The organism is Streptomyces sp. NBC_00005 (assembly GCF_045160215.1).
In the GTDB taxonomy this organism is placed as follows: Bacteria; Actinomycetota; Actinomycetes; order Streptomycetales; family Streptomycetaceae; genus Streptomyces.
The window spans coordinates 10,159,940-10,390,625 of the sequence record NZ_CP108316.1; the positions used below are offsets into that span (position 1 = coordinate 10,159,940).

Here is a 230,686-nt window from a genome sequence, read left to right on the forward strand (position 1 = left end):
CAGGGCGTCCGCGAACCGCTCGTCGGCGGCCAGCACCCCCAGCACCTCGGTGAACGGCAGATAGGGCAGCCCGACATCACCGAGGTCGACGCAGTGACCGGTGAGGACCGTCATCCCGGCCCGGGCGGCCCGCCCGGCGACCTCGTCCAGCAGCCGGGTCTTGCCCACGCCGGCGTCCCCGGCGAGCAGCACGGCCCGGGCCTCGCCGCCCCGGGCACGCTCCAGCATCGCGGCGAGTCGGGCGATCTCGTCGTCCCGGCCGATCAGCGGGGTGGTGAACAGGGTCTGGGGCACGGATCCATCCTGGCACGCGGCACTGACAACATGGCCTGCGAACAGGAGAGGTCAGGGCCTCAGCGCAATGTCTCCGCCCAGTTCGCCGGCACTCGCCCCGCCGGTCCCGGTGCGGGCTGATCGGCGGGATGGCTCGCCGGGGGCGCGAGGTCGGGCCCGGCCTCGTACATCTCGTTGGTGTCGAAGTTCCAGAACCAGCGCTCGCCCGGCTCGAAACTGCGGATCACCGGATGGCCGGTGTCACGGTAGTGCGCGGTGGCGTGCTTGGCGGGCGAGTCGTCGCAGCAGCCGACGTGCCCGCACTGCGCGCAGCGCCGCAGATGGAACCACCAGCCGCCGACCGCGTCGCAGTCGACGCATCCGGCGCCGCTCGGCGGGACGCTGGTGTCGATTCCGTTGTCGCTGGTCATGCCGGCTCCTCGGAGGTCTCGTCGTCCGTGGCGGTGAGCGGGAGGAGGACCTGGAAACGGGTGTCCCCGGGCTCGGACTCGACCTGGAGCGTTCCGTGGTGCTTGTTGACGACGATCCGCCAGGAGATGTCCAGACCGAGCCCGGTGCCCTCGCCCACCGGCTTGGTGGTGAAGAACGGGTCGAAGATGCGGCCGCGGATGTCGTTCGGCACGCCGGGCCCGGTGTCGCGGAACTCCACCAGCAACCGGTCGTGCTCCAGCGCCGTCCGCACCGTCAACGTGCCTTCCCCGCCTGTGCTGTTGATGGCGGAGACCGCGTTGTCGATCAGGTTGGTCCACACCTGGTTGAGCTCCGCCGGGTAGGCCGGGATCTTCGGCAGGGTGCGGTCGTAGTCCTTGACGACCTCGATCCGTGAGCCGATCTTGCCGGAGAGCATCAGCAGGGTGCTGTCGAGGAGTTCGTGGACGTCGGCGTGCTGGTAGGGGGCGCGGTCCAGCTGCGAGTACTGCTTGGCCGCGTCGACGAGGTGGGAGATGCGGGTGGTCGAGTCGTTGATCTCGTCCATCAACAGCTCGGTCTCGACGGTGTAGTTGAGCCAGCCGATGGCGTTCGGCAGGATCTCCTCGTCCACGGCCGCCGCGATCTGGTCCAGCCAGTCCACGTCGAGGCCGGCCTGTACGAAGGTGGGCGCGATCCGCCAGCCCTCCGGGATGTCGTGGTCGTCGAGCCAGTCGGTGACGGTGTCCTCGCGGTCGGAGGCCTCGAGCGGGCTCAACGTGGGCGCCTTGGCGACGCGTTCGGCGGTGCGTTCCTGGATGTCGATGAGGTTCGCCATGACCTCGGGGGAGTAGGAGCCCTGGGCGATGATCGCGAGCTTGTGCCGCATCTTGCCCACGCGCTCCCGCAGCGTCGCGGTCGCCCGGACGGCCGCCGCGGCGGGGTTGTTGAGCTCATGGGTGAGGCCCGCCGACAACGAGCCGAGCGCCAGCAGCCGTTCCCGCTGCCCGATGGCCCGCTGGGTGTTCTTCGAACCGAAGAACAGTCCCTCCAGCAGATGCACCGCCATCGGGAACCACTCCTGCATGAACTCCGCGAAGGTGTCCGCGGGCAGCACGAAGAACCGCGACGTCTCCGTCACCCGCATCGAGTTGTTGTAGACCTGCCGCACCCGGTCGCCCAGATAGGCCTGCATGGACCCCGAGTACACCCCGCGCTGGGAGGTCCGGTTGACCTCCACGTCGTCGCCGCCGACCCGGCGGGACAGCACGACCGTGCCCTCGACCATCACGTAGAAGCAGGTGGCGGGCTCACCTTCGACATAGACCGGCCCGGGCTCGAACTGCTCCACCCGGCCCGCCGCGCACAACTGACCCAGCTGCTCGGGGGACAGCTTCTCGAACAGGAACAGCGATCCGACCTCCTGCGGGCTGCAGGGCACCACCTGCCCGTTCACGACTGCTCCAGATACCGGTGGACGAGCATCACGGCCATGGCTCCCTCTCCGACGGCGGACGCGACGCGCTTGGCGGACTCGGCGCGCGCGTCGCCCGCCACGAACACGCCGGGAATGTTGGTCTCCAAGTGGTACGGCGGCCGGTCCAGCTCCCAGTCCGCCGGCGGCCGCCCGTCGTCGGTCAGGTCGGGCCCGGCCAGGATGAACCCATGCTCGTCCCGCAGCACCGTGCCGTCGAGCCACTGGGTCAGCGGGGCCGCGCCGATGAACACGAACATCCACTGGGCGTCGACGAGTTCGGTCTGCCCGCTGTCCACGTCGCGCAGGGTGAGCTGCTCCAGGTGGTCGGAGCCGTGCGCGGACTCGACGACCGTGCGGGCGCGCACCGAGATGTTGGGCGCCTCGTTGATCTGCTGGATCAGGTAGTACGACATCGACGCGGACAGGTCCTGCCCGCGCACCAGCAACGTGACCGACTTGGCACCCCGGGCCAGGTACATCGCCGCCTGCCCGGCCGAGTTGGCGCCGCCGACGATGTACACGTCGTGCCCCTGGCAGGAGGCCGCCTCGGTCAGCGCCGAGCCGTAGTACACCCCGCAGCCGGTCAGGTCGTGGCAACCCGGAGCCTCCAGCTGCCGGTACGACACGCCGGTCGCGAGGATCACGCTGTGCGCGGCGACCGCCGAGCCGTCCGAGAACCGCACCGTCCGCGCGGCCCCGTTGGCCTCGAGCCCCGTCACCTGGCGCGCGGTGAGGATCTCGGCGCCGAACCGCGCCGCCTGCCGCCGCGCCCGGTCGGTGAGCTGCGCCCCCGACACGCCGTCCGGGAAGCCGAGGTAGTTCTCGATCCGCGAGCTCTGGCCCGCCTGCCCTCCGGTCGCCGACCGCTCCACGAGGACGGTCCGCAAGCCCTCCGACGCCCCGTACACCGCGGCACCGAGCCCGGCGGGCCCGCCGCCGATGACGACGAGGTCGTAGAAGTCCGCCGCCGGCGTCGTCGCCAAACCCACCTGCGCGGCCAGCTCGGGAGCCTCCGGCTCGACCAGGGGCGTCCCGTCCGGGGTGATCACGAGCGGCAGCCGCTGCCCGTCCTGCCCGGCCGCCGCCAGCAGCCGCTTGCCCTCCGGCTCGTCCGCCGAGTACCAGCGGTACGGCACCTGATTGCGCGCCAGGAACTCCCGTACGTCCGAGGAGCGCGCCGACCAGCGGTGCCCGACCACCTTGGTACTGGGCACTGGCCGGAAGTCGCTGCAGCGCCAGGCCTCCAGCAGGTCGTCCAGGACGGGGTAGAGCTTCTCCTCGGGCGGGTCCCAGGGCTTGAGCAGGTAGTGGTCCAGGTCGACGACGTTGATCGCGTCGATCGCCGCGCTGGTGTCCGCGTACGCGGTCAGCAGCACCCGCCGGGCGCCCGGGTACACGTCCAGGGCCTGTTCGAGGAACTCGATGCCGTTCATCTGCGGCATGCGGTAGTCGGCCAGGATCACGGCCACCAGGTCACCGCGCAGCTTCAGCTCCCGCAGCGCGTCCAGAGCGGACTCGCCGGACTCCGCGCGCACGATCCGGTACGACTCGCCGTAGCGTCGTCGCAGGTCACGGGCGACGGCTCGGGACACTCCCGGGTCGTCGTCCACGGTCAGGATGACGGTCCGCGCTGCGTCGGACGCCTGTGCCATACGTCTCCCACCCCGAGAGAGCTCGGAATCAGGGCACGGCGTCCCCGTCGTCACCGCGCCGGTCCCGCCCATCGTATGTTCGATGGTCCCGCTTCGCTCCGTTATACGAGGGGCCGCCACACGCAGCTGTACGAGGGGCCGCCGCACTCAGCCGCGCCGCGAACCGAGCACGCAGAACTCGTTGCCCTCCGGATCGGCCAGCGTCACCCACGTCTGCTCACCCTGGCCGACATCAGCGTGCCGCGCGCCGAGCGCGAGGAGCCGGGCGACCTCCGCGTCCCGGTCGTCCGGGCGGAAGTCCAGGTGGAGGCGGTTCTTGACGGTCTTGCCCTCCGGTACCGGGACGAAGATCAGGCCCGGCAGGCGGTCCTTCTCGGGCCGGATCTCGTACTCGTCGGCCGCGTCGGCGACCACGACCCAGCCGAGCGCCCGGGCCCACCACTGTCCCAGCACAAGGGGGTCGGCCGCATCGACGACTACTTGCTCCCATTCCAAGGCCATCAGGCGAGCGTAGTGAACACTGGGCCCGAAGGACGTGACCACGACGCTGGGAGGCAGTCGCATGACGCGCCCGATCACCGCAGGGGTCGACGGAACCGAGGAGAGCTTCGCCGCGCTGGACTGGGCAGCAAGGGAGGCGGTCCGCCGGGGGCTGCCGCTGCGCGTGGTGCAGGCGTGGCGCTTCCAGCCGTACGAGGCGATCGACGCGGCCGACCGGGACACGCAGGCCGGATGGGTGCGGGACGCGCTGGCCGAGGCCGCTCGGAGTGTCACCGGGCGCCATCCGCACCTCGACGTGGCCACCGATGTCGTGGGGGGCGAGACGGTCGACACGCTGGCCTCCGCGGCCGCGGAGGCCGAGATGCTGGTGCTGGGCTCGCGCGGGCACGGGCGGGTCGTCGGCTTCCTGCTCGGCTCCGTGGGCCAGCAGGTCATCGCCGAGACCACGCGGCCGGTGGTCCTCGTGCGCGCCGGCGACCAGCCGACGACCGAGGCCGCCGGCCGTGAGGTCGTCGTCGGTCAGCAGGGCGAACCGGACGACAGCGCCGACACGCTGCGCTTCGCGTTCGAGACGGCGGCCGCCCGCGGCGCGACCGTGCGCGCGGTGCGGGCCTGGACGCTGCCGCCGGTGTTCGCCTACAGCCCGGGTTCGATGCGCCTGCTGGACGAGGCCGGTGGCCTGGAGCCGTTCGAGAAGAAGGCTCTCGCCGCAGCACTGCAGCCGTGGCGGGAGCGCTTTCCCGACGTGCCCGTGGTCGAGCACGTGGAGATCGGCAGCGCGGGCCAGGTGCTGCTGTCGATGGCCGGGCGGGCCCAGCTGATGGTCGTCGGCCGGCGCGCGCACCGCACGGCCGTGGGCGCGCGCATCGGGTCGGTGGCACACGGGGTCCTGCACCACGCGGACTGCCCGGTGGCCGTGGTCCCGCACGCCTGAGTCACTCGGCGGAGGTGGGCTGCAGCGTCTCGCGTGCCGTCGGCAGGATGTTCTTGATGTAGTCGTCCACCGCCGTGTCCAGCCCGATGTCCTGCTGGGCCCGCTCGGACAGGTACCAGCGGTGCTCGAGCAGCTCGTGGTAGATCTCCGCAGGGTCCATCGTGCCGCGCAGTTCGAGGGGTACGGCACGCACGGTGGGCCGGAAGACGTCCCGTACCCAGCGGTGGGCCAGCACTTCGGGGCGGGCCGCGAGAGGGTCGCCGGGCGTGTAGTCGTCCTGGGTGGCCATCCAGCTCTCCAGGTCGTTGAGGAGCCGCCGGGCCTGGTTCTCCTCGGCGTCCAGGCCGGTCAGGCGCAGCAGTTGACGCTGGTGGTGGCCGGCGTCGACGACCTTGGGCACGAAGGTGACGGTGTCGCCGTTGGAGGAGTGCTGGATCTGCATCTCGGCCACGTCGAAGCCGAGTTCGTTGAGGCGGCGGATCCGGCGCTCGATGTAGTGGTACTTGCCCGCCGGGTAGACGGAGGTGCGGGTCAGCTCCTCCCACAGCCCCCGGTAGCGGGCGCAGATCTCCATGCCGAACTCGATCGGGTCCACGGACGGGTGCAGCGCCCCGGACGCCTCCAGGTCCAGGAGCTCGCCGCTGATGTTCACCCGGGCGAGATCGAGGTCGTACTCACGCTGCCCGCCGCTGAGTTGGGGATGCAGGTCGCCCGTCTCGGCGTCCACGAGGTAGGCGGCGTACGCGCCCGCATCGCGCCGGAAGAGGGTGTTGGACAGCGAGCAGTCGCCCCAGGCGAACCCGGCGAGGTGCAGACGCACCAGCAGCACCGCCAGCGCGTCCATGAGGCGGTGCATGGTGGCCGGGCGCATCGTCGTCTCGAACATCGAACGGTACGGCTGCGAGCCGCGCAGATGCCGGGTGATCAGCACCGGCTCCAGCGGTTCGCCCTCCTCGTTGGTACGTCCGGTGAGCACGGCCAGCGGGTCCACCGCGGGGATGCCGAGCCGGTCCAGATCGCGCAGCAGCTCGTACTCGCGCAGCGCGGGCCGTTCGGCGAGCTCCTTGACGGCGATCACCTCGTCACCGGCGCGGGAATAGCGCACGACGTGGCGGGATATGCCGCGGGGGAGCGGGACCAGGTACTCGTCGGGCCACTCCTCCAGGGGCAGCTGCCAGGGCAGGGCCAGCAGGAGCGCGGGGTGCTCCGGGTTCGTCGCGCTGATCTGCAGTGCCATGGCTCGCGTGTCCTTGCCTCGCGGGTGATCGTCACCTCACCTTAGAGGGCGCGCTCCCTGGCCTGAAGTGCCGCTTCACGTACTGGACCGCGGTGTGCGGGCCCGTGCCCGGGCAGCAGCAGATCGCCGTCGAGACCGGCCAGTACGTCCAGCGAGGTCACGGCGCGGGCGCGCTCGTGGTGGAACATGGCGGGCAGCAGCTGCGGCCCCTGGATCCGCGAGGTGGGATGGCCGCTGACCAGGGCGTCACCCGAGATCAGGACTCCGGCGTCCGGCAGGTGGAAGGCCGCGTGCCCGTCGGTGTGGCCGGGTGTGTGCACCGGAACGGGCCGGCCGGGCAGGTCCAGCGGGCCCGCCGTGGGGAACGGCTCCGGAGCGGCGACCGGCACATGGGCCGTGCCGCCGGAGCGCAGGGCGTGCACCGACCAGGGCAGGACGCCGGGCCGCCAGCCGTTCTTCAGGACCTGCCCGATGGTGACCTGGTGCAGGAACTCCCGGCGCGCGTGCGGCACTTCGGCCTCGTGGAGATACACGGGCGTGCCATAGGTGCTGCGCAGGTACTCGGCGGAACCCAGGTGGTCGTTGTGGGCGTGCGTGATCAGCACCGCCGCGACCGCCTCCGGTGAACCGCCCACCGCCGCCAGGGACGCGAGCACCTGCTCCCGGTCCGCGGGGTAGCCGGTGTCGATCAGGGTGATCTCCTCGCCCTCCGTGAGGATCACCCAGTTGGTGTTGCTGCCGTGCACGAGGTGAATACCCTCGGCGACTTGCTGCACATCTGCCTGCATGATTGCCCCGAGTCCAGAGGTCCTGACCGAAAGCACCAGCAAACCAGACCCGACCCGCACCGGAAGCGGCGGGTCCGCGCCAATCTGCGAGTTCAGCAGGTTTCTTGCGAGGAGCCCCGGGCGTTTGCGCCTGGGAGTCCTCGCGTCCTGAGTCTGGTGGCGCGGAGCGCTGCGGCATCGTCCGGCGCGGAGCGCTGTGAGTGCCGGGTGGGAGTCGGTGGATTGTGCGGTGTTCGAATGCGGTGGGTGAGTGTGGCCGGGTAGCGTCGCGGGTGTGAAGCTGGTGGTGGGGGTGAAGCTGCTGCCGACGCCCGTGCAGGCGGCGGCACTTGAGGCGACCCTGCGCGCCTGCAACGAGGCTGCCACCTGGGCCAGCGCCATCGCTTTCGAAAAGGATGTGAAGAGGAACTTCGCGCTGCGTGAGCACGCCTACGGCGAGGTGAAGGCGCGGTGGGGGCTGGGGGCGCAGGCCGCTCAGCATGTGATCAAGAAGACGTGCGATGCCTACGCCGTGCTGAAGGCGAACCTGCGGGCGGGCCGTCTGGGCAGGCCGGGTTCGAAGCGCTACCGCCAGGCCACCGGGAAGCCGATCGTCTTCCGGCCCGAGGGGGCGCAGCCCTACGACGACCGGATGCTGTCCTGGCAGATCACCGAGCGGCGGGTGTCGGTGTGGACGGTAGCCGGGCGGGTGAAGGACGTGGCGTTCACGGCCTCCCCGGAGCAGCTCGCCACCCTCGCCCTCTACCGCAAGGGCGAGTCCGACCTGGTGTGCCGGGACGGCATGTGGTTCCTGATGGCCACCTGCGAGGTTCCCGAAGAGCCGTTGAACACGCATCCGGTGGACTTCCTCGGCATCGACCTGGGCATCGTGAACATCGCCACCACGTCCGACGGCGAGATCATGGCCGGGCGCGAGCTCAACCGTGTCCGGGTCCGCGAACGCACGCTCCGTACCAAGCTGCAGAAGAAGAACACCCCGTCCGCCAAGCGCCGTCTGAGGAAGCGCAGGCGCAAGGAGGCGCGGCGGGCCAACGACATCAACCACAAGATCGCGAAGCATGTGGTGGCCGAGGCAGAACGCACCGGTCGCGGGATCGCCCTGGAAGACCTGACGGGCATCCGCGAGCGGGTACGGCTTCGCAAGCCCCAACGGGCCACCCTGCACAGCTGGGCCTTCGCCCAGCTCGGAAGCTTCATCGCCTACAAGGCTCGCCGCGCAGGAGTGCCGGTGGTGCACGTAGATCCCGCGTACACCTCCCGCACCTGCGCCGAATGCGGGCACATCGACAGAGCGAACCGCGTCTCGCAGGCCTGGTTCGCGTGCCGGAACTGCGGATTCGTTGATCACGCAGACCGGAACAGCTCCCGCAACATCCGCGCCCGCGCGTGGGAGTTGTGGCGACGCGGGGCCGAGTCAACGGCCCCAGCCCCACCCCGACAACAGCAGGGTGGGGCTGGACGCAAACGCAGCATCACCGCCAGTGATGCCCGTTGTGCAAGCCCGGCGCCGTTAGCGCCGGGTAGTTGACGGGCGCATTCCGAACAGGAAGCGCGTCACCCGCGTCCGGCGTACCCCGTACTCGTACACCAGGAAGATCACCACGAGCGAACCCACCACGATCGCCGCGTACTTGACCGCGATCGGCGCGCTCCAGCCCACCACCCCGTAGGCGAAGGCGACGACGACCGGCTGGTGCAGGACGTAGAGCGGCAGTGCGGCGATGGCGAGGTAGCCGAGGACGGGTCCGGGAGTCCGTCGGGTGTGCGGTCGCCGGTCCAGCAGTCCGAGGATGGCTGTCACCCAGCACCAGCCGGCCGCGGAGAAGAGGGCGCGGGTGCTCAGGGCCAGGGGTGTCCAGTCGGTGAACGGGTCGTCGGCCGCGCTGAATCCGGGCGCCGTCGCCGCGAACAGGGCCAGCCCGGCCACACCGACCGGGACGGCGAGGTGGCGCAGGGCGGCCCGGATGCGCTCGTCGTCGGCGAGGGCGTAGCCGAAGAGGAAGAACAGCAGGTAGGCCCAGCGGTTCCAGCCCGCGTAGCTCTCCTCCATGCCCAGCAGCGCGTTGATGGCGGCGAGCGGCAGCGCGGGCAGCAGAAGCAGGGCGGGTCGGCGCTCCACTGCCTGTGCGGCGCGCTCCGCGCCCGCTGCGAAGGGTGCGGCGACCGGTGCGAGGAGCAGGCAGAAGGCGATGAGCAGTACGACGAACCAGAGGTGGCCGGTCTCGAAGTACTTGCCGGAAAGGATGAACGGGAAGTCGCCGAGGTCGAGGTGGACGGTGAGGAAGCGGGGCCAGAAGTGCCAGTACGACTCGTGGTAGCCGGGGTCGGCGGCGCGCAGTCTCAGCCATTGCGGGACGGGGACGATCAGGAGCGTGGCGAGGACGAGGGGGACGCCGAGGCGTAGCAGGCGTTCGCGGGCGAAGCCGCGCGGTCCGCGACGGCGGATCGAGTGCCGGGAGCCGAGACCGGCGACCAGGAACAGCATCGGCATCGCCCACACCACGCCCAGCCCTGCGAAGTAGGTGACGACAGGAGTCGTATCGGCGTTCTTGACGTAGAAGTCGTCGTCCGGATCGAAGACCAGGGCGGCGTGGAAGAAGACCAGGCCGAGCACGACGAGGGCGCGCAGGGCGTCGAGTTCGATGCGGCGGCGAGGCGTGGTCGCCCGTTCGGTTTCCGCGCTCACCCGGCCCAGTGTGCGGGCGGGTCAGGCCCGTGCCCAGAGGAAGGGCTGCCTCCGGCACCGTCCGCCGGAGGCAGCCCCCTGCGTGCAGCCGAAGCGGCCGCCTCTCCGCCTCACCGCACGCCGTGCGGGCGGAACTGGACGCTGATGCGCGGTCCCGCGGCGCGTGTGGTCTTCGGGATGGAGTGCTCCCAGGTCCGCTGGCAGGAGCCGCCCATCACGATGAGGTCGCCGTGTCCCAGCGGGCGCCGGACGCTGTCGCCGCCCCGCATCGGACGCAGCAGCAGATCGCGGGGCGCGCCCAGGGAGAGGATGGCGACCATGGTGTCCTCGCGGGCGCCTCGCCCGATGCGGTCGCCGTGCCAGGCGACACTGTCGCGCCCGTCGCGGTAGTGGCAGAGCCCGGCCGTGGTGAACGGTTCGCCCAACTCGTCGGCGTAGTGCGCTGAGAGCGTGCGGCGGGCCTCGTCCAGCACGGGGTGCGGGAGGGCGTCGTCCGGCCCGTAGAACGCGAGCAGCCGGGGTACGTCGACGACCTGGTCGTACATCGTGCGGCGCTCCGCACGCCACGGCACCTCGGCGGCCAGCTGTTCGAACAGGATGTCCGAGCCGCCGAGCCAGCCGGGCAGCACGTCGATCCAGGCACCGAGGCCGAGCCGCGTCCGGCGGATCCCGTCGAGGGGGCCGAGACGCAGCTGGTCGGTCTGGTCGAAGAGCGAGCCCTGGAGGTGCGTGGTCATGGATCCAGCGTACTCCTTATTCGAAAATGTGTTCCCATCGATTCCGTGCCTGATTTCGTGCCCGGTCTCGTGGAGCTTTCGATACATCGGTGTATCGGATACATTCCTGTATCGAATGGAGGGCTTCCCCATGGTGGCTGAGGAGACGGCGGTTCGGCGCGTGACCCGGCGCCGGGTCCGCACGCGCGCCAACCTGCTCGACGCCGCCTTCGCCGTGTTCGCCGCCAAGGGCTTCGGGCGGGTCTCGATCGAGGAGGTCTGCGAGGCCGCCGGCTACAGCAGGGGCGCCTTCTACTCCAACTTCGCCAGCCTGGACGAGCTGTTCTTCGCCCTCTACCGGCAGCGTGCCGACCTGATCGCGGACCAGGTGTCCGGGGCCCTCGCCCTGGACGGACCGGACCTCGACGTGCCCGCCGCCGTCGACCGCGTCACCGAGGTGCTGCTCCTGGACCTCGACTGGCTCCTGGTGAAGACGGACTTCCTGGTGCACGCCGCCCGCGATCCGCAGGTCGCCGAGACCCTGCTTGAGCACCGGACGCGGCTGCGTGCGGCGATCGCCGACCGGCTCGCCCGCGCGGAGGGTTTCGCCCAATTGCCCGCCGTGCTCGGCGACATCGACGGCGCGGCCCACGCCGTGGTCGCCGCGTACGACGGTGTCACCACCCAACTGCTGCTGGACAAGGACGTCGACAGCGCCCGCGTCTGGCTCAAACAACTGCTCACCGCGCTGCTGACCGACGGCAGCGGCAACCCCCAACGAGCCCACTGAGAAAGGGAACGGTCGCCATGGATGCGGACGTCATCGTCGTCGGAGCGGGTCTCGCGGGCCTGGTCGCCGCGCACGAGCTCACCAGCCGGGGCCGCAGGGTCGCGCTCGTCGATCAGGAGAACGCGGCCAACCTCGGCGGACAGGCGTTCTGGTCCTTCGGCGGGCTGTTCCTCGTCGACTCCCCGGAGCAGCGCCGCCTGGGCATCAAGGACTCCTTCGACCTGGCCTGGAACGACTGGCAGGGCAGCGCGCAGTTCGACCGCGTCGACGACGAGGACTCCTGGGCGGTGCGCTGGGCGCGCGCCTACGTCGAGTTCGCGGCGGGGGAGAAGCGGTCCTGGCTGGAGGGCCACGGCATCAAGTTCCTGCCCACCGTCGGCTGGGCCGAGCGCGGCGACCTGCGGGCGGACGGACACGGCAACTCCGTACCCCGCTTCCACGTCACCTGGGGGACCGGTACGGGGGTCGTGGAGCCGTTCGTCGACCACGCCAAGCAGGCAGCGCGCGACGGGCTGCTCACCTTCTACCACCGCCACCAGGTCGACGAGTTGGTGATCGAGGAGGGCGCGGCGCGCGGGGTGCGCGGCACGGTGCTTGCCGAGGACAACTCGCCCCGCGGCGTCTCCTCCAACCGCGACCGCATCGGCGACTTCGAACTCACCGCCCAGGCCGTCGTCGTCACCACCGGCGGCATCGGCGCCAACCACGACATCGTCCGCCGCCACTGGCCCGAGCGCCTCGGCACCCCGCCCGCCGAGATGATCACCGGAGTCCCCGCGTACGTCGACGGCCGCATGCTCGACATCAGCGCCGAGGCGGGCGTACGCCTGGTGAACCGCGACCGCATGTGGCACTACACCGAGGGCCTGCAGAACTGGGACCCGATCTGGCCCGGCCACGGCATCCGCATCCTGCCCGGACCGTCCTCCCTGTGGTTCGACGCCCTCGGCCGCCGCCTGCCCGACCCCTGCCTGCCGGGCTACGACACCCTCAGCACTCTCAAGTACCTGCGCACGAACGAGGACATCGCCGGCCACGACCACTCCTGGTTCATCCTCACCCAGAAGATCATCGAGAAGGAGTTCGCGTTGTCGGGCTCCGAGCAGAACCCCGACATCACCGCCAAGGACAAGGGAGCGGTCCTGCGCGACCGTCTGCTCGGCAAGGGCGCCCCGGGCCCGGTCGACGCGTTCCTGCGCAAGGGCGCCGACTTCGTGACCGCGCCCACCCTGGAGCAACTCGTCACGAAGATGAACGAGTTGACGGACAAGCCGCTGCTCGACGCGGCCGAGCTGCGCCGCCAGATCGAGGCCCGCGACCTGCAGATGGCCAATGCGTACAGCAAGGACTCCCAGATCCAGGGCATCCGCAACGCCCGCCGCTACATCGGCGACCGCCTCGGCCGCGTCGCGACCCCGCACCGCATCCTCGACCCGGCGGCGGGCCCGCTCATCGGCGTCAAGCTGCACGTCCTCACCCGCAAGACCCTCGGAGGCATCCAGACCGACCTCGACTCCCGCGCCCTGGGTGCCGACGGCAGCGCGATCGACGGGCTCTACGCGGCGGGCGAGGTCGCCGGCTTCGGCGGCGGAGGCGTCCACGGCTACAACGCCCTGGAGGGCACGTTCCTCGGCGGCTGCCTCTTCTCCGGGCGGGCGGCCGGACGGGCGGCGGCGAAGCAGACGGCCTGACCGGCACACTTGCCCCGCAGGGGCGGTCGGGGAACGACACCGACCGCCCCTGCAGCGCGCTTGCGTGAACAAGCGGCTGCCGCAAGGGGATTGACCCTCGGACGCGTCCACTGGTTCAGTGGCTCAGCCACTCATCCACTCCTTTCATGCGAGGAGACACCCGTGGAGGCACTGCCCCGCGAGACGATCGTGGACGTCCTCGAGGCCCGGTTGCGCGAGGACATCCTGGACGGCCGCCATCCGGCGGGCAGTTACCTGCCCGCGGAACGCCAACTGGCCGACGGTTACGGCGTCACCCGCACCACCCTCAAGCACGCCTTCGGCCGTCTGGTCCAGGCCGGCCTCCTGGAGACCCGGCACGGCGTCGGCACCAAGGTGCGCGACTACGCCCGGCTGGGCGGCGCGGACCTCCTGCCGATGCTCGTGCGCCACGACGCGAAATGGGTCCGCGAGATCTTCGAAGTGCGCCGGTCCATAGGCGCGTTGATCGCCGAGCGGGCCGCGGCCCGTGCCACCCGGTCACAACACGCCGCACTGCGCCGCCTGTTGGGGGCCGTACGCGAAGCGGACGGCGCGGACGCCGTGCAACTGGCCGACGTCGAGGTGCACCGCGCGCTGGCCCGGGCCACCGGCAACCGCGTCTACGTCCTGCTCACCAACACGCTCTTCAACGCCTACCTGCCCGTCCGCGCCGCCCTGCGCGGGCCCTTCACCGACCCCGAGGCCGCACACCGGCGACTCGCCCCGGTGGTCGAGGCCGTGACGTCCGGCGACGGCCCCCGGGCCCACACCGCCGCCGACGCCTATCTGCGCGACACCGAACGCATCATGCTGAAGGGACTGGCATGAGGGGCACGTCGTTCACGGAGACCATGCTCGGCACGGTCCGCCTCGACAACGAGGACCCGGTCCGCCGCATCCGCCTCGACCTGCGGGCCGAGGCCGACGAGGTCCTGCGTCCGCACCGCACCACCCGGGCCCGGCTCAGCGGCCGCATCCGCGTCACCGGACTGACCGACGACCCGGACGCCACCGGCGAGTTGGAGATCTCGCCCCTCGCGCGTCGCCGTATCCGCTACCGGTTGACGTTCACGGCCGACGGCCGCCGACTCACCCTGGACGGCTGGAAGTCGGTGACCCCGCGTCACCCGGTGAAGTCGATGACCGTCCTGCCGTTCACGCTGTACGAGGACGGCGCGAGGGCCGGACAGGGCACCCTCCGCTTCCCCCTCACGACCGACCTGGCGCCCTTCCTCCTGAGCTTCCGCTTTCCCCGGCGGGAGGACCCTGCCCAGTACTCCGCACCGCGCTGGGACGGCAGCCCCGACCGCACCGAGGTCTGGTACACCACCCTGACCGACCCCACCACCGGCACCGGCATCTGGCTGCACCACGAACTGGTCGCGCCCGCCGACGGATCGGCGCCGCAGGCCCACGGCTGGGCGGCCGCCTTCCCGCCGGAGGGAAAGGTCCGCCACGCCCGCTTCGGGCCCACCCCCTGGAGCCGTCCCCCGCACGGATTCTCGGCCGACGGCATCGACGCAACCCCCGGGCGTCTGACCGGACATGCCGGCGACTTCCACTGGGACCTCACCGAACAGCCCCTGGCAGAGCCCCTGTTCACCTTTCCCCGCTGGTCCTGGCGGCGCCCCCTGCTCCCCGCCACCCACATGCTTCCCGCGGCCCGCGCCACCTACGACGGCACCTTCAGCGACGGGGAACGGACGCTCACCCTGCGCGGCGCCCCCGGAGCCTCCGCCCGCATCAACGGCCACGGCAACGCCCGCCGCTGGGCCTGGCTGCACGCCGAACTGGGCGACGGCGGCGTCCTCGAAGTGGTCGCCGCGGTGTCGACGCGGCCCGTACTGCGGCGACTGCCACCGCTCGTCTTCCTGCGCCTGCGGCACCGCGACCGCACCTGGCCGCGCCGGGCCGAGCGCAGTGCGGTGGGCCTGCTCGGCATCGGACGGTTCCGTGCCCGCATCGGACTGCCCGACTGGACGGTGACCGGCCGCACGCTGCTGCGCCGCATCCGCGTCGAGGTCACCCAGCCCGCCGACCGCACACTCGCGCTGGACTACCGCGACCCTGACGGCGCCCAGGCGGTGTGCCGCAACAGCGAGAGCGCCGACGCGAGGATCCTGCTGGAGCGCTGGTGGGGCCACTGGCGCACCGAGGCCTCGTGGACGCTGCAGGGCACCGCACACGCCGAAGTGGGGGACCGATGACCGCGCCGGGCCTGGTCGCCGCCCTGCTCGCCGACACCGGGGACGAGGAGTGGCTCGCCCGCGTACCCCGCAGGCTCGACACGTTCCTGTCGGCCCTGCCCGCCCCCGTGCGCGCCGGAGTGGCCGCCGCCGCGACCGCCGTGGACGCGTATGCCGTCCTGCACAGCGGGCGCCGCCTGGCCGCCCTCACCCCGGAAGAGCGCGAGACGGTGCTCGACTCGCTCGCGGCGCGCCCCGGACTCGTACCGGCGCTCGACCTCCTCAAGGTCCCCGTGCTGCTCGCCGCGGCCACCGAGCGGACGCCGGTTCCACCGGCACCGGCCGTCCCCGACGACCCGCCGCTGGACTGCACCCCGGCCGAGGAGTGGCCCGCCCGTGCCAGCGCCGACGCCGTCGTGGTGGGATCCGGCGCCGGGGGAGCCGTGGCCGCCCGCACCCTCGCCCGCGCCGGACTCTCCGTCGTCGTACTGGAGGAGGGCGAGCACCACACCACGGCGTCCTTCGGCCGTCGCGCACCGCTGGACCGCTTCACCGACCTGTACCGGGACGGCGGGGCGACGGCGGCCCTGGGCAACCCGCCCCTCCTGCTGCCGGTCGGACGGGCCGTCGGCGGCACCACCGTCGTCAACTCCGGTACCTGCTACCGCACTCCGGACCACGTCCTCGACCGCTGGAGCAGCCGCCACGGCTTCCACCTCGCCGACGGACTCGCCGCCCGGCTGGACGAGATCGAACGCACCCTGCGCGTCGCCACCCAACCGCTCGACGTCCTCGGCACCAACGGCCTGCTCGCCCTGGCCGGCGCCGAGCAACTCGGCTGGCGGGCGGGCCCGTTGCGCCGCAACGCGCCGGGCTGCAAGGGCTCCTGCCAGTGCGTGGTGGGCTGCCCCACCGGCGCCAAGCAGAGCGTGCAGCTGTCCGTACTGCCCGACGCGTGCGCCCACGGAGCGCGCATCGTCACCGGCGCACGGGTGCTGCGGATCCTGCTCGACCACGACCGCCCGGGCCTGCCACGGGCGGCGGGCATCCGGGCGCGCCGGACCGACGGCAGCGAGCTGGAGATCCTCAGCCCCCTCGTCGTCACGGCTGCCGGGGCCCTGCAGACCCCGCCGCTGCTCCGCCGTTCCGGCCTGGGCGGACATCCCCGCCTGGGCCGCAACCTCAGCGTGCACCCGGCCACCAGCGTCGCGGGCCGCTTCACCGAACCGGTCACCTCCTGGGAAGGCGTCCTCCAGAGCACCGGCGTCGAGGAACTCCACGACCGCGGGATCCTGATCGAGGCGACCGCGAGCCCACCCGGCATGAGCAGCTTCGTCCTCCCCGGCCTCGGGCGCTGTCTGCGCCGCGAACTGGAGGGCGCCGACCGGCTCGCGATCCTCGGCGCCATGATCGCCGACCGGCCCGCGGGCCGCGTCCTGGGCCGCGACCGCACCCTCGTCCGCTACAGCCTGGACCCCCGCGACGGCGGCCGCCTGATGACCGCCGTACGAGCCATGGGCCGAATCCTCTTCGCCGCCGGGGCCCACGAGGTCCTCACCGGCATCCCGAAGGCACCGCGCGCCCGCACCCTTGCCCAACTCGACGCGCTGCTCACCGGGATCACCCCGCGCGATCTGCACCTGTCGGCCTTCCACCCGACCGGAACGGTCGCCGCGGGCAGCGACCCGCAGCGGGCGTCGGCCGACGCCGAGGGATGGCTGCGAGGCGTCGACGGCGTCCTCGTCGCCGACGCCTCCGTCCTGCCGTCCTGCCCGGAGGTGAACCCCCAACTGAGCATCATGGCGGCCGCTCTGGCCGTCACCGAGAACTACCTCGCAGGTGATGCGAGCAGCCGGACCAGCACAGCGGCGTGACTCTGCTCGGGGGCCTTGGCGGCCGTCAGCAGCGTCACGGGCTCCTTGGCGGCCAACTCCCGGACATGACTGAGGAGTTCGGACGCCTCCGGAGCGTCCAGCTCCGCCTCGTACCGCTCGGCGAACTCCTCGTAGGAACCCTCGCCCGCGTGGTACCAGCGGCGCAGCTCGGTCGACGGAGTGAGGGCCTTCGGCCACTCGTCCACCCGCGCCGCGTCCTTGGACAGGCCGCGCGGCCACATCCGGTCGACCAGGATCCGTACGCCGTCGTCGGGCTCGGGCGGTTCGTAGACGCGACGCACGCGAACGCTCACGGTCGGGCCTTTCTGCGGGGCGGTGGTGGCGGGTGACGTCGAGCGTAGTGCGGGGCTATCGGGTGACGCTGCGTGACTTGACCCGAATGAGAGGGAATCCCGGTGGGGCGGCCCTCTAGCCTGGGGCCGATTGATCACCAGCCACCTCCCCGAGGAGCGCATGTGAGGCAATCCCGCCGCAAGGCCCCCAGACCCACCACCGTCCTGCGCCGCGAAGTCCTGACCATCACCGTCCCCGTCGCCCTCGCGGCGCTGCTCGCCGCCGCAGGCCCCGCCTCCGCGGGCACCGGTGGCGCACCCGGTGCCGGGGACCCGTACTTCCCGCTCGCCGGCAACGGTGGCTACCACGTCGAGCACTACGGACTGACCCTCCGTTACGACCCGACAAGCCGTCACCTCGACGGCACCGCCGTTCTCACCGCCCGCGCCACCCAGCACCTGACCCGCTTCGACCTCGACCTCAACGGACTGAAGGTCACCGGCCTGACCGTCGACCACGTCAAGGCCGACCACCGTCGCGACGGCCAGGAACTCGTCGTCACCCCGCGCCGGGCCCTGCACAAGGGAGAGGAGTTCCGCGTCACCGTCACCTACAGCGGCACCCCCAAGCCGGTCACCGACCCCGACGGCTCGCTCGACGGCTGGATCCCCACCGACGACGGCGCGTTCGTCGCCGGGGAGCCGCAGGGCGCCATGACCTGGTTCCCGGCGAACAACCACCCCAAGGACAAGTCGTCGTACGACATCACGGTCACCGTCCCCGTGGGCCACAGCGCCGTCTCCAACGGCGTCCTCGTCGGGCAGCGGACCGCGCAGGGGCGTACCACGTTCCACTGGCGCCAGCGCGAACCCATGGCCGCCTACCTCGCCACCGCGACGGTCGGGAAGTTCAAGGTCGAGCAGTACACCACCCGCGACGGCATCCGCGTCTACAACGCCGTCGACCCGCGCGAGGCGTCCGAGGCGGCGCCCGTACTGAAGAAGCTGCCGTCCGTCCTGGAATGGGAGAGCAAGCTCTTCGGGCCCTACCCGTTCCGCGCCGCCGGGTCGATCGTGGACCACGCGCCCGACGTCGGGTACGCGCTGGAGACGCAGTCGCGTCCGTTGTACGACTCGGCGCCGGACCTGAGCACCCTCGTCCACGAGAACGCCCACCAGTGGTTCGGCGACTCGGTGTCGCTGACCTCCTGGAAGGACATCTGGCTCAACGAGGGCTTCGCGACCTACGCCGAGTGGCTCTACAGCGAGCAACACGGCGGCGACAGCGCCCAGAAGACCTTCGACGCGCTGTACGCCCGCCCGGCGAGCGACGACCTGTGGGCGTTCCCGCCGGGTGACCCCGGCAGCGGCGAGAACATCTTCGGCACCCCCGTCTACGCCCGCGGCGCCATGGCCCTGCACGAACTGCGCACGGCCGTCGGCGACCGGACGTTCTTCGACATCCTGCGGGCCTGGGCGGGCGAACACCGCTACGGACACGGGACGACCGCGCAGTTCGTGCGCCTGGCGGAGCGGCAGTCGGGAAAGAACCTCGACCGCCTGTTCACCACCTGGCTGTACGCTCCGGGGAAGCCGAACAACCCCTAAAACCTGACGAGTTCCTCACATGTGTCGGTCAGAGTCGACTCGTGATCATGAATAGACCCCGTGTCGCCCTGCTCGCCGCGTCCCTGTTGCTCACGGGATGCGGCGGCGGGGCCGTGGCCTCGCCGGGCCACCCGACCGGCGCCGCCACGGCCCGGTCGAGCACACCCACCATCAGCCCCCTGGCCTCGCCCTCGCCCCAGATGTCCGTCGAGGCCGCCGCGCTGCAGCTGCCGGGCCTGGGGCTCAGAACCCTGGCGGAGATACCCGCCGACGCCCGCCAGGCAGTGGTCGTCACCGGGCGAGGCGAGAACTCCCCGCGGTCCACCGTGGTCCTCTACGAGCGCACCACGGTGGGCTGGCAGGCGGGCGCGAGCTGGCCCGCGCACAACGCGCTCAAGGGCTGGTCCGCCCACCACACGGCCGGTGACCTGCGCTCGCCCGTCGGCGTGTACGGCCTCACCGATGCCGGTGGACTGCTGGGCGATCCCGGCACCCGGCTGCCGTACACCCACTCCGGCGGATTCACCTCACCCGGCACGGGTTTCGGGGGCGAATCCCTCGCCGGCTCCTTCGACTATGTCGTCGCGATCAACTACAACCGCAAGCCCGGCACTTCGCCCCTCGACTGGACCCGCCCCATGGGGGCCAGCCGCGGCGGCGGCATATGGTTCCACGTCGACCACGGCGGCCCCACCCACGGCTGCGTCAGCATCGCCGAGAAGCACATGAAGGAACTGCTCCGCGCGCTCGACCCCGACCTTCATCCCGTCGTCGTCATGGGCGACGCCACGTCCCTCGCCCGCTGAAACGCTTAGGATCCGCCGGGTGTGCGCACATGTGCTGGTCGCCGAGGACGACGAGATGCAGGCCGAACTCATACGCCGCTCCCTGCTGGCGGAGGGTCATACGGCCACGGTGGTCCACGACGGCGCGGCCGCGCTGGACGCGGCCCGGCGGTTGAGACCCGACCTCGTGGTCCTGGACCTCATGCTCCCCGTCGTCGACGGCTTCGGCGTGTGCCGGGTCCTGCGCGGCGGCGAGGAGGACATCCCCGTGCTGATGCTGACCGCGCGCTCGGAGGAGGACGACGTCCTGCTCGGCCTGGAGTTGGGCGCCGACGACTACATGACCAAGCCGTACAGTCCGCGCGAACTGATGGCCCGCATCCGTACGGTGCTGCGGCGCAGTGGGCGGACGGTCGGCGTGCGGGAGGATCCCGTCGTACGGGCGGCCGGGCTTTCCGTCGATCCGGAGCGCCATGAGGTGCGCTGCGACGGCGACCTCGTGGAGTGCACGCCGGCCGAGTTCCAGATCCTGCTGACCATGGCGGCGGAGCCCGAACGGGTCTTCTCCCGGCGGCAGTTGCTGCAGTGCACCCGAGGCTTCGACAGGGCCTCCACCGAGCGGGCCGTCGACGTCCACATCATGAACCTGCGCCGCAAGATCGAGGCCGATCCGCGGCGCCCGGTGCGGCTGCTGACCGTGTTCGGGGTCGGCTACAAGCTCAGCGGCGGCCGTCCGTGAAGCGTCGGATACCGTTGCGCAAGCGGCTGCTGGTCCGGCTGCTGATCGCGTCGGTCCTCATTGCCGTGTGCTCCGTGGCCGCGACGGCCTGGCTGGCGGTGGAGACCACCACCCGGGCCCTGCGCGAGGAACAGGGCCAGGACCTCGCCGACGACATGCGGATACTGGCCGAGCTCAGTGGCTACGCGGCAACCCACCCGGACTGGAAGGGCGTCGAGGGCACCGTCCGTACCCTGGCCGCGAGCACGGGCCGGCGTATCGCCCTGACCGCCGCCGACCGCACGCTCATCGCCGACTCGGCGCGGAAGGGAACCTCCCTGCCCCTCGGTGCCGCCGCCACCGTCGACCCCCTGCACACCGACACCTACACGGAGTCCGGCGCACAGCTCAGCGGGATCGATCCCCGAGCGGTGGGCCCCTACCGGCTGACGGCGAAGGAGCGCACCCGGTTGGACGCGGTCGCCGCGAAAGAGCAGACCTGCTACCAGCGGTTCGGCAGCGACACCAAGATCGAGCGAACTCCCAGCGGCCGACCCGTGATCCTCAACTCGGACGGGACCCCGGCCTCCGACTATCTCGCCCAGGACTGCGGCTACGCACAGCTCATCAACCCCACCGCCACCGAGCAGAAGGCCCTCGACGGACTGGCGTCGGGAGCCGACACCTGCCTGCAACAGCACGGACTGCACCTCGAAGTACCGCTCTACCTCATGCTCAACCCCAGCGGGAGGTCACCCCTGAGCCGGTACGTCATCGCCAAGTTCGCCAAGGAGGGCGACGCGAAGGCGCTGAAGACGGCGCAGAGCTGTGCGGACGACGCACTGCGCGCCCAACTTGAGCCGTATGTCGCCCCTGTGGCCGAGCTGTACCTCGGTGGCGACGACACCACCCCGCCCCGCTTCAACATGTCCCCGGCCAACAAGACCAAGATCGTCGGTGCCGCCGGTCTGGTGCTCGCGGTCACCGTCGCCGTCACGGCCGTCGTCGCCACCCGGCTCGTACGGCCCCTGCGGGCGCTGACCGAGGCCGCTCAGCAGCCGCCGGACATGCATGTGCGGGTGCCGGTGACCACGCGGGACGAGACCGGCATCCTGGCCGAGGCGTTCAACGACCTGACCGAGCGCCGCGCACGCCTGGAGGCCCAGCGCAAGGCCATGGTCAGCGACATCGCGCACGAACTGCGCAGCCCCCTCACCAACATCCGCGGCTGGCTGGAGGTCACCCGGGACGGCGTCGTCGACCCGGATCCCGCGCTCCTGGCCGCCCTGCACGACGAGGCGTTGGTGCTCCAGCGCGTGATCGACGACCTCCAGGACCTCGCGGCCGCCGACGCGGGCACCTTGCGACTGCACCGCGAGCCCGTCCGCGCGGACGAGCTGCTGGACCAGGTCGCCGCCGCCCACCGGGTCGCCGCCGACGCGGCCGGCGTCGCCGTGCGCACCGAGGAAGACGGCACGCCGTGGCTCGACGCCGACCCGGTGCGCATGCGGCAGGCGCTAGGGAACCTGGTCTCCAACGCGCTGCGGCACACGCCCGTCGACGGCACCGTCACCCTGGCGGCCCGCCGCGACGGCGACGAGGTCGTCTTCACCGTGACCGACACCGGAACTGGCATCGCCGCGGAGGACCTGCCGCACGTCTTCGACCGGTTCTGGCGTGCCGAGAAGTCCCGCAGCCGCCGCACCGGCGGCAGCGGGCTCGGCCTGCCGATCGTCCGTCACCTGGTCGCAGCGCATGGCGGAACGGTCGTCGCCGCGTGCGAACCCGGCGCCGGTGCCGTGTTCACCCTGCGTCTGCCGGGCGCCCCGGCGCCGAAGGGCTGAGCCGTCCTGCGGCTACCCGTTGCGCGCGCCGGCGCGCCGGCGTCGCCGTTGCAGGGTGCGCCGCTCGTTCTCGTTCGTGCCGCCCCAGATCCCGAGGCACTCCCCGTGCTCCAGCGCCCAGACCAGGCACTGTTCCCGCACAAGGCAACGTCCGCACACCGCCTTCGCCTGCTCCGTCTGCATCAGGGCCGGACCGGAGGTGCCGATCGGGAAGAAGAGGTCGGGGTCCTCGGTGCGGCACGCGGCCTGGTCTCGCCAGTCGTCCATCAAAGTCACCTGCGATCTGAGTCGAACGTGCCCTCGCGGATGGCTTACTCGTTTCCGGGTCACCTGTCGATGCGTGAGTGAAACCGAGGGAGACGGGGAGATCCGGTGTTCATTGCTCGCGCATGCCCCACGGGGAGCCGTACGAGGTCAGCAGATCCAGGAACGGGCGGGCCGGGAAGGCCTCCGGACCGAGCACCCCCGAGCCGGACCAGGCGCCGGCGGCGAGGAGTTCGAGGGCGACGACCGGATTGACGGCGGTCTGCCAGACCACCGCCTGGCTGCCGTACTCCGCCATGGACCACTGGTTGTCGACCACGTGGTACAGGTACACCTCGCGCGGCGCACCGTCCTTGACGCCCCGCACCCAGGTGCCGGCACAGGTCTTGCCGTGCATCCGCTCGCCCAGCGTCGCCGGATCGGGCAGGCACGCGGCGACCACGTCCCGGGGCGAGACCGCCACCGGCCCCGCGGCGCTCGGCACGGTCACCGGGTCGGTGCGGTCCAGGCCCAGCAGGTGCAGCGTCCGAAGCGTCTCGATGAACTCCCGTCCCAGGCCGTACTTGAACGTGACGCGGTGCGCGTCCACCCAGCGCGGGACGAGCAGCACCTCCTCGTGCTCCACGTTCACGCACTCGACGGGTCCGATGCCCTCCGGGAAGTCGAACACCTCCGGCTCGCTGAATGGCTCGGTGGTGAACCAGCCGCGGCCCTGCTCGTAGACCACCGGCGGGTTGAGGCACTCCTCGATGGTGGTCCAGATGCTGAAGGAGGGGGCGAAGTCGTAGCCGTCGACGGTGAGGTTCGCGCCGTCACGGATGCCGATCTCCTCGATCTCGTCGAAGAGTTCGTCGGCGGCGTACCGGGCGAAGACGTCCGACAGACCCGGCTCCACGCCCATGCCGACGAGGGCCAGCGCGCCCGCCTTCTCCCACTCCTCGGCCTGTGCGAACTGGTCGTCGCCGAGCTTGACGCCGCACTCCGTGTGCGGCCGCTCGGCGTGCGGGTGCGACAGCGACATCGCCATGTCGAGATAAGTGGCACCGGCACCGCGCGCCGCCCGGAACAGCGGCATCACGAAGCGCGGGTCGGTGGCGTTGAGGAGCACGTCGCAGCCGTGCCGGCGCAGCAGCTCCGCCACCGCCGCCTCGTCGCTCGCGTCCACCCGCTCGGCACGGAACCGGGCCCCGTCGCCGCCGAGAGCGGCGACCGCCGCCTCGGCCCGCGCCGGGTCGAAGTCGGCCACCACCATCGCGTCGAAGAAGGAACGCCGGGCGGCGATGCGGGTGATGGCGGTGCCGACACCGCCGGCGCCCACGAGCAGTACACGCATGACAGATCTCCCTGTTCTGAAGGGTCGATGACGAGGGGCCCTGCCTCTGATACAACGCCGCTCGCTCACGTAAGGTCAATGGCGTTGGCATAAGGAGGGAGGCCTGCTCCATGCCCAAACCGGTGGTGCCGGAGGACAGGCGCCGCAGACGCCGGCCCACGAAGAGCGGCACGGTGCTGTCCGAGCGGCTGATCGTCGAAACGGCGCTGCGGATGCTGCGCGAACACGGCAGCGCGGGCCTCACCGCCCGCCGCCTCGGCCTGGCCCTGGACGCCGACCCGAGCACGCTGTACCGCTACTTCCGCGGCATGGACGACCTCACCCTCGCCATCGGCGACGCCCTCATAGGGCAGGCCCTCGACGGCTGGTGCCCGACGGGGGAGTGGCGGGCGGACCTGCGCTCCGTCGGGCTGCGCATCCACGCCGCCTACGTCGCCCGCCCGCAGGCGGCCCTGCTGACCACCAGCCGGGTCACCGGCCGGGCCAACGAACTGGCCGCCGACGAGGCCGTCCTGGACGTCCTGCGCACGGCCGGCTTCCCGCTCCCGGCCACGGTCCGCATCTACCACGCCTTCATCGACCAGACCCTGGCCTTCGCCGCCCTCGACGCCGCTTCTCTGGCGCTGCCGAGCGATGCCCTGCGGGCCGACGAGACCATGTGGCGCTCGACCTACGCCCACCTGCCCCGCACCACCCACCCGCGCATCGCCGAGGCAGCACCCCTGCTGGCGACCCGCATGGTCGACAGTGCGTATCCAACGGCGCTGGAGATGCTGCTGGACAGCGCCGCGGCGCAGCTGGCGGACCTGAACTCCTGACAGTCCGCTCAGTCGATTGCTTGATGCAAGTCACCTCTCTATAGTCGATTGCATCAAGCAATCCACTGCCTGGTGCCGGAGTCGGAACATCGAGCGTCGCCGGAAGGTCCTCGTCGTCACGTCGGCCGTGGTCGTCATGGCCCTGCTGGACGTGACCGTCGTGAACATCGCGTTCACGGACCTCGGACGGTCGTTTCCGCACGACTCGCTCGCCGACCTGTCCTGGGTGCTCGCTCCGGGCCGTGTCCCGGCATCCCGGACGGAGCCCGCCGGGGCCGTCGGACCGCGGCCTTCTTCCACGATGAAGGAGACATCATGAAGAAGACCGAGGCGCTGCGCCGAGCCGTGCGGTGGCCCGGCGTCCCCGACCGCCTGCTGGTCGTACTGGCCCAGCAACTGCTCGCGACGCACCAACTCCGCGAAGGCTACGACCACTTCGCCGCCCTCAGCGCCGAGCGACCCGAATCGGCCCTGGTCGAAAGCCTGGCCGGGGCGTTCGAAGCCCGGCTCGACGGGCCCGACGAAAAGGCGTTCGTCCGGCTCGACGCCGCCGCGTCACGCGATCTCGGACTGCCCCAGTACTTCCGGGGAACCGTCCTCGCGGGCTTCCCGGACTGCGCGGGCCGGGCCGACACGGTGATCTCGGACCTGGAGTTCATCCTCGCGGTACGCGACCGGCTCCCGGCGGGTTTCCTGCACTCCGTGCATGCCGCCCTGGCGCGCGCCTACGCATGTCAGGGCCGCGCGGAGGACGCCCGCGCGGCACGCGCCCGCATCGGGCACGGTCCCGAACTGTCCCTGGTCACCGAGAACTTGGTGAGTCCCGAGGACGGGCTGCGCATGGCCCCGCCGAGGCTGGTCGAAATGGCCCCCGGCGTACACGTCGCCCAGGGCTACGACTTCGCCGACTTCGCGTTCGTCGTCACCGGCGAGGGCGTCGTGGCGATCGACGCCGCGAGCCATCCCCGGCACGCCGCGGCGGCACTGCGCGACCTGCGTGCCATCACCGACGCGCCGATCACCCATGTGATCCTCACCCACGCGCACTTCGACCACATCGGCGGCCTGGAGGCGCTGACCGGTGCTACGAGCCAGGTCATCGCCCAGGCCGGTTTCCCCGACGAGCTGCGGCTGCAGGCCGCGGGCCCGCCGCCCTTCCGGTCCCTGCTGCCGGCGGACCAGGACGGCATCCCGCACGTCGTGCCGGACCGACTCGTCGACCGGCCCGAGACACTGACCGTCGGCGAGACGCGGTTCACCCTCGTCCCCATCGGCGGAGGCGAGACCAGTGACGGTCTCCTCATCCATCTCCCGGACGAGGGCGTGGTGTTCACCGGGGACATGTGCATGCCGTATCTGGGCGCCCCGTTCTTCCCCGAGGGATCGCCCGCGGGACTGCTCGACGCGCTGGGGAAGGTCCAGGACCTGCGCCCGAGGCTGCTGGTCCACGGACACACCGCCCTGACCGAGAACTTCACCATCGAGTCGTTCCCCGGGCTGCTGGCGTCCCTGCGCGACCTGCACGCCGTCGTCGCGGACGACATCGCCGCGGGCCGCACGCTCACCGACGTGCTCGACCGTGACCACCTGCCCGAGGTGCTGCGCGACCATCCCGTCGCGGTGCTGCCGTACTTGGCCATCCGTGACGGTTTCGTCCAGCGTGTGTACGACCAGGGGACCGGCTACTGGAAGGCGGACGGGGAGGGCGTCGAACCCCTCGCTCCCGAGCAGTGGGCCGCCGCACTGGATCTGCTGGGCGGCGGCAAGGCGGAGGCCTTCGTCGCGGCGGGCGAGGAACTGCTGACGCGCGACGATCCCGCCGCGGCGCTCAGGATCGTCGATTGCGGCCTGCTGAGCCACCCGGACGACGCGGCACTGGGCGAGCTGCGGCGACGGCTCCTGCTGGTGCTGGTCGAGCGGAACCAGTTCTTCGATCCGTTCAAGTTCGCCTACTACGCGGGGCTGGCGGGCCTGACCGTGTCACCCGCCGGCTGAGCGCCGGGCCCGGGCTCCATGTCGCAGTCCAGCGGTCCCAGCGGCTTTCCGCAGGCGTCGCAGGTGAGCCCAGGCCGGAGCCGGCCGCCGCAGCCGCGGTGCAGGACCATCAACGGCGGCCCGTCCGGGGCCCGGTGCCGGTCCCCCCACAGCAGCAAGGACATGATCACCGGCCACAGGTCCACGCCCGCCGTGGTCACCACGTACTCGTACCGCTCCGGACGGGTCTGGTAGAGCACCCGCTCCAGGATCCCGGCCTCGCAGAGCTTGCCCAGCCGGTCGGACAGCACGTTGTGCGCGATGCCGAGGTCGGTGCGGAAGTCCTCGAACCTCCGCGTGCCGCGCAGGGCGTTGCGCACGATCAGCAGCGACCAGCGCTCGCCCACCACCTCGAGCGACCGGGCGATCGAGCAGACCTGACCTTCGTACATACGGGGAAGCACGCCCCCATCGTACGTCGATTGCATCACGCAAGTCAGGGGTGGCGGGGTCGCGAGCGGGCGGGCGGCCGCGTCGGCTCATCCGCCGCGCAGCGCCTCCCCGGCCGCCTGCGCGACCACCTCGGCCACGGCCGCCAGTGCGGGGGAGTCCAGCTTCCACTGCTGCCAGTACAGGGGTACGTCGACCGCCTCCGGCGCGAGGCGGACCAGGCGGCCGGTGCCCAGCAGGGGCTCGGCCTGCACCTCGGGCACCACGCCCCAGCCCAGACCGGCGGCCACGGCCTCCACGAACCCCTCCGAGGTGGGCACGAAATGCCGAACCGCACTCGCACCACCCCTCCCGCGCCGCAGCCGGCGTACGAAGGCGTCCTGCAGGTCGTCGCTGCGGTCGAAGGCCACCGAGGGGGCCACGGCGAGCGCGTCCCGCAGCGGTCCGCCGAGATGCTCGCGGACGAAGTCCGGGTGGGCCACCGGGAGATAGCGCATCCGTCCCAGCGCGCGCACGGAACAGCCCGTGACCGGCTCCGGCGACGACGTCACCGCGGCCATCACCAGACCTTCCCGCAGCAACGACGCGGTACGGGTCTCGTCCTCGCGGCGCAGCTCGAAACAGAGCCGGGGTTCGGGCCGTACGCGCGTCAGTGCCGGGAGGAACCAGGTGGCCAGGGAGTCGGCGTTCACCGCGATCGACACCCGGGTCGGCTCCCCGGCCCCGCTCATGCCGAGTTCGGCGCGCGCATCGCGTTCCAGTCGGGCCAGCTGCCGGGCGAACCGCACGACGACCTCGCCCGACTCGGTCGGCCGCACCGGCTTCGTACGCATGAGGAGCACCCGGCCCGTGCGCTGCTCCAGTGCCTTCACCCGCTGACTGACCGCCGACGGCGTCACGTGCAGCGCCGCGGCCGCCGCGTCGAACGTGCCCTCGTCCACCACCGCGAGCAGCGTCCGCACCTGGTCGAGGGGAAGCTCCGTCAGCTCTGACTTCATGCCTGCTAATGATACGTAAGAATCTTTAGCTGTACGTGCAGTGATCGAATCTCTAGCGTCAGTGCCATGTCACCCGCTCTGACCGCCGCGGCCGCCGGCTTCGGTACCGGCCTCTCGCTCATCGTCGCCATCGGCGCCCAGAACGCCTTCGTCCTGCGCCAGGGGATCCGCCGCCACGCGGTCCTCGCCGTCGTCGGCATCTGCGCCCTGTCCGACGCCCTCCTCATCGCGCTCGGCGTCGGCGGGGTCGGCGCTGTGGTGGTGGCCTGGCCGGGGGCGCTGACCGCGGTCGGCTGGATCGGCGGCGCCTTCCTGCTCTGCTACGGCGCCCTCGCCGCCCGCCGGGTGCTGCGGCCGGGCGGCGCGCTGCTCACCGAGGGGGAGACGGCGGGCTCGCGCAGGCGGGCGGTGCTGACCTGTCTGGCGCTGACCTGGCTCAACCCGCACGTCTACCTCGACACCGTGTTCCTGCTCGGCTCGATCGCCGCCGACCGCGGCCGGCTGCGCTGGACGTTCGGCCTCGGCGCCGCCCTCGCCAGCCTGTGCTGGTTCGCGGCACTCGGCTTCGGTGGCCGTGCACTCGGCCGCTTCCTGGCCAAGCCGGCGGCCTGGCGGGTCCTGGACGGACTGGTCGCCGCGACGATGATCGCGCTCGGCACCCTGCTCGTCGTCAGGGCCTGAGTCCACAACCTGAGACCGCGCGTCCCGAACTCTCTTGCGGTGCTGGGATAGTGAACCCCGGACCCGAAAGATGTATCGAGCAACCAGGACGCCCGTGGACACCAGCGAGAGCAGCACCGAACCGCAGACACCGGACCCGGTCGCGGTCGATCCACCCCGGCGAGGGTGGCGCCGCTGGGCCATGGACACCCGCCCCCTGCGCATCCCGGCCTACCGCCGGCTGTGGTCCTCGACGATCGTCACGGCAGTCGGCAGCCAGCTCACCGCCGTCGCCGTGCCCAAGCAGATCTACGACATCACCGGCTCCTCGGCGTGGGTCGGCGCCGCGAGCCTCGCCGGTCTGCTGCCGCTGATCGTGTTCGCGCTGTGGGGCGGCGCGGTCGCCGACAGCATGGACCGCCGCAAGCTGCTCCTGATCACCAACATCGGCATCGCCGTCACCTCGCTGCTGTTCTGGCTCCAGGCCTTCGCCGGGCTGGAGTCCGTGGCCGCGCTGATGATCCTGCTCGCGATGCAGCAGGCGTTCTGGGGCCTGAACGCCCCCGCCCGCAACGCGTCCATCGCCCGCCTGGTGCCGGAAAGCCAGCTGCCCGCGGCCAACGCCCTCGGCTCGACCGTCATGCAGACCGGGCAGGTGGTCGGACCGCTGCTGGCAGGCGCCCTGATACCGGTCATCGGCCTGCCCGAGCTGTATCTGATCGACGCGCTCGCGCTGTGCGTCACCGTGTGGGCGGTCTACAAGCTGCCCTCGCTGCCGCCCCTGGCGTCCGCGACGGCGCGACGCGCGGGCGTGCGGGAGATCGCGGAGGGCTTCCGCTACATCTCCATGCACAAGGTGCTGCTGCTGTCCTTCCTCGCCGACATCATCGCGATGGTCTTCGGCATGCCCCGCGCCCTGTTCCCCCAGCTCGCCGCCCAGACCTACAGCCCCTACGGCGAAGGTCTCGCGCTCGGCCTGCTGTTCGCGGCGATCCCCATCGGTGCGGTGCTCGGCGGCCTGTTCTCGGGCACGTTCTCCCGGGCCCGCCGGCACGGCTGGATGGTGATCGGCGCGGTCGTCGCCTGGGGCGCCGCGATCACCGGCTTCGGCCTGAGCGGAAACCTGTGGCTCGCGGTGGTGTTCCTCGCCCTGGCCGGGGTCGCCGACATGGTCTCGATGGTCTTCCGCGGGGCGATCCTGCTGTCCGCCGCCACCGACGAGATGCGCGGCCGTATGCAGGGCGTCTTCACGGTCGTCGTGGCGGGCGGTCCGCGCCTCGCCGACGTCCTGCACGGCACCGCGGGCTCGGCCTTCGGCCCCCGCACGGCGGTCGCCGGCGGCGGCCTCCTCGTCGTCGTCGTGATGCTGACCCTGGCCGCCGCGGTCCCGGCACTGCGCCGCTACCGCATCTGATTCCTGGGGCCGGTACGGCGGATCAGCCGGGCGTCGCGCGCCCGGCACGCGCTAGAGGGCGCTGCGCCGGTGGCTCGAGTGCTGCTCCATGAGCTTGCCGCGCGTCGTCTCCAGGCGGTGCGCGAGGATCTCGGCGACGCTGCGCACCAGTATGAGCCCGAGCTGTGTGTCGTCCTCGCACAGCCGCAGCACCGCCGCCGCGTCGAACTCGTAGGCGCGCACGGGGCTGAAGGCCTCCGCGCCGAAGTCCCACTCGTGCGGCGGGAACAACCAGGACCAGCCGAGCAGATCGCCCGCGCCGAGGGTCGCCACGGTCACCCGCTGCAGCGAGTTGACGCGCTGGTCGAGACAGACCGCGCCCGAGCGGATGACCCAGAAGCGGTCGGCCCTGCCGCCCGCCTCGAAGATCCGGGTGTCCTCCGCGAAGGAGACCTCGTGCGCGAGCGTCATCAAACTCTGGCGCCGGGGCGGGGGAAGGGCGGTCAGCAGTTTTATCGCTTTGGTCATGACGCGGGGCTCCTCGCCGAGAATCGGTTCCGGTGCTTTCCCTACGCCCATTTCAGCCGCTGCGGACGCCTCGAGCACCTCGGAGGACGGCAGTTCCCGCCAGGAACCCCGAGGGCATAAAAAAGCCCTGGCTGGACGGGGGAGACCAGCCAGGGCCGTAAGCGGTGGCGTCGGAGGACGGTACGGTCGACTCCGTCACCACGTATGAATGAACCGTAAACCATCGACGGGGTTTTCGCGTACTCACAACCGGGTCACGTGACCGGTTTCACTTCGAGGCGTGGCTGCCCGGGGTCAGGATCTCGTCCAGCACTCTGAGGACGGCCTCGTAGGCCAGGGTCCGTACGGCGGCGTCGCGCGCCGCCTCCGGATCGGTCGCCCGCAGGTCGTCGCTCCGTGCCCGCCACGCCCGCACCTCCTGCTGCGCGCAGGTCCGGGCGCGCCGGATGCGCCGCAGCAGCTCGTCTGAGTCCACGACATCGGTCATGGCATCCGCGTACCCACGATGTGCGCTCCGCAGGCCCGGGCAGCTACATCGGGTCGAGAGGTTTGACGGAGCCTGTGCAGGTGAGCCGAACAGGAGACCTGCGGTGCTCGCGCAGCGGGAGGCTGAGCCGCTGTGACCGGGCGGGGGAAGTGCCGTGTCCGTGAAGGCAGTGGCCCGGACGCGGCGGCCGTGGGTGTGGCAGGGTCCGGTTTCCTTCCCCCGTACAAGGAAGCCGGTTCTTCACCGATCAGGGAGCCAGGCGATGTGCGAGGAGCACGGGACCCCACCCGCCCTCCAGCGGCCGGGCGCGCAGCGGACGCATGCGCCGGGGTCGTGCCAACCCGCGGAGGCGCGAAGGGCGGTCGAGCGAGCGGTCACCGAACGCTGCTGGGCCACCCACACACACTGTGATCCGGAGGCTCTGGGGGACGCTCTGCTCGTCGTCTCCGAGCTGACGACCAACGCGATCCTGCACGGCGGTGGCGTCACGGACTTCCGCGTCGACGTCCTCGGAACGGGCGTGCGCGTCTCGGTGAGCGACCGCAGCGACCGACTGCCCGTGACCAGGGAGCCTGCGGACCCGCTGCGACGCCGGCGCGTCGGCGGCCACGGCTGGCCCATCGTCTGCCGGCTGGCCCGCGAGGTCCGCGTGTCCGAACTGCCCGCCGGCGGCAAGTGCATCACCGCCGTGGTCGCCTTTCGCTGAACGTCTTCCATCGGGGTGGCGTTTGTTCCCGCGGGGGCCGGGCATACGGACGTTCGTGCTTCGGACCGGAGGCGCGCCAGCGGGAGCGGTACGGCTGCCCTGGGCCCCATCAGTCGGTCCGGGCGTCGGCTTTTCCCGCGGTAAGTCCCTGAAACCCTCATTCAGGAGCGATTCCGCATGCTCATCGACATGTCGACAAGCACATCCGGCGCGCAGGCCCGCCCGACCGCTCGCAGCGGACGGCGGCACGACGACGCCCCCGACACGGCGGACCTCTTCGCCCGCCTGGCCACCCTGGAGTGCGGCCCCGAGCGGGACGCGATACGCGACGAACTCGTCACTGTCTGGCTGCCCATGGCGCACCGGATCGCCGGCCGCTTCCGCGACCGCGGGGAGGCCGTGGAGGACCTCCGCCAGGTCGCGGCACTCGGCCTGGTCAAGGCGATCGACCGGTTCGACCCGGAGCGGGGCGCCTTCGAGAGCTACGCCGTGCCCACCATCACCGGCGAGGTCAAACGCCACTTCCGGGACCGGATGTGGGCGCTCAGGGTGCCCCGCCGGGTCCAGGAACTGCGCAACAAGGTACGGCTGGCCCGCCGCGCACTCACCCAGACCCCGGGCAGCCCCGAACCCTCCGTCGCCGACATCGCCGTCCACACCGGACTCACCGAGGACGAGGTGAGCGCCGGCCTCGAAGCCCTCGAAAGCTTCAGCACCCTGTCACTGGACGCCGAACTCTCGGGCGACGAGGAGGGCTACCGCCTCGCGGACACCCTCGGCGTGGCGGACTCCTCGTACGACGTCGTGATCGATCGCGAATCCGCCAAGGAAGGACTGCGCCGGCTGCCCGAACGCGAGCGCGCCATCCTCTACATGCGCTACTTCGAGGACATGACGCAGAGCCGGATCGCCGACCGGCTCGGCATCTCGCAGATGCACGTCTCCCGCCTCATCAGCCGCAGCTGCGCCCGGGTACGCGCCGAGGCGCTGGGGCAGCGGGGTACCGACGGACGGGCGGTCGCGGCTTGAGCCCACCGGACCGCACGAGGAGTGCACCGATGCTGATCCCCCGTCCCGCCGTCCTGCGAAGGCTCGTCGAGGAGTACGAGACCGTGCCGGCCGAGGAGGCTGCGACGGCGGGCGGGGCCAGGCCGAGCAAGCGCGCGCAGGATCTGGCCTACACCCTCTGTGTGTCGACCGGCACGCAAGAGCTGGGACGGGCCCTGGAAGCCGCGCACCGGCTGCTCGAGACGATCATCCCGGCATGACCGGAGGCGACGGAGATCGGAGTCCGATGACGGCGACAGGACACGGCTCGGTCGGGCCGGAGGGCCGTGCAGCGCGAAAGCGGCTGCTCGCGGTGGTCCGCTGTGTCTTCTACGGCTTCGTCGCCTACTCCGTGCTGTCCTTCGCAACCGGCCCCCGCCCCGGCGGCAGCGGGTCGAGCGACGCGCAGTCCCGCGACGTCACGGCCAGGGCCCTGGGCCTGCCCGCCAGGCAGTGGCTCGTGGGCGCGGCCGGGGCCGGCGTCGTCGTGGCGGGCGTGTGGATCGCCGCCCGGGCCGTGCGGCGCGACTACCGCGACGAGCTCAAGCTCGGCGAGATGTCCCCATGGGCCCGACGGCTGGTGGACGTCACCGGAGTGGCGGGCGGCGCGGCGCGCGGCCTGGTGTTCGCCGCCGCGGGCGCCTTCGCCGTGCGCGCCGCCGTCGACTACGAACCGGACCGCGCAAAGGGGCTGGACGACACCCTGCGCTCGTTCGCTCACACCCCGCTCGGTCCGTCGCTGCTCGTCTGCGTCGCGGCCGGTCTCGTACTGTTCGGGCTGTTCTCGTTCGGTCTGGTTCGTTGGCGCAGGGTCTGAGGCGCGGATCACGGGGAACACGGACCGGATGAACGAATCCGAGTTTCCACCGGAGCACCGGCCCGTCGACCTCTACCTCGGTCTCCTGCGCACCCGGATGGACACGGAGGACTACCGGCAGCTGCTCGGCGTCGTCGAGCCGGTCCTGCGGGCCATCGATGAGGAACGCGTGCCCGAGCTGGACTTCGCGCTGGACGGGGACCACGGGGACGGCCTCTCCCAGGAGGTCCGCGACGAGGCCGCCCTGGTCATCGCCGCCGCGGTCACCGGCCGACTGGACAACGAGGTCGTCGAGATCGACCTCGAGGAGACCGGCACGGTCAGAGTGATCACCGACGCGGACACCGCCTCCGACCCGGCACGGCTGGGCGAGATCGCCGAGTACATCCGGGAACGGCACCGGCAGAACGAGGAGCTGCGCGGCATCGCCGAAGCGAGCGGTCTGCCCACCGACTTCTGAGCACGCTCACCGCTTCGGCGCGGCCACCGGCACCTTCAGCGGCCGGGCCAGGCCCACCACCGCCTCGTCCAGGCGCTGCAGATGCCTGAGCACCCGGTCGGTGATGCGGCCGTACCGCGAGCCGCCGGGCACCTCGGACTCCAGCAGGGCCGCGATGCTCGCCCCCGTCTCGACCTCGGCGGCGGCCCGCTCGTCCGCGACCCGAGCGGAGATCGTCCCGATGTTGGCGAGGATGCGCCGCCCGGCCCGTCGCAGCCGCGGATCCGCCGCGATCGAGGGATGCGTGGGCAGCAGCTCGGCCATCGCGGCCAGCGAACGTGCGTGGTACGCGCAGGTCTCCAGAAGCGCGACGACATAGCGGGCGGTGTTGCGCCGGGCCCTGAGCGGGGTGACCGGGTGGGTGAGCGGCTGGGTCGCGGCGCGCAGGTCGGCCAGCGCCTGGTCCAGGTCGCGCGCCTTGTCGAGCAGTTCGGCGGGGTCCCCGCCGCTGAGCTGGTCGACGGCGGCCTCGGTGACGTCGGCGAGCCGATCCAGCACGGTGACGAGGAGGTCGTTCGTACGGCGGTTGGTGTGCACCGGCAGCACGAACGCCGCCGCGATGATCCCGCAGGCCGCGCCGAGCGCCGTCTCCTCCACCCGCAGGACCAGCACCGACAGGCTGTAGGTGTGCAGCAGGGTGTACAGCACGCCCAGCGCGGCGGTGACGAAGAAGGACATCAGCGTGTACGACAGCGGGGCCGTGTAGAACATCGCGAACACGCACAGCAGCACCAGCGCGAACGCCGTCCAGGTGTGGTGCCCGACGAGGCCCGCGAGCAGCAGACCGGCCACGACACCGAGCACGGTGCCCAGCAGCCGCCGGTAGCCCTTGACCAGGATCTCGCCGGTCGAGGCCGTGTTGATGAACACGATCCAGCAGGTCAGCACCGCCCAGTACCAGCGCTGGCTGGAGAGGAACTCGCCGCCGATGATGGCCAGCGCCGACCCCACCGCCACCTGCACGGCAGCACGCGTGGTGGGCCTGTCCAGCCCCGCAGGCGCCTCCTCGGCTGCCTCCTCGCCCGCGTCGATCGCCGCGTCCTCGGCGTCCAGCTCCTCGCGGGAACGGGCCGTCGACGGGGTGTCGTCCGCGTCGTCCTGCGCCCCGCCGAGCGCGATCCGCAGCCCGAGCACCGCACGGGCGGCCTCGCCGATCCCCCGGAACACGTCCTGGACGGCGGGGGAGGCCTTCGGCAGGTTCTCCTCGTCCCGGTAGCCGAGGAGCCGGTTGCGCAGCTGGGCCAGACCGGTTCCCGTGCCCTCGGAGACGGGCCGCAGCACCAGCAGGCGCAACGCCTCCAGATCGCGGCGCAGGACGGCGGTCGCCTCGTCCCCCACAGGCACATGGCCGCCCGGCGTGACGGGCGCGCCCGGCAGATGCAGGGTCAGCGTGTCCGCCCGCTCGGTACTGAGGGAGGTCAGCAGCAGGAGCCCGAGGCGTTCGGCGGCGATCTCGGCGTCCGCGACGCGGCGCTGCACGAGCCGGGCCGCGGCCTCGTCGGCGGTTCCCTCGTCGAGCCGGCCCTGGATCATCATGGCCGTCTCGTGCAGCCGGGAGGTGCCGCCGCGTACGTCCTCCAGCGCCTTGTCGATCTCGTCCGGCCCGGCGTCGAGCAGGCCGAGCTGTGCGGTCACGAGCTGCGCCAGCCGGGCGCGGAAGGCTTCGCGCAGCCGCTCCAGGACCCCCGTGGGCGTCTCCGGCACGAGCGCGAAGCGCACCACGGCGCTGGACGCGACGGCGACGGCGACGACACCCCACAACTTCGGCAGCTCCGACACGGTGGCGCCGACGAACAGGGACATGAAGTAGACCTGGAAGCCGATCAGCCCGAGCGCGGTGCCCCGGTCGCCGAACCGGCGGGAGTAGACGGCGCAGAAGATGAGGGCGACGAAGAAGACGTCACCGCCCACCACCCGGGAGTGCAGAAGCGCGCCCAGGGACACGGAGGCCAGCGCCACCACAAGGCCCAGCGCGAGCGTGACGGCCTGCTGGGCGCGCTGTTTCTCCCGGATGGCGAAGGTGGAGACCATGGCCGCGATGGCACCGGCCACGAGCAGGCGCACGTCGACCTGCAGCAGGGAGAGCACGGCCAGCGTGAGCGCGATGGCGCCCACCGTCCGCAGGCCCGCGGCCAGCCGCAGCAACCCCGGATCGGAGGCCGCCACGAGATCGCGCAGCCGTGCCCGGACCGACCCTCCCGCTGCCCTCACGCCGCCGTACTCACTCCCGTTTCACGTCATGAACCGGATCGTCATGATCCGGATCTCAGCATGACACGACGGGTCCGGACCGCCGGCACCCGCCTCATGTCTCCTTCCGGTCCGTCTCCTCGACGTGGGCCCGCACCTGTTCCGGCGTCATATAGGCGTCGGTGAACTCGAAGTCCTTCAGCCTGGCGGCCTTGCGGGACTGGAAGCCGGTGCGCACGAAGTCGTCGCCGGCGATCGCGTTGAGCACCCAGTTCGTCATCACGCGCGTCTTGGCGACGTTGGTGCGCAGCGCCGACCAGTGGTAGCCGCGGGCGACGGCCTGGGCGGGCACGCCGCGCAGTTCGATGCCGAGCGGCTTGGAGACGGCATCCTTGCCGCCCAGGTCGACGACCAGGCCGAGGTCCTTGTGGACGTACGGCGTCAGCGGCTGGTCGCGCAGGGACGCGACCACGTTGTCGGCCACGATCTTGCCCTGGCGCATCGCGTGCTGGGCCGTGGGCGGGCAGACGGCGTTGTCGTCGTCCTTGGCCTTGTCGGGCACGGCCGCCGCGTCGCCGAGCGCGAAGACACCGTCCTGGCCGGGCAGGTTCATCTCGGCGTTCACCGCGAGCCGGCCCCGCACCGTCTCCGCGCCCAGCGTGGCGATCAGCGGGCTGGCGACGACGCCCGCGGTCCAGATCAGAGTGCGGGTGGGCACCACGCGGCCGTCGGTGAAGGTGACCTCCTCGGGCGCCGCCTTCGCGATGGAGACGCCCAGCGAGACGTCGATGCCGCGCCGGGCCAGGATCTCCTGCGCGCTGCGGCCCAGCTTGTCGCCCAGTTCGGGCATCAGCTTCGGGGCGATGTCGATCAGATGCCACTTGATCAGCCCCGGGTCGATACGGGGATAGCGCTTGACCGCGGCGTGCGTCAGCTTCTGCAGACAGGCGGCCGTCTCGGTGCCGGCGTACCCACCGCCGACCACGACGAACTGCAGCCGCGAGGCACGCTCCGCCGGGTCGTCGCTGCTGTCGGCCAGGTCGAGCTGGGAGATGACGTGGTCGCGGACGTAGGCGGCCTCGGCAAGGGTCTTCATGCCGAACGCGTGCTCGGTGAGACCCGGGATGTCGAAGGTGCGGGTGATGCTGCCGGGGGCCAGCACGATGTAGTCGTACGGCTCGTTCACGATCTGGTCGGTGATGGTGCGGATGACGCAGACCTTGGACTTGAGGTCGACGCCGATGGCTCCGCCCGGAATGATCCGGGTGCGGTACTTCTTGCTGCGCCTGAGCGAGACGGCGATCGACTGCGGCGTCAGCACGCCGGAGGCGACCTGGGGGAGCAGCGGCAGATAGAGCTGGTAGGCGAACGGCGTCACCAGCGTGACGTCCGCTTCGTCCGGCGCGAGTTTCCGCTCCAGCCGGCGTACGCATCCCACGCCGGCGAAGCCTGCGCCAACCACCAGGATCCTGGGTCGTGTCACGGTGTTCATCCCTCTCTGCGGCTCCAGGCGGTCTGCATCCGACGCCCTTCGCATGCCCTGGATCGCTGCTTGCACCACATCGATCCCACCGTGCCTTCAGCCGTTCCGCCAGCTGGGTGCGGCAGGCAGACGAAAGAGTCGAGGACCACCATGCCCGCCCGGATGCGGAAACGCACCGGTCAGGAGTGAACCTTTTGGATCACATGGTTCACAGGACGTGACGACCGTGTGGTCAGCGGAAGACGTTGTCCGACTCGTCCCAGCTCGACAGCTCGTCCGGCACGGTCTGCCGCGGAGCGCGCGAGCGTGCCTGGTACATCGCGTCGATCTCGAACGCGTAGTGCCGCACAATCGCGTCCCGGCGCAGCTTCATCGACGGCGTCAACATCCCGTTGGACAGGTCGAACTGGACCGGGAGCACACGGAAGACCCGGATCGACTCCGAGCGCGAGACCGCGCTGTTGGCCGCGGCCACGGCGCGTCCGATCTCCTCCCGCAGCGCGTTCTCCTCGCGGGCCTCCCGGCTCGGCGCGTCGCTGTGCAGCGACAGGGAGCCGCGCCAGTAGGCCAGGAACTGCGGGTCCAGGGTGATCAGGGCCCCGACGCAGGGGCGGTTGTCGCCGACGACGACCGCCTGGTGGATCAACGGATGCATCCTCAGCCGCTGTTCCAGGGCGGCCGGGGCGACGTTCTTGCCGCTGCTGGTGACGATGATGTCCTTCTTGCGGCCGGTGATCGTCAGATAGCCCTCGGAGTCCAGCCGTCCGAGGTCCCCGGTGGCCAGCCAGCCGCCGCGCAGCGCTCCCCGCGTCGCCGCGTCGTTGTTGATGTAGCCCTGGAACACCGACGGCCCGCGGACCAGGATCTCGCCGTCGTCGGCCACGATGATGTCGTTGCCCGGCAGTGCCTGTCCGACGGTGCCCGACATCTCCCGGCCGAGCGGTTGCGCGGTGATACCGCCGGCGGCTTCCGTGAGGCCGTACCCGTCGTTCACGTAGATGCCGATCCCCTCGTAGAAGAGGGAGAGTTCGCGGCTGAGGGACGAGCCGCCCGACGTCGCCCGGACCACCCTGCCGCCGAGCGCGGCGCGCAGCTTGCGGTACACCGTCCGCTCGAACAGGGCGTGTTGGAGCCGCAGATCGAAACCGGGACCCGAACCGCCGCCCAGCCGCTGCCGTTCCAGCGCCGCGGCGAAGTCCCGCGCCGTGTCCGAGGCCCGCTCGAACAGGGCCCCGCGGCCGGCTTCCTGGGCGGCGCGCAGGAAGTTCTTGTAGATCTTCTCGAGCAGCGAGGGGACGGCGCAGAAGTAGGTGGGGCGGAAGGAACGCAGGCCCGACGACAGGGATTCCTCGCTCAGGTCGGGTTCGTGCGCCATCAGCATCCCGCCGCGGATGCACAGGCTCTGGACCAGGAGCCCGTACACGTGGGAGAAGGGCAGGAAGGCGAGGACCGATGGCTGCCCTCCGTCCGCCGGCCGCACGGTGTGACCCCAGCCCCTGAGCAGTGTGTCGCAGGAATGGGCCAGGTTGCGGTGGCTCAGCGCGCACCCCATGGGGTGACCCGTCGTACCGGAGGTGTAGGCGACGACGGCGGTGGAGTCCGGCAGCACGATACGGCGCAGTGAATCGACCGTGGCGATCGGGATGAACCTGCCCCGCCCCACCAGATCGTCCAGCGCCCCGGCGTCCAACTGCCAGACGTGGCGCAGCAGTGGCAGCTCCCCGCACACGGAGCCGACCGTCATCACCGCCTGCTCGTCCTCCACCACCACGGCCACGCAGCCGGAGTCCCGCAGGATGCTCTCCACCTGGTCGCGCGAGGACGTCGGATAGATCGGGACGACCTCGGCGCCCACCGCCCACAGCGCGTGGGCGAGCACCGTCCACTCGTAACGGGTGCGCGCCATGATCGCCACGCGGTGGCCGGGCGAAATGCCGGACGCGATCAACCCCTTCGCGAGATCCACGAGTTCGTCCCGCACCTCTATGGCGGTCACCTCCTCCCAGGTGGTGGAGGAGGGGGTGGGGCGGCGCGCGAGCATGGGGAGGGTGGGGTTGAGGGCGGCCGTGTCGAAGATGCTGTCGGCCAGCCCGCCGGTCAGGGACGAGACGGTGGGGGGAGCGAGGGCGAAGTCGCGCATGCGCTGCTCCAGAGCTGTACGGAGGGTGACCACGCCGACGAGTTCCGTTGTCGACGGTGCTCGAATCTAGCCCAGGTGAGTGCGAATGGTGACAGGAACCTGTGAAGTTGCGCTTCCGTGATGATCATTCCTGTGTCTGATGTACGCAGGTGGTGACGACCTCCCGCAAACTGCCGGTCCGCGCCAGCAGTTCACGCTGTTTCTGCGCGCCGGTGCCGCCGTCGAGAAGCCGGGCACAGGTCGTCTCGGCACGCTCCAGGTCGCCGCTGTCGGCGAGCGCGTCGCCGACGTGTTCCAGCAGCGCCCGCACCACGCTCCCGGCGGGCAGCCGGCGCATGGTCGTGGGGTGCAGCAGCTCCTTGGCGAGACCGGAGCGTGCGGCCTGCCAGGCGGCCATCCTGAGCAGGCTCACGCTGTGGTCGACGGGCGCGTGGCCGGCGCGCCACTCCCGCGCGGCGGTCTCCACGAGCCCCCTGGTCAGCGTGGCGACGAGGGTGGCCGTGGCGGCGTGCAGGCATACGTCGGCGACGCGGACCTCCACCGTCGGGTACTGCCGGGACAGACGGGCGTCGAAGTAGACCATCCCCTCGTCGAGGATCACCCCGCTCGCGACCATGTCCGTCACGCGTCGGTGGTAGCGCTCGGCCGATCCGAACAACTCGGTCGGCCCGGCCGACGGCCAGCGCTGCCACACCCGGCTGCGGTAGCTGTCGTAGCTGCTGTCCATGCCTTGCCAGAAGGGGGAGTTGACGCTGAGCGCGGCGATCACCGACAGCCAGGGCCGGATGCGGTCGAGGACCGCGACGCCCTCCTCGTCGGAGTCGACGGACACGTGGACGTGACAGCCGCACACGAGCTGCTCCTGGGCGGCGATGCCGTACTGGTCCGCCATCCACCGGTAGCGGCTGCCCATCCCGACGGACGGGTTGACCGGCAGCGGTGAGCTGGCGAGAGCGGCCACCGTGCACCCGATCCCCTCGGCGTGCCGTGCGGCCTCCCGGCGGCAGCGGACGATCTCCGCGCCCAGGTCCGCCATGTCGGCCTGGGGATGCGTGGCGAACTCCAGCATCTCGCCGTACAACTCCTTCTCGAACACCCCCTGGTCGGTGCTGTCCCGGGCCGCACGGGCGAGCACCGCGGCGGACATCGCCTTCGGCTCGCCGGTCTCCGGGTCCACGAGGAGGAGTTCCTCCTCCACTCCGACGGTGCGCACGTGAGGCCGCCTTTCCGAGGCGTGGCTGCGGCTACGACGAGCACCGGGTACCCCGTCGACCGGTCAGCGCAACGGGGTCAGCCAGACCGTGGCGAGCGGCGGCAGGGTGAGCGTGATCCTTCCCTCCTCCACCTTGAGGTCGTCCGGGTTGGTGACGTCGCCACCGCCGTAGCGCGCGGCGTCGGTGTTGAGGGCCTCCCGCCAGGCGGGCACGGAGTCGGGCGACCAGAGGCGGTAGTCGTTGCGGACCACGGGGGAGAAGTTGGAGACCGCGAGCAGCGGCGCGCCGTCCTTGGCGAACCGCAGGAACGCGAAGACGTTGTCCTCGGCGGCGTCCCCCATCACCCACTGGAATCCTCGGGGTCGGGTGTCCTGCTGCCACAGCGCGGGGGTGTGGCGGTAGACGGTGTTGAGGTCGCGGACCAGGTCCCTGACCCCGCGGTGGTCGGCCTCGGCGCTGTAGGCCGGGTCGAGGAGCCACCAGTCCGGGCCGTGGGCCTGGGACCATTCCGCGCCCTGGGCGAACTCCTGGCCCATGAAGAGGAGTTGCTTGCCGGGGTGGGCCCACATGAAGCCCAGGTACGCCCGGTGGTCGGCGCGCTGCTGCCACCAGTCGCCCGGCATCTTCGACACCAACGCCTGCTTGCCGTGTACCACTTCGTCGTGCGAGATGGGCAGGATGTAGTTCTCGCTGTAGGCGTACACCATCGAGAAGGTCATCTCGTTGTGGTGGTACTTGCGGTGCACCGGCTCGTGCTCCATGTAGCCGAGCGAGTCGTGCATCCAGCCCATGTTCCACTTCAGCCCGAAGCCCAGGCCGCCGCTGTCGGTGGGGCGCGTCACCCCGTCCCACGCGGTCGACTCCTCGGCGATGGTCACCACACCGGGTGCCCGCCGGTACACGGTCGCGTTCATCTCCTGCAGGAACGCCACCGCGTCCAGGTCCTCGCGCCCTCCGTGCACGTTGGGCGACCACTGACCCGAGTCACGCGAGTAGTCCAGGTAGAGCATGGAGGCCACGGCGTCGACCCGCAGGCCGTCGATGTGGAACTCCTCGCACCAGTAAACGGCGTTCGCCACAAGGAAGTTGCGGACCTCGATACGGCCGAAGTCGAATTCGTAGGTTCCCCAGTCCGGATGCTCGGCGCGCCGCTCGTCTCCCGGTTCGTACAGCGGGTCCCCGTCGAAACGCGCCAACGCCCAGTCGTCCTTGGGGAAGTGGGCGGGCACCCAGTCCATGATCACGCCGATGCCGGCCTGGTGCAGGGCGTCGATCAGGTACCGGAGATCGTCGGGCGGGCCGAGCCGTGAGGTCGGCGCGTAGTAGGAGGTGACCTGGTACCCCCAGGAAGGACCGAAGGGGTGCTCGGCGACCGGCATCAACTCGACGTGCGTGAAGCCGAGGTCCTTCACGTACGCCGGCAGCTGGTCGGCGAGTTGACGGTACGTCAGCCCAGGGTGCCAGGACAGGAGATGGACCTCGTACACAGAGAGCGGTGCCTCGTGCACCGGGGTGTCGCCACGGTGTGCCATCCACTCCGCGTCGCCCCACTCGTAGTGCGAGGCCGTCACCACGGAGGCCGTCGCGGGCGGCACCTCCGTGCGGCGGGCCATGGGGTCGGCCTTGAGGAAACGGCCGCCGTAGCGGGACGTGACCTCGAACTTGTAGCGTGCGCCCTCGCCGATGCCGGGCACGAACAGCTCCCACACCCCGGACGACCCCAGGGACCGCATGGGCAGCGCCGTCCCGTCCCAGCAGGTGAACTCCCCGGCGACCCGGACCCCTTGGGCGTTCGGCGCCCACACGGTGAACCGGGTACCGGTCACACCGTGGTGGGTCATCGGCTCGGCGCCGAGCGCCTTCCACAGCTGCTCGTGCCGGCCCTCGCCGATGAGATGGAGGTCGAGTTCACCGAGAGCGGGCAGAAAGCGGTACGGGTCCGCCGTCTCGTGCTCACCGTCGGCGTACCTGACCCGCAGCGTGTACTCGGGGATCGCGTCGAGGGGCAGCGTGCCGGTGAACAGGCCGTCGCCTTCCGACGTCAGCAAGCGCGGTTTACCGTCGACGACGACGCTCACGGCGCGGGCGTACGGCCGCAGGGTGCGGAAGGCGATGCCGCCCGGCACCGGGTGGGCGCCCAGCAGCGCGTGCGGATCGTGATGTCGGCCGGAGAGCAGACGTTCGCGTTCGCCGGGGTCCAGGGCAGGGGCGGTCCCGCAGCCGGCCACGAGCGGACCGGACGGCTCGGGGAGCGAGGTGTCACGCAGGGCCACGGCTTCAGCCTCCTCTTACGGCGAGACGTTCGATCGCCGCCATCGGTACGGGGAGCCAGTCCGGACGGTGCCGGGCTTCGTACAGGACCTCGTACACGGCTCGATCGGTTTCATAGGCACGCAGCAGACCGTGCTTCTTGCGCGGGTCCCAGCCGGCCCGGTCCGCATAACCCGCGCAGTAGGCCTCGCGGCAGCGGCGCGCCCACTCCGGGCGCCAGGGACGGCGCTGCCGGGCGGCGTAGTCGAAGGAGCGCAGCATGCCCGCGATGTCCCGCACCGGGGACTGGGCGCTGCGGCGTTCGGCGAGCGGGCGGGACGGCTCGCCCTCGAAGTCGATGACGAACCAGTCCCGGCCCGCCCGCAGCACCTGACCCAGGTGCAGGTCGCCGTGGATGCGCTGGGCGGGCGGCCCGGCATCGCAGGCGACCAGCGCGCCGAAGGCGGTCCGCAGCCCGGGCACGTAGGGGCGCAGCGCCGGTACGCAGTGCGCCGCGGCGTCCAGGCGCTCGGTCATCGCCGCCGCAGTCCGCCCGTTCTCGTCGTGGGCCCCGGCGGGGAAGGCGGCGCCCAGCGCGAGATGCACCTCCGCGGTGGCCCGGCCCAACGCGTGGGCCTGCACGGTGAAGTCCTCCCCGGAGGCGAGCGCCTGCAGGGCAAGCGTCCAGCCGTCGGCGGCGTCGGGCAGGAACGGCTGCAGCACGCCGAGCGTCGCTTCCTGCGGATGTGTCGTACGGAACCACGCCACGGGTGCGGGCACCCGGCCGCAGCCCAGCCGGGCCAGCGCACTCGGCACCTCGAGGTCCGGGTTGACGCCGGGCTGGATGCGCCGGAAGACCTTCAGGATGAACTCGTCGCCGTACACCAGCGAGGAGTTGGACTGCTCGGCCTCCAGTACGCGCGGCACCAGACCGGCGGGCACCGGCACGGACGGGTCGGCCTCGAAGCGCAGGGGACCCGCCGCACCGGGGCGCCGCAGCCGCTCCAGGAGCATCTGCGCCGAACGGGGGTCCTGCAGTGCGTCGTACACCGTCAGACCGGCCAGCGGACCGACTTCCGCCCTGCCGATCAGGGCCCGTCCGAGCCTCGGCGACAGGTGTTTGCGGACGCCGAGCAGCAGTTGGTAGCAGTCACCGGCCGGCGTGGCGCCGCTGGGCGCGGGGACCCCGGAGTGACCCGCATGCACCAGCAGATGCAGACAGCCCGGGAACAGCTCGGTCATGGACAGCAGGTTGAGGTCCGTGACGGGCCGGTCCTTGCCGGCGAACCAGCGCTGCCGCGGCAGCCACTCGCGCAGCAGCCCGGAGAGCGAGGCCATGGGCCCCGTGGCGACGCTGCGTCTGGGGCGGAGCGATGCGGTCTTCGGCATGGTGACCCTCCTTTCCTCGGCTCGCGCTCAGGATCGTCGGCCGATGCGGGATGCGACGCGGGTGAGCCGGAACCAGTAGAAGCCGTGGCCGGCGAGGGTCAGCAGGTACGGCAGCTCACCGATGGCCGGGAAGCGCACCCCGCCGATGAGCTCGACGGGGTGGCGCCCGTCGTAGGCCCGCAGGTCGAGCTCGGTGGGCTGAGCGAAGCGGGAGAAGTTGTTCACGCACAGCACCAGGTCGTCGCCGTACTCGCGCAGGAAGGCCAGGACCGCCGGGTTGGAGGACTGGAGTTCCGTGAAGGAACCGAGGCCGAAGGCCGGGTTCTGCTTGCGGATCTCGATCATCCGGCGGGTCCAGTGCAGCAGCGAGGACGGGTCGGACATGGAGGCCTCGACGTTCGTCACCTGGTAGCCGTAGACCGGGTCCATGATCGGCGGCAGGGAGAGGCGCCCCGGATCGCAGGACGAGAAGCCCGCATTCCGGTCGGGAGTCCACTGCATCGGCGTGCGTACGGCGTCGCGGTCGCCGAGCCAGATGTTGTCGCCCATGCCGATCTCGTCGCCGTAGTAGAGGATCGGCGAGCCGGGCAGAGAGAGCAGCAGGGCGGTGAACAACTCGATCTGGTTCTCGTCGTTGTCGAGGAGGGGTGCGAGCCGGCGGCGGATGCCGATGTTGGCGCGCATACGCGGGTCCTTCGCGTATTCGGCCCACATGTAGTCGCGTTCCTCGTCGGTGACCATTTCGAGGGTCAGCTCGTCGTGGTTGCGCAGGAAGATGCCCCACTGGCAGCTGGAGGGAATGGCCGGGGTCTTGGCGAGGATTTCCGAGACGGGGTAGCGGGATTCCCGTCGTACGGCCATGAAGATCCGTGGCATGACCGGGAAGTGGAATGCCATGTGGCATTCGTCGCCGCCGCTCTGGTAGTCGCCGAAGTAGTCGACGACGTCCTCCGGCCACTGGTTTGCCTCCGCCAACAGCACCGTGTCCGGATACATCGCGTCGATCTCGAGGCGGACGCGTCTGAGGAACGCGTGGGTGGCGGGCAGGTTCTCGCAGTTGGTGCCCTCGGCCGCGTACAGGTAGGGCACGGCGTCGAGGCGGAAGCCGTCGATGCCCAGGTCCAGCCAGAAGCGGAGGGCGGCCAGGATCTCCTCCTGCACCGCCGGGTTCTCGTAGTTGAGGTCGGGCTGGTGGGAGAAGAAGCGGTGGAAGTAGTACTGCCCCCGGACGGGGTCGAAGGTCCAGTTGGAGGCCTCGGTGTCGACGAAGATGATCCGGGCGTCGGCATATTGTTTGTCGTCGTCGGCCCACATGTAGTAGTCGCCGTAGGGCCCGTCGGGGTCTTTTCTCGACTCCTGGAACCACGGGTGCTGGTCGCTGGTGTGGTTCATGACGAAGTCGATGATGACGCGCATGCCGCGCTGGTGGGCGGCGTCGACGAACTCCACGAAGTCGGCGAGGTCACCGAACTCCGGGAGTACGGCCGTGTAGTCCGAGACGTCGTAACCGCCGTCCCTCAGCGGTGACTTGAAGAAGGGCGGCAGCCAGAGGCAGTCGACGCCCAGCCACTGCAGATAGTCGAGCTTGGCGGTGATGCCCTTGAGGTCGCCCACGCCGTCGCCGTTGCTGTCCTGGAAGGAACGGACCAGGACCTCGTAGAAGACCGCACGCTTGAACCACTCCGGGTCCCGGTCCTTGACGGGAGTGTCCTCGAAGGTGTCCGGGACGGGCTGGTTGACAGTCATGACGCTCTGACTCTCCGATCGGTGGCTACGCGGACGACTGCTGGATGTGGAGCACATGTGCCGGGGCCCGCGCGGGATCCAGGCGCACATAGTTGGTCCTGCCCCAGTGATAGGTCTCACCCGTCAGTTCGTCGTGCGCGGACATGAATGCGTGCCACTCCAGGCCGAGTTGCGGCATGTCCAACGAGACCGTGGCCTCCTGGGTGTGGTGAGGGTCGAGGTTCACGACGACGAGGACCGTGTCCTGGCCCGTGGTCTTGCTGTACGCGATGACCATGTCGTTGTCGGTGGGGTGGAACCGGAGGTTCCTGAGCCGCTGGAGGGCCGGATGGCGCCGCCGGACGGTGTTGAGTTTGGTGATGAGGGGGGTGATGGTGTGGCCTTGGCGTTCGGCCGACTCCCAGTCGCGGGGCTTGAGTTGGTATTTCTCGGAGTCGAGGTATTCCTCGCTGCCGTCCCTGATGGGGGTGTTCTCGCACAGTTCGTAGCCGGAGTAGATGCCCCAGGCGGGGGAGAGGGTGGCGGCCAGGACGGCGCGCAGTTCGAAGGCGGGGCGGCCGCCGCGCTGGAGGAACTCGTGCAGGATGTCGGGGGTGTTGACGAAGAAGTTGGGCCGCATGTAGGCGGCCGCCTCGCCCGAGAGCTCCTGCAGGTATGCGGTCAGTTCCTGCTTGGCGGTGCGCCAGGTGTAGTAGGTGTAGGACTGCTGGAAGCCGATCTGGCCGAGGGTGTGCATCATCGCGGGGCGGGTGAAGGCCTCGGCCAGGAAGATGACGTCGGGGTCGGTGGCGTTGATGTCGGCGATCACCCGCTGCCAGAACAGGACCGGTTTGGTGTGCGGGTTGTCGACGCGGAAGATGCGCACGCCGTGGCTCATCCACAGCCGCAGGACCCGCAGGGTTTCGGTGATCAGGCCGTCGAGGTCGGCGTCGAAGGCGATCGGGTAGATGTCCTGGTACTTCTTCGGCGGGTTCTCGGCGTAGGCGATGGTGCCGTCGGGGCGGTGGTGGAACCACTCGGGGTGTTTCTGCACCCAGGGGTGGTCGGGGGAGCACTGCAGGGCGAAGTCCAGTGCCACCTCCAGGCCGAGGGCGCCGGCCTGTTGGACGAACCAGGTGAAGTCCTCGATCGTGCCGAGCTGGGGGTGGACGCTGTCGTGGCCGCCTTCGGGGGAGCCGATGGCCCAGGGCACGCCGACGTCGTCGGGGCCGGCGGAGAGGGTGTTGTTGCGGCCCTTGCGGAAGGTGGTGCCGATGGGGTGGATGGGCGGCAGGTAGAGCACGTCGAAGCCCATGGCGGCGATGGCGGGCAGTCGGCGGGCGGCGGTGCGGAACGTGCCGTGCGGCTGGGTGGGGGTGCCTTCGGAGCGGGGGAAGAACTCGTACCAGGCGCCGTACAGGGCGCGTTCGCGTTCCACCAGCAGCGGCAGGGTCTGCGAGGCGGTGACGAACTCACGCAGGGGGTGCCGGGCCAGGACCGTGTCCACCTCCGGCGTCAACGCCGCCGCCAACCGGGTGGCAACGGGCAGTGAGTCGTCGCGCAACGTGACCGCGGCCGCCAGGACCGCCGCACGTCCTGGGCCCTCGGGAACGCCGGCGGCCAGCCGCTCATGGAGGTCGCCGCCCTCCTCCAGGACCAGGCCGGTGTCGATGCCGGCCGGGATCTTGATGCGGGCGTGCCGCCGCCATGTGCCCACCGGGTCGCTCCAGGCCTCCACCCGGTACGTCCAGTTGCCCATGGAGGTGGGCGTGACCTCGGCGCCCCAGCGGTCGGAGCCGGGGGAGAGTTCCCGCATCGGTGTCCACGGGCCGTGCTGCCCCTCGGGATCGGTCAGGACGACGTTGGCGGCGACCGCGTCGTGGCCCTCGCGGAACACGGTCGCGGTGACCTCGAAGGTTTCGCCCGCGACCGCCTTGGCCGGGCGCCTTCCGCAGTCCACCGCCGGGTGGACGTCCCGCACCGGGATGCGGCCGATGGCCGGAATCGAACTCATGGGTCTCACCTCCACCGTGCTGGAGACCGGGCCGTTCGGCCCGGTCGGGGATACAAGCTGCGCCCCGGAGGGGTTACCGCTCCGCGGCCACATGCCGGTGCGGCTCCGGCGGACCGCGCCGGTCGCCGGCACCCGTTCGGGGGCGCTCGTCCTGCTCCCGGAGGTAGGAGCCCAGGGTCGACCGCAGATAGCGCTCGGCGGCGTCCGCGGCCTCGCGGGCACAGCGCTTGCCCATCAACACGCACAACGTGTAGCCCGAGTCCTCGAACGTGGCCCGCACAGCGCGGTCGGCGGGAGACGCGAGCATGACGCGTTCCCACGCCCGGTACCGCCGCAGTTGGCGGGCCACCTCGGCTTTGGCCGGTAGCAGCATGAGGCTCTTCACTTTCCGGGGCTCGATCGCACGTCTCCCGACCGTCGGGCGGCGGCCGCGCGTGGGCACGCACGGATCCGTTACGGGCATTCGAGGTCTTCACACATGGTGCACGTGTGACGACCCAGCGTCTTGTTGGATCTTCAACTACCCCCGGCGGGCTGTCGTCACCCCGGGTGTGCGCTCGTGTTGCACGAATGGCGTAGCGCTCCCACTCTTGAGGTGACTCAGGAGCGATCAACGCTCACGCTTTGCATACGGGGCTCGTCCCACAGGGGCGAGGAGGAGCGGGAGCTTCGCCGGTGAGGAGCCAACGACGATGAAGACCGCAGTGCCCTGCTACTACCACCTCGACGTCGAGGTCAGTCCGGAACGGATCGGCCAGGTTCAGCGCATTCTGGGCGCACACCTCCGGCTCTGGGACCTCGAGACCCTGGTCGAGCCCGTCTGTCACGGTGCCGAGCTGCTGCTGAAGGCCATCGACGAGCACGCGACGGACAAGAACACGTCGATCGAGATGTGGTGGAACGGACAGCATCTGATCACCGCCGTGGGGGAGAACGACTGCGACCTGCGCCCGGACCTGGACCTGCGCGCCTGCCTGGAGCGGATCGCCGCGATGAGCGACGGCTGGGGGTGCTGCGCCACGGACACGGGCAGCAAGGTCATCTGGTTCTCGCAACGGGCCCGGGCCGGCGAGCGCATGCCCCTGGTGCCCGTGGCGCCCGAGCCGGATCTGCGCGAGGTGCTCCAAGTGCCACGCGAGACGCGGGCCGCGGTGCTGGCCGCTCAACTGCGCGATCCGGACGGCCTCCTGGAGGACGCCCGGTGACCGCGAAGCGTCGCCGCAAGGCAACGGCAGGGGTGCCCGTCTGGAGCGGGCACCCCTACCCGTTGGGTGCCGCCTTCGACGGCAAGGGCACCAACTTCGCCCTTTTCAGCGAGGTCGCCGAACGCGTCGAACTCGTCCTCGTCGACGACAAGGGCACCGAGCACGGCATCCCGGTGACCGAGGTCGACGGCTTCGTCTGGCACTGCTATCTGCCGGACGTCGGACCGGGGCAGCGCTACGGCTACCGGGTGCACGGGCCCTGGCACCCGGAACTGGGCCACCGCTGCAATCCGGCGAAGCTGCTCCTCGACCCGTACACCAGGGCGGTGGACGGGCAGGTGGACAACCACGCCTCCCTCTTCGAGCGTTCACCGAGCGGCCGGTCCCGGTCCGACAGCTCCGGACACACCATGCTCGGCGTGGTCACCGATCCCGCCTTCGACTGGGGCGACGACCGGCCGCCGCGGCAGTCGTACGCCGACAGCGTCATCTACGAGGCCCATGTACGGGGCCTGACGCGCAGCCACCCCGACGTCCCGCCCGAACTCCGCGGTACGTATGCCGGACTCGCGCACCCCGCGGTCGTCGAGCACCTGACCGAGCTGGGCGTGACGGCGGTGGAGCTGATGCCGGTGCACCAGTACGTGCAGGACGGTGTGCTGCTCGACCGCGGCCTGTCCAACTACTGGGGCTACAACACGATCGGCTTCTTCGCCCCGCACAACGCCTACGCCGCCCACGGCACCCTCGGCCAGCAGGTCACCGAGTTCAAGTCGATGGTGAAGGCGCTGCACGCGGCCGGGCTCGAAGTGATCCTGGACGTCGTCTACAACCACACCGCCGAGGGCAACGAGAAGGGCCCCACCCTCTCCTTCCGCGGCATCGACAACGCCTCGTACTACCGTCTGGTGGACGGCGACTGGCGCCACTACTACGACACCACCGGCACCGGCAACAGCCTGCTGATGCGGCACCCCTACGTGCTGCAACTGATCATGGACTCGCTGCGGTACTGGGTCACCGAGATGCACGTCGACGGCTTCCGCTTCGACCTCGCGGCCACGCTGGCGCGGCAGTTCCACGAGGTGGACCGGCTGTCGGCGTTCTTCGACCTGATCCAGCAGGACCCGGTGATCAGCAGGGTCAAGCTGATCGCGGAGCCGTGGGACGTGGGGGAGGGCGGCTACCAGGTGGGCAACTTCCCGCCGCTGTGGTCGGAGTGGAACGGCAAGTACCGCGATGCAGTGAGGGACTTCTGGCGGGCCGGCGAGCACACGCTCGGCGAGTTCGCCTCCCGGCTGACCGGCTCCTCCGACCTCTACCAGCACAGCCGGCGCCGCCCCCGCGCCAGCGTCAACTTCGTCACCGCGCACGACGGCTTCACCCTGCGCGACCTGGTCTCGTACAACGACAAGCACAACGAGGCCAACGGCGAGGGCAACCGGGACGGCGAGAGCGTCAACCGCTCGTGGAACTGCGGCGCCGAGGGCGAGACCGACGAGCCGCGGGTGCTGGAGCTGCGCGCCCGCCAGCAGCGCAACTTCCTGGCCACCCTGCTGCTCTCGCAGGGCATCCCGATGCTGAGCCACGGCGACGAACTGGGGCGCACCCAGGGTGGCAACAACAACGCCTACTGCCAGGACAACGAAGTCTCCTGGATCGACTGGCGGTTGACCGAGGAACAGCGTGACCTCGCGGACTTCGCGCGGTACGTCATCGGTCTGCGCGCCGCCCATCCCGTCCTGCGCCGCCGCCGGTTCTTCCGTGGCGAGACCGCGACGCACCCGCGCCAGCCATTGCCCGACCTGGTGTGGCTGGCGCCGGACGCGCGGGAGATGACGGAGGAGGACTGGCAGCGCTCCGACGCGCACTCCGTCGGCGTCTTCCTGAACGGCGACGCCATAGCGGAACCCGACGCGTGCGGCCGCCCCGTGGTGGACGACTCGTTCCTGCTCCTGCTCAACAGCTACTGGGAGCCGGTGGAGTTCCGACTGCCGGACGTCACCCATGGCGAACGCTGGACGACGCTGATCGACACCGCCGTCCCGCAGGGCGCACCCGACGAGACGGAGCACAAGGCCGGCAGCGCTATGACGGTCGAGGCACGCAGCCTGGTCCTGCTCACTCGCCCCGCCCGCACGGCCGCCTGAGTTCCGGGCTGTCAGAGCCTCGGCCGTCTCTCCGGGCGGGCGGCCGAGGCGTGGCACCCGCGCCCACGTTCGGCTTCACTCGCGCGGCCTCGCGACCGCACGCTCGGCTTCGCCCCTGCATGCAGGGCCCCGGAGGCCGCGCGCTGATCCGACCGCAGAGGTGCCACGGGCTCTGAGCGCGCTCGGCGCTCTCAGCGCTCGCGGCGCGAGGTGACCGTGAACTGTGCGCCGTCGGCGTCGCGCAGCACGGCCTCGTCGCTGCCCTTCGACAGGACGCTGCCGCCGTGCAGTTCCGCGGCCCGTACACAGGCCGCCACGTCCGCGACCGCGAAGTGGACCTGCCAGTGCGGCCGGATGGTGGGGTCGGGGGCCGCCCCCAGGGCGCCGGACTCGATGCGCGCCACGATGTCGCCCTGGCTGCGCAGCACCACCTCGCCGCCTTCGTAGTGGACCTCGCAGGCGCCGGGCCGTTCGGACGCCCACTCCAGCACCTCGCCGTAGAAGATCGCGGCGTCGAAGGCGTCACGCGTGTGCAGCCTGATGAAGGTGGGGGCGGAGTGGCGCCACTTCTCCCAGTCGACGACGAGCGATCCCTCCCAGATGCCGAAGGTCGCCCCGTCCCGGTCGCCCAGCAGCGCCGCCCGCCCGGGCGGGAAGGAGATCGGGCCGACCGCGGCCGTCCCGCCCCGCTCCTGGGCCCGCGCCACGGCCTCGTCGGCGCTGCTGACGGCGAAGTACGGCGTCCACGCCACCGCCATCTGCCACATGTCGGCGACGGCGGCGATGCCGGCCACGGGTGTCCCGTTCGCCAGCGCCATCCGGAAGCGGTCGCCCAGCTTTGCGGACCGCCACTCCCAGCCCAGCACGGCCCGGTAGAAGTTCTCGGTGGCGTCGACGTCGCGGCTGGTCAGGCTCACCCAGCACGGGGCCCCGAACACGGAGTGCGAGGAGACGACGTGCGTCGTGCCGTGCGGGCGTGAGGTGTCGTGATTCATGGCAGTGTCACGTCCTGGTCTCTTCCACCGGCAGCCACCGGATTTCGTACCAGTGTCCAACCGGAACCGCTCCATGCGCTTGTCGAGTACCCCCAGCGTGGGGCCGAAACGGGTGCCGTGCCCCTTCGCCACCCGGTGGCAGCGGGCAGAGTGAGTGCCACTATGGATGAGTGGCACCGGTACCTCACGAACCTGCCGACGAGACGGATCGCATCTTCGCGCTGCAGGAAGAAGTCGATCAGCTGAAGGAAGCCGTCGTCTCGCACGCCGTCGTGGACCAGGCGATCGGGATGATGGTCGCGTTGGGCCGGGTGACGCCGGACGAGGGATGGGCGGTGCTGAAGGACGTCTCCCAGCACACGAACGTGAAGCTCCGCAATGTCGCGGAGCTCGTCCTCATCTGGGGGCGCAACGGGGCGATGCCCCCGGAGATCGGTGCCGAACTGGAAGACGCCCTGGACCGCTACGGCCCCACGCAGATTCCCGAGGCCCCACCGGAGCGGTGAGGCGACGGGGCCGGACGCCGCCGTGGCTCAGCCGGTCTCCGCGAGCAGTTCCTCGCGCAGCTGGGCGAAGCAGCCGCTGAGCAGGCGGGAGACGTGCATCTGCGAGATACCGAGCTGCTGCGCGATACGGCTCTGCGTCATCCCCCCGAAGAAGCGGAGATACAGGATGGTGCGCTCCCGCTCCGGGAGTGCCTGGAGGCAGGGCCCGACCGCCACCCGGTCGACGACCACGTCGTAGGCCGGATCGGGGCCGCCGATCGCGTCGGCCAGGGCGAACCCGTCGGCGCCGGGCATCTCGGCGTCCAGCGACAGTGCGGAGAAGCACTCCAGGGCTTCCATCCCGGCGCGCACCTCCGCCTCGCTCAGGTGCGCGTGCCGGGCGATCTCGGTGACGGTCGGTACCCGGCCCGAGGTCGTCTGGGACAGCTCCTTCGCCGACTGCCGCACCCTGTTGCGCAGGTCCTGGACCCGGCGCGGTACGTGCAGCGTCCACATGTGGTCGCGGAAGTGCCGCTTGATCTCTCCGGTGACGGTCGGCACCGCGTACGCCTCGAAGGCGTGGCCGCGCGTCGGGTCGTAGTGGTCGACGGCCTTGACCAGTCCGAGTGCCGCGACCTGGTAGAGGTCCTCGAGGGACTCCCCGCGCCCCTTGTAGCGGACGGCAATCCGTTCGGCCATGGGCAACCAGGCCTGGACCACTTCGTCGCGGAGCTGCCTGCGCCCTGGCCCGTCGGGCAGCCGCGCCAGCCGCTCGAAGGCCTCGGCGGTGTCGGGGGCGTCGTCGTGCGGGTGGGGTTTCGTCCTGCCGCTGGTGACACGCATCGCGCGCACCTCCGTGAGCCGGTGCTGAGGGGACAGACACCGTGGGAGACGCGGGCGAGGACCTGCAGAGGACATCCGGGGCCCGACCGGCTCCCACGGACGTGCCTCCTGTCCGAAGCACGTAGTGCAGATGCCCGGGGTCGGCACGTCCAAAACAAACCGGTACATAACGGTACCGCCTGTGTGCTTGACCGTCCCTTGGGTTAGTTACCTCTGCTACAGAGGTAATCTCCTCACGTGGAACCGGAACCCTTCCCGGACGAGCTGATCGACGCCCTCATCGGCGTCCAGCGGCTCCTCCGGCGCCGCCTGCGCCCTCAGATCGCCCCGCAGCTGCGCGGCGCCGAGGTCGAACTGCTGCGCCTGGTCGTGACCCGGCCCGGCATCGGCATCTCCGACGCCGCCAAGGACCTGCATCTGGCCGGGAATTCGGTGTCGACGCTGGTCAACCAGTTGTCCCGGCAGGGCTATCTGGTCCGCGAGACCGACCCGGCCGACCGGCGTGCCGCCCGGCTGATGCCGACCCCCGCGGCCGAGGCCCGGCTCAGTGAATGGCGCAAACGGCGCGCCGAACTCGTACGAGGCGGGCTGTCCCGCCTCGACGAAACGGACCGGGAGGCCCTGCGCACCGCGATCCCGGCCCTGCGCAAGCTGGCCGACAACCTGCACGAGGAGGCCGAGGAGTCATGACACGGGACGCTGACACCGGGCAGGACGAGACCGGGCAGCAGGACACCGGGCGGGAGGCCGTCACCTGCACCGGACTCGCCTACGCCTTCGGTGAGACCAACGCGGTCGACGGACTCGAACTGTCGGTGGGGGAGGGCGAGGTCTTCGGACTGCTCGGCCCCAACGGAGCCGGGAAGACGACCGCGATCCGCTGCATCACCACGCTGCTGCCCGTCCCCGCCGGGATGGTCCGTGTCTTCGGCCACGACGCGGCCAAGGACAGGATGGCCGTACGCCGCCTGCTGGGCTACGTGCCGCAGCAGCTGTCCGCCGACTCGGGCCTCACCGGCCGCGAGAACGTCGCCCTGTTCGCCCGCGTCTTCGACGTCCCCCGCGGCGAACGCGCCGAACGCGTCGGCCAGGCCCTGAGAGCCGTCGACCTCACCGATGCCGCCGACCGGCTGGCCTCCACCTACTCCGGCGGCATGGTCCGCCGGCTCGAACTCGCGCAGGCGCTGGTCAGCGCGCCCCGGCTGCTGATCCTCGACGAGCCGACCATCGGCCTCGACCCGATCGCCCGCACCGACGTGTGGGAACACATCAACGCCGTACGCGACGCCACCGGCATGACCGTGCTGGTGACCACCCACTACATGGACGAGGCCGACCAGTACTGCGACCGGATCGCCCTGATGCACCGCGGCCGTATCCGGGCCCTCGGCACCCCGGACGAGCTCAGGGAGGGGCTCGGCGAGCGCCGGCGCGCCGCGGGCGCGGCCGCCACGGCCCCGCTGCCCACACTGGAGGACGTCTTCCGTGACGTCGCGGGCAGCGGTCTCGACGACCAGGCAGGAGATTTCCGCGATGTCCGAAGCACCCGCCGCACCGCGCACCGTGTCGGCTGACCCCACCCGCGCAGACGGCATCGACCTGCTTCTACGGCCGCCCCAGCCCCGCGCGGGCTGGCGGCTGCTGCCCGCCCGGGTGGTGGCGATGTGCGCCGTCGAACTGCAGAAGCTGCGCCACGACCGCACCGAGCTCTACACCCGGGCCGTCCAACCGGCCCTGTGGCTGCTGATCTTCGGTCAGACCTTCACCCGGATCAAGGCGATACCCACCGGCGGCATCCCCTACGTCGACTACCTGGCGCCCGGCATCATCGCCCAGTCCGCGATGTTCATCGCCATCTTCTACGGCATCCAGATCATCTGGGAGCGGGACGCCGGCATCCTCAACAAGCTGCTGGTCACGCCGACTCCGCGCTCGGCACTGATCACCGGCAAGGCGTTCGCGGCCGGGGTGAAGTCCCTGATCCAAGCCGTGGTCGTCATCGTCATCGCCACCCTCCTCGGGGTGGCGCTCACCTGGAACCCGCTGAAACTGCTCGGTGTCGCAGCGGTCGTGATCCTCGGATCCGCCTTCTTCTCCTGCCTGTCGATGACCATCGCCGGCATCGTCCTCAGCCGCGACCGCCTCATGGGAATCGGGCAGGCCATCACGATGCCGCTGTTCTTCGGCTCCAACGCCCTCTACCCGGTTTCCATCATGCCGGGCTGGCTCCAGGCCATCAGCAAGATCAACCCCCTGAGCCACCAAGTCGACGCGCTGCGCGGCCTCCTCCTCGGCACCCCCGCACACCTGGGCCAGGACTTCGGAGTGCTGTTCGTGGCCGCCGCGCTCGGCATCACCGCGGCCTCCTCGCTCCTCGGCCGCCTGGCTCGCTGATCATGCTCGGGAACGTGATGTGCGGCACGCGCGCGTGCACGCCTGTCACGCCCGTCCGCCCAGTTCTTCCTGCGCACGGCTTGATCACTGATCAAAGGGGGTGAATTCGCTGGCCACAGCGCATTCTGCTCATTTGACAGTGCACTGAGCGCACAGATAGGAAGCAGCTCTCTGAGGTCGAGAGGTGGACTGTGTACGAGCCGAACGTGGTCGGGGACTGGCAGGAGTACGACGAGCATGCCGGCCTGCGTCTGCGCGTCCACCGCCTGGAAGCCGCCGAGCCGCCGCGCGGACGGGACGACGCGGCCGAGGGGCTTACGTACTTCAGCGTTCGCGTGACCGTCGAGAACCGCGGCAGCCGACACTCCACCATCCACCTCGAGGACGGCCAGATCGACGTCCGGCTCGGTCCCGACGGCGAGGCCGCGTTCATCGACTGGCGCAACTCGCAGTTCATCGAGGGCTTCGACGTCTACCCCCTGCGCCGGGCCACTGCCGTGCTGTACGCGGCCGGGCCGGAGGCCTGCCTGAGCCAGGTCGACGTGCAGATCCAGCTGCGGGTCGACGAGGAGTGGGCCGACCGCCGGCTGTGGGCCGGCGGCATCGGGCTGGTCGAGGAGCCCGTCGGCGCCCACACGAGCGGGGTGCGGGAAGGCCTGGCCCACCAGGTGAGCAACTTCCTGCGCGACCAGGCGGAAGAGGGCACCGCCTGACCGGCGCCCGCCTTCTCCACCGGCCGACCTGATCCCGAAGTCGGCCGACCTGATCCGAACGACGGTCTCTAGTGCGGGATGCCGTCGATGATCTCGCGGGCGCCCTGACGCAGCAGGGCCACGGCGACCGAGGTGCCCAGGGTGGCCGGGTCGAGCCGGCCGGCCCACTCGTGGGCGTTGAGGCGCGTCTTGCCGTCCGGCGTGAACACACAGGCCCGCAGGGACAGTTCGCCGCCGTGGTCCACGCGCGCGTACCCGGCGATCGGGCTGTTGCAGTGACCCTGCAGGACGTGCAGGAACATGCGCTCGGCGGTGGCCTCCCGATGCGTGTCCGGATCGCCCAGCCCGCTGACCGCGTCGATGAGCTCGGCGTCGCCCTCCCGGCACTGCAGGGCGAGGATGCCCGCGCCGATCGGCGGCATCATCGTCTCCGGAGAGAGGACCTCGCTGATCACGTCCTCGCGGCCGATACGCTCGAGCCCCGACATCGCGAGCAGCAGCGCGTCCGCCTCGCCCGCCGCCAGCTTCGCCAGCCGCCGGTTGGCGTTCCCGCGGAACGGCACGCACTCCAGGTGCGGGTGGGTGGCGGCGAGTTGGGCGACCCGGCGCACCGAGGAGGTGCCGATCCGGGTCCCGTCCGGGAGCTCGTCCAGGGTGAGACCGCCCGGATGGATCAGAGCGTCACGGATGTCGTCCCGCTTCAGGAACGCGGCGAACGTCGTCCCCGCGGGCAGCGGCCGGTCGGCGGGCACATCCTTGACGCAGTGCACCGCGAGATCGGCCGCGCCCGCCAGCAGCGCGGCGTCCACCTCCTTGGTGAACGCCCCCTTGCCCTCGACCTTGGCGAGATCGCCCATCCACTTGTCGCCGGTCGTCTTCACCGGTACGACCTCGGTGCGCACACCGGGATGCAGAGCTGTCAACTCGGCGCGGACACGCTCCACTTGGGCGAGGGCCATGGGCGAGTCGCGGGAGACGATACGGATCAGTTCGGGGACGGACATGCGGACACGATAGACCTCCGGAAGGGGGCCTCTGTGCGCTACTGCCCCATTAGGGACCCGAATCACGCTCCGGTCGTGCGCAGGTGCCCGTCGAAGGGATACAGCTCCTCCTGCCAGCGGGGTGTCTCGGCCAGCTCGGCGGCGTTCACCGGCGTACGCAGCAGGCAGCGGTGACGCAGGAGTTCACGCCGCTCCTGAGAGGTCAGCGAGGCGTCGGTGAAGCCCTCGGTGTCGTCGATGGCGCCACGCGCGCAGGCGTTGAGCTCGTAGCCGGACCCGGTGCGCAGATCCACCCGGAAGTCCGTGCGCCACTGCGAGTTGTGACCCCAGCCCATGGACAGGTCGACGGTCGGACGGTGCCGGCGCCGGTAGGTCCAGTACAGCGGGGAACGGTCGGCCACACCGCGCTCGGCGTGCCGTACGCCCGCGCGGACCCGCACTCCGGCACGGCTGAACAGCAGGTCCCCCAGCCACAGTCCGGGCCAGACGACACCGGTGACCCGGATGGGCTCGTCCGGGTCCTGTGCCTGCTCGACCTCCACGATCTCATGCAGAAAGGGATCGAAGACGCCCGTCTCCTCGAACGACGTCATGCCCAGGCGGCCGAACAGCTCCAGGTACTGATCCATCGTCACGGCCGACGACCATGGCTCGTCCTTGTCGGCGGGCGGTTGAAAGGCCAGCAGGAGTACGTCGCTGACGCGGCTCATCGCGTACAGCTCCCACAGCAGGTCCCCGCACCGCTCGTCGGGTCCGTCCACGGCCGTGCGGGCCAGCAGCCCGACGCCCTCGGCGAGAATGCTGCGGTACTCGATCTCGGCCCGGCGGAGCCAGGGCTCCACCGCCGCCGTGTAGGGGTCCGGCCCGGTGTGGTCGCGCAGCGCCTGGTAGAGCAGTCGCGCGTTCACCCACGTCTCTTCCGCGTCCATGCGCGCACATTAGCGATGCCCGGTAGCGATGATCCACGCGTTTATCGCGACTGCACGGCCGTGACCGGCACCTTGGCCTCCGGCCAGGTCAGCACCGCGAGCGCCCCCACCGTGAGCAGCCCCCCGACCAGGAAGGTGCCGCGCACCCCGACCAGGGTCAGCAGACCGCCACCGAGCAAAGACCCGAGGGCCACGCCCACGTTGAAGGCGGCCGAGTTGGCCGCGAGCGCCGTCTCGGTGCGGCCCGGGGCCACTCGGAGCACCTGGCTCTGCGTCGCCATGAAGACGGGTGCGACGGAGGCGCCGAGCAGCATGAGCAGCGCGACCGTCGCCACCCGACTGCTCGCGCCCGCGTACAGGCCGAGCAGGGCAATCGCCTGGGTGAGCACCGGCACGGTGAGCGTGGCGCGTGGGAAGCGGTCGAGGAGCGGCCCGGTCAGCGCGACACCGGCGAGTGCGGCCACGCCGAACGCGAACAGCACACCGCTCACCGCGTCCGCGTCGAACCCGCTGACGTCCTCGAGCAACGGGGCGACGTATGTGAATCCCGCGAACACCCCGGTCACCGACAGGGCGGTGGTGGCGATGACGACGAGGAACCGGCGCCGGTCCGGGGCGGCACCGTACGCCGCGTGACTCTCCTGGGGACGGGAGGTCGGGAGCAGGCCGGCGATGACGACGAGGGAGACGAGCGCGAGCGCGCCGAGCACCACGAACGGCGCCCGCCAGCCGCCGTGACCACCCAGCCAGGTCCCGGCCGGCACCCCGAGCACCGTTGCCAGAGAACCGCCGACCGACAGCAACCCCATGACCCGGCCGCGCCGTTCGGGCGGGAACAGCCCGACCGCGACCGGCCCCATCAGTACCCAGAACGACGCCTGCGCGAGCGCGGTGACCACCCGCGCCGCCAGCAGCAGTTCGTACGAGACGGTCCGCAGCGCCGACGCCCAACTGGCCACGGCCAACAGCCCCAGAAGCCCGGCGAGCAGATACCGGCGCGGCACGGAGCGGGTCACATGGGCGGCCGGCAGCGACACCACGGCCACCGTCAGGCCGTACCCGGTGACCAGCGCACCCACGGCACCGAGCGACACCCGCAGATCGGCCGCCATGAGCGACAGCAGGCCCAGGGGGAGGTTCTCGGCGGTGTTGAAGGTGAACGCCGCCAGCATCAGTGCCGCGACGACGGCGCCCCTGCGCCATGCGGCCGGATGTGCGCTGCTCATCCAGGTGCCCTCCGGGGTGTCGGGAAACGGCCGGGGTGGCCGGAGGCAAGCGTGCTGGGCCGGGGGACGGGCCTCTAGTGTTTCGATGCAGACCGAATCAGTCCCGATCGGAACCGTTCACGGAGGCCGCCTTGCCGCTGACCCTGCGCCTGGGCGCCGACGATCTGACGCGCTGCCGGTTCGCGATCTCGCCGCTGTGCCAGACCCACGAGGCCCTGCGCATGCTGCGCCGTCCGGCCCGGCACGGCTACCACCGCGCCTGGTTGCGTCGGATGGGACGCACCCTGGACGGCTTGGATCTCTCGCCCCTGTGGCTGTTCGTGCCGCGTCCTGGCGGCTACACCCCGGACTTCCTCGCTCCGCCGCCCGACGAGCCGTACCCCTCCATCGACGGCGAACTGGCCCGGATGCGCGCCACCGAACCCGCCCTGGCCCGCGCGGAGATGGCCCGTTCACTCGCGTGCACCCCCGGTCTCACCGAGTCGGCCCAGGGTCGCGCGGCCCTCGACGACCCCGCCGGAGCCGTGCGTCGCCTGGCCGATGTCACCGAACTGGCCTGGCACGCCCTGCTCGCCCCGGACTGGCCCCGCCACCGCGCCGTGCTGGAGGCCGACATCGCCCAGCGCTCCCGGCGGGCTGCCGACGGAGGCCTCGACGACCTGCTCACCGGCCTGCACCCGGCTGTCGACTGGGCCGGTCACACCCTCACTCTGCGTGCGTACGCGGATGTCCCGGACGCCCAACTCCCCGACGGGCGCGGCGTCCTGCTCATGCCCAGCGTCTTCGTGTGGCCGGATGTCGTCAGCGGCTTCGCCCGCCCCTGGCAGCCGACCGTCATCTACCCCGCCCACGGTATGGGCCGCCTCCACACCACCCCCGCACCGCGCCCGCCCGAGGCGCTCGCCCGCCTCCTCGGCCACCAGCGCGCCGCCGTCCTCACCGGACTCACCGCCCCCGCCTCGACCACGGAACTGGCCCGCCGGCACGGCCTGGCGCCGTCCACCGTGTCGGCCCACCTGACGGCCTTGCGCGAGGCGGGGCTGCTCGATTCTCGGCGGCAGGGCTACTACGTGCTGTATGCGCGGACGGCCCTGGGCGACGCGTTGGCCGACGGCAACTAGCTCAGGGGCACGGTGAGTTCGATTGCCCGCTGTGCGGCAGCGAGGGCCTGCTCGTCGCCGATGTCCAGAGCTGTGTCGGTGAGCTTGATGACGTGCTCGTTGCCGTGGTCGAGGGCCCGCTCTACGACCTCCTCCGCCGTCAGGCGTGCCGTCGGCGCGTAGTCGACCGCCTCCGCTGGGGCGTACATCGCGGTGACCGCGGCGGACGCCGTCCACGCCGCGTGCAGGCTCGGCACCCACAGCTCCCGAGGCAGCGAACCGAGGGTGCGCAGCACGGCGTTGGGGGCCGTCGCGGCATGCACCAACATGATCTCGTCGCCGTGCCCGTGGGTCGCGTAGCGGTGCGTCGCGGCCCGCACCAGCTCGGTGAGCCGCTCGCGTGCCGTGTCAGGGTTGGTCACGTCGCCCGACCAGTCCGGGAGTTGGCGTACGGCGGTCAGCCGGGCCGGGAACGGGTTCTCGGCCGTCCGCACGGCAGGCACCGCGTCCAGGGAGGCTGCGGCGGTCGCGGCACCGGGCAGCAGGGTGACGCCGGACACGGTGTGGTGCACGGCCGCCCAGTAGCCCAGGGCGTGGGCGAGTTCGGTGCGACGGGGCGCGTTCTCGCCGGATTCCAGGGTGCGCACGGCGTGGCCGACCCGGATGACCGGGTGAGTGGCGCCGCCGTACATTCCGGGCAGCAGGCGCGGCCACCACACGGCGAGGACGCTCCGCCACGGGTGATCGGCGAGTGTGCGGGTGAAGTAGTCGATCCAGTCGGCCGCACGGTGCGGATCGCCCAGCGCCGAGGGCCAGTTGGCGTCCGTCACCGGGGCGACGCGGTCGGGGAAGTCCTCCAGCTTCGTCCGGTAACGGTCCAGCCAGCGGTGGACGGCGCCCGCCTGTCCGCGCGTGGCGAGTGCTTCGACGACCATGGGGGCGTGGTTGGAGAGCCGGCCGAGGCGCTCCGGTCCCGTTGCGTGGACTCGTTCCCATGCTTCTTCGAGCTGTCCGCTCGTATCGCTCGTGTCCATGTGCACGACGCTAGGCAGCGGCGCGCGGCGCCGGATCGGGCGCGGGACGGAAGCCGGACGCGGCGCGGGTCCTAGACCTCAAGGACGACGTCCACCGTGTGGTGTCCGGTTTCGTCGGCCGGTACGACGGGGGCGCCGCGCCGCCCGTCGACCGTGCACGCCTGGATCCGGTGGCCGCCCCCGCGGAGCGTGATGTCGAGCGTCATGCCCCGGTAGCGCAGCCCGTGCAGGCTCACCGCACCCCATTGGGGCGGCAGGCACGGCCGCAGCCGTAGCGCGTCCTCGGTGAAGGTGAGACCGAACAGCCCGTCGTGGATCAGGCGTAGATACGCGGTTGCCGACCAGGCCTGGTCCGGCTGGGAGACGAAGTGCTCGGCCCGCCCGCTGCCGCCCTCCTGCCAGCCGCCGTCGACGTCGCCGCTCACGGAGTCGTACAGCTCGTAGAAGTCCTTGCCGCTGCCGCTGCCGGTGACGAGTGCGGCGAGTCGGTCGACGCTGCGGGCGAAGAGGTCGGTGCGGCCCGCGTCGGCGGCGGCGTTGCCGTACAGGCCGTGGACCATCGGCCACACCATGACGTTGTGCCGCCCGGGTCTGCGGTCGTCGAAGCGGGGGAAGTGCGGCCAGACGTTGACGATGCCGTGGGGCTGCCAGTGGGTGGTGTCGAGGATGCGGCTCGCCCGGCGGCGGTCGGCGACTTTGCACAGGAGGGCGAGGGCGAGACCGGCGCCCTCCTGAGAGGTGTCGACGCGTCCGTCGCCCTCGATGAAGTAGGCGTAGGTCCCGGCCTCCTCGCGCCACAGATGCCGGTCGACCGCCTCCCGCAGGCGCGCTGCGTCCGCCCGCAGGGACGCGGCCCGCTGCTGGTCTCCGAGAGCCTCGGCCATGCCTGCGAGGGCCGAATGGGCGCCGTGGTAGAGGCAGTTCGTCGACAGGCACATGAGGGCTTCGGTGCCGGGATGGTCGAGGACGAACGAGGAGTGCACGCTCTGTGAGGCGGGCGGGCTTGGATAGCCGGAGATGCCGTCATTCATGAAGCTCGGCCCTCGGAACAGCCCGTGGCCGGCGTCGAAGTCGCGGGCCCGGCGGGTGGTGAGGGTGTTGACGGAGGTCTCGAAGGCGCGGCTCAGGAAGTCCCGGTCGCCCGTGATCAGGTAGTGGTGCCAGGCGGCCGGGATCCACACGACCTGGTCCCACCACTGGTCGTCCTGCTGTACGACGAGACCGTCCGGGCCCTGTTCGACGACCGACCAGAGCGTGTTGCGGCCGACGGCCGGCGCCAGCAGACTCGCCGCGTTCCACGCGTTGACGGCCGCGTCCCGCGTCCACCGCTGCGGCGAGGGATAGCCGCCACCGGCCCGGACGATGGTGCCGGGCGGGTAGGTGAGCAGGCCCGACCTGTCGTACACCGCCCGGTCCGCGTGGATGGTGTGGGTGTCGGCGAGCGCGGTCAGTGCGGTCGCGTGCAGGCCGCCGAGCCTGCGCTGGGTGGCGGCGTCGGCGAAGAGGACGGTGGGCATGGTGTACCCGTTCCCACGGGTCGCGGCCCCCGCACCTGCCATACCGAGGAGGCCCACCGCGGCCAGAAAGCCCCGCCGCGACAGCCGCCCACGGCTGGTCCGTCTCTCGTCCGGCATGATCCGCCCTTCCCGGCTCCCGGAACCAGGATGACTCCGAGAGCTGTGGAACGAGCGGGTCGGTGACCGGTGGCGGAATCAGGCGTTCGGGTCGAACGTGATTCCCGACGGCTTCGCCGACGACAGGTGCGCGGCGAAATTGCTGTCCTTCAGGCCGAAGTTGGCGCTCCCGAAGTCGTACGCGCTGAGCTTGTCGCGCAGCCCCGCGGGGTAGCCGTTCCAGCCGACCAGCGGCGGATACTGCCAGGTGTGCTTGTCGTTCTCCGGCGGCTCGTCGTTCGAGTTCGCCAGCCGGAAGCAGTGCGTGCTGATGCCGTCCTTGTGGTAGACGATCTTCGCGTGCGAGCCGTCGAAACGGACCTCGGACGCCGCGTGCACCGTGAACGAGCCGTGGTTGGACGTCGAGACGTACTTGATCTGGTTGTCCTGCACCCAGACCACGACGTGCTCCCAGTCGTGACGGTGCCCGCCGATGCTGCTGCCGGCCACGGCCTGGTCCTTCTCGAAGTACAGGCCGTACATGTACGCGCACCAGCCGTTGTTGCACTTGTAGCGCGAGTAGCTGTTCGTGTTGTCGAGGTCCGAGGCGTCGTGGCACTGCCCGTTGAGAGCACCGGTCGGGTTGAGGCCGCCGTTGATGGTGCCGTCGGGGCCGATGGCGGGGGTGGAGTAGCAGCCGTCCGTGTCGTAGTCGAAGGCCGGCTGGTACGTGGACTCGGCGGCCTCCGCGTTGGCGGGCAACGCCTGGGGCGGAGCGGCGAAGGCGGCGGTGGGGAAGGCGACGACGAGCGCGGCGGCTCCGGCCAGACCGGTCAGCCATCTCCTGCGACGCGCCTTGAACTTCTGTGACGACACTGCGTCCTCCTCTTGGTCCGGGCGCAGCCCAACGGCTGTGGGGGGCAAGGGGGTTCAGCATCCCGGGTTTTCACTTCCGGGCCAAGAGGTCGCAGGCGTACCAGTGGTGAAGCGCAGTCCAACGTTGCGTTGTGTTGTGACGGTGTGTCAGGAAAGTGGGTCTGGCCGGGCATCGGGGATGTCGGCCGACGCGTCCTCGGGTGCCAGGTCGGGCCTCAGCCGCAGCCAGGACGGCTGGCGCAGCAGTCCGGCCCGGGTACGGGTGCTGTAGCGGACCTCGCCCACCAGCCGGGGCACGACCCAGTGCGCCCCCGCGACCCGCGGTACGGGATCGAAGGGGCACACGTCGGTCGCGGCGGCCCCGAGCAGCGCGGCGATCTGCGACCGCTCGGCCTCGCTCCAGCCGGTGCCCACATTCCCGACGTACCGCAGGCGCCCCGCGGCCCGCTGCCCGACCAGGACGGCGCCGGGCAGTCCCGACAGCCGTCCCCTGCCGGGCAGCCAGCCGCCCACGACGACGTCCTCGCTGCGCATGTTGCGGATCTTGATCCAGGCCCGGGAGCGCACGCCGGGCTCGTACACCGAGTCCAGCCGCTTGCAGACCAGGCCCTCCAGACCGTGCTCACGGGTGGCCTGCAGGGCCTGTTCGCCGTGCCCGACGAGTGCGGTCGGAGTGGACCAGAACGGGCCGTCGAGACCCAGCCGTTCCAGTTGCACACGCCGTCGGGTGTAGGGGAGCGAGGTGAGGTTCTTGTTGCCCAGGTGCAGCACGTCGAACAGGACGAGATGGACGGGTACCTTCGCGGCCTGACGCTCCGCCTTGCCGGGGGCGTGCGCCAACCCCATGCGGGACTGCAGCAACTGGAAGTCGGCGCGGCCCTCGGCGTCCAGCGCCAGCACCTCCCCGTCCAGCACGGCCGGCGTCCCACCGAGTGCCGAGCCCAGCGGCCGCAGCTCGGGATACGCGCCGGTGATGTCCTCCCCGGACCGTGCGCGCAGCAGGACGCTGCCGTCCCCTTCGAGGTAGGCCACCACGCGCTGGCCGTCCTGCTTGGTCTCGTAGGCCCAGCGGGCGTCCTGCACGGCGGCCGGCAGGGCGCCGGGTGTGGCCAGCATGGGTGGGATCAGGGGGAGCGTCACGGGGTGACTTGTCGACGCTGCGGCTCGCCGTCACGCGCGCCGACCGCCGGTTTCCCCTGAACGGCGCTGCCTACAGGCTGCTCGTCGGCGTCAGCAGGTCCTTGAGCCCCACCCGGCGGAAGAACTCGGCGCGGACGCGGTCGGCCACGGCGGAGACGACCTCGCTGCCGTCACGGCTCGGGTCCACGTGGATCCGGAACGGCCGCCTGCCGGGCGGCAGTTCGACTGTCCTTACGACGGCACGAGCCACCTCCGCGACGTCGGCGTCCGGCGGTATCAGCCCGGCCAGCCGCTCGTTCACGCCGTCCATCAGCGCCTTGTAGCGGGCGTCGTAGGCGTCGGCCCGGTCGGTGTCGGCCGGTGCTCCGGCGTGGGCGAAGTGGTTCGTGCCCGAGGTGAAGGCACCCGGCACGACGATGGAGGTGTCGATCCCGAACCGTATGAGCTCGGCGGCATAGCTGACCGCGAGGGCGTCCATGGCGGCCTTCGCCGCGAAGTACGGGGCGAGGAAGGGCGGACAGCCCCCGCGCGTACTGGAGGAGCCGATCCACACGAGGTGTCCGTGCCCCTGGCGGCGCAGCTGGGGCAGGGCCGCCCGGTTGACGCGCTGGGTGCCGAGGACGTTCGTGTCGTAGACGTCGGCCAGCTGCTCGGGGGTGAAGGCCTCGGCTGGGCCCAGCACCATGTGACCGGCGTTGTGGACCAGGACGTCGAGGCGCCCCTGTTCGTCGACGACACGGTCGACGGCCGCGTCCGCGCTGTCCTGCCGGGTCACGTCGAGCTCCACGGCCCGCAGGTCGACTCCGTGCTCGGCCGCGTGGGCGGCGAGGTCGGCCGCGGCCCGGGCGTTGCGCGTGCCGAGGGCACGCATGCCCGCGTAGACGGTGTGCCCGCGCTCGGCGAGTGCGCGGACGGTGAGGGCGCCGAAACCACTGGAGGCGCCGGTGACGAGGATGACCTTGCTGTCACCCGTGACGGTGTTTTCGCCCAGGGCGGTGTTCTCGCTCATGACTGTTTCCTCTCTACCTCTCGAAACTCGGTCTCTCCAAGGGCGTCGCGCGCCGTCAGATGATGCCGCCGTTGGCCCGCAGCACCTGTCCGTTGATCCAGTGGCCCTCGGGGCCGGCCAGGAAGGACACGACGTTGGCGATGTCCTCCGGCGTGCCCAGGCGCTCCAGTGGCGGCTGCGCGGCCAGGCGGGCGACGGTCTCCTCGTCCTTGCCGTTGAGGAAGAGCTCGGTGGCGGTGGGGCCGGGCGCGACGGCGTTCACGGTCACGTCACGGCCGCGCATCTCCCGGGCGAGGACCAGCGTCAGCGCCTCGACTGCCCCCTTGCTGGCGGCGTAGGCGCCGTAGCCGGGGAAGGCGAGACCCACGATCGAGGTGGAGAAGTTGACGAGTGCTCCTCCCGGGCGCAGCCGGCGGGCGGCCTGCTGGTCGACGACGAACGTGCCGCGGATGTTGGTGCGGTACAGGGCGTCCAGCTCGCCGAGGTCCAGCTCGGCGACGGGGGAGAGGGGCATCCGTCCGGCCGCGTGCACGACCGCGTCGACACCGCCGTACGTGGCCTCCGCCAGGTCGAAGAGGGCAGCGACCTCCGTCTCGTCGCCGACGTCCGCGCGGGCGGCGTATGCCGTGCCGCCGGCGCCCTCGATGGTGCGTACGACGTCGTCGGCCGCGTCCTTGTTTCCTGCGTATCCGACGACCACGGCGAATCCGTCGGCGGCGAGGCGCTGGGCGACTTGCCGTCCGATGCCGCGTGATCCGCCCGTGACGATCGCGACGCGCTGGTCCGTGCGTGGCTGAGTGGTCATGACTGCACCCTTCGCGTTGTTAGCGTTGCTACGACTTGTCCGTATCGACGATAACACAATTTCGTAGCGACGCTGTATCCCGTTTCGTATCAGCGCTACGAATGGCGTACCGTGGACCCATGGATGCGAGGGAAAAGATCCTGGAAGCGGCCACCGAACTGCTGGCCAAGGCGCCGGTCGCCGATGTCTCGACGCGCGCGGTGTGCGAGGCGGCCGGGGTGGGGGCGCCGATGCTCTACCGGCTGTTCGGCGACAAGGCCGGACTGCTGGCCGCCGTCGTGGACCGGGGTTTCGAGGAGTACCTCGCCTCCAAGCGGGCGGCCCGGCCCAGCGACGACCCGGTCGCCGACCTCAAGAGCGGCTGGGACAACCACATGCGCTTTGCGCTGGAACACCCCAACCACTACCGCCTGATGTACTCGCCCGAGCTGACGGCCCCGCCCGCGGCGGCCCAGGAGGCGCACACACTGCTGCACGGCATCCTCGAACGCTGCGCCGCCGCCGGCCGGCTCACCGTCCCGCCCGCCCTCGCCACCCAGATGATCATGTCCGCCAACGTCGGGGCGGCCCTGTCGATACTGACCAGACCGGAGCAGTACCCGGACCCGCAGTTCTCCGAGCGGCTGCGTGACGCCGTCCTCGATGCGCTGACCCGTCCGGCCGACACCGGTGAACCACGCGAGCGGGACAGCGCGGTGCCGGTCGCCGCCGCCACGCTCGCGGCCCGCCTGCGTGCCGAACAGTCCCCGGTGTTCACACCGGCCGAGTCGGCCCTGCTGGAACAGTGGCTGGACAAACTGTCCGCACGCTGAGCACTCAGCGCCCCGCGGGCGGCGACGCCTGCACGAAGCCCGACTGGTAGGCGATGACGACGAGTTGGGCGCGGTCGCGGGCACCCAGCTTCGTCATGGCGCGATGGACATGGGTCCGCACCGTGAGCGGGCTGACGAAGAGCTTCTCGGCGATCTCCTCGTTCGAGTGGCCCTCGGCGACCCAGGCCATCACCTCGCGCTCCCGGGCGGTGAGCGCGGAGAAGTTCTCGGCACCCGCCATCCGCAGACCCTGCGCGGGGGCGGCCAGAAAGCGCGAGATCAGCACGCGCGTGGCGAGCGGGGAGAGCAGCGAATCGCCCACGGCCACGGTCCGGATGCCGTCGAGCAGCGCGTCGGCGGTCACGTCCTTGCCCAGAAACCCGCTCGCGCCGGCCCGCAGCGCCTGCGCGACGTACGCGTCGATCTCGAACGTGGTGAGGATCAGCACGCGCGTGCCCGACAGTTCGGGGTCGGCGCAGATCGCGGCCGTGGCGGCCAGGCCGTCCGTGCCGGGCATACGGATGTCCATCAGGACGAGGTCGGGGCGGTGGACGCGCGCGAGGGCCACGGCCTCGCCGCCGTCGGTGGCCTCTGCGACCACGTCCATGTCGTCGCAGGAGTCGATCAGGATCCGGAACGTTGCCCGCAGGAGGGCCTGGTCGTCGGCGAGCAGCACGCGGATGGTCATGGTGTCCGTTCTTTCCGTCTCATTGATCTGGCTCTTTGCGCCTGGAAGTTCTTCGCGTCAGGGAGCGATGGGATACAGGGGCAGGCGGGTGGTGACCTCGTAGCGCCCTCCAGGCGGTGTCCGGCCTGGAGGGCGCCGCCGACGGAGCGGGCGCGCTCGCGCGTGCCCATCAGCCCGAAGCCGTGCCCCGGGGCAGGGGCCGCGGCGACGGTGAGGTGCCGTCGTCGGTGACGGTGACCGTCAGCTGGTCGTCGCCGTGATGGAGGTGTACGTGTGCTGCCCGGGCCGCGGCGTGTTTGGTGACGTTGGTCAGCGCCTCCTGCACGATGCGGGACACCGTCAGGTCCACCCCGGGCGTCAGCGGCTGGCACATGCCCTCCGTATTCACCTGGACGGTCAGGCCCGTGGACGTGAACGCGTCCGTCAGCTCGGTGAGTTGTCCGAGCCCCGGAGCGGGCGCCAGGGGCGTGCCGGGGTCGTCCTTCTGGCGCCGCACTCCCACGGTGGCCGACAGTCGGCCGGTAGAGCGCGAGCATGACCGGCGCCGGCAGCAGAGGCGTGAGCAGATGGCCCAACGCACCGGCGTCGGCCGCCCGGAGCGCGGTCGCCGTGACGGCGGTGCGGGGGTGGGTGCGCCGCCACAACAGGGCCCCGCAGGACAGGGCCGCCAGAGCGATGGTGGGGCCCGCGGCGTCCGGCTGGTGGGTGTCGGGCAGGCGGATCTCGCTGCCGAGGAGCAAGGCGGCGAACAGGAACGCGGCCGTCATGGTGTCGAGGGCGCCGACGTGTTCGTCCGCGTATCGCTGCCAAGGGATGCTCATCGCGTCTCTCCGGTCGGGTCCTGGAAGCCATGGTGGGTGATATCCGCCGGTAACGACGGGCGAGGGCCGCCCGTGTCCTGCCACACGGGCGACCCCTCGAGGAAAGGCGGGGAGGTCAGACGCGGGCGGACTCCTGGGCGGTGCGCTCGGCCACGGCCGGACCGCTCGGGTCCTTGCGGGTGAGCGTCCCGCCCTCCACGTCGACCACGGGCAGCAGCCGGTCCAGCCGGCGCGGCAGCCATGGCATCCCCGCGCGCGGGGAGGCGCACCGGAGGTGGCGCCCGACGGCCGGCAGGTGGTTCACGGCCGAGCGGGTGGCCGCGCTGCGGCCGGGAAACAAGACGATGACCGAGAAGCTCGTCGACCACGTGGCCGCGCACGTCTACGCCAGGCGGGCGACCTCCAGTGCCGACCTCCTCTGTTCGAACGGGAGTTGGTGTTCACGGGACGGGCCCAGCCGGTCGCCGGACAGGAAACCACCACGAACGTGACCGGCAGGACGGTCGCCCTGTTGCTCGCCGACCGCCGTCGCCGGGGACGGCCGCTCGCCGACCGCTCGCTGGTCCGCCCCGCCGTCGAGGAGGCGTTGCGCTTCGACGCCGACCCGGGCGTCGGTATGCCGCGACACCTCGTCGAGGAAGCCGAGAGCGCGGGTCGCGCACTGCCGCCGGGCACGACCGCGCTGTGCGGCACGGCGGCCGCCAACCGGGACGAGACCGTCTTCGACACGCCGCAGGAGACGGTGCTCGACCGTAGCCCGGGCCCCCATCTGTCCTTCGGCACCGGAGCCCACTCCTGCTTGGGCCAGGAGCCGGCCCGCACGGAGCTGCGGACCGTCCTCGACGTGCTGTTGCGTAGGCTTCCGTCGCTGGAACTCGCCGCGCCCGCGGCGGACCTGCGACGGTTCGAGGGACTGGCCGTCGGAGGGCTGAGCGAAGTCCCGGTGCGATGGTGAGCATGGCCGACAGGACGGCACGGGCGGAGCAGGTCGGCGCGACCCGGGAGCTGATCCTGACCGCGGCGGAACGGCTGTTCGCCGAGCGCGGCGTGTACGCGGTGTCCAACCGTCAGGTCAGCGAGGCCGCCGGGCAGGGCAACAACGCCGCCGTCGGCTACCACTTCGGGACCAAGGCCGACCTGGTCCGCGCGATCGTCCGCAAGCACGAGGCGCGCACCGAGGAGATCCGCGCCCGGCTGCTGACCGGGATCGGCGACTCCACCGACGTACGGGGCTGGGTGGACTGTCTGGTGCGCCCGATGCCCGAACATCTCGCGGACCTGGGCGGCCCCACCTGGTACGCGCGGTTCTGCGCGCAGCTGATGACCGACCCCGCGCTCCACGACATCCTGGTGGAGGAGTCCCTCGCCTCCCCGTCGCTGCGGCAGATCATCGAGGGACTGAACCGGTGTCTGCCCGAGCTGCCCGCCGAGGTCCGTGCCGAACGAGGCGAGATGGCCCGCCACCTGATCGTCCACATGCCCGCCGAACGGGAGCGTGCGCTCGCCGAGAACAGGGCCACCCCCCGCTCCAACTGGCACGACGCCGCCATCGGCCTCGCCGACGCGATCGTCGGCCTGTGGCTGGCCCCGGTGGCACCGGGCCGCTGACCCGTCCTGAGCCTCTTCGGCGCGGCTCAGTCCGCGGCGCCGAGGCTCTTCAGGACGGCGTCGGCCATGCCCCGCTCGCCGCGTTCGTTGGGATGGACGGAGGCGGCGGGAGCGAGGGGGACGAGCGGCTCGACCCAGCGCGTTTCCCGGGCCGAGCAGGCGTCGCGGCCCTCGGAGGGCGAGTAGGTGTCGACGTATACGACCCCTGCTGCCCGGGCACGGGCCCGCAGCACCGTGTTGAGCTCCTGCTCCTTCTCGTGCAGGTAGGCGACGTCGCCGGGCGCGAGGCCCATCTCGCGCCCGCAGCCGGAGTTCTTGGCCGGCAGGATCGCGGGGTAGCCGACGATGTAGACGCGGGCCTCGGGCGCCCGGCGCCTCACCTCGTTCAGTGCCCGGGTGAGCCGTTCGTCCAGCGCGTTGATCTTCTTCTTCACCTCGTCGGTGCCTCCGGCCGCGTAGCGCGCGCGGCACGGGGCGCCCGCACCGGCCTGCTTGCCGCCGCCGATCGCGTAGTAGATCACCCCCTGCTCCACGCACCTCTTGATCATCGAGCTGAAGCCGATGTCGTTCCCGCCGATGCCCAGGGTGACCAGCCGCGTCCTGGCGGACAGGGCCGAGAGCTGGGCCGAGTTGGTGCCGTCGTCGGTGACCTGGGCGCCGGAGAGGTCGTCGATGGTGGCGCCGCTGCAGCTCACATCCCGGAAGTCGCCCGCCCCGAGGCCGAGTCGGCGCGCCACCAGCGCGGGGTAGTTGCGGTCGGAACGGTCGCAGCCGGCGGGCGTGCCGTGCTGGTCCGGGATCTTCGGGCCTGCGGTGTAGGAGTCGCCCAGCGCGACATACGGACCCTTGGGCGGGGCAGGGTCGCCACCGTCGTCCTGGCGAGCGACGCCGACCGCGGCGGCCAGTACCCCGACGGCGAGCGCCCCGGCCAGCCCGGCTCGTACAGAGGTCTTCATCGGTGCGTCCTGCCTTCGTCTCGGATGGTCCCGCGCCGATCGGGCGCGGCCGGCTGCGGCGAACGCCGAACCGTCGCTCGGCCGGGGGAGTGGGCGGCAGGGACAACCGAGCAGGAGGTGGAGGGGTGCTGAGTCCGCGAGTCCGGCGCTGGTCGGGGGAGGGCCATGCCGGCCGGGTTCGCGAAAGGGGTTGCTTGCTTTAGGCAAGCATAGATAGATTACTTGAGTCAAGCAATGGAAGAGATTTACTTGAGTTAGGCAAGCAGAACGGTAGGGTGAGTCGCATGCCTCCCTCGTCGCCGAACGGCACCATCAGTGAGAAACCGGCGCTCGCTCGCGGAGCCGGACAGCATGTCCTGATCGTCGCGGGCGAACCGGAACTCGCCGAACTGCTGTCGACCACCCTGGAGTTGGCGGGCTACCGGATCAGCCTGGCCGGCACCGGTGCCGAGGCGCTGGCGCGAGCCATGGAGCGCCGCTACGACCTCGTCGTCTTCGATGCCACGCTGCCGGACGTGCCGACTCTCGGCAGGGAGCGTCGCCCGCCGCCCGCCCACCGCCCGCCGATCCTCTTCCTGACCGCGTACGACTCCCTGGGCCGGCTCCTTCCCGAACTCGGCCTGGGGCAGAAGGACTACGTCACCAAACCCTTCCGTGTGGCCGAAGTCCTGGCCCGGATGCAGGTCCTGCTGCGCGGCTCGAACCTCGGCTCGCGCCGGGACAGCGCGCTCGGCTACTGCGACCTCGTCCTGGACGACGCCCGATGTCAGGCGCGACGCGGGACGCGGGCGCTCGACCTCACGCCCGCCGAGTACCGGCTGCTGCGCCACCTCCTCGTAAACGCGCACCGGGTGCTGTCCAAGGAGCAGATCGGCCGGTACGTCTGGGGCGACTTCCGTGGCGACAACGCCATCGAGCAGCTCGTCTCGCGCCTCCGTCGCAAGGTGGACCGGGACGCGCCGGTGCTGATTCATACGCGCAGGGGGTTCGGCTACTGGCTGGGGAGGGCTGACGGCGATGCGTGACGCCGATGGCTGAAGTACAGGCCTGACGTACAGGCCTGACGAGGGCGGGGAGCAAACGATCGGAGGGGTGAGGTCGGTCCCCGGCGAGGGCTGTGCCATGTGACATGGCACAGCCCTTCACGTTTGGCGCGCACCGGTTCTCCGATTCGTCGCCATGCTGCCAACTCCCCATGAACATATGAGTAGTTGTCGTGATCCTGTTTGTGCGTCGGCAGGCCCGCCAAAACGTCAACTCGCGATGTGATCCGGGTCACGTCAGCGTTCTGTCAGGTAACTGACCGGGAGGCGTCAGTCCCCTCTGTTTGCATGTGCTCATCGAGGCCTCGACGACTTCACCCCGGCGCTCCGCCCCGATCGGAGCCCCCCACCACCGAGGAGAACCATGGCCGACACGCTGGCCGGATCCGCGCCCGAAGTGCCGGACGCCGTACCGGAGTTCCCGATGCCCCGGTCGGGCCGCTGCCCGTTCGACCCGCCGCCCGCCCTCAAGGACCTGCAGGAAGAAGCGCCGCTCACGAAGGTGCGGCTGTGGGACGGGAGCGAGCCGTGGCTCGTGACCCGTTACGCCGAGCAGCGGGCCATACTCGGCGACGCCAGGGTCAGCGCCGACACCGACCGGCCGGGCTATCCGACCAAGGCCTCGCCCGAGGGCGGGGAGGGCAAGCTCAGCTTCATCATGATGGACGACCCCGAACACGCCCGGCTGCGCCGGATGGTGACGGCGCCGTTCGCCATCAAGAAGGTGGAGGCGCTGCGGCCCGCCGTGCAGCAGATCGTGGACGGCCTGATCGATGACATGCTGGCCGGACCCCGACCGGTCGACCTCGTCGAGGCGTTCGCCCTCCCGATCCCCTCGCTGGTGATCTGCGAACTGCTCGGCGTGCCCTACGACGACCACGCCTTCTTCCAGGACAACACCAAGACCATGGTCCACCGGGACGCCACCCCCGAGCAGCGGGGACGGGCGAGCCGTGAGGTGGCCGGGTATCTGGCCGCGCTCATCGGCAAGCGGCTCGCCGAGCCGAGGGACGACCTGCTGTCGAGCATCGCGGGGCGCATCACGGCCGGTGAGATCGACCACCAGCAGGCGACGGAGATGGCGCTGCTCCTGTTGATCGCGGGCCACGAGACCACCGCGAACATGATCGCGCTCGGCACCCTCGCCCTCCTCCAGAACCCGGACCAACTCGCCCTGCTGCGCGAGACCGACGACCCGAAACTCGTCGCCTCGGCGGTCGAGGAACTTCTGCGCTACCTGCACATCACCCACCTGGGACGGCGCCGCGCGGTCACCGAGGACATCGAGATCGCCGGGCAGGTCATGAAGGCCGGCGACGGCGTCATCATGGTCAACGAGATCGCCAACCGTGACCCTGCGGTCTTCCCCGACCCCGACCGACTCGACATCACGCGCGACGCCCGCCGTCATGTGGCCTTCGGCTTCGGCGTCCACCAGTGCCTGGGCCAGCCGCTGGCCCGGATGGAGCTCCAGGTCGTCTACGGCACCCTCTACAGGCGCATCCCGACGCTCGAGCTTGCCTGCGCCCTGGAGGACGTCAGGTTCAAGAACGACGCGTTCATCTACGGCGTACACGAACTGCCCGTCGCCTGGTGACGGTTCCCCGTCCCGCAAGCGAACAAGAACCACATGTGATGAAGGGGAATGACATGAAGGTGGAGCTGGAAGCCGACAAGTGCGTCGCCTCGGGGCAGTGCGTGCTCGCCGCGATGGACGTCTTCGACCAGGACGACGACGGCATCGCGATCCTGCTGGAGGACCGGCCCGCGGCCGAACTCCTCGACGACGTCAAGGAAGCCGTCGCGGTCTGCCCCGCCGCCGCGATCCGTCTGGTCGAGCAGTGAGGCGGATCGCCGTGGTGGGTGCCTCGGCCGCCGGACTCGCGGCGGCCGAGACGCTGCGCCGCGAGGGCTTCGACGGCACCCTCACCCTGGTCGGCGACGAGCCGCAGGCCCCGTACGACCGCCCGCCGCTGTCCAAGCACGTGCTGGCCGCGGAGTGGCAGCCCGACCGGCTGGCCCTGCGCCGGCCCGCGGACCTGGCCGCACTCGGCCTCGACCTCCGCCTGGGCGTCGCGGCGACCGGCCTCGAACTCGCCGAGCGCACGGTGCAGTTGGCCGACGGCACCGAGGTGCCGTACGACGGGCTGATCCTCGCAACCGGCGTACGGCCGCGTCGGCTGCCCGGTGAGGGTGCGCACGTGCTGCGCACCCTGGACGACGCCCTGACCCTGCGGGACCGGCTCGGGCCCGGGTTGCGCCTGGTCGTGGTCGGCGCCGGTTTCCTCGGGGCGGAAGCCGCCGCCGTGGCCTGGCGGCTCGGCGCCAAGGTCACCCTCCTCGAACCGGCCCCCGTGCCGCTGGCCCACGCCGTCGGCACGGAGGTCGGCGAGATGCTCACCCGCGCCCATGTGGAGCGGGGTGTGGACCTGCGCTGCCGGGTCACGGTGAGCGAGGTGACCGAGGACGGGGTGCGGCTCGCGGACGGCGAAGTGATCGAGGCCGACGAGGTGTTGGTCGCCGTCGGCTCGCTGCCGAACACCGAGTGGCTGCAGGGCAGCGGCCTGGCCCTCGGCGACGGCGTTGTCTGCGACGAGTACTGCGCGGCCGCGCGGAACGTGTACGCGGCCGGTGACATCGCCCGCTGGCACAATCCCCTCTTCGGTACTTCGATGCGCATCGAGCACCGCACCAACGCCGCGGAACAGGGCATGGCAGCCGCCCGCAACCTGCTCCGCCCCGACGCGCGCAAGCCGTTCGCACCGGTGCCGTACTTCTGGTCCGACCAGTACGACATGAAGATCCAGGCGTACGGCTATCTGCGGGGCCACGACGAAGTCACCGTCGTTGACGGCGACTTGGCCGACCGCCGGTTCGTCGTCGCGTACCGCACCGGCGACCGGGTGACGGGCGCCCTCGCGGTCGGCATGCCACCCAAGGCCATCCGGCAGTGGCGGCTGGCGATCGCGGCGGGCGCGGCCTGGGGCGAGGCTGTGCGGGAGTTCCCGCGGAAGCGTGCACGCGTGGAATCGTGAACTGCACCAGGTCCGCACGCCGCCCGGCGGAAGGTCAGGCGGCGTAGCAGAGCACCGCGGGGTCGGTTGGGGTCGAGGGGCGGGCCATGGTCGCGTGCACGGGACGGGCGGTGCTGACGGTGGCCGCGGCCTGCGAGCGGTTCCGCGCGAAGACGACGAGGCGCAGCACCGCGAACCGCGCGACACCGGCGAGTGCGGAGGCGGACAGGTAGACGACCTGCTCGAGCACCGCACTGGGCGCTGCCATCAGCTGCTGCAGGACAAACATCGCCACGCAGGTCACCGCGTACGCGGCCGCCGCTGACCCGGCCGACTGTGCGTGCTGACGCCAGGTCGCGCGCCCGCCCGCGCCGAAGGTGAAACGGGCGTGCAGCTCGGTGGCGAGGAGGGTGGAGACCACGGTGATCAGAGCGTTGGCGATGACCCAGGGAATCCATGAGGCGAGGGCCGCCACGGCGAAGCTGGCGGCGAGCCCCACCCCGCCGCCGCAGAGCACGAAGCGGGCGAAGGCGGTGAAGGCGCCGGGCGCCGCCTGCGGCCGACTCTGTGATGTCTGCATGATCCGACCCCTTTGATGGCTCACTCCGCGAAACGCGCACCCCTCGGCTGCCAGGCCAAGAGAGTGCCCCCGATGGCGCCATAGTGGCACACAAGTGGCGCCATCTGGGAGCCATTTATGGCGTCATGGCGGGGCGGGTTGGGAATGTGCAGGTCAGAGGGTCTCCGCCGTGAACTTGCGGCGCCCGCCGAAGCGCCGCGCTACCGCTTCCTGATGACCTGCGGCTCGAATGAGCCTGCCTGATCCCGCCTGGGGAACGGGGTCCCGGGGCTTCGCCGGGCCTCGCGCAATCGCGGGGGTGACGAGCGGTCGTTGACCGTACGGCCCCTTTGGGTGCTCCACGGGATGATGTGTCGATTCACTCGACATGTCGAGTGAATCGACATAGTGTCGTCGGTGTGATCGAGACGAACGAAGCTGCACGCATCGCTGCCCTGTCCGGGCTCATTGCCTGGTCCGAGCGTCGCGAACGGCTCAGCGAGGACCGCGCCGACGCTGTGGCCGCCGCTTGGCGCGCCGGCACCCGCAACGTTGCCGAGTTGGCTCGCCTCGCCCGTGTCTCGCGCGACACCGTCTACGCCGATCTGGCCGCGCGAGCCATCGACCTCGGCTCTCGCGAGCAGGAGATCTCAAGTCCCCGCAAAGTCAGCGGAGTTCCCCTCCGAGGCGAATCGGTGCGCACCGTGGCCAGGATCGCCGACGCTGTCGCCCGGCCCGCCTTCACACATGACCCCGACGATCCGGTTGTACGCGCGGTACTTGCCGCGTCGCGCGCTCTGGAGGCCGTGGCCGACGTGTTGGAACCACCGTCGGATCAGGGGCCGGGCTGGACACCCCGAGAGCTGCTGTCCAGCCTGGCGGGTGAGGGAGAGGAGGTCGCGCACCACAGCCGTCGGGCCTTGGCCGCCCTCGCCGAACCGGCCGAACTCGCAGCGAGCTCCGACAACCACCGGCAAGCGGTCCTCCATACCGGCCGGCAGGCGGTGGCCGACGGAGCGAGCCTCACTCTCACTCTGCCGACAGGCGGGGTCATCACGCTCCAGGTGGGACGGGACGAGACCGGCTGGACCTGCCTGACGAGCGACAGCCCTCTCGTGGCCGAGGATGCCGACAGCATCGACCATCTGGAGGCGCAAGCAGCCCTGCAGACCTTGGCGCGCATCGCCACCCGCCACCTCACGGACGCCGCCCTTGCCGAACACCGCAAGGACGCGCCGCCCGGAAGCCGCCCGCGTACCCGCACCATCCCGAGCAACGGGAACTGACACCACTCGCAAAGAGGACCGGGGGATCCGTCCGCGGTCCGGGCGGTGACGCGGCGTCTGCCGTCCACTCGGGCGGCTTCCATCGCGGCGCCGGCCAGCCGTGTGCCGATTCCTTGACTACGCTCGGCGAGATGGGCGTTGAGGTCCAGTTCGGCGAGGCGCTGCGTGCTCCTGCCCGGCGTCGGTGAACAGGCGCAAGAACGCCGATCCGACGGGTGTGGCGTCGGCGTTGGACGCCACACCCGCTGGATCATCTGTAACGGGTTTGTGCGGCTGGTGGACCTTGCTGGTCCCAGCCACTCGTTGACGGCGGTAACCGGCACGCCTGCTGTTCTGATCCGACACAACACAGCACAACACGACCGACCGAAGGAACAGACCGAAGGAACAGACCGAAGGAACAGACCGAAGGAACAGACCGAAGGAACAGACTGAAAGAACAGACCGAAGGAAAGGAAACATCGACCATGTCACTCGCCCTCGTCCAACACATCTCCCTCTCGCTCGACGGCTTCGCCACCGGCGAGGGCCAGAGCCTCGACGCGCCGTTCGGCCACGCCGGCGAACGGCTGCACGAGTGGATGTTCGCCACCCGGTGGGGCCGCGCGATGCTCGGCCAGGACGGCGGCACGAGCGGCGTCGACGACGCCTTCCTGCGGCTGTTCGCTCCCGGGATCGGCGCCGAGATCATGGGTGCCGGGAAGTTCGGCCACCCCGGGTGGCACGAGGACCCGGAGTGGAAGGGCTGGTGGGGTCCCAACCCGCCGTTCCATACACCGGTCTTCGTCCTCACGCATCACCCGCGCCCCTCGATCGAGATGGAGGGCGGCACCACGTTCCACTTCCTCGACGCCTCGCCCGCCGAGGCGCTCGAGACGGCCCGCAAGGCCGCAGGCGGCCAGGACGTGCGCCTCGGCGGGGGGCCCACCATGATCCGCGACTTCCTCACTGCCGGGCTCGTCGATCGCATGCACCTCGTGGTGGTCCCGATCCTGCTCGGCCGAGGCGTACGCCTCTGGGACGGACTGGAGGGCCTCGAGAAGGACTACGAGGTCGAGGCCGTCTCCACACCCAGCGGAGTCACCCATGTGACCTTCACCCGCGCGGGTCTGTGAACCGAGGTCCGGCGCAGGTCCCAGGCGCGGCTGCCCGGATGATTCTTTGGGCGCACGGTCTTCTCGGTGGCCTTCAGCCGAGCTGCTAGGCCAGTCCGACGACGATGTCCTCGGGGCCGCGGACGTAGCAGAGCCGATAGTTGTCCTCGTGCTGGTCCAGCTCACCGACGAGTTCGGCGCCGTGGATACACCGGCGGGCAATGACGCCCTCGGTGTCGACGAGTCCGTCGACGCCGTCGGGCACCTCCTCGCGCACCAGCTCCGGGAACTCGGTTCCGCGAGGCAGTACGACCTCGGCGCCGAGGTCCTGCACCAGCCGTTCGCCCTTCGGTGCCGCGTCGGCGATCACCTGGCATCCGTCCGCCTTGGCGAGCTGCACGGCGTAGCCGACCGCACCGGCCGCTCCGGTGACCGCCACGGTTGCACCCGGCAGGAAGTTCCAGCATGTCAAAGGGGCATACGGGCCGTCAGATCGTCCGATGTCACCGCAGCGCCGTGGGCTCCCTGGTCAGTTGCCGCCCCTGCGTGGTCTTGCCGACCGCGGGCAGGCCGAGCGTCAGGGATACCTGTGGGCACGTCCGGATCGTGGCTGGGTAACCGGGGGAGGTGCATGCTCTCCGCCGAGAAGTCCGGGCCGCGTCACGGCCATGGGCCGGGCGTTCGGGCTTGGACGAACATCCAATATTTTCCCGGCCGTTGTTCGTGGGCTTCTGCGAAGTCGTGACTTGAACCATAGTGGCGAGCGCACTACGGAAAAAGAATTCCGCATTGTGGAATTCTAGATCGGAGGAAGACCGTGCCGCTGTCCGTACCGTCTCTGCCACGACGCGCCGCACGCCGACTGCGTACGTCGATGTTCACCCAGGTCGCCTGCGCCCTGGTCCTCGGAGTCGTCGTTGGGCGGCTCTGGCCGGATGTGGGCACTGCTGCCCAGCCGCTCGGAGATGGCTTCGTGAGGCTCATCAAGGCGGTCATCGCACCGCTCGTGTTCTGCGTCGTGGTCACCGGCATAACCAAGGCCGGCAACCTGCGGGCCTTCGGTCGCATCGGTCTCAAGGCCCTGGTCTGGTTCGAGGTGGCGACCACGTTCGCCCTGCTCTTCGGGCTGCTCGCGGGCAACCTCGTCCAGCCCGGCGCGGGGATGAACGTGGACCCGTCCAAGCTGGACTCTTCCGCCGTCGACGCGCAGACCGGCGGCAGTTCGCTACCGTCGACCAGCGACTTCATCCTCCACTCCCTGCCCGAGAGCGCTGTGGGGGCCTTCGCCGAGAACTCGCTGCTTCAAGTGCTGGTGCTGGCCTGTCTGGTGGGTGCGGCTCTGCTTCACCTGGGCCACACGCGGGTGCCCGCGATCCTTCCGGCCGTCGAGCAGGTGCAGGACATCGTCTTCACGATCGTTGGCTTCGTCATGAAGCTCGCACCGCTCGCGGTCTTCGGCGCCACCGCGCACCTGGTCGGCCAGTACGGACTGGGTGTGATGTCGACGTACGGCAAGCTCATCGGCGTCTGCTACGCCGTTGCCCTGCTGTTCCTGCTGCTGCTCGCGGTGGCGTTGAAGGCGTCCACCGGGCTGAGTCTGTGGAAGTTCGTCCGCTACACCCGCGAGGAGATGGTGCTCGCACTGGGCACTGCCTCCAGTGAGTCGGTCATGCCGCGGATGATGCAGAAGCTGCGCCATGCCGGCTGCCGCGACGACGCCGTGGGTCTCGTCGTGCCCACCGGTTACTCCTTCAACCTCGACGGTGCCTCGATCTACCTCTCCGTCGCCACGCTGTTCATCGCCCAGGCGGTGGGCGTCGACCTCAGCCTGGGTCAGCAGGTGACCGTTGTGCTGATGCTCATGCTCACCAGCAAGGGCATGGCGGGCGTGCCGGGTTCGGCGTTCCTCGCCCTCTCCGCGACCGCCTCTGCGCTCGGGGTCATTCCTGCCGGAGCTGTCGCCCTCCTCCTGGGCGTGGACCGCATCATGGATTCGATGCGGGTGTCCACCAACCTGCTCGGCAACTGCGTTGCGGCCTTCGCGGTGTCCCGCTGGGAGGGTGCGCTGGACACGGCACGTGCGAAGAAGGTACTGAACGGAGAAGTTGCCTTCGTGCCGGACATGGACGACGCGGCCTCTCCATCGAAGGACCAGTCCCGCACGAACTCGCCGGCTCAGCAGGGGCAGGCCGACCTCGGCCACGCGGTTGGCGCGGACTGAATCGTGGGTGCGTCGGCGTGAACGCCAGTCCGGATTCGAGGGCGTATCCATCGCAGGCGGGGCGCCTCGGGGCCCCGCCTGCGAGCCGCGGCACGTCGATCGTGATGGGCGACATCAACGGCGACCGTGCCTACCTCATCGGCCGGATGGGGAAACTGCAAGATCCTCCGCGGCTGCCGGTAACAGCAGATTACTTGAGTTACGCAACAAGATGGTAAAGTGGTGCGTATGTCCACTCCACCGCTCCCCGAAATCCCCGCCTCGGACGAAGTCATCGAGATCGAGCGGGCGCTCACCCGCATCACCTACCTGAGCACGCGCGCCCGGCAGCACGACCGGCTGATGGCTCTGGCAGGAGTGCCGCTGGACCGTGCGGCCGTCGCGCTGCTGCGGCAGGTCGCCGATTCGGAGCCGCTGCGCCCCGGGGAGCTGGCCAACCGGCTGGGAGTGGAGGCGTCCCACGTCACGCGCACCGTGCAGCAACTGCAGAAGTCCGGCTACGTCACCCGAGTCCCCGACCCCGACGACCGCCGCGCCCAGCGCATCCAGCTCACCGATGCCGGGCAGCAGGCCATCGAACGCATCCGGGACGCGGGTTCCCGCGGCATGCAACTGGCCCTGTCCGACTGGAAGCCGGAGGAGCTGCGGCAGCTCGCGACCCTCTTCCACCGCATGGTCGACGACTTCCTCGCCTTCGCCATCGACCCGGATGCGGAGGACCAGACGGTCGCGCAGGCGGGCACTGCCTGACTGCGCACCGCCTGACCGTACACCGGCCTCATGTCGGCCTTATGCCGACGTCTTGCGAAGGCGTCGACGAGGCGGCCGCCGTACGGAGGCCGACTCCGTCACCGGAGCCGGCTCCCGCAGGCCACGCAACAGAAGTCCGCCCAGGGCGGGCAGCACGATCAGGGGGACCAGGGCGGTCCGCAGGGACGTTGCGTCGGCCAGCGCCCCGAGGCCCGGCGCGGCGAGCCCGCCGACGCTCACCGCCAGGCCCAGGGTGACCCCGCTCGCGGTGCCCGGCCGCCGGGGCAGCAAGTCCTGGCCGAGCGTGATGTGCAGAGCGAAGGGGACATACAGGCCGGCCGAGGTGAGCGCGACGAACAGATAGACCGCAGGGCCGGGTACGAGGATCACGCCGGCGACGGCCAGGACGGTCAGGGCGTACGACCGGCGCACCACCGTGAGCCTCCCGTAACGGTCGGCGAGCCGGCCCCCGGCGACTGTGCCGAGCGCTCCACCCCCGTACAGCACGAACAGTGCTGCCGTTCCGGCGGCCTCACCGCCACCCGTCCGCTGCCGGACGTAGAGCGAGACGAAGGCGCTCAGGCCGACGAAGACGATCGAGCGGCACACGATCGCGCCGGACAGCCGCACGAACGACGGCCAGTCGTCGATGCCGGTGGCCGCGGCCGTACGGGCGAGCGCCGCGCGGCTCCCCGGCGAACGCACCGCGGCCGCGCACAGCGCCGCACCCGCCACCGCCGGGACGACCAGCAGGGGAGAGGCACTCAGGCCCCCGGTGCCCACGACGGCCGCGACCAGCAGCGGCGCGACCGCGAAGCCGATGTTGCCGCCGAGGGAGAACCAGCCCATGGCCGTGTTGCTGCCGCCCGCGGCGGCGCGGGCCGCGCGGGCGGCCTCCGGGTGGTAGGCGGCGACGCCGATCCCGGACACCGCGACCGCGGTGAGCGTCAGCGCGTACGAGCCGCCGACCCCGCACAGGGCGACACCGGCGCCCCCGGTCAGCGCGCTCAGCGGTAGCAGCCACGGCATCGGCCATCGGTCGGTGAGCACCCCGAACAGGGGCTGCACCACCGACGACAGCACAGAAGCGGCCAGGACGATGCCCGAGGCGGCGGCATAGGTGTAGGCGCGCTCCGAGACGAAGAACGGCAAGAGCGCGGCCACCGCCCCCTGGTACACGTCGACACAGGCATGCCCCAGGGAGAGCAGGGTGATGGATCGGTTGCGATACGTGGACACTCTGCGATCGTCGCGGGACCGGCACCTGGCCCGCTTTCGATAACCTGCCTACTTGTGTCGAACATCCGCCACACCCCGGAGGCGCCCACCCGCGCCCGCATCCTGGCCGCCGGGGAACGCATCGACGCACACCGGCACGACGAGCACCAGATCGTCTACGCCGGCTCCGGCGTCCTCGCCGTCACGACCGACGCCGGTACGTGGTTCGCCCCGGGCACCCGCGCCATCTGGGTCCCCGCGGGCACCGTTCACGCCCACCGCGCCCGCGGCCACCTCGACCTGCATCTGGTGGGCCTGCCCGCCGACGACAACCCCCTCGCCCTGGACGCACCGACCGTCCTGGCCGTCAGCCCCCTCCTGCGCGAGCTGATCCTCGCCTACACCCACGACCCCGACGACGACACCCCCGAACGCCGCCGCCTGCTCGCCGTCCTGCGCGAACAGCTGCGCGCCTCGCCCCAGCAGCCGATGCGCCTGCCCACCCCCACCGACCCCCGCCTGACCGCAGTCTGCGCCCTCGTCCACGCCAACCCGGCCGAGCCGCTCACCCTCGCCGCCCTCGGCGCCGCGACCGGAGCCGGCCAACGCACCCTCAGCCGCCTCTTCCGCAGCGAGTTCGGCATGACCTTCCCGCAGTGGCGCACCCAGTCCCGCCTCTATCACGCCCTGCGCATGCTGGCCGACGACACACCCGTCACCACCGTCGCCCACCACTGTGGCTGGTCCTCCACCAGCGCCTTCATCGACGTCTTCCACCGCTCGTTCGGCTACACACCGGGAACCCACAACCGCCGCGGCTAGCCAAGATGGGCGGCGATCCGGGCGAACGTCCCAGCGTTGTCCTCGAACAGATGGGCCCGCATGCCCGCCGCCCGTGCGGCCTCGACGCTGGGCGGGTGGTCGTCGATGAACAGGCAATCCCCTGCACGGACTTCGAGGCGTGCGCACGCGACGGCGAAGGCCGTCGGGTCGGGCTTGCGGACGCCGATCTCGTGGGAGTAGACGATCTCCTCGACCAGCTCGTCGAACCGGTACACCGCAGCCTCCCGCTCCCGGGCTCCGACGAAACTGTTGCTGAGAATGCCCAGCCGGCAGCGCTGCCGCAGCCCCGACACGTGCTCGATGAGCTCGGTGTTCGGCATCCCCAGATAGTCCTCCCACAGATCGCCCATGAAGGCCTCGACCTGCAAGGCGCCGAGACCGAGCCGCACGGCGACCTGGACGCGCACCGCGCCCTCGGAGATCGTCCCGACGGCTCCGGCCTCCCACACGTCGGCCAGCCGCCGGTCCACGCTCCCCGGCGACAGCCCCAGCCGCTCGTCCCAGCGGTCGAGCCATCCCGTCCGCGGAGTGAACTCCAGGACGCCGCCGATGTCGAGAATCACGCAGAGGTTGCTCATGCCCGAAACCCTCGGCGTTCACCTTCGGTCAAGGTCAAGTGGTGAGACCGCCCCTCTACCCTCGGGTAACATCGCGCGGCAGGTCATCAGAGGAGGAACCGTGCCACGGTCCGAACGCTCGCCCCTGCTGCTCGCCGGCCTGTTGGGCGCCGCAGGAGTCGCCCACTTCGCCTCACCGCGCCAGTTCGACGCGACCATCCCACGAGCCCTGCCGGGCGAGCCCAGGACATGGACGTACGCCAGCGGCGCCGTCGAACTGGCGCTCGCCGCGGGCATCGCCCTGCCCCGTACCCGCAAGACCGCGGCCCTGGCCACAGCCGCGTTCTTCGTCGGCGTGTTTCCCGCCAACGTGAAGATGGCCGTCGACTGGCGACGCCGCCCCACACCGCAGAAGGCCGCGGCCATAGGACGGCTGCCGCTGCAACTGCCCCTCGTACTGTGGGCCCGCAGCGTCGCGAAGAACGGGGAGGGACGGTCATGACGGACCGCATCGACATCGGCGACACGGTCGACGACTTCGAGCTGCCGGACGAGACCGGCACTCCCCGCACGCTGTCCGAGCTGCTCACCGACGGACCGGTCGTGCTCTTCTTCTACCCCGCCGCCCTGACGGCCGGCTGCACGGCGGAGGCCTGCCATTTCCGTGACCTGGCCGCCGAGTTCGCCGCCGCCGGCGCGCGCCCCGTGGGCATCAGCGGCGACGCCGTCGAACGCCAGCAGGAGTTCGCCGGCCGCCACACCCTCGGCATGCCGCTGCTCTCCGACGCCGACGGTACGGTCCGCGAGCTGTTCGGCGTGAAGCGCGGATTCACCCTGGCTCCCACCAAACGGGTCACCTTCGTCATAGCCCAGGACCGCACGGTCATCGAGGTCGTACGCAGCGAGATCCGGATGAACACTCACGCGGACCGGGCCCTGGCCGCACTGCGCGCCGCACAAGGGAAGTGACACCCGCGAAACGGAGGGCCCTGCCGGTCCTCCGTTTCGGTTGTACCGGTGCGACAAAAGCACCATCCTGAAGGATATGGAGCACGCCTCCGCTGCGGCGATCGTCGATGCCCGGGGCAGGGTGACGGGGTGGAGCGAGGGTGCCCGGCTGCTGACGGGATACCCGGCCGAGGAGGTCGTGGGCCGGCCGGTCCGGGACCTGCTCGCCGAGGACCCGCCGTCCGAGGTCGTGGCGGCACTGACCGGCACCGTCGTGCTGCGACACCGCGACGGGAGCCCTGTCACGCTCCCGATCAGGGCCTGTGCCGTCGTGGGAGACGGCGGTGAACCCAGCGGCTACGTGATCACGGCCGGGCCTCCCGGCGACCTGGTGCAAGGCCTGGCCGGCCAGGCCTTCCAGCAGGCCTCCATGTCCATGTCGGTCTTCGACACCCGCCAGCACTATCTGCGCCTCAATGACGTCGCCTGCCGGGTCATGGGGGTGTCGGAGCAGGCCCTGCTCGGCCGGTTCTTCTCGGACACCGTGGAGGACGCCGTGCACAGCCGTGGCTTCCTGGCCCATCTGCGCCAGGTCGCCGAGACGGGCACGGCGGCCCGCTACGAGAGCTACACGGGCGCCCCTGCCCTGAACCGGGACCACGCGTGGACCACCGAGATGTGGCCCCTGCGGGACGCCTCCGGCAAGGTGAGCGCGGTCGCTCTGGCGGCGTTCGACAGCACGGAGCAGTACTGGGCCCGCCAACGCCTGGCGCTGCTGAACGAGGCGGCGGCGTCCATCGGCACCACCCTGGACGTGGTGCGCACCGTCGAGGAACTCGTCGAACTCCTGGTGCCGCGGTACGCCGACTTCGCCAGCGTCGACCTGCTCGACTGGGTTCTCGGCGCGGAGGAGCGGCCCGCGATTCCGGAGGACGACATCGTGCTGCGCCGTGTCGCCCACGGCTCAGGCACCGAGGGCACGCCCGAGGCCGCCGTGCACGTGGGCGACAGCGACGTCTACCCGTCGTTCTCGCCGCCCGCGAAGGCCCTGCGCAGCGGGCGGGCCGTCCTCAGCCAGGCGGGTGAGCCGGACTTCGTGCGGTGGGTCGCCGAGCGCAACGCGCGGGCCCCGGACGGCCGCTCCTACCGCAGGGGCGTTCACTCGATGCTCGCGGTGCCGCTGCGTGCCCGCGGCACCACGCTGGGCGTCGTGGTCGGCGTCCGTATCGCGAATCCGGACGAGTACGGCGGCGACGACGCCGTACTCGGCGAGGAACTCGCCAGCCGGGCCGCCGTCTGCATCGACAACGCGCGCCGCTTCGCCCGCGAGCGCACCACCGCACTGGCGCTCCAGAACAGCCTGCTGCCGCGGGGACTGCCCGGACAGGCGGTGGTCGAGGTGGCCCACCGCTATCTGCCCTCGGGGTCGCTGGTCGGCATCGGCGGCGACTGGTTCGACGTGATTCCGCTGTCCGGCAGCCGTGTCGCGCTGGTCGTCGGCGACGTGGTCGGACACGGCATCCCCTCCTCGGCGACCATGGGCCGGCTCTGTACGGCCGTCCGTACCCTCGCGGACGTGGACCTGCCGCCGGACGAACTCCTCACTCACCTCGACGACCTGGTCACCCACCTGGCGTCGGACGACAGCGGCGAGGCCGCCGAGTTCGGCGCCACCTGCCTCTACGCCGTCTACGACCCCGTCTCGCGTCGCCTCAACCTCGCCGCGGCCGGCCATCCGCCGCCCGCCGTCGTGCTGCCCGACGGCACCGCGAGCCTCGTACCCATGACGGCCGGACCCCCGCTCGGTGTGGGTGGCCTGCCCTTCGAGGCGACAGAGGTGGAACTGCCCGAGGGCTCCGTCGTGGCCCTGTACACGGACGGCCTGATCGAGGATCGCGACCGCGACGTGGACCATGCCACCGCCGAACTGTGCCGTGCGCTGACCGCCCCCGCCGACACCCTCGACACCCTGTGCGACACGGTCCTCAAGGCCGTGCTGCCGGAGGAGCCCAGTGACGACGTGGCCCTGCTGCTGGCCCGCACCCGGGCGCTGGGCGAGGACCGGGTCGCCACCTGGGACATCACCCCGGACCCGGAGCGTGTGGCCGCGGCCCGGCAGGCCGCCACCGAGCAGCTGACGGCCTGGGGCCTGGACGAGGCCGCCTTCGTCACCGAACTGGTCGTCAGCGAACTGGTCACCAACGCGATCCGGTACGGCGCCCCGCCCGTCCAACTACGGCTGATCCGCGACCGCACCCTCATCTGCGAGGTCTCCGACGGCAGTTCCACCTCACCGCATCTGCGCCGGGCGCACGCCTTCGACGAGGGGGGCCGTGGACTGCTGCTGGTCGCCCAGCTCACCCAGCGCTGGGGCAGCCGGCAGACGGACCGGGGCAAGACGATCTGGGCCGAACAGTCACTGGTCCCGGAGTGATCACTGGAACGAGCAGCCCGGGTTCGGCACATCCTCCGAGTACGGCGACCCGTGCGGCAGGACGTACAGCACGTCGAGGATCAGCGTGGTGTCGCCCTCGTTGCGGCCCAGGTGGACGTCGCCGGGTCCGCCCGGCTCGCGGACGGTGGTGCCGGTCTTGTACACGCCGTCCGAGGCGCAGTCCGAGTGGTAGTGGCTGAGGGTGCCCTGCTGGACGAAGCCGAAGACCGGGCCGTCGTGGTAGTGCCAGCCGGTGCTCTGCCCGGGCGGGACGGTTACCTGCCGCAGGACGTAGTCGGTGTCTCCGATCGTGGTCTGGCTGATCAGCTTGCCGGTCACCCCCGGGCCGGGCGGGGTGGCGCCGGCGGTGCCGCAGGTCAGTACGGTGCCGGTGACGACCGCGCCGACGACGGCGGTACGGAGCGCGTTGCGCATGCGGAAGGCCTCTCCAGATGGGGGACGAAGATCGAGTACCGCCGTGAACATAGAGGCCTGGCAGGGCAGTTGGGGCCGGAATCACTCAATCCGCGCCTGGCGGTGCCTTGCGCGGCGAACCCGGCCCGCGGCCCCGAGCGCCCGGAGGGCGCGTCAGAACTCCTCGTGCACCTCCGGGTCCCCGCCGATGCGCCGGTGGGCGCGGTCGGCGACCGCCCGCATCTGGGCCGGGCCCAGCTCGAAGCCGAAGACGTCGAGATTCGCCCGCTGCCGCTTCGGGTTCGACGACTTCGGGATGGGTACCGCGCCCAACTGGGTGTGCCAGCGCAGGACGACCTGGCCCGGCGTCACGCCGAGAGCCTCGGCGACGCTGATGACGACGGGGTCGTCGAGCAGGCTGGTGCCGCGACCGAGCGGGCTCCAGCTCTCGGTGAGGACGCCCTTGGCGGTGTGGAAGGCCCGGAGCTCGTCCTGCGGGAAGAACGGGTGCAGTTCGATCTGGTTGACGGACGGAAGGACCCCTGTCTCCCTCTCCAGCCGCTCGATGTGCTCGGCGGTGAAGTTGGAGACGCCGATGGAGCGGACCAGACCGTCCTCGCGGAGCTTGATCATGGCCCGCCACGAGTCGACGTACCTGCCGACGCGGGGGAGCGGCCAGTGGATCAGGTACAGGTCGACGTAGTCCACGCCGAGCCGGCCGCGGGACTCCTCGAAGGAGGCGAGGGTCTCCTCGTAGCCGTGGTGCCGGCCCGGGAGCTTCGTCGTCACGACGATCTCCTCGCGGGGGACGTCGCTGCGGGCGACACCGCGGCCGACTCCGGACTCGTTGCGGTAGTTGGTCGCCGTGTCCACCAGGCGGTAGCCCAGGCCCAGGGCCTCGGACACGGCGGTCTCCGCCTCCGCGTCGCTCATCGGCCAGGTGCCCAGGCCGATGGCGGGGAGCGTCGTGCCGTCGTTGAGCGTGTGCGTCGGGATGTTGATCACCGTGGGACCTTTCCTCGACTGTGCGGTACCTCCAGCCTTACGGATGGGGTGAGCAGTGATCAACCGGACGGGTGGGACGAGGACGGCGGACGGCGTGGGCGCCACCGGGGAGAAGCGGGTACGAGGCCCTGTCGCCAGGCCCCGCAATCGCTGTCACGATCTTCAGGGGACCGGCCGGAGCGGAGCCGGTACGGACGATCATCGGAGTGCTTGTGACGACGGAGCGGGAAGCGGCGACGGGGCTCGAACAGATCGCGGGGATCGAGGTGGAGCCGGTCGCCGGGCACATCGGAGCCGAGATCACGGGCGTCGATCTGGCCGGTGACCTGGATGGCGCCGTGGTCGCCGCGATCCGGGCGGCGGTGCTGCGCTGGAAGGTGGTGTTCTTCCGCGGGCAGCGCCTCGACCACACCGGGCACGTGCAGTTCGCGCGCCGGTTCGGCGAGCCCGTCGTGCTGCGCAAGCGCGGGAACGCCTCGCCGCCGGACTTTCCTGAGGTGGAGACGACCGCCGACCGGCTGGAGCTGGGCGGGAAGTTCGGCATGGAGCACGAGGAGTGGCTGCAGCGCCGCCGGCACACACTGCTGCGCGGCTGGCACTGCGACCACGGTGCCCGCATCGACCCGCCGGCCGCGACGATCCTGCGCGCCGAGACGGTACCGCCGTACGGCGGCGACACCACCTGGTCGAACCTGGCGGCCGCCTATGCCGGACTGTCGGCTCCGGTACGGGAGTTCGTCGACGGGCTGCGGGCCGAGCACCGGCTCGGCGTGGGCTACCAGCCGCGGCCCGGCGACGACTCGTACCTGCGTCACCTGCTGGATCATCAGGTCGCTTCCGTGCACCCGCTCGTGCGCGTGCACCCGGAGACGGGGGAGCGGGTGCTGTTCGTCAACGGCTACTACCTCGAGCAGATCGCCGACGTCTCCCGCCCGGAGAGCCGGGCGATCCTCGACATGCTCCTTGAGCAGGCGGTCCGGCCCGAGTACACGGTGCGTTTCCGCTGGGAGCCGGGCAGCGTGGCCTTCTGGGACAACCGGGCCACGATCCACCTGGCCCCCAGCGACAACGCCCACCTCGGCTTCCCCCGGACCATGCACCGGGTGATGCTGACCGGCGACGTGCCCGTCGGGGTGGACGGCAAGCCGTCCGAACCGGTCGTCGGGACCGAACCCGGGCGCTGGTGAAGTCAGTTGGTCGGCGGCCGGCCCAGCGCCGGGCCGAGCTTCGTGGCCATGTCGGTGAGGATCTGCACGTAGTCCTCGTGCTCGAAGGCGAACGGCAGCGCGAACGCCACCTCGTCGACCTCGCGGAACGCGGCGTGCGCTTGCAGGCGTTCGGCGATCTCCTCGGAGGTGCCGACGATGTCCGGTGCGAACAGCAGCCGGGCCGGGCCCTGCGGTGACGTCGTACGGGGGAGCCGCTTGGCCGCGTACGCCTCGTACTTGGCGCGCTGCTCCGGCGAGGCGGTGTCGGTGGGGATGACGACCAGGCCCTGGGAGACGCGGGCGTTGTCGCCGTCGGGGTGGTGGGCGCGGAAGGCCTGGATGTGCGAGAGCTGGATCTCCGCGAAGTCGAAGTCCCTGTCTCCGTCCGCTCCTTCCGCTTTTACGACACTGCTGGTGAGGAAGTTCATGCCGTGCTCGCCGGCCCAGCGTGCGGAACTCAGGCTGGCGCCGCCGTACCAGAGCCGGCGGCCCAGCCCGGGGGAGTGCGGCTGCACGCGGTCGGAGCTGTACTCGATATGCGGCTGCCGCCGGGTGGCCTCGAAGCCCTCGACGCCGCTGAAGTCGGTGGCGCTCTTGCCCCGCACGAGGTCCAGCAGGCGCCGGACCCGCTCGTAGGAGAAGTCCTCCGCATCGGCCGTGTCCGGGTACAGCGCCTCCTTGACCTGGTCGTAGTGCATCGGCGGGCCGACGCTCACGCCCGGGTTGATGCGGCCCCCGGAGAGGATGTCGACCGTCGCCAGGTCCTCGGCCAGCCGCAGCGGGTTCTCCCAGCCGAGCGGGATGACCGCGGTGCCGAGCTCGATGCGGCGGGTGCGTTGCGAGGCGGCCGCCATGACGGCGACCGGGGACGAGATGCCGTACTGGAGATGACGGTGGCGCAGCCACGCGCTGTCGAAGCCGAGCCGTTCGCCGAGCTCGATGATCTCCAGCGTGGACTCGTGGCCGCGCCGCGGATCCGCCTCGTCGAACAGGCCGATGGTCAGAAAGCCCAGCTTGCGCAGGGGGCGTGAGGTCGGCGGCACGGGCTCCTCCGGAGGATTGGCTTACCGGGTGTTTGACTTATCAAGTACTACTGCGGTGTCAACCCGGCCGCCGCGGGAAGTGTTCCCGCACCCCTGGTCAAGATCAGGTCACGTCAGCCCAGCGGAATGGTCACTTCGTCCTCGACCGGCGGTTCGACCTCCTGTGCGCGGTTGCCGGTGGCCGCGTGGCAGCGCAGCCGGATGGCCTCCGGGGTGACGTCCAGGCGCAGGAAGCACTTGAAGAAGGGCGGGCTGTACGTCGCCGAACTCGGCGAGAACAGCTGCGTGTAGATCTTGCGGACGGGCAGGCGGAAGCGCGAAGTGCGGTCGGGGCGGCCGCCCGCGCCGAGCAGACCGGCCACGAAGCGCGTACGGCGGGTGACGCGCACCGGTCCGCCGGGGGTGCGGGTCGGTGGGGTGCCGAGCCGCTCGGCGATCACGGCCATCGCCTCGTCCTCGGTGAGGGTGAAGAAGCGCCGCAGGCGCAGGCGGCGTCCGTAGAGACCGCTGTAGAAGGCGAGGGAGTCGCCGCGCAGCGGATAGCAGCGGAAGTCCTTCTCGGCGACGTTCGCGATGTCGACGCGGGGGATGGTGTGGGTGGCGTGCATGAACGCCCCGCCGCCGCCCGAGACGACGTACTGGATGGTGCGGCCGCCCACCTGGACCGGGTAGCGCTGGTAGTTGTGGATGTCGCCGCCTATCGCCGCCACGTAGTGGTGGTCGGGGTCGCGGACGATGTCGTCGACGGTGCCGTTGCCCCCCTCGATCGTGCAGGGGTGGTGTTCACCGTCGACGTAGAGGGGCGAGCCGGTGATGAGGATCTTGGGGCGGGGGCCCTTGGACACCTCGCGCAGCCAGGCGCCCTGCTCGGCGTCGATCGTGCCGAGCAGGCCCGTGTCGATGCCTATGATCCGCACCGGTCCGGCGTCGACGGCCCAGTACGGGCCCGGCTGGACAGCCTGTTGGGCCGCCGCGGACCGCAACTTCCGTGCCTCGTCCAGGCGTTGACCGTCCGTCGCACGCGGCCGGTGCCACAGCAGCGAGCGTGTCCAGGCCCGGGTGAGGGGGCGCGGGGCCGGCTCGGCGGCGAGAGGCGGGGCGTCCCCGCAGAAGACGCGCATGAACGCGCCGAGATCCTCGTACCAGTCGTGGTTGCCGGGTATCGCGTAGATGGGCGCCTGGTAGTCCTGGTAGGGGCGGAAGAACTTCGTGGCGTAGTCGTCCGCACTGCCGACCGGGTAGATGACGTCGCTGGCGATGACGGCGAAATCCGTGCCCTGACTGACCTTCAGAAAGCCCGGCACGACGGCGTATTGGGGATCGTCGCCCTCCCCGGTGTCGCCGATGACCATGAAGGAGAACCGGTCGGCGTCCGCGCGCCGGATCACCTTGTCGACGGGCGCTCCGGCCTCCTCGCGCTGCGCCACCCATCTGCTGCGAGTACGGCCCGTGGGGTCCCCGAACCAGGAGGCCAGTACGCCGTTGCGGGCGGCCCACAGCGTCTTGGGGCTGAGCCAGGAGAGCTTCTCGACCTTGGGCGGCATCAGCTGCTTGTACTCGCCGCGCTCGGCGGAGCCCCAGCCGGCGCCTGCGGCGGTATCGCGTGAAGAGTCAGACACCGCTGCACCGTAGCAATGATCAAGTGACGGACGAGAAGGGGGTGCGGGCGCCAGGCGCGGCAACCGGTCGTGCCTGAGAGGATCATGGCGAGCGCCGCCCTTCCGAAAGGCCACCCATGCCCGCCGACTTCATCGATCTCGTCCCCGACCCGGAACACCCCCGCGACCGGCTGCTGCTGGGCATCCGCCACTTCGACGAGCCCTTCCTCCTCACCGTCTCCCTCTCCCAGGGCCTGGGTTCGAGCGAGCTGTGGCTGGACCGGGGGAGGGCGGGCAAGGCGCGGCTCGCGGAGTTCCAACGGGTGGGCGACCGCGTGCTGTTCGTCGTACGGAACAAGCACTTCAGCGCCTCCGGAGACCCGGCCGCCGTGCGTGCGGGGCAGGAGTCCTTCGCGCTGTCCGTGGTGTGGAGCGGGCCGGTGCTGCGGGAGGAGAACGGCGCGGCGGTCGTGGACGCCACCGGGCTCCTCCTCGCCGACCACGACCGCGTCGCCGAGCACCTGCACGACAAGGAGCAGGGGGAGTACACCGTCGACGAGGCGCGCAGCCTCCCCCTCGTCGCGGACAGCCGTACCGGCCGAAGCGGGACCCGGCTGCCCGCGCTCCTCACCTTCCGCGGGCCCGGCCGCGGCGCGGCGGTCCGCGCGGTCGCCGCCGACCCGTCCGCCCTGACCGTCGTACAGCAACTGAACCTGATCCGGCTGCCCGCCGACCCGATGCCCGCCCGCCGCTTCCACCCCAACTCGGGCGGCTACGGCGTCGGTTACGCCGACCACGGCCGGGTTGGCGTGCGCGACACGCAGGTGAAGGTGCAGCCCCGCTTCCGCGTCGGCCCGGGCAGTGCCCCGATCGTGTTCCGGGTCGACCCGGCCGTCCCCGAACCCTTCCGCTCGGCGGTGATCGAAGGCGGCAACTGGTGGCAGGAGGCCTTCGCGGCGATCGGACTGGCCGACGCCTACCGGGTCGAGGCCGGCGGCGACGACTTCGACCCGTACGAACCCGGTGTCCACGGCGTGGTGTGGGTGCACCGGGCGGGCCGCGGCTGGTCCCTCGGGCAGGGGCTCACCGATCCGCGCACCGGTGAGATCCTGCACGCCCGGGTCCGGCTCGGCTCCCAGCGCGTCGAGCAGGTACGCGCCCTCGGCGAGGCTCTGCTCGCTCCCTACGGCCGCCTCGACGAGGCCGAACGGCTCGCCGCCGTCCAGGAGTTGGTCCTCGCCCGGCTGCGCCACCTGGCCGCCCACGAAATCGGCCACGCCCTCGGCTTCATGCACAACTTCGCCAGTACGACGCACCCGAAGCCGTCGGTCATGGACTACCCGCACGCCTGCCTCCGCGTCACCGGCGACGGGGGCATCGACCTCTCCGAGGCCTACAGCACCGGACTCGGCCCCTGGGACCACTTCCTGGTCGCCCATACCTACGGGCAGTTCGCGGACGAGCCCACGGCCCTCGCCCGACTGCGCGCCGAGGCCGCCCGCGCGGGCCTGCACTTCATCTCCGACGAGGACGCCGCGGGCCCGCACGCGGCCCACGCGGACGCCGTGCCCTGGGTGACCCGGGAACGCGCGCTGCAGGCGCTGGAAACGATGATGGAGGCCCGGCGCATCGCGTTGGACGGCTTCACGCGCGGGGTGCTCCCGCCCGACCGCCAGACCGGCGAACTGGAGGAGCGCGCCGCCCTGCTGCACCTCCTGCACCGGCACGAGGTGACTGCCGTGGCCCGGCTGGTCGGCGGAGTTCGCTACGCGTACGGCCTCGCGGGCGACGACGGTACGGGCGCAGAAGCCGTCGACGCGGCCACCCAGCGCGAGGCCCTGATCCGGCTGGCGCAACTCCTGCGGGCCGAGCAACTCGCGCTGCCCGACGCCGTGTTGGGCGCCCTCACCCCGCCCGCCGTCCGCTACGGGCGCACCGACCAGTACCTCGACACCGACGCGGGCCGGACCTTCGACCCCTTCAACGCGGTCCGGGCCGCCGTCACCCTGGTCACCGAACACCTCCTGGAACCGGCCCGCCTCAACCGGGTTGCCTGGCAGCACGCCACGGACCCCGACACGCCGTCCGCCGGCGATGTCGCCGACGCGCTCCTGGCCACCACCTGGCGCCGTCCCGACCCGGTTCCGGCGGACCTGACCGGCGGGACGACGGTGCGGCACACGGCCGACTGGACGCTCCTCAACCACCTGCTGACCGTCTTGCGAGACGGCACCCTGCACGCCCAGGTGCGCACGGAACTGCGCAGCGTGCTGCGGCAACTCGCCACGGAACTACGGCAGTCGGACAGCGAGGACACGCGGCGCGAAGCGGCCGACCTGATCAGTGGCTTTCTCGCCGATCCCGACTCGGTGCGCCTCGACCCGTTGCCCCGGGTACCGCCCGGCGCGCCGAACTGAGGACCCACGGTGCCGCAGGTGCCGAAGCCGGGCTGCCGGCGCTCACCAGTCGTGGGTGCGCGGCGGGGCCCACTGGGGCGCGGGCTGCGCGGCGGCACCGTACTGATCCCTACCGGGTCGTACGGGGCCGACGGGTTCGCCGAAGAGGGCGCCGCTGTGCTGCGGCGCGGGCTCTTCCGCCTCCTTGGCCGCGGAAGTCCCCCTGGATGCGGGCGACTTGCTCCAGTCGCCGTCGCCCAGTACCAGCAGCGGGTCGAACATGACCACCACTCCGGCCAGCAGCAGGAAGATGGCCGGCCCCAGGAGCATGGGCAGCAGCAGGGAGGTGGGCGAGTCGCCCGCCCAGGTCCCACTGCCCGAGCCGTGCACATGCACGCTGACGGCGGCCATGGCCGTGTAGTGCATCCCGGACACCGCCACCCCCATGACCAGACTCGCCCCCAGGCTGGACAGGAAGCCCCGGATGGAGACCGCCGCCCACAGCGCGGCGGTCGCGGCAACGATCGCGATGGCGACGGACAGGGCGACCGTGAGCGGGTCGTACTGAATGTTCCCGTTCACCTGCATCGCCGCCATGCCGAGGTAGTGCATCGCGGCGACACCGACACCGGTGACCACGCCCGCGGTGGCCAGCATGCCCTTGCCGGCGCCCAGGTAGCCGACGATGAACACGCCGATGCCGACCACGACGACCGCCACGGCCAGGCTCAGAACGGTGAGCCCCAGGTCGTAGCGGATCCCGGTCTGCTCGATCTGGAAGCCGAGCATGGCGATGAAGTGCATCGTCCAGATGCCGCAGCCGATCGACGCGGCGCCGAGCGCCAGCCAACCGGGCTTCCAGGACTGTTCGTTGAGCAGGGACCGGACGATGCAGCGCAGTCCCAGCGCCCCTCCCAGGCAGGCCATTAAGTAGGCCGCCACCGGGGTCACCGCTCCATAGCGGAACCCGTCAATCGTGCCTTGCATGTGCCAACTCCCCCCAGAGCCATGGCAGAACGTGGAGCAAGGTCTACGGGGAAGGACGGAGTGAAAGCAAGGACTTACCTTTGGTAACTGAATAATTCTCAACTATCAGTGGTTGACTCTGGCCACTGATGGTCGAGTTCCGGCCATCAGTGAGCTTCGAGCGTTGATTCAGCCGTTGAATTCGGGCGCCGCTTCGGACGTCGCGTCAGACGTCGTACTCGTCGGGCAGGCGCATGGCGGCGCCGCCGACGTGAAGGCCGAGGGGGACCGCGCGGTCCTTCGGTTCGGCCGCCCGGCGGGCTCAGGCGGTGGGTGCGGTGGTGAGCATCCAGTGGCTGAAGGCCGCGTAACGCTCGGCGAACTCGGCGGGCCCGTCGGCGAGTTCGACGGCAGCGGAGTGCTCGCGGACCTTCTCGAAGCGGGTGGTGCGGGCGCGCTCGTAGCGGGCGAGGGCCGTGGCGGTGTCGGGTCCGGCAGCGAGTTCTGTCCGCAGAACCGAGGCGTCCTCGATGCCGAGGGTGCCGCCGGCGGCGATGTGCGGGGACAGTCCGTGAGCAGCGTCTCCGATCAACGCGACCCGACCGCTGGTCCAGGAGGGCAGTCCGGGCACGAGCATGATCCGGTTCTCCAGGATCGCCTCCTCGGGCGTCCTGGCGATCATCTCCAGCAGGTCGTCGTGCCAGCCCGCCTCGGCCAGATGGTGGGCGCGCCGCAGCGCTCGGTCCCGCTTGCCGCCGACCAGTTCGCCGACGTCGAACTGGTTGATCATCCACATCGTCTGTCCCTCCGCGACCCGCGCGTATCCGCCCCGGGTCCGGGCGGAGCCGATGGTGAGCACCGTGCCCTCCGGCCGCTCGTCCGCGGACGGAAGCACCGCCCGCCAGGCGTAGTGCCCGCCGTGCTCGACCGCGTCGCTGCCCGGCAGCAGGGAGGCTCGCACGCTGGAGTACACCCCGTCCGCGCCGATCAACAGGTCCGCGTGCAGTTCCTCGCCGCCGGCCAGGCGCACCGCCACGTGCGTGTCGTGCTCGGTGAAGCCGGCCACGTGGGCGCCCAGGCGGATCCGGTCCCTGCCCACGGTGTCGGCGAGCAGGTTGTTCAGGCCCGGCCGCGGCACCAGCAGGAAGCGGTGGGCGGTGGCGTCGTAGCCGGCGGCACGCATCGGGCGGCCGGCGGGGTCGAAGAACCAGGTGTCGATCTCCTTCCCCATGCGCCTGACGTCGTCGCCGATGCCGATGTGGTCGAACTCGCGCAGCGCGTTGGACCACAGGCCGATGCCCGCGCCGGCCGCCCGCACCTGCGGAGCGTGTTCCAGCACGGTGACGTCGTGGCCGTTCAGCCGCAACGAGGCGGCGGTGGTGAGCCCGACCAGACCGGCTCCTACGATCACGGTTCGCATCGTCAACTCCCTTGGTTGTCCGGCGCGGTGGCGCCGTAGGGCCAGTCAACGAGCCCGACGGAATAACTTCAAATGCATGCTTGGTCTGCCTAGCATTACCGCCATGCATTTCGACTTGAACCTGCTCATCGCCCTGGACGCGCTGCTCGACGAACGCAGCGTCAGTGCCGCGGCCGAGCGACTGCACCTCACGCAGCCCGCCATGAGCCGTACCCTCGGCCGGATCAGACGGGCGACCGGTGACGAGATCCTGGTCCGCTCCGGAAGGGTCATGTTGCCGACGCCGTACGCCGAGGCGATCCGCGACGAGGTGCACCAACTCGTCACCCGTTCCCAGGCGGTGCTGACCCCGTCGGCGGAGGTGGACCCGGCCACGCTCGAGCGGACCTTCACCCTCCAGTGCAACGACGTCGTCGCCGACGCGCTCCTTCCCCGCCTCGCCACCGTCCTCCCGCAGGCGGCCCCCGGGGTCAGCCTGCGCGTCATCGGCGAGGCGGACACCACGACCGACGAGCTTCGTCGGGGCCGCATCGACCTTCAGATCACCGACAGGGCGCCGGAGCACGCCGAGGCCCGCTCGATGACCGTGCTGGTCGACGAACTGGTCGTGATCGGCCGCCGGGACCTGCCGCGAGTCCCCTCCGGCTGGGCCGCGTTCGCCGCCCTCCCGCACGTCGTGATCTCCCGCCGAGGCCGCCGCCACGACCGTATCGACGACCTGCTGGAGGCCCGCGAACTGAGCAGGAAGGTCGCTTTCACCGTCCCCACGCTCGCCCTGGCCCTGCGGATCGTGTCCACCCACCACCTGATCGCCGTCGCTCCCGGACTGCTCGCCGAACAGGCGCTCCCGCCGTCGCTGCGCACGTACCCGATGCCCGGCCCCACCTCGCCCGTCCCCGCCGTCCTCGCCTGGCACGCCCGCCACGACCGGGACGCCGCCCACCGCTGGCTGCGCACCCTGATCGCCGACACTTTCAGCACGATCACCCACCAACCGGCACCGTGACTCGACCGGTCATCCGCCAACTGAAGTGCTCCCGACCGCAAACGAGTTGAGCCTTCAAGACACACACGGGTCCCGCGGAATTCGAACATGTGTTTAAATCTCGCGCTCAGTGGCAGCGTCCCGTACATGGCGACCCCACCTCCTCTCCCCGAACAACTCGTCCGCACGAGCCGCTTCACCCGAGGCGCCCCCGACCGCTTCTCCGTCACCCCCGACGGCAGAACCGTCCTGTTCCTGCGCGCCCGCTCCGGCGACGATCCGGCCGCATGCCTCTGGGCGCTGGAACTCGACTCCGGGACGGAGCGAGTCCTGGCGGACCCGGTACGGCTGCTCGGACATCGCCGGGCCGGCATCGAGTCGTACGCCACCGACCGAACCGCCGACCTGATCGCCCTCGCCCTGGACGGGGAACTGTGGGTGGTGCGCCGGGATCAAGGCCGGCCGTGGCGTCTGTCCGCGCACGGACCGGTCTACGACCCCCGCCCCGATCCCCACCGGCCGACACATCGCTTACGTCTCCCACGGCGCCCTGCGCGTCGCGGCTGCGGACGGCACCGTCGATCGCGCGCTCGCCGAACCAGGCGGACCCTGCGTCGAGTTCGGAACCGCCGACCACACCGCCGCCACCTCCCTCGACGGCCCGCGTGGCCACTGGTGGTCCCCAGACGGCGCCCGGCTGTTGAGCGCCCGGACCGACTCCACAGCTGTGCCGCCCTGGCCCGCGATCGACGGGGAAGGCCGCAAGTCGTGCTTTCCGGCGGCCGGTTCAGTCGGTCCTGACGTCACGCTGTGGATCGGCGACCTCAACGGCTCGTCCACGCAGGTGAGTTGGGACCGAAAGGCCTACGAGTATGTCGTGGGCGCCGGCTGGGACCCCCACGGCCCCTATGTCGTCGTACAGTCCCGCGACCAGTGCACCGTCCGCCTCCTCGCGATCGACCCCGCCGACGGCAGCACGACGGTCCTGGACGAGCAACTCGACGACCACTGGGTTCATTTGGTCCCCGGACTCCCCGCCCGCACCGTCTCCGGCGCCCTCCTCGCCCACAGCGACCTGCGCGGCACCCGCCACCTCACCGTCGACGGCGCTCCGGTCACGCCACCCGGACTCCAACTCCGCGCCGTGCTCGGCACCGACGGCGACCAGGTGCTGTTCACCGCGTCCGACGAACCCACCGAGACGCATCTGTGGAGCTACCGCCCGGTGGACGGCGTCCGTCGGCTGGGCTCCGGTCCGGGCGTGCACTCCGGTGTGCGCCGTGGCGGGACCCTCGTCCGGGTCAGCCGCGGTGCGGACCGGCCGGGTGGGCGAGTCGAGGTGCTGCGGGACGGGAAACCGGCCGTCCCCGTCACCTCGTATGCCGAACGGCCGGTGCTGGACCCGCACATGACCCGGCTCGTCCTCGGGGCGCGCGGGCTGCGCGCCCGGCTCCACTTCCCCTCCTGGCACCGCCCGGGCAGCGGACCGCTGCCGGTACTGGCCGACCCCTACGGCGGCCCCGGGCGCCAGCGGGTCACCACGGAGCTGGACTGGAAGGTCCTGGTGTCGCAGTGGTTCGCCGAGCACGGTTTCGCCGTGCTGGCGGCCGACGGACGCGGCACACCGGGGCGCGGACCGGACTGGGAGCGCGAGGTCCACGGCGACCTGTTCGGGCTCGCGCTCGACGACCAGGTGACCGCGCTGCGCGAAGCGGCCCGGCTCCACCCCGACCTCGACCTCGGGCGGGTCGCCATCCGCGGCTGGTCCTTCGGCGCCTCCCTCGCGACCGCCGCCGTACTGCACCGCCCGGACGTCTTCCATGCGGCGGTGGCAGGAGCCGGGGTCACCGATCAGCGGCTGTGCAACGCGCACTGGCGGGAGCGGACCCTCGGGCACCCCGACCGGCACCCGGAGCGGTACGAAGCCTGTTGCCTGGTCCGGGAAGCGCCGAAGCTGACCCGCCCGCTGCTCCTGATCCACGGTCTCGCCGACCCCAAGGTTCCGCCGGCCAACACCGTGCGCCTGTCCGACGCGCTGCTCGCCGCCGGGCGCCCGCACGAGGTGCTCCTCCTGCCGGGCGCCGGCCACCAACCGATGGGCGGCGCGCACACGCAGAAGCTGTTGGAACGTCAAGTGCACTTCCTGCAACGCCACTTGGGCCTGTCGCCCACCGGCAGTCGCACAGAGGGATAACCCTCGATTGACCAGAACCCTGCTGACATGACCTGGTCAATGCTGTCATCCTCCTCCCCAACTGCCGCACACACCCCCCACGTTCTCATCACGCAGTGACGGTCCCGCACAGCTCGGCTCGTCCCGGTCAGTACACCCGTCTGCCCGGTCTGTCACCGGCCGCCCCACGCGGTCGTAGCAGTAGGAGAACGAGTGAGACGCATCCCCCGCAAGCGGACCGCGGTCGGAGCCCTGGTCTCCACCGCGGCCCTCCTCGCCGTCGGCATCCAGTCGGTCCCGGCGAACGCCACGCCCGCCGCCCCCCACCCCAGCCCCCTGCGCACCGGGGGACTGGAGGCCAAGCTGACCCCGGCGCAGCGCAGCGCGCTGATCAAGAGTGCCAAGCAGAAGAGCACCGCGACGGCTCGCACGATCGGCCTGGGCGCCAAGGAGAAGCTGGTCGTCAGAGACGTCGTCAAGGACGCCGACGGCACCCTCCACACGCGCTACGAGCGGACCTACGCCGGTCTCCCCGTCCTCGGCGGCGACCTGGTCGTGCACACCCCGCCCGCCTCGCTGGCGTCCGGCACGGTGAGCACGACGTTCAACAACAAGCGCACCATCAAGGTCGCCTCCACCGCCGCGACCTTCGCGAAGGCGGCCGCCGAGACCAAGGCCCTCAAGGCAGCCAGGGCTCTCAAGGCCGAGCAGCCCAGCACCGACAGCGCCCGCAAGGTCATCTGGGCGGGTGACGGCTCCCCGAAGCTGGCCTGGGAGACGGTGGTCGGGGGCCTGCAGGACGACGGCACGCCGAGCCAGTTGCACGTCATCACCGACGCCACCACCGGCAAGGAGCTCTACCGGTACCAGGGCATCAAGACGGGCACCGGCAACACCCAGTACAGCGGCACGGTCACGCTCAACACCACGCTGTCGGGATCGACTTACCAGCTGTACGACACCACGCGCGGCGGCCACAAGACGTACAACCTCAACAACGCCACCTCGGGCACCGGCACCCTGATGACGGACTCCGACGACGTCTGGGGCACCGGGTCGGGGTCCAACACGCAGACCGCCGGCGCGGACGCGGCCTACGGCGCCCAGGAGACCTGGGACTTCTACAAGAACACCTTCGGGCGCAGCGGCATCAAGAACGACGGCGTCGCCGCCTACTCCCGCGTCCACTACAGCTCGGCGTACGTCAACGCCTTCTGGGACGACGACTGCTTCTGCATGACCTACGGCGACGGCTCCGGCGGCACCCACGCGCTGACCTCGCTGGACGTGGCCGGCCACGAGATGAGCCACGGCGTCACCTCCAACACCGCGGGCCTGGACTACAGCGGCGAGTCCGGCGGCCTCAACGAGGCGACCTCCGACATCTTCGGCACCGGTGTGGAGTTCTACGCGGGCAACAGCAGCGACGTCGGTGACTACCTCATCGGCGAGAAGATCGACATCAACGGCGACGGCACGCCGCTGCGTTACATGGACGAGCCGAGCAAGGACGGCGGCTCCGCGGACAGTTGGTACTCGGGCGTCGGCAATCTCGACGTGCACTACTCCTCGGGCCCGGCGAACCACATGTTCTACCTGCTCTCCGAGGGCAGTGGCACGAAGACCATCAACGGCGTCACCTACGACAGCCCGACCTCCGACGGTGTCGCCGTCGCCGGCATCGGGCGGGCCGCGGCCTTGCAGATCTGGTACAAGGCGCTGACGACGTACATGACGTCCAGCACCAACTACGCCGGAGCGCGCACCGCCGCCCTGAACGCCGCCGCCGCGCTGTACGGCACCAGCTCCACCCAGTACGCCGGGGTGGGCAACGCCTTCGCCGGCATCAACGTCGGCAGCCACATCACCGTGCCGACCACGGGCGTCACGGTCACCAACCCGGGCAGCCAGTCCTCCACCGTCGGCACCGCGGTGAGCCTGCAGGTCTCGGCCAGCAGCTCCAACAGCGGCTCACTGACCTACGCCGCGAGCGGACTGCCCACGGGCCTGTCGATCAACAGCTCCACCGGCGTGATCTCCGGTACGCCGACGACGGCCGGCACGTACAGCAGCACCGTCACGGTGACCGACAGCACCGGTGCGACCGGCACCGCCTCCTTCACCTGGACGGTCAGTTCCAGCGGCGGCGGCAGCTGCACCTCGGCCCAACTCCTGGGCAATCAGGGCTTCGAGTCGGGCAACACCACCTGGACCGCCAGCAGTGGTGTGATCACCAACGACAGCGGTGAGTCGGCGCACGCGGGCTCGTACTACGCCTGGCTGGACGGCTACGGCTCCACCCACACGGACACGCTGTCCCAGTCGGTGACCATCCCGAGCGGGTGCAAGGCGACGCTCACCTTCTACCTGCACATCGACACGTCGGAGACCACCACCAGCACCGCCTACGACAAGCTGACGGTCACCGCCGGATCGACGACCCTGGCGACGTACTCGAACCTCAACGCCGCCTCCGGCTACGCCCAGAAGTCCTTCGACCTGTCGTCCCTGGCAGGCTCCACCGTCACCCTGAAGTTCAGCGGTGTCGAGGACTCCTCGCTCCAGACCAGCTTCGTCGTCGACGACACGGCCCTGACGACCAGCTGACCACCCGCACGGACAAGGACCTCACCCCGTACCGCGCGGGGTGAGGTCCTGTGGCGTCAGTCGAGCGGATCGAGGGTCAGATACGCCTGCTGCGGACTGCCGTCGTGCACCAGTGACTCCTGGTTGCCGACGTCGTCGAAGGCGAACGCGTAGGCCTTGCCGTCTGCCATCTGCGCATGGATGTTCCGGGCGTACTGGTTGGTCACCGAGTCCTGGTAGAAGTTCGCGGTCGTGGTGTCCGGCTGGTTGGGGTTGACCAGCAGTGTGGAGCGGTTGTATCCCGCGCACAGGGTGCGGGAAATCGGGCCGCGCACCTGGTCGTTGGGCGCGTCGAGCAGCTTGTGGCAGCCGAAGACGCTGTCCGCGTCCGGCTTCTGGAAGCTGGTGACGACCGCGCCGGAACCGTCGGTGAAGTTCATGACGTTGCCCGAGACCCGGCCGAAGTACTTGGTGTTCGGCTGGTCGGTGAACGGGGTCACGGTCAGTGTCGCCGACGCGTACTTCTGCCAGACGCGGTTGATGTAGTCGTCCATCACGGACGCGGGCAGCGCCCCGTTCTCCAGGCCGTACCCGGGAGCCAGCGCGCGCAGTACGGTGCCGTCGGAGCGCGTCTGGACGAGGTTCGCCCACCCGCCCGACTGCCCGCGCAACGCGCTGAAGAAGCCGTTGTAGCCGCCCGACTTGAGGTGCCCGGTGGTGGCCGTGCTCCCGTCCGAGCGCTGCACCCCGACCGCATAGGGCGCCGAGAACATGTCCACCTGCGTGCTGTTGAGCCACAGACCCGAGTCGTTCAGCGTGTACTCGGACCAGTTGAACAGGATGTCGCGGTTCGGATCGCTCGGGTTCTGCACGGCCGGCTGCACCAGGCCGCCGGTGGTCAGCTTGAAGACCAGCTTCTGTCCGTACGAGAAGTAGATCCGCCCGGAGAACTTGGGGATCTGGATCGTCTTCGACTGGCCCGCGGCGGGCCCGGCGATGGACGCGTCCGGCGCGGGCGTCGGCGGATTGCCGCCGGCCGGCCACGCGTGGAACGCCCCGTTGGCGTCCGCCCAGCCCTGCTGCCCCGTCGAGAGCAGCGTGCCGAGCGTGTAGACGTAAACCGGCTCGCTGCGGCCGGAGTTGTTGGTCAGCTTCAGCGGAATCGTCGCGGGTACCGCCGCCTTGGCGGACGAGGGCGACTGGATCGCGATGACCGCGGCGATCAGTGCGGCTGCGGCTGTGGGGGCCAGCAGACGGCGAGTGAGCTTGTGATGCACGCTCCACCTCCGTGTGTGGGGTCACTCGAGGGGATTGGTCCGTACCTGTTTTTGAGAGCGCTCTCAAACTGGCATCGGGGTGCGTGCATGTCAATAAGCTGGACGTGCCGGAATGGGCGGCGCCCGCGGGATCCGACCCGCGGGCGCCGTCGGTGAGGTGTCAGAACGTGCGGTCCAGGAGATCCAGCAGAGCTGCCCAGTGCCGCTCGTCGCCCTCCTTGTCGTAGGCGGCCGTGTCCGCCTGCGTGTACCCGTGATGGGCGCCGGGGTAGACCTCGCAGCGGTGCCGTACGCCCGCCGCCGTCAGGGTCTCCTCCAGGAGCTGCTGCTGCTCGGGCGGCAGGGAGGCGTCCTCGTCGGCGTGACCGAAGTACAGCTCGGCGGTGACCTTCTCCGCCACCAGGTGGGGGCTGTCCGCTGCCTCCGTCGCCAACCGCCCGCCGTGGAAACCGGCCGCCGCCGCGACCCGGTCCGGATAGGTGCCGGCGGTGAACAGGGCCAGCCGCGCGCCCATGCAGTAGCCGGTCAGTCCGACCGGGCCGTCGGCCACCAGCGGGGAGTCCGCCAGCCACTGGAGGTACGCGCCCGCGTCCCGCATGGCGAGCTCGGGGGTGAGCGACATCATCACCGGGCCGACCTTCTCGAAGATCTCCGGCCGGGCGGACGGGTCGATGAACTCCGGCAGGTCGAAGACCGGCGTGCGGCCGTGCCGGTAGAAGACGTTCGGCACCAGGACCGTGTAGCCGTGCGCCGCCAGCCTGTCGGCCATGGCCCGCAGATGCGGACGCAGCCCGAAGGCGTCCTGGTAGAGCAGCACGCCGGGGTGGGGGAGACCGTCATCGGGATGTACCAAGTAGGCGTCGGCGACGCCGTCCTCGGTCGTTACGTCAACGGCTGTTCCCTGTACGGAGGCCATGGGGGACTACCTCTCTGCGCGCTCGGCGCCGACCAACTCTGCGGCCCGACGGGCCGGGTGCCGTCATCGTTGCACGTGCCATCGACCCGGCCGACGGGACCCCCGCATCGAGCGGAACGGCTCATTCGAACCGTGTCGTGTCCCCGGCTCCCCGCCGCACGATCTCCGCCTCGCCGCTCGAGAAGTCGATGACCGTCGTCGGCTCGGTGCCGCAGTCCCCGGAGTCGACCACCGCGTCCAGCACATGGTCGAGACGGTCCTTGATCTCCCAGCCCTGCGTCATCGGCTCCTCCTCGTCGGGCAGGAGCAGCGTGCTGGACAGCAGCGGCTCGCCGAGCTCGGCCAGCAGGGCCTGGGTGACGACGTGGTCGGGGATGCGCACGCCGACCGTCTTCTTCTTCGGGTGCTGCAGCATGCGCGGCACCTCCTTCGTCGCCGGCAGGATGAACGTGTAACTGCCGGGCGTCGACGCCTTGATGGCGCGGAACACGTCCTTGTCGACGCGCACGAACTGGCCGAGCTGCGCGAAGTCCTGGCACACGAGCGTGAAGTGGTGCCGGTCGTCCAGGTGGCGGATGGTCCGGATCCGCTCGATGCCGTCACGGCTGCCCAGCCGGCAGCCCAGCGCGTAGCAGGAGTCCGTCGGATACGCGATGAGCGCGTCCGAGCGGATGCTGTCCGCGACCTGGGAGATGGTGCGCGGCTGAGGGTTGTCGGGGTGCACGTCGATGTACTTCGCCATCCGCCGAGCTTATGCCGTGCCGACCTTGGCGACGAACGCGGCGACGTTCGCCACGGTCCGCCGGATCTTCTCCTCCAGAGTGATCGTCTCGTGCAGCCGCGCCCCGATGCCCGCGTCCCGCAGGCCCCGCACGTACAGCGAGCAGGCGAGGTCGGTGCACATGTAGGCGCCCACCGAGTTGCCCTGCTGTCCGGCCCTGCCCGCCTTCGGCGCGACCATCAGGGAGACACCGCCGGAATGGGTCGTCAGGCACATCGAGCACATGCTGCGCCGCGCCTGCCCCACGGCGGCGCTCGAGCCGCGCAGTGCGACGGCCTTCGGCCGGCCGTCGTCCCACTCGGTGACGAGGTAGGCGCGGTCGGGGGCCTGGGGATCGCGCCAGCCGAGGAAGTCCAGGTCGCCCCAGGGCCGGTCGGCCAGGTCGCGCGGGACGGACAGGCGCTTCGCCTCGCCCTTGGTGCAGTTCACGAAGGCGGCACGGATCTCTTGCTCGGTCAACGGTTCCATAAGCTCACGCTAATTTGCCTAAACGCTTTAGGCAAATGCATAATCGACTCCGGCAACGGAGAGGGCGGCTATGGCGCGGGCAGGGCTGACCACGGAACGTGTGGTGCGGGCAGGGGCGGAGCTGGCGGACGAGGTCGGCTTCGAGCAGGTGACCGTTTCCGAGCTCGCCCGGCGGTTCGACGTCAAGGTCGCGAGCCTCTACTCGCATGTGAAGAGCTCCCAGGACCTCAAGACCCGGATCGCCCTGTTCGCCCTGGAGGAACTCGCCGACCGGGCCGCCGACGCCCTCGCCGGCCGGGCCGGCAAGGACGCCCTGACCGCACTGGCGAACGTCTACCGCGACTACGGCCTGGAACACCCCGGCCGCGCCACCGCATCCCGGCTGAGGCTGGACCCGGAGACCGCGGCCGCCAGCGCGGGAGTCCGGCACGCCCAGATGACCCGCGCGCTCCTGCGCGGCTACGACCTGACGGAACCGGACCAGACACACGCCGTACGACTACTGGGCAGCGTCTTCCACGGTTTCGTCAGCCTGGAGACGGGCGGCGGCTTCAGTCACAGCGCCCCCGACAGCGAGGAGACCTGGACGCGGATCCTGGACGCCCTCGACGCCCTGCTGCGCAACTGGCCCGCCCACCCCACCCGTTGAGCGACGATCGACAGGCACAGGACATGCACACCGAGCACGACTGGATCACCACACCCGTCACCGCCGACCTGTTGCGCGGCGCCCTCGACGTGGAGCGCACCGAGCACGGCGTGCTGCCGCACCGGCTGCCCGCCCGGGCCCGCGCCCAGTGCACCGATCCGCAGCTGGCCATGGCCGAGTCCCAACCCTCGGGCGTACGGCTGGTGTTCCGCACCCGCGCGACGGCCGTCGAACTGGACACCCTGCCCACCAAGCGCGTCTACACGGGCGCCCCAGCCCGTCCCGACGGCGTGTACGACCTCCTCGTCGACGGCCGCCCGGCCGGCCGGGCGAGCGTCACGGGCGGCAACACCGTGACCATCGACCTGACCGCCGGCACTGCCGAGCGCACGTCCGGCCCCGTGGGCACGCTCCGCTTCACCGACCTGCCCGACGGCGTCAAGGACGTGGAGATCTGGCTCCCGCACAACGAGACCACCGAACTGGTCGCCCTGCGCACCGACGCACCCGTGGAGCCCGCCCCGCCGAGCGGCCGCAAGGTGTGGCTGCACCACGGCAGTTCGATCAGCCACGGCTCCGACGCCGCGAGCCCGACCAGCACCTGGCCCGCACTCGCCGCCTCCCTCGGCGACGTGGAACTGATCAACCTGGGGCTGGGCGGCAGCGCCCTGCTCGATCCGTTCACCGCCCGCGCCCTGCGCGACACCCCCGCCGACCTGATCAGCGTCAAGATCGGCATCAACCTGGTCAACACCGACCTGATGCGCCTGCGCGCCTTCGGCCCCGCGGTCCACGGCTTCCTCGACACCATCCGCGAAGGCCACCCCACCGCACCGCTACTGGTCGTCTCGCCCATCCTGTGCCCCATACACGAGGACACGCCCGGTCCCAGCGTGCTGGACTTCGGCTCCCTGAGCAGCGGTCAACTGCAGTTCCACGCCATGGGAGATCCGGCGGAACGCGCGAGCGGGAAACTGACCCTGGGCGTCGTCCGCGACGAACTGGCCCGCATCGTGGCCCAACGGTCGGCCGAGGACCCGAACCTGCACTACCTCGACGGCCGTGACCTCTACGGGCAGTCCGACGTCGCCGAGCTGCCGCTGCCCGACCAGCTTCACCCCGATGCCGCCACCCATCTCCACATCGGCGAGCGCTTCGCCGGACTGGCCTTCGCCGCGGGCGGGGCGTTCGGGAGCCGTAGCGTCTGAAGTGTCCACCTCGTGGCCGTACGGAAGCCGTATCTGCGTATTCGCTGGACACTCGTGAGGTAACGTCCCCGACCGATATGCCGAGGTCGATGCGATGGACGAGGAGAAGGCCGACATGGCTGGCCGAAAGGACGGGGCCCGCCCTGCGGAGGTGACGGGCGCCGACAGTGCGACGTGGGCGCAGGAACTGCTGGACCACCTGCGGCCGACCGGGCGGGACATCCGCAGGGTCGTCGCCTGGCTCGCGGACGCCGTGCACGGAACGGCCTGCCTGCAGGACGACACCGGGAACCTCCTGGCCGGAACACCGACACCGCTGGACGAGGACCTCGTCGCGGACATCGTCTCGGGCCGGATCGCGTCCGCGGCATGGGACGACACCGGGCGCCATCTGCGCCTCGTCAGGGTGGAACAGCCGCGGCCCGCCGTGGCGGGCGTGCTGACGGTGTCCCGCGAGACCCCCTTCGACCGCCGTGCCTCCGACATCGTGACCCACACCGCCCAGGTGGTCGAACTCCTGCTCAGGGCACACGAGTCGACCGTGGCCGGACGCCGCCTCCAACGGGCGACGTCCGACCTGCGCCTGGCGATCCTGCAACTGCTGATGGTCGAGGACACCGTCTCAGCCCGCCGCGTCGCAGCCGGCCTGTGGCCCGGCCTGCTCGACACCGACACCGCCTGCGTCTACGTCCTCGAGAGCCGCGTCGAGGAGCGCGACCGCATCGCCGAGGAGTGCCTGGACGCGACGGAGGAGCAGGTGCTCGTGGTGCGCTGCCCCGCCGTCGACGCGCACGTCATCGTCGTCGCCCCCCGCGACGAGGCCGCCGGGGAACTGCGCTCCCTGATCGGCCGGCGGCCGGGCACCTTCCTCGGCGGCAGCGCCCCACAGAGCCTCGTCCGCACCGCCACCGCCTACGGGCAGGCCGTGAGCGCCCTCGCCGTCGCCCGCTTCCGGTCCGACAAGCAGGCCGTGTACGCCGAACGCACCCACCCCGAACGCCTGATGGACCCGGTCGCGCTGTACGGCTGGACGGCCCATGTCCTGCGTCCGCTCGACACCCTGGCGCACCACACCCGCGCCGAACTCCTCGCCACCACCCGGCTGGGCCTGGAGTTCACCGCCGTGAACGCCGCCAAGGTCCTCGGCGTCAGCCGCAACACCGTCCGCGCCCGCATGGAACGCGTGGAGACCCTGCTGCACGCGGACTTCTCCGACCTCAGCGCCCGCGCCGTCGTCCACCTCGCACTCAACATCCAGGTCGGCCTGTCGCAGGAGACGTACGAGTCCGGCTCCGCGCAGACGGCCCACCCCCGGCTCGCCGACCTGCTGGCCGGCACCGCGCTGCGCATCTGGGCGCACGACCTGCTGGGGCGCCTGGAGTCCGACGCTCGCGACCTGCGCCGCACCCTGCGCACCTGGATCGCCGCCGGAGGCAACGCCGAACGCGCCGCGCACCTCCTGGGCGTACACGCGCAGACAGTGCGCGAGCACGTGCGCAGCGCGGAACCCGTCCTCGAGCGCCAGCTGCTCGCCGCAGGCAGCGATCTCTACGAAGTCGTCCTGGCACACCTCGCGCTCGGTGACCTCGACCAGCCCGACCTCCACGGGGCGAACCGGGACCATCCGGACTCACCTGTGCACGGGTGAGTCCTGCGGGCACCACAGCGGGCACCGACGCGGTTCACAACGGATCCGCTCGGGACGTAGGTTCGACGCACCGCGGGGGCACGACCGGAACGGGGGACCGGTCGCGCCCCTTTGCGGTTTCACGCGCGCAGCCGCACCGGCACCTCTTGCCAGCCGAACGCGATGAACGACGGCACCTGCCGCAACTCGCCCTCGCCGACGGCCAGTCGTATGTCGGGGAAGCGCTCGAAGAGAGCCGGTAGCGCGGTCATCGCCTCCACCCGGGCCAGCGGAGCGCCGATGCACCGGTGCACACCGATCCCGAACGCCAGATGGTCGTCGGCGCCGCGCGCCGCGTCGAAGGCGTCCGCGTCCGCCCCGTAGTGCGCGGGATCCAGCCCCGCGGCGGCGTACGTAGTGATGATGGCGTCGCCCGCCGGGATCGTGACGTCGCCGACCACGATGTCACTGACGGCGAACCGCAGCGGCAGCGCGGCGATCGACGGGTGCACCCGCAGCGTCTCGTCGACGACGGCGTCCCAGCCGATCTCCCCGGCCCGTACGGCGGCGAGTTGCCCGGGGTGCCGGAGCAGGGCGACGACCGCGTTGCCGATGAGGTTGAGGGTGGTCTCGTACCCGGCGCCGATCACCAGCAGCAGTGTGTACAGGAGTTCTTCGTCGCTGAGCCGGTCGCCGTCCTGGTCCCGCACCCGGATCAGCTCGGTGGTCAGATCGTCCCCGGGGTGCTCGCTGCGGTGGGCGATCAGCGCCGGCAGGACCGTACCGATCTGCTGCTGCACGGACGCGGCGTGTTCCGGGCTCGGGTCGGAGGTGTCCATGATGGCCGCGATCATCCGACCCGTGTCGTCCACCAACTCGTCGGGCACGCCGAACAGTTCGCAGATGATCCGCATGGGCAGGGGGCGCGCGAGCGCTGCCCTGACGTCGACCACCCGGCCGTCGTCGCCCGCCGCCTCCAGTGCGTCGAGCAGCTCCGCAGTGATCGCCTCCACCCGCGCCCGCATCACCTCGGTGCGCCGGTGGGTGAAGCTCGGTGCCACCAGCTTGCGCAACCGCGCGTGGTCGCCGCCGTAGGTCGAGAGCATGTTGACCACGCCCACCCAGCCCAAGATCCAGCCCCAGGAGGGGTGTTCACCGATCTCGGGCCACAACTTCCAGTGCAGCCGCGGGTCCTTGCTGACCCGCGGATCGAGGATCAGGCCCTTGAGGGTGTCGTAGCCGGTCGGCGCCCAGGCGGGGATCCTGCCCGGCAGTTCGACGGGCACGATCGGGCCCAGGGCGCGCAACCGGGCGCTCTCGGCCGGGATGCCGGCGCCGAACGGGTCGATGACAAAGCGGTCGATACGGTCGGTGACGGTCACGACGGATCCCCCAGAAGTGAAGCCGGGCAGTTCGGAGTCCGCGGCCCCGGGGGCCGAAGCTCGCAGCACAGTACACACCGTCACTGATCACTCTCGCACGGCAGAGCGAAACTTCGACGCGAAATCCTCGCCCCTTGGTTTCTTCCGGCACGACGCCCTCGGATCGGCCGTGCGGCATGCTCGTCGGATCATCGACTGGTCCATTCGGGGGGTGTACTCACCCGACCCGGTGAGTGCGCGCCGCCGCGCGTACCACCGGCGCCGCCGCCACGTTGCCCCGGCATGAACCGAACCGCACTGGCGCCGCGACGCTCTCTCGCAGGCGAACCCGCGCCCGCCCCGTACGCCGAACTGACCCATGGGACCGGGACCCACGGGCCCGGGTTCTCGCCGCCGATCTACGCCCAACTCGTCGCCGAATGGCGGGCCAAGGGGCGGGCCGTGCCGGGCCACCCGGATGTGCAGTGGGCCTCGTTCGCCGGACTCCCCGACGACGGCCGGCGAGGCTGAGGCGCTACTCGCCGGGTGCGGGCGCCGGCACGGCCAGCGTGCCGTTGGCCTGACGCAACGCCAGCTCCAAGGTGACCGGTGCGTGCAGCACGCCGCTCCCGTCGGGCGGGACGAGCCACTCCATGAACCGGCTGGACCGGTACGGCGGAGGCACGGCAACCCAGGACCCCCTGCCCGCGTACCGCAGCCCGGTCCCGATCCACCGGCTGCCCGGGTCGGGCGGCAGGAGGAACCCGATCCGCCGGGCGGCCGTGTCGACGAGCGTCGGTCCGGGGGCGGGCAGCGACGGCTGCCACAGCAGATCCAGTGCGAGCAGCCCCAGCTGATCGGGAACGCTGAGTACGTCCCAGTACCTACCGGCCTCCACGAGCGCGATGCCGTCGCCCTCGTCCCAGGCGCGCTTGCAGGCCCGTGGATCGGGTGCGGCCGCCGCGAGCCACTCCACGCACTGCGTCCATGTCGTGTCGGTCATGTCCGGCTCCGGGTGCTGATCGCTCATGAGCATGCTCGTGGATCCGGCCGAGCAGCGGAAGGGGTGGCGTGGCCTGGCGTTTCGAGCCCGAGTGTTCCCGCCTCGGTGCCGCGTTCGAAGGGGCTGGGACTCGCGCGGGGGAGTGTCACGAACACGCGCGATCCAATCGTTCAGACAATTGATTCTGCGGCCAAGCCTTGATGTGCCAATGGTTCCCGTCGTAGCCTCCGAGAGTTCCGTCGTGCCCAGAGTCCGGGGGATTCCATGGATCGAGCCCGTCTGCAGCACCTGCTGGCCCGCGAGAAGGAGCGGGCCGCGCTCGGCTGCCCACGTTCGAAGGACGCCTACGGGCGGGCCGACCATCTCTTCGGACGCGTACCGATGACGTGGATGAACAAGACGGCGGGTGCCTTCCCCCGATATCTCGCCACCGCCCGCGGCGCCCGTGTCACGGACATCGACGGGCACGAATACGTCGACTTCTGCCTCGGAGACACCGGAGCAATGGCCGGTCACTCCCCGGCGGTCGTGGCCGACGCGGTCCAGCGCCGGTTCGCTGAGCAGGGCGGTGCCACCGCGATGCTGCCGACCGAGGACGCCGAATGGGTCGGCGCCGAGCTGACCCGCCGCTTCGGCCTGGCCCGCTGGAGCTTCTCGCTGACGGCGACCGACGCCAACCGGTGGGCGATCAGGCTCGCCCGGGCCGTCACCGGCCGTCCGAAGATCCTGGTGAACAGCTACAGCTACCACGGCAGCGTCGACGAGTCGCTCATCGTCGTCGGACCCGACGGCGGGGGAGTGGCCCGCCCCGGAAACGTCGGCGCCCCGTGCGACGTCACGCTGACCAGCCGCGTCGCGGAGTTCAACGACCTGGAACAACTGGAACGCGAACTCGCCCACGGCGACGTGGCCGCCGTCCTCATGGAACCCGCCCTCACCAACATCGGCATCGTGCTGCCCGAACCCGGATACCTCGCGGGCGTCCGCGAGTTGACCCACCGGTACGGCACCCTCCTCATCAACGACGAGACCCACACCTTCTCGGCCGGCCCCGGCGGCTGTACGGCGGCCTGGGACCTGGAGCCCGACCTGCTCACCATCGGCAAGGCGATCGGCGGCGGCATCCCGGCCGGTGCGTACGGCCTGTCCGCCGAACTCGCGGAGCGTCTCCTCGGCCGCGCCGACCTCGACCTCGTCGACATGGGCGGCGTCGGCGGCACCCTGGCCGGAAACGCGCTCTCCGTCGCCGCCATGCGGGCCACGCTGGAACACGTCCTGACCGACGAGGCGTTCGCCCACATGACCAAGCTTTCCGAACGCTTCGAGGCGGGCGTGAGCGCGGCCGTCGACGCCCACGCACTGCCCTGGTCGGTCAGCCGGCTCGGCGCCCGCACCGAGTACCGCTTCGCTGCCCCGGCGCCCCGCACCGGCACCGAATCCGCGGCCGCCGGCGACCCCGAGCTGGAGGACTTCCTCCACCTGTACCTGGCCAACCGGGGCATCCTGCTGACGCCGTTCCACAACATGGCGCTCATGTGCCCGGACACGACCGACCAGGACGTCGACACCCACACCGAGGTCTTCGCCGCCGCCCTGGCCGAACTGGCCGGCTGAGCGGCGCCGAGGGAGCCGACCGGAAGAGGAGAACGACCAACGTGGACGAGATCGACCGGGCCATCCTGCGCGAACTGCAGACCGACGGGCGCATCGCCTACGCCGAACTCGGCCCCAAGGTGGGCCTGTCGGCGTCGGCGGCCCGCCAGCGCCTGCAGCGGCTGCTGGACTCCAAGGCCGTCCAGGTCGTCGGGGTCACCGACCCGATGGCCATGGGCGGGCAGGCCATGGCCCTGCTCGGCATCGGCGTGGACGGCGACCCGCGCGCGGTCGCCGACGAACTGGCCGAGCGGTCCGAGGTCGTCTACTCGGTGCTGACCTCCGGCGGCTTCGACCTGTTCGCCGAGGTGGTCGCCTCGGGCCCGCGCGAGCTGCTCGACTTCGTCAACGACGTCGTACGGCCGATCGAAGGGGTCCGGCAGGTCCAGTCGTTCCCGTACTTCGGCATTCACACGCACCGCTTCCTGTGGGACGTCGGCTGACCGACCGGCGCGGGACGGGCACGCTGACAGCCCCTCATGTGCCCGAGCGGGGGGTGCCGATGCTCACACTGGGTCTGCGGAAAGCGCGTACCTGTCGTAGGTTGACCACCACCGCCGGGACCTCCAACTTCCGTTCGATACCGGGCGTTTGCAAGGTTGGAACCCAGGGCTGAGGGAACTTGCTAGGGTGTTACTCGCCGGTAGCAAACGGCATGGGGACCTGCGTGCACGGCGCTGCGACTCCCCGACGGCTGGTCGAGCCGGACGGTCTGGCAAGGGGGCCGGGCCGGTCACGGATGCCGCGCATACGTGTCGCGCGGCTCTCGAACTCCAGTTCCTCGCCCACTGATCCAGACAGGTGAGACTCTTCACATGGCTCGTTCCCTGGTCGACTTCCTGACCGAGCACGCCTCGCACCAGCCCGACCGGACCGCCTTCCGCTATCTCGTCACGGGCGACTGCGACGGAGAGACCCTGGACGTCTCCTACGGCCGCCTGGCCCGACGATCCCGGGCCGTCGCCGCCTGGTTGCAGGAACGCGGCCTGGCCGGTGCCCGTGCCATGCTGCTCCACCCGCCCGGCCTGGAGTTCATCTCCGGCTATCTGGGCTGCCTCTCGGCGGGTGTCGTCGCCGTACCCGGCGTGCCCCCGCAGGGCCGGGCGCAGAACCACCGCGCCCTGACCCGCATGAAGCGCCTGATGGCCGACGCGGACGCCAAGGTGATCCTCGGCGGCCGTGAAGTGATCGCCGCCCTGGTCGAGATGGCGGAGCACCTGCCCGAACTCGCCGACGTCATCTGCGTCGCCACCGAGGACATCCCCGACGAGGCCGCCGACGCCTGGCGCGCCCCCGACCTCACCCCCGACTCGGTGGCCTTCCTCCAGTACACCTCCGGCTCCACCTCCGCCCCCAAGGGCGTGGCCGTCACGCACGGCAACCTGGTCGACAACGAGCGGATCATCACCGAACGGATGGGTCACACTCCGCAGGTCCTGGAGGAGTACGGCCACGAACTGATCGTCAGCTGGCTGCCCGTGTACCACGACATGGGCCTCATCGGCCCGCTTCTGAACACGGTCTACCTCGGCTTCACCACCACCCTCTTCTCCCCGCTGCACTTCCTGCAGAAGCCGGAACGCTGGCTGAAGGCCATCAGCCACTACCGTCCGCACACCAGCGGCGGCCCCAACTTCGCCTACGAACTGGGCCTGAAGCACGCCACTCCGGAGCTCGTCGACGGCCTCGACCTGAGTTCGTGGAAGGTCGCCTTCAACGGGGCCGAACCGATACGCCCCGCCACCCTGCGCCGCTTCACCGACACCTTCGCCCCGGCGGGCTTCCGCCGCGAGGCCTTCTACCCCTGCTACGGCCTCGCCGAGGCGACCGTGATGGTCACCGGCGGCTCCGTGGACGCCCCGCCGACTCTCCTCGCCGCGACGGACGTCGGCCCGCACGCCGGCGAGGCGGACGCGGCCGCGGTCGGCTGCGGCCGCCCCGGCCCCGGCCTCACGGTGACGATCGCGGACCCGGAACAGGGCACGGAACTCCCCGAGGGCCGGGTCGGCGAGATATGGGTGAGTGGCGCGAGCGTCGCCAAGGGCTACTGGCGCAACACCCTCGCCACCCGCGAGACCTTCCGCGCCACCCTGCCCGGCCACCAGGGCCGCTTCCTGCGCACGGGCGACCTCGGATTCCTGCGAGAGGGCGAACTCTTCGTCACCGGCCGCCTCAAGGACCTGATCGTCATCGACGGACGCAACCACTACCCGCAGGACCTGGAGCTGTCCGCCGAGATGTCCCACCCGGCCCTGCGCCCGGGCTGCACCGCCGCGTTCTCCGTCTCCGTCGACGAAGGAGTCGAGGGAGAGCAGATCGTCCTCGTCGCCGAGGTGGCGCCGGACGCCGCCGGCGAGTCGGAGAAGATCACCGACCTGATCCGCAGCGCGCTCGGCGAGGCCCACGGCCTGTCCGTCCGGGACGTCGTGCTGGTCCACCCCGGCACGATCCCCAAGACGTCCAGCGGGAAGATCCAGCGCCGGGCGACCCGCACGGCACACCTGGACGGCACCCTTTCCCTGGTCGCCGTGCCCGCCGAGTGCTGAAACCGCTCACCTGGCCGCTGCCGCCCGACGGCACAACTGCCGTTCGCCATCCGCCCGTTCGGCCGTGCGTCGCGCATGTCACCGAGGCGCCGCCCGTGTCGGCCGGATCGCTCGTACGGACAACACACCGAGCCCGAGTTCACGAGGACACCTGCCCCGATGCCTGCGAACGAGTCCACGAAGCTGCCCGCCGAGCCGTCCCTCACCACACCGGAGAGCGTGCGGGCCTGGTTGGTGTCCTCGGTCGCCGAGGTGGCCGGGCTCGACCCGCTGACCGTCGACCCGCACCGGCCGATCGCGGAATTCGGCCTGGGTTCACGCCAGTTGGTGGCTCTGGCGGCGCAGCTGTCCGACCGGACCGGCCGGCCGCTGAGCCCCTCGCTGGTCTTCGACCACCCGACCGTCGCGGCGCTCGCCGAGGCGGTGCTCGCTGATCCGCACACCGTGACGGTGGCGACCGGCCCGGTGCGCAGCGAGATGTCCGCACGGGTGGACGACGACATCGCGATCATCTCCATGGCCTGCCGGTTCCCGGGCGGCGCCGATGACCCCGAGGCGCTGTGGCGGCTGCTGGCCGCCGGTGAGGACGTCATCACCGAAGTGCCGCCGGGCCGTTGGGACACCCGGGGGCTCCACGGCCCCGACCCGGAGGCCACCGGCACGGCGTATTCGCTGCGCGGCGGCTACCTGACCGGCATCGACCGTTTCGACGCGGCTTTCTTCGGGATCTCCCCGCGCGAGGCCGCGGCCATGGACCCGCAGCAGCGGCTGCTGCTGCAGACGTCCTGGGAGGCGATCGAGCGCGCCGGGATCGTGCCGGGAACGCTGAACGGCAGCTCGACCGGCGTCTACGTCGGCCTGTACGACAGCGGGTACCTCGCCTCGGCCTCGCTGGGGCAGCTCGACGGTCACGTCGGCACGGGCTCGGCGTCCAGCGTGGCCTCGGGACGCATTGCCTACTCCCTGGGCCTGCAGGGACCGGCGGTCACCGTCGACACCGCCTGCTCGTCCTCGCTCGTCGCCCTGCATCTGGCGGCGCGGGCGCTGGCGGGAGGCGAGTGCGACCTTGCGCTGGCGGGTGGTGCGTCGCTGCTGGTGACGCCGCGCGCGCATGTCGAGTTCAGCAGGCTGCGCGGGCTGTCGCGATCCGGGCGGTGCAGTCCGTTCTCCGCCGACGCGGACGGCGTGGTGTGGGCCGAGGGCTGTGGCCTGGTGCTGCTCAAGCGGCTCGCGGACGCGCGCCGGGACGGCGACCGCGTCCTCGCCGTGGTCAAGGGTTCCGCGATCAACCAGGACGGGCGCAGCCAGGGACTGAGCGCCCCGAGCGGCCCGGCGCAGGAGCGGGTGCTGCGCGCGGCCCTGGACGCGGCCGGGCTGGGCCCCGGCGACCTGGACCATGTCGAGACCCACGGCACCGGCACGCCCCTGGGCGACCCCATCGAAGTCCGGGCGCTGGCCGCCGTCTTCGGACCGGGACGGCCCGAGGACCGGCCGCTCGACATCGGCTCGCTCAAGTCCAACATCGGTCACGCGCAGGCCGCGGCAGGCATAGGCGGCATCATCAAGACGGTGCTGGCGCTCCAGCACGGCGTGCTCCCGGCCTCCCTGCACGCGGCTACCCCGACCGGGCACGTCGACTGGGCGGACAGCAGTCTGCGCGTCATCACCGACCCCCGGGACTGGCCCCGGGACGGAGAGCGGGTACGGCGGGCCGGCGTGAGCGCGTTCGGGATCAGCGGGACCAACGCGCACGTGGTCCTGGAGGAGGCGCCGGAGGACCCGGCGCAGCCCAGCGACGACCGGCCGACCGGGCAGACGACCCTCTTCCCGCTCTCCGCCCGCACCCCCCAGGCCCTCCTGGGACAGGCGGACGCCCTCCAGCAGGCGCTCGCCCGGCACCCTCAACTGCCGCTGCCCGCCGTGGCGTCGACGCTCACCCACCACCGCACGCACTTCGAGCACCGGGCCGTCGTACAGGCGGGCTCCCGCGACGAACTGCTCGGCGCCCTGCGGGGACTTGCGGCGGCCGAGCCGGACCCGGACCTGACGGTCGGCCCCCAACAGGCCTTCCCGACCGGCAAGTTGGCCTTCGTCTTCCCCGGCCAGGGCGCCCAGTGGGCGGGCATGGCCCGCGATCTGCTCGACAGCGATCCGGTGTTCGCCGACGAACTCGACCGCTGCGACGCGGCCTTGCGCCCGTTCACCACCTGGTCGGTCACCTCGGTCCTGCGCGGCGATGCCGGCGCCCCGTCCCTGGAGCGCGTGGACGTCGTCCAGCCGGTCCTGTTCGCCGTGATGGTGTCCCTGGCCGCCGTGTGGCGGGCGCGTGGCGTACGACCGGACGCGGTGATCGGGCACAGCCAGGGCGAGGTCGCCGCGGCCTGTGTCGCCGGGGCACTCAGTCTCAACGACGCCGCCGCCGTGGTCGCGCTGCGCAGCCAGGCCCTGACCGACCTGTCCGGCACCGGAACCATGGCGGTCGTCGCCCTCCCGCACACCGAGGTCGAGGCCCAACTCGCCGAACTGGACGGGCGGGTATCGGTCGCCGCGGTGAACAGCGGCCGCTCCACGGTGGTCGCCGGCGATGTGGAACCGCTCGAGAGTTTCCTCGCCGACCTCGACCGGCGACAGGTGTTCGCCCGCCGCCTCGACGTCGACTACGCCTCCCACAGCGCGCACGTGGACCCGGTCCGCGCGACGATCCTCGACGAGCTCGACGGCGTCACCACAAATGAGACGTCCGTCGCCTGGTACTCGACGGTCACCGGCGAACCGGTCACCGAAGAGCTGGAGGCCGACTACTGGTACACCAACCTGCGCGAGCCGGTCCGCTTCGGGCCGACCGTGCGGCGCATGGCGGCCGACGGCTACCGCTGCTTCGTCGAACTGAGTCCCCACCCCTCCCTGCTCACCGCCGTCACCACCGTCGGCGAGGACCACGGCCATGACCTGGTCGCCGTAGGATCGCTCCGCCGCGACGAACCCGGACCCGCCTGCCTGGACCGTGCGGCCGCCGAACTGCACGTGCAGGGCCGCCCGATCGACTGGCGACGGCTGGTCCCCGACATCACGACCACCGACCTGCCGACCTACGCCTGGGACGCACAGCGCCACTGGACCGACCCCGACACCGCGGCAGCGGGCCCCGCCCTCTTCGACCGCGCCGCCCATCCGCTCCTCGGCATCCAGCTGCAGTCGGCCGACGCATCCCACTGGACCTTCCGCAACGAGTGGTCCCCGGCCACCGCAGCCTGGCTGCCGGACCACACCGTGTTCGGACAGACCGTGGTGTCGGGCACCACCCTGATGGAGTTGTGCCGCGCCGCGCTCGCCGTGACCCGCCCCGATGCTCCTGACGACCTTGCCGACCTGCTGCTGCTCGCGCCCCTGACCCTGCCCGCCTCCGGCACGGTCGAGGTGTCGGTCGAGGTGGACGACTCCGCCCCGGTACCGGAGATCACCGTCCACAGCCGCCCGCGCGGCCAGGAGACGGTGGGCTGGACCCTGCACGCCACCGCCTCGGCGGCCGAACCGGGCCCGGAAGCGAGCGCCTCGCCACCGGTGTGGCCGCAGGCGGCGCAGGAGACCTGGAGCGAGGAGACGTACGACCGGCTGGCCGCGCACGGGCTCGGCTACGGCCCGGCCTTCCGGGGCGTTCGGTCGGTGACGGCGACCGGCGACGACGAGCTGCTGGCGCGCCTCACGCTGCCACCCGTGACGGGGGAGACGGCCGAGGCGTATCCGGTCCATCCGGCGCTGCTGGACGCGGCGTTGCAGGTGGCCGCCGCCTTCGACGCGAACGCCGGGCGGGTGCTGCTGCCGGTGGCGGTGGGCCGCTGTGCGCTCCCGCCGGGCGGGGCGAACGAGCTGACGGCGGTGGTGCGGCGGACCGGTGGCTCCGGGACGGACCTCGTCCTGGACGTGACGCTGTGGGACGCGGACGGTGTTCCGGCGGGCCGTCTGGAAGGCGTACGGCTGCGAGCCGCCGACCCTGCGGACCTGCGAGCGGGCTCGGAGAACGCCCGGCATCTGTACGAAGTGGCGTGGACGGAGCTGCCCGAAGCACCGGCCGGCGACGAGCCGACGTCCTGGACCGTGATCGGCGATCGCTCGGACCCGCAGGTCGCGGCGATCGTACGCGGCTTCACGGCGGCCGGCGTCGAGATGACCGAGTCGGGAGCCGACGTCGTCGTACGGCTCTGGCCGAGCCCGGCAGCGGACGCCGAACCGGCCGCTGCTGCGGGCGAGTTGGCGGCCGCCGCCCTGGAAGAGGTGCAGGAGCTCGTCGCCCTCGCACCCCACGAGGCGCCGGCGCGGACCGTCTGGGTGACCCGCGGCGCCGTCGCCACCGGCGACGCCGACACGGTGCCGGGCCTGGCCCAGTCGGTCCTGTGGGGCCTGGCCCGCAGCACCCGCAGCGAGCACCCGGACCTCGGACTGACCCTGCTCGACATAGACATACACATAGGCGGCGGCGCCGATTCCGCGATGGCGGTGGCGGCCGCCGTCGCTCACGCCGATGAACCCGAACTCGCCCTGCGACGGGGCGTGTTGCTCGCCCCGCGCCTGCTGCGCGCCCGCCCGGCCGACAAACTGCGGATCCCCGCCGGAGACTGCTACGAACTGACCGGCCTCCCGGCCGACGTCACCCTGGGCGCGGTGACGCGTCCGGCGCTCGGTGCCACCCAGGTGCGGATCGAGGTGCACGCCATCGGCCTGCATCCCACACACATTCCCTGCGCCGGCGTACTCACCGAGGTCGGCCCCGAGGTCGAGGGCCTCGCGCGCGGTACACGGGTGGCCGTCCTCGCCGACGCCGAGCCGGGGTCCGAGCTGGTCGCGGACGCGCGGCTGATCGCCGTGCTCCCGGACGACCTGCCGTTCACGACCGCGGCCGCCGTGTTGCCCGCGGACGCAGCCGACGGCGCAGAGGCGGCCGCCCAGGCCCTGCGCGCCGCCGTCGACGCACCCGTGCGTCCGCAGGTCTTCCCGGTCACCGCCGCGCGCGAGGCGGTACGCCGTCGGAAGGCGTCCGGCCGCCCCGTCGTCCTCGACCTCGTCGGCCGTCCCACCCTGGTGCCCACCGACGGCACGGTGCTGATCACCGGCGGCCTGGGGGCGGTCGGGCGGCAGATCGCCTGCCTGCTGGCCGAACAGGGCGTACCCCGGCTGCTGTTGACGTCTCGTCAGGGAAGCGCGGACGTGCGGGCTGCCGAGGTCGTCGCGGAGCTGGCCGCACTCGGGGCCGAGGCCGTGGTGGTCGCCTGCGACGTCGCGGACGCGACCGCCCTGACCGGCGTACTCGCCGACGTCGGCGAGGCGTTGCCGCTGCGCGGCGTGGTGCACTGCGCCGGAGTCCTGGCCGACGGCGTGATCGCCGAGCTGACTCCCGAACGTCTCGCGCAGGTGCTGCGCCCCAAGGTCGACGGCGCCGCGCACCTGCACCGGCTGACCGCCGAGCTGCCGCTGGAGCTGTTCCTGCTCATCTCGTCGGCCGCGGGCGTCGTCGGCAATGCGGGGCAGGCCAACTACGCGGCGGCCAACGTCTACCTGGACCAACTGGCCCACCACCGCCGGGCATTGGGCCTGCCCGCCACCTCGCTCTCCTTCGGCGCCTGGGCCGGCGAGGGACTTGCCGCCCAACATGCCGACCTGGAGCGGATGGCGCGCCTGGGCCACCGCGCCCTCACCGGCGAGCAGGGCCGCGCCCTCGTGGAACTCTCCCTGCGCCGCGGCACCCCGCACCTGCTCGCCTGGGCCCTGGACCTGTCCCGCCTGCGCGACAACCCGGCGGCCACCGGCGCGCTGTGGACCTCCCTCCTGCCCTCGCCCCACCCCGGCCAGCAGGCCGGCCACGGTCTCGCGGACCGGCTGGCCCGGCTGCCGGAGACCGAACGCGCCGCCCGGGTACGGGAGTTGGTGTGCGAGGAGGCCTCCCGCGCCCTGGGTCTGCCCTCGGCCCAGTCCGTCCGCCCCGACCAGCCGCTGCGCGACCTCGGCATGGACTCGGTGACGGCCGTCGACCTGCGCAACCGCCTCAGCACCCGCATCGGCGCCCGGCTTCCCGCCACCCTGCTCTTCGACCACCCCACTCCCGCCCGCCTCGCCGACCATCTGCTGGCCACCGCGCTCGCACCGCACGGCGGCAAGCTCCGCCGGACCGCGCCGGACGCGCAGCAGGCCCGCACGACGACACCCGCCTCCGACGAGCCCGTGGCCGTCATCGCCACGGCCTGCCGCCTGCCGGGCGCGGTCGACTCTCCGGAGGCGCTGTGGCGGCTGGTCGCGGAGGGCCGCGACGCGGTGGGCCCGTTCCCGGCCGGGCGCTGGGACGTGGAGTCGCTGTACGACCCCGACCCGGAGGCGCCGGGGAAGTCGTACGCCCGCGAAGGCGGCTTCCTCGACGACATCGATTCCTTCGACGCGGCGTTCTTCGGCATCACGCCGAAGGAGGCGGCGGCCATGGACCCGCAGCAGCGGCTCCTGCTGGAGACGGCCTGGGAGTCAGTGGAACGCGCCGGGATCGTGCCCGCCGAACTGGCCGGCAGCACGACGGGTGTGTACGTCGGCATGTTCGCCGGCGACTACCTGGCCGGGGCCGGCCTCGACCAGCTGGACGGCTACGTCGGCACCGGCTCAGCCTCGAGCGTGGCCTCGGGCCGCCTCGCCTACACGCTCGGGCTGAACGGTCCGGCCCTGACGGTGGACACGGCCTGCTCGTCCTCCCTGGTGGCGGTGCACCTGGCGGCGCAGGCGCTGCGCGCGGGCGAGTGCGAACTCGCCCTGGCGGGCGGGGTGACGCTCATGGTCACCCCGCAGACCTTCGTGGAGTTCAGCCGCCTGCGCGGCCTGTCCCCGACGGGCCGGTGCCGCTCGTTCTCGGATGCCGCTGACGGCGCGGTCTGGGCCGAGGGTGCGGGGATGGTCGTACTGAAGCGGCTGAGCGATGCCCGCCGCGACGGGGACGAGGTGCTGGCCGTGCTGCGCGGCACCGCGGTCAACCAGGACGGCCGCAGCCAGGGGCTGTCCGCGCCGAACGGCCCGGCGCAGGAACAGGTGATCCGGCGGGCGTTGGAACTGTCCGGACTCGGCCCGGCCGACATCGACCATGTCGAGGCGCACGGGACGGGCACCACACTCGGCGACCCGATCGAGGCGAACGCCCTCGCGGAGGTCTTCGGCGACTCGCGCCCCGCCGACCGGCCGCTGTACCTGGGCTCGCTCAAGTCCAACATCGGCCACGCGCAGGCGGCTTCGGGCGTGGCCGGGCTGATCAAGGTGATCCAGTCGCTGCGGCACGGGATGCTGCCCCGCTCGCTGCATGCCGACACGCCCAGCCACCACGTGGACTGGGCCGACAGCGGGCTGCACGTGCTCCAGGAAGCGGTGGCCTGGCCGGCCGGTGAGCGGCTTCGGCGTGCCGGTGTGAGCGCCTTCGGTATCAGCGGAACCAACGCACACGTGATCGTGGAGGAGGCTCCGAGGTCCGAGGGGACGGCTGCGAAGGACGAACCCGCCCCGGTCAATGGGCTGTTCGTGCTGTCCGCGCGCACCCAGGATGCGGTGCGGGGGCAGGCCGCACGGCTCGCCGAACACCTGACCGGCGACGTGGCACTGTCGGACGCGGCACTGTCGGACGTGGCCTACACACTCGCGCAGCACCGCAGCCACTTCGAGCGGCGTGCGGCGGTGGTGGCAGGTGACCGGGACGAACTGCTGGCCGAGCTCAACGAGTTGGCCGGTGGACGCAGGCCCTTGGCGGCGCCTCGCGAGGAGCCGTCGGGCAAGGTGGCATTCGTGTTCGCCGGGCACGGCGGCCAATGGCCGGGCATGGGCCTGGAGTTGATGGCCGGCTCGGAAGTCTTCCGGCAGGAGCTGACCCGCGTGGACGAGGCCGTCCACCGGCACACGGGCTGGTCGGTCCTCGACGTCCTGCGCGCGCCGGAAGAGATCGCCCCGCTGGGCCGGACCGAGTTCCTGCAGCCGACGCTGTTCGCCGTCAACGCGGCACTGGCCGCCGCCTGGCGCGCACTCGGCGTCGCACCGGACGCCGTGGTCGGACACAGCCTGGGCGAGATCGCCGCCGCATACAGCGCGGGCGCCCTGTCGTTGGACGACGCCGTCGCGGTGGTGTGCGGCCGGGCCCAGGCGGTCGTACCGCTGGTGGGCGAGGGCGGCATGCTCGCCCTGGAACTCCCGCGCACGCGGGTGCAGGAACTGCTGGAGCCGTATGCGGGGCGGCTGTTCGTCGCGGCGGTCAACAGCGGGCAGTCCACGGCCGTTTCCGGTGCCGCGGACGCCCTCACCGACCTGCTCGACCAGTGTCAGGAGCAGCAGATCCCCGCCCGGCGGCTGACAACTCCGTTCGCCTCGCACACCCCCTTGATGGCACCGGTGCGAGACGAACTGCTCCACCGGTTGCGCACCGTCCGCGGCGTGCCGGCCGAGGTGCCGCTGTACTCGACCGTGTCGGCGGAGCCCGTGCCGGGAGATCGACTGGAGGCCGGGTACTGGTACCAAAACCTCAGCGAACCGGTCCGCTTCGGCGACACGATCCGGCGGATGCTGGACGACGGATACCGGTACTTCGTGGAGCTGAGTCCGCATCCCTCGCTCGGTTCCTCGATCGAGGCGGTCGCCGCCGCCGCCGGAGTCGACGCCGTGAGCATCGCCTCCCTCCGCCGTGAACAGGGCGGGCTCGACGTCCTGTTGCGCAGGGTGGGGGAGCTGTACACGGCCGGGCACACCCCCGACTGGCCGGCCCTCTTCCCGGCCGGCGGCCGCGTCGACCTGCCCACGTACGCCTTCGCCCGCGAACGCCACTGGCGGACACCGGCCTCCCCGGCGAGCGCCATCTCGCCGCTGCTGGGCGCGCACATCGAGGCCAGCGACGAGCCGGACCGCCACCTCTTCCAGACCGAGATCGACCTGCGCGACGCCTGCTTCGCCTATCTCACCGACCACCGCGTCACCGGCGAGGTCTGGCTGCCCGGCGCAGCCTTCCTGGACATGGCGCTCGAAGCGGCGTCCGCGGTACAGGACGGCGGTGAAGTAGCCCTGGCCGACGTCAGGTTCGACCAGCCGCTGCGTCTGGACCCGGACAAGCCGGTCCGGCTGCAACTGGTCCTGCGGCCCGCCGAAAACGGCTCGCGGCACTTCACCATCGCGTCGGCTGCGACCTCCGCGAGGTGGGAGCGGCACGTCACCGGGCGCGTCACCTCCGCGAGCGGCGACTGCGCACCGGATGGGGGCGCCTCGCCGACCGCCGTGCGCGAACAATGCCGCGAGGACGCCGACATGTCCGCCGTCTACACCCGGCTCGCCGCCCTCGGGATCGAATACGGCCCGGCCTTCCGTGGTTTGGAGCAGGGCCGTGCCGCGGACTCGACCGCATGGGGCCGGCTTGCCCCGAGGCCCGCCGCCGGGCATCTGCTGCACCCCGCGGTCCTCGACGCCGCCTTCCACACGGCCGCCCTGCCGCACGACGCGCCCGCGGGCCGGGCCTTCGTGCCCGCCGGAGCCGGACGGTTGCGCTTCACCGGACGCGGGACAACTCCCGTCTGGGCGACGTGCCGGCTGCGCTCCGTGGACGGTGACAGGGCGACACTCGACCTGCGACTGTACGACGAGGACGAGCAACTCCTGCTCTGTGTCGAGGAGTTCGAACTCGCCGCGCTCTCCCCACTGGACGGCGCACTGTTCGAGACCAGCTGGCAGCCGCGCCCGCCGGCCAAACAGGCGCCCGCGCAGGGCAGTTGGCTGATCCTGGCGGACCGGACGGGAGTCGCCGACGACCTCGCCGACCGACTCTCGGCTGCCTCGGTGCCCCATGTGATGGCCTGCCCGGGTGAGGCATACGGCGTCCAGGGGCCCGGCCGGTACGTGCTGAACCCGGCCGATCCGCAGCACCTGAACCGCCTGTTCGACGACGCCTTCGAGGACGGGGCGCCCGAGCGCATCGTGCAGTTGTCCGCGCTCGACGCCCCGGCGATCGGCGACCCCGGCACCGCCCGGGAAGCGGCCCGACTGTGCTGCCTGAGCACGCTGCACCTGGTACGCACGCTGGCCGACCGGGCCAAGGGGCCGGCTCCCCGCCTGTTCACCGTCGTCCGGGGCAGCCAGGCCGCCGACGGCAGCACGCAGGTGACCCGCCCCGAGCAGGCCCTGGCATGGGGCTTCGGGCTCGCGCTCGCCCAGGAGCACCCCGAGCTGAAGACCACGCTGATCGACCTGCCGCCGACGGACGGCGTCGACGCCCTCTGGACGCAGCTGCGCCACGCCGACAACGAACGGCTCGTCGCCCTGCGCGCAGCGGGCCGCATGGTGCCGCGCCTGACCCGCACCCGCCCGGACGACAGCGCACCCGGCGCCGCCACCCCGGACGGCGTCCACCTGATCACCGGCGGTCTGGGCGGTCTCGGCCGCATCGTCGCCGAGCGGCTGATCCGGCGCGGCGTCCGGCAACTGGCCCTGCTGGGCCGCAGCGCACCGACCCCGGAAGCGGCGGCCTGGATCACGGGCCTGCAGGAGCGCGGCGTCGCCGTGCTCCTCGCCCACGCCGACGTGGCCGACCGCGACGGCCTGACGGCCGCCCTGGACGCCGTACGACAGGAAGCCGGCCCGATCTCCGCGATCGTCCACACCGCCGGTGTCCTGGACGACGCCACGGTGGCGAACCTGACGGACGAACGCGTCCTGAATGTCCTGGCCCCCAAGGTGCTGGGTACCACCCTGCTCACCGAACTCGCCCCCGAGGCCGAGAACCTCGTCCTGTTCGCCTCGGCGGCCGGCCTGCTGGGCTCGGCCGGCCAGAGCCCCTACTCGGCCGCGAACGCCTTCCTCGACGCCTGGGCCCACCACCTCAGCCTTGAAGACAGGCGGGCACTGAGCCTGGACTGGGGCGCGTGGACGGGCGTCGGCATGGTCGCCGACTCCGCAACCCGGGCCGCCGAAACCAGCCGGTCGGGCCTCGTCGCGTTCACCCCCGCGGAGGGCGGCGAACTGTTCGACCGGGTCCTCGCCACCCAGCGCCGCCAACTCGCCCCCCTCGCCCTCGACTGGGAGTTGCTGGCCCTCGACCCCGACGCCGCACGCACCCGTCCCCTCCTGGCCGACCTGATCACCGTCCCGACCGGCACGGCGGGCTCCGACGACCTCGTCGAGCGCGTCTTCAGGGCGACGACGGACGAGGAGCGTGCCGAACGACTCGAGGCGTACGTACGCGCCAGGGTCGGCCAGGTCTCCGGCGGCACCGTTGACGCCTCCGCGACCACGGCCCTGAAGGAACTGGGCCTGGACTCCCTCATGTTCGTGCGGCTGCGCAACGCCTTCGCCCGCGAACTGGGCGCCGAACTCCCGTCCGCCGCACTCTTCTCGGCCACCGACATCCGAGGCGTCGCACAAGCCCTGGCCACCGCCCTGCCCGAACGCAACACCCGCGCCCGACAGGCCGAAACGGTCACCGAGGTGCCCGAGAGCGAACAGCGCCCGGCCACCCGCGACGTCGTCCGCCTGCTGCGCAGCGCCCGGCCCGGCATGCCGCCCGCGGCCCACGCCGTCGGCCTCGCCGTACGCCTCACCACCCCCACCACCCGCACCACACTGACCGACATCCTCACCCGCCTGACCGGCCGCCACGCGGCGCTGCGCACCGCGATCGTCACCGGCGACGAGGGAGGCAGGCAGCTGCGGGTGCGGCGGGAGCTCGCACAGCCGCCGCTGCGCTGGACGGCCGTACCCGCAACCGAAGAACTCGACGCCGCCGACCGGCTGCGCCACCTGCTCGAACCGCCCTTCGACCTCGCAGAGCCCCCGCTGTGGAGGTTCGAACTCCTCGACGGCGGCGAGCGCGGCCAGATCCTCCTGTACGGCGCCCACCACGCCGTCAGTGACCTGCAGTCCCTGCTGCTGGTCGCGGCCGCGATCGACACCGAACTGTCCGGCACCTCCCTCGCCGACACGGTCACCAACCGCGACATGGACCTGTTGATCGAGGCCCAGCAGCCCGGGGAAGGACCCGCAGCCGGTGCGGCGGAGTGGCGCGAGGCCTTCCAGGGCAGCGAGCGCCTCGACCTGACGCTCGCTCACGCCCGTCCGGCCGCACGCTCGTACCGGGCCGGCAGTGTGAGCGTGCCGATCCCCGACGGGCTCATGGAACGAGTGTCGACGGCCGCGAGCAGGCTCGCCGTCACACCCGCCGCGTTCTGCCTGGGCACCCTGACCGTGCTGCTGGCCAGGCTGCGGGAGCGGGAACGCTTCGTCCTCGCCGTGCCGGTCGACACCCGCATCCACGCCGACGCGTACGACGCGCTGGGCTTCTTCGGCGTACCGGTGCCGTTCCCGGCCGAGGCGCGGGCGCAGGAGCCGGTCGAGGCAGTGCTGCGCCGTACCGACAGCCGGCTGGCGAAGATCCTCACGAAGGGCGCCATGTTCTCGGACGTCCTGCCGGTGCTCGCCAAGCAGGGCCTGTACCGCGCCGACGCGCCGCTGGTGGAGGTGTACTTCAACTACGTCCGTGCCGCGGGCAGCCTCAACGGCCTGGACGTCCTGCCGGTGGGGACGGGCTACTCGGACCTCGACCTCATGATCACCGTGACCCCGGACGTGGGCCGCATCCGACTCGACCACAACCTCGACATCCTGGACTCGGCTGCGGCCACCGGGCTGGGGGAGCAACTGGTGCAGCTGCTCGCGGAGACGGCCGAGGACGCCTCCCGAACGGTGCGTGCAACGCCGGCCGCCGAACTGGCGGTTCCCGGCCCGGAGACCGTTACGGCAGCCGAACCACCGGCCGCCCCGCGTCCCGCACTCGCCCTCGCGGCGACCTTCGCCCTCGGCAACCTGCCGCTGATGTGCGAGGCGGCCCTCAACGACGGGGCACCGGACGGCGGCACGACCACCATCGCGGAAGCCCCGTACCACCAGGTGCTGGCAAGCCTGCAGGATCCTTCCGGCGTCTTCGCCGACCCGGCCACGGCAGTGGGCGTGGTGCTGCTGCGGGCGGTGGACCTGGAGCGGTTCGGGCCCGTCGACGACGCGCTGCTCGCCGAACTGCGCACCGCCTACCCCACCGCACTGCGGGCCCTGGCCGAACGCACCCGCAAGCCCCTGATCGTCGGCTTCCTGCCCGCCGTACACACCCCCGACCGCTTGAGGCGCTGGGAGCACGAACTCGCCGCCGAGCTGGCCGAGTTGCCCGCAACGGCAGTACTGGGCCCCGACGACCGGACCTGGCAGCACCCCGTCGAGGAACGCTTCGACGAGCGCACCGAGCGCCTGGCCCACCTTCCCTTCACCCCCCACTTCCAGGCGGCTGTCGCCCTACGACTGACCGAGGTCGTGCAGGCCGTGCGCCGCCCGGCGCCGAAGGTGATCGCCGTCGACGGCGACGAGACCCTGTGGGGCGGCGTGGCCGGAGAGATCGGCCCCAAGGCGGTGGACCTGACCGGTCCCCGGGCCCTGCTGGCACGCCGACTGCTCGAATGGCGCGCGGCCGGCGCCCTGCTGATGCTGGTCAGCAACAACGACGAAGACACGGTGCGAGCGGTCCTGGACCGCCCGGACAGCCTGCTGAAGCCGGAACACTTCAGCGTGCTCTCCGCCGACTGGGGCCCCAAGCCGGGCCGCCTGGCCGAGGCGGCGCGCACGCTCAACCTCGGCCTGGACAGCTTCCTGTTCCTCGACGACAACCCCGCCGAGATCGCCAAGGTCCGCTCGACGCTGCCACAGGTGCTCTCCGTGACGTGCCCGCCCACGCCCGAACTCGAAGCATTCCTGGGGCGGTTGTGGCCGCTGGTGCCTGCCGCGGCGACGTCCGAGGATGCACTGCGGGCCCGGTTCTACGAGCAGGAACGGGAACGGGACACCGCCCGCGAGCAGGCCGGCTTCGAGGACTTCCTGAACGGGCTGGAGCTGCAGGTCGACATCCGGCCCCTGTCCACCACCGACGTCCCGAGGGCCGAGCAACTGGTGCGCCGTACCAACCAGTTCACCCTCCACCCGCGCTCCGACGACGGCCTCGACGTCACCCGATGGCGCGAGCACGGCGAAGTGTGGACGGCCGCGGCCCGCGACCGCTTCGGCGACTACGGCCAGATCGGCGTCCTCGCCCTGCGCGCAGACGGCGACCTGCTCGACGTACTGGCCTGGCTGTTGAGCTGCCGCGCACTCGGCCGGGGCGTCGAGGAACGCCTGCTGCAGTGGCTCGCCGACCACGCCGAGGAGTCGGGCTGCACCAAGGTCCGCCTGAGCGCGCAACGCACCGCCCGCAACGCACCGGCCCGCCGACTGCTGGCCGCCCTGGGCGGGGGAGAGCAGGACGACGAGCGGCTGGAGTGCGTGGTCACACCGGAACACCTGCGCGCGTTCCGCTCGTGGCAGCAGTGACGAAGCGATCAGCAGTGACGAAGCAATGCGGAAAAGGACGAGGAACGGGGACGGCGGACATGGTGAAGGACATTCATGCGTGAGATGAACGACGACGCGTCGGCGTACGCCGGTCAGCGGGCGACGGCGGAGTCGATTGAGCGCGGCCGAGGCGGAGGCGGCCTGAGCGTGAGCGACCTGCTGGCGAAGGTCATGCCGGGTGACGCATCTGCACCCGGCGCCGCCGCCGCGGACGCCGACGAGTCGGCCGACACCGCCGGGAAGCCGGCCGCGGACCGCTCGCCCGACGCCACCCCGAGCCCATCCCCGTCCCCGTCCCTGTCCCCGTCTCTGTTTCCCTCCTCCTTCCCGTCCCCGGACGTTGACGTCCTGGCCGCCGTCATCGCCGCAGCGGCCGGTCGCCATCTGCCCGAGGGACACCTGTCGCCGGACACCGACTTCTTCGACGCCGGCGGCAGTTCCGTGAACGCGGTGGAACTCGTGGCCGAGTTGGAGGAGGAGCTGGGCATCGAGGTCGATCTCGACGAGGTGTTCTCCGACGCCCGCCCGAGCAGCCTCGCCCGCAACTGGGCGCGTATCCCCGGCATCAGGGCCGTTTCCCTGCCGGACACCGCCGTCGCACACCGGACGGCCAGTACCGTCGAGCACCCGGCGACCACCACCGTCGAGCACCCGCCGGCCGAGCCGACCGTGACCACTCAGGCCCCGTCGGCCGCGACAACCGGTCTTGCTCCGACGCTGGCAACCCCGATATCCCCGGTTCCGGCCCCGCGCGCCCTGCCCGTCCCACCGCCCCGCACGCCGCCGCTCCCGGCCGCCCGGTTCCCCGACGGCGCCCATGCCCCGCACACCACCGCCCGCCGCGAAGACCTCGACCAGATCCTGGCCGACCTCGCCCTCGCCGACCGCCTCCCCTTCACCGCGGCTCCCGAGCCCCTGCCGCCCCGCCGGATCCTGCTCACCGGCGCGACCGGCTTCCTCGGCAGCCACATGCTGCTGGACCTGCTGCGCCACAGCGACGCGCACGTCTACTGCCTGGTCCGCGCCGCCGACGAGGAAGCGGCCGTGACCCGACTCGGCGAGGCCCTGCGCGGCCACCTGCTGCCCTGGTCGTCGGAGGTCCGCCGCCGCATCACGGTGCTGCCCGGCGACATTCGCAGCCCGCACCTCGGCCTGCCCGACGACATGTGGAACCGGCTCGCCCACGAACTGGACGCCGTCGTCGGCGTGGCCGCGGCCGTGGACTTCCTGCGCGGCTACCAGTCGCTGCGCGCGAGCAACGTCCTGGGCGCCCTCACCCTGGCCGAACTGGCGGCGGCCGACCGCCCCAAACCGCTGCACCACATCTCCTCCATCGCCGTCTTCAACGAGGTCGGCATCACCTCCATGGGCGAGGACGACCCCCTTGCACACGCCGACCGCCTCATCGCGGGCTACGACCAGACGAAATGGGCCGCGGAGGTCGCCCTGCGGCGCGCCCGCGACCACGGCCTGATCGTCACGGCCCTGCGCCCGGGCGGCATCGGCGGCCACACCAGGACCGGCGCCCACAACCCCCAGGACCTCTCCAGCGGCCTGATCTCGGCCTTCGGCCGCTTCCGAACGGTCCCCGCCTTCCGGTACCTCAACGCCGCCCCGGTGGACTGGGTGAGCCGGGTCGCGGTCGGCGTCATCTGCGAACCCGACGCGTGGGGCTACGACTACAACCTCACCGGTGTACCCAACACGCTCGACGACGTCGTACAGGACATGGCGCTCGGCGGGATGCACGTGCGCGTCAAGGACTGGGACGAGTGGCGCGCCGACGCCCTGGCCCGTCTGCAGGCCGACCCGATACCCGAACTGACCTTCCTGTCCCGGGTGTTGCAGAGTCCCACCGCGTTGAAGCTGTGCGAGGCGACGCTCAAGGGGCCGGCGGCCACGAGCGATCGCACCGCCCACCTCGTCGAGGCCCTCGGCCTGTCACCCGCAGCCCGCTTCGACGCCCGCGCACAGCTGAAGACGTTCGAGCGGCTGGCGGAGGACGGCCTGGCCCGTCTGCCCGACAAGGACGACCAGCCCTATCTCTGGTTCGCCGAGACGACCGAGGGCAGCGTGCGCCCGACCGGTACCGAAGACCGGGCCGACACCCCCTGCGCGATGAACCTCACCCTCTCCATCGCGAGCATGCACCAGCTGGTCACCGAGCGCCGGATCGACGTACGCGGGCAACTCCTCTGCCCGGCGGTGCACCCCGAGCCCCTCACCGTTGAGCGCGGCGACGTGTGGATCCGCCCCGAGGAGGGCATCCCCGAACGCCACGGCCTGACCCACCAACTCCTGCGCTACCGGCTGCTGTTGCGCGACGCGGACGGCGGGAACTGGTGGTTGGAGGGCCGCAAGCACGCCCGCGCCCGCCGCGACATATGGCGTCAGACCCGCGCCTTGAGCGTCGAGATCGGACGCGAAGGCGAACCCGCCCTCCTGACGGGCGAGTTGGTCGTGCCGGCCGACAGCTATGTACGCGACCAGATCGACGGCATCAAGGTCGACCCACGTCTGACCAGCCGGGAGAAGCGGGCCGCCAAGCTGACCTGGCTCGCCTGGTTCGGCCTCGAGATGGGCCGCGGCCTGCTGGGCCCCTTCACCCGGGCCGCCGCGGACCTCCTCGACCTGCGCCGGACCCAGAACCCCACGGAGCACAACCGATGATCTTCAGGACGACGAACCGCACCACCAGGCCGGCCCTGCGCAAGGTCAGAAGCACCACCACCCTGCGCCCCCTTCACCACCGTCTGGACCCGCAGGCCGTGGAGGAGATTCCCTTCCACGCGGCGGACGGCGTCCGGCTCGGCCTCACCCGCATCGACACCGGCGAGCCGCACCGCCCCGCCGTGCTCCTGCTCCACGGACACACGGCCTCCGCCGACATGTTCCTGGTGCCCGAGATCCGCAACCTCGTCGACGTCCTGATCGACGACGGCTACGAGCCGTGGCTGCTGGACTGGCGCGGCAGCTGCCGACTGCCGTACAACCACACCGGCCAGAAGTACACCTACGACGACGTCGCCCTGTACGACATCCCCGCGGCCGTCTCGTACATCCGCAGCCGCATCGGCGAGGACCGCCCGCTGTTCGCCGTGGCCCACTGCATCGGTTCGCTCACCCTCTCGCTGAGCATGACGGCGGGCCTGGTCCCGGGCCTGGCGGGCGTGGTGTCCCAGGGCGTGTTCCTGACGCCGAAGCTCGCGGGCCGCACCTCGCTGCGCATGTCCCTGGCCGGAGAACTGCTGAAGTCCCGTATCGACCACATCCCCGTCGACTTCCGCACCGTGGGCCTGTGGTCGAAGTACACGCCCCTGTTCGCGCTGGCCTCCCGCAAGGCGAGCTGCCCGGACCCCACCTGCCAGATCCTGCACCACTCGGCGTGGGGCACCGGCGCCTCGCTCTTCGTCCACGAGCACCTGACCGAGACCACGCACAACCGGCTGGCCGAACTCCTCGGCCCCGCACCCCTCTGGATCCTGCCGCACCTGCGCCGCATCGAACTGGCCCGCACCGTGGTCCGCTGGCACGACACCGACCACCGCTACGCGGCCCTGCCGCCCAACGCCCTGGACGCGGCCGGCCGCATCGACACCCCCGTCCTGCTCCTGGCGGGCAGCGACAACGGCCTCTGGCTGGACTCCCAGGAGCTCTGCCGCGACGTCCTCGCCCGCCGCCATCCCCAACTGGACGTCACCTACACCGAGATCCCCGGCTACGGTCACCTGGACACGTTCCTCGGCCGGGGCGCCGCCCTCGACGTCTTCGGCCACATCCTCGACTTCCTCGGCGAACGCCGGTGACGAGGACCCCGGCGACCGCTACCGTACTCGCCAGTAACCGGTTCGCATCCAGGAGGCACCCATGCCGCAGCTCGAAGTCGACGGCGCAGCGCTGACGTACGACGACGAGGGCCCTCGCGACGGCGACGGCGTGCCCCTGGTGTTCATCCACGGCTGGACCGCGAACCGGCACCGCTGGGACCACCAGATGACGCACTTCGCCGAGAAGCGGCGGGTGATCCGCCTCGACCTGCGCGGTCACGGCGAGAGCAGCGGGGCGGGGGTGCGTACGGTCGCGGAGCTGGCGGCGGACGTCCTCGCCCTCCTCGACCACCTCAAGGTCGAACGGGCCGTCCTCGTAGGCCACTCGATGGGCGGCATGATCGCCCAGACCATCACCCTCGACCACCCCGAACGGGTCGAGCGCCTCGTACTGGTCGACTCCATCGCCCGCATGACCTACAGCCGTGGCAGGGGCCTGCTGATGGCGGCCTCGACACTCGTCCCCTACAAGCTGTTCGTCGCCACCAACATCCAGCGTGCCTTCGCCCCGGGCCATCCCCGTGACGAGGTCCGCGCGTACATCAAGTCCTCCGCCGACACCCCGCGCGAGGTCGTCATGACGCTCTACGGCGCCATGCGCGCCTTCGACGTCCTCGACCGGGTCGGCGAGATCCGCGTACCCACCCTCATGATCCACGGCTACCACGACATCCAGCTGCCGTTGCAGCAGATGCTGCGCATGGCGAAGGCCTACCCGGACGCCGAGGTCCGCATCATCGACGCCGGCCACGAACTCCCGGTCGAGAAGCCGACGGAACTGACCAAGGCCCTCGACCGGTTCGTGACCCCCACTCAGGCGTGAGGTGATCAGCGGGCCGGTTTGACCCTGACACCGCCGACCGCCGCGGCGGGCCGCGCCGTGGCACGGACGGACCGCCGTACCAGATGAGCCTCGCGCCGCAGATCGTGGGCTGCGTCCCCCATGGCGCGAGCTACCGCTTTGTCCCAGTGACCTGCCCTGTCCGGCACGGGCTTCGAGTGCCCCGCCCCCGTGGGCCAACACCCGGGCCTTCCGTGGTGTGGGAGTCCGTCGTGTTGGAACTCGTACGAACGACAGGGACGGACAAGGCAGATGGACGAGGCACACCCCGGGAGGCCGGCGTGGCGGACACGGTGGACGAGGCGCTGGGACGGGTGGCGAGAGAGGTGGCCGTACGGGCGGAGCGGCTGTGGGAGGTCGCCCTGGCCCTGCACGCCGATCCGGAGTACGCGTTCGAGGAGCACCGGGCGGCCCGGCTGCTGAGCGGCGAGCTCGAACGCGAGGGGTTTGCCGTGGAGCGGAATCTCGCCGGACTGCCCACCGCTTTCGCGGCGCGGGCGGGAGTCGTGCGCCGGCCGGCGGTGGCCTTCCTGTTGGAGTACGACGCCCTGCCCGGCCTCGGGCACGCGTGCGGCCACAACCTGATCGCCGCGGCCGGCCTCGGCGCCGCCCTCGCGGTACGGGCTGTGCTGGGGGAGGGCGCAGGGGCCGTATGGGCAGTGGGAACGCCCGCGGAGGAGGGCGGCGGCAAGGTCGTCGAGACCGAGGCGGGCGTGTTCGACGACGTCGACGCCGCGCTCATGTTCCGACCAGGGGTCCACAGTTGGCAGTGGGCGCCCCTGACCGCCCAGACGCAGTACCGCGTGGGCTTCCACGGCCGCGCGGCGCACCCCACCGCGAACCCCACCGAGGGCATCGACGCCCTCGCGGCCCTGATCCAGCTGTTCAACACGCTCGCCGTCGTCGGGCGACGCCTCCCCGAGGCTTCGCACGTCCAGGGCATCATCACGGACGGCGGCCGGGCGACGAACATCGTCCCCGAGTACGCGGAAGGCCTGTTCGGCCTGCGCGCCGGGACGACCAGCGCCCTGGAGGAACTGTCGGGGGAGTTGCTGACCTGCGCACACGGTGTGGCCCGGGCCACCGGCACGACCGTCACCTTCGGGCGAGCCACCCCGCCGTACGAGCACTTCCGCGACAGCGGGGTGCTGTCCGGACGGTTCGCCCGCCACCTGGCGCGCACCGGCATCGACGTCACACCGCCGCGGCCCGGTGTGTACCTGGGCTCCTCAGACATCGGCAACGTCAGTGGACGCGTTCCCGCGATCCACCCCTACGTCGCGATCATGGATCCGGACGGCTCCGACCACACCCCCGAGTTCGCCGCTGCGGCGTCCTCCGACCGCGCCCGCCGTGTGATGCTGGCGGCGGCGGAGGCGCTGGCCTGCACGGCGGTGGAGCTGCTGCTGTCGGCGCACCTGCGGGAGCAGGCGTGGCACGAGCACGGGCGCAGTGTCGCGGTTGCGGGCCGGGGATGACGGGCCACGTGGCCGCCCCCGTGTGAGTATTCGGTCCTGGGCCACCAGGGGGTGTGGGCTTGCGCGGACGTCCTCCGATCAGCGCCCTTGACGCAGGCGTCGAGCAAGGCGCCTGACGCTCACACGCCGTCGACGCGGACGAGACGAGAGAGCCTGCCCGGGCCGCGATTCCGCGAGCATGGCGTCGCGGTCCCTCGGTCGCCAGTGGCCGTCCGGCGACAGCAGGGGCGCCTTGCGTTCGGTCTGCACCTTGATCTCCTGATAGGACTCGTGAGAGGTCACGCGATACGCCTCCTCCCACGACGCCAGAGCCGCACGAACGGCCATCCCCGCCGTACCGCGTCGACGTACGTGAGACGCCAGCCAAGCAAAGCCGCACAGGACCGCGACCAGGCCACCGAAGATTGCCACCACAGGCAAGGCATCACCCATGCATCGAGCCTAACCGCCGCCCCCAAGCGCCCCGTAGGACGTCCAGCCAGGGGCGCGCCGTGCAGGTGAAGGGCGCCCCGGACAGCTCACGGACAGTCCACGTACAGCGCGCTGGACGACCCGGAAAACCTCAAGGCGTACATCCCCGGGCTGACACGGCATCCGGAACCTCCGCCGAGAGACCGATGCCGCCCGGCGGTTCACCCTGAAGGGTGGCGGCCATGGGTGAATCGAGAACGCTGACGAGACGTCAGAAAAGTTCCCTGACAGGCCGGTTGGCCGTCATCGCCGCTGCCCTCTGCCTCACCTCGGCCACCGTGGCCCTCCTCCCCGCGCCCTCGTCCGCTGCGACGGGGCAGGAGGGCCGGACGGTGACCGAGGACGGCCACACGGCCCAGATCCGCCGCACCGAGTACGGCATCCCGCACATTCTGGCGGGGGACTTCGACGGACTCGGCTACGGATACGGCTACGCGTTCGCACAGGACAACGTGTGTGAACTCGCCGACCAGATAGTGACTTTGCGAGGCGAGCGATCCCGCTTCTTCGGCCCCGACGGCGACTCCGGCGAGGGCGTCAACCTCGCGAGCGACACCTACTACAGGGGGCAACTGCGCGCGGGCACCGTCCAGCGGCTGCTCGACCGGAAGGCACCGCTGGGGCCGACGCCCGAGGTGCGCCGGATGGTCGAGGGGTACGCCGCCGGGTACAACCGCTACCTGCGCGACACGGGCGTCGACAAGCTGCCGGATCCACGCTGCAAGGGCAAGCCCTGGGTGCGCCCGGTCACCGCGCTCGACCTGTGGAGCATCGTCTACGACCTCAACGGGGCGACCGGGGCGGTGCCGTTGGCGCCGGACATCGGCGACGCGAAACCTCCGACGGCAGGCCAGGCCACGCCGGCCTCCGCGACCTCCGGCCTCAAGACCGCGGCGTCGCTCGGCGCGGGCGGGCAGGGCCCTGCCGCGGACGACTTCGGCAGCAACGGCTGGGCACTCGGCAAGGACGCGACCCGTAGCGGCCATGCGATGGTCCTCGCCAACCCGCACCTGCCCTGGGTCGGCGGCAACTTCCGCTTCTATCAAGTGCAGTTGACCATCCCCGGCACCCTGGACGTGTCCGGCGCCGGCCTGTACGGCACCCCCCTGGTCCTGATCGGCCACAACCGCGACGTCGCCTGGACGCACACCGCGAGCGACGCCCAGCACGCCTCCTTCTACGCGCTGAAGCTCGCGCCCGGCGACCCCACCAGCTACGTGGTCGACGGCAGGACGGAGAAGATGCAACGCCGCACGGTACCCATCACCGTCCGCGACAAGAACGGCAGCCCGGCGACCGTCGACCGCACCCTGTACACCTCACGCTTCGGCCCCGTCCTGTCCACCGGCTGGACCACGAAGACCGCCTACGCCGTCCGCGACGCCAACGCCGACAACCTGCGGTCCATGAACGAATGGCTGGCGATGGGCAAGGCCCACAACCTCCGCCAACTGCGCACCGCCCAGGACACCTACCAGGGCATCCCCTGGACCTACACCCTCGCGGCCGACACCAGCGGCAGCACGTACTTCACCGACTCCTCGGTCGTCCCGCACCTCACCGACGCACAACTGAAGCGCTGCACCCTCCCGGGCAGCGAGGACGCGCCCACCGCCCTGGACGGCTCCACCACGGCCTGCGACTGGGGCAACGACCCCGACGCGCTCGTGCCGGGCATCTACGGCCCCTCCCACCAGCCGAAGCTCAGCCGCACCGACTACGTCGCCAACTCCAACAACGGACCCCAGTACACCAACCCCGAAGCCCCCCTCACCGGCTTCCCGGGCACGTACGACATCGAGCCCCGCCTCAGCCAGCGCCCCCAGCTCGGACTCCGCATGATCGCGGAACGCCTGGACGGCACGGACGGACTGGGCACCCCGGGCTTCACCCAGCACACCCTGCGCGAGTCGATGACGGGCAACCGCGTCCTGTCGGCCGAGACCGGCCGCGACGACGTGGTCGACATGTGCCGCGCCCACCCACGCCTGACGACCACGGACGGCAAGGAGATCGACGTACAGCAGGCCTGCGCGACCCTCGCCCGCTGGGACACCCGTGCCGACACCGACAGCCGGGGCGCCGCGCTCTGGGTCACGTTCTTCGACCACCTCCAGGGGGCCGGACCTCCCGACACCTGGCGCCGCGTCCCCTACGACCCGGCCCAGCCCCTCACCACGCCGCGCGGCATCAAGGGCGACGACGTGCGCGTCCAGCACGCCCTGGCCGACGCCGTGCAGGACTTCGCCGCCCGCGACGTCCCGGTCGACGTCGAACTCGGCGCCGTACAGAAGTGGGCAGGCATCCCGTTGCCCGGCTGCACCGGTGACAAGGGCTGCTTCAACGTCGTGGAGGCGGGCCCCGACGCGGGTACCGGCACCCCGACCGCCGGCGCCTTCGGCAGCAGCTTCGTGATGGCCGTCGAACTCACCCCCGACGGCCCGCGCACCCACACCGTCCTCACCTACGGCCAGTCGGCCAACCCGGCCTCACCCCACTACACGGACCAGACGCGCCTGTTCTCCCGCAAGCAGTGGGTCACCGAACGCTTCACGGAAGCGGAGATCACGGGCGACCCGGCCTTGAAGGTGACGACCTTGCACAGGTGACACAGCATCAGGCCCGCTGACACAGCGAAGGGTCCGCGCACTGCGCGGACCCTTCGCTGAGCATGGTGGTCCCTGCGACGTTATGCGCGGGGCCGTTCGAAAGTGAGCAGCAGGCCCTCGACCGCACCGGGGCCGATGCGACCCTTGACGTCGGCGGCGGTGATCGCCTTGAGGCCCCAGCCGTCCTCGGCATGCTTGTTGAGGACCTTCTCCAGCTTGTCGCCGTCCAGTGCGTCACCGATCAGGGATTCCCGGAACGAGACGACCTTGTACTCGTAGGTGTAGGCGTTGCTCATGGTGTGGCGTCCTCCTGCGTATGGACTGCGGTGGCGGGAGCCAGCCAATCACGGTGCGCCGCCGACCGGCACGGGCAGGGCCCCGCTGCGAGCGCCGACCGCGCCCCGGCGCGAGGCCGATGTCAGCGGTGGCTCAGCACATTGATCACCCGGCCGTCGGGATCACGGACGAAGAACCGCCGCACACCCCACTCCTCGTCCTGCAAGGGATGCACGATCTCCGCGCCGCTGTCGCGCACGACCGCATGGACCGCATCCACGTCGTCCACCTCCACGCTCATGTCCGGCGTGACCGGCGCGGTCCTGTCGGCCGTCATGAAGCTGACCTGTGCCGCCGGAGTGGTCGGCGAGGCGAGCGTGATGATCCAGCCGAGATCCATGACCTCCTCGAATCCCAGCAGGCCGTAGAACTCCCGGTTCTCCTGCGCTGCGTCCGACTGAAGGACGGGCATGACACGTCGAACGGCCATCGATGACTCCATGTGAGTGCTCGCGAATGACTTGGCTCCGATGAGTGTGGGAGCGCAGTCGGTTCTCCCCACGCGCTCCCCAACACCCTCCATACTCCCCAGGGATGGCATGCGTCGCGGGCAGGGACGACATGCAAACCCGTCCGGCCTGGAAGTCGACACCGTGACACCCACCCCGGTGGCCCCCGTCCGTCCCCGCGGCATCAACGCCTCACGCATGCGGCACAGGCTGATCCGACGGGCACGGACAGCTCTCCGCTGGGACGAACGCCCGAACCGCCGACCCGGGCGCCGCGCCTGATTTCGCGGCCCTTAATATCGTTTCGCATTCTCCGACGGACGCTGACACCCGCTTGGCCGTGCCCGCCGCCCAACACGACGACGTCCACCGCATGGCGATGGAGTCGAGCATCGAGGAGAGAAACGTTTCATGCGCGCCCGGAACATCGGTGCGGCCGCCGCAACAGCCTTGGCGCTGGTGGCTGCCCGCGACCTCATCCAGAAGAAGCACGCACTGCTCCGGAACTACCCGGTGATCGGGCACGCCCGGTACCTGTTGGAGACGATGGGGCCGGAGCTGCGGCAGTACATCGTGACCTCCAACGAGGAGGAGCGCCCGTTCAGTCGTGACCAGCGCACCTGGATCTATGCCTCGGCGAAGGGCGAGAACAACTACTTCGGGTTCGGAACCGACGTCGACGTCGAGCACGTGCAGGGGCACGCATACCTGAAGCAGCGCACCTTCGCCGACACACCGCCCGTCACGCAGGACCCGCAGGCCCCACTGCCCTCGGCCAAGGTGCTGGGCGGGCCGCGCGGGCGCGCCAAGGCGTTCCGGCCGGCGAGCGTGGTGAACATATCGGCGATGAGCTTCGGATCGCTGTCCGGTGCGGCGGTCACGGCGCTCAACAAGGGGGCGGCGCTGGCGGGCGCGATGCAGAACACGGGCGAGGGCGGCCTCTCGCCGTACCACCGCAACGGCGGCGACCTCGTCCTTCAGATCGGTACGTCGTACTTCGGCTGCCGCAACGAGGACGGCAGCTTCAACCTCGACAAACTCAAGGATGTGGTCGCCGGCGCCCCGGTCAGGGCGATAGAGATCAAGCTCTCCCAGGGCGCCAAGCCAGGGCTGGGCGGGATGTTGCCGGCTGCGAAGGTGACCCCGGAGATCGCCGAGATCCGCGGTATCCCGCTCGGCAAGGACTGCGCCTCCCCCTCGCGGCACACCGCGTTCAGTGACGTCGACTCGATGCTCGATTTCGTCGAGCTGCTGGCCACTGAGACCGGTGTGCCGGTCGGGGTCAAGAGCGCGGTGGGAGAGATGGAGTTCTGGCAGGAGCTGGCCACGCTGATGGCGCGTGGTGACCGTGGTGTCGACTTCGTGACCATCGACGGCGGCGAGGGCGGTACCGGGGCCGCGCCCCTGATCTTCACCGACTCGGTGTCGCTGCCGTTCCGGATGGGCTTCTCCCGGGTTTACGGCACCTTCGCCGAGCTGGGGCTGACCGACGACCTGACCTTCATCGGCTCCGGCAAGCTCGGCCTGCCCGAGAACGCCGCGGTCGCCTTCGCTCTGGGTGTCGACATGATCAACGTGGCCCGTGAGGCGATGCTGTCGATCGGTTGCATCCAGTCGCAGAAGTGCCACACCGACAAGTGCCCCACCGGCATCGCCACCCAGAACCAGCGGCTGGCCCGCGGCATCGACCCGACCTCGAAGGCCACCCGGGCCGCCGTCTACCTGCGCACCCTGCGCAAGGAGCTGATGAAGGTCTCGTCGGCCGTCGGCGTCGCCCACCCGGCACTCATCACGGCCACCGACATCGAGATCATGAACGGTGACTACGACGCCCGTACCCTGGCCGGCGTCTACGGTTACAAGGAGGGCTGGGGCAGGCTCGGCCCGCACCTCGCCGACGAGATCACCGCACTGCTCACCACCGAGCCGACCTCCGTCCAGAAACCGGCCGTCTGACACCGACAGCGACAGGCACCCTGCCGGTGTCACCCTCACCCTCCCCACGGAACAGTGCATGCCGAGGTGATCACAACATGACTGAAGAAGTGAGATTCAAGAGCGTCGTCGGCCCGGAACTGGCTGGAGCGATCGACCTGCCGGACGGCGAGGTCCGAGGCTGGGGAATCTTCGTCCACGGATTCACGCTCGGCAAGAACTGTCCGGCCGCCTCGCGCGTCAGCAAGCAGCTGGCCCGCGAGGGGATCGGAATGCTGCGCTACGACAACCTCGGGATCGGAGACTCCGACGGCGACTGGGGGGACGGTTCCTTCACCATCAAGGTCCAGGACACCGTCCGCGCGGCAAGGCTGATGGCGGAGCGAGGGACTCCGGCGGACCTGCTGGTGGGGCACTCATGGGGAGGTGCCGCCGCCATCGCCGCGGCGGCCGAGTCGACCGGCGTCCGCGCGGTCGCCACGATCGGGGCGCCTGTCGACCCCAGCCACGTCGAGGGACAGTACGACGCGGTCGTGGATCGCGTTCTCAGTGAAGGCTCGCACGAGTGGTTCGTCGGCGGCAGGACCCTGGTCCTCAAGCGTGCCTTCGTCGACGACGTCCGCCAATCCCACCTGCGCGAGCGGATTCGCGAGTTGAACCTGCCGCTGCTCGTCCTGCATTCGCCTACCGACGACACCGTCGACATCGACAACGCCGGGGAGATCTTCCGCGAGGCACGACACCCGCGCAGCTTCGTCTCGCTCGAAGGAGCAGACCATCTCCTGACCGCACGAGGACAAGCGCAGCGAGCCGCCCGCATCATCAGCGCCTGGGCCGACCAGTACATCCACGGGTCACTGCCCGGAGGAAAGACATCTCAGGCGGTTTAGCCGCGGAGAATCAGAGGCCGCGCGCTCGGCTGGGCCGAGCCGATCGCTCAGTGGACCGTCGCGGTGAGGCGTCGTAGGGCGGCGTGGGCGGGTGGGCCCCAGGTGGCTTTGCCGCCGGGGCGGCCGTGGACGCCGGGGTCTGCGATGAGGATGCCGGAGAGGGCGCGCAGCACCGCCCAGCCGCGGGCGCGACGTAGGGTCGCGGTGTCCGGGGTCGGCCGGTAGGCCTCGTAGAAGCGGTCGGTGGCGCCGTCCGGCAGCAGTATCCACGGGGCGGCGAGGTCGCAGGCCGGGTCGCCTGCGAAGAGGTCACCGAAGTCGATGACGCCGCAGAACGTGCCGTCCGCGGTGAGGACGTTGGCCGGATGCAGGTCGCCATGGAGCCACAGTGCCGGGCCTGCCCAGTCGGGCGCGGCGGCAGCGTCTTCCCCGACCGCGCGGACGGCGTCCGGGTCGGGGATCAGCCCCAGCTCGGTAGCCGAGGCGAGCTGGTGGGCGAATCCTTCGGCATGGTCGGCCAGTGGCCCTCCGCGGCCGCGACCGGCGGGCGCCCCGGTGGGAGCGGTGGGCGGCCCCGCTGAGGGCTCGCCCGTCACCGGCATACGCGTCGGCGTCACCGGTCCAGTGGTGTCACGGACATCTGCTCCGCCCGGAAGTAACGCGAGACGACCTTGCCGACCGGGTCGTTCATGAAGCGGCGCTGCAACGGGCCCGCGTTCAGAGCGTTGTTGAGGGCGGCGAGGATCATGCCGTGGTCGAGGGCCAGATAACGATGTCCGACGGCGCCGGTGGTCGGGTCGAGGGCGTCGTAGAAGCCGTACGGCCCGTACACCTGCGGGTAGGACGTCAGGAGCTGCTCGATGTTCCGGTACGCGGCCTGCGGCAGCACGTCGAGTCCGAGGAACGACGCGTGCGGAGTCACCGCGTCCTCGCGGTAGTCGGTGTCGGAGGAGCTGGTGCCCAGCTGGTGGGAGCCGTAGGCCGAGTAGTTCCCGGTGTCGTCGGGGGTGCTGGACGGCGACAGACCCCACACCTTGTAGCCGAGGGCCTTGGTGTCGTAGGCGATGGTGGCCTTGAGGTAGGCCACGTCGTTCGCGCCGAACGCCCTTGGGGCCTGGGCGACTTCGGGTACGAGGAGGTTCGGCATGAGGGCCTCGAAGACGCTGCCGCCCCAGCTGGGGACGTAGTCGATGCCGTCGTAGGAGTAGTGGCCTTCGACTACCTGGAAGTGCTTGCCCGTCAGTGGGTCGGTGATGGTCTTCGTGCTGCCCTGCGGGACCTGTCGCTGGCCGAACTGGGCGGGCATGGTGCGCCAGGTGCGCCACCAGACGTCGCTGGGCATGGTCCCGGTGCCGATCCCCATGTAGGCGGAGATCCGCGTCTCGGTGTTGAGCATGCCGTACGTGAACGAGGCCGGGCCCTGGTCGATGGTGTAACCGCCGTACATCTGACCGGCGTTGACGTTCGTGGACTGGTCGCCGTCGTTGTAGAAGACGCCGAAGTCCATGGCTTGGAGGAGCTTGGTGGCGCGGGTCGCGAACTGCGGTGCGGCCTGGCGGAGTTCGACGAGGCTCGCGGCGTACCAGCCGTTGTCCACGGTGGAGATGAACTGGCCCGTCAGCGACTTGCCCTCCAGGCTGGTGCCGCCGGGGCCGGTGATCGGGTCGCCGGTCGTGGTGTCGTACCAGCTGAGCAGGAAGCCGTTCCACTTCCGCAGCTTCTCGATCGCCCCCAGGGCGTCGCCGAGCCGCCGTATCTGATCGGCGCGCGAGATGAAGCCCAGGTCGTAGGCGCTGATGATGCACCACAGATTCACGCCGATGTTGGTCGGCGAGGTGTACGTGCCCCGGGCGGGCGTGGCCCCCAGCATGATGTTGTCCAGCGGCAGGTGCGTCACGGGGTCCACGCCGGTCGTGGCGAAGTACTTCCAGGTGTCTGCCGCGATCGCCCGCAACTGGCGGCGCTGCCCGGAGGTGAGCGGCGCCGCGTCCTGCGCGGGGGCGGACGCGTGGGCCGGGCCGGCCGCGGCGCCCATTGCGAGTGCGGCGGTGGCGGTGAGGACGGCTCTGCGGCTGAACTGGTGTCGCGTCATGGGGACATGCCTTCCGAGAGACGGGGGTGCTTGTGGTGGGTGTCTACGGCTGCTGCGGCTCGACCGCGTTGGCGGCCGCCACGTCGCCCAGCCAGCCGAGCGAGGGCTTCGGGGTGCGTACGAAGGTCTCGCGGTCCACGGCGATGAGGCCGAACGTCGGTCGATACCCGGAGGCCCACTCGTAGTTGTCCAGCAGGCTCCAGTGCAGGTAGCCCTCGACCTTGACGCCGTCCTCGATGGCGGCGTGCAGACCGGTCAGGGCGCCGCGGGTGTAGTCGATGCGCCGGGTGTCGTCGGCGGTGGCCATGCCGTTCTCGGTGACGAAGACGGGCACGCCACCGGTCTTCTCCCAGGCGCTGCGGACGCCGAGTTCGAGGGCCTGCGGGTAGTACTCCCAGCCGGTGAGCGTGGTTTCCGTGCCCTCGGGCACCTGGCGGGGGCCGTCCGGGCCGATGATGGTGCGGGTGTATGCCTGCACGCCCACCCAGTCGTCGCCGGTGGCGGCCTCCAGGTACCAGTCGTCGCGTGCGTAGCCGTACTCACGCGCGACGTCCTTGCAGCCGGGCTCGGCCTGGAACGCCTGGGTCGCCACCGTCCAGCCCGACCGCACACCGCCGACGCCGGACAGGACCTCGCGTGAGCGGCGGTGGCACTCCAACAGAGTGTCGGCGACCTCCAAGTCGGGCTTGGGCAGGGCATAGGCGACCAGGTTGGCCGGGTCCTCGCCACCGGCGATCATCGCGGCGATGTTCGGCTCGTTGAGGGTGCACACCCACTTCACGTCGTCGCCGAGTACCGGCAACGCGAGTTCGGTGAAGCGGGCGAAGCGGTCGGCGGCCTTGGGGCTGCGCCACATGCCGTCCTGGGCGAACCAGCGCGGCACGGTGAAGTGCGTCAGCGTCACCATCGGGGTCAGGCCCAGCTCCAGCGCGGTGTCCACCATCCGCCGGTAGTGGGCGACTTCGGCCCGGGAGACGCACCCCTCCTCGGGCTCGATGCGGCTCCACTCGAGGCTGAAGCGGTAGGTGTCCAGGCCCGCGTCCCGCAGCAGGGTCATGTCCTCGCGGTAGCGGTGGTAGCTGTCGCAGGCGTCGCCGGAGGGCTCGACGATGCCGGTGCCGCCCGCGTGCTCGCGCGGCCACCAGTCGTTGTTGATGTTGTTGCCCTCGATCTGGTGGGCGGCGGTGGCGGCGCCCCACAGGAAGCCGTCGGGGAAGTGCAGCACAGTCAATCCTCGTTCGTAGTGGTGTGGGGGAGCTTTCGCAGGAGCGGCACGGTCAGCCGGTGCTCGCGTCGCTCCCGGCGAACCGGCGTGCGGGCTGGGGGATCGAGTCGAGCAGGCGGATCGTGTAGTCGTGAGTGGGGAAGCGCAGTACCTGTGCGGTGTCCCCGGATTCCACGACCGTGCCCTGGTGCAGCACCATGATCTGGTCGGTGACCACACGGGCCGACAACAGATCGTGGGTGATGTAGAGCAGGGAGACGCCGAACTGCACCCGCAGGTCCTCCAGCAGGGCCAGCACTCCGGCGCGCAGTGAGACGTCGAGCATGGAGACGGGCTCGTCGGCGATCAGGACCTGCGGGTCGCTGGCCAGTGCGCGGGCGATGACCACGCGCTGCCGCTGGCCGCCCGAGAGTTGATGGGGGAGTTTGGCGGCGAACTGCTCGACGGGAGTGAGGCCGACGATCTCCAGCAGCTCCAGTACCCGCCCGCGAGCCTGTGCGCCGCTGCGCCCGGTGTAGTTGACGACGGGTCGGGTGAGTGTGTATTCGACGGTGTGCAGTGGGTTCAGGGCCGCGTAGGGGTCCTGGAAGATCAGCTGTACGTCGGTGTGCAGTTGGCGCAGGCGGCCCCGGCGCAGCCGGTCGACCCGCAGGTCGCCGAAGGTGATGGAGCCGGCCGTGGGCCGTTCCACACCGGTGATCATCTTGGCGATGGTGGACTTGCCCGAACCGCTTTGGCCCACCAGGGCCATGGACTGGCCCGGCTCCAGCCGGAACGACGCGTCCTTGACCGCCGTCACCGGTGCCTCGCCGCGCCGTGGTGCGGCGTAGGTCTTGCTGACGTGGTCCACGACGATCGCGTCCTGCGCCGCGCGCCGGCGTCCGCGACCGGCGGCCGGCCTGGGGGTGCCGGACACTGTGCCGGTCGCCGTTTCGGTCGCGGTGCCGGTCGCCGTATGGGCACCCGTGTCCGAGGCCGTGCCGCGCGCGGGAAGGCCCGGCAGTTCGACCACTTCGGCGCGTGGGTCGGCGTAGTGGCCCAGCAGCATCTTGGAGTACGCGTGATGCGGCGCCGCGAACAACTGGCGGGCGGCCGCGTTCTCCACGATGGCGCCGTCCTTCATCACCATCACCCGCGCCGTGGACTCCAGCACCAGGCCGAGGTCGTGGCTGATCAGCAGGGCGGTGAAGCCTTCTTCGGCCTGCAGTTCACGGATCGTGCGCATTACCGAGTGCTGCACCATCACGTCCAGGGCGGTGGTGGGCTCGTCGAAGACCATCAGCCGCGGTTCCAGCGACATGGCGAGCGCGATGGACACCCGCTGGCGCATACCGCCGGACAGTTCGCCCGGGTAGCGGTCGAGGGTGGTGGCGGGTAGCTCGACCTTGTCCAGCAGCTCAAGTGCGCGTGCCTTGCGCCGAGTTCGCGGCACGTGGCCGTGCGCAGCGAAGATGTCGGCGAAGTGGTTGCCGATGGTGCGCACCGGGTTGAGGGCGTTCATCCCGGACTGCAGCACCATGGCGAATCCGCCCCGGCGCTGGCGGCGCAACTGCTCGGTGTCCAACCGGGCTATGTCGGTGCCGTCGAAGACGATCTCACCGGAGGAGATCGCGGCCGGCGGCTTGGACAGGCGGGTGAGGGCGAATCCGAGGGTGGACTTGCCCGATCCGGACTCGCCGACCAGGCCGACGAACTCACCTTGTTCCAGGCGCAGGTTGGCGTCCTTGACCGCGACGGTCGGCTCGGCGCCGCGCGGGCTGTAGGTGATGGTGAGGTCGTTGACAGTGAGCAGGCTCATCGTCCGGCTCCTTCCCGTAGCCGAGGGTTGCTGAGCCCGTCGACGCCGAAGTTCACCAGGGTCATCGCGGTGGCCAGCAGCGCGATGCACAGGCCGGGGGCGAAGAGGAACACCCACTGTCCGGTGAGCAGGGCGTTGGAGTTCTGTGCCCAATAGAGCATCGAGCCCCAGCTGACCGTGCTGGGGTCGCCCAGGCCGAGGAAGGACAGACCCGATTCGGCGAGCACGGCCGCGGTCGCGGCGCCGAAGAAGGAGCCCACGATCAGCGAGGTCATGTTGGGCAGGATTTCCCGGAACACCACGCGCGGTCCGCTCTCACCGCTGAACACCGCCGCGGTGATGAAGTCCCGCGAGCGCAGCGACCGGGTCTGCGAGCGCAGCACGCGGGCGCCCCAGGCCCAGCCGGTGAGCACGATCACCAGCACGATGACCGGCAGTCCGCCGTTCTGCGCGTAGGCGGCGATAATGATCATGAGAGGGAGGGCGGGGACCACCAGGAAGAGGTTGGCCACGAAGTTGACGACGTCTCCCGGCCACGAGCGAAGGTAGCCCCAGGACAGACCGACGACCACCGCGACGACGGTGGAGAGGCCGCCGGCGGCGAAGCCGATGGTGATGGACACCCGGGCGCCGTAGAGGAGTTGCGACAGAACGTCCTCCCCGGCCCCGGTGGTGCCGAGCAGGTGGGCGGCGCTGCCGCCCTCGTTCCTGGCGAAGTCATTGGCGTGCGCGGAGTAAGGAGCGAGGAGCGGCGCGAAGATCGCCAGGAGGACGAAGACCGCGAGGAGGACAAGCCCGAGGCGGGCCTTCTTGTTGCTCCACAGTGTCGCGAAGGAGCGGGTGAACATGCGCAGTGCGTTCCGCCTGCGCGCGTCTGCGCCGGCGTGTGAACTCACCCTGGTTTCCTCGGTGTTGGTGTCGCTGGTTGCCATGCCGGTCACCGCCTCGTCCTGGGGTCGAGAACTCCGTAGAGGATGTCGACCAGGAAATTCGCGGCCAGGACGCTCACGGTGATCATGAGAAAGAGTGCTTGCATGAGCGGGAAGTCATGGTTGGTGACCGCGTTGTAGAGCAGGTAGCCCACGCCGGGGTACTTGAAGACCTGCTCCACCAGCAAGGAGCCGCCGACGACGCCGCCCAGTGCCATGCCGAAGCCGGTCAGGTTCGGCAGCAGCGCGTTACGGGCCGCGTAGCGCAGCGCCACTGTGCGTCCGCGCAGGCCGTTGGCCTCGGCGAAGGTGACGTAGTCCTCGCCGAGCGTGCCGATCATGGTGTTGCGCATGCCCAGGATCCAGCCGCCGAGGGAGGTGAGCAGAATCGTTGCGGCCGGCAGGACCGCGTGTTCGAGTGCGTCGGTCAGGAAGCCGAAGGACCAGTTGGGTTCCACCTGTGCGGAATAGGCCCCGGAGGTCGGCAGCCAGCCGAGCACGTAGCCGACGAAGAACAGCATGAGCAGCGCGGTCCAGAAATAGGGGAACGCCGAGAGGAACGACCCCGAGAGCGTGGGCAGCGAGTCCAGCCACGTGCCGCGGCGCCAGGCCGCGAGCACGCCGATCAGAGATCCGATCACGAAGGCCGTGATCGTCACCAGTCCGACCATCACGAGGGTCCACGGCAGCGCACCGGTGACCAGGCCGGCCACGGACTGCGGGAAGAAGGAGTAGGAGACGCCGAAACGCAGGTGCAGCACGTTGTCCAGGTACTGCGTGTACTGGCTCCACCAATTGCCGGACGGCACACCGAGCTGCGCCTCGACGGCCGCCCTGGTCGCCGCGGACACCGGCCCGTTCTGCGACAGCTTCACGATCGCGGCATCGGCGGGTGACCCCGGCATCAGCCGGGGCAGTATGAAGTTGAGGGTGATCGCCGCCCAGAGGGTCAGCAACAGCAACCCGAACTTGCGCAGCGCGTACCGCATGGGGTCTCCCGCGTCGTTGGGGTCGTAGGGGCCTGGGGGAGTAGGGGATGGGGGAGTGAGGGGTGCATCGGGCCGGACCCGGCGCGGGGACTGCGAAACATGGTGGGTTGCATGGGCTGCATGAGTTCCATGAACTGCATGGACTGCATGGGCTGTAGATGGCGCAGTCCACGAACGGATACGCGCGGGCGGTCCCGAGTCCCGGCAGGGCCGTGAACGGAGGGCCGCCGAGGCCTACTTGGCCGCCTTCAGGTGTGTCAGGACCAGCAGCGGGCTCGAACCCCAGGTCATCGGCGCCGCGTACGGGTTCTTGGCGCTGGGCCAGCCGGTGAAGTGCTTGTCGCTGGTCAGGCCCCACAGGCCGCCGTAGAAGAGTGCGATGGACGGCAGCTGCTCGTAGACGACGGTCTGCAGCTGGTTGACGATCTTCTTCTGCTCCGCCGGTTCACCGGTCGCCTTCAACTGGGCCAGCAGTGCGTCTGTGGCCGTGGTGCCGTAGCGCTCATAGTTCGACGCGGTGGTCTTGCCGATCGGCTGCTTGAAGTCGGAGTTGAGCAGGGTGTTGTAGTCCTGGTAGAGCGAGCCCGTGCCGCCGAAGCCGCCCATCGCCAGGTCGAAGTCGCCGTTCTGGATGTCCTTCTGGTAGGCGGCCGCCTGCGGCTGGTTGAGCTTGACGTCGATGCCGACCGCCGTCAGCTGCTGCTGGACGACCTGGGCACCCTGCTGCCAGTCGCTCCAGCCGTTGGGGACGGTCAGGTCGAAGGACAGCTGCTTGCCCTGGGCGTTGACGAGCTTGCCGCCCTTGCTGGTGTAACCCGCCTTGGCGAACGCGGCCAGTGCCTGCTCGGTGCTCTGCGTGACGTTGCCCTGGTTCGGGATGTCCGGGTTGGTCCAGGAGCTGAAGTTCGGCAGGAGCAGCCCGGTCTGCGCGGCCGGCTGGACGTAGCCCTGCTCCGCCTTGTCCGCGATCTTCTTGCGGTCGAGTGCGAGGGACAGGCCCTGCCGGAAGGCGAGGTTGTTGAACGGGGCCTTGGTCAGGTTCGGGTACAGCGTGATGATGCCGCCCGGCGGGAACCAGTACTTGTTGTGTTGGGAGTCGGCCTTGACCCAGGTCTTGTCGACGTCGCTCATGAAGGCGTACGCCCAGTCGTAGCCCTTGTTGACGATGTCCAGGCTGGTGTTGGACGCGGGGTTGACGATCTTTTGGACCGCGACCTTGTCGGCCTGCCAGTAACGGGTGTTCTTCTTCAGCGTGTACTGGTTCGGGGTGAAGGTGCCGAGTGTGTACGGGCCGGTGACCACAGGGTTCGGGTTGGTGAAGGTGACCGGGTCGGAGACCTTCTTCCAGATGTGCTGGGGCACGATCAGGACCTGCTCCAGGACCTGCGCCGCCGGGACGTCCTGGGTCTTGAGGTGGAAGACCACGTCGTTGCCCTTCACCTCCAGTGAGGCGATGTGCTGCCAGGCGCCGAGGGTGTCGAGTGCGGGCTTGGACTTCATCAGGTTGAACGTGTACGCCACGTCGGCCGGAGTGAAGGCGGTGCCGTCGGACCACTTCACGCCCTGGCGGATGTGGAAGACGACCGTCTTGGTGTTCGGCTGCTCGTAGCCGGTGGCCAGGAACGGGGTGTCCTTGCCGTCGAGGATGTTGACCACACCGAGCGGCTCGTACATGGAGGTGGTCAGGTTGCGCTTGTTCGGCGAGAACGGGTTGAAGTTCCGCACCAGATTCGGCGAACCAGTGTCGGCACCGACCAGCAGCGAGGTCGCGGTCCCGGAGGCCCCGTCGTCCTGTTTGGCGTTGACGTTGGCAGAGCAGCCGGCCGTGGCGAGCAACGCGGTGACACCGACCGCGGCGGAGAGCCGGAGTCTGCGGGGAGAGGTACGCGTCATCTGGATCGAATCCTCCTCTTCGAGGCCCCTTCTACGGGGTTGGCAGAGCTTGGGAGGCTTGCCGTCGGCCGGAGTGTATGCGCATACATTTCACTGGCACAAGCTTTTGCGCGGCCCCGGATTTCGGCGGATGACGGTACTCTTGGCCCCATCGTCAGGGCGGGGATCCGACGCGAACTACCTGGTGGCAGGCGTTTCAGTGCTCTCGCGGAACGGCCGGAACGGCGGAGAAGAATCGGATGACGGAGATCGGAAGCGGACGGTCCACTTGGTGAGCAGCCCAACCGACACCCCCACCGTCTATGACGTGGCCGCTCGCGCAGGCGTGTCGATCGCCACGGTCTCCCGGGTGTTCCGGAACCCCGATGCTGTCCGGGCCACGACCCGGGAGAAGGTCCTGGCCGCGGCACGCGAACTGAGCTACTTCCCGAGCGGCAGCGCCCGCGGCCTCGCCAGCCGGGCCACCGGCGTACTCGGCCTGTGCTTCGCCGACTACGCCGACCCGGACACGGACACCGCCGCTGCCGGTGACGATGACGACGCGACGGTGCTCTACGCGGATCAGATCATCCGCGGCATGGAACGCGCGGCCCGACGGCGAGGCTACGCGTTGCTCATCGCCGCGTCGCTGGTGGGAGGCCAGGAGAAGCTGGTGTCCCGGACGGCCGGCCAGGTGGACGGCTTCGCCGTGATCGCCCGGACCGCCTCCACCGAAGAGCTGGAGCTGGTCTCCCGCCGACTCCCGGTCGTGGTGCTGGCCGGACCACGGGAGATCGACCACCTGGACCACATCGAGGCGGCGAACTTCGAGGGCCAACGGGACCTGACACGCCATCTGATCGCGGTGCACGGCCTCACCAGACTGGCCTTCGTCGGCGGCCACCCCGACTCCCCGGACGCCGAGGCCCGCTTCCGCGGCTATCAGGACGCCTGCCGCGAGGCCGGCCTGCCGGTCCCCGACGAACCCGACGTCCGCGCCACGCTCACCCGGGCGGACGGGCGCGCGGCAGTTCGCGAACTCGTCCTCAGCCCCCGAGGACTGCCTGCCGGACTGGTGCTGGCCAACGACCAGATGGCGGTCGGCGCGATCGAGGAGCTGACCGCGCGAGGAGTGCGCGTGCCGGAGGACGTGGCGGTGACCGGCTTCGACGGCATCCCGCTCGGACGGATGGTCAAGCCGTCGCTGACGACCGTACGCCAGCCCATGCGCGAGATGGGCGAGCAGGCTGTCGACCTGCTGATCGCACGACTGGAGGACAGTACGCGCGAGCCGGTGTCGATGATGCTTCCGGTGTCGACGGTCCTGCGCGAGAGCTGCGGTTGTTCCACGGACGACCGGCACAACCGCTGACAACGTTGGGCCAGGCCGGCGCGCGGATGACCCAACTCGCCCCCGGTCCACCGAGGTTCGCCTTCGCGCCCCGGCGGGGGATCACGTAGGTCGGGGGTGATCATGTGGCTGAACGGCGCCTTCGGAGCGGGCAAGACCACCACCGCGAAGGAGCGAGCTGACGTCACGCATCCCGGATTCCCGGCTCCTCGACGTCGAGAACGTCGGGGAGACGCTCTGGCATGCCCTCGGGACATCCGAAAGGGACTCCCGGATTTTCCGCCGCGGCGGGGGCCGGTGGTGGCAACCGCACGGCAGGTCGTCCTCGCCCATGTGGGCGGAACTCTGGTGGTCACCCCGGCAGTTCTGGTCGAGCAGTACTGGCGACAGATCCATGACGAGTTGACCGAAGCCGGCATCCCCGTGCGCCACTTCCTGCTGGACACCGGCCAGGACACCGTCGCCGACCGCATCGAGACCGACACCAAGCCCGAGAGCATCAGTGGCCGCCAGCCGCGCCTTCACCACGAGGCCGACCATCAGAAAGGCCTGCCCTGGCTCCGTCGGGAGGCCCGGGTGATCGACACCACTGACGTTGTTCCTTCCCCCGTGGCGGAGATCCTCATGGAGCGGGTGCGAGTCGGCCGATCCGCGCGCCGCGTGCTCCGCCCGGGACGCCGGGGGCGCTCAGGACCGGACCAGGTACAGCGCCTGCTTCAGGTTGCACTCGGCGATGCCCGCCATGAACGCCCGGTCGGGGAAATCCCCGTCGAGCAGCCGCAATGGACCCGCTGTGAGGGAGAGCCGCTGGGCCAGCAGGTAGAGCGCGAGGCGGTCCTGGTCCAGTCCGTCCGCCGTGAGCGGCCGGTAGGCGTCGTGCAGGCGGATCCGCAGGAAGACGTGCTCCCACTCGACGTCGAAGTACATCGTGCCCTCGATGTCGATCACCACGGGATTCCCGCAGGCGTCCACCCGCACGTGGTCGGGGCCCAGTTCGCCGTGCACCACCACGTACTCCGCACGCGGCCGCACCGCCGCCGCCAGGTCCAGCAGCCGCTCCTCCAGCCGGTCGCGGGCCGCGTCGATCCGCGGATCCCGCGCCGCCGCCTCGGCGAGGTCCCGCAGCGCACGCGCCAGGACGACCTCCTCGCACGACGTCCCGCGCGAGGTACCTCCCCCGTCGACGACGGCCACCTTGCCGTACGTGGGCGCCCGGTGCCGGCGCATCGCTGCCAGCGCCTCCCCGAGCCGGGCCATGACCGGGGCGGCCGTAAGCGGGTCGAGCGCGAGGAGTTGCTCCAATGTCTCGCCCGGCAGGTCCTCGACGATCACGAGGTCGGCCGGGCCGTGGTTGCCGTCACGGTCGAGGAGACGGATCGCCGGAACCCGTACGCCGAGTGCGTCCAGCCGTGTGTGGGCGGCCTCGAACAGGTCGAGTCCGAGACCGGGGGAGAACGGGTCGGTGAGGTCGTCGTCGCCCTCGGCCCCCGGCCAGTAGTTCTCGGCGTCGTCCCACAGGTAGGCGATCGCGGTCGTCGCGTCGTCCATCACCAGGCGGTACACGCCCTTCTTGCTGCCGCCCGCGACACGCTCCACCGCTTCCAGCCGTCGCCCGCCCATCGCGGCCCGCGCCGCACCAGCCAACTGCTCCCGCGTCACTGCCTTGGGTGCCACGTTCACCGAACGCCTCTCTGCTACGACAACTCGCGCACCCTACGAGGGCCGGCGCCCCGGATGCGATCGGTTTGTTCCGCCTTCGGTCGCCAAGTGCGGGGCGCTGGTCACGGGGCACGGTGCGCTCGGCCGCCGTGGGCGTATCGGAAGGTGCTTCCGGAGGAGAGCCGTCATCGCGAGCGACGTCCGCGGCCTCCGGCGGCCAGTACCGAACCTATCTCCGCCGGATTCGCCGACATCCCAACTCGGCGCGGAATGTGCGCCTCTCTGACGCGCCGGCCCGCGACGCCGTCAAGGACTCGTCAAACAGGCCTGGGACAGCATCAGGAGGCCGTCAACGCACAGCGTTCGTGGCCGATTCCGGTCGCAGACTGAGCGCCACGGGGGACGGACGACCGTCCGTGTTGTGACGTTGGAGGGCTCGTGACCATCACGGCCGGAAATGCGAGTCCTGCTGAGGCGACGGTGAGGGCCGCCGCCCAGCCACCGCGCGGACCCGTCGTCCCCATCGGGACGAGTCCCGGTCCGCTGCCGGGAGGGAAGCCGCGGCCGGGACGCCGTCTCCGGCACGAGACCGTGGCCGCGCGGGCCGCTCTGCGCCGCCGCTACTGGGCCACCGTGCCCGCGCGGTTGCGCCTCCTGCGTGCGGCCACGGTCTCGCTCGCCACCGCCCTCGCCGTGCTCTTCCTGACGGCGGGCCTCGCCGCCACGGGCACGTGGGGTGCCGTGGGGGGCCGCGACGCGCCCCGCACGACCAGCGCCGCCGACCTCGACCTCGCCCTGAACGACATGGACGCACAGGCCGCCAACATCCTGCTGTCCAACGGCGACGGAGGCAAAGGGCGCCTGACGACGCCGTACGACAAGGCCGTCGGTTTCTACGGCGACGCGCGGCGCGAGATCGGGCACGATCTGCGCACCCTCGCCGTGGCGGCGCAGGGCGACCGGGGCGACGAGAAGACCGTGGAATCGCTCACCGACGGCTTTGCCGAGTACCAGGAGCTCATCGGCCGCGCATTGGAGAACGACGGCCGCGCGGGCGGCAAGTCGTCAGCGCTCGCCGACTACCGCAGGGCCACGGATCTGCTGCAGAACCAACTCCTGCCGGAAGCAAGGAAGTTGGTGTCGTCCAACAATGACGCCTTCAACGCCGAGTACAACTCGGCCCACTCCACCCTCTCCGCCCAGCTCGCCGCCGTCATCGCGCTCGGCCTGCTGCTGCTCGCCGTGCTCGGCGTTCTGCAGTGGTACATGGCCCGCCGCTTTCACCGGATCCTCAACCCCGGTGTCCTGGCCGCCACCGTCTGCACCGTGCTCGCGGTGATCCTCGGCGCGCAGATGCTGTCGGCCTCCGCCGAGCACCTGCGCGGCGCCCGGCGCGACGCCTTCGACTCCGTCGTCGCCCTCTCCCGGGCCCGCGCCATCGCGTACGACGCCAACGCCGACGAGAGCCGCTACCTCCTCGATCCCGAGCGCCGCGACCGGTACGCGGACTCGTTCCTCGCCAAGTCGCAGGAGCTGTACGGACTCAAGGGCGTGACCCTCGCCTCGTACGACTCCCGACTCGCCACGACCTGGCAGGCATACGAGTCCGACCGTCACGACCTGCGCTTCAGCGGCGAGTTCCGGCGCGAGCTCGACAACATCACGTTCGCCGGCGAGCGTGCCGCTGCCGAGAAGACGGTCGAGACGTACGCGGTCTACCAGCGTGACGACCGGAAGATCCGTACCCTGCTCGCGGCCGGGAAGGAGCGGGAGGCCGTCGAGTTCTGCATGGGCTGGGAGGCCGGCACGTCCAATGCCCACTTCGGGGCGTGGATGGCCGCGCTGGACAAGGTCACGGACATCAACCGGGCGCACTTCACGTCATCGGTGCGCGAGGGGCGGTCGGCGGTGAGCGGCCTGCTGCCGTGGGCATGCGGTCTGTTGCTCGCCGCGGGCGCCCTCACCTGGCTGGGACTGCGTCCACGCTTTGCCGAGTTCCGCTGAAGCGTCGGCCCTTCCAGGCGTAAGCCTCAGCTGACGGTCGAGCGGTGGCCCGGGCTCGGACACCCTGGGCCGCACGGTCCGGCCGAGCTGCCGTACGCTCACACGTCGAACGGCAACAGCAGCAGCGCGACGGCCGGTTTCAACGGGGCCACCGACGTCCACAACCTGCTGAGGACAGTGGCGATGTTGATCGACCGCTCCGTACCGATGGTGTCCTGCTCGCCCTCACCGGACGGCTGGCCCGCCGGCAGCCTGGCGCCGTCATGGTGGCACGCTCCAGGCCCCCAACGTCGACCCCGTGCCAGCGGTCTTTCGCCAGGCGAGAGCCGGAACCTGACACAGTGTGCGACTGACTCTGTTGATGTTTGCGTGATGGGATCGGTTTGTCCCGCACGTCGAGCCGGGTCGGCGGCGCGACGGCCTTGGGCGAGGAGGGTTGTCGTGACCGATCGTCAGCACGTGACCGGGCCGGATGACGGTTCCGTATCGCGGTCGGCGCCGACCGAGGGGTCGAGCGCGCGGGACGCGGTGCGCCTCGCCGTGGTGATCGGTGCCCTCGGCGTGGTGTTCGGCGACATCGGGACCAGCCCGATCTACACCCTGCAGACCGTGTTCCACCCGGACGACCCGCATCCCGTCCCGGTCGGCTCAGCGAACGTGTACGGCGTGGTGTCCCTCGTGTTCTGGTCGGTGGTGATCATCGTGATGGTCACCTACGTCCTGCTGGCGATGCGTGCGGACAACGACGGCGAGGGCGGCATCATGGCCCTGATCACGCTGCTGCGACGGTGGAGCTCGCAGCGAGGGCGGCGGGCCGCCGTGGTTCTGTCGGCGCTCGGCATCTTCGGCGCCTCGCTCTTCTTCGGGGACAGCATGATCACCCCAGCCATCTCGGTCCTGTCCGCGGTCGAGGGGCTCAAGGTCGTCGAGCCGTCGCTGGAGGATCTGGTCGTACCCATCACGGCGGTGATCATCGTGGTGCTGTTCCTGGTGCAGCGCAGAGGAACCGCGGCGGTGGGCAAGGTGTTCGGGCCGGTGATGATCGCCTGGTTCGTGGCGATCGGCGCATGCGGTGTGGACGGTATCGCCGACCACCCGGAGATCCTCAAGGCGCTGTCACCGACCTACGCGCTGGACTTCATGTTCGGCCACTTCGGCACCGCCTTCTTCGCTCTGGCCGCGGTCGTCCTCGCGGTCACCGGCGCCGAGGCGCTGTACGCCGACATGGGGCACTTCGGCCGCAGATCGATCACCCGCGCCTGGCTGATCCTCGTCTTCCCCGCGTGCATGCTCAGCTACCTCGGCCAGGGCGCCCTGATTCTCGCCGACCCGGCCAACGTCAGCAGCCCGTTCTTCCTGCTGGTGCCCGACTGGGGTCGATGGCCCATGGTCGTGCTGGCCACGGCGGCCACCGTCATCGCCTCCCAAGCGGTGATCACCGGGGCCTACTCGGTCGCCTCCCAGGCGGCGCAGCTCGGCTACCTGCCTCGACTGCGGATCGCGCACACCTCCGAGTCCACCATCGGCCAGATCTACGTACCGTGGATCAACTGGCTCCTGATGGTCTCGGTCCTCACCCTGGTCTTCGCCTTCCGCACCTCCGCGGCGCTGGCCTTCGCGTTCGGTATGGCGGTGACCGGGACGATCACCATCACCACCCTGCTGTTCTTCTACGTCGCCCGGGCGAAGTGGGGTACGCCGCTGTGGCTGGTCGGCATCGGCGCGAGTCTGCTGCTCTTCGTGGACCTGCTGTTCGTCGCGGCCAACATGACCAAGCTCGTCCACGGCGCGTGGCTGCCGCTGCTGATCGGCCTCACCGCCTTCACCGTCATGACCACCTGGCAGCGCGGCCGCGACATCGTCACCACGGAACGAGACCGGCACGAGGGGCCGCTACCGGAATTCATCGATCAGTTGCGCACCGGGGAAGCGGCGACGCGTCGCGTGCCCGGCACGGCCGTCTTCCTCAACCGCGGAAAACAGACTGCCCCTCTGGCCATGCGGGCCAACGTCGAGCACAACCACGTGCTCCACGAGCAGGTCGTGATCCTCTCCCTCCAGACCGAGCCCGTGCCCCGAGTCCCGGCCGAGGAGCGGATGACCGTGGATTCCCTCGGCTATGCCGACGACGGGATCATCCATGTCACCGCCCGGTTCGGCTACATGGAGACACCGGACGTGCCCTCCGCGCTCGCGACGCTCGACCCGGCCACGACCGAGGGACAGCTCCGGCTCGACCAGGCGTCCTACTTCCTGTCGAAGATCGAGCTCCGGCGCGGTACGGCACGGACCATGGCGCCCTGGCGCAAGCGGCTGTTCATCGCCACGTCCTACATCACGGCCGACGCCGCCGAATACTTCGGCCTGCCTCGAGACCGGACGGTCATCATGGGCTCGCACATCGAGGTGTAGACGCGCGGGTGACTGCCCGCGCGACCGGGCGCCGGCGGTGGGCTGGTCCTACGGAGCGTTCGTGGGGGCGCACTGGGCCGGCCGGAATCCGGACCGCGCCCTGGGCGCGGTGCTGGTCGACGGCGCGCAACCGTACGACTGGCTCGACGAGGCCATGGAGGAGCGGATCCGGAAGCTGTTTCGGCGGATGGGCTGGTTCACGCCGCTGCTGCCCGACGGGCCTGACCCCGCGGATGACCGCCGAACAGCAGGCGCACAGCAACATCGAGCTCGGCAGGCTCTCGACCTCGGGGGGCGCTGAAGACGCGACCAGCGGGCCGACGACAACTGCACGTCCTCGCCACCATCGTCACCATCGTCCAGCTCGACCGCGTCCGGGTCGCGCAGGGGCCGCAGTCCTTCGCGCGGGACGGACGGCGTGAAGCTGCGGCGGCCGAGCACGTTGAGGTCGAGGTGCTTGAGCGGGGAGATACGGGTGACCTCCGATCGACCCGATCGACGGTTCCCGCGCCCGGCGCGGGGTCCGACAGCAGCCGGACCTCACGTCAACTCGACCGAGTGTCGCTCTCCAGCGCGCCGATCCGCGTCACGGTCGCTCCGCTCTTCGGGCACACCCACGTCGCCGTCCCCGCAACGACCGTCGCCGTCAGCGGGTGCCTGTCCGGGTGGGCCGGGCAGTGCGGCCAGACCGCCGGCGCGCCCTCGGACCACAGCGCCTCCACCGCCCACTCCTGGACCTGATCCGCGAGGTTCGCCAGACGTTCCGCAGGCGTGACGCCCCCAGGCGGGGTCAGGCCCACGCCGCTGCCGTCGGGTGCGTAGAGCATGAGTCCGAACTCCGCGTCCGCATGCAGCCGTGGCCGTACGGCACACTGCGCACGGAGGTCGCGCAGGACCGTTTCCAGGGCCTGGGTGAATTCCTCGTCGGCCACCACAGGGTCTCCGATCGGTCCGCAACAGCTTGCCAGGGCTTCCACTATGGCTGCCGGCCCCACGGCGCCGCGAACTGGCCGCTGTTGGTAGCGCGTTGGCCACGCGGCACGTCGTCGGGTGGCCCTCTGTGGGTTGCCGAGTCAGAAGTTGCCATCACGCTGGTGGGACGGCTGGCGCTCGGACTGTCACCGCACGGGCGCGCCCGGGCCGAGCGGGATGCCCAGCAAATACCAGGCGAAGAAAAGCGCCGTCCACACCAGCAGCGTGATCAGGGCAACGGGCAGGGTGAACGAGACCAGGGTGCCGATGCCGGCCGTGCGGCGCAGGGTCTGGAGGTAGCCGACGCAGAGCATGAAGGAGGTGCTCATCGGGGTGATGGAGTTCGTGCAGGAGTCGGCGATGCGGTAGAGCGCCATGGTGGTGGCCGGGCTCGTGCCGAGCAGCAGGAGCATCGGCACCAGTGCTGGGGCGACCAGGGCCCACAGGGCGGAGCCGGAGGTGATGACGAGGTTCATCAGCGCGACCGCGACGAGCAGCAGGGTGAACAGCAGCAGCGTGGGCGCGCCCAACTGCTTGAGGAAGTGGGCGCCTTCGACCGCGACGACCGTGGCGATGCCGGTCCACTTGAACAGGGCGAGGAACTGGGACACGGCGAAGAAGAGCACCAGCAGCGGGGCGATGGAGCGCACTCCCTCCGCCATGAACTCCGGTATCGCGCGACTCCCCCTGATCTGCCCGGTGACCCGCCCGTACACGGCGCCCATGAGCAGGAAGAGGACGGTGAGGAAGACGGCGATGGCGTCCATGAAGGTGGACTCCACGATCGAGCCCCCCTTGCCACGCAGCGGTGACGAGGTGGGCAGCATCGCGAGCACGATCAGCGCGGCGTAGCCGAGCACGGCCAGGCCGGTCAGCTTCAGGGCCCGCAGTTCCGTGGCGTCGTCGACGTCCGCGGCCACCACTCGCTGGGCCGCGGCGGCCTCCAGGTCCGCGTCGGGCATCAGGTGGTGCTCGCGCTTGGCGAGGATCTTGTCCACGACCAGGGCGATGGTGCCGGCCAGCACGAACGCCGAGACGGTGGTGAAGTACATGTTGTCCGTCGCACGGACCACCACGCCCCTGTCGACGAGCTGCGCGGCAGCGGTGGCCACGGAGGCGTACAGCGCGTCACCGGGGGCGATCAGCGGGTTGGCGTCCCCCGCGGCGTTGATGGAGACGAACGCGACGATCATGCCGAGCATGGGGGAGCGGCCCACGGCGCGGAAGGCCACCGCGCCGAGCGGGATGAGGACCACGTACGCGGAGTCGGACAGGAACTTGCCCAGCACGCCGCCCAGCGCCACGCCCAGGACGACCGTGCGCGGGGACAGGCCCGACAGCATCCGGCGGGCCAGCGCTTCGAAGAGTCCGGACCGCTCGGCGACCGCGACGCCGAGCATCACCGTCAGCACGGTGCCGAGCGGGCCGAAGGTGACGAAGGAGCCCTGGGCGCCGGTGATCAGATCCCGTACGGCGTCCCCCGACAGAGCGCTGCGGACGCCGACCACGGCACCCGAGGAGGGGTCCTCGACATGCAGGCCGGAGGCGTTCAGCGCCCAGCTGACGAGAGCGAGGACCCCGCACAGGATCCAGAACAGCCAGAACGGGTGCGGCAGCGCGTTCCCCGCGCGCTCGACCAGGTCGAGGAGCCGGGAGCCACGACCGCCCTCGTCGGGCTCGGTGGCCCGCACCTCCGCGGTACGGCTGTCAGGTGGGCTCATGGCGGCCTCCTGGGAGGGGACGGGCAAGCACGGTCACGGCGCGGCCATGCGAGGGGAGACCTGGATCCGCGCACGATCCGTCGTGAACGGCACACGGGGCATTCCCGGGTCGCGCCGCACAGCGGGTCCCGCGTCCGGCCGCGTCACCGTCTGGCGGAACAGTGGACCTGATGGGGGCAAGTGATCGCCATGACGTGGGCCACTGCTCGGCGTCACGGGGGTGATGTCGTACGACAGGGGAGCGACGGCTCAGCGGATGATCGCGGTCAGCACATCGACGCCCAGGTGCATGAGGCAGTCGGTGTCGAGCCGGTGGTAGATCAGCCGGCCGTCCCTGCGGGAGGTCAGCAGGCCGGCCTCGCGCAGCCGCCCGAGGTGCCGGGATACCTGCGGCACGGTCATCCCCGTCCGTACGGCCAGGTCCGAGGTGGTGATGGGTTCGTTCACCAGGTGCCGACAGAGGCCGAGGCGCGCGGGATCGGACAGCGTGGCCAGGCGGAGCCGCATCTGAGCCAGCGTGGCGCGCTCGACCTGGTCGGTGTTCTCGACGGGGAAGTGGACGACGACCGGGTAGGGCGGATCGTCCTTGACGATCAGATGCGGTCGGGTGTGCGCGGACGGTACGAGCAGACAGCGGCGGCCACGCGGCTCGGCTCTGAGTGACTGCAGCTTGTCGTAGGCGACGGACGGCGGGTTCTGGCCGACGACGGCGTTCGGGCTGAGCGAGGCCAGTGCCTCGGGGAGGGGCAGCGCCTGCACGCGGGCGCGTACGCGGGTGCATTCGCTCTCCAGCCGGTGCTGCACGCGTGCCCATTCGGCGTCGAAGAACTCGGTGGCGCACCGCCGCAGCAGTTCCAGCAGTCCCGCGCGCATCCGCTCCGGGGTGTGGAGCAGGCTGCGGGCCAGCTCGCCGCGGCTGAAGGAGCGGCGTTCGCTGGAGACGACGTAGGCGTCGCGGACGGTCTGGTCGGTGAGCAGGTTCCGGGTGTCGAAGACGCCGCCGTGCACGGTGGGGGCGGCGGCCAGGACGAAGTCGTCCAGGGGCAGCGCCTCCAGGCGGGCCAGCTCCTGCTCCAGCGTCCGGCCGAGGGGCGGCTCCAGTGGCATCATCAGCCGGCACCGCCGCCGGTTCCACAGCGGCGCGTAGACGGCCAGCAGGCTCACGGACTCCGGCGACAGCGCGCCCCGTACGCGTTCCAGCCACGGGCGTACGTCGAGGTGGTGCTCGGGCTCGGCGATCGAGTGCAGGCACGCCATCAGCTCGGCCAGCGGCGACAGGCCGACGGCCACGTCGGCCGGGACGACACCCTGCAGGTTGATGACGACGGCCATGCGCCGCAGCGTACCGCCGATGCTTACCGCGCCGGCGGTAAGCATCGGCGGTACAGCCGGCGGGCGGACCTAGGCTGCGGCCAATTCCGCTCCGAGCAGCGAGAGGCTCCGGCCGATGCATCTGTTTCTGCAGACGTTCTTCAACCCAGCTGAACTACTCAAGGCCTTCCCCGTCCTGCTGACCGAAGGCTTGCGCAACACCCTGCTGATCGCCGGCCTGGCGATCGTCTTCGGTTCCGTCCTCGGCGTACTGCTCGCGATGCTGCTGCTGTCGCATCGCAGGCTGGTACGCCTGCCGGCCCGCGTCTACGTCGACACCTTCCGCGGGCTGCCCGCGATCGTGACCGTCAGCCTGGTGGGTCTGGGCCTGCCCGCGGCGGGGATACGGCCCTTCGGCCGGGAACCGCTCGGGTACGCGGTGCTCGCCATCGGCCTCATCTCGGCGGCCTACCTGGCGGAGATCTTCCGCTCGGGCATCCAGGCAGTCCCCTCCGGGCAGTTGAGCGCGGCGCGCAGTCTCGGCATGTCCTATCTGACCGCGATGCGGGTCATCGTCGTCCCCCAGGGCGTGCGGAACGTACTGCCCGCGCTGGCCGGCCAGTTCATCATCGACATCAAGGAGAGCTCGCTGGTGTATCTGCTCGGACTCGGCATGGGGCAGCGAGAGCTCTACTTCATCGCGCAGGAGCGGCAGGCGGCGACGTACAACTCGTCCGCGCTGGTCGCCGCCGGCATCTGTTATCTCCTGCTGACGGTGCCGCTGACCTTTCTGGTGAACCGCCTGGATCTGCGGATGCGGACCGGTGGGCGAAAGCCCGGCGGCAGCGGCAAGGCGGCCCCCGCTGCGGCCACCCCGTCCGTCTCACCGGCGTTGGAGGTCTGAGCGATGTCAGGAACCCTGTCCGACAGCAACCCCCGAACCGGCGACACGGCGAAGGCCGCCGTCCCCGCGGTGAGCACGCGCGACCTGCACAAGAGCTATGGCGGCGTGGAAGTCCTGCGCGGGATCGACCTCGATGTCGCGCCCGGCGAGACCGTGTGCGTCATCGGCCGCTCCGGCTCCGGGAAGTCCACCCTGCTGAAGTGCATGAACCTCCTGGAAGAGCCGACATCGGGCGAGATCCGGCTGAGCGGCACCCCGATCACCGGCCCCCGCGTGGACGTGGACGCGATCCGCACCCGCGTCGGCATGGTCTTCCAGCACTTCAACCTGTTCCCGCACCTCAGCGTCCTGCGCAACACCACCGTGGCACTGCGCAAGGTCCGCAGGATGAACGCGGCCGCCGCCGACGAGATCGCCATGTCCCAGCTGGAGCGCCTCGGCCTCGCCGGGCTGGCCCACTCCCGGCCCAGCCGGCTCTCCGGCGGCCAGCAGCAACGCGTGGCGATCGCACGGGCGTTGGCCATGGAACCCGAGGTCATGCTCTTCGACGAGGCCACGTCCGCCCTGGACCCCGAGCTCGTCAAGGACGTACTCGACGTCATGCGGCTGCTCGCCACCTCCGGCATGACGATGATCGCCGTCACCCACGAGATCGGCTTCGCCCGCGAGGTCGCCGACCGGGTGATCTTCATGGACGAGGGCGTCATCGCGGAATCGGGCCCGGCCCGCGCGACGCTGGAGCACCCCAAAACGGCACGACTGCGCGAGTTCCTCGCCCGCGTGCTCTGAGCCCGCCCCCAACTCATCGCCTCTTTCAGGGAGTTCGACATGCCCAACGCACCCCTTTCCTCCCGTTCCGTCCGCAGATCCCGCCGCTCGTTCACAGCCATTGCCCTCTCCCTGTCCGGTCTCGTCCTCGCGGGCTGCGGCAGCGGTACCACCGGCAAGGCGTCGGACGACAATCCCTACGGCCTGATCCAGGCCGGCACCATCACCTCCGCCACCCAGACCGGCCAGCCGCCCTTCGCGTACGGTGACGACTCGGGCAAGCCGGTCGGGTTCATCGTCGATGTCACCGATCAAGCCGCGAAACGCCTGAAGCTCAAGGTCGACTACAAGTCCACGTCGGTCACCGGAGCGCTGGCGGGCCTGACCGCCGGTCAGTTCGACCTGGCATCCTCCGGGCTCGGCGTGACCGCGGAGCGCGAGAAGAGCGTCAGCTTCACCAAGCCGCTGTTCTGGAGCACGGTGACCGTCCTGACGACCAAGACGGGCACATCGGGCAAGATCTCCGACTTCGACGGCTTCACCGGCAAGAAGGTCGGCGTCGTGACCGGCTCCTCGCAGGAAGCGCAGCTGCCCACGCTGATCCCCAAGGGGGACCCGGTCCGCTTCCAGACCCAGAACACGGCGGTGAGCCAACTGCTCAACGGCAGCATCGACGCCTTCCTGGTCGGCGGCCCGGACGCGAAGGAGTTCATGAAGCAGTACAAGGGCCTGCGCGTGGCGGTGTCCGCGCCAGTGGACCACCCGACCTCGATGGCGGTTCCGAAGGGTCACACCGCCCTCCTCAAGGCGCTCGACGAACAGATCGCCGCCATGGTCGAGGACGGCACCTACGCCAAGCTCTACCGCAAGTACTTCGACACCGAGCCGGAGCCCGAACTCATCAAGGCCTGGCCCGCGTTGGCCGCTCAGTTCCCGGGGGCCAAGTAATGCCGGTGACCGAAATCGAGCGGGAGACCGAGTGGCAGCGAGTGCCGCTCGGGGGCGGCCGGACCTGCTGGCGCCTCGTCCTGCGGACACGGGCCAGAGACGGCGTCCTGCTCATCGCCGACCTCTACGCCGACCGCCCCGACCCGGGCGCCGGCCCGGTCATCCTGGAGCGCACACCGTACGGGCGCCGGGACGCCCGGGGTTCCGACGGCGCTCTCGGCGCCGAGAACCCGCCCGCCCCCGAGACCGTCGCCGAGGTGTTCACACGCGGCGGCTACCGGATCGTCCGCCAGGACTGCCGGGGCCGCGGCGACTCCGAGGGCACCTTCGTGAAGTACCTGAACGAAGCGACCGACGGCTACGACACCGTCGAGTGGATCGCCCAACAACCCTGGTGCGACGGCCGGGTGGCGACCATGGGCGTCTCCTACTCCGCGCACGCCCAGGCAGCCCTCGCCTCCCTCGGCGCACCCCATCTGGCCGCCATGTTCCTCGACTCCGGCGGCTTCGCCAGCGCCTACGAGGCCGGCACCCGGATGGGCGGCGCGTTCGAACTCAAGCAGGCGACCTGGGCGTTCCACCGCGCCAAAGTGAGCGAGACGGTCCGCTCCGACCCGGCACTGCGCGCGGCCCTGGACTCGGAGGACCTGAGCGCCTGGTTCACCCGGATGCCGTGGCGCCGCGGGGCCAGCCCACTGCGCTTCGTCCCGGAGTACGAGGACTACCTCCTCGAGCAGTGGGAGAACGGCGCGTTCGGGCCGTACTGGCAACAGCCCGGCATCTACGCCCGCGGCTTCTACGACGACTTCCCGGACGTCCCTAGCCTGCACATGTCCAGCTGGTACGACCCCTACGTCCGCACCGCCACGGAGAACTTCCGCGAACTGGGCCGCAAGAAGCAAAGCCCCGCCTATCTGGTGCTCGGCCCGTGGACCCACGGCAAGCGCAGCGAGACCTTCGCCGGCGATGTCGACTTCGGCCCGCACGCCCGGCTGGAGGGCAACCTCGACGAGCACTACGCGGCCATGCGGCTGCGGTGGTTCGACGCGCATCTCGCCCCGGAGGGGATGGCCGAACCGCCGCCCCTGGTGCGGTACTTCCTCATGGGCGGCGGCTCGGGCAGACGAACCGCCGAGGGCCGCCTCGACCACGGCGGCCACTGGCGAACAGCGACCACCTGGCCGCCGGAAGAGAGCAAGAGCCTCACCTTCGAACTGGGCCGGACCGGAGCCCTCACCGAACTGGCAACGACGAAGCCGCCGTTCGAGGCTGCGGCCGACGCCCCCTTCCTGGAGTACGACTTCGACCCCCGCGACCCCGTACCGACCCTCGGCGGCCAAGTCACCTCCGGCGAACCGGTGATGAGCGGCGGCGCGTTCCACCAGCACCCCGACGAGCGGTTCTTCGGCACGTCCGAACCCCATCTCCCCTTGGACAGCAGACCGGACGTACTGGTCTTCCAAACACCCCCGCTCACCGAGGACTTGGCGACAGCCGGACCCATCACCGTCCACCTGGCCGTGTCGTCCACCGCCGTCGACACCGACTTCACCGTCAAGCTCATCGACGTCCACCCACCGAGCGAGGACTGTCCACAGGGCTTCGCGATGAACCTCACCGACGGCATCCTGCGCTGCCGCTACCGCGACTCCTTCAGCGACCCCGAGCTGATGACCCCGGGAGAGGTCTACGAGATCACCGTCGAGGCGCCGGACACGGCGAACCTGTTCCTGGCCGGGCACCGGGTGCGGCTCGACGTCAGCTCCAGCAACTTCCCCCGCTTCGACGTCAATGCCAACACCGGCGGGCCGGAGGTCGGCGACCGGCGAAAGGTCGTGGCGACCAACCGCGTGTATGTGGGCGGCCGTTCGTGGCTCACCCTGCCTGTACTCGGCCGGAAGGACCTCCCGGATGACTGACGGAACGCTCACCCCCTCCTGGCGTGACGCGCGCGTCCCCGACGGCTTCACCCTCACCGCCGTGGGCGACCTGGTCCTCGACGACGCCCTCACCCCACTGCTCGAAGCCCGTTCCCCCGGCCTGCTGGAACTCCTCCGCTCGGCCGACGTGACCTTCGGGAACTTCGAGAGCACGGCCGTCGACCCGGGTACGTTCGGCGGCTGGCCGGAGGCGGAGTCCGGAGGCTCCTGGCTGATCAGTACGCCCCAAGTGCCCGCGGATCTCCGCAGGATGGGCTTCGACATGGTGGCGCGGGCCAACAACCACACCACCGACTGGGGCGTGGCGGGCATGCGCAGCACGGACCACCTGCTCACGCAGGCGGGCATCGTGCACGCCGGCACCGGCGCCACTCTCGCCGACGCGAGAGCCCCCCGGTTCCTCACCACCCCGTCCGGCCGCGTCTCCCTCGTCTCGGTGGCCACCCGCTTCGAGGCGATGTCCCGCGCGGCCGACGCCCTGGGCCGCGTCCCGGGCCGCCCCGGCGTCAACGCCCTGCGCACCACCAAGCACGTCTGCGTCCCCACCCACCGCCTGAGCGAACTCATACTGATTCGCGACGCGTTGCCCCCCGGCTCGGTACGCGCCTCAGCCCTCGAAGCCGACCGCCGCGACGGCACGGTGACCCTCTTCGGCACGAAGTACGCCGCCAAGCCCGGCCCCGAACCCCACACCGACGCCGTCGAGTTCCGCTTCTCCGTCCACGAGCAGGACCGCCACGAGGTGCTGCACGCGATACGGCAGGCCAAGCAGACCTCCGACTTCGCCATCGCGACGATGCACACCCATGAGCCCGGCAACTACAGCCAGGAACCCCCCGACTTCCTCCCTCTCATCGCCCGCGAGGCCATCGACAGCGGCGCCGACGCCTTCATCAGCCACGGCCCGCACCAGCTCCGCGGCATCGAGATCCACCGGGGCCGCCCGATCTTCTACTCCCTCGGCAACTTCTTCTTCATGGAGAACACCCAGCAGCCGCTCACCCGCGGCGCCTACGACAAGGACCCCACCCTCCCGGGCGAAACGGAGGCCGAGTTCCTGGAACGCAAACGCGTCCACGGTGTCTTCGGCGAGCAGATCTGGTACGAGTCCGTCGTCGCCGTCAGCCGCCATGCCGGCGACGGCACCCTGACCGCCGTAGAACTGCACCCGATCGAACTCCACTGGGCCGGCCCCCGCGACGCCGACCGGGGCATCCCACGCCTGGCCGAACCGGCCGCCGCCGAGCGGATCCTGCGGCGGCTGCAGCGGCTGTCGGAGCCGTTCGGGACGGAGATCCTGATCAAGGAAGGGATCGGCCACCTCATCCTGGGAAGCCCCCGAAAGCCGAAGCCCACGCCGGTGTGACACGTGCCGCGTGACCGAGAGAAGGCAGCCCAAGACGCCGACGATCATCGACATCGCGCGTGAGACGGGGGGTGTCGAAGTCGGCGATGTCGAGGGCACTGCTGGACCAGGGCGGGGTCAACGAGGACACCGGCCGCCGGGTCGCCGAGGTCGCCCAGCCGCTCGGATACGCCAACAACGCATGGCGCAGGGCCTGGTGGCCCAGCCCACGCACACCATCGGCGTACTGGCCCGCAAGGTGACCAACCCCCTCTACGGTCACCTCCAGGCCGCGCTGGAGAAACGCGCCGCCCGGCGCGGCTGTCGAGTCGCACGCGACGACGGGCACTGGGGACTTCGAACTGAGCCGGCCCGGGGATTCGGCCGGCTGGTGGCTCACTCGCAGGTCGGCCCCTTACTCGTACCGGTACTTCAGCGAGTCCGCCTCCGCCTGCTCGATGTCGGCGTTCGTCAGATCCGGCATCCGCAGCTGGGCCAGCGTCACCTCGGCCGAGGTCGGCTGGGCGTCCGCCGGCAGCCACTGCTCCGGCTTCCAGGCCCCGCTGCGCAGCAGCGACTTGGGGCAGTGCGGGTAGACCTCCTCGATCCCCAGCACCAGCGCACTGGCCGGCGGCTTGCCCACGGCGGTCAGCTGCGACAGCAGCTCCGGGCGGGTGGAGACGACAGCCCGGCCGTTCACCCGCAGGGTGGTGGTCCGCCCGGGGATGACGAACAGGAGCCCGGCCCGCCCGGTGGCGATGACGTTCTGCAGAGTGTCCAGCCGCTTGTTGCCGGTCGCGTCCGGTATCGCCACCGTCCGGGCGTCCAGGACGGCGACGAACCCGGCGGGGCCGCCGCGCGGCGAGACGTCGCAGTTGCCCTCGGCGTCCGCGCTGGCGACCAGAACCAGCGACGAGCAGCCGATCAACTGCCGTGTCTGCTCGGTGAGTTCGGTCATCTGCTTGCGCACCGCCGCGTCGCTGGGGAGCGCGTAGGCCCGGCGCAGCGCCTCCCGGTCCGGCACGGCGTCGAGGCGGAGCGAGTCGAAGGCACTGCCGGCAAGGGATGTCGTCATGCCTCCGACCTTAACGAGCCGACCTGCGATCGATCTTGGTCGGTGTTGTATTCGGCGTCGTAGGGCGGCGTTGAGCGTCGGGGCCGCGTGGGCGGCCGCGTACCTCCTCGGGAGGGGTCCCAGGACCGGCGGGTTAGACATACCGACCGGGAATCCGCCCTTGGAAACAGGAGGTCCAACCCATGAGGTCGATGACGATCGTCCTGGCACGTCGTCATCCCGCGTCACTCGCATGCGACTTCGCATCAGCCAGGGGGGACATGCACCACCTCGTAGAAGTGCTGGGGGACTCGCGGACCTACCGCAGTGGTAGGCGGGCTGACGAAGCTCGCCACCTGGTGAAGACAGTTGCTCGCCAATTGCGTCGTATCAGCCGACGCCTCTACATAGGACCATGTGGGCACGCCCGACGGCACAACCGGCTTGGCAACTACGTCAGTGTCCATGTCCGCGATGCTCTCGATGATGGTGGTCTCAGGACCGTCGCCAGAGAGCTCGCCCACATCTCCAGGGTGCTGCAGAAGGTTGGGCCCTGGTCCGGGGCCTCCATGGTGGTGCGTGACAGCTCGGGGGAGAGCACCGCATCCCGCATGGGGGAAATTTGTCAGTCGCTTGCGGCCGTACTCGCCACGATTGTTCTTGACCTGACCGCTGCCGACCTCACAGGCATCGACCCCAATCGGCTAACTCCGATCCATGCACTCTGGTCATCCGGCACCCTCTGGCACCCCGGCGTCGCTGACCGGATACGCACCTCCTCTCGGGAAGTCGGCCCCGGCATCTACCTCGTATGACCGCTTGTTTGAAACGTTGGACGTGAACGTCGTACGGCACAACGCGATCTGACTGAGCGTTTGGTCCTGTGCGGTGTGGTCAGCGACACGCATCCGGATCGCCGGCTCGCACGCGGGCGCGCAGTGAAAGCTCCACGTTCCTTTACATCGTGACGATGTCACCGGTCTGCGACAGCGGTGTCGTGGAACGACCACTCCGGTATCCCCTCGGTTCACAGCTCCCTCCTAGTGATCGAACAACCACCGAGGAGCCGTTACCGATTCGGCTCAACCACTCGATACCAAGGGGTCTTTCATGTCCGGCAACCGTCGCAAGGCTTTTCTCGTCTCCGCAGTCCTCGTCGGCGGCGCCATGCTGATGACGGCGTGTCAGGACGCGGACGCCGACGCCGGCGCCACGCAAAGCCCTTCGTCGGCCACCGCGGCCACCCCGTCCGGCTCGTCGACCACGGGCAGCACTCAGGGCGGCGGGACGGACTCCGCAGGGCAGGACTCCACCGGCGGGAAGAGCTCCGGCGGGCAGAGCACGGCCGGCGGGACGGGCTCCGACGCGAGCAGCAAGGTCGGCAACTGCCGCACCGACGATCTGAAGATCACGGCGACCGACAGCACCATCACAGGCGACCCCGACGGCACCGTCGCGGTGCAGCTGAAGAACGCCGGCGGCCGCGCCTGTGCGGTGAGCGGATACGCGGGCGTCGACCTGAAGACCAGCGCGGGGTCGCTGTCCGCGAAGCGCACCGGCGAGAAGGGCAGCTCGGTCCTCCTCAAGAGCGGGCAGTCGGTGTACTTCGGAATCGACTACCCGCTCAACAAGTCGGGCGGCTCCGGCGTCCGCATCACGGGGCTGCTGGTGACCCCGCCGAACGAGACGAAGACGGTCACCCTCGCCTGGCCGGGCGCCGGCACGCTGCCCGTCACGGACGGCTCCGGCTCCCCGGTGAAGGTCGGCCCGGTCGGAAGCGCCGGCCAGGGCGGCTGACCGTCGCCCTTCATGACGACTGATGGAGACCTCATCGGGTTCTGGCCCTACCACGTGAGTGGTGAGGCTCGTGCCTGCAGGCAGCGAGCCTCACAGCTCGGAGGCGTGGAAGCCCTGGTTCGAGCCTGCGCGGGAGAGCTGCGGACCGGCCACAACCTTTGGCAGTTCAAGCACTGGAACAAGGGCCTGAATGCAACCGACGGGTGCGATACCCGTAAGGAGGTGATCCTTGCGGAGGCATTGGTGGCTCCGGAGGTCAGGTCGGTGATGTCTGCGGGTTCTGATGACGCTTCAGGGTTTGCGTGAGGGCATTGACGTGCTCCGCGCTGTGTCGGTGCTGGTCGTGTTGCTGCTGGGGAGTTCCTGGGAGCGGTAGGAGGTTGAGTCGTTGTCGCTGGGCAGGTGCTCGACTGCGGCGAGGAAGTCGTGGAAGGCCCGGGTGGTGCGGGTGGTGTCGGCGGTGGCGTCGAGGTCCATGAGGAGACCACGGATGACGGCGAGGACGAGCGTTGCCAGCTCGGGCCGGCCGATGCTGCGCAGGCCGTCCTCGAGCGGCCCGAGCCAGTCGGTCGTGCCGGCGCGCCGAAAGTCCGGCCACAGCTGTTGCCCTGCGCTCTCGCGCAGCTGACCGAACATCTGCAGGTACGGCCGCCCGTCCGCGCCGGTGATCGAGGTCCAGGCGCGATCCAGGGTGGCGGTGTAGTGCTCGTCGGGTCGCGCCCGCAGGAGGTCGCCGAATGCGTCGAGCTGGCGTTGGCGCGCGTGCGCGAGGACGGCCCGCAACAGGGCGTCGCGGGTGCCGAAGTGATAGATCAGCATTCGGGCCGAGGTGCCGGTGGCGGTGACCAGCGGCTCGAGCCGGTCGGGGAGGCCGTGTGCGAGGGCGTAATCGGTGCAGGCGTCGAGCAGCCTGTCCTTGATGTGTGGCTGCGGTCGTCTGCCCATGCCGCCATTTTTTCGCGTAACGGCGACTACGTCTACCGTTGATCGAAAGGCGGTCGAGCCAGTCGAGGCGGACGTGGAGGCAGCGATGAGGGTCGTGTTCGTGCATGGGGCGTGCGTGCGGGACGGGTCGTGGTGGTGGCACCGCACCGCCGAACTGCTGCGGGAACGAGAGGTACTGAGCGTGGCCCCGGCGCTGCCGAGTTGCGGTGAGGCGGGCGTGCCCGGCGGCGCCGGCGGTCCGGGGCTGTCCGAGGACGTCGCGGCGGTACGGAAGGCGCTGCTGGACACTGACGAGCCGACCGTTGTGGTCGCCCACAGCTACGGCGGCATCGTCACCGCGGAAGCCGCCGCGGGCGTCGGGTCGGTACGCCACCTGGTGCTGGTCTCCAGTTACCTGCCCGAGGTCGGGCAGAGCCTGTCGGAGTTCGGGGACGGGAGCCCCGCCTCGTTCCTCGACGTCGACCCCGACGCCGGCACGTTCGGGGTTCGCCCCGAGCTGCTCGTGGACACATTCCTGCAGGACTGCGACCCCGAGGTCCAGGCGCAGGCGGCGGACCACCTCGCCCGGCAGAGCGTGCAGGTGACCGGGCAGCCGGTCGGGGCGGCCGCATGGCAGCAGGTGCCCTCGACGTACGTAGTCTGCGCCCAGGACCGGGGCACCCCGCCCCGCCTGCAGCGCGAGTTCGCCCGCCGGGCCGGCAGTGTCGTCGAACTCGACGCCGGCCACCACCCGTTCCTGTCCCGGCCCGCCGCGGTCCGGGACCTGCTGCTGAGCCTGTGACAGCGGCCGTTCCGAGTGCCTCCCGGCTGAGCCGGGGATACCAACAGAGTGCCTCGTGGCGCACTGGGTTCGCTCGACTGTCCAGCGCTGACCACTCCGGCGCCCGTGCGCGGGGACGTCGCCGATCCCGTACGTCGATCGGCCATGCCGCGCCGACATCTGATTACTCGTTGCAGCGGCATTTGGCACCCTTCTATCCTGGATCGCAACGCGTCGAAGGAGACAAGTAGCTACGGGATCACGCGAGTAGAGAGAGCTGCCGACAGCTGTGAAGGCGGTCTCGCGTCCTTTGGTGAAGACCCTCCGGAGCGCGGGGAGGAACGGCCTCTGTGGCCCAATGCCCCGCCGGCCGGCCCCCGTTATCGGGCATGAACGAGGCTGCCGCCGGCTGGCGGTGGCAAAGGCGTGGTGGCACCGCGAGTACCCTTCTCGCCCACGCTCCCAAGGGATCATGACGACGCCCCTTGGAGGGCTGCGATGATCCACACGACTAGGCGCGTATTGGTCTCTGACCTGAGACAACACGCCGGTGAGACGGTTTCTGTCTCCGGCTGGGTGAACACGCTCCGGCTGCAGGCCACAATGCAGTTCGTGGTCGTACGCGATCACACTGGCAGGGTGCAGGTCACCCATCGCCGTGGCGGCGAGGGTGACGAAACCGAGGCCGCCCTGGAAAGTGTGACCGCCGAGTCCGCGGTCCGCATCACCGGGCGGGTGGTCGACAACGCGATCGTGAAGCTCGGTGGCCTGGAGCTTGTCCCTGAAACCGTCGAGGTCCTGAACCGGGCCGAGACACCACTCCCGATCGACGAGCAGACCGGCCTCGAGCACCGTCTGGACTGGAGGTTCCTCGACGTACGGATCCGCCCCCAGGCACAGTTGCTGTTCGCGGCGCAGACCACCTTCGAGCAGGGCATGCGCGAGTACGCCTACAGCCAGGGCTGCACAGAGATGCACACCCCCAAGCTCATGGGCACCGCTTCGGAGTCCGGCGCTGAGGTATTCGAGCTCGGCTACTTCGACCGCCCCGCCTACCTGGCGCAGTCGCCGCAGTTCTTCAAACAGATGGCGATCGCGGCCGGCATCGACAAGGTCTTCGAAATCGGACCTGTCTTCCGCGCGGAGCGGTCGTTCACGTCCCGGCACGCGACGGAGTTCACCGGCGTGGACGTGGAGCTCGCGTGGATCACGGACGCCGAGGACGTCATGCGCTTCGAGGAGTACATGCTCGCTCATGGCCTGGCCAAAGTCGCCGTGCAGCACGCTGACGCGATCCGCGAGGTGTTCGGTGTGGAGGTGGCCGTACCTCGGATGCCGTTTCCGCGCATCACCATGGCCGAGGCTCAAGAGATCTTGCGCGGCAAGGGCTGGGACCCGGAGGGGGTGAAGGAGGACCTGGACCCCGAGGGCGAACGTGGCGTTGCGGCGCACATCAAGGAGCAGACGGGCCACGAGTTCGTGTTCATCACGCACTATCCGACGAGCATCCGGCCCTTCTACCACATGCGCCCCGCGGACAGGCCGGACCTGACGCTGAGCTTCGACCTTCTCTGGAAGGGCCTGGAGATCAGCACCGGCGCGCAGCGCGAGCACCGCTACGAAGTGCTGGTCGAGCAGGCCGCCGAGAAGGGCATGAGCACCGAGCCGCTGCAGGACTATCTGAACGCCTTCCGCTACGGCTGCCCACCGCACGGCGTTCTGGGCATGGGGCTGGGCCGGGTGATGATGGTGATGCTCGGGCTGGACTCGATCCGTGAGGCCACGTTCTTGTTCCGCGGTCCGAACCGCCTGACCCCGTAGGCGCGTTCACGCAGGATTGGGGTCCCCGGTAGCGGTGTGGTCAGGTGTGCACCGCCACTTGGGCAGTTCTATGCGGTGTCCGCCTCCGGCTTGCGGGTGGTGTTCGGCTTTCGGCGCGGCCCGTCACCGGCTCCGTTGAGTGGGAGCAAGGATTCCAGGGGTGCGCCGCTGTTCCAGGCGCCGAACAGGTCGCGGTTGATGGCGTTGATGTCGTGCCGCACAGCGAGGTCTCGGGCGGCCTTCCCGAACGGGCAGGTGGCGACGAACAGCGCCACATCCGCTTTGTGTTCGAGTTTCGCTGTGCCGACGAACTTCTGCATGTCCCCGCTGGGGACGTACCGGTGGGGTGCGTAGTGCTTGACCTGGGCCACCAGGTGCCGGCCGTCGGGAAGTGTGCCGACGACGTCTGCTCCGAGATCGCCCGAGCCTCCGGTGACGGTGACGTTGGTGCATCCGTCGCGGCGGCACAGTTCGGCGACGTAGTGCTCGAAGTCTTGCCAGCTCATGGCGTCGATGGTGGCCATGGAGCGTTCGAGTTCCATGCGCCGGTTCTGCTCGCGCCAGGCGCGGTCGCCCGTCCGCTCCCGTAGGTGTGCTCTCCACAGGACCCATCCCAGGCCGGCGAGCGCGGTGACGCACAGGATGGTGATCAGGAGCCAGGGTGACTGCCACAGCACGCACAGGACCGCCGCCACGACGGCCGCCGCGAAACTGATGCGCTGCCTGGCTTCGCGGCGTCGCGCAGCCTTGCTGAGGCGCCTCGTCTTCACAGCCGTCAAGCCTCCCCTCATTCGTGATCTTCCGATCAGTGTGGAAGTGGTCCGGCAGGTGGCCAAGAGGGCCTTCTCGGCCATGTCCGTAGCGGACATTCCGGAGAGCGGTCAGTCATGGCTGCTCGCGGTGTTTGTCCCGTTCCTTCCGGAGCCTCATCTCGCGTGCGCTGCAGGAGCCGCGGTGACACCGCTCCACGCTCATGCTGACCTGGCTTCGCCGTTCACCATCGCCGGCTTCAACCACCACAACCACACCACCCGGGCCCTGCACTCCCACCTGCATCGGCGCAACACCAACGCCCGCCACCCCGGCCTCCTCGCCGCCCAACGCCGCGAACGCACCCGAATCCGCAGCGAGAAGGGCCTACGCTGGGGCGGCAGGTCCCTTCGTCCGGCAGCCGGACGCCGCGACACGCTGCCACCCGGGCTCCGGCCTCCGTGCAGTTCATCTCGGGAGAAAGCAGACCGCCATGACGCGCTGCCTGCGGCCCCGTGCCCTCCTGCTCGGCGCCGCGCTCGTCCTCGCCCAGCCCGTCCTGGGCCCGTCGACCGCCCGCACTGCGACCACCGGGTCCGGCGTGGACTGCGACCGGATCTGGCAGACGCCGGAGGACAACGGCACGTTCTACGAGACCAACCGCACCCGCATCGATCCCCGTCCCGGCCACGGTTGGACGGTCGGCTCCCCGCAGTCGGTCGGAATGGACCCGGCGGTGCTGGAGGCCGGGTTGCGCCAACTCGGCCGGGAGCGGTCGGTGTTCAGCGCGCTGGTGGTGCGGCACGGCCGACTGGTGGCCGAGCGGTACTTCCACGGCAGCCGCCGGAACCACAGCAACAACGTCCACTCGGCGTCCAAGAGCATGCTCCAGGCACTGATCGGGATTGCTGTGCGGCAGGGCTTCATCGGCAGCATCGACGACCCCGTGCACCGGTACCTGCCGGAGTACTTCGCCGACGCCCCGGCCGCCGAGCGGCGGATGACGCTCCGGCACCTGCTGACCATGACCGCCGGGTGGGAGTGGCAGGAGGACGAGACCGAGTACACGGTCGAGAAGCAGCGCGACTGGGTGAAGGCGATCGTCGACCGGGACCTCGCGCACGAGCCCGGCACTGCGTTCACCTACAGCACGGGGAACACGCACCTGCTCTCCGCAGTGCTCCAGCGGGCCAGTGGCCTCAACACCTGCGAGTTTGCCCGGCGTTATCTGTTCGATCCGCTCGGAATCACGGCCGAGCACTGGGGACGGGACCCGCAGGGGGTCTACTCGGGTGGTTACAACCTCTACCTGACGCCACGGGAGCTGGCGAAGTTCGGGCTGCTCTACCTGAACCAAGGGCGGTGGCAGGGCCGACAGGTTGTTCCCCGGGAGACGGTCACGCAGTCGATGCGGCCGGTTGTCCGCGCCGGTGACGGGTACTCATACGCGCACGGATGGTGGGTCCGTCGGATCGGCGGCCGCACCGTGCCGTTCGCCTGGGGGTACGGAGGCCAGTACATCTACCTGCTGCCCGCGGCGGACGTCGTCGTGGTGGTCACCGAGAACACCCGGGTGAGCCACGAGAACGTGGACGTGGATCTGCGTACGTTCCTGGAGGACCATGTCCTTCGGTCTGTCCGCGCGCGTGGGTGAGGGAGGAGGGTGACATTCGCGTGCCGGCAACGACTGTGCGCATTCGGAGGATCTCGTCGTGATCCGCACTTCGCCTCGACGGACACCCCGGTAGTACGCCCTACTTCGGTGCCTGGAAGCCGCCGATCCGCTGCTCGAGCAGTTCGGCCAGCCGCAGTGGGGTGCGGTCCTCGAACATCGGACCGATGAGCTGCACTCCCACCGGCAGACCCTCGGGGGACCGGCCCGCCGGTACGGCGGTGGCGGGCAGGCCGGGCATGGTGGCCACACCGGCCCAGACGAGCTGGTCGAAGTACGGGTACGCGACGCCGTCGATGTCGATCCGGCGTTGCCTCGGATCGGGGTTGTGGTCGTGCGGGAACGCGGGAGTGGGCGTGATGGGACACATCACGGCGTCGAACTCGGCGAAGAGCTGCCGCCAGTCGTGACGGTGGAGCTCGCGACGGTTGTTCGCCTCGATCCAGTCGAGGTGGTTGAACGCCATGGCGCGCAGTCGCGCCGCATCGAGACTCAGGTCGTCCGCGCTCAGTCCGGCGGCGCGGGTGCGCAGTTGCTCGTACGTTTCGACGGGAAAACGTGCAACGGAGCTCGAGAACAGCAACTGCGTGTAGAGCAGCGCGGCTTCGGTCAGATCGGGCAGCAGCGGACTGTGCCGCTCGACGCGGGCGCCACCGTCGACGAGAGCGTCGGCAACCCGGTTCACGCCCACCCGGACAGCGGACCCGGTCGGGATGAGCGGATGCTCGTCCAGGACCAGGACCCGGAAGTCGCAGAGCCGCTCGTGGCGCGCGGGCGGCAGCGTCACGTCGTGTGCCACACCGAGCGTCAGGGGGTCCGGTCCGGCCATGACGTCGAGCAGGAGCGTGAGGTCGCGGGCAGTGCGCGCCATCGGACCGACGACGGCGAGGTCAGGGTCGGCCGGCAAGGCCGGCGCGGGCGGCGGGACCATACCGCGGGTCGCCGCCAGCCCGAGCGTCGGCTTGTGCGCGTAGACACCGCAGAAATGTGCGGGAGTGCGCAACGAACCGGCGAGGTCGGAGCCGATGGACAGCGCGCCGAATCCGGACGCCAGGGCCGCCGCTGATCCGCCGGAGGATCCACCCGGCGTGCGACCGTGATTCCACGGGTTGTTGGTGGTGCCGTGGATCTCGTTGAAGGTCTGCACATCTTGCAGCCCCAAAGGCACATTGGTCTTACCGAGCACCACCGCGCCCGCGGCCTTGAGCCGCGACACCTGCACCGCGTCCTCGGCCGGCATGTAGTTCCGGTGTAGCGGCATGCCCCAGGACGTGGGCAGCCCGGCGATGTTGTAGGACTCTTTGACCGTCACCGGAATGCCGAGCAGCGGCCGGTCCTCACCGCGGGCGCGCGCCTGGTCGGCGTCGCGCGCGGCGGCTCGTGCACGGTCGAAGTCCGGCACGCAGATCGCGTTGATGGCCTTGTCGTCCCGCTCGATACGGGCGATCGCCTCGTCGGTCAGTTCCGCCGAGGTCACTTCACCGGCACGCAAGGCAGCCGCGAGTTCTTCGGCCGTCGGAAAATTCCACTCCATGAATCGGACCGTATCGGCCACTGGAAGAGGCCACGAAATGCCGCTTCACGCAACGGGTCGGATGTCCCAACACGCATGATGTTTCTCTTCGTCCACAGACGATTCGCCCGACCGATGGCGATGGCGATGGCGACGCGCGGCGGCTTCGCCTCAGTCCCACAGATACCGCTGTGCTCCAGCTGTGGCCCGCGTAAGGGGCAGAACCTCAGTAGCGAGGCAGAGGAATCACGCTGTCGTACGCATCACGGAAGAGCGCACCGGAGTCCTGGCGGCTTTGCCTGGTGAGAGCTCTGGATGGTCGTTGAGCTGCGTGCCGGCCGATTCCGGCGCATGGTGGTGCTATGGATGAGCGCCCGTCCGCGGTCGTGCTGCCGCCGTCTGAGGACGGCGGCCGAAGCGTCACGATCCAAGGTGAACGCGTGGGAACCGCCTACAGCCTGTTCGACGTGCTGGAATTCCTGCACCAAGCGGGCCTTCCTGCGGAGGACAGGGCCGTCGACGACCCTGAACTGATCGAGTGGCGCGGCGGCGGACCGTACGACTGGAACAGCACCGCGTAGCACCATGCAGCTTCCCTGAACCGGCTCTACGGCCCGCCTCGGCGCGAGCGCCACCTAGGGCGAGCAGCCGCAGGAGCTGGAGAAGCCGCAGGAGCTGGAGAAGAGCGTCCTTCTCCGCCGTCACGGAGATGCCGGTGATTCAGCGCGGCGGGCAGCGCCCTCGCCACCCACCGTGAGAATCGCTTCGATGGACGACCGGACGCGGGTCGACATCTCCTCGGAGTGGTCGGCCGGGAGCTTCCCGTCCAGGTGCAGGAAGGCGAGGCCGTGGACCAGGGACCAGCCGGCCGTCGCGAGGGCAGGTGCGTTCGCCTCGGGGAAAACACTCGCCACGGCAGCGGACACGAGATCCTGAACCTCGGCCGCGGCCTGGACGCGCTGGGCGCTGGAGTCGTCGCATGTGTGGCCGAACATGCGCCGGAAGACGGCCGGCCGCCTCAGCGCGAACCGCACGTACGCCAGGCCCAGTTCGGCGAGGTCGGACACCGACGTGGGCGCGGTGACGGCCCGTGCCAAGTCCTCCTTGAGATCCCGGAAACCCTCGGCCGCGACCGCCGACTCCAAGGCGTCCTTGTCGGCGTAATGGCGGTAGGGGGCCGCGGCGGACACGCCGGCACGCCGTGCCACGGCGCGCAAGGAGAACGTTTCGCTGCCCTCCTCCAGGAGTTCCATGGCGGCCCTGAGCAGGGCCGACCGGAGGTCGCCGTGGTGGTAGCCGTCGCCGGACGATGTTGACACTGTTCACTTCCCCAGTAATGTGGACACTGTTAACTTACCTCACGTCTCGGCGAGGCCCCCATGCAGCACGACCTCTTCACACGGCTGGAACTGCCCAGCGGTGCCGTCCTCCCCAACCGGCTCGCGAAGGCCGCGATGGAGGAGAACATGGCTGCGCCCGGCCAGCTTCCCGGGGACCGGATCCTTCGCCTGTACGAGCGGTGGGGCCGAGGCGGGGCCGGGCTCCTCATCACCGGCAACGTGATGATCCACGCCGACGCACTGACCGGGCCCGGCGGGATCGTCCTGGACGAGGACTCACCCATCGAGCCGTTCAGGCAGTGGGCCGCTGCCGCCAAACGAGGCGGATCCCAGGTCTGGATGCAGATCAATCACCCCGGGCGCCAGGTGTACGCCGAGATGCCCGGGGTCGCCTGGGCACCGTCCGCCATCCGTGTCGACATAGGCAAACAGAGCAAGCGCCTCGCGCAGCCCACGGAGATGACCTCCGAGCAGATCCTGGCCACCATCGCGCGCTTCGTCGAGACCGCCCGCCGTGCGGAGCTCGCCGGCTTCGACGGCGTCGAAGTGCACGCCGCCCACGGCTACCTGATCTCACAGTTCCTCTCGCCACTGACCAACCGGCGCACGGACGAGTGGGGAGGTGACCTCCCTCAACGGGCGCGCATTCTGACCGACGTCGTACGCGGTATCAGGGACACGGTCAGTCCCTCGTTCGCTGTGGCGGTGAAGCTGAACTCGGCCGACTTCCAGCGCGGCGGGTTCGACGCGGCGGACGCCAGAGCCGTGATCGGCATGCTGGCCCCGCTCGGTGTCGACACGGTGGAACTGTCCGGCGGCAGCTACGAAAGCCCGGCCATGTCAGGGCATTCCGCGGACTCCCGCACGAAGGCCCGCGAGGCGTACTTCCTCACCCTCGCCGAGGAACTCGTGGCGACAAGTCCCCTGCCCCTCATGCTGACTGGCGGAATCGTCAGACGACCGGTCGCGGAAGAGGTACTCGCCAGCGGGGTCGCCCTAGTCGGCATGGGCAGCGCCCTGAGCGTCGACCCCGACCTCCCCAACCACTGGCGCGAAGGAACCGACGCCAAGGTCGAACTGAGTCCGGTCCTCATCAAGGACAAGTCCCTGGCCGCCGCCGCCAGCATGTCCCGCATCCGGTACCAGTTGCGCCGCATCGCACACAGCCGCCCGACGAACCCCCAAGTGAACCCGACGCTCGCACTCCTGCGGGAGTCCATCACGAGTAAGCGCTCCCTGCGGCAGTACCGGACGTGGTTGGAACGCAAGAACACCCATGCTTGAAATGCCGCCGCCCCCGGACCGCTTCCGACGTGGTCACCGCATCCGGGTCCAGGTGTCCAGCGGGGCCTTCCCTCGCTACAACCGCAATCCCGGCACCGGCGAACCCAGGGCAAACTGCCACGACCCTCCGCGCCGCGGATCAGGAGGTGTTCCACGATCCCGAGCACCCGTCCGCGGTACTCCTGCCGGTCCGGCAACCGATGCATGGGGCGGCGGTCCGCCAGGTCGGCCAAGGCAACGAGTCAGTGGGGTAGTCGGCTACGCGGACTGTCGAACGATCACTCGTGCCGGTTCGGGGGTGGTGTCGGCCGCCGGTAGGCCCAGTGCGCTGCGTGCGGCGATGCGGCCGATGGCCTCCGCGTCGATGTGCACGGTGGTCAGGGCGGGCGAGAACAGTGCTCCGTGCGGGGTGTCGTCGAATCCGATGACGGCGAGGTCGTCCGGTGCCCGCAGTCCGAGGTGCCGCATGGCGGCGAGCGTCATGAGTGCGACGTCGTCGTTGTAGGCGAGTACGGCGGTCACCTCCGGATGCTCGGCGCGGAAGGCCCGTAGCCGTTCCTCGGCGGCGCCGAGGCTGCCGGGAAGGACCAGCGTCGGGCAGTCGGCCAGCCCCGCGGCATGCGTGGCCTGCCGGATGAGCCGCTCTCGCAGGCCGACAAGAGCCTGGAGTTCCGGGGTGTCCGGCACGGCGGTGGCGATGTGTCGGTGACCTCGGTCGACCAGGTACTGGACCGGGACTTCGGCCTGCGCGGAGAACGCGTCGAGGGACGTTTCGGCGTCGGTGACGATCGCGTCCGCACGACCGGCGTCACCCAGATCGATCACGGCCCGTGCGGAGACGGCCTGGGCCACGTCGGAGAGTGCCTGCGAGGAGAGATGGCCGTGCAGCACCAGGAGCACGTGATGGTGCGACGCGAGCTCTGCGTCGAGGCCTCGGATGTAGCTGCCGAGGCTGCTGCCGGTCGGGATTCCCTCGATGTTGAGCAGGACGATGCGGGACGCCCCTTTGCGTAGCGCCTGCGCCGATCCGTTGGGGACGTAGCCGAGTTCGCGAGCGGCCTGCTGCACCCGTTCCCGCGTCTCCTGGGAGACGTGCCCGGCCGCCCCGTTGAGGACGAAGCTCACGGCGGTCTGTGAGACGCCGCTCACCCGGGCGACGTCCTTGGCCGTCACGCGCGTGGACTTGCTCACTCACTCGCTCCTCGGGACGGAGGTCGGCGTCGGGCCTCCTGGGTGCGGTCTGGTCTGGGGCTTGTGCGGTGTGGGGTGCGCTGGATACCGTACCGCAGGCGGTTAGTAATACGATTTACCATCGGCGGAATGCGTGCCCCGCACCGGACCCGGATTCGAGGAGAGGCGCCCATGAAGCTCGGCCTGGTCGACCCGGAGCTGCGTCGCAGCGTCGCGCGGATGCCGCGGCTGCCGGTCCGTCGGAAGTGGGGGCGGCGCGTCGTGCGCGCCCTGGTCCGCCGACGCGGGCCTGGCGAGCCGGTCGAGGGCGTCGATGTCAGAGACATCGACCAGGGCCATGGGATACGGGTGTACACCCCGGCCGGTGGTGGTTCGGAGGCGGCACTGCTGTGGGTGCACGGCGGTGGGTACGTCATCGGCGATGTCGTCCAGGACGACGCCTTCTGCTCCGCGACAGCCCATGAGCTCGGCATTGTCGTCGTCTCGACGAACTACCGCCTCGCCCCCGAACACCCCTTCCCTGCCGCGCTCGACGACACCTTGGCCGCGTGGCAGTGGTTGCAGGAGTCGGCAGGGCACCTCGGGGTCGACCAGGAGCGCATCGTCGTCGGGGGTTCCAGCGCAGGCGCAGGTCTGGCCGCGTGCCTGGTGCAGCGGCTGCACGATGCCGGCGGGGTTCAGCCGGTCGGGCAGTGGTTGTTCTCCCCGATGCTCGACGACCGCACCGCCGCGCGCCGTGAGCTCGACCAGGTGCAACACCGGGTGTGGAACAACGCCGCGAACCGGACCGGTTGGGGCGCCTACCTCGGTGCCGGGCGCGGCGGCCCGCGTACCCCTGACTACGCGGTCGCGGCCCGGCGCACCGACCTGCGCGGACTGCCCCCGGCCTGGATCGGCGTGGGAGACATCGACCTGTTCACCGACGAGTGCCGCGCCTACGCCGAACGCCTGCGCGACGCGGGCGTGGACTGCACCTTCGACCTCGTCCCCGGCGCTCCCCACGGCTTCGAGGCATGGGCTCACGACACGCGCCTCGCCCGGGAGCTGCTCGAGCGCAGCCGTACCTGGCTGGGCGCGCGGCTGACCGGATCGGCCCCCGCCCCACAACTCACGGAGACCACGTGATTCGCACGTCCTTCAATGACGGCTGGCAGACCCGCCCCAAGGTCAACCTCTTCGCCGAACTGTCCGGCGCGAAGATTCCCTTCCGGCCGGTGAGGCTCCCGCACGACGCGATGATCGAGCGGGAACGCGCCGCGCCGGGCAGCGAGGTCACGATGGAGGGCGGCGCCGGCGCGTACTTCCCGGGCGGGACGTACGAGTACCGCAAGACCTTCTCTGTGCCCGAGGAGCACCGGGGCAAGCGGATCCTCTTCGAGTTCGAGGGCGTCCACCGCGATGCCGTCGTGTTCATCAACGGGGACTACGCCGGCCAACGGCCGTACGGGTACTCGCAGTTCTTGATCGACGCCGACCGTTTCCTGCGCTTCGGCCAGGACAACGAGATCCGTGTCGAGGCTCGCACCCATCGCGACTCCCGCTGGTACACCGGCGCGGGCATCTACCGCGACACCTGGATGCTCATCGGCGACGTGGTCCGGATCGCGCCTGACGGGGTCCGCGTCACCACCCCGGACATCGACGGCGAGCGAGCGGTGGTCGAGGTGGTGACGCAGGTCGAGAACGACTCGATCGCCGTCCGGACGGTCGACGTCGTCACCGAGATCCGCGACGCGGGCAGGAGCGTGGTCGCGAGCGACGTCTCGAAGGTCACGGTGCTGCCGGGGGAGCCCGCGACCGTACGCCAACGCCTGTACGCCCGCGCCCCGTTGCTCTGGAGCACCGACACGCCCACCCTGTACGCCGCAACGGTGACCCTGAAGGACCTGGACGTCGAGACCGTCACCTTCGGCATCCGTTCGCTGAGTCTGGACCCCGAGCGCGGGCTGCGGATCAACGGCGAGACGGTCAAGCTGCGCGGTGCCTGTGTCCACCACGACAACGGAGTGCTGGGCGCGGCGACCTTCGCCCGCTCCGAGGAACGCCGGGTCCAACTCCTCAAGGATGCCGGGTTCAACGCGATCCGCATGTCCCACAACCCCATGAGCAAAGCGATGCTGGACGCGTGCGACCGCCTGGGCATGCTCGTCGTGGACGAATCCTTCGACGTCTGGACGTCCGGCAAGAGCGAGTTCGACTACAGCCTCAGCTTCCCCGAGTGGTGGGAGCGCGACATCGAGGCGATGGTCGCCAAGGACTTCAACCACCCCAGCGTCATCATGTACTCGATCGGCAACGAGATCCCCGAGACCGGCTCGCCCCTCGGGGCCGCATGGGGGCGCAAACTCGCCGAGAAAGTCCGCTCGTTGGACCACACGCGCTACGTCACCAACGCCGTCAACGGCATGCTCGCCGTCATGTCCGAACTGGGCAACCTGAGCCGGCAGTCACAGGACAAGACAGAGCAGGCGGCCGGGGCGGGAGAGAACGAGGACAAAGGCATCAACACCCTCATGGCCGACGCCGGGGACATGATGAACGCGATCAGCGCCTCCGGCCTCGTGACCGAGAAGACGGCCGAGTCCTTCGCCGTACTCGACGTCGCCGGCATGAACTACGCCGAGGCCCGCTACGCGCTCGACCGCGACCTGTTCCCCCACCGCATCATCCTCGGCACCGAAACCTTCCCCACCCGCATCGACGGCAACTGGCGCCTGGTCGAGCAACACGGCCACGTCATCGGCGACTTCACCTGGACCGGCTGGGACTACCTGGGCGAGGTCGGCATCGGCCGCCCGCAGTACCTCCTCCCCGACACGCCCCGTCCCTCCCACACCGCTCCCTACCCCTACCTCGTCGCGGGCTGCGGCGACCTCGACATCACCGGACACCGCCGCCCCGCCTCCTACTACCGTGAGATCGTCTTCGGCCTGCGCGCCGAGCCCTACCTCGCCGTCCGGCGCCCGCAGCACCACGGCGAAACCTGGGCGGGGACACCCTGGGCATGGAGTGACACCGTCGCCTCCTGGACCTGGCCCGGCTTCGAAGACGAACCGATCACCATCGAGGTCTACAGCGACACCGAAGAGGTCGAACTCCTCCTCAACGGACGCTCCCTGGGGCGCCGGCCGGTGGGCGAGGACCACCGCTTCCGCACCGAGTTCGAGACGACGTACGCGCCCGGCGAACTCCTCGCCATCGCCTACCGCGACGGCAGCGAAACCGGCCGCACAGCTCTCCGCTCAGCCACCGGCCCAGTGGGACTGCGTGCCGAGGCCGACCGCCCGGTCATCACGACGAACGGCGGCGACCTCGCCTTCGTCACCCTCACCCTGACGGACCCGCACGGCACCCTGCACACCGCGGCCGACCGCCCTGTGCGCCTCGAAGTCTCCGGCGTGGGTGTGCTGTTGGGCTTCGGCAGCGCCGACCCGTCCACCGAGGAACGCTTCGACGCCACCGAACGCCGTACCTACGAAGGCCGCGCCCTCGCCGTCCTCCGCCCGACCGGCCCCGGCAAGATCCACCTGATCGCCACCGCACCCGAAAGCGACCCGGCCGAAGCCGTGATCACCGTCGAGTCCTGAACGACAGCAGCAGGACCTACGCCCTGCCCTTCAACAGAGGGCTACGAGTTGATGTTTCAAGTTGAAAATAGGCGGTAACTTGAAAGATCAAGCGAAATAACTTGATTGATCAGCGACCGAAGCTTCTCTGCCCTTGGTGTTCGGGCAGGCCCGCCTGTCCCGTGGGACGATCGACTCCGTGGGCGGTGTGGCTTCAGCACGCGAGGAGACCGCGTTGCGCGTTCTGGTCGTCGGTGATCGCTTCATCCCTGCCGGGTACTACGTCGATGCCCTGACGGAGGTGTGCGGACCGCGCTTCGGGCCGGTCCGCGGTGTCGACTGGTCGGGGACCAAGGCGGAGCAGCACGCGGCGCAGCAGACCATGGAGTGGCGCGGGGCCGGGGCCGTGGCGGTGCCCGGCGAGATCGTGGGCGCGGTGGGTGATGCCGAGGTGCTGGCCGTGCACTTCGCGCCGGTGCCCCGGGAGGTGCTCCAGGCTGCCGCACAGCTGCGGGCCGTCTGCGTGGCCCGTGCGGGGCTGGAGAATGTCGACGTCGCCGCCGCGACCGCCCGCGGCGTGGCCGTCGTCCCGGTGTTCGGGCGCAACGCCACGGCCGTCGCCGAGCTCGCCGTCGGGCTGATGCTCGCGGAAGCGAGGGACATCGCCCGCGCCGACGCCTCCGTCAAGGCCGGCGGATGGCGGAAGGACTTCGGCGGCCCCGGCCGGGAGATCGGCGGCGGCACGGTCGGCCTGATCGGTCTGGGGCATGTGGGACGGGCGTTCGCCGGGCGGATGCGCGGCTTCGGCGCGCGCCTGATCGCGTACGACCCGTATGTGCCCGACGACGTCCTGGCGCGCAGCGGCGTCGTGCGGGCAGATGACCTGGACACCGTCTTCCGCGAGTCCGACGTCGTGCAGCTCTTCGCCCGGCTGACCCCGGAGACCGAGCGGTTCATCGGCTCACGGCACTTCGCGCTGATGAAGCCGACCGCCTGCTTCGTGAACACCGCGCGCAGCCGCCTGGTCGACACCGACGCCCTGCACGAGGCCCTGGTGAACCGCCGTATCGCCGGGGCGGGGCTCGACGTCCACGACCAGGAGCCGCTCCCCGTGGACAGTCCCTGGCGCTCGCTGGACAACGTCACGATCACCACGCACTACGCCGGTGACACGACGACCACGACGCTGCGTTCGGCGCGGCTCGTCGCCGAGGCGGTCGCCGAACTCGCCGCGACCGGCCGGTGCGCCGCGGCGGTCAACGCACGCGAACTGGGGTGGGTGTGAGCGGTGGCACGTGAACTGGTGCTCGGTGTCGACGCGGGACACACCGTGACCAAGGCCGTGCTGTTCGACGCCACCGGCCGAGCGGTGGCGCGCGGCAGCGGCACACTGCCGCTGAGCACCCCTCAACCCCATTGGGTCGAGCGGGACATGGACGACGTGTGGCGGACGGCGTACCAGGCCATCGCCACCTGTCTCGCCGAGGCGGGCCCGGACGCGGGGCGAGCCGTGGCCGCGGTGGGGCTGGCCGGGCACGGCGACGGGCTGTACGCCGTCGACGAGCGGGGCCGGCCGGTGCGGGCAGCGATCGTGGCGATGGACACGCGCGCCGAAGCGGTTCTGGAGCAGTGGCGGGGCACTCCGGTCTGGTCCCGTGCGCTGGAGCTGTCGGGCACGGTGCCCTTCGCGGGTTCCCCGGCCGCCCTGCTGGCCTGGCTCGCCCGCCACGAACCCGGGGTACTTCAGCAGGCCCGTTGGCTGTTGTCCTGCAAGGACTGGCTGCGCATGAGGCTGACGGGCGCAGTGGCCACCGATCCCACCGACGCCAGCGCCTCCTTCACCGACATGCGGCGCGGCGGCTACTCGCCGGAACTGCTCGACCTGTACGACCTCGGAGCGCTCGCCGGCCTGCTGCCGCCCGTTCTGGCCTGCGAGGAGGTGAGCGGAACCGTCACGCACGAAGCCGCGGCGCTCACCGGGCTCACCGCCGGCACGCCCGTCGTCACGGGCGCCCATGACGTCGACGCCGCCGCGCTCGGGCTCGGCGGCACGACGCCGGGTGAACTGTGCCTGATCGCCGGGTCGTTCAGCATCAACCAGGTGGTCAGCGAGCACCCCGTCGTCGACCCGCGCTGGCAGGTCCGTCACTTCGTCCGCCCGGGGCAGTGGATGACCATGTCCACCTCACCGGCGTCGGTGGCCAACCTGGAGTGGTTCCTACGGGTCACAGGCGCACCGGCCGAACAGCGCGACGGCGCCCACGAGGCGATCGGCCGCGAGGTCGAGGCGCACCTGGACGGTCCGTCACAGGTGTTGTTCCACCCCTTCGTCTACGGCTCCCCGCATCCACATCCCACCGCCGGGACGTTCCTCGGTCTGCGCGGTTGGCACGGCCGCGGCCACCTGTTGCGGGCCCTGATGGAAGGCGTCGTCCTCAATCACCGCTGGCACGTCGACGCGCTCTGCTCGAAGCTGCCCGTCAGCGGGGCGGCGGCCCGGCTGACCGGCGGCGCCGCGCGCAGTGAGGTGTGGAGCCAGATGTTCGCCGACGCCCTGCGGCGGCCGGTCGTGGTGACCGACGTGCAGGAGAGTGCCGCCCGGGGAGCGGCCCTGCTCGCCGCCACCGCCGTCGGCCTGCTCGACGACGTCACGGACCCACGCGCCGGAGCCGCCGTGCTCAGACGCCACGAACCCCGCCCCGACCGGGTCGCCGTACTCGACGAGGCGTACCAGGTGTACCTGGAGGCACTGGAGGCGCTCGGACCCATCTGGGGCCGCTTGGACGCCCGCGAGACTCCGGAGTGAGTGTCGGGCGAGCCCGCGGCATGAGGTATCAATCGCCATCCGGTCACGGCCACGGCCGCCATGCCGAGGGCGGCACTCCGTCGCGGCGGAACGGCAACCGGGCGCCCGCGCAGGTCCAGGTGTCGGCCGCAGCCTCCACGGCGTAGGACAGCAGCCGGGTTTGTCCGCGATTTTTCGATCTGTTCAGTCTGTCCGATCTGGCGCTCATGCGAGATTCGTCGGGGACGACAGCGGCACGGTCGAGATGCCTAGCACCCCCTGCGAGACGGTTCGACGATAGGTTGGCGGAAGTTTTCTCGCAAAATGTGTTAACAACGGCGCAGTCTCCTGCTAATAATTCCGCCATCGAATATCGCGCCCCACACCCCCGGGCCGCATCCGCCCCCTCCCTCCACGGCCGAACCACGGTCGAGGCCCCGGCAGACCCCACCAGGCAGCCGCTCCCGACAAACGGCGCCTCGGTGGGAGCCCCCTACGCCGTTTCCCGAGCCACCCGTACGAGAGGTCCCCCGTCATGCGATCGACCAGATACGCCCTCATAGCCGGTGCCGCCGCCACCGCGCTCCTCGCCACCGCCTGTTCCGGAGCCGGAGCCGGTGGGTCCTCGGGCGGCGGCAAGAGCATCAACGTGCTGATGGTCGGCAACCCGCAGATGGAGGACATCCAGAAGCTGACCAAGAGCACCTTCACCAAGGACACCGGCATCAAGGTGAACTTCACGGTCCTGCCCGAGAACGAGCTCCGCGACAAGGTCACCCAGGACATCGCCACCCAGGCGGGCCAGTACGACGTCGCCACCATCGGCGCCTACGAGGTGCCCATCTGGACCAAGAACGGCTGGCTGCACGAGCTCGGCTCGTACGCCGACAAGGACACCAGCTTCGACAAGGCCGACCTGCTCAAGCCGATGGTGCAGTCGCTGTCCGGCTCCGACGGCAAGCTCTACGCCCTGCCCTTCTACGGCGAGTCGTCCTTCCTCATGTACAACAAGGACGTCATGAAGGCGAAGGGCATCACGGTGCCCGAGCACCCGACCTGGCAGCAGATCGCCGACATCGCCGCCAAGGTCGACGGCGCCGAGCCGGGCATGCGGGGCATCTGCCTGCGGGGGCTTGCCGGTTGGGGCGAGCTCGGCGCGCCGCTGACGAGTGTGGTCAACACCTTCGGCGGCACCTGGTTCACCAAGGACTGGAAGGCCCAGGTCAACAGCCCTGCGTTCAAGAAGGCCACGAACTTCTACGTCAACCTGGTCAAGAAGCACGGCGAGGCGGGAGCGGCACAGTCCGGCTTCACCGAGTGCCTCAACGCCATGAGCCAGAAGAAGGTCGCGATGTGGTACGACGCGACCAGCGCGGCCGGTTCGCTGGAGGACCCCAGCTCCAGCAAGATCGCCGGGCACGTCGGCTACGCCTACGCGCCGACCGTCGAGACCAAGAGCAGTGGCTGGCTGTGGAGTTGGGCCTGGGCCATGCCCAAGACCACGAAGAACGCCGACGCCGCCTCGAAGTTCATGCTGTGGGCCTCCAGCAAGAAGTACGAGAAGCTGGTCGGCGAGAAGCTCGGCTGGGCGCGCGTTCCGGCCGGCAAGCGGACCAGCACGTACGACATCCCGCAGTACCAGAAGGCCGCCGGGTCGTTCGGTGACATCACCCTGAAGTCCATCGAGGCCGCCGACCCGGCCAACCCGGGTGTCCAGCCGAGGCCGACCGTGGGCATCCAGTACGTGGCCATCCCCGAGTTCCAGGACCTGGGAACGAAGGTCACCCAGGAGATCTCCGCCGCCATCGCCGGCAAGACCAGCGTGGACAAGGCGCTGAACGACGGCCAGAAGCTCGCCGAGGACGTTGCCAAGAACTACCAGAAGTGACCTTCAGTGCCCGGCCGGCCTCGGTGCCGGCCGGGCACCGCTTCCCCGACTCCGGCCGTCACCGGCAGAGGAACCATTCATGACCACGCTCACCGCACCCCCCAAGACAGCACCACCCCCCGCCCGTACCCAGAAGTCGTCGGGCATCAGCAAGTGGAAGCGCCGCATCCCCCTGCTGCCGGCACTCATCTTCACCATCGTCGTCACGCAACTGCCCTTCGTGGCCACGCTGGTGATCTCCACTTTCCAGTGGAACATCCTCAAGCCGGGCGACCGGCACTTCGTCGGCCTGTCCAACTTCAAGTTCGTCTTCACCGACGAGCGGCTGCGCACGGCGGTGCTCAACACTGTCGTCCTCACCGCGTCGGTGGTGCTCATCAGCGTGGTCCTCGGCCTCGGTCTGGCGATGCTGCTGGATCGCCGTTTCGTCGGCCGCGGCCTGGCGCGCACGCTGCTCATCTCGCCGTTCCTGGTCATGCCGGTCGCGGCGGCGCTGCTGTGGAAGCACGCCATCTACAACCCCGACTACGGCCTGCTCAACGGCACCCTCAACGCCGTATACAGGTTGTTCGGAGCGGACAACGGCCCCACGGTCGACTGGGTGTCCTCGTATCCCATGCCGGCCGTCGTCATCTCGCTGGTCTGGCAGTGGACGCCGTTCATGATGCTGATCCTCCTGGCCGGCCTGCAGGCGCAGCCCGGCGACGTCCTGGAGGCGGCCCGCATGGACGGAGCGTCGGCCATGGCGACCTTCCGCTTCATCACGCTGCCGCACCTGCGTCAGTACATCGAGCTGGGCGTCCTGCTCGGCACGATCTACGTCGTGCAGACCTTCGACTCGGTCTACACCATCACCCAGGGCGGCCCCGGCTCGCAGACGACCAACCTGCCCTACGAGATCTACCTGACCATGTTCCGCAAGTACGAGTACGGCGAGGCGGCCGCCGCCGGTGTCGTCGTCGTGCTCGGCTCGATCGTGATCGCGACCTTCGCGCTGCGCACCATCGCGTCGCTGTTCCGCGAGGAGGTATCCCGATGACCGCGCACGCAGCCCTCGCCGCCCCCGGGGCGAGGTTCAAGAAGCTCCTACGCCGAGGCGACGACCACGGCGGTGCGCCCCGACTGTCGCCGCTGTGGACCTTCGTCGCCTGGCTCGCCACGCTGGGGTTCTTCGCGCCGGTGGCGTGGATGGTTCTCACCTCCTTCCACCAGGAGGCCGACGCGGCGACCAACCCGCCGACCCCCTTCGCGCCGCTCACCTTCGATCAGTACAGACTGCTCTTCAGCCGGGACATCACCCCCTTCCTCCTCAACTCGGCCATGGCCAGCGTCATTTCGACCCTGCTGGTCCTCCTGCTGGCGGTCCCGACGGCCTACGCGCTGTCCATCAAGCCGGTCGAGAAGTGGACCGACGTGATGTTCTTCTTCCTGTCCACGAAGTTCCTCCCGGCCATCGCCGCCCTGCTGCCGGTGTACCTGATCGTCAAGGACGTCGGGATGCTGGACAACGTCTGGACGCTGATCGTCCTCTACACCGCCATGAACCTCCCGATCGCGGTGTGGATGATGCGCTCGTTCCTCGCCGAGGTCCCCAAGGAGATCCTGGAGGCGGCCGAGGTCGACGGCGCCAACCTGCTCACCGTGCTGTGGCGGGTCGTTGCGCCGGTCGCCATGCCCGGACTCGCCGCCACCTCGCTGATCTGCTTCATCTTCAGCTGGAACGAGTTCATGTTCGCCGTGAACCTCACCGCGACCCAGGCGTCCACCGCGCCCGTGTTCCTGGTCGGCTTCATCACCAACGAGGGTTTGTTCCTGGCCCGGTTGTGCGCGGCGGCCACGCTGGTCTCGCTGCCGGTCCTGATCGCCGGTTTCGCCGCCCAGGACAAGCTCGTCCGCGGCCTGTCCCTGGGAGCCGTGAAGTGAAAGCAGCCGTCATCACCCAGCCCGGGGACGTTGAGATCACCACCGTCGACGACCCCGCCCCCGGCCCGCGCGAGGTCGTCGTCGAGGTCTCGGCCTGCGGGCTGTGCGGCACCGATCTGCACATCCTCCAAGGGGAGTTCGCCCCGAAGCTGCCCATCGTCCCCGGCCACGAGTTCGCCGGTGAGGTCGTCGCGATCGGCTCCGCCGTCACCGAACTCACCGCCGGGGCGCGGGTCGCGGTCGACCCGTCGCTGTACTGCTTCGAGTGCCACTACTGCCGCCTCGGCCACAACAACCTCTGTGAACGGTGGGCCGCCATCGGGGTCACCAACCCGGGCGCCGCCGCCGAGTTCGTGGCCGCGCCGGTAGCCAACTGCGTGGTCCTGCCCGACGGCGTACGCACCGAGGACGCGGCCCTGATCGAACCGCTGTCCTGCGCGGTGCGCGGCTACGACGTCCTGCGCAGCCGCCTCGCCTCCCGCGTGCTCGTCTACGGCGCCGGAACCATGGGCCTGATGATGCTTCAGCTCGCCAAGGCCACCGGCGCCGCGAGCGTCGACGTCGTCGACATCAACGCCGAACGCCTCGCCACAGCAAGGAAGTTGGGCTGCTCCGCCGGTGCCACGTCCGCCGACGAACTCGAACGGCCGCCCTACGGTTGGGATCTGGTCGTCGACGCCACCGGCAACGCGAAGGCCATCCAGGACGCCCTCGGCCGGGTCGGCAAGGGCGGCACGTACCTGCAGTTCGGGGTCGCGGACTACGCCGCCCGGGCCACCATCGAGCCGTACAGGATCTACAACCAGGAGATCACGATCACCGGCTCGATGGCCGTCCTGCACAGCTTCGAACGCGCCGCGGACCTCTTCGCCACCGGCGTCATCGACCCGGATGTCTTCATCAGCGACCGCCTCCCCCTGGGCGCGTTCCCGGACGCGATCACCCGATTCCAGGCCGGTATCGGCCGCAAGATCCAGATCCAGATCCAGCCCAGCCTCGCCTCCGCGTGAACGCCCGCCACCGAACGGAACCCGCCACCATGACCGAGCAGATTCGCCGCGTTCTCGTCCGCTCCCTCGACGACATCACCCTCGAGCAGGTGCCCGCCCCCGTCCCAGGCGACGACGAACTCCTCATACACACCACGGTCGTCGGCGTGTGCGGCTCCGACACCCATGCCGCGGCCGGCGACCATCCCTTCATCGACCTGCCCTACCGCCCCGGTCACGAGGCCGTCGGCGTCGTCGCGGCGGCCGGGAAGGGAGCCGAGGAATTCGCGCCCGGCGACCGGGTGATCATCGAACCCAACCTGTACTGCGGACGGTGCCCCCAGTGCCGCTCCGGCCGCTACAACATCTGCCAGGAACTGACGGTCTTCGGCTGCCAGACGCCCGGCGCCATGACCGACCTGTTCACCATCCCCGCCGACCGCGTCCACCGCGTCCCCGACGGCATGACCGACATCGAGGCCGCCCTCGTCGAGCCCCTGGCCACCCCGGTGCACGCCGTCGCCAAGGCCGGTGACCTCACCGGACGTACCGTCGTCGTCCTCGGCGCCGGCCCCATCGGGCTGCTCGTCCTGGCTGCCGCCCGGCACGCGGGGGCCGCGAAGATCGCCGTCACCGACCTGCTGCCGGGCAAGCGGGACCGCGCCCTGCGCCTCGGCGCCGACGCGGTCCTGCCTGCCGACGCCGCCGATCTTGCCGACCAGGCCCGTCATGTGCTCGGCGGACCGGTGGACGTGGTCTTCGACTGCGTGGCGCGCGAGCAGTCCATCGCCCAGGCCACCGACCTGGTCACCAAGGGCGGCACGATCATCGTCGTCGGCGTGGGAGCCGCAGGGACCACCCCCGTCCGCCTCGACCTGGTCCAGGACCGGGAGATCCGCATCGAGGGCACCCTGATGTACACCGGCGAGGACTACCGCACCGCCATGTCCCTGATCGCCTCCGGCGCCATCGACACCGTCGAGATCGTCACCGCCACCTACCCGCTGGAGGACGCCGCCAAGGCCTTCGCCGCATCCGTCGACCCCGAGCAGGTCAAGGTGCTGGTCACGGTGGACGGACCGTAGCGGCCCCCGAGCCGGACAGGCGGCGGCCTCCACCGGCCGTGTGGGAAACTGCGAGACCGGAGCGATCGGTAAGGAGGGGCGCCGTGACCGCCCGTACGCGACTGTCGCAGGCCGCCGTCGAGGAGCGGCGTCAGGCCGTGCTGCGGTACGTCGCCGAACACGGCGAGACCCGCATCGACGACCTCGCCCAACACTTCGACGTCAGCCTGATGACGATGCACCGGGACCTGGACGACCTCGCCGGCCGCCATTTGCTGCGCAAGGAGCGCGGGCGGGCCGTCGCCTTCCCGGCCCTCACCATGGAGACGGCCACCCGCTTCCGGGAGAACAGCGCCCTCGCGGCCAAGAACGCGTTGTGCGCGGCGGTTGCCGACCGGATCCGGCCGGGCAGCACGGTGCTCATGGAGGACTCGACCACCCTGTTCCCCCTAGTTCCCGCGCTGGCCCGGCTGGAGCAGCTCCACGTGGTCACCAACTCCGTCGGCCTCGCGCAGCGTCTTGGTTCCGCGCCGTCGGTGAGCGTCACCCTGCTGGGCGGGAACTACCGAGCCGACTTCAACTCCTGCACCGGCCCCACCGTCACCCGCGCCCTGTCCCAGATCCGGGCCGACCTCGCCCTGACGTCCGCCACCGCCGTCCTGGAAGGCCGGCTCTTCCACCCGCTGAGCGACTACGTCGAGGTGAAGCTGGCCATGCTCGCCTCCGCCGAACAGACGCTGCTCCTGGCGGACCACTCGAAGTTCGGCAAGACGGCCACGTACGCGTACGGCACCGTCGCCGACTACCACGCCGTCATCACCGACACCGGCACCCCCGAGGCGGAACTCGCGGCCATGCGCGACCTCGGAGTCCGCGTCGAGACGATCGAACCCGAAGAGCCCTCCCTGTGATCCACACCCTGTTCGAAACACCGAGCGCCTACCGCCCCAGCGACGCCGAGATGGCCGCGCCGGTACCTCCGGTCCAGGCCGTCCTGCTCGACTTCAGCAACACCATCTTCCAGATGATCGACCTGGAGACGTGGCTTCGCCGGGTCGGTGCCGCCACGGGCCGCCTCCCCGTGCTCGACCAGCCCGGTGCGGTGGCCAAGATCTCCGACCAGTTGCGCACCGCCTTCCGGCTGCCCTCCGTCGTAGCCCTCCAGGAAGGCCGCGATCTCTCCTCCGAGCAGCACCGCCGCGCGATGCGGGGATGGTGGGAACGAGTGGACTTCCTGCGCGGCGCGGAGGACGTGGCCTACCGGGAACTCACTGCCCCGGACGCCTGGGTTCCTTACCCCGACACCGAACCGGTGCTGCGGGCCCTGCGCGAGCGCGGCCTGCGCATCGGCATCGTCAGCGACTTCGCCTGGGACCTGCGCACCCACCTCGCCCACCACGGGTTGGACGCCCTGATCGACACCTGCGTCATCTCCTACGAGCAGGGGCGCGAAAAGCCCGACCCGCAACTGTTCCTCAAAGCCTGCGCCGACCTCGGCACCGACCCCCGCGCCACCCTCATGGTCGGCGACAACCCGATCCGCGACGGCGGCGCGGCCGCCTGCGGCCTGCGCACCTACATCCTGCCGTCGGAACACCGCACTGGTGAACGCGGTTTGGCGGACGTGCTGCGGCTTGTGACCTGAGCCGTCCCGCACGGCCGTGGCCATCGCGGCTCGTGCGGCCTGATGGCGGGGCTTACCCCGTGGACACCCCACAACATGCAACACCGCGTCAGTGCTTCGCGGTTCAGGCCGCAGCCAGTTGGTCGATGAGGTCCAGGCCGAGTGTGCGCAGATCGTCGGGGGGTGACTTGGTGGCCATCAGCACCACGTTGACGGAGCCGTCGAGCGAGGCGAGCATCTCCACGGTGAAGCCGTCTGTGGCTCCGCCGCGCCACAGCACGGTTCCTCCCGGGCGGTCCAACAATGCGACGCCCGGGGCGAATCTGATCCCAGGGCCGGCCAGCGCGGTCAGAGCCAGCGCGGCCCGGACGAGCGGATCAGTGCTCTGACCGAAGCATCCGGCGAGGGCCAGAAGGTCGTCGACGCCGGCGGTCATGCCGCCCGCCGCCGGGTACGGCGCCACGGCAGGAGGGGCCGGCGACACTTGACCGGCGGTGACCCGGTAGCCGGTGGTGGTGGCGGGTGCGGCCGTGCCGGGATGTTGCAGGGTGGCGTTGGCCAACCCGTAGCGGGGCAGGATCTCGCGGGAGCAGAACTGTGCGAACGGTTCGCCTGCCACCGTGTGGATGAGCGCGCCGAGGACCTCGTAGCCGACGTTGGAGTACTCCGGTTGCTGTCCGGGCGGCCAGGCCAGGCTGATCTGCGGTGACACCGCCGACAGGGAGGCGCCGGCCAGCAGCGGGGCACGGCGGATCGAGAGGTCTTTGGGCAGGCCCGCGCGATGCAGCAGTAGGTCGGCGATGCTCGGCGGACGGTCATCGGGCGCTGTCGGCACCAGCACGGGGCTTGCCAGGTGCTCACCGATCGGGGTGTGCAGATCGATGGCCCCGGTCTCGGCCAGCCGCAGCACGCCCAGCGCGGTGACCGCCTTGGTGACCGAACCGACCCGGAACACCGAACGGGCGTGCAACGGGGCCGACGACTCCAAGTCCGCTACGCCGAGAAATTCGCGGTGGACCACCTCCGTTCCAACGGCGACACCTGCGGCCAGCCCCACGATGTGGTGTGTCTCCACGGCGTCCAGCAAGCGCTGGTGGATCCGTTTGGCGAACCCGTCGGACAGCGCGGACTCCATACGGTCGTGCTCCCGCAGCCGCGCAGTGATCTGACTCCATGCCAGTGCATCCGGGCCGACCGGCCTCGGTTGGAAACTGCGGATCAGGTGTGGCGGCTCCGCCTCCACCGCGACGTCGAGTTCCCACAGGTGCGGACCGGTGCGTACCACCGCCCGCGCGGTCCACGGGCCGCGAGCCTCGATGTTCTCGATCACCGCAGGGAACTCCCGGAACGCGGCGAACCGTTGGTTGCTGACGAAGAAGCCCGCCATGTCACCACGTGACGTCAGACGCGGCGCCAGACGTTCTGCCGCCTCCTCATGCGCTGTTGTGCCCGAGAGCGCCGCAACCACCCATTCGACGGCCGCGCGCACCGCTGTCATCGCCACGCGAGCACCGTAACCGACCTCGACGACACTCTCCCGGCCGGAATCGTGGCCAGGGCGAACGTGGTTGGCGGAGCGAAGGCCGAGTTGAAGGAACCGTGACCTGAGCCCCGGGCCCTCAAGCAGCGGAAGGGACCTCAGACGTTCGGGTCGGCGGGCTGCGCATCCTCGATGGCCGTGGTCTCGATGGACGGCCACTGCGCCAGCGAGATCATCCCCATCACCCGGCGGATCAAATAGAAGGCCAGCGGCAGTTCGGCGAACACCGCGAGTGCTGCCGACAGCCAGACCCCCGAGGTGCCGAGGGCGAGCGAAACGTCGAACCACGAGTCGCAGATCAACAGCACCGCCGTCGCAAGCGCCGACACGATGACGGCACGGTGCCGCAGCCAGCCGAGAATCGCGGTGGACGCCATCGCGACCACGAGCAGCACGTCGAATCCCACCCACGCCACGCGCCAGTGGTGGACCTTGTACCCGGACGGCAGTGTCGCCGCCAGCAGGACGGTCCACGGGACGAGAGCGACGGCGCAGACGGTCAGCAGTTCCAGGGTGTGCCGTCGGTGCCGACGTATCCGCTCGAGCAGCTCGGCCGTCGGAGTCGCTGCCGCGGCACGTTTGAGGTTGTCGGCCTGCGTGTCGCTCACGTCGCCTGCTCCGTTCTCGTCTGTTCGTCGGGGACACCGGGCCAGGGACGCACTGCAGGCGTCGGGCGGCCGGGCCGGGTGTCCGGTGGTGATCCAGCAATGTCGCCAGGCTATGCCTGCGTCCGCTGCCTCGGGTCTACGGGGCCTTCCTGACTGGTGGATGGGGGGAACAGGTCAAGTCCCTCCTGTGGTGTCAGGTGCTGTCCGGATCGATGACTTGTACGTCGGCGAAGGGCGATGATGTCCGCCATGGCATTGACGACGGCGTTCACCAAGTTGTTCGGGGTGCGGCATCCGATTGTGTTGGCGCCGATGGGCGGATCCGCCGGAGGTGCTCTGGCCGCGGCGGTCTCGCGTGGCGGCGGATTCGGGATGCTGGGCGCAGGGGGTGGGGATCGGGAGTGGCTGGCCCGAGAACTGCCGCTCGTCGCGGAGGGTGCCGACAAGCCGTGGGGTGTCGGGTTCCAGGCCTGGGCAATCGATGCCGACGTGGTTGACCGTGTGCTGGAGCACAGCCCGAGGGCGGTGATGCTGTCCTTCGGCGACCCGAGCCCGTTCGCCGCGCGCATCCGTGCGGCGGGCGCGGCGCTGATCGTTCAGGTCACCGATGCGGATGAGGCCCGACGGGCGGTGGACCTGGGCGCCGACGTCATCGTGGCCCAGGGCACGGAGAGCGGAGGGCACGGTGCCCGCAAGGGACGGTCCACGTTGCCGTTCGTCCCGTTCGTGGTGGACCTGGCGGCACCGGTGCCCGTGCTGGCGGCCGGCGGGATCGCCGACGGGCGGGGTGTGGCTGCTGCCCTGGCGCTGGGCGCTGCCGGTGCACTCATGGGCACCCGCTTCCAGGCCACGCACGAGGCACTCGTCGATCCCTCGGTCGTCAAGGCGATCGTGGAGGGGCGCGGGCAGGACACAGAACGCAGCCGTGTGCTGGACATCGTCCGAAGTTCCCGATGGCCGTCGCGATACACGGCGCGCACCCTTGGCCATCCCTTCCTCGAAGAGTGGAGGGACCGGGAGGCCGAACTCGCCTCCGATCCCCGGGCCCGGCAGGACTATCGCGATGCCGTGGCACGCGGCGACGTCCCTCTGCTTCCGGTGTGGGCCGGCGAGGCAGTCGACCTCATCAACGACCTGCCGTCCGCCGCAGATCTCGTAGGCTCTCTCGCCGAACAGGCGGAGCAAGCACTGGCCCGAGCCGGCAGGAAATAGCCGGAGCCACTTGCAAGGCGCGGCGATATCGGGCCGATGCGGCCGTGACCACTCCGCCGGTGACGCGAGCAAGCTCCGGGTCCTGCACGTCACCGACGAAGTGCAGGACACGGAGCTTGGGGTGCCTCCTGGCCGACCTCTGGGCGGTGGCCCCGCCGGGCAGGGACTGCCGCTGGTTAGCCGTGGCAGATGAGGACGAGGAGACCGTCGCAGTCGTCGCCGTCGTCGTCGCCGTAGCCGCCGTGAGAGGAAGCCGTGGTCGTGGCGGTTGCGGTGTGCGGGGCGGTCGGCGCGGCCACGGCGGATGCGGCGCTTGCCACTACTGCCGCACAGGCAATGCCCAGCGCGGCACCCAGCGCGAATATTCGCGGAATTCGGGAGCCGACTTTCTCGGAGTGACGGGCGTGGTCGGGGTGGTTGAGCTCTGCAGTGTTCATGCAGTCACCGTGCACGCCCTTGCGGTCAATTTCGCGCTGAGCGCAGCCAATTGGGTGAGCCGGATCATGCACTTGGCGCTCCCGCCCCGAAGGCCCGGAGAGCATTCGCAACTCATCTCAGAGGCCCGTCACTGGCCCATCTGAGAGGTCCATTTCAGAGGCCCAGGTCGGCGGCCAGGCAGGAGAAGGACGTCCACGATCCTTCGGGGTTGTAGGCGTTCCTCGCCGGGTCGTTCGACGTCGCCTGCCTCTCTTCGACCATGTCCTCGAAGCGGACGCGCTCGGGCAGTGTGCCGAACCGTGCATGACGTGCTGCGGCAGAGCCGTCCACCGTGCTGTGACTTTCCATGGTCAACCTCCGACGGTCGGTGGCGGATTGAGTCTTCTTCGCGTGGTGAGTGCCAGGTTCACATCTCGCTGCGTCACCTGTCAAGCCGGTGACGAACGGAAAGTCCGCGATGGGTCCGGTCAGAAGTGGTCCACGTCGACGACGGCCTGGGCGAAGGCGGCGGGTGCCTCTTGGGGCACGTTGTGGCCGATGCCCTCCAGGGTCCGGTGCTCGTACTTGCCCGTGAACCTGTCTCGGTACGACGAGCCGTTGCCCGGTGCCGTGAACGGGTCGCGCTCGGGATCGAGGGTGATGGTGGGTACGTCGATCAGCGGTCGTGCGGCGAGCTGCTTCTCGAGACCGTCGTAGCGGAGCTCGCCGTCGGCGAGACTCAGCCGCCAGCGGTAGTTGTGGATGACGATGTCCGCGTAGTCGGGGTTTTCGAAGGCCGCCGCCGTCCGCTCGAAGATGGCGTCGTCGAAGTTCCATGTCGGGGACACGGTCTGCCAGACGAACCTGGTCAGGTCGTGACGCAGGGTCGGGTCCTCCATGGCGAGGCGGCCCCGTTCCGTGGAGAAGTAGAACTGGTACCACCAGGTGTGTTCGGCCTGCGGCGCCAGCGGTTGGAGTTGCGCCTTGAGGTTGGTGATCAGGTACCCGCTCACCGACACCAGGGCCTTGCAGCGCTCGGGCCAGAGCGCGGCGATGATGTCGGCGGTGCGTGATCCCCAGTCGAAGCCGGCCAGAACGGCCTTCTCGATCTTGAGGGCGTCCATCAGGGCAACGATGTCAACGGCGATGGCCGACTGCTGGGCGTTGCGGAACGTCCGGTCGGACAGGAAGCGTGTCGTGCCGTGGCCGCGCAGGTAGGGGACGATCACCCGGTAGCCCTGCTCGGCCAGCAGGGGAGCCACGTCGACGTAGCTGTGGATGTCGTAGGGCCAGCCGTGCAGGCAGATGACCGCGGGGCCGTGGGCGGGGCCCAGTTCGGCGTAGCCGACATTGAGCAGACCGGCTCTGACCTGCTTCAGCCGCGGGAATGAGGTGTGTGTTCCGGGGCTCGTCGCGGGCTCCGGTGATGTCGAGGTTCCGCTTGCCGTGGCGGCGGAGGCGGTCGGGACGCCTTGCAGACCGGTCAGGGAAGCGGCCGCGGCGCTCGTGCCCAGGGCCTTGCTGAAAGTGCGCCTGTTGATCATGTGGAACCTCCGCGTTCTCAGAGTGCCGACCCTGTCGACTCGCAGGGAGATTCGTATGGAGCGAGTGGCTGTGCGAGATCGCCAGGGTGAGCGTGCGCGACGACTGTCGCACACCTCTCGTCACCGGTCAAATAGGTGACGCGATTCCGTCAATCCGCAACGGTCTTTCCCTGCAAGAGAGTTCAACGGCGCCGGGTGCCGCGGCCTGCGGTTCGACGCACCTCGGCCGGCGCAGACCGGACCGAACCCCGTGGCGCGTCGGCGGCACGGGCTGGACCGTCGGCGCCTCGGCGGTCACACAGTGACGGTCTTGTACTCGACGTACTGGGTGAGCCCGACAGTGCCGTACTCGCGGCCGATCCCGCTGGCCTTGAAGCCGCCGAACGGGCCGTCGAACGCGATGGGCGCACCGTTGACGGTGACCGTGCCGGTCCGCAGGCGGCGGGCGACGTCGAGTGCGCGGGCCTGGTCGGCGGACCACACGCCACCGGAGAGGCCGTACTCGGAGTCGTTGGCGATCCTCACGGCGTCGTCCTCGTCGTCGTAGGCGATGACGACCAGGACAGGGCCGAAGATCTCCTCCTGCGCGATCCGCATCGAGTTGTCGACGTCGGCGAACACGGTCGGGGTGACGTAGTTGCCGTTCTCGAGTCCCGGCGGAACCTCGGGTCCGCCGGTGACGAGCCTGGCGCCTTCCTTCATGCCGAGTTCGATGTAGTCCCGCACGCGCTGCTGCTGATCCCGGCGGACCATCGGGCCGATGAACGTCTCGGGGTCGTCCGGGGCACCGACCCTGAGCGACTCCACGAGGTCCTTGAGGGCGGCGACGACCTCTTCGTACCGGCTGCGCGGCGCGAGGACGCGGGTCTGCGCGATGCACGACTCGCCGTTGTTGAGCAGGGAGGCGTACTTGAGGCCCTGTACCGCCTTGTCGAGGTCGGCGTCGGGCAGGATGACGGCGGCCGACTTGCCGCCCAGCTCCAGGCTGACCCGCTTCAGCTGTTCACCCGCGAGGGAGGCGATCCTGCGGCCGGCCCGCGTCGAGCCGGTGAACGCGATCTTGTCCACGTCGCGGTGCGACACGAGGTACTCGCTGGTCTCCCGGTCGGCCGGAAGGACGCTGATCACTCCCTCCGGCAGCCCGGCCTGCTCCAGCAGTTCGGCGAGGAACCCCATGCTCAGCGAGTTCTCCGGGGACACCTTGAGAACGACCGTGTTGCCCGCCAGCAGCGCAGGGATGATCTTGGCCATGGCCGCGGAGAACGGGGAGTTCCACGGAATGACAGCGGCCACGACGCCAATGGGCTCGCGGTGCACCACGCTCCGGGTGGGGGAAGCTGGGTCGGAGGGCGTCAGGGTCTCCTCCCAGCCGAACTCCTCGGCCGCCTTGAGGTAGGCGCCCGCCTGCCGGGTGAGGCCCGGCTGGCCTGCCAGCGTGAACCATCGCGCCGAACCGTTCTCGGCGGAGATGAGAGAAGCGATCCTTTCGGCGCCTGCCTCGCGCAGTGCGTTGAGCCGCCGGATGACGGCGATGCGTTCCGCCGGAGCCGTGCGGGGCCACGGGCCCTCGTCGAAGGCGGCGCGGGCGGCGGCCACGGCACGGTCCACGTCGGCGGGCTGGGCCTGTGCGGCACGGCCGATGACCGTCTGGTCGTGCGGCGACAGGATGTCGAGCAGTTCCGGACTGCTTGGCGCGGCCCAGGAACCGGCGATGAAAAGTTGGTCGTAGGTGATCATTCGCTCTCTCCCGAGAGTCTGATGAGGGAAGTACTCGCTCTATCTATCTGTCACTTCAATGTAGCACTTATGAAAGTGAGAGCCTCAGACATGGGGCTGTACATGCGTTAGGTTCCACACCCCGAGCTATGCTCGCGTCATGAGGGCAGACGCAGCACGCAATCTGGAAGCGGTCCTGACGACCGGAGCGCGCATGCTCGCCGTCGACCCGGGCGCGAGCATCGCCGCCATCGCCGCCGAGGCAGGCGTCGACCGGCGCACCGTCTATCGGCGGTTCGCGTCCCGCGAGGAACTGCTGACGGCCATCTACGAGGCCCGTTACGAGGCTGTCGAGCGAGTCGTCGAGGACTCCAGGCTGCGCGAGGCTCCCGTCGCCGTGGCTCTGCACCGGTACGTCGAAGGGATCATCGGCGTCAATCGCAAGTGGCCTGTGGAACTGACCCGTTTGCGGGCCGACGAGGCGATCCGTGAACGGCGCGACGCCTTGATCCGGGAAGTCGACGCCTTCCTGAAGCGCGCCATGGACGAAGGGCTCCTTCGCGCGGACCTCCCGGCCGCATGGTCGGGTTCCCTGCTGCCCCAGTTGACGCAACTGGCCTCAAAGCAGCTGCCCGACCTCACCGCCGCCCAGGCTGCCGACCTGGTTGTGGACACGTTTCTGCGGGGGCTCGGCGCGCGGTGACATCGGCGACGGGCGTGCGCCGCATCTTCCGGTTGGCGGCGTGTCCGACGGCAGCGGCGAGGAGCACCGCGGTGAGCGCAGTGAAAGTCGTGCCGTGCCAGCCGAAGGTGTCGAGCAGGGGAGCGGCGAGGGCCGTGCCGACGGCGCCGATCATGAAGTACAGCACGAGATAGACGCTGCTGAGGCTGCCGGAGCCTTGCGGGTCGAGGGCGATGATGCGGGCCTGGTTGGCGGCCTGGGCGGCGAAGCAGCCGGCGTCGAAGAGGGCGAGTCCGAGTGCGGTGACCGGCGGCGCGCTCAGGCCGGTGGCCAGCAGCGCGATACCGGCCGCGGCGGCCAGCAGGCCGGCGGTGATCACGGAGTGCGGCGCATACCGGTCGGTCAGACGCCCGGTGAGCGGAAGGACGGCGAAGCCGAGGAGTCCGGCCAGGCTGTACAGGCCGATGGCGGTCGGGGCGAGGGAGTGGGGTGGCTGGGCGAGAGCGAGGACGAGGGCGACCCAGGTGAGGGTGAAGGCGAAGTACCACAGCCCGCCGGCGGCCACCGCGCGCCGCAGCGGCGGGTGTTGACGCAGCAGCGGGGGAAGCGAGGCGAGAGTCCTGCCGTAACTGCGGCTGGAGTAGGGCCGCTGTCGGGGCAGGAACATGATCGCGCCGATCGCGCCAAGCAGCGCGAGGGCGCCGAAGACGAGGAGCATCCGCCGCCACCCGAGGGCGTCGGTGAGTGCACCTCCCACCAGGCGGCTGAGCAGGATGCCGGCCGACATGCCGGCGGCCACCGTGGCGACGCCGGATCCGCGGCGCCCGGCCGGGGCGTGCCGGCCCGCGATGTTGCCGGCCTGAGCGGCCACGCTCGAGGCCGCGCCGATGAGGAGGTAGGCGGCCAGGAGTACGACGGCGCCGGGTGCTGTGGCGGCGGCCGTGAGGGCGACGGCCAGAGCGGTGAGTTGTGCGGCGACCAGGCGGTTGGGGGCGAGGCGGTCGGTGAGTGGCAGCAGGAGGGCGAAGCCGGTCACACAGCCGACCAGCGCGGCGGTCGGTACGAGGCCCGCCACGGTCAGGGAGACACCGAGGTCCGCGGCCACGGCGGTGAGTGCGGGCTGTAGGGCGTAGTTGTTCGCGATGGCCACTCCGGCTATGGCGGCCAGGAGGACGGTGCCGCCGCGGGGGAGGGGGCCGGTCATGGTTGTGCGCCACGGGTGAGGACGACGGCGTAGCGGCATTCCGCTTCGGAGGTGTTGGCGAAGACGCGGTCGGTGGGATCGCCGAGTTCGATGGTGTCGCCGGCCTCGAGTTCGTGGACCGTGTCGCCGTCGTGGAAGGTCAGGCGGCCGTCGAGGACCCAGACGACCTGTCGTACGAAGGCGAAGGCGGCGGCCGGATACGGCACCCGGGCTCCCGCGGGCAGGCGGATCTCGGCGATCTCGGTGGGGAAATGAGGGCCGGTGATCTGGCGGCGCCGGTAGCCGGTGGCGGGGTCGCGCCACTCGGCCGCGTCGGCTCGCCGACGCACTGCCGCGCCGGCGCCTGCGTCGTCCTGCGCTCCTTCGGCGAGGGCGAGCAAGGACGCAACGCTGAGCTGGAAGGCGGCGGACAGCTTGCCGAGGACGACCGCGGTGGGGCTGCTCTCGCCGCGCTCGATCCGGCTGATCATGGCCTGCGAGACACCGGAGGCGTCCGCGAGCTGGGCCAGCGTCCACCGGCGGCGTTCCCGCTCGGTGCGGACGCGGGCCGCGATCTGCCCCACCAGCGGATCTACTATGTTGGACATGAATCCAATATACGAGAGAAGCCGGACGGTGACAGTACGTCCGGCACGCCGCGGCGACGCGGAGGCCGTCCGCGCGATCCGCAACCACGCGATCGAGCAGTCGACGGCCCTGTGGACGCAGTCCCCTCAGACCCCCGCCGAGGGGGCTGCCTGGCTCGCCTCCCACCTGGAGCGCGGCTCGGCGTTCGTGGCCGAGGCCGCGGGCGAGGTGGCCGGGTTCGCGGTCTACGGCCCGTGGCGCGAGCTGGACGGGTACCGCCACACAGTGGAGGACTCGGTCTACGTCCGCGAAGGCCGGCACGGGCTCGGCATCGGCTCCACGCTGATGGCCGCCCTCATCGACGCGGCCCGCGAGGCCGGGCACCACGTCGTGATCGCCGACATCGAAGCCGGGAACACCGCGTCGATCCGGCTGCACGAACGGTTCGGCTTCCACCACGTCGGCACGGTGCCGGAGGTCGGCACCAAGTTCGGCCGCTGGCTCGACCTGACCATCATGCGGCTGCCGTTGACCTGAGCCGTCGTCGGAAGCCGTCGGCCGTGATGGCGCCTGATGAAACGGATGTCATCAACTCGCGTCAGAGGGCGGGTACTTGCTGCCGTGCATGGACTGCCGGCACTCCGACCGCACGATCCCTGCCCGGGACCGGTCCCGCGACCGGTGGGATATCACGGAGCTGCCGGATGGCCGGCGGTGAGTTGCCACCGCGTTGGCCGCGTACGTGTAGGAGGTCTCATGCCAAGGATCTGGGACGAGTCGGGACGGGAGACCGACTTCTCGGTCAGGCTGCGCGGTGTGGCGTTCTGGGCTCTGTTGACCGCGGACCTGATCGCCGAGGCGCTGTGGCTGAATGCGCGGTACGACGGCGGCGACTGGCCGTGGAAGCCCATACTCTCGATCACCTTGTTCAACTTCCCGTTCGCCCTCTTGGTGTTCTCCGCGGCCTCGGTGGATGACCGCTTCCGTTCTGCTCTCAAGTGCACTGCGCAGGCTGCGGTTTTGCTGCTGGGTCTCGCATGGATCGCCCACGGCGCGGATCCCGACTGGGCTTGGATCGGTGCCACGATACTGTCGGCGTCCGTTGCCGTCGGGTTGCTGCGCAGTGGCCGGCAAGTACGCGCCGAGGAGGCTGCGCAACGGTCCCGGCAGGACGACGGCCCTGCCTGACAGCCCTCCGGCCGTTCGAGGATGTGCAGGTCACGCGCCGATATTCTGGGTGCGCTCCATGGTCGGGCCATGGCAGGCTCCATGTATGTCGATCGTTGACGTGTCTCCCAAGGTGTCCATCGCGTACGAGAGTTTCGGCGACCCGGGGGATCCCGCAGTCCTGCTCGTGATGGGTTTCGGCGCGCAGATGCTCGCCTGGCACGAGGACTTCTGCCGGGCGCTGGCAGATCGCGGCCGTTACGTGATCCGGTACGACAACCGCGACTGCGGGCTGTCCACCAAGTTCGACGATCACCCCGTCGACATGGGCAAGTTCATTGCCGCCGTGAGCTCGGGCGACTTTCCCGCCGCCCTCGCGATGGTTCCCTACCGGCTTCTCGACATGGCCGACGACGGCCTTGGCCTGCTCACTGCGCTTGGCATCGAACGCGCCCACGTGGTCGGCGCCTCGATGGGAGGAATGATCGCCCAGGCGATGGCCCTCACCTCCCCGAAGCAGGTGCTGACCTTGACGTCGATGATGTCCTCGACGGGCGAGAGTGAATACGGCCAACCCAACTCGGAGGCACAGGCGGTGCTGTTCAGTCCGAAGCCCGCAGACCGCGAGGGGTACGTCGCGGCGGCGGAGAAGGAACTGGTATGGGCCTCCAAGCGGTACGGCGACATCGCGGTGTTGCGCGAGCTGGCCGCCGACAGCTACGACCGCGCCTACTACCCTGCGGGAATCGGCCGACAACTCGGCGCGATGATCCTCAGCGGTTCACGCGCGGACGCACTGCGCGAACTCCGGACGCCGACGCTGGTGATCCACGGCCTGGACGACACGCTGATCGACCCCAGCGGTGGGAAACGCACCGCCGACGTGGTGCCCGGCGCCGAGCTCCTGCTGATCCCGGACATGGGCCACGACCGCCCCCGCGAACTTTGGCCCAAGCTCATCGATGCCGTGGTGGAACACACCGGCTGAGTAGGTACATCCACAGCGCCGCGTACTGCTCAACGCCGGGCGCGCCGACGCCGCCGAACTACCGGAAACGACACGGCCCCTACGACTACGACGATGTGTTGTGCCGGGGCTGTGGCGTCTCACGGACGTCGCCGGCTGTGGGCGGCTGATCCTGGCGAGCAGGGTCGGGCTCGGCGCGATGGCTGCCGCGCAGGGCCGACGCGAGTGCGGAGACCAGGGCCATGCCCGCCGCCACGCTGAAGACAATGGTCAGACCGTGGTGGAACGGGCCGGAGACCAGCTGTGGGAAGAAGGTGTGACCGGTCAGGGCCGCACGCTGGCTGGTGGAGACGTGGTCCAGGGCCCCGTCGGACGAGAGGAGGTGCTCGATGGGGTTGTTGCCGAGGAACGTGGCGAACAGCGTGCTCACCGGTGGCAGCGCTGCGGCATGCTCGGCCGCCGCGGCCGGTACGCCGTGTGCCTGAAGTCCGCTGCTCAGCGTCCGGGGCAGCGAGGACGCGAGTCCGGAGACCATCAGGGAGAAGAACACGCCGATGGACAGGGCCGTACCGGAGTTCTGGAACGTGGAACGCATGCCCGATGCGACGCCCCGGTACTCGGGCAGCACACTGCCCATGATCGACGACGTGTTCGGTGCGGAGAACATCCCCTGGCCCAGCCCGTTGAGCAGCAGCAGTGCCGCGAACATCCCGTAGTCGAAGTTGACGGGCAGGGCGAGCAGGCCGAGGAAGGAACACGCGACCAGGCCCAGACCGGCCGTGGAGAACAGGCGCGCGCCGAACCGGTCCGACAGGTAGCCGGAGAGGGGACCTGCGATCAGGAAACCGAGCGTGAGCGGGAGCATGAAGACCCCGGCCCACAGCGGGGTGTCCTCGTAGTCGTAGCCGTGCAGGGGCAGCCAGATGCCCTGCAGCCAGATGATGAGCATGAACTGCAGGCCGCCGCGCGCGATCGCGGTCAGCAGGGCGGCCAGATTGCCCGCGGCGAAGGCTCGTACCTTGAACAGGGCGAGGTTGAACATGGGTTCGGCGACGTGCGTCTCGACGTAGCAGAAGAGCAGCAGCAGGGTGGCGCCGCCGATCAGGCCGGTGAGCACCCATGGGTTTCCCCATCCGGTGGCGCTGCCGCCGTAGGGCTGGATGCCGTAGGTGATGCCGGCCAGCAGGATTCCGGCGCCGACCGCGAAGGTGAGGTTGCCCAGCCAGTCGATACGGCCGGGGCGGCCTGCCGAGGTCTCCCGGAGGCTGAGGTAGGACCAGATCGTGCCGGTGATGCTGACCGGGACGCTCACCCAGAACACGGCGCGCCAGTCGACGGCGGCGAGCAGGCCGCCCGCGAGGAGGCCGAGGAACTGGCCGGCGAGCGCGGTGATCTGGTTGATGCCCAGTGCCATGCCGCGCTGCCGGGTCGGGAAGGCGTCGGTGAGGATGGCGGCCGAGTTGGCGGTGAGCATGGAGCCGCCGAAGGCCTGCACGATGCGCCAGAGGATCAGCCACAAGGCACCCGCCCCCGCGCGGAACGGGTCCAGGGAAAGGGCGACGGAGGCACACGCGAAGATCAGGAAGCCGAGGTTGTAGATCCGCACCCGGCCGAACATGTCGCCGAGCCGGCCCAGGACGACGACGAGCACGGCCGAGACCAGCAGATAGCCCAGGATCATCCAGAGCAGATAGCCGATGTTGCCCGGAGCAAGCGGATCGAGGCCGATGCCGCGGAAGATCGCGGGCAGCGAGATGATCACGATCGAGGCGTCCATCGTGGCTATGAGCACGCCGAGCGTGGTGTTCGACAGCGCGACCCACTTGTAGCCCGGCCCGACGGGACCGTCCTTGTGACGTGCCGAGCGCAGGGCGCTCAGCGCGGACGGCCCGCCGCGTCCCGCGCGGTCACCGTCACCGTCGCCGGTGCCGGGTGCGCGCGCGGTCACAGCCGCTCCGCCAGGCGGTCCAGGAGCGGCAGTGCCACCGCGAGTGCGGCGCGCTCCTCGGCGGTGAACTCGTCGAGGACGGCGCCGAGTCGCTGGACGGACTCCGAGCGTCGCTCGGCCAGCATGGCGCGTCCCTCCTCCGTGATCGCCACGATGCTCCGCCGTCCGTCCGCGGCGTCGGGGCTGCGGTGGACGAGCCCGCGGTGTTCGAGCAGGGCGAGTGTGCTCGCCATCGCCTGTGGGCGTACCCGCTCCATCTCGGCGAGGGCCGTCGGCGCGTCAGGGCCGTCGGCGTTGAGTCGGGCGAGCACTGACACCCCGGAGAGGGACACGTCCCCCACGGCGTGAGCCTGACGCAGCCGCCGTGTCATACGGCCCACCGCGAGCCGGAGTTCGGTCGCGAGGCGGGCCGTGTCGCCCGGGCCGCGCGTGCCTTCGCCACCTGCTCCTGCATCCGCCTTCATAGGTAGTAACACTATGCTTATCAGTTACAGCTGTTCAATCAATTGTTAGTAAATGGCCCTTACCTGCCAGGTCATCGACGGTGGTGTGGCCCGGTGTCAGGATCGTCGGCATACGGATCCCGACCGGAGGGAAGGACGCCATGGCTGCCCTGTCTGCCTACGCGATAGCTCATCTGCGCAAGGCCACCCCGCACCCGGAGATCGCCGAGTACATGGAGCGCATCACCGCGACGTTCGCCCCGTACGGCGGCCGCTTCCTGGTGCACGGCGCGCAGCACGAGGTGAAGGAGGGCAGCTGGCCCGGGCACGTCGTCGTGATCGGGTTCCCCTCGATCGACCGGGCGCGTGCCTGGTGGGACTCCGCCGCCTACCAGGAGATCGCCCCGCTGCGCTCACGGCACATCGAGGGGGACATCATCCTCGTTCCCGGCGTTCCCGAGGGATACGACTCGGCCAGTACGGCGCGGGCCATGCGCGAGACGTTGCCTGCCCGCTGACGGGCGAGTGCAGCGCGCACCCCGCGTGGACGGAGTGCGCGCGGCCGGACAAGGCAGCATCCGCCGGCGGTTTCAGCTGCCGGGCGTGAGCCCGAGCGTCTCGAGCACCGCGTACACCCCGAGGAAGAGGATCGCCGCGCTGCTCAGGACGAGGGCGGCGGTCAGCCAGGGGTTACCGGGAGACGAGCAACAGAGTCCCCTGCTACGGTGCGCCGATGCCATCGATCAGGCAGTTCCAAGTCACCTTCGACTGCGCAGAACCTGAGCGCGTCGCTCGCTTTTGGTGCGAGGTGTTGGGGTACGTCATATCCCCGCCACCGAAGGGGTTTGACACTTGGGACGATTTCGATCGCTCGCGGCCGAGCGAGGATCGGGGTGCATGGTTCGCCTGCAGTGATCCTTCAGGTGTGGGCCCGCGACTGTTCTTTCAGCGGGTTCCCGAGGACAAGGTCGTCAAGAACCGGGTGCATCTTGACGTGCGGGTCGGTACCGGGCTGGTGGGTGAAGAGCGCCTCGTCGCCCTCGAGGCCGAGTGCGCACGACTGGTCTCGCTCGGCGCGGTGCGCGTGTGACTACTGCTTGATGACAACGACTCCTGCATCGTGATGCAGGATATCGAGGGCAACGAGTTCTGTCTCGACTGAGCGTTCGCCGAGACGGCAAGGTGGGGAGCCGTCTCACTTGGGCCTCTCAAAGGTGTTCCCGCGGGCGGGAGTTGTCCCGTGAGGGCGAGGCGGTGAAGTCGGGCGATGCCAAGCATCGCGGTGTGAACGCTGTCGCCCACGTCCGCAACTCCCGTATCGGCAGGCAACTCCCGCGCCTGGCAGCCACGGCCGGATTCGCGGCGCCCGCGGTCACCCCCCATCGCCCCCGTGTTCCTAGACGTCCAGGCAGCCGACAAAATCCTTGGCCTGGGGCACACCACACAGCACGCGGTGGCCACCGGATACCTCACCGAGGAAGCGACACAGCGCTGGCTGGACCACCTCGCCACCGGAGCGTTCCTCGCAGCGGTGACGTTCTGGATCGTCGTAGCAGAGTCGTAGTCGCCAATCCAACGACGGCAACTCGCGGGGCGCGGCTCCCATCGTCTTCACGGCCCATCGATGGGCACTCCAAGGCGGGACCGGAGCCGGCGCCACGCAGGCCCGCGCTGCCGGGCATCGTCCGGCACGACCGGCGCGTCCGGCAGTGCCGACAGAACGCCGGCCTTCGCGTACCAGTGGCTGAACACGCCACGCAACAACGGGTGGGCCTGAGCCGGCAGCGAACTTCTCACCAGAGCCACGACATCCTCCTGCATCCGTGTGTCGGTGCCGACCAGCACTCCGCTGTATGTCGACAGATGCGAAGCTACTGAGAAATGGCTCGCTGCTACTGTCCAATAGCATGTGGGAATCACAGACCAATCTGGCAGGGGATCTCCTGCTCCACCTGGGACAGCCCGGCGACGGACCGCTGCACGAACGGGTCAAGAGGGCGCTGCGCACCGCGATCAGGCAGGGGAGCATCGAGGTCGGCACCGCCCTGCCGCCCAGTCGGCAGCTCGCCACCGACCTCGGCTGCTCGCGCTGGGCGGTGACCGAGGCGTACAGCCAGCTCATCGCCGAGGGGTACCTGGAGGCTCAGACCGGCTCCGGCACACGGGTGCGCTGGTCGAACAACCCCGGCGCCGACTCCCGGCATCTCGCCGCACGCCACGATTCCGTAGCTCGCTTCGACCTCGCACCGGGACTGCCGGACCTGCGCGCGTTCCCACGCCGCCGATGGGCCGACGCCATCCGCACACAGGTGACCACGGCGGCGTTCACCGAGTTCGGCTACCCGCCGCCCGGCGGTCACCTCCGGCTCAGGAGGTTGCTCGCCGAGTATCTGGGCCGTTCCCGCGGTGTCTCGGCGACGCCACAAGACGTGACGGTGTGCATGAGCGTGACCGACGGGGTGCGGCGGATCTGCCACGCCCTGCGCGCCGAGGGCATCACCGCTGTCGGCTGTGAGGAGCCGGGCTGGACGCGGCTGCGTGACGTGGTCCGAAGCGCCGGCCTGGACCCGGTGCCCATCCGCGCGGACAGCGGCGGCCTGCGCACCGACGACCTTGCCCAGTACTCCGGTCTTCGGGCCGTGCTGACGACCCCGGCGCACCAGTTCCCGCTGGGCACCGTGCTCGCCCCCGAACGGCGTGCTGCCCTGCTGCAGTGGGCCCGGCAGGTGGACGGCGTCGTACTCGAAGACGACTACGACGCGGAGTTCCGCTACGACCGGCGCCCGGTCGCGGCCGTCCAAGGCATGGACCCGTCCCGAGTCATCCTGTTCAAGTCGCTCAGCAAGATCCTTTCGCCCGCGCTCGGCATCGGCTGGATCGTGGCACCACCACGCTGGACACGTCACCTGCACCAAGCCGACCAGGCGGCAAGCCAACCCTCAGTTCTCGACCAACTTGCCTTTGCCTCGCTCCTGGAATCGGGCGTCTACGACCGCCATCTCCGGGCCTGCCGAAAGCGATACCGTCACCGACGCGACGCACTCGTCCAAGCCCTCGCCCACCAGCTCCCCGGTGCCCCGGTCTCCGGCATCGCAGCGGGCCTCCATCTCATCCTTCGTCTGCCCGCCACCGTGGACACCGCTGCGGTGGTCACCACGGCAGCCACCCGGTCGCTGCGCATCGCCGACCTCGCCGCCTATCACGCCACCGAGGACCACGCCGATCACGGCCTGGTCCTCGGATACGGCAACCTCGCCGACAACACAGTGACCGAAGCCGTCCGCCACCTCCATGAGGCAATCGAGGAGAGCCGATAACACCTACGTCCCGCACCCGCCCCCACCACCAGCGAGCACCTTGCCGGGCTGTGTCGAAGTCATTGGGCCCTGGCCCAACTTGCCTGGCGGGCACGGCAGTTCGCATGGACCGACGAAGGCGGTCCGCGGCGTACGGATCGCCCTGGCCCACCAGTCAACCTTGTCGACCGCATCCGGGCCGCCACCCGCACGTCCATGCATTCCTGGAGGCCGGGACAGAGCCGAAGTTCAATCCGACGCCGGCTGCGCATGGCCTCCACGAATCTGTCCCGGGCTTGAGAAGCGTGCCTGCCACAGGTCGCGCAGGAGCGCGATCTCGGCCATGTGATGGATGAACTCGAGGGTGGACCCCCACAGGACGTCGACGAAAGGATCGTCGGGGTCGGAGCCGTACGGATACTGCGAGAAGCCGACCGTGTCGAGTTGCTCGTCGGTCAGGGCGGCGACGCTGTCCCGCCAGCGGTCCATCAGCGCCCAGAACCGCTCGAGAGCCAGGGTGGCGGAAGGCTCGAAGTAGACCAGCGTCCTCGGCTCCTGCCGACGCTCACCGAAGGTCCACTCCCATTGGCCCGCGAAGCCGAAGTGCAGGTGCCCCAGCCGCCACGCGATGGTCGTGACCGGCACCTGGTCCGGCTCCGGCGGACCAGTGCGGTTGAGGATCTCCTCGACCCGCTCGACGCTCACACTCCAGTCATCGGCGATCTTGGCGACTGTCATGCCGTCGGCGGCCTGCCGGGCGACCTCGTCGTACTCGTTTGCAGGGATCTCCGGGGCGCCCAGGTCGAGCACCCATGCACCAGGCCCGAACGCCCTGGGCGTGGCCGCCTCGCCCCGGCGCCGAATGGACCAGCAACCGGGCACGGGCTCCCACAGGTACTCCTCGTCGGTGAGTCCCGTCAGCCGCACCTGCGCCATCTCCCTGGCGCGGTCGAACTGGTCGATCAGCAGTCCCAAACGGTCGGTCCGCACGTGCGGGGTCTCCATGTGGGCTCCCATCGCGATTGCGTGTCACACCCCTGTTGTGCGGCCGGAGCCTAACGGCTCGGCCCATGACGGGCGAACGGATTTCTTGCCGCCGAAGCGGGACTGCGCGGGCCCTTGCCGCCTCCAGTAGGTCATGGTGCGGCAGTCGGGACCGAGGCCGACGACGGCGCCGACAGCGAGGCGAACTGCACCGGCAGCAGCCGGCCGCTCCAACGCGAAGTCGAGGATGTGCGGAGCTCGGGCGGCCTGGTTCCCGCGAACGGTGTTCCGTAGGGGGCGCTCCACGGCCGACTCCCGTGACCTCGCACGTCAAGCGAGGGTGCATGATGGGAACGTGCCGCCCGCAGCCTGTGATTATTGCTGGCGCCGTGACGCCGCCCGGCATGACAAGCTGTGCTTTCCACCGTCCGACGTCCGAACCCAGGAGGTCACCATGACCGAAGAATCTGTATCCCCGGAAGGTTCGGAGCCGGCTGACCCCGAGACTTCGGCACTTCAGCCCGACAGCGACGGCAACTACGACCTGAAGCGCAAGTTCCGGGAAGCCCTGGCGCGCAAGCGCGGTGTGCAGACGGACACGGCCGAAGGCGCTGCGAACCGCGATGCGTCAAAGGTCCGTGAGGCGCACGGCCCGGCTGCGAGCCAGCGGTCGTTCCGGCGCAAGAGCGGCGGCTGAGTCTGCCGGAGGTCGTCTTCTCCAGGTGTTTCATGCGGGAGTTGATGTTCGAGAGTCGGTATTGCTGAGGCGGGCATTCAAGGAATCTCTTCGAGTAGCTGGATGAGTGCGTGCAGTTGAGGATTGAGTTCGTCCTCCTCCAGCTCCTCGGGCATGGGCGGTCTCTGCGACGCCTCGCTGAACAAGAGGGTCTCGTTGGCTGCCCGCCAGGCGATGGCAAGCCCGCGGAGGTCGCCTCCGGCCAGGTCGTCGCGTATGCCGCTGTGGCTCCAGGTTGAGACCCGGCGTGGGTGGTTGTGGGCGTACAACCTCGAACATCTCGAGCTGATCCGCTGTTTCGTCCGAGTACCTCTGCGGGAACGAGCTCCCTGGTACGACACCGGACAGACGATGACTTTGGTGGCTCGCCTTCCGGTATGGATCAAGCGAGCGAGGAACCGAGACGAGGTCCTGCGTGCCGTAGGTCGGATCCATGCCTCACTGGTTGCCGCCTGAGCTGTTTGCCGGCGTCCGAATGTCACTCGAACTTGGTCTCCGGTCGGGCTGTCCAGTAACTACTGGTCCTGGACGAGATGATCTTGCCGTGTCTGGTGTGATCACGGCGTCGGAACTCTCCTGGACAGCTCCGTTCAGTGGCCGCCGGGCGTCCAGGCCCGGGACGTCGACGCGGCAAGCTCGGCCAGGTGCTGCAGCGAGTTGGTGAGATGCTCCGGGCCGAACGGCGGGAACTGGATGCCTCGTTCCCGGACGAACTGCGGCACCGCCGACCAGTCGTAGGTGAGCGTGACCTCAGCCTCGGACGGACCGAGCGGCGCCAGGTCGTAACGCCAGATCCAGCCGCCGAACTCCAGGTGACCGTCGTCCTTGCGGTACCCCGTCAGCCAGCCAATGGCGCGAGGCGGCTCGATCACCTGGACCTTGTTGACCACCTGGTAGTCACCGGCGGGGTGGTTGGCGTGATACATGCCCATCCGGAAAATCTGACCCACCTCGGTCAGCGGCGCCCGGTCGACAGCTTCCGAAACCCAGCCGGTGCCGTCGATCGCAGAATGGGTCGTCGGGTCGGCCAGCACCGCGAACACCTTCGCGGCGGGCACGGCGACCGTCAGGGTGGCGCTCACCTTCTCCTCAGCCATGGTGTGCACGCTCCTTGTGATCTCATCACGGGCCTCCCGCGGGCGCGGAAGGGGGACGTTCTCACATGCCGACGACGCGGCGAGGCGGAACTCATCGGTCGTGCGGGCGCAACCCGCGCACGTGCCACCGCTGCCCCGACGTCGGCCCACCCTCGGGGGATTGCGTCACGAGCCATGGGCTGTCCCGGCGCTGTACGCGAGGACGAACGCGGCCAAGGTGGCCCCAACTCCGCTGTCGTGCAGACCGCGTGGCAGATCCGAGTATGGTGATCAAGCATTTGGTCTGATCTGTTCACCGGCGCGATGGAGTTGCCATGACGACCGACCCACAGCGGTTTCCGCAGATCGCTACTGACAAAGCGCATCCCGCGCGAGTCTATGACTGGCTGCTGGGCGGCAAGGACAACTACCCGGTCGACGAGGCGGTGGGAGAGAAACTGCCGCCCGAGGCGAGGGACGCGGCCCGGCAGAACCGCCAGTTCATGCACCGGGCGGCGGCGTGGCTCGCCTCGCAGGGCATCGACCAGTTCCTGGACATCGGCACGGGGATACCCACCGAGCCCAATCTCCACCAGATCGTCCAGGACATTGTCCCGACAGCGAAGGTCGTCTACACCGACAACGATCCGATCGTCCTGCGCCATGCCGAGGCCCTCCTGGTCAGCCGTCCCGAGGGAGCTACCGACTACATCCAGGCAGATGTGCGGCGCCCGGAGGGCATCGTCCAACACGCCCGCGGCGTCCTCGACTTCACCCGGCCGATCGCGCTGTCGCTGATCGCGTTGATGCATTTCATCCCCGACGAGCAGGATGCCCACGGCATTGTCCGTGACCTGGTCGCCACGCTGCCGTCGGGCAGCTACCTGGTGCTCTCGCACGCCGCGTCCGACCTGTTTCCGGAGCTTGCCGAGCAGGTCACCGCCGAGTACGCCAGAGGCGGCATCCAGCTCGGTTTCCGCACCCGTACTGAGGTGGAGCGCTTCTTCGACGGCCTGGACCTCGTCCCGCCCGGCTTGGTCACGGCGACCGAGTGGGTCACCTCGGCCCCGGCCTCGGCACCAGAGGGAAGCGGCATTTACTCGGGAGTCGCCCGCGTGCCGTCAACCAGCTGACGCCAGAACGTCTGGCGTGCACAGCGGGTCTCACTGGCTACGGGGCACTCGCCTTCCCTCCGAGGCATCGACACGTTCCTTGCCAGATGCTGCCGCGAAGCTGTGCACGGCTCCTGCGAGCGGCTGTGGACGTGAGAGGGCATTTTGAAAGGGTTTGACTGCCTCTTGAGACGGTTGCGCTCCGGCGTGCTGGTCAGGACTGTTGGGTAGATTCCGGTTTGGCCACGAGGGTGAACGAGCCGGGCTCGGTCTCGGTGAGGATGCCGCGGGTGGCCAGCCACTTGAGGCGCTCGGCCAACGGCAACCGCCACGGTCGCCCCGTCCGCAGCCATCACCACCGCGTTCCCGCACTGCCTCCAGCAGTCGCCCGAACTGCTCACCTCGCAGCCCGGTGAACGCTTCCACGCACACTCGCTCGGCCCTCAAGGCTCCAGCTATGCAACGAAGATGACCTGTTCACGGCTTGTGCAACACGCATTGGGGTCTGTCTCGAGTCCTGGTCAGATGGAGGGCCCCGTCTCCGGAGGATCGACCGGGTAGCGGCTTCGACGTCGCCTTCGGGGCCGTCATTCGACGCAGCGGCCGGGGGTGAGGCTGTCGGCCGGCTTTATCCCGCGGGCGTGCTTGCTGCGACCGGGGTGCGGATGTGCTGGGTGAGGAAGAGGGCCGCGCGGTCCAGTGCCTCGTCGGCTTCGTTGAGGACGCCGGCGAACGACTGGAACACGTGGGGCACGTCGGCGGTGATGTCGAGGACGACGTCCACTCCGGCGGCTCTCGCGCGCGCGGCCATGCGTGTGGAGTCGTCCAGGAGCACTTCATTGGTGCCTGCCTGCAGGAGCATCGGCGGGAAACCGGTCAGGTCGGCGAGGACGGCCGGGCTGAGCATGGGTTGGTCCGGGTCCTGCCCGGCGAGGTACATGGCTCCGGTGTGATCCAGGCTTTCGCGTGTGAAGTAGGGGTCGATGCCTGCTTTGGTGTCCATGCTCTCGCCCGTCCGGGTGGCGTCGAGTCCGGGGGAGAACGCCACGATCGCCGCAGGCATCGGGAGATCCGCGTCGCGGGCGGCAAGGCAGGTGGTGACGGTGAGGCCACCGCCGGCGGAGTCCCCGGCGAACACGATGCTGGAAGGATCTTCGCCGCTGTCGAGCAGTGCGCGGTAAGCGCTCAGCGTGTCTTCGATCGCGGCCGGGAACGGGTGCTCGGGGGCGAGCCGGTACTCCAGCGAGAAGGCCCTGAAGCCTGTCTTGGCCACGAGGTTGCCCGTCAGCGACAGTGCGGTCTCGGGTGAACCGAACACGTAGCCGCCGCCATGGAAGTACAAGATCGTCCCGGCGCGTGGGCCGTCGGCCGGTTCGACAAGCAGTGCGGGGCGCGGGCCAAGCGTCGTCGCCGTGGTGCGGATCCCGCCCGGGATGATCATTTTGGCCATCATCGCCCTGAATCCGGCTCGGATCTCCTCAACCGATTGACGGCCCCCGGGTCGAGGCTGCCGCAGCGTTGCGTCGATGATCGCGCGCTGTTCCTTGCTCATCTTTGCTCCCGTCGTTAGTAGCTGCCGCTACACTATATGCCGTGGCATATAAATCCAGTGGCACCAGCGACCTCCCGGGTTTCTTCGCTGACCTCGTCCGGTGCGAGACGCGTCTGTACAACGCCCTCAACGACCGTCTTCGCGAGCGGCACGGGATCGTCACGTCGCAGTTCGAGTTCCTGCGCCACCTCCGTGACCATCCCGGGTCCCGGGTGGCGGACCTCGCTGCCGAGTTCGCGGTCGGCGTTGGGGCGACCAGCAAGAGCGTCGACCGCCTGGAGAGACAGGGATGGGTTGTCCGGCAACACAATCCATCGGATCGTCGGTCGTCGCTGCTGGCGCTGACCGACGAGGGCTTGATGTTGGTCGATGCGGCCGACCGCACCTTCACCGAGCGTCTGGCCGAGCTGATCGGAGACACTCTCGACGGAGCCCCGATGTCGACAGCTGCGCAGACCCTCTCGAAACTCCGCTCCGTACTGGAACGCGACCAGATCGGCATGCCCACAGGCTGACGCGCATGCGCTGGCCGGCTGCCCCAGGGGCGCGATCCACCGGTTGCCTCAAGGAGGTCGTTGATCCAGATCATCGAGGCGCGGAGGGGGAGGCCGGCGAGGTAGCTCTCGGGCGGAGTGTCGTAACGAACCGCGACACCCCACCAGGACTTCAGCATGTCGATCAGGCGCTCGACGGTGTTCCGCTCCTTGTGGCGGTCGGCAGGAGTCGCGCTGGGCTCGGCATTCGTCGGCCATCTGGTGCAACATGCCGATGTCCGGGGGGCCTCGCCGTCACCGCGCTCCGTGCCGCGGCAGGCGACGTCACGGCTATCGCCAAGGGCCGCAGCATGAAACCCGCTGCCGATGCTCTCTGTGCGCAGCGGTTTCGCTACATGCCCTCGTACCACAGCCGTAGATCACGCCAGTGACCTGCGGTGACGCTGGACGCACGGCAGCACATGGTTTGGACGCGGTCTGTGATCTACCGTGAGTGGGAGTGCCGGTGCGGTGTCCCGGCCCGGCGTATGCAGGGCACTGTGCTGGGCGTTTCAAGATCGGTCGGCATCTGTTGTTCGAGGAATCGGAGGTGTGGGCCTGGATCAAGGCGCACGTCATACCTGCAGAACCTGCAGAACCTTCCGCCGGGCGTCGCAAGGACGCTGACCCGCGGGACGGGGTGGACGCACCGGGCGAGGCGGTGGACGAGTACGAAGCGGGGTGCCGTCGCAGCGATGAGTCTGCCGGAGCCCACGGGTCTACCTGACGACCGAGACATCCAACTCATCGGGAGTAAGGCATGGGCCTCATCCACATCGAGATGTTCGCAACCCTCGACCTCGTCGGGCAGGCGCCCGGCGGCCCCGACGAGGATCCGGTGGGGTTCCCGTTCGGCGGCTGGCAGGCGCCCCTGCTGGACGAGGTTGCCGGAGCACAGGTCGGTGCCGCGTACGAGGGCACGGACGCCCTTCTGCTCGGCCGGCGGACGTATGACATCTTCGCCGCCTACTGGCCGCACCAGGAGGGCGGCGAGGACAACGAGATCGCCACGCTCTTCAACAGAGTCCCGAAGTACGTGGCCTCCCGCGGCACACCCAACCTCTCGTGGGCCGGGTCTACGCAGCTCGGTCCGGATCTGGCCGGCGCGGTGCGCGAGATCCGTGACCGGCACGAGCACGTGAAGGTCGTCGGGAGTCTGGACCTGGTGCAGAGCCTCCTGAGAGAGAAGCTCTTCGATCGTCTCGACCTCTGGGTGCACCCGATCGTGCTCGGCGTCGGGAAGAAGGTGTTCGACGGTGGCGCGGTGCCCACGAACGTCACACTCCTCGAACCTCCGGTGGCCGGTCCGAAGGGCACCGTGTACCTGCGCTACGGGCTCGCCGATGGCACGCCCGGGACGGGGGACATGAGCGCACCCGATCGCGGAGTCGGGCGCGAGGACTGAAGCCGCATTGACGTCGCGGACACCGGAGTGCAGGGACTGCAGAGCCTTGAGACCCGCGGGGATCCGATGTCGAGCGTTTCCACCCAGCGCGGCGATTTCCGCCTCGGACGAATCGGCATCGATGGCTGCGTACGGTGCCGGGGCGCGCTCGCGCAGCCATGCTTCGATCCGCCGTCGCGCGGTGGCCACCTGCGCCACCGCCGTCGCTGCAATGCCGGGATCCGGTGCCCTGTCCTGGTCGTCGGCACCGGCGGCGGTCGGGAGTGCCGCTGCAGGGCAGTCTTCGACGGTGTTGCCGTCGATCTCCACAGCGGGCCGTCCACGCAGAACCTTCAGCACGTAACTGACTCCACTGCCCAGCTCGTTGTAGCGCTCCCGTATGTAGGTGATACGTCCACGATCGTGGACATGGAGCGACGTCTCCCAGCGATCGTCGCGCGGTCGCTGACGTGAGAGTTGGATCGTAGGCGAGGTCCTGGCGCGGCGCCCATAGGACAGAAAGCGGCCTTGTACGGAGTCGGCGGAGGCGCGGGCGCTCTCCGCGCGCACGGTGAGGTGCCGAACGGCTATGGGCTTCCTATGGTTGCGTCTCCTCCTGTTGCTGCGACTGGGTTGGGGAGGGCGGCGTGGGCTGGGGTGCGTCGGGAGCGGTGTAGTAGACGGAGCTGCCCTGCTTGCTGCGCTGGGCGTGACCCTTGGCGACGAGGTTTTCGAGAGTCGTGCGTACGACGGTGTTCTTGATGCCACGTTCGGGGTGGGTCTGGTCGACGGCGGCGGCGATCTCGGCGGTGGAGCGTGGTTCACGCTGGTCGGCGAGGTGTTGGCGGATCAGTTCGATCAGCGAGGGTTGCGCTGCTGTTGAGGCTGCGGCCGGGGCCTTCTTGGCCGGCTTGTCGGCTCGTTCCCGGCTGGGTGGGGCAGTGGTCTTCTTGGCCCGCGCCGTGGTGCTCTTTCGCCTGGCGGTCTTCTTATGGGAAGTCGGTGCGGTGGCCTGTTCGGGCGCGGCAGCATGCTCGGCGGGTTCGGGTGCGATGCCGAGTGCCTGCTGCATGTTCACCAGCACGGTGTGGTCGTGCTGCAAGGTGGCCAACTGCTGTTGCATTGCGGCGATTTCCCCGCTGACGCGCTCTTGCTCCTTGAGGTTGCTCTCGAGGTCGCTGGTGACCTGAGCGGCGTATTGCGAGGTCAGTTCCGTGGCGGTGGTCGTGTGCTCGGGCATGATGCTGACCTTTCTTCGAGGCCGCGGCCGAAACGGGGCTGCGGCGGGGCGCAGCGAGCCCGGGGAGTGGGGCCCGCGTGCGTTGTACGAGGACACGGGCCGCATCACGGCACAGGGCTCGGCGTACAGATAGTACGGGCGGGCGGAGTGGGTTGCTCCGCACAGCAGTTGCCTTTTCTCTTTCCCAACTCACTTCCCGGGCCGCGTATACGCGCGACGACCGGACAGCGGGGGATGGATTCACGGGCGCCAAGCCACTTCCCACTGTCCAGACCACAAACAGCGGCCGTGGGGTGTTCCGCGCGACGGGGCTGTTGCTTCAGGCTCTGGCTGACGATGATCAGGTGGCCGGGGCGTGTGGAAAGGGCAAGCGTCGACGACGTAGATCGTGTCAGGATGCTCCGCATGTCTGAACGTGCACTGAGTTTTGGAGTGATCGCGGAAGCCTATGAACGGTTCCGGCCGGGGTACCCCGTGGAGCTTTTCGACATGGTGATGGCGTACGCGGATCAGCCGGTTCGGACTGCCCTCGAGATTGGCGCCGGGACAGGCAAAGCAACCCGCCTGTTTGCTCAGCGGGGGGTCACCGTCACCGCGACCGAGCCTGACGGAGCCATGCTCGCCGAGCTGCGCAACCACGTGCCGGCAAGCGTCACGACGATGCAGGCAGCCTTCGAGGACTTGCGACCGGGAAAGAGATACGGGCTGGTCTACGCGGCAGCAGCACTGCATTGGACGAACCCCGAGGGCCGTTGGTCACGCGTGGCCGAGCTGTTGGAGCCGGGCGGTGTGTTCGCCTCGTTCGGCGGGCCGCTCCAGTTGGCCGACCCGGCTGTCGAGGAAGCTGTCCGCGCGGCGCGGGCACCTTTTTTGGAGAGCGACGAGATTCCGTCCCCGGACGGGACACCTCCGGAGCATGACATGCAGTGGCCCGGTACCGAACTCCAACGGTCCGAGTGGTTCACCGGTGTTCAACAGTCCGTGATCGAACGGCGCTTGACGATGAGTGCGCGCGACTACGTCGGCCAACTCTCGACCGTCTCGGCCTATCTCGTTCTGCCGACTGTGGAACGAGAGCAGGTGCTCAGCCAGATCATGCAAGTTCTGCCTGAGACGGTCGAGATGGCCGCCGACATCACGGTCCATCTCGCGCGCCGGCGCTACGAGCGGTAGCACCTCACCCATCGCTTCCCCCTGCCGACCTGAGCTACGCGGAACACCGCCACGATGGCAGCCACGAGGTCGTCAGGCGCCCGCAGAGCGACGCCCCAGGACGGGCTCGGCCAGCAGCCTCGCCGTCCTGCAGAGAGTCTGGCCATGCCGGGCGAAGAGTTCGTCGCGCGAGTCGAAGTGGCCCAGGTCCGCCAGGACATGGGCCGAGAGATCACACGGGGCGCCGGCGGCCGGGCAGAGCGTCACACCGTCCCAGTCGATCGCTGTCCTGGACAACGCCTCGAAGAGCGTCTCCGCGCCGGCATTGGTGAAGCCACCACCGTGACCGTCACTCAACTCCGCCATGCTGCCGAAGAGTTCTGAGACTGCCAGCCAGGGCGCGTTGGGATGGATGGTGGTCGACAGGCCCTCAAGGCGGAATTCCGGCCATGCCAGCAGAACCTGGTCCGGGACGATCCGGTGCAACCGGGGGAAGCGCGGATACCAGAATGTCCCGCTCACCAGCAGGCCGCGCACTCGCGTGGCCACCCCGGATGCCCGCGCCACGCACTCCAGCACGGCCAGCCGCTGGCTGCACGAGCCTCGGCGCCGGCGAAGCACCTCGGACACGGACCGCTCGTCCTGCACCGAGTACACCGGCCGCACCGTTGCCGCGATCCGCCGGTGAGCCCGGCGCAGGACCGCTACCTGGTGGGCAGGCCCCGAGCCCGCCGGCATGTCGATCTGCCGCAGCAGCGAGGCGACATGCGGATGCTGCCAGTCGAGGATCTGCGTGGGGGCTGTGCTTCCCGTCGCTGTTGCCCCGCCGGTCGTGCCGACGCGGAAACGGCCTCGAGGTGTGAGGAGCGAACTCGTCATGGCCATGGTCCTCTCGTCCAGCCATCCAGATGACCAGGGACATCCTGCCCGAGAAATTGAACGTGTTCAACTGTAAGTGGTTGTTACGTTCGGTCAGATCGGTCGGGCGCCGAACCGGACGGGTGGACGAGGCCTGGACCGGCGGCAGGTGCGCGAGTGCACCGCCGTTGACCAAGGTTGCTCGCCTCTGAGGGCGCGCTGCGGGCACGCACCAAGGCGGGGCGTGACGTGGTCAGTTCGCCGGCGCACCCGCCAAGTCGTCCAGCTCGGCGGCGAAGAGCTGCGCGGGGTCGATTCCCATACCGGTGAAGTGGCCGGCGAGTTCCAGGGACAGGATGCCGTGCAGCCGGGTCCAGAAGGTCAGCGCCCGGTGGAGGACCGCGGGCGGGGCGGGGTGACCGGCCGCCCATTCCCGGTGGCCTTCGAGGTGTGCGTCGAACGCTGTCGCCGGGCCGTCCGAGGGCAGCGCGGCACAGGCGTCGAGGAGGGTCGCCATGATCTCGACGGAGATCGCGGTGGTGTCGTCGGGCGCGTGGTAGCCGGGGATGGGCGTGCCGTAGATGAGGAAGTAACGCTGGGGGTCCTGCAGGGCCCATCCCCGCAAGGCGTGCGCCAGTGCGGTCGCATTGGCGCCGGCCTCCGCAGCCGCGCGGAAGGTGTCGGCGAGGCTTCGGTACGCGTCCCTGACGAGCTCGGTGATCAGCTCGTCGCGGCCGCCGAAGTACCGGTACAGCGCGGGTCCGCTCATGCCCATCTGCTTGGCGATCGCGTTGAGGGAGAGCGCGGACGCGCCCGCCGTGGCGATCTGTTCCCATGCGCGTTGCTTGATCTCCGTACGCACCTGGGCGCGGTAGCGCTCGCGCGGGGTCGTCGCCCTCTGTTCCGTCACTGACCTGCCACCTTTCCGCACCGCTGCGGCTCCGCTCGCACCGTCTAGTTAGAGGCTATCACTGAAGCTATTGACTATCCGAAACGTGATGCGTTACAACTTCTAACGAACGCGAACGCACGTAACTGAATCCGGAACGCAGTGGAGGTCGCCATGGACGCCGAAGAACTCGTCGAGGTCGTTCTGCCGGGCAAGGTCGAGCCCGAAGGACTTCAGATCCGGCACGCAGCCGTACCCGCCGCGGGCCCGGGCCAGATCGTGATCCGGATGGAGGCGACCGGCGTCTCCTTCGCCGAGCAGCAGATGCGGCGCGGCCGCTACTACGACCAGCCGCCCTTCCCGTTCGTGCCTGGCTACGACCTCGTGGGTACGGTGCTGGCGACCGGCGAGGGCGTCGAGCCGCGCCTGGCCGGCACTCGGGTCGCCGCGCTGGTCAAGGTCGGCGGCTGGGCCAGCCACGTGCTCGTCGACGCGGCGGACGCGGTGCCGGTGCCCGACGGCATCGGCGCGGCGGAGGCGGAGACCCTCGTCGTCAACGGCATCACCGCCTGGCAGATGCTGCACCGCAAGGCACGCGTCCGCGCGGGGCACACCGTCGTGGTGCACGGCGCGAACGGTGGCGTCGGATCGGTTCTGGTCCAGCTGGCCCAGGCCGCGGGCGCGCAGGTGATCGGCACGGCATCCGCGCGCCACCACGACGCCCTGCGGGAACAGGGAGTCGTCCCCGTCGACTACCGCACCGACGACGTCGCCGCACGGATCCGCGAACTCGCCCCCCAGGGGGTGGACGCCGTCTTCGACCACGTCGGCGGCCGCGGCATCGTCGACTCCTGGCGCCTCCTCGCCCCCGGAGGCACGCTCGTCTCGTACGGCAGCGCCTCGACCCGGGACGACGAGGGCTCCAAGCAGTGGCCCGTCCTCAAGTTGCTCGGCCGGGTGTGGCTGTGGAACGCCCTGCCCAACCGCCGCCACGCCTACTTCTTCAACGTGTGGGCCGGCCGGGCCCTGGCCAAGAACCGCTTCCGCGCCCGCCTCCGCACCGACCTCACCCAGGTCTTCGCCGCCCTCCAGCGCGGCGAGGTCACAGCCCGGATCGCCGCGCAACTGCCGCTCACCCGCGTCGCCGACGCCCTGCGGCTGGCCGAGTCGGGCACCGTCGCCGGAAAAGTCGTCCTGAACCCGTAGCAAGCACCCGAGTGGCCCGGTCCAATCACCCCAACGAAACAAGAGGAACACCATGGTCAGCACTGGCCTGCCGAACTCACATGGTCAGCAGCCCCGCCCTCACCAGGACCTGGACAGGCGTACCCTCCAGCGCCGGCTAAGCGCGGGTAAGGCCGCGGTCACGCTCGCGCTCGCTGTCGCCGCCGTTCTCGCAAGTACTATCCCGACAGCCCAGGCCGCCCCCCAACGCGGTACGTCCCAGTGCGGCGGGCGAGGCATCGATACCACCGCCCTCATCCACTACACGTCCGACATCGTGATCACGGCGCCACTGAGCACTGTCTGGAAGCTGCAGACCGACGTCGAGCGCTGGCCGTCCTGGCAACCCCCTGTCATCACCGCCGAACGTCTCGACCCCGGCCGTCTGAAGGCGGGTTCGCAGTTCCGGTGGACGACCCCCGCGCCCGCCACCCCCACGACCCCCGCCACCACACTCGCCATCACCTCCACCGTCCAGGAACTCCAGCGCCACAACTGCATCCTGTGGAGCGGACCCGCGATCGGTGAGGGGCTGCGCATCGACGAGGGCGTCCACCTGTGGACCTTCAGAAAGGTCGAAGGCGGCGTGCACGTCCACACCGAGGAAACCTGGACCGGCACCCAGGTCGAAGCGGACGTACCCACCGCG

The 230,686-nt window shown here is 70.4% G+C and carries 196 protein-coding genes and 7 pseudogenes (2 of these 203 cut by a window edge); 109 read left to right on the forward strand and 94 right to left on the reverse strand.

The window, feature by feature from the left end:
• The 5 genes from OG303_RS46410 to OG303_RS46430 all read right to left on the reverse strand — a co-directional run.
• Window positions 1-294, reverse strand: the beginning of a protein-coding gene (locus OG303_RS46410; protein WP_405876071.1) for an AAA family ATPase. The gene continues 2,661 nt to the left of window position 1, outside the view; the window shows 294 of its 2,955 coding nt (coding positions 1-294); it begins with the start codon at window positions 292-294; the stop codon falls past the left edge of the window.
• A gap of 59 nt (window positions 295-353) precedes the next feature.
• Window positions 354-704, reverse strand: a complete 351-nt coding sequence (locus tag OG303_RS46415; protein WP_405876072.1) for a UBP-type zinc finger domain-containing protein — start codon at window positions 702-704, stop codon at window positions 354-356.
• Window positions 701-2,158 (reverse strand): ATP-binding protein, encoded by a 1,458-nt coding sequence (locus OG303_RS46420; RefSeq protein WP_405876073.1) that lies wholly within the window; start codon window positions 2,156-2,158, stop codon window positions 701-703. The genes OG303_RS46415 and OG303_RS46420 overlap by 4 nt, the downstream gene beginning before the upstream one ends.
• The gene (locus OG303_RS46425) at window positions 2,155-3,831 is read right to left on the reverse strand and encodes an FAD-dependent oxidoreductase (RefSeq protein ID WP_405876074.1); all 1,677 of its coding nucleotides are present in this window, start codon (window positions 3,829-3,831) and stop codon (window positions 2,155-2,157) included. Before OG303_RS46425 ends, OG303_RS46420 begins: the two co-directional genes overlap by 4 nt.
• 147 nt (window positions 3,832-3,978) lie before the next feature.
• Window positions 3,979-4,332, reverse strand: coding sequence for a VOC family protein (locus tag OG303_RS46430; protein WP_405876075.1), 354 nt, complete (start codon window positions 4,330-4,332; stop codon window positions 3,979-3,981).
• A gap of 61 nt (window positions 4,333-4,393) precedes the next feature.
• Here OG303_RS46430 and OG303_RS46435 point away from each other — a divergent pair, with 61 nt between their 5' ends.
• A complete protein-coding gene (locus OG303_RS46435) occupies window positions 4,394-5,266 on the forward strand; it encodes a universal stress protein (RefSeq protein WP_405876076.1) in 873 nt (290 codons plus the stop codon).
• A gap of 1 nt (window position 5,267) precedes the next feature.
• On the opposite strand, the gene OG303_RS46440 is transcribed toward OG303_RS46435, so the two are convergent.
• Both OG303_RS46440 and OG303_RS46445 read right to left on the reverse strand, forming a co-directional pair.
• On the reverse strand, window positions 5,268-6,503 hold the full coding sequence (locus OG303_RS46440; protein ID WP_405876077.1) for a DUF4032 domain-containing protein: 1,236 nt from the start codon (window positions 6,501-6,503) through the stop codon (window positions 5,268-5,270).
• Window positions 6,504-6,544: 41 nt separating this feature from the next.
• Window positions 6,545-7,291, reverse strand: coding sequence for an MBL fold metallo-hydrolase (locus OG303_RS46445; protein ID WP_405876078.1), 747 nt, complete (start codon window positions 7,289-7,291; stop codon window positions 6,545-6,547).
• A gap of 274 nt (window positions 7,292-7,565) precedes the next feature.
• On the opposite strand from OG303_RS46445, the gene OG303_RS46450 reads away from it, so the two are divergent.
• Window positions 7,566-8,819 (forward strand): RNA-guided endonuclease InsQ/TnpB family protein, encoded by a 1,254-nt coding sequence (locus tag OG303_RS46450; RefSeq protein WP_405876079.1) that lies wholly within the window; start codon window positions 7,566-7,568, stop codon window positions 8,817-8,819.
• Here the strand turns inward: OG303_RS46450 and OG303_RS46455 are convergent.
• Both OG303_RS46455 and OG303_RS46460 read right to left on the reverse strand, forming a co-directional pair.
• On the reverse strand, window positions 8,802-9,977 hold the full coding sequence (locus OG303_RS46455) for an acyltransferase (protein ID WP_405876080.1): 1,176 nt from the start codon (window positions 9,975-9,977) through the stop codon (window positions 8,802-8,804). The genes OG303_RS46450 and OG303_RS46455 overlap by 18 nt on opposite strands.
• A gap of 110 nt (window positions 9,978-10,087) precedes the next feature.
• Window positions 10,088-10,714, reverse strand: coding sequence for an alpha-ketoglutarate-dependent dioxygenase AlkB (locus OG303_RS46460; RefSeq protein WP_405876081.1), 627 nt, complete (start codon window positions 10,712-10,714; stop codon window positions 10,088-10,090).
• 130 nt (window positions 10,715-10,844) lie between these two features.
• Here OG303_RS46460 and OG303_RS46465 point away from each other — a divergent pair, with 130 nt between their 5' ends.
• From OG303_RS46465 to OG303_RS46485, 5 genes are all read left to right on the forward strand, one after another.
• The gene (locus OG303_RS46465; protein WP_405876082.1) at window positions 10,845-11,483 is read left to right on the forward strand and encodes a TetR/AcrR family transcriptional regulator; all 639 of its coding nucleotides are present in this window, start codon (window positions 10,845-10,847) and stop codon (window positions 11,481-11,483) included.
• A gap of 17 nt (window positions 11,484-11,500) precedes the next feature.
• Complete coding sequence (locus OG303_RS46470) at window positions 11,501-13,174, forward strand: FAD-binding dehydrogenase (protein WP_405876083.1); 1,674 nt, start codon at window positions 11,501-11,503, stop codon at window positions 13,172-13,174.
• Window positions 13,175-13,336: 162 nt separating this feature from the next.
• On the forward strand, window positions 13,337-14,023 hold the full coding sequence (locus OG303_RS46475) for a FadR/GntR family transcriptional regulator (RefSeq protein ID WP_405876084.1): 687 nt from the start codon (window positions 13,337-13,339) through the stop codon (window positions 14,021-14,023).
• The gene (locus OG303_RS46480) at window positions 14,020-15,402 is read left to right on the forward strand and encodes a hypothetical protein (protein ID WP_405876085.1); all 1,383 of its coding nucleotides are present in this window, start codon (window positions 14,020-14,022) and stop codon (window positions 15,400-15,402) included. Before OG303_RS46475 ends, OG303_RS46480 begins: the two co-directional genes overlap by 4 nt.
• Window positions 15,399-17,255 carry a GMC family oxidoreductase N-terminal domain-containing protein gene (locus OG303_RS46485; RefSeq protein WP_405876086.1) on the forward strand — a complete coding sequence of 619 codons (1,857 nt, stop codon included), beginning with the start codon at window positions 15,399-15,401 and terminating at the stop codon, window positions 17,253-17,255. Before OG303_RS46480 ends, OG303_RS46485 begins: the two co-directional genes overlap by 4 nt.
• Here the strand turns inward: OG303_RS46485 and OG303_RS46490 are convergent.
• Window positions 17,210-17,569, reverse strand: coding sequence for a DUF488 domain-containing protein (locus OG303_RS46490; RefSeq protein ID WP_405876087.1), 360 nt, complete (start codon window positions 17,567-17,569; stop codon window positions 17,210-17,212). The two genes, OG303_RS46485 and OG303_RS46490, sit on opposite strands and share 46 nt — an antisense overlap.
• 162 nt (window positions 17,570-17,731) lie before the next feature.
• Between OG303_RS46490 and OG303_RS46495 the strand changes: the two genes are divergently transcribed.
• From OG303_RS46495 to OG303_RS46510, 4 genes are read left to right on the forward strand one after another with little or no spacing between them, the layout of a single operon-like run.
• Complete coding sequence (locus OG303_RS46495; protein ID WP_405876088.1) at window positions 17,732-19,156, forward strand: M1 family metallopeptidase; 1,425 nt, start codon at window positions 17,732-17,734, stop codon at window positions 19,154-19,156.
• 47 nt (window positions 19,157-19,203) lie between these two features.
• Complete coding sequence (locus OG303_RS46500) at window positions 19,204-19,962, forward strand: L,D-transpeptidase family protein (protein WP_405876089.1); 759 nt, start codon at window positions 19,204-19,206, stop codon at window positions 19,960-19,962.
• Window positions 19,963-19,981: 19 nt separating this feature from the next.
• Window positions 19,982-20,680 (forward strand): response regulator transcription factor, encoded by a 699-nt coding sequence (locus OG303_RS46505; RefSeq protein ID WP_405876090.1) that lies wholly within the window; start codon window positions 19,982-19,984, stop codon window positions 20,678-20,680.
• Window positions 20,677-22,503 carry a sensor histidine kinase gene (locus OG303_RS46510; protein ID WP_405876091.1) on the forward strand — a complete coding sequence of 609 codons (1,827 nt, stop codon included), beginning with the start codon at window positions 20,677-20,679 and terminating at the stop codon, window positions 22,501-22,503. The genes OG303_RS46505 and OG303_RS46510 overlap by 4 nt, the downstream gene beginning before the upstream one ends.
• 12 nt (window positions 22,504-22,515) lie before the next feature.
• Here OG303_RS46510 and OG303_RS46515 read toward each other — a convergent pair whose 3' ends face one another.
• Both OG303_RS46515 and OG303_RS46520 read right to left on the reverse strand, forming a co-directional pair.
• Window positions 22,516-22,770, reverse strand: coding sequence for a WhiB family transcriptional regulator (locus OG303_RS46515; protein ID WP_405876092.1), 255 nt, complete (start codon window positions 22,768-22,770; stop codon window positions 22,516-22,518).
• A gap of 109 nt (window positions 22,771-22,879) precedes the next feature.
• Entirely contained in the window at window positions 22,880-24,100 is a 1,221-nt protein-coding gene (locus OG303_RS46520; RefSeq protein ID WP_405876093.1) for a saccharopine dehydrogenase family protein, read from the reverse strand.
• 110 nt (window positions 24,101-24,210) lie between these two features.
• Between OG303_RS46520 and OG303_RS46525 the strand changes: the two genes are divergently transcribed.
• The 3 genes from OG303_RS46525 to OG303_RS46535 all read left to right on the forward strand — a co-directional run bounded on the left by OG303_RS46525 (window position 24,211) and on the right by OG303_RS46535 (window position 26,913).
• Window positions 24,211-24,918 (forward strand): TetR/AcrR family transcriptional regulator, encoded by a 708-nt coding sequence (locus tag OG303_RS46525; protein ID WP_405876094.1) that lies wholly within the window; start codon window positions 24,211-24,213, stop codon window positions 24,916-24,918.
• A gap of 136 nt (window positions 24,919-25,054) precedes the next feature.
• On the forward strand, window positions 25,055-25,237 hold the full coding sequence (locus tag OG303_RS46530) for a hypothetical protein (protein ID WP_405876095.1): 183 nt from the start codon (window positions 25,055-25,057) through the stop codon (window positions 25,235-25,237).
• Window positions 25,234-26,913, forward strand: coding sequence for an MBL fold metallo-hydrolase (locus OG303_RS46535; protein WP_405876096.1), 1,680 nt, complete (start codon window positions 25,234-25,236; stop codon window positions 26,911-26,913). The genes OG303_RS46530 and OG303_RS46535 overlap by 4 nt, the downstream gene beginning before the upstream one ends.
• Here the strand turns inward: OG303_RS46535 and OG303_RS46540 are convergent.
• Together OG303_RS46540 and OG303_RS46545 are read right to left on the reverse strand one after the other, a co-directional pair.
• Window positions 26,871-27,356 carry a winged helix-turn-helix transcriptional regulator gene (locus OG303_RS46540; RefSeq protein ID WP_405876097.1) on the reverse strand — a complete coding sequence of 162 codons (486 nt, stop codon included), beginning with the start codon at window positions 27,354-27,356 and terminating at the stop codon, window positions 26,871-26,873. The two genes, OG303_RS46535 and OG303_RS46540, sit on opposite strands and share 43 nt — an antisense overlap.
• Before the next feature lie 75 nt (window positions 27,357-27,431).
• Window positions 27,432-28,340, reverse strand: a complete 909-nt coding sequence (locus tag OG303_RS46545) for a LysR family transcriptional regulator ArgP (protein ID WP_405876098.1) — start codon at window positions 28,338-28,340, stop codon at window positions 27,432-27,434.
• 66 nt (window positions 28,341-28,406) lie between these two features.
• Here OG303_RS46545 and OG303_RS46550 point away from each other — a divergent pair, with 66 nt between their 5' ends.
• On the forward strand, window positions 28,407-29,021 hold the full coding sequence (locus OG303_RS46550; protein ID WP_405876099.1) for a LysE/ArgO family amino acid transporter: 615 nt from the start codon (window positions 28,407-28,409) through the stop codon (window positions 29,019-29,021).
• A gap of 94 nt (window positions 29,022-29,115) precedes the next feature.
• On the forward strand, window positions 29,116-30,414 hold the full coding sequence (locus OG303_RS46555; protein ID WP_405876100.1) for an MFS transporter: 1,299 nt from the start codon (window positions 29,116-29,118) through the stop codon (window positions 30,412-30,414).
• A 51-nt stretch (window positions 30,415-30,465) separates the two neighbouring features.
• Here the strand turns inward: OG303_RS46555 and OG303_RS46560 are convergent, their stop codons facing one another.
• Together OG303_RS46560 and OG303_RS46565 are read right to left on the reverse strand one after the other, a co-directional pair.
• Window positions 30,466-30,921: a cyclic nucleotide-binding domain-containing protein gene (locus OG303_RS46560; protein ID WP_405876101.1), complete on the reverse strand. Its 456-nt coding sequence runs from the start codon at window positions 30,919-30,921 to the stop codon at window positions 30,466-30,468.
• Between the two features lie 268 nt (window positions 30,922-31,189).
• Entirely contained in the window at window positions 31,190-31,408 is a 219-nt protein-coding gene (locus OG303_RS46565; RefSeq protein WP_405876102.1) for a hypothetical protein, read from the reverse strand.
• Between the two features lie 262 nt (window positions 31,409-31,670).
• Here OG303_RS46565 and OG303_RS46570 point away from each other — a divergent pair, with 262 nt between their 5' ends.
• The 5 genes and pseudogenes from OG303_RS46570 to OG303_RS46590 all read left to right on the forward strand — a co-directional run bounded on the left by OG303_RS46570 (window position 31,671) and on the right by OG303_RS46590 (window position 34,438).
• Window positions 31,671-32,114, forward strand: a complete 444-nt coding sequence (locus OG303_RS46570) for an ATP-binding protein (RefSeq protein ID WP_405876103.1) — start codon at window positions 31,671-31,673, stop codon at window positions 32,112-32,114.
• Between the two features lie 177 nt (window positions 32,115-32,291).
• Window positions 32,292-33,143, forward strand: a complete 852-nt coding sequence (locus OG303_RS46575) for a SigB/SigF/SigG family RNA polymerase sigma factor (protein WP_405876104.1) — start codon at window positions 32,292-32,294, stop codon at window positions 33,141-33,143.
• 29 nt (window positions 33,144-33,172) lie between these two features.
• Entirely contained in the window at window positions 33,173-33,382 is a 210-nt protein-coding gene (locus OG303_RS46580) for a DUF5133 domain-containing protein (RefSeq protein ID WP_405876105.1), read from the forward strand.
• A gap of 44 nt (window positions 33,383-33,426) precedes the next feature.
• Window positions 33,427-33,978 (forward strand): annotated as a pseudogene (locus OG303_RS46585) (DUF1206 domain-containing protein); the annotation flags it as partial.
• A gap of 28 nt (window positions 33,979-34,006) precedes the next feature.
• The gene (locus tag OG303_RS46590; protein ID WP_405876106.1) at window positions 34,007-34,438 is read left to right on the forward strand and encodes a hypothetical protein; all 432 of its coding nucleotides are present in this window, start codon (window positions 34,007-34,009) and stop codon (window positions 34,436-34,438) included.
• A 6-nt stretch (window positions 34,439-34,444) separates the two neighbouring features.
• On the opposite strand, the gene OG303_RS46595 is transcribed toward OG303_RS46590, so the two are convergent.
• The 9 genes from OG303_RS46595 to OG303_RS46635 all read right to left on the reverse strand — a co-directional run bounded on the left by OG303_RS46595 (window position 34,445) and on the right by OG303_RS46635 (window position 49,255).
• Window positions 34,445-36,688, reverse strand: coding sequence for an FUSC family protein (locus OG303_RS46595; protein ID WP_405876107.1), 2,244 nt, complete (start codon window positions 36,686-36,688; stop codon window positions 34,445-34,447).
• Between the two features lie 94 nt (window positions 36,689-36,782).
• Window positions 36,783-38,159 carry an NAD(P)/FAD-dependent oxidoreductase gene (locus tag OG303_RS46600; RefSeq protein WP_405876108.1) on the reverse strand — a complete coding sequence of 459 codons (1,377 nt, stop codon included), beginning with the start codon at window positions 38,157-38,159 and terminating at the stop codon, window positions 36,783-36,785.
• A gap of 223 nt (window positions 38,160-38,382) precedes the next feature.
• Complete coding sequence (locus OG303_RS46605; RefSeq protein ID WP_405876109.1) at window positions 38,383-40,290, reverse strand: AMP-dependent synthetase/ligase; 1,908 nt, start codon at window positions 40,288-40,290, stop codon at window positions 38,383-38,385.
• 124 nt (window positions 40,291-40,414) lie between these two features.
• Window positions 40,415-41,503: a glutamate--cysteine ligase gene (locus OG303_RS46610; RefSeq protein WP_405876110.1), complete on the reverse strand. Its 1,089-nt coding sequence runs from the start codon at window positions 41,501-41,503 to the stop codon at window positions 40,415-40,417.
• Window positions 41,504-41,566: 63 nt separating this feature from the next.
• Window positions 41,567-43,777, reverse strand: coding sequence for a 1,4-alpha-glucan branching enzyme (glgB, locus tag OG303_RS46615; RefSeq protein ID WP_405876111.1), 2,211 nt, complete (start codon window positions 43,775-43,777; stop codon window positions 41,567-41,569).
• A gap of 4 nt (window positions 43,778-43,781) precedes the next feature.
• On the reverse strand, window positions 43,782-45,143 hold the full coding sequence (locus tag OG303_RS46620; protein WP_405876112.1) for a maltokinase N-terminal cap-like domain-containing protein: 1,362 nt from the start codon (window positions 45,141-45,143) through the stop codon (window positions 43,782-43,784).
• 27 nt (window positions 45,144-45,170) lie between these two features.
• Window positions 45,171-46,889, reverse strand: a complete 1,719-nt coding sequence (gene treS / locus OG303_RS46625) for a maltose alpha-D-glucosyltransferase (protein ID WP_405876113.1) — start codon at window positions 46,887-46,889, stop codon at window positions 45,171-45,173.
• 25 nt (window positions 46,890-46,914) lie between these two features.
• Window positions 46,915-48,882 carry an alpha-1,4-glucan--maltose-1-phosphate maltosyltransferase gene (locus tag OG303_RS46630; RefSeq protein WP_405876114.1) on the reverse strand — a complete coding sequence of 656 codons (1,968 nt, stop codon included), beginning with the start codon at window positions 48,880-48,882 and terminating at the stop codon, window positions 46,915-46,917.
• 73 nt (window positions 48,883-48,955) lie between these two features.
• On the reverse strand, window positions 48,956-49,255 hold the full coding sequence (locus OG303_RS46635; protein WP_405876115.1) for a DUF5133 domain-containing protein: 300 nt from the start codon (window positions 49,253-49,255) through the stop codon (window positions 48,956-48,958).
• A gap of 319 nt (window positions 49,256-49,574) precedes the next feature.
• Here OG303_RS46635 and OG303_RS46640 point away from each other — a divergent pair, with 319 nt between their 5' ends.
• Window positions 49,575-50,087 (forward strand): pep a2, encoded by a 513-nt coding sequence (locus tag OG303_RS46640; RefSeq protein ID WP_405876116.1) that lies wholly within the window; start codon window positions 49,575-49,577, stop codon window positions 50,085-50,087.
• Between the two features lie 32 nt (window positions 50,088-50,119).
• Window positions 50,120-52,237 (forward strand): glycogen debranching protein GlgX, encoded by a 2,118-nt coding sequence (gene glgX, locus OG303_RS46645; protein ID WP_405877812.1) that lies wholly within the window; start codon window positions 50,120-50,122, stop codon window positions 52,235-52,237.
• Between the two features lie 191 nt (window positions 52,238-52,428).
• Here glgX and OG303_RS46650 read toward each other — a convergent pair whose 3' ends face one another.
• Window positions 52,429-53,232: a VOC family protein gene (locus OG303_RS46650; protein WP_405876117.1), complete on the reverse strand. Its 804-nt coding sequence runs from the start codon at window positions 53,230-53,232 to the stop codon at window positions 52,429-52,431.
• 170 nt (window positions 53,233-53,402) lie between these two features.
• Between OG303_RS46650 and OG303_RS46655 the strand changes: the two genes are divergently transcribed.
• Complete coding sequence (locus OG303_RS46655) at window positions 53,403-53,738, forward strand: ANTAR domain-containing protein (protein WP_405876118.1); 336 nt, start codon at window positions 53,403-53,405, stop codon at window positions 53,736-53,738.
• A 27-nt stretch (window positions 53,739-53,765) separates the two neighbouring features.
• Here the strand turns inward: OG303_RS46655 and OG303_RS46660 are convergent, their stop codons facing one another.
• Window positions 53,766-54,560 (reverse strand): SigB/SigF/SigG family RNA polymerase sigma factor, encoded by a 795-nt coding sequence (locus OG303_RS46660; RefSeq protein ID WP_405876119.1) that lies wholly within the window; start codon window positions 54,558-54,560, stop codon window positions 53,766-53,768.
• A gap of 237 nt (window positions 54,561-54,797) precedes the next feature.
• Here OG303_RS46660 and OG303_RS46665 point away from each other — a divergent pair, with 237 nt between their 5' ends.
• From OG303_RS46665 to OG303_RS46680, 4 genes are all read left to right on the forward strand, one after another.
• Entirely contained in the window at window positions 54,798-55,250 is a 453-nt protein-coding gene (locus tag OG303_RS46665; protein WP_405876120.1) for a MarR family winged helix-turn-helix transcriptional regulator, read from the forward strand.
• Window positions 55,247-56,134, forward strand: a complete 888-nt coding sequence (locus OG303_RS46670; RefSeq protein ID WP_405876121.1) for an ABC transporter ATP-binding protein — start codon at window positions 55,247-55,249, stop codon at window positions 56,132-56,134. The genes OG303_RS46665 and OG303_RS46670 overlap by 4 nt, the downstream gene beginning before the upstream one ends.
• Window positions 56,094-56,954 (forward strand): ABC transporter permease, encoded by an 861-nt coding sequence (locus OG303_RS46675; RefSeq protein WP_405876122.1) that lies wholly within the window; start codon window positions 56,094-56,096, stop codon window positions 56,952-56,954. Before OG303_RS46670 ends, OG303_RS46675 begins: the two co-directional genes overlap by 41 nt.
• 191 nt (window positions 56,955-57,145) lie before the next feature.
• Window positions 57,146-57,667, forward strand: a complete 522-nt coding sequence (locus OG303_RS46680; protein WP_405876123.1) for a hypothetical protein — start codon at window positions 57,146-57,148, stop codon at window positions 57,665-57,667.
• A gap of 68 nt (window positions 57,668-57,735) precedes the next feature.
• On the opposite strand, the gene hemC is transcribed toward OG303_RS46680, so the two are convergent.
• The 3 genes from hemC to OG303_RS46695 all read right to left on the reverse strand — a co-directional run bounded on the left by hemC (window position 57,736) and on the right by OG303_RS46695 (window position 60,826).
• A complete protein-coding gene (gene hemC / locus OG303_RS46685; protein WP_405876124.1) occupies window positions 57,736-58,671 on the reverse strand; it encodes a hydroxymethylbilane synthase in 936 nt (311 codons plus the stop codon).
• A gap of 62 nt (window positions 58,672-58,733) precedes the next feature.
• The gene (locus tag OG303_RS46690; RefSeq protein WP_405876125.1) at window positions 58,734-59,600 is read right to left on the reverse strand and encodes a hypothetical protein; all 867 of its coding nucleotides are present in this window, start codon (window positions 59,598-59,600) and stop codon (window positions 58,734-58,736) included.
• A 41-nt stretch (window positions 59,601-59,641) separates the two neighbouring features.
• Window positions 59,642-60,826: an MFS transporter gene (locus OG303_RS46695; protein WP_405876126.1), complete on the reverse strand. Its 1,185-nt coding sequence runs from the start codon at window positions 60,824-60,826 to the stop codon at window positions 59,642-59,644.
• A 131-nt stretch (window positions 60,827-60,957) separates the two neighbouring features.
• Here OG303_RS46695 and OG303_RS46700 point away from each other — a divergent pair, with 131 nt between their 5' ends.
• The gene (locus OG303_RS46700) at window positions 60,958-61,947 is read left to right on the forward strand and encodes a DUF5937 family protein (RefSeq protein ID WP_405876127.1); all 990 of its coding nucleotides are present in this window, start codon (window positions 60,958-60,960) and stop codon (window positions 61,945-61,947) included.
• On the opposite strand, the gene OG303_RS46705 is transcribed toward OG303_RS46700, so the two are convergent.
• The 6 genes from OG303_RS46705 to OG303_RS46730 all read right to left on the reverse strand — a co-directional run bounded on the left by OG303_RS46705 (window position 61,944) and on the right by OG303_RS46730 (window position 68,403).
• Window positions 61,944-62,960 (reverse strand): questin oxidase family protein, encoded by a 1,017-nt coding sequence (locus tag OG303_RS46705; protein WP_405876128.1) that lies wholly within the window; start codon window positions 62,958-62,960, stop codon window positions 61,944-61,946. The genes OG303_RS46700 and OG303_RS46705 overlap by 4 nt on opposite strands.
• Window positions 62,961-63,031: 71 nt before the next feature.
• Complete coding sequence (locus tag OG303_RS46710) at window positions 63,032-64,594, reverse strand: MGH1-like glycoside hydrolase domain-containing protein (protein WP_405876129.1); 1,563 nt, start codon at window positions 64,592-64,594, stop codon at window positions 63,032-63,034.
• 78 nt (window positions 64,595-64,672) lie between these two features.
• A complete protein-coding gene (locus tag OG303_RS46715) occupies window positions 64,673-65,449 on the reverse strand; it encodes an NPP1 family protein (protein WP_405876130.1) in 777 nt (258 codons plus the stop codon).
• A 147-nt stretch (window positions 65,450-65,596) separates the two neighbouring features.
• On the reverse strand, window positions 65,597-66,589 hold the full coding sequence (locus OG303_RS46720; RefSeq protein WP_405876131.1) for an ATP-dependent DNA ligase: 993 nt from the start codon (window positions 66,587-66,589) through the stop codon (window positions 65,597-65,599).
• Between the two features lie 70 nt (window positions 66,590-66,659).
• The gene (locus OG303_RS46725) at window positions 66,660-67,598 is read right to left on the reverse strand and encodes an SDR family oxidoreductase (protein WP_405876132.1); all 939 of its coding nucleotides are present in this window, start codon (window positions 67,596-67,598) and stop codon (window positions 66,660-66,662) included.
• 55 nt (window positions 67,599-67,653) lie between these two features.
• Complete coding sequence (locus OG303_RS46730) at window positions 67,654-68,403, reverse strand: SDR family oxidoreductase (RefSeq protein WP_405876133.1); 750 nt, start codon at window positions 68,401-68,403, stop codon at window positions 67,654-67,656.
• Window positions 68,404-68,522: 119 nt separating this feature from the next.
• Between OG303_RS46730 and OG303_RS46735 the strand changes: the two genes are divergently transcribed.
• Window positions 68,523-69,215: a TetR/AcrR family transcriptional regulator gene (locus tag OG303_RS46735; RefSeq protein WP_405876134.1), complete on the forward strand. Its 693-nt coding sequence runs from the start codon at window positions 68,523-68,525 to the stop codon at window positions 69,213-69,215.
• 4 nt (window positions 69,216-69,219) lie between these two features.
• On the opposite strand, the gene OG303_RS46740 is transcribed toward OG303_RS46735, so the two are convergent.
• The 3 genes from OG303_RS46740 to OG303_RS46750 form a co-directional block, all read right to left on the reverse strand.
• Window positions 69,220-69,903: a response regulator gene (locus OG303_RS46740; RefSeq protein WP_405876135.1), complete on the reverse strand. Its 684-nt coding sequence runs from the start codon at window positions 69,901-69,903 to the stop codon at window positions 69,220-69,222.
• A gap of 169 nt (window positions 69,904-70,072) precedes the next feature.
• Window positions 70,073-70,405 carry an ATP-binding protein gene (locus OG303_RS46745; protein WP_405876136.1) on the reverse strand — a complete coding sequence of 111 codons (333 nt, stop codon included), beginning with the start codon at window positions 70,403-70,405 and terminating at the stop codon, window positions 70,073-70,075.
• Between the two features lie 434 nt (window positions 70,406-70,839).
• Window positions 70,840-71,028, reverse strand: coding sequence for a hypothetical protein (locus OG303_RS46750; RefSeq protein WP_405876137.1), 189 nt, complete (start codon window positions 71,026-71,028; stop codon window positions 70,840-70,842).
• Window positions 71,029-71,211: 183 nt separating this feature from the next.
• On the opposite strand from OG303_RS46750, the gene OG303_RS46755 reads away from it, so the two are divergent.
• On the forward strand, window positions 71,212-71,679 hold the full coding sequence (locus OG303_RS46755) for a cytochrome P450 (RefSeq protein WP_405876138.1): 468 nt from the start codon (window positions 71,212-71,214) through the stop codon (window positions 71,677-71,679).
• A complete protein-coding gene (locus OG303_RS46760; RefSeq protein ID WP_405876139.1) occupies window positions 71,673-72,332 on the forward strand; it encodes a TetR/AcrR family transcriptional regulator in 660 nt (219 codons plus the stop codon). The genes OG303_RS46755 and OG303_RS46760 overlap by 7 nt, the downstream gene beginning before the upstream one ends.
• Before the next feature lie 26 nt (window positions 72,333-72,358).
• Here OG303_RS46760 and OG303_RS46765 read toward each other — a convergent pair whose 3' ends face one another.
• Window positions 72,359-73,288: an SGNH/GDSL hydrolase family protein gene (locus tag OG303_RS46765; protein ID WP_405876140.1), complete on the reverse strand. Its 930-nt coding sequence runs from the start codon at window positions 73,286-73,288 to the stop codon at window positions 72,359-72,361.
• A gap of 284 nt (window positions 73,289-73,572) precedes the next feature.
• Between OG303_RS46765 and OG303_RS46770 the strand changes: the two genes are divergently transcribed.
• From OG303_RS46770 to OG303_RS46785, 4 genes are all read left to right on the forward strand, one after another.
• The gene (locus tag OG303_RS46770) at window positions 73,573-74,313 is read left to right on the forward strand and encodes a response regulator transcription factor (protein ID WP_405876141.1); all 741 of its coding nucleotides are present in this window, start codon (window positions 73,573-73,575) and stop codon (window positions 74,311-74,313) included.
• Window positions 74,314-74,695: 382 nt separating this feature from the next.
• Complete coding sequence (locus tag OG303_RS46775; protein WP_405876142.1) at window positions 74,696-75,928, forward strand: cytochrome P450; 1,233 nt, start codon at window positions 74,696-74,698, stop codon at window positions 75,926-75,928.
• A gap of 53 nt (window positions 75,929-75,981) precedes the next feature.
• Entirely contained in the window at window positions 75,982-76,176 is a 195-nt protein-coding gene (locus OG303_RS46780; protein ID WP_405876143.1) for a ferredoxin, read from the forward strand.
• Window positions 76,173-77,366 (forward strand): NAD(P)/FAD-dependent oxidoreductase, encoded by a 1,194-nt coding sequence (locus OG303_RS46785; RefSeq protein WP_405876144.1) that lies wholly within the window; start codon window positions 76,173-76,175, stop codon window positions 77,364-77,366. The genes OG303_RS46780 and OG303_RS46785 overlap by 4 nt, the downstream gene beginning before the upstream one ends.
• Before the next feature lie 34 nt (window positions 77,367-77,400).
• Here the strand turns inward: OG303_RS46785 and OG303_RS46790 are convergent, their stop codons facing one another.
• Window positions 77,401-77,925 carry a GtrA family protein gene (locus OG303_RS46790; RefSeq protein ID WP_405876145.1) on the reverse strand — a complete coding sequence of 175 codons (525 nt, stop codon included), beginning with the start codon at window positions 77,923-77,925 and terminating at the stop codon, window positions 77,401-77,403.
• Between the two features lie 398 nt (window positions 77,926-78,323).
• Between OG303_RS46790 and OG303_RS46795 the strand changes: the two genes are divergently transcribed.
• A complete protein-coding gene (locus OG303_RS46795; RefSeq protein WP_405876146.1) occupies window positions 78,324-79,190 on the forward strand; it encodes a hypothetical protein in 867 nt (288 codons plus the stop codon).
• Between the two features lie 467 nt (window positions 79,191-79,657).
• Window positions 79,658-80,305 (forward strand): dihydrofolate reductase family protein, encoded by a 648-nt coding sequence (locus OG303_RS46800; RefSeq protein ID WP_405876147.1) that lies wholly within the window; start codon window positions 79,658-79,660, stop codon window positions 80,303-80,305.
• Window positions 80,306-80,390: 85 nt separating this feature from the next.
• Here the strand turns inward: OG303_RS46800 and OG303_RS46805 are convergent, their stop codons facing one another.
• Window positions 80,391-80,723 (reverse strand): hypothetical protein, encoded by a 333-nt coding sequence (locus OG303_RS46805; RefSeq protein WP_405876148.1) that lies wholly within the window; start codon window positions 80,721-80,723, stop codon window positions 80,391-80,393.
• 435 nt (window positions 80,724-81,158) lie between these two features.
• On the opposite strand from OG303_RS46805, the gene OG303_RS46810 reads away from it, so the two are divergent.
• Both OG303_RS46810 and OG303_RS46815 read left to right on the forward strand, forming a co-directional pair.
• A complete protein-coding gene (locus OG303_RS46810) occupies window positions 81,159-82,505 on the forward strand; it encodes a cation:dicarboxylate symporter family transporter (RefSeq protein ID WP_405877814.1) in 1,347 nt (448 codons plus the stop codon).
• A 228-nt stretch (window positions 82,506-82,733) separates the two neighbouring features.
• A complete protein-coding gene (locus tag OG303_RS46815; RefSeq protein WP_405876149.1) occupies window positions 82,734-83,255 on the forward strand; it encodes a MarR family winged helix-turn-helix transcriptional regulator in 522 nt (173 codons plus the stop codon).
• Window positions 83,256-83,294: 39 nt separating this feature from the next.
• On the opposite strand, the gene OG303_RS46820 is transcribed toward OG303_RS46815, so the two are convergent.
• Window positions 83,295-84,494 carry an MFS transporter gene (locus tag OG303_RS46820; RefSeq protein WP_405876150.1) on the reverse strand — a complete coding sequence of 400 codons (1,200 nt, stop codon included), beginning with the start codon at window positions 84,492-84,494 and terminating at the stop codon, window positions 83,295-83,297.
• A 54-nt stretch (window positions 84,495-84,548) separates the two neighbouring features.
• On the opposite strand from OG303_RS46820, the gene OG303_RS46825 reads away from it, so the two are divergent.
• A complete protein-coding gene (locus OG303_RS46825; RefSeq protein WP_405876151.1) occupies window positions 84,549-85,295 on the forward strand; it encodes an AraC family transcriptional regulator in 747 nt (248 codons plus the stop codon).
• On the opposite strand, the gene OG303_RS46830 is transcribed toward OG303_RS46825, so the two are convergent.
• Window positions 85,292-85,894, reverse strand: coding sequence for an HAD-IA family hydrolase (locus OG303_RS46830; RefSeq protein WP_405876152.1), 603 nt, complete (start codon window positions 85,892-85,894; stop codon window positions 85,292-85,294). The genes OG303_RS46825 and OG303_RS46830 overlap by 4 nt on opposite strands.
• A 100-nt stretch (window positions 85,895-85,994) precedes the next feature.
• Here OG303_RS46830 and OG303_RS46835 point away from each other — a divergent pair, with 100 nt between their 5' ends.
• The 3 genes from OG303_RS46835 to OG303_RS46845 all read left to right on the forward strand — a co-directional run bounded on the left by OG303_RS46835 (window position 85,995) and on the right by OG303_RS46845 (window position 89,255).
• Window positions 85,995-86,375: a DoxX family protein gene (locus tag OG303_RS46835; protein WP_405876153.1), complete on the forward strand. Its 381-nt coding sequence runs from the start codon at window positions 85,995-85,997 to the stop codon at window positions 86,373-86,375.
• Window positions 86,372-86,842, forward strand: coding sequence for a peroxiredoxin (locus OG303_RS46840; protein WP_405876154.1), 471 nt, complete (start codon window positions 86,372-86,374; stop codon window positions 86,840-86,842). The genes OG303_RS46835 and OG303_RS46840 overlap by 4 nt, the downstream gene beginning before the upstream one ends.
• A gap of 76 nt (window positions 86,843-86,918) precedes the next feature.
• Entirely contained in the window at window positions 86,919-89,255 is a 2,337-nt protein-coding gene (locus tag OG303_RS46845; RefSeq protein ID WP_405876155.1) for a SpoIIE family protein phosphatase, read from the forward strand.
• Here the strand turns inward: OG303_RS46845 and OG303_RS46850 are convergent, their stop codons facing one another.
• Window positions 89,256-89,690, reverse strand: coding sequence for a cupin domain-containing protein (locus tag OG303_RS46850; RefSeq protein WP_405876156.1), 435 nt, complete (start codon window positions 89,688-89,690; stop codon window positions 89,256-89,258).
• A gap of 153 nt (window positions 89,691-89,843) precedes the next feature.
• Window positions 89,844-90,674: an aldo/keto reductase gene (locus OG303_RS46855; RefSeq protein ID WP_405876157.1), complete on the reverse strand. Its 831-nt coding sequence runs from the start codon at window positions 90,672-90,674 to the stop codon at window positions 89,844-89,846.
• A 212-nt stretch (window positions 90,675-90,886) separates the two neighbouring features.
• On the opposite strand from OG303_RS46855, the gene OG303_RS46860 reads away from it, so the two are divergent.
• Window positions 90,887-91,861, forward strand: a complete 975-nt coding sequence (locus OG303_RS46860; RefSeq protein WP_405877816.1) for a TauD/TfdA dioxygenase family protein — start codon at window positions 90,887-90,889, stop codon at window positions 91,859-91,861.
• Between the two features lie 2 nt (window positions 91,862-91,863).
• Here the strand turns inward: OG303_RS46860 and OG303_RS46865 are convergent, their stop codons facing one another.
• Window positions 91,864-92,925: an LLM class flavin-dependent oxidoreductase gene (locus tag OG303_RS46865; RefSeq protein WP_405876158.1), complete on the reverse strand. Its 1,062-nt coding sequence runs from the start codon at window positions 92,923-92,925 to the stop codon at window positions 91,864-91,866.
• 113 nt (window positions 92,926-93,038) lie between these two features.
• Window positions 93,039-94,544 carry a metallophosphoesterase family protein gene (locus OG303_RS46870; RefSeq protein WP_405876159.1) on the reverse strand — a complete coding sequence of 502 codons (1,506 nt, stop codon included), beginning with the start codon at window positions 94,542-94,544 and terminating at the stop codon, window positions 93,039-93,041.
• A 116-nt stretch (window positions 94,545-94,660) separates the two neighbouring features.
• Between OG303_RS46870 and OG303_RS46875 the strand changes: the two genes are divergently transcribed.
• Window positions 94,661-96,940 (forward strand): zinc-dependent metalloprotease, encoded by a 2,280-nt coding sequence (locus OG303_RS46875; RefSeq protein ID WP_405876160.1) that lies wholly within the window; start codon window positions 94,661-94,663, stop codon window positions 96,938-96,940.
• A 42-nt stretch (window positions 96,941-96,982) separates the two neighbouring features.
• Here OG303_RS46875 and OG303_RS46880 read toward each other — a convergent pair whose 3' ends face one another.
• Window positions 96,983-97,906 (reverse strand): MHYT domain-containing protein, encoded by a 924-nt coding sequence (locus tag OG303_RS46880; RefSeq protein WP_405876161.1) that lies wholly within the window; start codon window positions 97,904-97,906, stop codon window positions 96,983-96,985.
• Window positions 97,907-98,207: 301 nt separating this feature from the next.
• Window positions 98,208-99,305, reverse strand: coding sequence for an FAD-dependent oxidoreductase (locus tag OG303_RS46885; RefSeq protein WP_405876162.1), 1,098 nt, complete (start codon window positions 99,303-99,305; stop codon window positions 98,208-98,210).
• 103 nt (window positions 99,306-99,408) lie between these two features.
• Here OG303_RS46885 and OG303_RS46890 point away from each other — a divergent pair, with 103 nt between their 5' ends.
• The 3 genes from OG303_RS46890 (at window position 99,409) to OG303_RS46900 (ending at window position 105,070) form a co-directional block, all read left to right on the forward strand.
• Window positions 99,409-100,311 carry a LysR family transcriptional regulator gene (locus OG303_RS46890; RefSeq protein WP_405876163.1) on the forward strand — a complete coding sequence of 301 codons (903 nt, stop codon included), beginning with the start codon at window positions 99,409-99,411 and terminating at the stop codon, window positions 100,309-100,311.
• A gap of 529 nt (window positions 100,312-100,840) precedes the next feature.
• Window positions 100,841-102,484, forward strand: a complete 1,644-nt coding sequence (locus OG303_RS46895; protein WP_405877818.1) for a prolyl oligopeptidase family serine peptidase — start codon at window positions 100,841-100,843, stop codon at window positions 102,482-102,484.
• A gap of 192 nt (window positions 102,485-102,676) precedes the next feature.
• Window positions 102,677-105,070: a M4 family metallopeptidase gene (locus OG303_RS46900; protein ID WP_405876164.1), complete on the forward strand. Its 2,394-nt coding sequence runs from the start codon at window positions 102,677-102,679 to the stop codon at window positions 105,068-105,070.
• 56 nt (window positions 105,071-105,126) lie between these two features.
• Here the strand turns inward: OG303_RS46900 and OG303_RS46905 are convergent, their stop codons facing one another.
• The 4 genes from OG303_RS46905 to OG303_RS46920 form a co-directional block, all read right to left on the reverse strand.
• On the reverse strand, window positions 105,127-106,326 hold the full coding sequence (locus tag OG303_RS46905) for a glycoside hydrolase family 64 protein (RefSeq protein WP_405876165.1): 1,200 nt from the start codon (window positions 106,324-106,326) through the stop codon (window positions 105,127-105,129).
• Window positions 106,327-106,486: 160 nt separating this feature from the next.
• Complete coding sequence (locus OG303_RS46910) at window positions 106,487-107,242, reverse strand: dienelactone hydrolase family protein (RefSeq protein WP_405876166.1); 756 nt, start codon at window positions 107,240-107,242, stop codon at window positions 106,487-106,489.
• 121 nt (window positions 107,243-107,363) lie between these two features.
• On the reverse strand, window positions 107,364-107,984 hold the full coding sequence (locus tag OG303_RS46915; protein ID WP_405876167.1) for an L-threonylcarbamoyladenylate synthase: 621 nt from the start codon (window positions 107,982-107,984) through the stop codon (window positions 107,364-107,366).
• A gap of 9 nt (window positions 107,985-107,993) precedes the next feature.
• Entirely contained in the window at window positions 107,994-108,491 is a 498-nt protein-coding gene (locus OG303_RS46920) for an FBP domain-containing protein (RefSeq protein ID WP_405876168.1), read from the reverse strand.
• A gap of 70 nt (window positions 108,492-108,561) precedes the next feature.
• On the opposite strand from OG303_RS46920, the gene OG303_RS46925 reads away from it, so the two are divergent.
• The 3 genes from OG303_RS46925 to OG303_RS46935 all read left to right on the forward strand — a co-directional run bounded on the left by OG303_RS46925 (window position 108,562) and on the right by OG303_RS46935 (window position 111,996).
• Complete coding sequence (locus tag OG303_RS46925; RefSeq protein WP_405876169.1) at window positions 108,562-109,140, forward strand: TetR/AcrR family transcriptional regulator; 579 nt, start codon at window positions 108,562-108,564, stop codon at window positions 109,138-109,140.
• 23 nt (window positions 109,141-109,163) lie between these two features.
• Entirely contained in the window at window positions 109,164-110,348 is a 1,185-nt protein-coding gene (locus OG303_RS46930) for a GDSL-type esterase/lipase family protein (RefSeq protein WP_405876170.1), read from the forward strand.
• Between the two features lie 115 nt (window positions 110,349-110,463).
• A complete protein-coding gene (locus OG303_RS46935; RefSeq protein WP_405876171.1) occupies window positions 110,464-111,996 on the forward strand; it encodes a helix-turn-helix domain-containing protein in 1,533 nt (510 codons plus the stop codon).
• A 119-nt stretch (window positions 111,997-112,115) separates the two neighbouring features.
• Here the strand turns inward: OG303_RS46935 and OG303_RS46940 are convergent, their stop codons facing one another.
• Window positions 112,116-113,357 (reverse strand): cytochrome P450, encoded by a 1,242-nt coding sequence (locus tag OG303_RS46940; protein WP_405876172.1) that lies wholly within the window; start codon window positions 113,355-113,357, stop codon window positions 112,116-112,118.
• A gap of 282 nt (window positions 113,358-113,639) precedes the next feature.
• Here OG303_RS46940 and OG303_RS46945 point away from each other — a divergent pair, with 282 nt between their 5' ends.
• Complete coding sequence (locus tag OG303_RS46945) at window positions 113,640-113,867, forward strand: hypothetical protein (protein ID WP_405876173.1); 228 nt, start codon at window positions 113,640-113,642, stop codon at window positions 113,865-113,867.
• A 4-nt stretch (window positions 113,868-113,871) separates the two neighbouring features.
• Here OG303_RS46945 and OG303_RS46950 read toward each other — a convergent pair whose 3' ends face one another.
• The gene (locus tag OG303_RS46950) at window positions 113,872-114,339 is read right to left on the reverse strand and encodes a hypothetical protein (protein WP_405876174.1); all 468 of its coding nucleotides are present in this window, start codon (window positions 114,337-114,339) and stop codon (window positions 113,872-113,874) included.
• A 264-nt stretch (window positions 114,340-114,603) separates the two neighbouring features.
• Between OG303_RS46950 and OG303_RS46955 the strand changes: the two genes are divergently transcribed.
• The 9 genes from OG303_RS46955 to OG303_RS46995 all read left to right on the forward strand — a co-directional run bounded on the left by OG303_RS46955 (window position 114,604) and on the right by OG303_RS46995 (window position 142,170).
• Complete coding sequence (locus OG303_RS46955; protein ID WP_405876175.1) at window positions 114,604-115,953, forward strand: transaminase; 1,350 nt, start codon at window positions 114,604-114,606, stop codon at window positions 115,951-115,953.
• A gap of 41 nt (window positions 115,954-115,994) precedes the next feature.
• Window positions 115,995-116,435, forward strand: a complete 441-nt coding sequence (locus tag OG303_RS46960) for an Lrp/AsnC family transcriptional regulator (RefSeq protein ID WP_405876176.1) — start codon at window positions 115,995-115,997, stop codon at window positions 116,433-116,435.
• Window positions 116,436-116,807: 372 nt separating this feature from the next.
• Window positions 116,808-118,538: a fatty acyl-AMP ligase gene (locus tag OG303_RS46965; protein WP_405876177.1), complete on the forward strand. Its 1,731-nt coding sequence runs from the start codon at window positions 116,808-116,810 to the stop codon at window positions 118,536-118,538.
• A 159-nt stretch (window positions 118,539-118,697) separates the two neighbouring features.
• Window positions 118,698-132,923 (forward strand): SDR family NAD(P)-dependent oxidoreductase, encoded by a 14,226-nt coding sequence (locus tag OG303_RS46970; RefSeq protein ID WP_405876178.1) that lies wholly within the window; start codon window positions 118,698-118,700, stop codon window positions 132,921-132,923.
• Between the two features lie 75 nt (window positions 132,924-132,998).
• Complete coding sequence (locus tag OG303_RS46975) at window positions 132,999-135,614, forward strand: thioester reductase domain-containing protein (protein WP_405876179.1); 2,616 nt, start codon at window positions 132,999-133,001, stop codon at window positions 135,612-135,614.
• A complete protein-coding gene (locus OG303_RS46980) occupies window positions 135,611-136,750 on the forward strand; it encodes an alpha/beta hydrolase (protein ID WP_405876180.1) in 1,140 nt (379 codons plus the stop codon). The genes OG303_RS46975 and OG303_RS46980 overlap by 4 nt, the downstream gene beginning before the upstream one ends.
• A gap of 61 nt (window positions 136,751-136,811) precedes the next feature.
• On the forward strand, window positions 136,812-137,594 hold the full coding sequence (locus OG303_RS46985) for an alpha/beta fold hydrolase (RefSeq protein ID WP_405876181.1): 783 nt from the start codon (window positions 136,812-136,814) through the stop codon (window positions 137,592-137,594).
• Window positions 137,595-137,893: 299 nt separating this feature from the next.
• Window positions 137,894-139,090, forward strand: coding sequence for an amidohydrolase (locus OG303_RS46990; RefSeq protein ID WP_405876182.1), 1,197 nt, complete (start codon window positions 137,894-137,896; stop codon window positions 139,088-139,090).
• Window positions 139,091-139,893: 803 nt separating this feature from the next.
• On the forward strand, window positions 139,894-142,170 hold the full coding sequence (locus OG303_RS46995) for a penicillin acylase family protein (protein WP_405876183.1): 2,277 nt from the start codon (window positions 139,894-139,896) through the stop codon (window positions 142,168-142,170).
• Window positions 142,171-142,250: 80 nt separating this feature from the next.
• Here OG303_RS46995 and OG303_RS47000 read toward each other — a convergent pair whose 3' ends face one another.
• Window positions 142,251-142,466, reverse strand: a complete 216-nt coding sequence (locus OG303_RS47000; protein ID WP_405876184.1) for a DUF4177 domain-containing protein — start codon at window positions 142,464-142,466, stop codon at window positions 142,251-142,253.
• Between the two features lie 122 nt (window positions 142,467-142,588).
• Window positions 142,589-142,936, reverse strand: a complete 348-nt coding sequence (locus tag OG303_RS47005) for a VOC family protein (protein ID WP_405876185.1) — start codon at window positions 142,934-142,936, stop codon at window positions 142,589-142,591.
• A gap of 430 nt (window positions 142,937-143,366) precedes the next feature.
• Between OG303_RS47005 and OG303_RS47010 the strand changes: the two genes are divergently transcribed.
• Window positions 143,367-144,911 (forward strand): FMN-binding glutamate synthase family protein, encoded by a 1,545-nt coding sequence (locus OG303_RS47010; RefSeq protein ID WP_405876186.1) that lies wholly within the window; start codon window positions 143,367-143,369, stop codon window positions 144,909-144,911.
• 77 nt (window positions 144,912-144,988) lie between these two features.
• Window positions 144,989-145,780, forward strand: a complete 792-nt coding sequence (locus tag OG303_RS47015; protein ID WP_405876187.1) for an alpha/beta hydrolase family protein — start codon at window positions 144,989-144,991, stop codon at window positions 145,778-145,780.
• A 47-nt stretch (window positions 145,781-145,827) separates the two neighbouring features.
• On the opposite strand, the pseudogene OG303_RS47020 reads toward OG303_RS47015, so the two are convergent.
• From OG303_RS47020 to OG303_RS47050, 7 genes and pseudogenes are all read right to left on the reverse strand, one after another.
• Window positions 145,828-146,343 (reverse strand): annotated as a pseudogene (locus tag OG303_RS47020) (phosphotransferase); the annotation flags it as partial.
• Window positions 146,344-146,393: 50 nt separating this feature from the next.
• Entirely contained in the window at window positions 146,394-147,872 is a 1,479-nt protein-coding gene (locus OG303_RS47025; protein ID WP_405876188.1) for a glucoamylase family protein, read from the reverse strand.
• Between the two features lie 43 nt (window positions 147,873-147,915).
• Complete coding sequence (locus tag OG303_RS47030) at window positions 147,916-149,103, reverse strand: glycoside hydrolase family 1 protein (protein ID WP_405876189.1); 1,188 nt, start codon at window positions 149,101-149,103, stop codon at window positions 147,916-147,918.
• Between the two features lie 46 nt (window positions 149,104-149,149).
• A complete protein-coding gene (locus OG303_RS47035; protein ID WP_405876190.1) occupies window positions 149,150-150,895 on the reverse strand; it encodes an ABC transporter ATP-binding protein in 1,746 nt (581 codons plus the stop codon).
• Window positions 150,892-151,827: an ABC transporter permease gene (locus OG303_RS47040; protein WP_405876191.1), complete on the reverse strand. Its 936-nt coding sequence runs from the start codon at window positions 151,825-151,827 to the stop codon at window positions 150,892-150,894. The genes OG303_RS47035 and OG303_RS47040 overlap by 4 nt, the downstream gene beginning before the upstream one ends.
• 5 nt (window positions 151,828-151,832) lie before the next feature.
• Window positions 151,833-152,813 carry an ABC transporter permease gene (locus tag OG303_RS47045; protein WP_405876192.1) on the reverse strand — a complete coding sequence of 327 codons (981 nt, stop codon included), beginning with the start codon at window positions 152,811-152,813 and terminating at the stop codon, window positions 151,833-151,835.
• A 234-nt stretch (window positions 152,814-153,047) separates the two neighbouring features.
• On the reverse strand, window positions 153,048-154,706 hold the full coding sequence (locus tag OG303_RS47050; protein ID WP_405876193.1) for an ABC transporter substrate-binding protein: 1,659 nt from the start codon (window positions 154,704-154,706) through the stop codon (window positions 153,048-153,050).
• Between the two features lie 268 nt (window positions 154,707-154,974).
• On the opposite strand from OG303_RS47050, the gene OG303_RS47055 reads away from it, so the two are divergent.
• Window positions 154,975-156,057, forward strand: a complete 1,083-nt coding sequence (locus tag OG303_RS47055) for a LacI family DNA-binding transcriptional regulator (protein ID WP_405876194.1) — start codon at window positions 154,975-154,977, stop codon at window positions 156,055-156,057.
• A 666-nt stretch (window positions 156,058-156,723) separates the two neighbouring features.
• Here the strand turns inward: OG303_RS47055 and OG303_RS47060 are convergent.
• Entirely contained in the window at window positions 156,724-157,656 is a 933-nt protein-coding gene (locus tag OG303_RS47060; protein ID WP_405877820.1) for a phosphotransferase family protein, read from the reverse strand.
• Between the two features lie 477 nt (window positions 157,657-158,133).
• On the opposite strand from OG303_RS47060, the gene OG303_RS47065 reads away from it, so the two are divergent.
• From OG303_RS47065 to OG303_RS47075, 3 genes are all read left to right on the forward strand, one after another.
• Window positions 158,134-159,699: a hypothetical protein gene (locus OG303_RS47065; RefSeq protein ID WP_405876195.1), complete on the forward strand. Its 1,566-nt coding sequence runs from the start codon at window positions 158,134-158,136 to the stop codon at window positions 159,697-159,699.
• A 441-nt stretch (window positions 159,700-160,140) separates the two neighbouring features.
• Window positions 160,141-162,111, forward strand: a complete 1,971-nt coding sequence (locus OG303_RS47070) for a potassium transporter Kup (protein WP_405876196.1) — start codon at window positions 160,141-160,143, stop codon at window positions 162,109-162,111.
• Window positions 162,112-162,172: 61 nt separating this feature from the next.
• Complete coding sequence (locus OG303_RS47075) at window positions 162,173-162,412, forward strand: hypothetical protein (RefSeq protein ID WP_405876197.1); 240 nt, start codon at window positions 162,173-162,175, stop codon at window positions 162,410-162,412.
• Between the two features lie 244 nt (window positions 162,413-162,656).
• On the opposite strand, the gene OG303_RS47080 is transcribed toward OG303_RS47075, so the two are convergent.
• The 3 genes from OG303_RS47080 to OG303_RS47090 all read right to left on the reverse strand — a co-directional run bounded on the left by OG303_RS47080 (window position 162,657) and on the right by OG303_RS47090 (window position 166,136).
• Complete coding sequence (locus OG303_RS47080) at window positions 162,657-163,043, reverse strand: hypothetical protein (RefSeq protein ID WP_405876198.1); 387 nt, start codon at window positions 163,041-163,043, stop codon at window positions 162,657-162,659.
• Window positions 163,044-163,229: 186 nt separating this feature from the next.
• Window positions 163,230-164,804 (reverse strand): AbgT family transporter, encoded by a 1,575-nt coding sequence (locus OG303_RS47085; protein WP_405876199.1) that lies wholly within the window; start codon window positions 164,802-164,804, stop codon window positions 163,230-163,232.
• Between the two features lie 249 nt (window positions 164,805-165,053).
• Entirely contained in the window at window positions 165,054-166,136 is a 1,083-nt protein-coding gene (locus OG303_RS47090; protein WP_405876200.1) for a DUF5937 family protein, read from the reverse strand.
• 115 nt (window positions 166,137-166,251) lie between these two features.
• Between OG303_RS47090 and OG303_RS47095 the strand changes: the two genes are divergently transcribed.
• The 6 genes from OG303_RS47095 (at window position 166,252) to OG303_RS47120 (ending at window position 172,283) form a co-directional block, all read left to right on the forward strand.
• Window positions 166,252-167,019 carry an amino acid ABC transporter permease gene (locus tag OG303_RS47095; protein WP_405876201.1) on the forward strand — a complete coding sequence of 256 codons (768 nt, stop codon included), beginning with the start codon at window positions 166,252-166,254 and terminating at the stop codon, window positions 167,017-167,019.
• 3 nt (window positions 167,020-167,022) lie between these two features.
• Entirely contained in the window at window positions 167,023-167,808 is a 786-nt protein-coding gene (locus OG303_RS47100) for an amino acid ABC transporter ATP-binding protein (protein WP_405876202.1), read from the forward strand.
• A gap of 39 nt (window positions 167,809-167,847) precedes the next feature.
• Complete coding sequence (locus OG303_RS47105) at window positions 167,848-168,735, forward strand: transporter substrate-binding domain-containing protein (RefSeq protein WP_405876203.1); 888 nt, start codon at window positions 167,848-167,850, stop codon at window positions 168,733-168,735.
• Window positions 168,735-170,654, forward strand: a complete 1,920-nt coding sequence (locus OG303_RS47110) for a CocE/NonD family hydrolase (RefSeq protein ID WP_405876204.1) — start codon at window positions 168,735-168,737, stop codon at window positions 170,652-170,654. Before OG303_RS47105 ends, OG303_RS47110 begins: the two co-directional genes overlap by 1 nt.
• Entirely contained in the window at window positions 170,647-172,041 is a 1,395-nt protein-coding gene (locus OG303_RS47115; RefSeq protein ID WP_405876205.1) for a CapA family protein, read from the forward strand. Before OG303_RS47110 ends, OG303_RS47115 begins: the two co-directional genes overlap by 8 nt.
• Before the next feature lie 71 nt (window positions 172,042-172,112).
• Window positions 172,113-172,283, forward strand: coding sequence for a hypothetical protein (locus OG303_RS47120; protein ID WP_405877822.1), 171 nt, complete (start codon window positions 172,113-172,115; stop codon window positions 172,281-172,283).
• 152 nt (window positions 172,284-172,435) lie between these two features.
• Here OG303_RS47120 and OG303_RS47125 read toward each other — a convergent pair whose 3' ends face one another.
• A complete protein-coding gene (locus OG303_RS47125) occupies window positions 172,436-173,095 on the reverse strand; it encodes an MSMEG_1061 family FMN-dependent PPOX-type flavoprotein (protein ID WP_405876206.1) in 660 nt (219 codons plus the stop codon).
• Window positions 173,096-174,184: 1,089 nt separating this feature from the next.
• Between OG303_RS47125 and OG303_RS47130 the strand changes: the two genes are divergently transcribed.
• Window positions 174,185-174,871 carry a DUF4232 domain-containing protein gene (locus tag OG303_RS47130; protein WP_405876207.1) on the forward strand — a complete coding sequence of 229 codons (687 nt, stop codon included), beginning with the start codon at window positions 174,185-174,187 and terminating at the stop codon, window positions 174,869-174,871.
• Between the two features lie 291 nt (window positions 174,872-175,162).
• Here the strand turns inward: OG303_RS47130 and OG303_RS47135 are convergent, their stop codons facing one another.
• Window positions 175,163-175,816 carry a TetR/AcrR family transcriptional regulator gene (locus OG303_RS47135; RefSeq protein ID WP_405876208.1) on the reverse strand — a complete coding sequence of 218 codons (654 nt, stop codon included), beginning with the start codon at window positions 175,814-175,816 and terminating at the stop codon, window positions 175,163-175,165.
• A gap of 85 nt (window positions 175,817-175,901) precedes the next feature.
• On the opposite strand from OG303_RS47135, the gene OG303_RS47140 reads away from it, so the two are divergent.
• A complete protein-coding gene (locus OG303_RS47140; protein ID WP_405876209.1) occupies window positions 175,902-176,597 on the forward strand; it encodes an alpha/beta fold hydrolase in 696 nt (231 codons plus the stop codon).
• Window positions 176,598-177,074: 477 nt separating this feature from the next.
• Window positions 177,075-178,397 (forward strand): aspartate--tRNA(Asn) ligase, encoded by a 1,323-nt coding sequence (gene aspS / locus OG303_RS47145; protein WP_405876210.1) that lies wholly within the window; start codon window positions 177,075-177,077, stop codon window positions 178,395-178,397.
• 68 nt (window positions 178,398-178,465) lie between these two features.
• On the opposite strand, the gene OG303_RS47150 is transcribed toward aspS, so the two are convergent.
• Window positions 178,466-179,167 (reverse strand): restriction endonuclease, encoded by a 702-nt coding sequence (locus OG303_RS47150; protein ID WP_405876211.1) that lies wholly within the window; start codon window positions 179,165-179,167, stop codon window positions 178,466-178,468.
• 223 nt (window positions 179,168-179,390) lie between these two features.
• On the opposite strand from OG303_RS47150, the pseudogene OG303_RS47155 reads away from it, so the two are divergent.
• A pseudogene (locus OG303_RS47155) lies at window positions 179,391-179,552 on the forward strand (IS630 family transposase); the annotation flags it as partial.
• 88 nt (window positions 179,553-179,640) lie between these two features.
• Window positions 179,641-180,801, forward strand: coding sequence for a serine hydrolase domain-containing protein (locus tag OG303_RS47160; RefSeq protein WP_405876212.1), 1,161 nt, complete (start codon window positions 179,641-179,643; stop codon window positions 180,799-180,801).
• A 100-nt stretch (window positions 180,802-180,901) separates the two neighbouring features.
• Here OG303_RS47160 and OG303_RS47165 read toward each other — a convergent pair whose 3' ends face one another.
• The gene (locus OG303_RS47165) at window positions 180,902-182,353 is read right to left on the reverse strand and encodes an amidase (RefSeq protein WP_405876213.1); all 1,452 of its coding nucleotides are present in this window, start codon (window positions 182,351-182,353) and stop codon (window positions 180,902-180,904) included.
• Between the two features lie 341 nt (window positions 182,354-182,694).
• On the opposite strand from OG303_RS47165, the gene OG303_RS47170 reads away from it, so the two are divergent.
• Complete coding sequence (locus OG303_RS47170; RefSeq protein ID WP_405876214.1) at window positions 182,695-182,913, forward strand: hypothetical protein; 219 nt, start codon at window positions 182,695-182,697, stop codon at window positions 182,911-182,913.
• A 120-nt stretch (window positions 182,914-183,033) separates the two neighbouring features.
• Here OG303_RS47170 and OG303_RS47175 read toward each other — a convergent pair whose 3' ends face one another.
• Complete coding sequence (locus OG303_RS47175; RefSeq protein ID WP_405876215.1) at window positions 183,034-183,651, reverse strand: TetR/AcrR family transcriptional regulator; 618 nt, start codon at window positions 183,649-183,651, stop codon at window positions 183,034-183,036.
• 60 nt (window positions 183,652-183,711) lie between these two features.
• On the opposite strand from OG303_RS47175, the gene OG303_RS47180 reads away from it, so the two are divergent.
• Complete coding sequence (locus OG303_RS47180) at window positions 183,712-184,956, forward strand: NADH:flavin oxidoreductase/NADH oxidase family protein (RefSeq protein ID WP_405876216.1); 1,245 nt, start codon at window positions 183,712-183,714, stop codon at window positions 184,954-184,956.
• Between the two features lie 258 nt (window positions 184,957-185,214).
• Here the strand turns inward: OG303_RS47180 and OG303_RS47185 are convergent, their stop codons facing one another.
• Complete coding sequence (locus OG303_RS47185; RefSeq protein ID WP_405876217.1) at window positions 185,215-186,147, reverse strand: LacI family DNA-binding transcriptional regulator; 933 nt, start codon at window positions 186,145-186,147, stop codon at window positions 185,215-185,217.
• A 171-nt stretch (window positions 186,148-186,318) separates the two neighbouring features.
• Between OG303_RS47185 and OG303_RS47190 the strand changes: the two genes are divergently transcribed.
• From OG303_RS47190 to OG303_RS47240, 11 genes are all read left to right on the forward strand, one after another.
• The gene (locus OG303_RS47190) at window positions 186,319-187,272 is read left to right on the forward strand and encodes an alpha/beta hydrolase (protein ID WP_405876218.1); all 954 of its coding nucleotides are present in this window, start codon (window positions 186,319-186,321) and stop codon (window positions 187,270-187,272) included.
• Entirely contained in the window at window positions 187,269-189,734 is a 2,466-nt protein-coding gene (locus tag OG303_RS47195; RefSeq protein WP_405876219.1) for a glycoside hydrolase family 2 TIM barrel-domain containing protein, read from the forward strand. The genes OG303_RS47190 and OG303_RS47195 overlap by 4 nt, the downstream gene beginning before the upstream one ends.
• Window positions 189,735-189,921: 187 nt before the next feature.
• Window positions 189,922-190,998, forward strand: a complete 1,077-nt coding sequence (locus tag OG303_RS47200) for an NAD(P)-dependent oxidoreductase (RefSeq protein WP_405876220.1) — start codon at window positions 189,922-189,924, stop codon at window positions 190,996-190,998.
• Between the two features lie 3 nt (window positions 190,999-191,001).
• Entirely contained in the window at window positions 191,002-192,519 is a 1,518-nt protein-coding gene (locus OG303_RS47205; protein WP_405876221.1) for an FGGY-family carbohydrate kinase, read from the forward strand.
• Window positions 192,520-193,033: 514 nt separating this feature from the next.
• Window positions 193,034-194,386 (forward strand): ABC transporter substrate-binding protein, encoded by a 1,353-nt coding sequence (locus OG303_RS47210; RefSeq protein ID WP_405876222.1) that lies wholly within the window; start codon window positions 193,034-193,036, stop codon window positions 194,384-194,386.
• 79 nt (window positions 194,387-194,465) lie between these two features.
• A complete protein-coding gene (locus tag OG303_RS47215) occupies window positions 194,466-195,425 on the forward strand; it encodes a carbohydrate ABC transporter permease (RefSeq protein ID WP_405876223.1) in 960 nt (319 codons plus the stop codon).
• Window positions 195,422-196,309, forward strand: a complete 888-nt coding sequence (locus OG303_RS47220) for a carbohydrate ABC transporter permease (protein WP_405876224.1) — start codon at window positions 195,422-195,424, stop codon at window positions 196,307-196,309. Before OG303_RS47215 ends, OG303_RS47220 begins: the two co-directional genes overlap by 4 nt.
• A complete protein-coding gene (locus tag OG303_RS47225) occupies window positions 196,306-197,319 on the forward strand; it encodes a zinc-dependent alcohol dehydrogenase family protein (protein ID WP_405876225.1) in 1,014 nt (337 codons plus the stop codon). Before OG303_RS47220 ends, OG303_RS47225 begins: the two co-directional genes overlap by 4 nt.
• Window positions 197,320-197,348: 29 nt before the next feature.
• Window positions 197,349-198,383, forward strand: coding sequence for a zinc-binding dehydrogenase (locus OG303_RS47230; protein ID WP_405876226.1), 1,035 nt, complete (start codon window positions 197,349-197,351; stop codon window positions 198,381-198,383).
• 83 nt (window positions 198,384-198,466) lie between these two features.
• A complete protein-coding gene (locus OG303_RS47235) occupies window positions 198,467-199,273 on the forward strand; it encodes a DeoR/GlpR family DNA-binding transcription regulator (protein WP_405876227.1) in 807 nt (268 codons plus the stop codon).
• On the forward strand, window positions 199,270-200,007 hold the full coding sequence (locus OG303_RS47240) for an HAD family hydrolase (RefSeq protein ID WP_405876228.1): 738 nt from the start codon (window positions 199,270-199,272) through the stop codon (window positions 200,005-200,007). Before OG303_RS47235 ends, OG303_RS47240 begins: the two co-directional genes overlap by 4 nt.
• A 103-nt stretch (window positions 200,008-200,110) precedes the next feature.
• Here the strand turns inward: OG303_RS47240 and OG303_RS47245 are convergent, their stop codons facing one another.
• A complete protein-coding gene (locus OG303_RS47245) occupies window positions 200,111-201,484 on the reverse strand; it encodes a serine hydrolase domain-containing protein (RefSeq protein ID WP_405877824.1) in 1,374 nt (457 codons plus the stop codon).
• Between the two features lie 140 nt (window positions 201,485-201,624).
• Complete coding sequence (locus OG303_RS47250) at window positions 201,625-202,134, reverse strand: hypothetical protein (RefSeq protein ID WP_405876229.1); 510 nt, start codon at window positions 202,132-202,134, stop codon at window positions 201,625-201,627.
• Window positions 202,135-202,383: 249 nt separating this feature from the next.
• Between OG303_RS47250 and OG303_RS47255 the strand changes: the two genes are divergently transcribed.
• A complete protein-coding gene (locus OG303_RS47255; protein WP_405876230.1) occupies window positions 202,384-203,346 on the forward strand; it encodes an NAD(P)H-dependent flavin oxidoreductase in 963 nt (320 codons plus the stop codon).
• A 176-nt stretch (window positions 203,347-203,522) separates the two neighbouring features.
• Here OG303_RS47255 and OG303_RS47260 read toward each other — a convergent pair whose 3' ends face one another.
• The 4 genes from OG303_RS47260 to OG303_RS47275 form a co-directional block, all read right to left on the reverse strand.
• Window positions 203,523-203,783 carry a hypothetical protein gene (locus OG303_RS47260; RefSeq protein WP_405876231.1) on the reverse strand — a complete coding sequence of 87 codons (261 nt, stop codon included), beginning with the start codon at window positions 203,781-203,783 and terminating at the stop codon, window positions 203,523-203,525.
• A 154-nt stretch (window positions 203,784-203,937) separates the two neighbouring features.
• Window positions 203,938-204,132 (reverse strand): hypothetical protein, encoded by a 195-nt coding sequence (locus OG303_RS47265; protein ID WP_405876232.1) that lies wholly within the window; start codon window positions 204,130-204,132, stop codon window positions 203,938-203,940.
• 119 nt (window positions 204,133-204,251) lie between these two features.
• Window positions 204,252-205,307 carry an alpha/beta fold hydrolase gene (locus tag OG303_RS47270; protein ID WP_405876233.1) on the reverse strand — a complete coding sequence of 352 codons (1,056 nt, stop codon included), beginning with the start codon at window positions 205,305-205,307 and terminating at the stop codon, window positions 204,252-204,254.
• A 294-nt stretch (window positions 205,308-205,601) separates the two neighbouring features.
• The gene (locus OG303_RS47275) at window positions 205,602-207,044 is read right to left on the reverse strand and encodes an aldehyde dehydrogenase (RefSeq protein WP_405876234.1); all 1,443 of its coding nucleotides are present in this window, start codon (window positions 207,042-207,044) and stop codon (window positions 205,602-205,604) included.
• A gap of 139 nt (window positions 207,045-207,183) precedes the next feature.
• Between OG303_RS47275 and OG303_RS47280 the strand changes: the two genes are divergently transcribed.
• Window positions 207,184-207,726, forward strand: coding sequence for a TetR/AcrR family transcriptional regulator (locus OG303_RS47280; protein ID WP_405876235.1), 543 nt, complete (start codon window positions 207,184-207,186; stop codon window positions 207,724-207,726).
• Here the strand turns inward: OG303_RS47280 and OG303_RS47285 are convergent.
• Both OG303_RS47285 and OG303_RS47290 read right to left on the reverse strand, forming a co-directional pair.
• Window positions 207,662-208,909, reverse strand: coding sequence for an MFS transporter (locus tag OG303_RS47285; protein ID WP_405876236.1), 1,248 nt, complete (start codon window positions 208,907-208,909; stop codon window positions 207,662-207,664). The genes OG303_RS47280 and OG303_RS47285 overlap by 65 nt on opposite strands.
• Entirely contained in the window at window positions 208,906-209,496 is a 591-nt protein-coding gene (locus OG303_RS47290; protein ID WP_405876237.1) for a helix-turn-helix domain-containing protein, read from the reverse strand. Before OG303_RS47290 ends, OG303_RS47285 begins: the two co-directional genes overlap by 4 nt.
• On the opposite strand from OG303_RS47290, the gene OG303_RS47295 reads away from it, so the two are divergent.
• The 3 genes from OG303_RS47295 (at window position 209,495) to OG303_RS47305 (ending at window position 211,631) form a co-directional block, all read left to right on the forward strand.
• Complete coding sequence (locus tag OG303_RS47295; protein ID WP_405876238.1) at window positions 209,495-210,013, forward strand: GNAT family N-acetyltransferase; 519 nt, start codon at window positions 209,495-209,497, stop codon at window positions 210,011-210,013. The genes OG303_RS47290 and OG303_RS47295 overlap by 2 nt on opposite strands.
• Before the next feature lie 219 nt (window positions 210,014-210,232).
• Window positions 210,233-210,664: a hypothetical protein gene (locus OG303_RS47300; RefSeq protein WP_405876239.1), complete on the forward strand. Its 432-nt coding sequence runs from the start codon at window positions 210,233-210,235 to the stop codon at window positions 210,662-210,664.
• 85 nt (window positions 210,665-210,749) lie between these two features.
• Entirely contained in the window at window positions 210,750-211,631 is an 882-nt protein-coding gene (locus OG303_RS47305) for an alpha/beta fold hydrolase (RefSeq protein ID WP_405877826.1), read from the forward strand.
• An 85-nt stretch (window positions 211,632-211,716) separates the two neighbouring features.
• Here the strand turns inward: OG303_RS47305 and OG303_RS47310 are convergent, their stop codons facing one another.
• Window positions 211,717-213,387, reverse strand: a complete 1,671-nt coding sequence (locus OG303_RS47310) for an MFS transporter (RefSeq protein WP_405877828.1) — start codon at window positions 213,385-213,387, stop codon at window positions 211,717-211,719.
• Between the two features lie 167 nt (window positions 213,388-213,554).
• A complete protein-coding gene (locus OG303_RS47315) occupies window positions 213,555-214,022 on the reverse strand; it encodes a MarR family winged helix-turn-helix transcriptional regulator (protein WP_405876240.1) in 468 nt (155 codons plus the stop codon).
• Window positions 214,023-214,171: 149 nt separating this feature from the next.
• Between OG303_RS47315 and OG303_RS47320 the strand changes: the two genes are divergently transcribed.
• A complete protein-coding gene (locus tag OG303_RS47320) occupies window positions 214,172-214,519 on the forward strand; it encodes a DUF1330 domain-containing protein (protein ID WP_405877830.1) in 348 nt (115 codons plus the stop codon).
• 72 nt (window positions 214,520-214,591) lie between these two features.
• Here the strand turns inward: OG303_RS47320 and OG303_RS47325 are convergent, their stop codons facing one another.
• Entirely contained in the window at window positions 214,592-214,741 is a 150-nt protein-coding gene (locus OG303_RS47325) for a hypothetical protein (RefSeq protein WP_405876241.1), read from the reverse strand.
• On the opposite strand from OG303_RS47325, the pseudogene OG303_RS47330 reads away from it, so the two are divergent.
• The 3 genes and pseudogenes from OG303_RS47330 to OG303_RS47340 all read left to right on the forward strand — a co-directional run bounded on the left by OG303_RS47330 (window position 214,735) and on the right by OG303_RS47340 (window position 217,318).
• Window positions 214,735-215,163: pseudogene (locus OG303_RS47330) on the forward strand (VOC family protein). The gene OG303_RS47325 and the pseudogene OG303_RS47330 overlap by 7 nt on opposite strands.
• Window positions 215,164-215,391: 228 nt before the next feature.
• Window positions 215,392-215,565 carry a hypothetical protein gene (locus tag OG303_RS47335; RefSeq protein WP_405876242.1) on the forward strand — a complete coding sequence of 58 codons (174 nt, stop codon included), beginning with the start codon at window positions 215,392-215,394 and terminating at the stop codon, window positions 215,563-215,565.
• 343 nt (window positions 215,566-215,908) lie between these two features.
• Window positions 215,909-217,318, forward strand: coding sequence for a PLP-dependent aminotransferase family protein (locus OG303_RS47340; protein ID WP_405876243.1), 1,410 nt, complete (start codon window positions 215,909-215,911; stop codon window positions 217,316-217,318).
• Between the two features lie 228 nt (window positions 217,319-217,546).
• On the opposite strand, the gene OG303_RS47345 is transcribed toward OG303_RS47340, so the two are convergent.
• Window positions 217,547-218,302 carry a DinB family protein gene (locus tag OG303_RS47345; protein ID WP_405876244.1) on the reverse strand — a complete coding sequence of 252 codons (756 nt, stop codon included), beginning with the start codon at window positions 218,300-218,302 and terminating at the stop codon, window positions 217,547-217,549.
• Between the two features lie 433 nt (window positions 218,303-218,735).
• Here OG303_RS47345 and OG303_RS47350 point away from each other — a divergent pair, with 433 nt between their 5' ends.
• Together OG303_RS47350 and OG303_RS47355 are read left to right on the forward strand one after the other, a co-directional pair.
• A complete protein-coding gene (locus tag OG303_RS47350; RefSeq protein ID WP_405876245.1) occupies window positions 218,736-218,978 on the forward strand; it encodes a DUF5302 domain-containing protein in 243 nt (80 codons plus the stop codon).
• Window positions 218,979-219,236: 258 nt separating this feature from the next.
• Window positions 219,237-219,473: pseudogene (locus OG303_RS47355) on the forward strand (hypothetical protein); the annotation flags it as partial.
• 134 nt (window positions 219,474-219,607) lie between these two features.
• Here OG303_RS47355 and OG303_RS47360 read toward each other — a convergent pair.
• Window positions 219,608-220,114 (reverse strand): polyketide cyclase, encoded by a 507-nt coding sequence (locus tag OG303_RS47360; protein ID WP_405876246.1) that lies wholly within the window; start codon window positions 220,112-220,114, stop codon window positions 219,608-219,610.
• A 314-nt stretch (window positions 220,115-220,428) separates the two neighbouring features.
• Between OG303_RS47360 and OG303_RS47365 the strand changes: the two genes are divergently transcribed.
• Window positions 220,429-221,226 carry an SAM-dependent methyltransferase gene (locus tag OG303_RS47365; RefSeq protein ID WP_405876247.1) on the forward strand — a complete coding sequence of 266 codons (798 nt, stop codon included), beginning with the start codon at window positions 220,429-220,431 and terminating at the stop codon, window positions 221,224-221,226.
• A gap of 271 nt (window positions 221,227-221,497) precedes the next feature.
• On the opposite strand, the pseudogene OG303_RS47370 reads toward OG303_RS47365, so the two are convergent.
• Together OG303_RS47370 and OG303_RS47375 are read right to left on the reverse strand one after the other, a co-directional pair.
• Window positions 221,498-221,664, reverse strand: a pseudogene (locus OG303_RS47370) (IS5/IS1182 family transposase); the annotation flags it as partial.
• Window positions 221,665-221,833: 169 nt separating this feature from the next.
• Window positions 221,834-222,757 carry an alpha/beta hydrolase gene (locus OG303_RS47375; protein ID WP_405876248.1) on the reverse strand — a complete coding sequence of 308 codons (924 nt, stop codon included), beginning with the start codon at window positions 222,755-222,757 and terminating at the stop codon, window positions 221,834-221,836.
• Between the two features lie 41 nt (window positions 222,758-222,798).
• On the opposite strand from OG303_RS47375, the gene OG303_RS47380 reads away from it, so the two are divergent.
• The gene (locus tag OG303_RS47380) at window positions 222,799-223,272 is read left to right on the forward strand and encodes a MarR family winged helix-turn-helix transcriptional regulator (RefSeq protein WP_405876249.1); all 474 of its coding nucleotides are present in this window, start codon (window positions 222,799-222,801) and stop codon (window positions 223,270-223,272) included.
• Window positions 223,273-223,319: 47 nt separating this feature from the next.
• Here the strand turns inward: OG303_RS47380 and OG303_RS47385 are convergent.
• Window positions 223,320-223,475 (reverse strand): annotated as a pseudogene (locus OG303_RS47385) (IS5/IS1182 family transposase); the annotation flags it as partial.
• Between the two features lie 575 nt (window positions 223,476-224,050).
• On the opposite strand from OG303_RS47385, the gene OG303_RS47390 reads away from it, so the two are divergent.
• Entirely contained in the window at window positions 224,051-224,695 is a 645-nt protein-coding gene (locus OG303_RS47390) for a dihydrofolate reductase family protein (protein ID WP_405876250.1), read from the forward strand.
• A gap of 577 nt (window positions 224,696-225,272) precedes the next feature.
• On the opposite strand, the gene OG303_RS47395 is transcribed toward OG303_RS47390, so the two are convergent.
• Window positions 225,273-225,914, reverse strand: coding sequence for a hypothetical protein (locus OG303_RS47395; RefSeq protein WP_405876251.1), 642 nt, complete (start codon window positions 225,912-225,914; stop codon window positions 225,273-225,275).
• A gap of 405 nt (window positions 225,915-226,319) precedes the next feature.
• Here OG303_RS47395 and OG303_RS47400 point away from each other — a divergent pair, with 405 nt between their 5' ends.
• On the forward strand, window positions 226,320-227,087 hold the full coding sequence (locus OG303_RS47400; protein ID WP_405876252.1) for a class I SAM-dependent methyltransferase: 768 nt from the start codon (window positions 226,320-226,322) through the stop codon (window positions 227,085-227,087).
• A gap of 72 nt (window positions 227,088-227,159) precedes the next feature.
• Here OG303_RS47400 and OG303_RS47405 read toward each other — a convergent pair whose 3' ends face one another.
• Both OG303_RS47405 and OG303_RS47410 read right to left on the reverse strand, forming a co-directional pair.
• Window positions 227,160-227,945 (reverse strand): transglutaminase domain-containing protein, encoded by a 786-nt coding sequence (locus OG303_RS47405; RefSeq protein ID WP_405876253.1) that lies wholly within the window; start codon window positions 227,943-227,945, stop codon window positions 227,160-227,162.
• Window positions 227,946-228,177: 232 nt separating this feature from the next.
• Window positions 228,178-228,834, reverse strand: a complete 657-nt coding sequence (locus OG303_RS47410; RefSeq protein WP_405876254.1) for a TetR/AcrR family transcriptional regulator — start codon at window positions 228,832-228,834, stop codon at window positions 228,178-228,180.
• A 153-nt stretch (window positions 228,835-228,987) separates the two neighbouring features.
• Here OG303_RS47410 and OG303_RS47415 point away from each other — a divergent pair, with 153 nt between their 5' ends.
• Window positions 228,988-230,019, forward strand: a complete 1,032-nt coding sequence (locus OG303_RS47415) for a medium chain dehydrogenase/reductase family protein (protein WP_405876255.1) — start codon at window positions 228,988-228,990, stop codon at window positions 230,017-230,019.
• 109 nt (window positions 230,020-230,128) lie between these two features.
• On the forward strand, window positions 230,129-230,686 hold the 5' portion of the coding sequence (locus tag OG303_RS47420; protein WP_405877832.1) for an SRPBCC family protein. 93 nt of this gene lie beyond the right edge of the window; the window shows 558 of its 651 coding nt (coding positions 1-558); the start codon lies at window positions 230,129-230,131; its stop codon lies off the right edge, out of view.

Coding starts and splice junctions, on each gene's coding strand:
- OG303_RS46415 (WP_405876072.1), bottom strand. CDS start 704: ATGACCAGCGACAACGGAATCGACACCAGCGTCCCGCCGAGCGGCGCC.
- OG303_RS46425 (WP_405876074.1), bottom strand. CDS start 3,831: ATGGCACAGGCGTCCGACGCAGCGCGGACCGTCATCCTGACCGTGGAC.
- OG303_RS46430 (WP_405876075.1), bottom strand. CDS start 4,332: ATGGCCTTGGAATGGGAGCAAGTAGTCGTCGATGCGGCCGACCCCCTT.
- OG303_RS46435 (WP_405876076.1), top strand. CDS start 4,394: ATGACGCGCCCGATCACCGCAGGGGTCGACGGAACCGAGGAGAGCTTC.
- OG303_RS46440 (WP_405876077.1), bottom strand. CDS start 6,503: ATGGCACTGCAGATCAGCGCGACGAACCCGGAGCACCCCGCGCTCCTG.
- OG303_RS46445 (WP_405876078.1), bottom strand. CDS start 7,291: ATGCAGGCAGATGTGCAGCAAGTCGCCGAGGGTATTCACCTCGTGCAC.
- OG303_RS46460 (WP_405876081.1), bottom strand. CDS start 10,714: ATGACCACGCACCTCCAGGGCTCGCTCTTCGACCAGACCGACCAGCTG.
- OG303_RS46465 (WP_405876082.1), top strand. CDS start 10,845: ATGGTGGCTGAGGAGACGGCGGTTCGGCGCGTGACCCGGCGCCGGGTC.
- OG303_RS46470 (WP_405876083.1), top strand. CDS start 11,501: ATGGATGCGGACGTCATCGTCGTCGGAGCGGGTCTCGCGGGCCTGGTC.
- OG303_RS46480 (WP_405876085.1), top strand. CDS start 14,020: ATGAGGGGCACGTCGTTCACGGAGACCATGCTCGGCACGGTCCGCCTC.
- OG303_RS46485 (WP_405876086.1), top strand. CDS start 15,399: ATGACCGCGCCGGGCCTGGTCGCCGCCCTGCTCGCCGACACCGGGGAC.
- OG303_RS46500 (WP_405876089.1), top strand. CDS start 19,204: ATGAATAGACCCCGTGTCGCCCTGCTCGCCGCGTCCCTGTTGCTCACG.
- OG303_RS46515 (WP_405876092.1), bottom strand. CDS start 22,770: ATGGACGACTGGCGAGACCAGGCCGCGTGCCGCACCGAGGACCCCGAC.
- OG303_RS46520 (WP_405876093.1), bottom strand. CDS start 24,100: ATGCGTGTACTGCTCGTGGGCGCCGGCGGTGTCGGCACCGCCATCACC.
- OG303_RS46525 (WP_405876094.1), top strand. CDS start 24,211: ATGCCCAAACCGGTGGTGCCGGAGGACAGGCGCCGCAGACGCCGGCCC.
- OG303_RS46530 (WP_405876095.1), top strand. CDS start 25,055: ATGGCCCTGCTGGACGTGACCGTCGTGAACATCGCGTTCACGGACCTC.
- OG303_RS46535 (WP_405876096.1), top strand. CDS start 25,234: ATGAAGAAGACCGAGGCGCTGCGCCGAGCCGTGCGGTGGCCCGGCGTC.
- OG303_RS46545 (WP_405876098.1), bottom strand. CDS start 28,340: ATGAAGTCAGAGCTGACGGAGCTTCCCCTCGACCAGGTGCGGACGCTG.
- OG303_RS46550 (WP_405876099.1), top strand. CDS start 28,407: ATGTCACCCGCTCTGACCGCCGCGGCCGCCGGCTTCGGTACCGGCCTC.
- OG303_RS46560 (WP_405876101.1), bottom strand. CDS start 30,921: ATGACCAAAGCGATAAAACTGCTGACCGCCCTTCCCCCGCCCCGGCGC.
- OG303_RS46565 (WP_405876102.1), bottom strand. CDS start 31,408: ATGACCGATGTCGTGGACTCAGACGAGCTGCTGCGGCGCATCCGGCGC.
- OG303_RS46570 (WP_405876103.1), top strand. CDS start 31,671: ATGTGCGAGGAGCACGGGACCCCACCCGCCCTCCAGCGGCCGGGCGCG.
- OG303_RS46575 (WP_405876104.1), top strand. CDS start 32,292: ATGCTCATCGACATGTCGACAAGCACATCCGGCGCGCAGGCCCGCCCG.
- OG303_RS46580 (WP_405876105.1), top strand. CDS start 33,173: ATGCTGATCCCCCGTCCCGCCGTCCTGCGAAGGCTCGTCGAGGAGTAC.
- OG303_RS46590 (WP_405876106.1), top strand. CDS start 34,007: ATGAACGAATCCGAGTTTCCACCGGAGCACCGGCCCGTCGACCTCTAC.
- OG303_RS46600 (WP_405876108.1), bottom strand. CDS start 38,159: ATGAACACCGTGACACGACCCAGGATCCTGGTGGTTGGCGCAGGCTTC.
- OG303_RS46605 (WP_405876109.1), bottom strand. CDS start 40,290: ATGCGCGACTTCGCCCTCGCTCCCCCCACCGTCTCGTCCCTGACCGGC.
- OG303_RS46620 (WP_405876112.1), bottom strand. CDS start 45,143: ATGCCGAAGACCGCATCGCTCCGCCCCAGACGCAGCGTCGCCACGGGG.
- treS (WP_405876113.1), bottom strand. CDS start 46,889: ATGACTGTCAACCAGCCCGTCCCGGACACCTTCGAGGACACTCCCGTC.
- OG303_RS46630 (WP_405876114.1), bottom strand. CDS start 48,882: ATGAGTTCGATTCCGGCCATCGGCCGCATCCCGGTGCGGGACGTCCAC.
- OG303_RS46635 (WP_405876115.1), bottom strand. CDS start 49,255: ATGCTGCTACCGGCCAAAGCCGAGGTGGCCCGCCAACTGCGGCGGTAC.
- OG303_RS46640 (WP_405876116.1), top strand. CDS start 49,575: ATGAAGACCGCAGTGCCCTGCTACTACCACCTCGACGTCGAGGTCAGT.
- OG303_RS46650 (WP_405876117.1), bottom strand. CDS start 53,232: ATGAATCACGACACCTCACGCCCGCACGGCACGACGCACGTCGTCTCC.
- OG303_RS46660 (WP_405876119.1), bottom strand. CDS start 54,560: ATGCGTGTCACCAGCGGCAGGACGAAACCCCACCCGCACGACGACGCC.
- OG303_RS46670 (WP_405876121.1), top strand. CDS start 55,247: ATGACACGGGACGCTGACACCGGGCAGGACGAGACCGGGCAGCAGGAC.
- OG303_RS46675 (WP_405876122.1), top strand. CDS start 56,094: ATGTCCGAAGCACCCGCCGCACCGCGCACCGTGTCGGCTGACCCCACC.
- hemC (WP_405876124.1), bottom strand. CDS start 58,671: ATGTCCGTCCCCGAACTGATCCGTATCGTCTCCCGCGACTCGCCCATG.
- OG303_RS46690 (WP_405876125.1), bottom strand. CDS start 59,600: ATGGACGCGGAAGAGACGTGGGTGAACGCGCGACTGCTCTACCAGGCG.
- OG303_RS46695 (WP_405876126.1), bottom strand. CDS start 60,826: ATGAGCAGCGCACATCCGGCCGCATGGCGCAGGGGCGCCGTCGTCGCG.
- OG303_RS46705 (WP_405876128.1), bottom strand. CDS start 62,960: ATGGACACGAGCGATACGAGCGGACAGCTCGAAGAAGCATGGGAACGA.
- OG303_RS46710 (WP_405876129.1), bottom strand. CDS start 64,594: ATGCCGGACGAGAGACGGACCAGCCGTGGGCGGCTGTCGCGGCGGGGC.
- OG303_RS46725 (WP_405876132.1), bottom strand. CDS start 67,598: ATGAGCGAGAACACCGCCCTGGGCGAAAACACCGTCACGGGTGACAGC.
- OG303_RS46730 (WP_405876133.1), bottom strand. CDS start 68,403: ATGACCACTCAGCCACGCACGGACCAGCGCGTCGCGATCGTCACGGGC.
- OG303_RS46735 (WP_405876134.1), top strand. CDS start 68,523: ATGGATGCGAGGGAAAAGATCCTGGAAGCGGCCACCGAACTGCTGGCC.
- OG303_RS46740 (WP_405876135.1), bottom strand. CDS start 69,903: ATGACCATCCGCGTGCTGCTCGCCGACGACCAGGCCCTCCTGCGGGCA.
- OG303_RS46760 (WP_405876139.1), top strand. CDS start 71,673: ATGGTGAGCATGGCCGACAGGACGGCACGGGCGGAGCAGGTCGGCGCG.
- OG303_RS46765 (WP_405876140.1), bottom strand. CDS start 73,288: ATGAAGACCTCTGTACGAGCCGGGCTGGCCGGGGCGCTCGCCGTCGGG.
- OG303_RS46770 (WP_405876141.1), top strand. CDS start 73,573: ATGCCTCCCTCGTCGCCGAACGGCACCATCAGTGAGAAACCGGCGCTC.
- OG303_RS46775 (WP_405876142.1), top strand. CDS start 74,696: ATGGCCGACACGCTGGCCGGATCCGCGCCCGAAGTGCCGGACGCCGTA.
- OG303_RS46780 (WP_405876143.1), top strand. CDS start 75,982: ATGAAGGTGGAGCTGGAAGCCGACAAGTGCGTCGCCTCGGGGCAGTGC.
- OG303_RS46790 (WP_405876145.1), bottom strand. CDS start 77,925: ATGCAGACATCACAGAGTCGGCCGCAGGCGGCGCCCGGCGCCTTCACC.
- OG303_RS46800 (WP_405876147.1), top strand. CDS start 79,658: ATGTCACTCGCCCTCGTCCAACACATCTCCCTCTCGCTCGACGGCTTC.
- OG303_RS46810 (WP_405877814.1), top strand. CDS start 81,159: ATGTTCACCCAGGTCGCCTGCGCCCTGGTCCTCGGAGTCGTCGTTGGG.
- OG303_RS46815 (WP_405876149.1), top strand. CDS start 82,734: ATGTCCACTCCACCGCTCCCCGAAATCCCCGCCTCGGACGAAGTCATC.
- OG303_RS46830 (WP_405876152.1), bottom strand. CDS start 85,894: ATGAGCAACCTCTGCGTGATTCTCGACATCGGCGGCGTCCTGGAGTTC.
- OG303_RS46840 (WP_405876154.1), top strand. CDS start 86,372: ATGACGGACCGCATCGACATCGGCGACACGGTCGACGACTTCGAGCTG.
- OG303_RS46845 (WP_405876155.1), top strand. CDS start 86,919: ATGGAGCACGCCTCCGCTGCGGCGATCGTCGATGCCCGGGGCAGGGTG.
- OG303_RS46850 (WP_405876156.1), bottom strand. CDS start 89,690: ATGCGCAACGCGCTCCGTACCGCCGTCGTCGGCGCGGTCGTCACCGGC.
- OG303_RS46875 (WP_405876160.1), top strand. CDS start 94,661: ATGCCCGCCGACTTCATCGATCTCGTCCCCGACCCGGAACACCCCCGC.
- OG303_RS46880 (WP_405876161.1), bottom strand. CDS start 97,906: ATGCAAGGCACGATTGACGGGTTCCGCTATGGAGCGGTGACCCCGGTG.
- OG303_RS46885 (WP_405876162.1), bottom strand. CDS start 99,305: ATGCGAACCGTGATCGTAGGAGCCGGTCTGGTCGGGCTCACCACCGCC.
- OG303_RS46890 (WP_405876163.1), top strand. CDS start 99,409: ATGCATTTCGACTTGAACCTGCTCATCGCCCTGGACGCGCTGCTCGAC.
- OG303_RS46910 (WP_405876166.1), bottom strand. CDS start 107,242: ATGGCCTCCGTACAGGGAACAGCCGTTGACGTAACGACCGAGGACGGC.
- OG303_RS46915 (WP_405876167.1), bottom strand. CDS start 107,984: ATGGCGAAGTACATCGACGTGCACCCCGACAACCCTCAGCCGCGCACC.
- OG303_RS46920 (WP_405876168.1), bottom strand. CDS start 108,491: ATGGAACCGTTGACCGAGCAAGAGATCCGTGCCGCCTTCGTGAACTGC.
- OG303_RS46925 (WP_405876169.1), top strand. CDS start 108,562: ATGGCGCGGGCAGGGCTGACCACGGAACGTGTGGTGCGGGCAGGGGCG.
- OG303_RS46930 (WP_405876170.1), top strand. CDS start 109,164: ATGCACACCGAGCACGACTGGATCACCACACCCGTCACCGCCGACCTG.
- OG303_RS46935 (WP_405876171.1), top strand. CDS start 110,464: ATGGCTGGCCGAAAGGACGGGGCCCGCCCTGCGGAGGTGACGGGCGCC.
- OG303_RS46945 (WP_405876173.1), top strand. CDS start 113,640: ATGAACCGAACCGCACTGGCGCCGCGACGCTCTCTCGCAGGCGAACCC.
- OG303_RS46950 (WP_405876174.1), bottom strand. CDS start 114,339: ATGACCGACACGACATGGACGCAGTGCGTGGAGTGGCTCGCGGCGGCC.
- OG303_RS46955 (WP_405876175.1), top strand. CDS start 114,604: ATGGATCGAGCCCGTCTGCAGCACCTGCTGGCCCGCGAGAAGGAGCGG.
- OG303_RS46965 (WP_405876177.1), top strand. CDS start 116,808: ATGGCTCGTTCCCTGGTCGACTTCCTGACCGAGCACGCCTCGCACCAG.
- OG303_RS46970 (WP_405876178.1), top strand. CDS start 118,698: ATGCCTGCGAACGAGTCCACGAAGCTGCCCGCCGAGCCGTCCCTCACC.
- OG303_RS46975 (WP_405876179.1), top strand. CDS start 132,999: ATGCGTGAGATGAACGACGACGCGTCGGCGTACGCCGGTCAGCGGGCG.
- OG303_RS46980 (WP_405876180.1), top strand. CDS start 135,611: ATGATCTTCAGGACGACGAACCGCACCACCAGGCCGGCCCTGCGCAAG.
- OG303_RS46985 (WP_405876181.1), top strand. CDS start 136,812: ATGCCGCAGCTCGAAGTCGACGGCGCAGCGCTGACGTACGACGACGAG.
- OG303_RS47000 (WP_405876184.1), bottom strand. CDS start 142,466: ATGAGCAACGCCTACACCTACGAGTACAAGGTCGTCTCGTTCCGGGAA.
- OG303_RS47005 (WP_405876185.1), bottom strand. CDS start 142,936: ATGGCCGTTCGACGTGTCATGCCCGTCCTTCAGTCGGACGCAGCGCAG.
- OG303_RS47010 (WP_405876186.1), top strand. CDS start 143,367: ATGCGCGCCCGGAACATCGGTGCGGCCGCCGCAACAGCCTTGGCGCTG.
- OG303_RS47015 (WP_405876187.1), top strand. CDS start 144,989: ATGACTGAAGAAGTGAGATTCAAGAGCGTCGTCGGCCCGGAACTGGCT.
- OG303_RS47025 (WP_405876188.1), bottom strand. CDS start 147,872: ATGACGCGACACCAGTTCAGCCGCAGAGCCGTCCTCACCGCCACCGCC.
- OG303_RS47035 (WP_405876190.1), bottom strand. CDS start 150,895: ATGAGCCTGCTCACTGTCAACGACCTCACCATCACCTACAGCCCGCGC.
- OG303_RS47040 (WP_405876191.1), bottom strand. CDS start 151,827: ATGGCAACCAGCGACACCAACACCGAGGAAACCAGGGTGAGTTCACAC.
- OG303_RS47045 (WP_405876192.1), bottom strand. CDS start 152,813: ATGCGGTACGCGCTGCGCAAGTTCGGGTTGCTGTTGCTGACCCTCTGG.
- OG303_RS47050 (WP_405876193.1), bottom strand. CDS start 154,706: ATGACGCGTACCTCTCCCCGCAGACTCCGGCTCTCCGCCGCGGTCGGT.
- OG303_RS47060 (WP_405877820.1), bottom strand. CDS start 157,656: ATGGGCGGGCGACGGCTGGAAGCGGTGGAGCGTGTCGCGGGCGGCAGC.
- OG303_RS47085 (WP_405876199.1), bottom strand. CDS start 164,804: ATGAGCCCACCTGACAGCCGTACCGCGGAGGTGCGGGCCACCGAGCCC.
- OG303_RS47090 (WP_405876200.1), bottom strand. CDS start 166,136: ATGGCCGTCGTCATCAACCTGCAGGGTGTCGTCCCGGCCGACGTGGCC.
- OG303_RS47095 (WP_405876201.1), top strand. CDS start 166,252: ATGCATCTGTTTCTGCAGACGTTCTTCAACCCAGCTGAACTACTCAAG.
- OG303_RS47100 (WP_405876202.1), top strand. CDS start 167,023: ATGTCAGGAACCCTGTCCGACAGCAACCCCCGAACCGGCGACACGGCG.
- OG303_RS47105 (WP_405876203.1), top strand. CDS start 167,848: ATGCCCAACGCACCCCTTTCCTCCCGTTCCGTCCGCAGATCCCGCCGC.
- OG303_RS47110 (WP_405876204.1), top strand. CDS start 168,735: ATGCCGGTGACCGAAATCGAGCGGGAGACCGAGTGGCAGCGAGTGCCG.
- OG303_RS47115 (WP_405876205.1), top strand. CDS start 170,647: ATGACTGACGGAACGCTCACCCCCTCCTGGCGTGACGCGCGCGTCCCC.
- OG303_RS47125 (WP_405876206.1), bottom strand. CDS start 173,095: ATGACGACATCCCTTGCCGGCAGTGCCTTCGACTCGCTCCGCCTCGAC.
- OG303_RS47130 (WP_405876207.1), top strand. CDS start 174,185: ATGTCCGGCAACCGTCGCAAGGCTTTTCTCGTCTCCGCAGTCCTCGTC.
- OG303_RS47135 (WP_405876208.1), bottom strand. CDS start 175,816: ATGGGCAGACGACCGCAGCCACACATCAAGGACAGGCTGCTCGACGCC.
- OG303_RS47140 (WP_405876209.1), top strand. CDS start 175,902: ATGAGGGTCGTGTTCGTGCATGGGGCGTGCGTGCGGGACGGGTCGTGG.
- aspS (WP_405876210.1), top strand. CDS start 177,075: ATGATCCACACGACTAGGCGCGTATTGGTCTCTGACCTGAGACAACAC.
- OG303_RS47160 (WP_405876212.1), top strand. CDS start 179,641: ATGACGCGCTGCCTGCGGCCCCGTGCCCTCCTGCTCGGCGCCGCGCTC.
- OG303_RS47165 (WP_405876213.1), bottom strand. CDS start 182,353: ATGGAGTGGAATTTTCCGACGGCCGAAGAACTCGCGGCTGCCTTGCGT.
- OG303_RS47170 (WP_405876214.1), top strand. CDS start 182,695: ATGGATGAGCGCCCGTCCGCGGTCGTGCTGCCGCCGTCTGAGGACGGC.
- OG303_RS47180 (WP_405876216.1), top strand. CDS start 183,712: ATGCAGCACGACCTCTTCACACGGCTGGAACTGCCCAGCGGTGCCGTC.
- OG303_RS47190 (WP_405876218.1), top strand. CDS start 186,319: ATGAAGCTCGGCCTGGTCGACCCGGAGCTGCGTCGCAGCGTCGCGCGG.
- OG303_RS47210 (WP_405876222.1), top strand. CDS start 193,034: ATGCGATCGACCAGATACGCCCTCATAGCCGGTGCCGCCGCCACCGCG.
- OG303_RS47215 (WP_405876223.1), top strand. CDS start 194,466: ATGACCACGCTCACCGCACCCCCCAAGACAGCACCACCCCCCGCCCGT.
- OG303_RS47220 (WP_405876224.1), top strand. CDS start 195,422: ATGACCGCGCACGCAGCCCTCGCCGCCCCCGGGGCGAGGTTCAAGAAG.
- OG303_RS47230 (WP_405876226.1), top strand. CDS start 197,349: ATGACCGAGCAGATTCGCCGCGTTCTCGTCCGCTCCCTCGACGACATC.
- OG303_RS47245 (WP_405877824.1), bottom strand. CDS start 201,484: ATGACAGCGGTGCGCGCGGCCGTCGAATGGGTGGTTGCGGCGCTCTCG.
- OG303_RS47255 (WP_405876230.1), top strand. CDS start 202,384: ATGGCATTGACGACGGCGTTCACCAAGTTGTTCGGGGTGCGGCATCCG.
- OG303_RS47260 (WP_405876231.1), bottom strand. CDS start 203,783: ATGAACACTGCAGAGCTCAACCACCCCGACCACGCCCGTCACTCCGAG.
- OG303_RS47265 (WP_405876232.1), bottom strand. CDS start 204,132: ATGGAAAGTCACAGCACGGTGGACGGCTCTGCCGCAGCACGTCATGCA.
- OG303_RS47270 (WP_405876233.1), bottom strand. CDS start 205,307: ATGATCAACAGGCGCACTTTCAGCAAGGCCCTGGGCACGAGCGCCGCG.
- OG303_RS47275 (WP_405876234.1), bottom strand. CDS start 207,044: ATGATCACCTACGACCAACTTTTCATCGCCGGTTCCTGGGCCGCGCCA.
- OG303_RS47280 (WP_405876235.1), top strand. CDS start 207,184: ATGAGGGCAGACGCAGCACGCAATCTGGAAGCGGTCCTGACGACCGGA.
- OG303_RS47285 (WP_405876236.1), bottom strand. CDS start 208,909: ATGACCGGCCCCCTCCCCCGCGGCGGCACCGTCCTCCTGGCCGCCATA.
- OG303_RS47295 (WP_405876238.1), top strand. CDS start 209,495: ATGAATCCAATATACGAGAGAAGCCGGACGGTGACAGTACGTCCGGCA.
- OG303_RS47290 (WP_405876237.1), bottom strand. CDS start 209,496: ATGTCCAACATAGTAGATCCGCTGGTGGGGCAGATCGCGGCCCGCGTC.
- OG303_RS47300 (WP_405876239.1), top strand. CDS start 210,233: ATGCCAAGGATCTGGGACGAGTCGGGACGGGAGACCGACTTCTCGGTC.
- OG303_RS47305 (WP_405877826.1), top strand. CDS start 210,750: ATGTCGATCGTTGACGTGTCTCCCAAGGTGTCCATCGCGTACGAGAGT.
- OG303_RS47310 (WP_405877828.1), bottom strand. CDS start 213,387: ATGGACGCCTCGATCGTGATCATCTCGCTGCCCGCGATCTTCCGCGGC.
- OG303_RS47315 (WP_405876240.1), bottom strand. CDS start 214,022: ATGAAGGCGGATGCAGGAGCAGGTGGCGAAGGCACGCGCGGCCCGGGC.
- OG303_RS47325 (WP_405876241.1), bottom strand. CDS start 214,741: ATGGCATCGGCGCACCGTAGCAGGGGACTCTGTTGCTCGTCTCCCGGT.
- OG303_RS47340 (WP_405876243.1), top strand. CDS start 215,909: ATGTGGGAATCACAGACCAATCTGGCAGGGGATCTCCTGCTCCACCTG.
- OG303_RS47345 (WP_405876244.1), bottom strand. CDS start 218,302: ATGGAGACCCCGCACGTGCGGACCGACCGTTTGGGACTGCTGATCGAC.
- OG303_RS47350 (WP_405876245.1), top strand. CDS start 218,736: ATGACCGAAGAATCTGTATCCCCGGAAGGTTCGGAGCCGGCTGACCCC.
- OG303_RS47360 (WP_405876246.1), bottom strand. CDS start 220,114: ATGGCTGAGGAGAAGGTGAGCGCCACCCTGACGGTCGCCGTGCCCGCC.
- OG303_RS47365 (WP_405876247.1), top strand. CDS start 220,429: ATGACGACCGACCCACAGCGGTTTCCGCAGATCGCTACTGACAAAGCG.
- OG303_RS47375 (WP_405876248.1), bottom strand. CDS start 222,757: ATGAGCAAGGAACAGCGCGCGATCATCGACGCAACGCTGCGGCAGCCT.
- OG303_RS47390 (WP_405876250.1), top strand. CDS start 224,051: ATGGGCCTCATCCACATCGAGATGTTCGCAACCCTCGACCTCGTCGGG.
- OG303_RS47395 (WP_405876251.1), bottom strand. CDS start 225,914: ATGCCCGAGCACACGACCACCGCCACGGAACTGACCTCGCAATACGCC.
- OG303_RS47400 (WP_405876252.1), top strand. CDS start 226,320: ATGTCTGAACGTGCACTGAGTTTTGGAGTGATCGCGGAAGCCTATGAA.
- OG303_RS47405 (WP_405876253.1), bottom strand. CDS start 227,945: ATGACGAGTTCGCTCCTCACACCTCGAGGCCGTTTCCGCGTCGGCACG.
- OG303_RS47415 (WP_405876255.1), top strand. CDS start 228,988: ATGGACGCCGAAGAACTCGTCGAGGTCGTTCTGCCGGGCAAGGTCGAG.